General features: G+C 63.6%; 211 protein-coding genes, 5 tRNA genes and 4 pseudogenes (2 of these 220 only partly in view). 89 read left to right on the top strand and 131 right to left on the bottom strand.

Annotation, left to right across the window (positions count from 1 at the left end):
• The 6 genes in view from tolR to DFP85_RS01350 are tightly spaced (at most 29 nt apart) and all read left to right on the top strand, a layout consistent with a single transcriptional unit that may run on beyond the window.
• Positions 1-6, top strand: the 3' portion of a protein-coding gene (gene tolR / locus DFP85_RS01375) for a protein TolR (RefSeq protein WP_106230913.1). The gene continues 435 nt to the left of window position 1, outside the view; the window shows 6 of its 441 coding nt (coding positions 436-441); the start codon falls outside the window, past its left edge; the stop codon is at positions 4-6.
• A 9-nt stretch (positions 7-15) separates the two neighbouring features.
• Positions 16-1,197 carry a cell envelope integrity protein TolA gene (gene tolA, locus DFP85_RS01370; protein ID WP_133634195.1) on the top strand — a complete coding sequence of 394 codons (1,182 nt, stop codon included), beginning with the start codon at positions 16-18 and terminating at the stop codon, positions 1,195-1,197.
• Positions 1,197-2,486, top strand: coding sequence for a Tol-Pal system beta propeller repeat protein TolB (tolB, locus tag DFP85_RS01365; protein ID WP_133634193.1), 1,290 nt, complete (start codon positions 1,197-1,199; stop codon positions 2,484-2,486). The genes tolA and tolB overlap by 1 nt, the downstream gene beginning before the upstream one ends.
• 23 nt (positions 2,487-2,509) lie before the next feature.
• The gene (gene pal / locus DFP85_RS01360; protein ID WP_133634191.1) at positions 2,510-3,046 is read left to right on the top strand and encodes a peptidoglycan-associated lipoprotein Pal; all 537 of its coding nucleotides are present in this window, start codon (positions 2,510-2,512) and stop codon (positions 3,044-3,046) included.
• A 29-nt stretch (positions 3,047-3,075) separates the two neighbouring features.
• The gene (gene ybgF, locus DFP85_RS01355) at positions 3,076-3,855 is read left to right on the top strand and encodes a tol-pal system protein YbgF (protein ID WP_133634189.1); all 780 of its coding nucleotides are present in this window, start codon (positions 3,076-3,078) and stop codon (positions 3,853-3,855) included.
• 17 nt (positions 3,856-3,872) lie between these two features.
• On the top strand, positions 3,873-4,637 hold the full coding sequence (locus DFP85_RS01350) for a YciK family oxidoreductase (RefSeq protein ID WP_133634187.1): 765 nt from the start codon (positions 3,873-3,875) through the stop codon (positions 4,635-4,637).
• A 31-nt stretch (positions 4,638-4,668) separates the two neighbouring features.
• On the opposite strand, the gene DFP85_RS01345 is transcribed toward DFP85_RS01350, so the two are convergent.
• Together DFP85_RS01345 and ubiG are read right to left on the bottom strand one after the other, a co-directional pair.
• Positions 4,669-5,343 carry an HAD-IA family hydrolase gene (locus tag DFP85_RS01345; RefSeq protein WP_133634185.1) on the bottom strand — a complete coding sequence of 225 codons (675 nt, stop codon included), beginning with the start codon at positions 5,341-5,343 and terminating at the stop codon, positions 4,669-4,671.
• Positions 5,343-6,068, bottom strand: coding sequence for a bifunctional 2-polyprenyl-6-hydroxyphenol methylase/3-demethylubiquinol 3-O-methyltransferase UbiG (gene ubiG, locus DFP85_RS01340; RefSeq protein ID WP_133634183.1), 726 nt, complete (start codon positions 6,066-6,068; stop codon positions 5,343-5,345). Before ubiG ends, DFP85_RS01345 begins: the two co-directional genes overlap by 1 nt.
• 142 nt (positions 6,069-6,210) lie before the next feature.
• Between ubiG and galU the strand changes: the two genes are divergently transcribed.
• Together galU and DFP85_RS01330 are read left to right on the top strand one after the other, a co-directional pair.
• Positions 6,211-7,101 (top strand): UTP--glucose-1-phosphate uridylyltransferase GalU, encoded by an 891-nt coding sequence (galU, locus tag DFP85_RS01335; RefSeq protein ID WP_133634181.1) that lies wholly within the window; start codon positions 6,211-6,213, stop codon positions 7,099-7,101.
• 5 nt (positions 7,102-7,106) lie between these two features.
• Positions 7,107-8,396, top strand: a complete 1,290-nt coding sequence (locus DFP85_RS01330; RefSeq protein WP_133634179.1) for a nucleotide sugar dehydrogenase — start codon at positions 7,107-7,109, stop codon at positions 8,394-8,396.
• Between the two features lie 101 nt (positions 8,397-8,497).
• On the opposite strand, the gene DFP85_RS01325 is transcribed toward DFP85_RS01330, so the two are convergent.
• Positions 8,498-9,076 (bottom strand): superoxide dismutase, encoded by a 579-nt coding sequence (locus tag DFP85_RS01325; RefSeq protein ID WP_133634177.1) that lies wholly within the window; start codon positions 9,074-9,076, stop codon positions 8,498-8,500.
• Positions 9,077-9,309: 233 nt separating this feature from the next.
• Between DFP85_RS01325 and DFP85_RS01320 the strand changes: the two genes are divergently transcribed.
• Genes DFP85_RS01320 through msrA form a run of 4 tightly spaced genes read left to right on the top strand, consistent with a single transcriptional unit; the run spans position 9,310 to position 16,788 of the window.
• Complete coding sequence (locus DFP85_RS01320) at positions 9,310-10,164, top strand: coiled-coil domain-containing protein (protein WP_133634175.1); 855 nt, start codon at positions 9,310-9,312, stop codon at positions 10,162-10,164.
• A 27-nt stretch (positions 10,165-10,191) separates the two neighbouring features.
• On the top strand, positions 10,192-12,048 hold the full coding sequence (tamA, locus tag DFP85_RS01315) for an autotransporter assembly complex protein TamA (protein WP_133634173.1): 1,857 nt from the start codon (positions 10,192-10,194) through the stop codon (positions 12,046-12,048).
• Positions 12,049-12,059: 11 nt separating this feature from the next.
• Entirely contained in the window at positions 12,060-16,121 is a 4,062-nt protein-coding gene (gene tamB, locus DFP85_RS01310; protein WP_133634171.1) for an autotransporter assembly complex protein TamB, read from the top strand.
• Between the two features lie 52 nt (positions 16,122-16,173).
• The gene (msrA, locus tag DFP85_RS01305) at positions 16,174-16,788 is read left to right on the top strand and encodes a peptide-methionine (S)-S-oxide reductase MsrA (RefSeq protein WP_133634169.1); all 615 of its coding nucleotides are present in this window, start codon (positions 16,174-16,176) and stop codon (positions 16,786-16,788) included.
• Here the strand turns inward: msrA and DFP85_RS01300 are convergent.
• The 9 genes from DFP85_RS01300 to can form a co-directional block, all read right to left on the bottom strand.
• The gene (locus tag DFP85_RS01300) at positions 16,769-17,809 is read right to left on the bottom strand and encodes a hydrolase (RefSeq protein WP_133634167.1); all 1,041 of its coding nucleotides are present in this window, start codon (positions 17,807-17,809) and stop codon (positions 16,769-16,771) included. The two genes, msrA and DFP85_RS01300, sit on opposite strands and share 20 nt — an antisense overlap.
• A gap of 7 nt (positions 17,810-17,816) precedes the next feature.
• Entirely contained in the window at positions 17,817-19,136 is a 1,320-nt protein-coding gene (pepQ, locus tag DFP85_RS01295) for a Xaa-Pro dipeptidase (RefSeq protein WP_133634165.1), read from the bottom strand.
• Positions 19,133-20,083: a LysR family transcriptional regulator gene (locus tag DFP85_RS01290; protein ID WP_133634163.1), complete on the bottom strand. Its 951-nt coding sequence runs from the start codon at positions 20,081-20,083 to the stop codon at positions 19,133-19,135. The genes pepQ and DFP85_RS01290 overlap by 4 nt, the downstream gene beginning before the upstream one ends.
• A gap of 64 nt (positions 20,084-20,147) precedes the next feature.
• Positions 20,148-21,206 carry an ABC transporter ATP-binding protein gene (locus tag DFP85_RS01285; protein ID WP_133634161.1) on the bottom strand — a complete coding sequence of 353 codons (1,059 nt, stop codon included), beginning with the start codon at positions 21,204-21,206 and terminating at the stop codon, positions 20,148-20,150.
• Positions 21,206-22,225: an ABC transporter ATP-binding protein gene (locus DFP85_RS01280; RefSeq protein ID WP_133634159.1), complete on the bottom strand. Its 1,020-nt coding sequence runs from the start codon at positions 22,223-22,225 to the stop codon at positions 21,206-21,208. Before DFP85_RS01280 ends, DFP85_RS01285 begins: the two co-directional genes overlap by 1 nt.
• A gap of 3 nt (positions 22,226-22,228) precedes the next feature.
• Entirely contained in the window at positions 22,229-23,170 is a 942-nt protein-coding gene (locus DFP85_RS01275) for an ABC transporter permease (protein WP_133634157.1), read from the bottom strand.
• A complete protein-coding gene (locus DFP85_RS01270; protein WP_133634155.1) occupies positions 23,167-24,213 on the bottom strand; it encodes an ABC transporter permease in 1,047 nt (348 codons plus the stop codon). The genes DFP85_RS01275 and DFP85_RS01270 overlap by 4 nt, the downstream gene beginning before the upstream one ends.
• A gap of 105 nt (positions 24,214-24,318) precedes the next feature.
• Positions 24,319-25,884 carry an ABC transporter substrate-binding protein gene (locus DFP85_RS01265; RefSeq protein ID WP_133634153.1) on the bottom strand — a complete coding sequence of 522 codons (1,566 nt, stop codon included), beginning with the start codon at positions 25,882-25,884 and terminating at the stop codon, positions 24,319-24,321.
• A gap of 146 nt (positions 25,885-26,030) precedes the next feature.
• A complete protein-coding gene (can, locus tag DFP85_RS01260) occupies positions 26,031-26,681 on the bottom strand; it encodes a carbonate dehydratase (protein ID WP_133634151.1) in 651 nt (216 codons plus the stop codon).
• A gap of 159 nt (positions 26,682-26,840) precedes the next feature.
• On the opposite strand from can, the gene gorA reads away from it, so the two are divergent.
• The 5 genes from gorA to DFP85_RS01235 all read left to right on the top strand — a co-directional run bounded on the left by gorA (position 26,841) and on the right by DFP85_RS01235 (position 32,213).
• The gene (gene gorA, locus DFP85_RS01255) at positions 26,841-28,202 is read left to right on the top strand and encodes a glutathione-disulfide reductase (RefSeq protein ID WP_133634149.1); all 1,362 of its coding nucleotides are present in this window, start codon (positions 26,841-26,843) and stop codon (positions 28,200-28,202) included.
• 210 nt (positions 28,203-28,412) lie between these two features.
• On the top strand, positions 28,413-29,558 hold the full coding sequence (locus DFP85_RS01250; RefSeq protein ID WP_133634147.1) for an RNA-guided endonuclease InsQ/TnpB family protein: 1,146 nt from the start codon (positions 28,413-28,415) through the stop codon (positions 29,556-29,558).
• A gap of 199 nt (positions 29,559-29,757) precedes the next feature.
• Positions 29,758-30,336: a diaminobutyrate acetyltransferase gene (gene ectA, locus DFP85_RS01245; protein ID WP_133634146.1), complete on the top strand. Its 579-nt coding sequence runs from the start codon at positions 29,758-29,760 to the stop codon at positions 30,334-30,336.
• Positions 30,337-30,445: 109 nt separating this feature from the next.
• Entirely contained in the window at positions 30,446-31,711 is a 1,266-nt protein-coding gene (gene ectB, locus DFP85_RS01240; RefSeq protein WP_133634144.1) for a diaminobutyrate--2-oxoglutarate transaminase, read from the top strand.
• Between the two features lie 91 nt (positions 31,712-31,802).
• Complete coding sequence (locus tag DFP85_RS01235; RefSeq protein ID WP_133634142.1) at positions 31,803-32,213, top strand: ectoine synthase; 411 nt, start codon at positions 31,803-31,805, stop codon at positions 32,211-32,213.
• 64 nt (positions 32,214-32,277) lie between these two features.
• Here DFP85_RS01235 and DFP85_RS01230 read toward each other — a convergent pair whose 3' ends face one another.
• The 4 genes from DFP85_RS01230 to DFP85_RS01215 form a co-directional block, all read right to left on the bottom strand.
• Positions 32,278-32,820 carry a DUF3833 domain-containing protein gene (locus tag DFP85_RS01230; RefSeq protein WP_133634140.1) on the bottom strand — a complete coding sequence of 181 codons (543 nt, stop codon included), beginning with the start codon at positions 32,818-32,820 and terminating at the stop codon, positions 32,278-32,280.
• A 160-nt stretch (positions 32,821-32,980) separates the two neighbouring features.
• Entirely contained in the window at positions 32,981-33,433 is a 453-nt protein-coding gene (locus DFP85_RS01225) for a hypothetical protein (protein WP_133634138.1), read from the bottom strand.
• A 73-nt stretch (positions 33,434-33,506) separates the two neighbouring features.
• Positions 33,507-34,754, bottom strand: a complete 1,248-nt coding sequence (locus DFP85_RS01220; RefSeq protein ID WP_133634136.1) for a hypothetical protein — start codon at positions 34,752-34,754, stop codon at positions 33,507-33,509.
• A 199-nt stretch (positions 34,755-34,953) separates the two neighbouring features.
• Complete coding sequence (locus tag DFP85_RS01215) at positions 34,954-37,380, bottom strand: outer membrane beta-barrel protein (protein ID WP_166644566.1); 2,427 nt, start codon at positions 37,378-37,380, stop codon at positions 34,954-34,956.
• A 313-nt stretch (positions 37,381-37,693) separates the two neighbouring features.
• Here DFP85_RS01215 and DFP85_RS01210 point away from each other — a divergent pair, with 313 nt between their 5' ends.
• From DFP85_RS01210 to yidD, 6 genes are all read left to right on the top strand, one after another.
• The gene (locus DFP85_RS01210; RefSeq protein ID WP_133634132.1) at positions 37,694-38,545 is read left to right on the top strand and encodes an ATP-dependent zinc protease family protein; all 852 of its coding nucleotides are present in this window, start codon (positions 37,694-37,696) and stop codon (positions 38,543-38,545) included.
• Between the two features lie 39 nt (positions 38,546-38,584).
• Positions 38,585-40,090 carry a UUP1 family membrane protein gene (locus DFP85_RS01205; RefSeq protein WP_133634130.1) on the top strand — a complete coding sequence of 502 codons (1,506 nt, stop codon included), beginning with the start codon at positions 38,585-38,587 and terminating at the stop codon, positions 40,088-40,090.
• Positions 40,091-40,094: 4 nt separating this feature from the next.
• Complete coding sequence (locus DFP85_RS01200; protein WP_133634128.1) at positions 40,095-41,057, top strand: alpha-L-glutamate ligase-like protein; 963 nt, start codon at positions 40,095-40,097, stop codon at positions 41,055-41,057.
• Positions 41,058-41,130: 73 nt separating this feature from the next.
• Complete coding sequence (locus tag DFP85_RS01195; protein ID WP_133634126.1) at positions 41,131-41,604, top strand: transcriptional repressor; 474 nt, start codon at positions 41,131-41,133, stop codon at positions 41,602-41,604.
• Positions 41,601-42,041 carry a phosphoribosyl-AMP cyclohydrolase gene (hisI, locus tag DFP85_RS01190; protein WP_133634124.1) on the top strand — a complete coding sequence of 147 codons (441 nt, stop codon included), beginning with the start codon at positions 41,601-41,603 and terminating at the stop codon, positions 42,039-42,041. The genes DFP85_RS01195 and hisI overlap by 4 nt, the downstream gene beginning before the upstream one ends.
• A 69-nt stretch (positions 42,042-42,110) precedes the next feature.
• Positions 42,111-42,383: a membrane protein insertion efficiency factor YidD gene (gene yidD, locus DFP85_RS01185; protein WP_133634285.1), complete on the top strand. Its 273-nt coding sequence runs from the start codon at positions 42,111-42,113 to the stop codon at positions 42,381-42,383.
• Between the two features lies 1 nt (position 42,384).
• Here the strand turns inward: yidD and DFP85_RS01180 are convergent, their stop codons facing one another.
• Positions 42,385-42,813 carry a SufE family protein gene (locus DFP85_RS01180; RefSeq protein WP_106231314.1) on the bottom strand — a complete coding sequence of 143 codons (429 nt, stop codon included), beginning with the start codon at positions 42,811-42,813 and terminating at the stop codon, positions 42,385-42,387.
• A gap of 28 nt (positions 42,814-42,841) precedes the next feature.
• Positions 42,842-44,056, bottom strand: a complete 1,215-nt coding sequence (locus DFP85_RS01175) for a tyrosine-type recombinase/integrase (protein WP_133634122.1) — start codon at positions 44,054-44,056, stop codon at positions 42,842-42,844.
• A 263-nt stretch (positions 44,057-44,319) separates the two neighbouring features.
• On the opposite strand from DFP85_RS01175, the gene DFP85_RS01170 reads away from it, so the two are divergent.
• Positions 44,320-45,360, top strand: coding sequence for a DNA-binding protein (locus DFP85_RS01170; RefSeq protein ID WP_166644565.1), 1,041 nt, complete (start codon positions 44,320-44,322; stop codon positions 45,358-45,360).
• 66 nt (positions 45,361-45,426) lie between these two features.
• On the opposite strand, the gene nfuA is transcribed toward DFP85_RS01170, so the two are convergent.
• Positions 45,427-46,017 (bottom strand): Fe-S biogenesis protein NfuA, encoded by a 591-nt coding sequence (gene nfuA, locus DFP85_RS01165; RefSeq protein WP_133634118.1) that lies wholly within the window; start codon positions 46,015-46,017, stop codon positions 45,427-45,429.
• Positions 46,018-46,322: 305 nt separating this feature from the next.
• On the opposite strand from nfuA, the gene metH reads away from it, so the two are divergent.
• The 4 genes from metH (at position 46,323) to DFP85_RS01145 (ending at position 53,709) form a co-directional block, all read left to right on the top strand.
• Positions 46,323-50,036, top strand: a complete 3,714-nt coding sequence (gene metH / locus DFP85_RS01160; RefSeq protein WP_133634116.1) for a methionine synthase — start codon at positions 46,323-46,325, stop codon at positions 50,034-50,036.
• Positions 50,037-50,088: 52 nt separating this feature from the next.
• Positions 50,089-51,417 (top strand): MATE family efflux transporter, encoded by a 1,329-nt coding sequence (locus tag DFP85_RS01155; protein ID WP_133634114.1) that lies wholly within the window; start codon positions 50,089-50,091, stop codon positions 51,415-51,417.
• Positions 51,418-51,533: 116 nt separating this feature from the next.
• Positions 51,534-53,186, top strand: coding sequence for a nitrite/sulfite reductase (locus DFP85_RS01150; protein ID WP_133634112.1), 1,653 nt, complete (start codon positions 51,534-51,536; stop codon positions 53,184-53,186).
• On the top strand, positions 53,179-53,709 hold the full coding sequence (locus DFP85_RS01145) for a DUF934 domain-containing protein (RefSeq protein ID WP_133634110.1): 531 nt from the start codon (positions 53,179-53,181) through the stop codon (positions 53,707-53,709). The genes DFP85_RS01150 and DFP85_RS01145 overlap by 8 nt, the downstream gene beginning before the upstream one ends.
• A gap of 64 nt (positions 53,710-53,773) precedes the next feature.
• Here DFP85_RS01145 and smrA read toward each other — a convergent pair whose 3' ends face one another.
• Entirely contained in the window at positions 53,774-54,367 is a 594-nt protein-coding gene (smrA, locus tag DFP85_RS01140; RefSeq protein ID WP_133634108.1) for a DNA endonuclease SmrA, read from the bottom strand.
• A gap of 115 nt (positions 54,368-54,482) precedes the next feature.
• On the opposite strand from smrA, the gene DFP85_RS01135 reads away from it, so the two are divergent.
• From DFP85_RS01135 to DFP85_RS01115, 5 genes are all read left to right on the top strand, one after another.
• Positions 54,483-54,926: a gamma-glutamylcyclotransferase family protein gene (locus tag DFP85_RS01135; RefSeq protein WP_133634106.1), complete on the top strand. Its 444-nt coding sequence runs from the start codon at positions 54,483-54,485 to the stop codon at positions 54,924-54,926.
• Between the two features lie 70 nt (positions 54,927-54,996).
• A complete protein-coding gene (arsC, locus tag DFP85_RS01130; RefSeq protein WP_133634104.1) occupies positions 54,997-55,344 on the top strand; it encodes an arsenate reductase (glutaredoxin) in 348 nt (115 codons plus the stop codon).
• Between the two features lie 44 nt (positions 55,345-55,388).
• Positions 55,389-56,015, top strand: coding sequence for an NAD(P)H:quinone oxidoreductase (gene wrbA, locus DFP85_RS01125; protein WP_133634102.1), 627 nt, complete (start codon positions 55,389-55,391; stop codon positions 56,013-56,015).
• Positions 56,012-56,404 carry a DUF2069 domain-containing protein gene (locus DFP85_RS01120; RefSeq protein WP_133634101.1) on the top strand — a complete coding sequence of 131 codons (393 nt, stop codon included), beginning with the start codon at positions 56,012-56,014 and terminating at the stop codon, positions 56,402-56,404. The genes wrbA and DFP85_RS01120 overlap by 4 nt, the downstream gene beginning before the upstream one ends.
• An 88-nt stretch (positions 56,405-56,492) precedes the next feature.
• Entirely contained in the window at positions 56,493-56,960 is a 468-nt protein-coding gene (locus tag DFP85_RS01115) for a c-type cytochrome (RefSeq protein WP_133634099.1), read from the top strand.
• A gap of 70 nt (positions 56,961-57,030) precedes the next feature.
• On the opposite strand, the gene DFP85_RS01110 is transcribed toward DFP85_RS01115, so the two are convergent.
• The gene (locus tag DFP85_RS01110; protein WP_166644564.1) at positions 57,031-57,714 is read right to left on the bottom strand and encodes a cytochrome b/b6 domain-containing protein; all 684 of its coding nucleotides are present in this window, start codon (positions 57,712-57,714) and stop codon (positions 57,031-57,033) included.
• A gap of 127 nt (positions 57,715-57,841) precedes the next feature.
• Between DFP85_RS01110 and DFP85_RS01105 the strand changes: the two genes are divergently transcribed.
• The 3 genes from DFP85_RS01105 to pdxH all read left to right on the top strand — a co-directional run bounded on the left by DFP85_RS01105 (position 57,842) and on the right by pdxH (position 59,613).
• Positions 57,842-58,534: an AzlC family ABC transporter permease gene (locus DFP85_RS01105; protein WP_243737171.1), complete on the top strand. Its 693-nt coding sequence runs from the start codon at positions 57,842-57,844 to the stop codon at positions 58,532-58,534.
• Positions 58,531-58,878 carry a branched-chain amino acid transporter permease gene (locus DFP85_RS01100; RefSeq protein WP_133634095.1) on the top strand — a complete coding sequence of 116 codons (348 nt, stop codon included), beginning with the start codon at positions 58,531-58,533 and terminating at the stop codon, positions 58,876-58,878. The genes DFP85_RS01105 and DFP85_RS01100 overlap by 4 nt, the downstream gene beginning before the upstream one ends.
• A gap of 93 nt (positions 58,879-58,971) precedes the next feature.
• Positions 58,972-59,613: a pyridoxamine 5'-phosphate oxidase gene (pdxH, locus tag DFP85_RS01095; RefSeq protein WP_133634093.1), complete on the top strand. Its 642-nt coding sequence runs from the start codon at positions 58,972-58,974 to the stop codon at positions 59,611-59,613.
• Between the two features lie 66 nt (positions 59,614-59,679).
• On the opposite strand, the gene DFP85_RS01090 is transcribed toward pdxH, so the two are convergent.
• A complete protein-coding gene (locus tag DFP85_RS01090) occupies positions 59,680-62,427 on the bottom strand; it encodes a bifunctional acetate--CoA ligase family protein/GNAT family N-acetyltransferase (RefSeq protein WP_133634091.1) in 2,748 nt (915 codons plus the stop codon).
• 110 nt (positions 62,428-62,537) lie between these two features.
• Here DFP85_RS01090 and DFP85_RS01085 point away from each other — a divergent pair, with 110 nt between their 5' ends.
• Entirely contained in the window at positions 62,538-63,473 is a 936-nt protein-coding gene (locus DFP85_RS01085; protein ID WP_133634089.1) for a histone deacetylase family protein, read from the top strand.
• A 150-nt stretch (positions 63,474-63,623) separates the two neighbouring features.
• Positions 63,624-64,259 (top strand): helix-turn-helix domain-containing protein, encoded by a 636-nt coding sequence (locus tag DFP85_RS01080; RefSeq protein WP_133634086.1) that lies wholly within the window; start codon positions 63,624-63,626, stop codon positions 64,257-64,259.
• Positions 64,260-64,262: 3 nt separating this feature from the next.
• Here the strand turns inward: DFP85_RS01080 and DFP85_RS01075 are convergent, their stop codons facing one another.
• Positions 64,263-65,108 carry a formate dehydrogenase accessory sulfurtransferase FdhD gene (locus tag DFP85_RS01075; RefSeq protein ID WP_133634084.1) on the bottom strand — a complete coding sequence of 282 codons (846 nt, stop codon included), beginning with the start codon at positions 65,106-65,108 and terminating at the stop codon, positions 64,263-64,265.
• A gap of 95 nt (positions 65,109-65,203) precedes the next feature.
• Here DFP85_RS01075 and DFP85_RS01070 point away from each other — a divergent pair, with 95 nt between their 5' ends.
• The 11 genes from DFP85_RS01070 to DFP85_RS01020 all read left to right on the top strand — a co-directional run bounded on the left by DFP85_RS01070 (position 65,204) and on the right by DFP85_RS01020 (position 75,822).
• A complete protein-coding gene (locus DFP85_RS01070) occupies positions 65,204-65,635 on the top strand; it encodes a DUF3305 domain-containing protein (RefSeq protein WP_133634081.1) in 432 nt (143 codons plus the stop codon).
• Complete coding sequence (locus DFP85_RS01065; protein WP_133634079.1) at positions 65,632-66,216, top strand: DUF3306 domain-containing protein; 585 nt, start codon at positions 65,632-65,634, stop codon at positions 66,214-66,216. Before DFP85_RS01070 ends, DFP85_RS01065 begins: the two co-directional genes overlap by 4 nt.
• A 187-nt stretch (positions 66,217-66,403) precedes the next feature.
• Positions 66,404-68,116: a 4Fe-4S binding protein gene (locus DFP85_RS01060; RefSeq protein ID WP_133634077.1), complete on the top strand. Its 1,713-nt coding sequence runs from the start codon at positions 66,404-66,406 to the stop codon at positions 68,114-68,116.
• A gap of 4 nt (positions 68,117-68,120) precedes the next feature.
• Entirely contained in the window at positions 68,121-68,723 is a 603-nt protein-coding gene (locus DFP85_RS01055) for a TorD/DmsD family molecular chaperone (protein ID WP_133634075.1), read from the top strand.
• Positions 68,724-68,818: 95 nt separating this feature from the next.
• Positions 68,819-69,022 carry a twin-arginine translocation signal domain-containing protein gene (locus DFP85_RS01050; protein WP_133634073.1) on the top strand — a complete coding sequence of 68 codons (204 nt, stop codon included), beginning with the start codon at positions 68,819-68,821 and terminating at the stop codon, positions 69,020-69,022.
• Between the two features lie 26 nt (positions 69,023-69,048).
• Complete coding sequence (locus DFP85_RS01045) at positions 69,049-71,904, top strand: molybdopterin-dependent oxidoreductase (protein ID WP_133634071.1); 2,856 nt, start codon at positions 69,049-69,051, stop codon at positions 71,902-71,904.
• Positions 71,905-71,914: 10 nt separating this feature from the next.
• Entirely contained in the window at positions 71,915-72,529 is a 615-nt protein-coding gene (gene fdh3B, locus DFP85_RS01040) for a formate dehydrogenase FDH3 subunit beta (RefSeq protein WP_133634069.1), read from the top strand.
• 12 nt (positions 72,530-72,541) lie between these two features.
• Positions 72,542-73,600, top strand: coding sequence for a formate dehydrogenase subunit gamma (locus DFP85_RS01035; protein ID WP_133634067.1), 1,059 nt, complete (start codon positions 72,542-72,544; stop codon positions 73,598-73,600).
• Positions 73,601-73,694: 94 nt separating this feature from the next.
• Complete coding sequence (locus tag DFP85_RS01030) at positions 73,695-74,018, top strand: DUF1244 domain-containing protein (protein WP_133634065.1); 324 nt, start codon at positions 73,695-73,697, stop codon at positions 74,016-74,018.
• A complete protein-coding gene (moaB, locus tag DFP85_RS01025; RefSeq protein WP_133634064.1) occupies positions 74,015-74,536 on the top strand; it encodes a molybdenum cofactor biosynthesis protein B in 522 nt (173 codons plus the stop codon). Before DFP85_RS01030 ends, moaB begins: the two co-directional genes overlap by 4 nt.
• 77 nt (positions 74,537-74,613) lie before the next feature.
• Positions 74,614-75,822, top strand: coding sequence for a molybdopterin molybdotransferase MoeA (locus DFP85_RS01020; RefSeq protein WP_133634062.1), 1,209 nt, complete (start codon positions 74,614-74,616; stop codon positions 75,820-75,822).
• Here DFP85_RS01020 and DFP85_RS01015 read toward each other — a convergent pair.
• From DFP85_RS01015 to DFP85_RS00985, 7 genes are all read right to left on the bottom strand, one after another.
• Positions 75,809-76,396 (bottom strand): acyl carrier protein phosphodiesterase, encoded by a 588-nt coding sequence (locus DFP85_RS01015; RefSeq protein WP_133634060.1) that lies wholly within the window; start codon positions 76,394-76,396, stop codon positions 75,809-75,811. The two genes, DFP85_RS01020 and DFP85_RS01015, sit on opposite strands and share 14 nt — an antisense overlap.
• A gap of 10 nt (positions 76,397-76,406) precedes the next feature.
• Positions 76,407-76,760, bottom strand: coding sequence for a TusE/DsrC/DsvC family sulfur relay protein (locus DFP85_RS01010; RefSeq protein WP_133634058.1), 354 nt, complete (start codon positions 76,758-76,760; stop codon positions 76,407-76,409).
• Positions 76,760-77,050 carry a sulfurtransferase complex subunit TusB gene (gene tusB, locus DFP85_RS01005; protein ID WP_133634056.1) on the bottom strand — a complete coding sequence of 97 codons (291 nt, stop codon included), beginning with the start codon at positions 77,048-77,050 and terminating at the stop codon, positions 76,760-76,762. Before tusB ends, DFP85_RS01010 begins: the two co-directional genes overlap by 1 nt.
• 21 nt (positions 77,051-77,071) lie before the next feature.
• On the bottom strand, positions 77,072-77,446 hold the full coding sequence (tusC, locus tag DFP85_RS01000; RefSeq protein ID WP_133634054.1) for a sulfurtransferase complex subunit TusC: 375 nt from the start codon (positions 77,444-77,446) through the stop codon (positions 77,072-77,074).
• Between the two features lie 20 nt (positions 77,447-77,466).
• A complete protein-coding gene (gene tusD / locus DFP85_RS00995; protein WP_133634052.1) occupies positions 77,467-77,859 on the bottom strand; it encodes a sulfurtransferase complex subunit TusD in 393 nt (130 codons plus the stop codon).
• Positions 77,860-77,926: 67 nt separating this feature from the next.
• Positions 77,927-78,595 (bottom strand): Bax inhibitor-1/YccA family protein, encoded by a 669-nt coding sequence (locus DFP85_RS00990; protein WP_133634050.1) that lies wholly within the window; start codon positions 78,593-78,595, stop codon positions 77,927-77,929.
• A gap of 79 nt (positions 78,596-78,674) precedes the next feature.
• Positions 78,675-79,145, bottom strand: a complete 471-nt coding sequence (locus tag DFP85_RS00985) for an NUDIX hydrolase (protein WP_133634048.1) — start codon at positions 79,143-79,145, stop codon at positions 78,675-78,677.
• A 123-nt stretch (positions 79,146-79,268) separates the two neighbouring features.
• Between DFP85_RS00985 and DFP85_RS00980 the strand changes: the two genes are divergently transcribed.
• Positions 79,269-79,358, top strand: a tRNA-Ser gene (locus DFP85_RS00980).
• 170 nt (positions 79,359-79,528) lie between these two features.
• Here DFP85_RS00980 and DFP85_RS00975 read toward each other — a convergent pair.
• Entirely contained in the window at positions 79,529-79,726 is a 198-nt protein-coding gene (locus tag DFP85_RS00975) for a hypothetical protein (RefSeq protein ID WP_133634046.1), read from the bottom strand.
• A gap of 253 nt (positions 79,727-79,979) precedes the next feature.
• Between DFP85_RS00975 and DFP85_RS00970 the strand changes: the two genes are divergently transcribed.
• A complete protein-coding gene (locus DFP85_RS00970; RefSeq protein WP_133634044.1) occupies positions 79,980-80,534 on the top strand; it encodes a YaeQ family protein in 555 nt (184 codons plus the stop codon).
• Between the two features lie 27 nt (positions 80,535-80,561).
• On the opposite strand, the gene DFP85_RS00965 is transcribed toward DFP85_RS00970, so the two are convergent.
• A complete protein-coding gene (locus tag DFP85_RS00965; RefSeq protein WP_133634042.1) occupies positions 80,562-82,268 on the bottom strand; it encodes a potassium/proton antiporter in 1,707 nt (568 codons plus the stop codon).
• A gap of 161 nt (positions 82,269-82,429) precedes the next feature.
• On the opposite strand from DFP85_RS00965, the gene DFP85_RS00960 reads away from it, so the two are divergent.
• Positions 82,430-83,653, top strand: coding sequence for an ABC transporter substrate-binding protein (locus DFP85_RS00960; protein WP_133634040.1), 1,224 nt, complete (start codon positions 82,430-82,432; stop codon positions 83,651-83,653).
• A 4-nt stretch (positions 83,654-83,657) separates the two neighbouring features.
• Here the strand turns inward: DFP85_RS00960 and DFP85_RS00955 are convergent, their stop codons facing one another.
• The 3 genes from DFP85_RS00955 to DFP85_RS00945 form a co-directional block, all read right to left on the bottom strand.
• The gene (locus DFP85_RS00955; RefSeq protein ID WP_133634039.1) at positions 83,658-84,446 is read right to left on the bottom strand and encodes an alpha/beta fold hydrolase; all 789 of its coding nucleotides are present in this window, start codon (positions 84,444-84,446) and stop codon (positions 83,658-83,660) included.
• Positions 84,447-84,472: 26 nt separating this feature from the next.
• Positions 84,473-85,156 carry a 7-cyano-7-deazaguanine/7-aminomethyl-7-deazaguanine transporter gene (locus DFP85_RS00950; RefSeq protein ID WP_133634037.1) on the bottom strand — a complete coding sequence of 228 codons (684 nt, stop codon included), beginning with the start codon at positions 85,154-85,156 and terminating at the stop codon, positions 84,473-84,475.
• Between the two features lie 176 nt (positions 85,157-85,332).
• Positions 85,333-87,243: a propionyl-CoA synthetase gene (locus DFP85_RS00945; protein ID WP_133634035.1), complete on the bottom strand. Its 1,911-nt coding sequence runs from the start codon at positions 87,241-87,243 to the stop codon at positions 85,333-85,335.
• A gap of 333 nt (positions 87,244-87,576) precedes the next feature.
• Between DFP85_RS00945 and DFP85_RS00940 the strand changes: the two genes are divergently transcribed.
• On the top strand, positions 87,577-87,906 hold the full coding sequence (locus tag DFP85_RS00940) for an ArsR/SmtB family transcription factor (RefSeq protein ID WP_106231255.1): 330 nt from the start codon (positions 87,577-87,579) through the stop codon (positions 87,904-87,906).
• Positions 87,907-87,913: 7 nt separating this feature from the next.
• Here the strand turns inward: DFP85_RS00940 and sohB are convergent, their stop codons facing one another.
• A complete protein-coding gene (gene sohB / locus DFP85_RS00935) occupies positions 87,914-88,954 on the bottom strand; it encodes a protease SohB (RefSeq protein WP_133634033.1) in 1,041 nt (346 codons plus the stop codon).
• Between the two features lie 129 nt (positions 88,955-89,083).
• On the opposite strand from sohB, the gene DFP85_RS00930 reads away from it, so the two are divergent.
• Positions 89,084-89,395: an SCP2 sterol-binding domain-containing protein gene (locus DFP85_RS00930; protein ID WP_133634031.1), complete on the top strand. Its 312-nt coding sequence runs from the start codon at positions 89,084-89,086 to the stop codon at positions 89,393-89,395.
• 39 nt (positions 89,396-89,434) lie between these two features.
• On the opposite strand, the gene nudC is transcribed toward DFP85_RS00930, so the two are convergent.
• Genes nudC through DFP85_RS00910 form a run of 4 tightly spaced genes read right to left on the bottom strand, consistent with a single transcriptional unit; the run spans position 89,435 to position 92,242 of the window.
• Positions 89,435-90,208, bottom strand: a complete 774-nt coding sequence (gene nudC / locus DFP85_RS00925; RefSeq protein WP_133634029.1) for an NAD(+) diphosphatase — start codon at positions 90,206-90,208, stop codon at positions 89,435-89,437.
• Positions 90,208-90,969, bottom strand: coding sequence for a DNA polymerase III subunit epsilon (gene dnaQ / locus DFP85_RS00920; RefSeq protein ID WP_133634027.1), 762 nt, complete (start codon positions 90,967-90,969; stop codon positions 90,208-90,210). The genes nudC and dnaQ overlap by 1 nt, the downstream gene beginning before the upstream one ends.
• Before the next feature lie 36 nt (positions 90,970-91,005).
• Positions 91,006-91,476 carry a ribonuclease HI gene (rnhA, locus tag DFP85_RS00915; RefSeq protein ID WP_243737170.1) on the bottom strand — a complete coding sequence of 157 codons (471 nt, stop codon included), beginning with the start codon at positions 91,474-91,476 and terminating at the stop codon, positions 91,006-91,008.
• Positions 91,469-92,242, bottom strand: a complete 774-nt coding sequence (locus DFP85_RS00910) for a methyltransferase domain-containing protein (protein ID WP_243737169.1) — start codon at positions 92,240-92,242, stop codon at positions 91,469-91,471. Before DFP85_RS00910 ends, rnhA begins: the two co-directional genes overlap by 8 nt.
• 96 nt (positions 92,243-92,338) lie before the next feature.
• On the opposite strand from DFP85_RS00910, the gene gloB reads away from it, so the two are divergent.
• The 7 genes from gloB (at position 92,339) to DFP85_RS00875 (ending at position 102,047) form a co-directional block, all read left to right on the top strand.
• Entirely contained in the window at positions 92,339-93,106 is a 768-nt protein-coding gene (gloB, locus tag DFP85_RS00905; RefSeq protein ID WP_133634023.1) for a hydroxyacylglutathione hydrolase, read from the top strand.
• A gap of 73 nt (positions 93,107-93,179) precedes the next feature.
• Entirely contained in the window at positions 93,180-94,361 is a 1,182-nt protein-coding gene (locus DFP85_RS00900; RefSeq protein ID WP_133634021.1) for a transglycosylase SLT domain-containing protein, read from the top strand.
• Positions 94,362-94,403: 42 nt separating this feature from the next.
• Positions 94,404-96,233, top strand: coding sequence for an extracellular solute-binding protein (locus DFP85_RS00895; RefSeq protein ID WP_133634019.1), 1,830 nt, complete (start codon positions 94,404-94,406; stop codon positions 96,231-96,233).
• 59 nt (positions 96,234-96,292) lie between these two features.
• The gene (locus DFP85_RS00890; RefSeq protein ID WP_133634017.1) at positions 96,293-97,366 is read left to right on the top strand and encodes a microcin C ABC transporter permease YejB; all 1,074 of its coding nucleotides are present in this window, start codon (positions 96,293-96,295) and stop codon (positions 97,364-97,366) included.
• Positions 97,367-97,370: 4 nt separating this feature from the next.
• Positions 97,371-98,465, top strand: a complete 1,095-nt coding sequence (locus DFP85_RS00885) for an ABC transporter permease (RefSeq protein ID WP_133634015.1) — start codon at positions 97,371-97,373, stop codon at positions 98,463-98,465.
• A 4-nt stretch (positions 98,466-98,469) separates the two neighbouring features.
• Positions 98,470-100,056, top strand: a complete 1,587-nt coding sequence (locus DFP85_RS00880) for an ABC transporter ATP-binding protein (protein ID WP_133634281.1) — start codon at positions 98,470-98,472, stop codon at positions 100,054-100,056.
• A 248-nt stretch (positions 100,057-100,304) separates the two neighbouring features.
• Positions 100,305-102,047, top strand: a complete 1,743-nt coding sequence (locus DFP85_RS00875) for a sensor domain-containing diguanylate cyclase (RefSeq protein ID WP_133634013.1) — start codon at positions 100,305-100,307, stop codon at positions 102,045-102,047.
• Between the two features lie 55 nt (positions 102,048-102,102).
• Here the strand turns inward: DFP85_RS00875 and DFP85_RS00870 are convergent, their stop codons facing one another.
• Together DFP85_RS00870 and DFP85_RS00865 are read right to left on the bottom strand one after the other, a co-directional pair.
• The gene (locus tag DFP85_RS00870; RefSeq protein ID WP_133634011.1) at positions 102,103-102,801 is read right to left on the bottom strand and encodes a pseudouridine synthase; all 699 of its coding nucleotides are present in this window, start codon (positions 102,799-102,801) and stop codon (positions 102,103-102,105) included.
• Positions 102,801-103,616 (bottom strand): amidohydrolase, encoded by an 816-nt coding sequence (locus DFP85_RS00865; RefSeq protein WP_133634009.1) that lies wholly within the window; start codon positions 103,614-103,616, stop codon positions 102,801-102,803. Before DFP85_RS00865 ends, DFP85_RS00870 begins: the two co-directional genes overlap by 1 nt.
• 136 nt (positions 103,617-103,752) lie before the next feature.
• Here DFP85_RS00865 and rarD point away from each other — a divergent pair, with 136 nt between their 5' ends.
• The 4 genes from rarD (at position 103,753) to DFP85_RS00845 (ending at position 107,542) form a co-directional block, all read left to right on the top strand.
• A complete protein-coding gene (rarD, locus tag DFP85_RS00860) occupies positions 103,753-104,679 on the top strand; it encodes an EamA family transporter RarD (RefSeq protein WP_133634007.1) in 927 nt (308 codons plus the stop codon).
• A 76-nt stretch (positions 104,680-104,755) separates the two neighbouring features.
• Positions 104,756-105,907: an NAD(P)/FAD-dependent oxidoreductase gene (locus DFP85_RS00855; RefSeq protein ID WP_133634005.1), complete on the top strand. Its 1,152-nt coding sequence runs from the start codon at positions 104,756-104,758 to the stop codon at positions 105,905-105,907.
• Positions 105,908-106,002: 95 nt separating this feature from the next.
• The gene (locus DFP85_RS00850; protein WP_133634002.1) at positions 106,003-107,190 is read left to right on the top strand and encodes an MFS transporter; all 1,188 of its coding nucleotides are present in this window, start codon (positions 106,003-106,005) and stop codon (positions 107,188-107,190) included.
• Between the two features lie 100 nt (positions 107,191-107,290).
• Complete coding sequence (locus DFP85_RS00845) at positions 107,291-107,542, top strand: hypothetical protein (RefSeq protein WP_133634000.1); 252 nt, start codon at positions 107,291-107,293, stop codon at positions 107,540-107,542.
• A gap of 93 nt (positions 107,543-107,635) precedes the next feature.
• On the opposite strand, the gene DFP85_RS00840 is transcribed toward DFP85_RS00845, so the two are convergent.
• Positions 107,636-108,910, bottom strand: a complete 1,275-nt coding sequence (locus tag DFP85_RS00840) for an O-acetylhomoserine aminocarboxypropyltransferase/cysteine synthase family protein (protein ID WP_133633998.1) — start codon at positions 108,908-108,910, stop codon at positions 107,636-107,638.
• 145 nt (positions 108,911-109,055) lie between these two features.
• Between DFP85_RS00840 and DFP85_RS00835 the strand changes: the two genes are divergently transcribed.
• Positions 109,056-110,774 (top strand): SulP family inorganic anion transporter, encoded by a 1,719-nt coding sequence (locus DFP85_RS00835; RefSeq protein WP_133633996.1) that lies wholly within the window; start codon positions 109,056-109,058, stop codon positions 110,772-110,774.
• An 11-nt stretch (positions 110,775-110,785) separates the two neighbouring features.
• On the opposite strand, the gene lhgO is transcribed toward DFP85_RS00835, so the two are convergent.
• Entirely contained in the window at positions 110,786-111,985 is a 1,200-nt protein-coding gene (gene lhgO, locus DFP85_RS00830; RefSeq protein ID WP_133633994.1) for an L-2-hydroxyglutarate oxidase, read from the bottom strand.
• 142 nt (positions 111,986-112,127) lie between these two features.
• Between lhgO and csiR the strand changes: the two genes are divergently transcribed.
• Entirely contained in the window at positions 112,128-112,814 is a 687-nt protein-coding gene (gene csiR, locus DFP85_RS00825; protein WP_133634279.1) for a DNA-binding transcriptional regulator CsiR, read from the top strand.
• A gap of 14 nt (positions 112,815-112,828) precedes the next feature.
• Here csiR and sugE read toward each other — a convergent pair whose 3' ends face one another.
• Entirely contained in the window at positions 112,829-113,149 is a 321-nt protein-coding gene (gene sugE / locus DFP85_RS00820; protein WP_133633991.1) for a quaternary ammonium compound efflux SMR transporter SugE, read from the bottom strand.
• 236 nt (positions 113,150-113,385) lie between these two features.
• On the opposite strand from sugE, the gene DFP85_RS00815 reads away from it, so the two are divergent.
• A complete protein-coding gene (locus DFP85_RS00815) occupies positions 113,386-113,595 on the top strand; it encodes a hypothetical protein (protein WP_133633990.1) in 210 nt (69 codons plus the stop codon).
• A 363-nt stretch (positions 113,596-113,958) separates the two neighbouring features.
• On the opposite strand, the gene DFP85_RS00810 is transcribed toward DFP85_RS00815, so the two are convergent.
• Positions 113,959-114,510, bottom strand: a complete 552-nt coding sequence (locus DFP85_RS00810; protein WP_133633989.1) for a fasciclin domain-containing protein — start codon at positions 114,508-114,510, stop codon at positions 113,959-113,961.
• 179 nt (positions 114,511-114,689) lie between these two features.
• Between DFP85_RS00810 and DFP85_RS00805 the strand changes: the two genes are divergently transcribed.
• Positions 114,690-115,247: a sigma-70 family RNA polymerase sigma factor gene (locus DFP85_RS00805; protein ID WP_133633987.1), complete on the top strand. Its 558-nt coding sequence runs from the start codon at positions 114,690-114,692 to the stop codon at positions 115,245-115,247.
• Positions 115,226-115,936 (top strand): anti-sigma factor, encoded by a 711-nt coding sequence (locus DFP85_RS00800; protein ID WP_133633985.1) that lies wholly within the window; start codon positions 115,226-115,228, stop codon positions 115,934-115,936. Before DFP85_RS00805 ends, DFP85_RS00800 begins: the two co-directional genes overlap by 22 nt.
• A gap of 82 nt (positions 115,937-116,018) precedes the next feature.
• Here DFP85_RS00800 and DFP85_RS00795 read toward each other — a convergent pair whose 3' ends face one another.
• Genes DFP85_RS00795 through DFP85_RS00785 form a run of 3 tightly spaced genes read right to left on the bottom strand, consistent with a single transcriptional unit; the run spans position 116,019 to position 118,449 of the window.
• Positions 116,019-116,972 carry a 5-oxoprolinase subunit C family protein gene (locus DFP85_RS00795; protein ID WP_133633983.1) on the bottom strand — a complete coding sequence of 318 codons (954 nt, stop codon included), beginning with the start codon at positions 116,970-116,972 and terminating at the stop codon, positions 116,019-116,021.
• Positions 116,969-117,697, bottom strand: a complete 729-nt coding sequence (pxpB, locus tag DFP85_RS00790; protein WP_133633980.1) for a 5-oxoprolinase subunit PxpB — start codon at positions 117,695-117,697, stop codon at positions 116,969-116,971. Before pxpB ends, DFP85_RS00795 begins: the two co-directional genes overlap by 4 nt.
• Positions 117,694-118,449 (bottom strand): 5-oxoprolinase subunit PxpA, encoded by a 756-nt coding sequence (locus DFP85_RS00785; protein ID WP_133633978.1) that lies wholly within the window; start codon positions 118,447-118,449, stop codon positions 117,694-117,696. Before DFP85_RS00785 ends, pxpB begins: the two co-directional genes overlap by 4 nt.
• A 201-nt stretch (positions 118,450-118,650) precedes the next feature.
• Here DFP85_RS00785 and DFP85_RS00780 point away from each other — a divergent pair, with 201 nt between their 5' ends.
• From DFP85_RS00780 to DFP85_RS00765, 4 genes are read left to right on the top strand one after another with little or no spacing between them, the layout of a single operon-like run.
• Positions 118,651-119,652, top strand: a complete 1,002-nt coding sequence (locus DFP85_RS00780; RefSeq protein WP_133633976.1) for a TRAP transporter substrate-binding protein — start codon at positions 118,651-118,653, stop codon at positions 119,650-119,652.
• A gap of 53 nt (positions 119,653-119,705) precedes the next feature.
• A complete protein-coding gene (locus tag DFP85_RS00775; RefSeq protein ID WP_133633974.1) occupies positions 119,706-120,257 on the top strand; it encodes a TRAP transporter small permease in 552 nt (183 codons plus the stop codon).
• A gap of 16 nt (positions 120,258-120,273) precedes the next feature.
• Positions 120,274-121,569 (top strand): TRAP transporter large permease, encoded by a 1,296-nt coding sequence (locus DFP85_RS00770; RefSeq protein ID WP_133633972.1) that lies wholly within the window; start codon positions 120,274-120,276, stop codon positions 121,567-121,569.
• 32 nt (positions 121,570-121,601) lie between these two features.
• Positions 121,602-122,120 (top strand): winged helix DNA-binding protein, encoded by a 519-nt coding sequence (locus tag DFP85_RS00765; protein WP_424955066.1) that lies wholly within the window; start codon positions 121,602-121,604, stop codon positions 122,118-122,120.
• An 18-nt stretch (positions 122,121-122,138) separates the two neighbouring features.
• On the opposite strand, the gene DFP85_RS00760 is transcribed toward DFP85_RS00765, so the two are convergent.
• The 9 genes from DFP85_RS00760 to osmF all read right to left on the bottom strand — a co-directional run bounded on the left by DFP85_RS00760 (position 122,139) and on the right by osmF (position 132,695).
• Entirely contained in the window at positions 122,139-122,939 is an 801-nt protein-coding gene (locus DFP85_RS00760) for a hypothetical protein (protein WP_133633968.1), read from the bottom strand.
• Positions 122,940-122,979: 40 nt separating this feature from the next.
• Positions 122,980-124,827: a protein kinase domain-containing protein gene (locus DFP85_RS00755; protein WP_133633966.1), complete on the bottom strand. Its 1,848-nt coding sequence runs from the start codon at positions 124,825-124,827 to the stop codon at positions 122,980-122,982.
• 191 nt (positions 124,828-125,018) lie between these two features.
• The gene (locus DFP85_RS00750; RefSeq protein ID WP_133633964.1) at positions 125,019-126,605 is read right to left on the bottom strand and encodes a dihydrolipoyllysine-residue acetyltransferase; all 1,587 of its coding nucleotides are present in this window, start codon (positions 126,603-126,605) and stop codon (positions 125,019-125,021) included.
• Between the two features lie 28 nt (positions 126,606-126,633).
• Complete coding sequence (locus DFP85_RS00745) at positions 126,634-127,611, bottom strand: alpha-ketoacid dehydrogenase subunit beta (RefSeq protein WP_133633962.1); 978 nt, start codon at positions 127,609-127,611, stop codon at positions 126,634-126,636.
• Position 127,612: 1 nt separating this feature from the next.
• On the bottom strand, positions 127,613-128,836 hold the full coding sequence (locus DFP85_RS00740; protein ID WP_133633960.1) for a thiamine pyrophosphate-dependent dehydrogenase E1 component subunit alpha: 1,224 nt from the start codon (positions 128,834-128,836) through the stop codon (positions 127,613-127,615).
• A 165-nt stretch (positions 128,837-129,001) separates the two neighbouring features.
• Entirely contained in the window at positions 129,002-129,730 is a 729-nt protein-coding gene (locus tag DFP85_RS00735; RefSeq protein ID WP_133633958.1) for an ABC transporter permease, read from the bottom strand.
• A complete protein-coding gene (locus DFP85_RS00730) occupies positions 129,723-130,667 on the bottom strand; it encodes an ABC transporter ATP-binding protein (RefSeq protein WP_133633956.1) in 945 nt (314 codons plus the stop codon). The genes DFP85_RS00735 and DFP85_RS00730 overlap by 8 nt, the downstream gene beginning before the upstream one ends.
• Entirely contained in the window at positions 130,664-131,824 is a 1,161-nt protein-coding gene (locus DFP85_RS00725; protein WP_166644563.1) for an ABC transporter permease, read from the bottom strand. Before DFP85_RS00725 ends, DFP85_RS00730 begins: the two co-directional genes overlap by 4 nt.
• 7 nt (positions 131,825-131,831) lie before the next feature.
• A complete protein-coding gene (gene osmF / locus DFP85_RS00720) occupies positions 131,832-132,695 on the bottom strand; it encodes a glycine betaine ABC transporter substrate-binding protein OsmF (protein WP_243737174.1) in 864 nt (287 codons plus the stop codon).
• A 153-nt stretch (positions 132,696-132,848) separates the two neighbouring features.
• On the opposite strand from osmF, the gene DFP85_RS00715 reads away from it, so the two are divergent.
• Positions 132,849-133,859 carry a DUF1853 family protein gene (locus tag DFP85_RS00715; protein ID WP_133633951.1) on the top strand — a complete coding sequence of 337 codons (1,011 nt, stop codon included), beginning with the start codon at positions 132,849-132,851 and terminating at the stop codon, positions 133,857-133,859.
• Between the two features lie 64 nt (positions 133,860-133,923).
• Here the strand turns inward: DFP85_RS00715 and DFP85_RS00710 are convergent, their stop codons facing one another.
• From DFP85_RS00710 to DFP85_RS00695, 4 genes are all read right to left on the bottom strand, one after another.
• Positions 133,924-134,229, bottom strand: a complete 306-nt coding sequence (locus tag DFP85_RS00710) for a helix-turn-helix domain-containing protein (RefSeq protein ID WP_133633949.1) — start codon at positions 134,227-134,229, stop codon at positions 133,924-133,926.
• Positions 134,226-135,572 (bottom strand): type II toxin-antitoxin system HipA family toxin, encoded by a 1,347-nt coding sequence (locus tag DFP85_RS00705; RefSeq protein WP_166644562.1) that lies wholly within the window; start codon positions 135,570-135,572, stop codon positions 134,226-134,228. The genes DFP85_RS00710 and DFP85_RS00705 overlap by 4 nt, the downstream gene beginning before the upstream one ends.
• 225 nt (positions 135,573-135,797) lie before the next feature.
• Positions 135,798-137,219, bottom strand: a complete 1,422-nt coding sequence (gene cysS, locus DFP85_RS00700) for a cysteine--tRNA ligase (RefSeq protein ID WP_208108422.1) — start codon at positions 137,217-137,219, stop codon at positions 135,798-135,800.
• A gap of 14 nt (positions 137,220-137,233) precedes the next feature.
• Positions 137,234-138,943, bottom strand: coding sequence for a glutamine--tRNA ligase/YqeY domain fusion protein (locus DFP85_RS00695; protein WP_133633945.1), 1,710 nt, complete (start codon positions 138,941-138,943; stop codon positions 137,234-137,236).
• Between the two features lie 349 nt (positions 138,944-139,292).
• Between DFP85_RS00695 and DFP85_RS00690 the strand changes: the two genes are divergently transcribed.
• Together DFP85_RS00690 and DFP85_RS00685 are read left to right on the top strand one after the other, a co-directional pair.
• The gene (locus DFP85_RS00690; RefSeq protein ID WP_133633943.1) at positions 139,293-139,799 is read left to right on the top strand and encodes a peptidylprolyl isomerase; all 507 of its coding nucleotides are present in this window, start codon (positions 139,293-139,295) and stop codon (positions 139,797-139,799) included.
• 86 nt (positions 139,800-139,885) lie between these two features.
• Positions 139,886-140,647 (top strand): UDP-2,3-diacylglucosamine diphosphatase, encoded by a 762-nt coding sequence (locus DFP85_RS00685; RefSeq protein WP_133633941.1) that lies wholly within the window; start codon positions 139,886-139,888, stop codon positions 140,645-140,647.
• A 276-nt stretch (positions 140,648-140,923) separates the two neighbouring features.
• Here the strand turns inward: DFP85_RS00685 and DFP85_RS00680 are convergent, their stop codons facing one another.
• The 11 genes from DFP85_RS00680 to DFP85_RS00630 form a co-directional block, all read right to left on the bottom strand.
• Positions 140,924-141,949 carry a CobW family GTP-binding protein gene (locus tag DFP85_RS00680; RefSeq protein ID WP_133633939.1) on the bottom strand — a complete coding sequence of 342 codons (1,026 nt, stop codon included), beginning with the start codon at positions 141,947-141,949 and terminating at the stop codon, positions 140,924-140,926.
• A gap of 255 nt (positions 141,950-142,204) precedes the next feature.
• On the bottom strand, positions 142,205-144,022 hold the full coding sequence (locus DFP85_RS00675; RefSeq protein WP_133633938.1) for a SurA N-terminal domain-containing protein: 1,818 nt from the start codon (positions 144,020-144,022) through the stop codon (positions 142,205-142,207).
• A 182-nt stretch (positions 144,023-144,204) separates the two neighbouring features.
• Positions 144,205-144,477: an HU family DNA-binding protein gene (locus tag DFP85_RS00670; RefSeq protein WP_106231210.1), complete on the bottom strand. Its 273-nt coding sequence runs from the start codon at positions 144,475-144,477 to the stop codon at positions 144,205-144,207.
• A 177-nt stretch (positions 144,478-144,654) separates the two neighbouring features.
• A complete protein-coding gene (lon, locus tag DFP85_RS00665) occupies positions 144,655-147,063 on the bottom strand; it encodes an endopeptidase La (protein WP_133633936.1) in 2,409 nt (802 codons plus the stop codon).
• Positions 147,064-147,243: 180 nt separating this feature from the next.
• Complete coding sequence (gene clpX, locus DFP85_RS00660; protein ID WP_133633934.1) at positions 147,244-148,524, bottom strand: ATP-dependent Clp protease ATP-binding subunit ClpX; 1,281 nt, start codon at positions 148,522-148,524, stop codon at positions 147,244-147,246.
• A gap of 125 nt (positions 148,525-148,649) precedes the next feature.
• Entirely contained in the window at positions 148,650-149,270 is a 621-nt protein-coding gene (gene clpP, locus DFP85_RS00655) for an ATP-dependent Clp endopeptidase proteolytic subunit ClpP (protein WP_106231207.1), read from the bottom strand.
• A gap of 88 nt (positions 149,271-149,358) precedes the next feature.
• A complete protein-coding gene (gene tig / locus DFP85_RS00650) occupies positions 149,359-150,744 on the bottom strand; it encodes a trigger factor (protein WP_133633932.1) in 1,386 nt (461 codons plus the stop codon).
• Between the two features lie 253 nt (positions 150,745-150,997).
• Positions 150,998-151,072, bottom strand: a tRNA-His gene (locus tag DFP85_RS00645).
• Positions 151,073-151,096: 24 nt separating this feature from the next.
• A tRNA-His gene (locus tag DFP85_RS00640) sits at positions 151,097-151,171 on the bottom strand.
• A 69-nt stretch (positions 151,172-151,240) separates the two neighbouring features.
• Positions 151,241-151,317: transfer RNA gene (locus DFP85_RS00635), tRNA-Arg, on the bottom strand.
• Positions 151,318-151,384: 67 nt separating this feature from the next.
• A tRNA-Pro gene (locus DFP85_RS00630) sits at positions 151,385-151,461 on the bottom strand.
• Positions 151,462-151,638: 177 nt separating this feature from the next.
• On the opposite strand from DFP85_RS00630, the gene folD reads away from it, so the two are divergent.
• The 6 genes from folD to DFP85_RS00600 all read left to right on the top strand — a co-directional run bounded on the left by folD (position 151,639) and on the right by DFP85_RS00600 (position 155,640).
• On the top strand, positions 151,639-152,502 hold the full coding sequence (gene folD / locus DFP85_RS00625) for a bifunctional methylenetetrahydrofolate dehydrogenase/methenyltetrahydrofolate cyclohydrolase FolD (protein ID WP_133633929.1): 864 nt from the start codon (positions 151,639-151,641) through the stop codon (positions 152,500-152,502).
• 251 nt (positions 152,503-152,753) lie between these two features.
• Entirely contained in the window at positions 152,754-153,221 is a 468-nt protein-coding gene (locus DFP85_RS00620) for an S-ribosylhomocysteine lyase (protein ID WP_133633927.1), read from the top strand.
• Entirely contained in the window at positions 153,218-153,961 is a 744-nt protein-coding gene (gene mtnN / locus DFP85_RS00615; RefSeq protein ID WP_133633925.1) for a 5'-methylthioadenosine/S-adenosylhomocysteine nucleosidase, read from the top strand. Before DFP85_RS00620 ends, mtnN begins: the two co-directional genes overlap by 4 nt.
• A gap of 18 nt (positions 153,962-153,979) precedes the next feature.
• The gene (locus tag DFP85_RS00610; protein WP_133633923.1) at positions 153,980-154,270 is read left to right on the top strand and encodes a nucleotidyltransferase family protein; all 291 of its coding nucleotides are present in this window, start codon (positions 153,980-153,982) and stop codon (positions 154,268-154,270) included.
• Positions 154,267-154,608: a HepT-like ribonuclease domain-containing protein gene (locus DFP85_RS00605; RefSeq protein WP_133633921.1), complete on the top strand. Its 342-nt coding sequence runs from the start codon at positions 154,267-154,269 to the stop codon at positions 154,606-154,608. The genes DFP85_RS00610 and DFP85_RS00605 overlap by 4 nt, the downstream gene beginning before the upstream one ends.
• Positions 154,609-154,611: 3 nt before the next feature.
• A complete protein-coding gene (locus DFP85_RS00600) occupies positions 154,612-155,640 on the top strand; it encodes an alpha/beta hydrolase (protein ID WP_133633918.1) in 1,029 nt (342 codons plus the stop codon).
• Here DFP85_RS00600 and DFP85_RS00595 read toward each other — a convergent pair.
• The 3 genes from DFP85_RS00595 to pyrC form a co-directional block, all read right to left on the bottom strand.
• The gene (locus DFP85_RS00595; RefSeq protein ID WP_133633916.1) at positions 155,567-156,823 is read right to left on the bottom strand and encodes a type II toxin-antitoxin system HipA family toxin; all 1,257 of its coding nucleotides are present in this window, start codon (positions 156,821-156,823) and stop codon (positions 155,567-155,569) included. The two genes, DFP85_RS00600 and DFP85_RS00595, sit on opposite strands and share 74 nt — an antisense overlap.
• The gene (locus tag DFP85_RS00590) at positions 156,813-157,115 is read right to left on the bottom strand and encodes a helix-turn-helix domain-containing protein (protein ID WP_133633914.1); all 303 of its coding nucleotides are present in this window, start codon (positions 157,113-157,115) and stop codon (positions 156,813-156,815) included. The genes DFP85_RS00595 and DFP85_RS00590 overlap by 11 nt, the downstream gene beginning before the upstream one ends.
• A 61-nt stretch (positions 157,116-157,176) precedes the next feature.
• Entirely contained in the window at positions 157,177-158,220 is a 1,044-nt protein-coding gene (gene pyrC, locus DFP85_RS00585) for a dihydroorotase (RefSeq protein WP_133633912.1), read from the bottom strand.
• A 155-nt stretch (positions 158,221-158,375) separates the two neighbouring features.
• Between pyrC and DFP85_RS00580 the strand changes: the two genes are divergently transcribed.
• Positions 158,376-159,269: a DMT family transporter gene (locus tag DFP85_RS00580; protein WP_133633910.1), complete on the top strand. Its 894-nt coding sequence runs from the start codon at positions 158,376-158,378 to the stop codon at positions 159,267-159,269.
• Positions 159,270-159,331: 62 nt separating this feature from the next.
• Complete coding sequence (locus DFP85_RS00575) at positions 159,332-159,757, top strand: hypothetical protein (protein WP_133633908.1); 426 nt, start codon at positions 159,332-159,334, stop codon at positions 159,755-159,757.
• A 199-nt stretch (positions 159,758-159,956) separates the two neighbouring features.
• Here DFP85_RS00575 and DFP85_RS00570 read toward each other — a convergent pair whose 3' ends face one another.
• The 26 genes from DFP85_RS00570 to DFP85_RS00445 all read right to left on the bottom strand — a co-directional run bounded on the left by DFP85_RS00570 (position 159,957) and on the right by DFP85_RS00445 (position 190,980).
• Positions 159,957-161,198: an NAD(P)/FAD-dependent oxidoreductase gene (locus DFP85_RS00570; RefSeq protein WP_133633906.1), complete on the bottom strand. Its 1,242-nt coding sequence runs from the start codon at positions 161,196-161,198 to the stop codon at positions 159,957-159,959.
• Between the two features lie 80 nt (positions 161,199-161,278).
• Complete coding sequence (locus tag DFP85_RS00565; RefSeq protein ID WP_133633904.1) at positions 161,279-161,740, bottom strand: tellurite resistance TerB family protein; 462 nt, start codon at positions 161,738-161,740, stop codon at positions 161,279-161,281.
• Positions 161,741-161,817: 77 nt separating this feature from the next.
• Entirely contained in the window at positions 161,818-163,119 is a 1,302-nt protein-coding gene (locus DFP85_RS00560) for an O-antigen ligase family protein (protein ID WP_166644561.1), read from the bottom strand.
• A 341-nt stretch (positions 163,120-163,460) separates the two neighbouring features.
• Positions 163,461-164,495, bottom strand: coding sequence for a sugar-transfer associated ATP-grasp domain-containing protein (locus DFP85_RS00555; RefSeq protein ID WP_133633901.1), 1,035 nt, complete (start codon positions 164,493-164,495; stop codon positions 163,461-163,463).
• Positions 164,496-164,770: 275 nt separating this feature from the next.
• The gene (locus DFP85_RS00550; RefSeq protein ID WP_133633899.1) at positions 164,771-165,958 is read right to left on the bottom strand and encodes a DegT/DnrJ/EryC1/StrS family aminotransferase; all 1,188 of its coding nucleotides are present in this window, start codon (positions 165,956-165,958) and stop codon (positions 164,771-164,773) included.
• Between the two features lie 23 nt (positions 165,959-165,981).
• Entirely contained in the window at positions 165,982-166,620 is a 639-nt protein-coding gene (locus tag DFP85_RS00545) for an acetyltransferase (protein ID WP_133633897.1), read from the bottom strand.
• On the bottom strand, positions 166,613-167,215 hold the full coding sequence (locus tag DFP85_RS00540) for a sugar transferase (protein WP_133633895.1): 603 nt from the start codon (positions 167,213-167,215) through the stop codon (positions 166,613-166,615). Before DFP85_RS00540 ends, DFP85_RS00545 begins: the two co-directional genes overlap by 8 nt.
• Before the next feature lie 68 nt (positions 167,216-167,283).
• Positions 167,284-169,086 carry an ABC transporter ATP-binding protein gene (locus DFP85_RS00535; RefSeq protein ID WP_133633893.1) on the bottom strand — a complete coding sequence of 601 codons (1,803 nt, stop codon included), beginning with the start codon at positions 169,084-169,086 and terminating at the stop codon, positions 167,284-167,286.
• A gap of 50 nt (positions 169,087-169,136) precedes the next feature.
• Positions 169,137-171,449 (bottom strand): polysaccharide biosynthesis tyrosine autokinase, encoded by a 2,313-nt coding sequence (locus tag DFP85_RS00530; RefSeq protein WP_133633891.1) that lies wholly within the window; start codon positions 171,447-171,449, stop codon positions 169,137-169,139.
• Positions 171,450-171,596: 147 nt separating this feature from the next.
• Positions 171,597-172,721, bottom strand: coding sequence for a DegT/DnrJ/EryC1/StrS family aminotransferase (locus DFP85_RS00525; protein ID WP_133633889.1), 1,125 nt, complete (start codon positions 172,719-172,721; stop codon positions 171,597-171,599).
• On the bottom strand, positions 172,718-173,587 hold the full coding sequence (gene rfbA / locus DFP85_RS00520) for a glucose-1-phosphate thymidylyltransferase RfbA (protein ID WP_208108420.1): 870 nt from the start codon (positions 173,585-173,587) through the stop codon (positions 172,718-172,720). The genes DFP85_RS00525 and rfbA overlap by 4 nt, the downstream gene beginning before the upstream one ends.
• A 2-nt stretch (positions 173,588-173,589) precedes the next feature.
• The gene (gene rfbB / locus DFP85_RS00515) at positions 173,590-174,654 is read right to left on the bottom strand and encodes a dTDP-glucose 4,6-dehydratase (protein WP_133633885.1); all 1,065 of its coding nucleotides are present in this window, start codon (positions 174,652-174,654) and stop codon (positions 173,590-173,592) included.
• A gap of 377 nt (positions 174,655-175,031) precedes the next feature.
• A complete protein-coding gene (locus DFP85_RS00510; protein WP_133633883.1) occupies positions 175,032-176,210 on the bottom strand; it encodes a glycosyltransferase family 4 protein in 1,179 nt (392 codons plus the stop codon).
• A gap of 44 nt (positions 176,211-176,254) precedes the next feature.
• Positions 176,255-176,941, bottom strand: coding sequence for a hypothetical protein (locus DFP85_RS00505; protein WP_133633881.1), 687 nt, complete (start codon positions 176,939-176,941; stop codon positions 176,255-176,257).
• A 664-nt stretch (positions 176,942-177,605) separates the two neighbouring features.
• Positions 177,606-178,487 (bottom strand): glycosyltransferase, encoded by an 882-nt coding sequence (locus tag DFP85_RS00500; protein ID WP_166644560.1) that lies wholly within the window; start codon positions 178,485-178,487, stop codon positions 177,606-177,608.
• 41 nt (positions 178,488-178,528) lie between these two features.
• Complete coding sequence (locus DFP85_RS00495) at positions 178,529-179,854, bottom strand: hypothetical protein (RefSeq protein ID WP_133633877.1); 1,326 nt, start codon at positions 179,852-179,854, stop codon at positions 178,529-178,531.
• 76 nt (positions 179,855-179,930) lie between these two features.
• Positions 179,931-180,869, bottom strand: a complete 939-nt coding sequence (locus DFP85_RS00490; protein WP_133633875.1) for a glycosyltransferase — start codon at positions 180,867-180,869, stop codon at positions 179,931-179,933.
• A 136-nt stretch (positions 180,870-181,005) separates the two neighbouring features.
• Positions 181,006-181,686, bottom strand: coding sequence for a P-loop NTPase family protein (locus tag DFP85_RS00485; RefSeq protein ID WP_133633873.1), 681 nt, complete (start codon positions 181,684-181,686; stop codon positions 181,006-181,008).
• Between the two features lie 28 nt (positions 181,687-181,714).
• Complete coding sequence (locus tag DFP85_RS00480) at positions 181,715-182,584, bottom strand: ATP-grasp fold amidoligase family protein (protein ID WP_133633871.1); 870 nt, start codon at positions 182,582-182,584, stop codon at positions 181,715-181,717.
• A gap of 117 nt (positions 182,585-182,701) precedes the next feature.
• The gene (locus DFP85_RS00475; protein ID WP_133633869.1) at positions 182,702-184,420 is read right to left on the bottom strand and encodes a CocE/NonD family hydrolase; all 1,719 of its coding nucleotides are present in this window, start codon (positions 184,418-184,420) and stop codon (positions 182,702-182,704) included.
• Between the two features lie 48 nt (positions 184,421-184,468).
• Complete coding sequence (purN, locus tag DFP85_RS00470) at positions 184,469-185,176, bottom strand: phosphoribosylglycinamide formyltransferase (RefSeq protein WP_133633867.1); 708 nt, start codon at positions 185,174-185,176, stop codon at positions 184,469-184,471.
• 8 nt (positions 185,177-185,184) lie between these two features.
• Complete coding sequence (locus tag DFP85_RS00465; protein WP_133633865.1) at positions 185,185-186,072, bottom strand: GNAT family N-acetyltransferase; 888 nt, start codon at positions 186,070-186,072, stop codon at positions 185,185-185,187.
• On the bottom strand, positions 186,069-186,902 hold the full coding sequence (locus DFP85_RS00460) for a phytanoyl-CoA dioxygenase family protein (protein ID WP_133633863.1): 834 nt from the start codon (positions 186,900-186,902) through the stop codon (positions 186,069-186,071). Before DFP85_RS00460 ends, DFP85_RS00465 begins: the two co-directional genes overlap by 4 nt.
• Before the next feature lie 31 nt (positions 186,903-186,933).
• Complete coding sequence (locus DFP85_RS00455) at positions 186,934-187,887, bottom strand: phytanoyl-CoA dioxygenase family protein (protein WP_166644559.1); 954 nt, start codon at positions 187,885-187,887, stop codon at positions 186,934-186,936.
• Between the two features lie 10 nt (positions 187,888-187,897).
• Positions 187,898-189,895 carry a polysaccharide biosynthesis protein gene (locus DFP85_RS00450; protein ID WP_133633859.1) on the bottom strand — a complete coding sequence of 666 codons (1,998 nt, stop codon included), beginning with the start codon at positions 189,893-189,895 and terminating at the stop codon, positions 187,898-187,900.
• A gap of 2 nt (positions 189,896-189,897) precedes the next feature.
• Complete coding sequence (locus tag DFP85_RS00445) at positions 189,898-190,980, bottom strand: polysaccharide export protein (protein ID WP_133633857.1); 1,083 nt, start codon at positions 190,978-190,980, stop codon at positions 189,898-189,900.
• A 1,076-nt stretch (positions 190,981-192,056) separates the two neighbouring features.
• On the opposite strand from DFP85_RS00445, the gene DFP85_RS00440 reads away from it, so the two are divergent.
• The gene (locus DFP85_RS00440) at positions 192,057-194,009 is read left to right on the top strand and encodes an acyltransferase family protein (RefSeq protein WP_133633855.1); all 1,953 of its coding nucleotides are present in this window, start codon (positions 192,057-192,059) and stop codon (positions 194,007-194,009) included.
• A 149-nt stretch (positions 194,010-194,158) separates the two neighbouring features.
• Here the strand turns inward: DFP85_RS00440 and DFP85_RS00435 are convergent, their stop codons facing one another.
• Positions 194,159-195,502, bottom strand: coding sequence for a UDP-glucose dehydrogenase family protein (locus tag DFP85_RS00435; RefSeq protein WP_133633853.1), 1,344 nt, complete (start codon positions 195,500-195,502; stop codon positions 194,159-194,161).
• Between the two features lie 737 nt (positions 195,503-196,239).
• On the opposite strand from DFP85_RS00435, the gene DFP85_RS00425 reads away from it, so the two are divergent.
• Positions 196,240-196,959 (top strand): lipopolysaccharide kinase InaA family protein, encoded by a 720-nt coding sequence (locus DFP85_RS00425; protein WP_133633851.1) that lies wholly within the window; start codon positions 196,240-196,242, stop codon positions 196,957-196,959.
• Here DFP85_RS00425 and DFP85_RS00420 read toward each other — a convergent pair.
• The 12 genes and pseudogenes from DFP85_RS00420 to DFP85_RS00370 form a co-directional block, all read right to left on the bottom strand.
• Positions 196,932-197,753 carry a hypothetical protein gene (locus DFP85_RS00420; RefSeq protein ID WP_243737168.1) on the bottom strand — a complete coding sequence of 274 codons (822 nt, stop codon included), beginning with the start codon at positions 197,751-197,753 and terminating at the stop codon, positions 196,932-196,934. The genes DFP85_RS00425 and DFP85_RS00420 overlap by 28 nt on opposite strands.
• A 62-nt stretch (positions 197,754-197,815) precedes the next feature.
• On the bottom strand, positions 197,816-198,973 hold the full coding sequence (locus DFP85_RS00415; protein ID WP_166644558.1) for a glycosyltransferase: 1,158 nt from the start codon (positions 198,971-198,973) through the stop codon (positions 197,816-197,818).
• The gene (locus DFP85_RS00410; protein ID WP_243737167.1) at positions 198,973-200,187 is read right to left on the bottom strand and encodes an O-antigen ligase family protein; all 1,215 of its coding nucleotides are present in this window, start codon (positions 200,185-200,187) and stop codon (positions 198,973-198,975) included. Before DFP85_RS00410 ends, DFP85_RS00415 begins: the two co-directional genes overlap by 1 nt.
• 308 nt (positions 200,188-200,495) lie before the next feature.
• Positions 200,496-201,785: an exopolysaccharide biosynthesis polyprenyl glycosylphosphotransferase gene (locus DFP85_RS00405; RefSeq protein WP_243737166.1), complete on the bottom strand. Its 1,290-nt coding sequence runs from the start codon at positions 201,783-201,785 to the stop codon at positions 200,496-200,498.
• A 24-nt stretch (positions 201,786-201,809) separates the two neighbouring features.
• The gene (locus DFP85_RS00400) at positions 201,810-202,004 is read right to left on the bottom strand and encodes a transposase (RefSeq protein ID WP_133633845.1); all 195 of its coding nucleotides are present in this window, start codon (positions 202,002-202,004) and stop codon (positions 201,810-201,812) included.
• A 33-nt stretch (positions 202,005-202,037) separates the two neighbouring features.
• Positions 202,038-202,760, bottom strand: a pseudogene (locus tag DFP85_RS00395) (IS3 family transposase); the annotation flags it as partial.
• Positions 202,752-203,585: pseudogene (locus DFP85_RS00390) on the bottom strand (nucleotide sugar dehydrogenase); the annotation flags it as partial. The pseudogenes DFP85_RS00395 and DFP85_RS00390, both read right to left, overlap by 9 nt.
• 17 nt (positions 203,586-203,602) lie before the next feature.
• On the bottom strand, positions 203,603-204,388 hold the full coding sequence (locus DFP85_RS00385) for a glycosyltransferase family 2 protein (RefSeq protein WP_133633841.1): 786 nt from the start codon (positions 204,386-204,388) through the stop codon (positions 203,603-203,605).
• A 131-nt stretch (positions 204,389-204,519) separates the two neighbouring features.
• Positions 204,520-204,893 (bottom strand): annotated as a pseudogene (locus DFP85_RS19045) (DDE-type integrase/transposase/recombinase); the annotation flags it as partial.
• A 50-nt stretch (positions 204,894-204,943) separates the two neighbouring features.
• Positions 204,944-205,096, bottom strand: coding sequence for a transposase (locus tag DFP85_RS19265; RefSeq protein ID WP_424955069.1), 153 nt, complete (start codon positions 205,094-205,096; stop codon positions 204,944-204,946).
• Positions 205,097-205,601: 505 nt separating this feature from the next.
• Positions 205,602-206,876: an O-antigen ligase family protein gene (locus DFP85_RS00375; protein ID WP_133633838.1), complete on the bottom strand. Its 1,275-nt coding sequence runs from the start codon at positions 206,874-206,876 to the stop codon at positions 205,602-205,604.
• A gap of 140 nt (positions 206,877-207,016) precedes the next feature.
• Positions 207,017-207,871, bottom strand: coding sequence for a hypothetical protein (locus DFP85_RS00370; protein ID WP_166644557.1), 855 nt, complete (start codon positions 207,869-207,871; stop codon positions 207,017-207,019).
• A 343-nt stretch (positions 207,872-208,214) separates the two neighbouring features.
• Between DFP85_RS00370 and DFP85_RS19030 the strand changes: the two are divergent.
• Positions 208,215-208,504: pseudogene (locus DFP85_RS19030) on the top strand (integrase core domain-containing protein); the annotation flags it as partial.
• Positions 208,505-208,748: 244 nt separating this feature from the next.
• On the opposite strand, the gene pseI reads toward DFP85_RS19030, so the two are convergent.
• The 14 genes from pseI to DFP85_RS00295 all read right to left on the bottom strand — a co-directional run bounded on the left by pseI (position 208,749) and on the right by DFP85_RS00295 (position 225,252).
• Positions 208,749-209,816: a pseudaminic acid synthase gene (gene pseI, locus DFP85_RS00360; protein WP_133633835.1), complete on the bottom strand. Its 1,068-nt coding sequence runs from the start codon at positions 209,814-209,816 to the stop codon at positions 208,749-208,751.
• A gap of 6 nt (positions 209,817-209,822) precedes the next feature.
• Positions 209,823-210,344, bottom strand: coding sequence for a UDP-4-amino-4,6-dideoxy-N-acetyl-beta-L-altrosamine N-acetyltransferase (gene pseH / locus DFP85_RS00355; protein WP_133633833.1), 522 nt, complete (start codon positions 210,342-210,344; stop codon positions 209,823-209,825).
• Positions 210,341-211,450 carry a UDP-2,4-diacetamido-2,4,6-trideoxy-beta-L-altropyranose hydrolase gene (pseG, locus tag DFP85_RS00350; protein WP_133633832.1) on the bottom strand — a complete coding sequence of 370 codons (1,110 nt, stop codon included), beginning with the start codon at positions 211,448-211,450 and terminating at the stop codon, positions 210,341-210,343. Before pseG ends, pseH begins: the two co-directional genes overlap by 4 nt.
• The gene (locus DFP85_RS00345; RefSeq protein WP_133633830.1) at positions 211,441-212,244 is read right to left on the bottom strand and encodes an SDR family NAD(P)-dependent oxidoreductase; all 804 of its coding nucleotides are present in this window, start codon (positions 212,242-212,244) and stop codon (positions 211,441-211,443) included. The genes pseG and DFP85_RS00345 overlap by 10 nt, the downstream gene beginning before the upstream one ends.
• Positions 212,237-213,868, bottom strand: a complete 1,632-nt coding sequence (locus DFP85_RS00340; RefSeq protein WP_133633828.1) for an aldo/keto reductase — start codon at positions 213,866-213,868, stop codon at positions 212,237-212,239. The genes DFP85_RS00345 and DFP85_RS00340 overlap by 8 nt, the downstream gene beginning before the upstream one ends.
• Positions 213,865-215,022, bottom strand: a complete 1,158-nt coding sequence (gene pseC / locus DFP85_RS00335) for a UDP-4-amino-4,6-dideoxy-N-acetyl-beta-L-altrosamine transaminase (RefSeq protein ID WP_133633826.1) — start codon at positions 215,020-215,022, stop codon at positions 213,865-213,867. The genes DFP85_RS00340 and pseC overlap by 4 nt, the downstream gene beginning before the upstream one ends.
• Positions 215,022-216,020 carry a UDP-N-acetylglucosamine 4,6-dehydratase (inverting) gene (gene pseB / locus DFP85_RS00330; protein ID WP_133633824.1) on the bottom strand — a complete coding sequence of 333 codons (999 nt, stop codon included), beginning with the start codon at positions 216,018-216,020 and terminating at the stop codon, positions 215,022-215,024. Before pseB ends, pseC begins: the two co-directional genes overlap by 1 nt.
• A gap of 80 nt (positions 216,021-216,100) precedes the next feature.
• Positions 216,101-216,814, bottom strand: a complete 714-nt coding sequence (locus tag DFP85_RS00325; protein ID WP_208108419.1) for a glycosyltransferase family 2 protein — start codon at positions 216,812-216,814, stop codon at positions 216,101-216,103.
• An 11-nt stretch (positions 216,815-216,825) separates the two neighbouring features.
• Positions 216,826-218,436 carry a phosphotransferase family protein gene (locus tag DFP85_RS00320; protein ID WP_133633820.1) on the bottom strand — a complete coding sequence of 537 codons (1,611 nt, stop codon included), beginning with the start codon at positions 218,434-218,436 and terminating at the stop codon, positions 216,826-216,828.
• On the bottom strand, positions 218,436-218,810 hold the full coding sequence (locus DFP85_RS00315; RefSeq protein WP_133633818.1) for an HAD family hydrolase: 375 nt from the start codon (positions 218,808-218,810) through the stop codon (positions 218,436-218,438). The genes DFP85_RS00320 and DFP85_RS00315 overlap by 1 nt, the downstream gene beginning before the upstream one ends.
• A gap of 146 nt (positions 218,811-218,956) precedes the next feature.
• Positions 218,957-219,892 carry a hypothetical protein gene (locus DFP85_RS00310; protein ID WP_133633816.1) on the bottom strand — a complete coding sequence of 312 codons (936 nt, stop codon included), beginning with the start codon at positions 219,890-219,892 and terminating at the stop codon, positions 218,957-218,959.
• 137 nt (positions 219,893-220,029) lie between these two features.
• A complete protein-coding gene (locus tag DFP85_RS00305) occupies positions 220,030-221,826 on the bottom strand; it encodes an ABC transporter ATP-binding protein (protein WP_133633814.1) in 1,797 nt (598 codons plus the stop codon).
• A 106-nt stretch (positions 221,827-221,932) separates the two neighbouring features.
• Positions 221,933-222,721 (bottom strand): Wzz/FepE/Etk N-terminal domain-containing protein, encoded by a 789-nt coding sequence (locus DFP85_RS00300; protein ID WP_133633812.1) that lies wholly within the window; start codon positions 222,719-222,721, stop codon positions 221,933-221,935.
• Positions 222,722-223,056: 335 nt separating this feature from the next.
• On the bottom strand, positions 223,057-225,252 hold the full coding sequence (locus DFP85_RS00295; protein ID WP_133633810.1) for a polysaccharide biosynthesis tyrosine autokinase: 2,196 nt from the start codon (positions 225,250-225,252) through the stop codon (positions 223,057-223,059).
• Between the two features lie 140 nt (positions 225,253-225,392).
• Here DFP85_RS00295 and DFP85_RS00290 point away from each other — a divergent pair, with 140 nt between their 5' ends.
• Entirely contained in the window at positions 225,393-225,740 is a 348-nt protein-coding gene (locus DFP85_RS00290) for a four helix bundle protein (protein ID WP_133633808.1), read from the top strand.
• 67 nt (positions 225,741-225,807) lie between these two features.
• Here the strand turns inward: DFP85_RS00290 and DFP85_RS00285 are convergent, their stop codons facing one another.
• Positions 225,808-226,245: an arsenate reductase/protein-tyrosine-phosphatase family protein gene (locus DFP85_RS00285; protein WP_133633806.1), complete on the bottom strand. Its 438-nt coding sequence runs from the start codon at positions 226,243-226,245 to the stop codon at positions 225,808-225,810.
• Positions 226,245-227,355, bottom strand: the 3' portion of a protein-coding gene (locus DFP85_RS00280; protein WP_133634269.1) for a polysaccharide export protein. 20 nt of this gene lie beyond the right edge of the window; the window shows 1,111 of its 1,131 coding nt (coding positions 21-1,131); the start codon falls outside the window, past its right edge; it ends in the stop codon at positions 226,245-226,247. Before DFP85_RS00280 ends, DFP85_RS00285 begins: the two co-directional genes overlap by 1 nt.

Below are 227,355 nucleotides of genomic sequence, written 5' to 3'. Positions count from 1 at the left end.
AGTTGAGGAGCCCACATGGCCAGACATGACCGACGCGTGGGCTATGGCCTGCCGCTGGTGCTCGCCATCGCCCTGCACCTGGCGATCCTGGTGGCCAGCGTGATCCGCTTTCCGGAGCGGGAGACCGAGCCGCCGAGCACCAATATCGTCCAGGCGACCCTGGTCAGCACCGAGACCACCACCGACCAGGCGCAGCGCGCCGAGGAGGCCCGTGCCCGGGCGGCGGCCCGCCAGGCCGAGGAGGAGGCCGCGGCGCGTGCCGAGGAGGAGGACGCTCGCGAGGCGGAGGCCGAGGCCGTCGAGGCCGCGGAGGAAGCCGCCCGCCAGGCGGAGGAGGCCGAGCGGCAACGCCAAGCCGAAGCCGAGGCCCGGGAGGAGGCGCGCCGGGCCGCCGAGGAGGAGGCCGCACGGCGTGCCGAGCAGGCCGAGGCGGAGGCCGAACGCCGGCGCCAGGCCGAAGCGGAAGCCGAACGCCAGCGCCAGGCCGAAGCAGAGGCGGAAGCCGAACGCCAGCGCCAGGCCGAAGCAGAGGCAGAAGCCGAACGTCAGCGTCAGGCCGAAGCAGAGGCAGAAGCCGAACGTCAGCGCCAGGCCGAAGCAGAGGCGGAAGCCGAACGTCAGCGCCAGGCCGAAGCCGAGGCGGAAGCCGAACGCCAGCGTCAGGCCGAAGCCGAGGCAGAAGCCGAACGTCAGCGCCAGGCCGAAGCGGAGGCGGAAGCCGAACGCCAGCGTCAGGCGGAAGCTGAAGCAGAAGCCGAACGTCAGCGTCAGGCCGAGGCGGAGGCAGAACGCCAGCGCCAGGCCGAGGAGCAGGCCCGGCGCGCCGCCGAGGCGGCCAGCCAGGGCCTCGATCGCGCCATCGAGGGGGAGGCCGACAATGTGGCCAATGCCCGCCAGGCCAACGAGGCGGCCAACAGCTTCATCAACCTGGTGCGCCGGGCGGTGGAGCAGGCCTGGGTGATTCCGCCCAACGTGCCCGACGGGGCCAGCGCCGAGGTGTCGGTGCGGCTGGGCCCCTCGGGGGAGCTGTTCGCGGCTACCATTGGTCAGAGCAGTGGCAACAGTGCCTTCGACCGCTCCGCGGTCCAGGCCGTGGAGGCCGCCGCGCCCTTCGCCGAGCTGCGCGACTTGCCGGCCTCGGCCCAGCGCGACTACCGTCAATTCAACCTGCGATTCCGACCGGGGGATATCCGCTGATGAACATCCTGAAGACCACCTGGCTGGCCGCCCTGCTGATGCTGTTCACCAGCCTGGCCCAGGCCGCCGACCTGACCATCGAGATCACCCGTGGCAGCGATCGTGCCACGCCCATCGCGATCGTGCCTTTCGCCGACGGCGACGACATGCCCCAGGACATCGCGCAGATCGTCTCCGATGACCTGGAGCGCAGCGGCTACTTCGAGCCGCTTGAGCGTCGTGCCATGTTCGAGCGCCCCACCTCGAGCGAGGAGGTGCGCTACGGCGACTGGCGCGCCCTGGACGTTCGCTACCTGGTGGCGGGGCGGATCAGCCGCGAGGGCGATCAGTATCGCATCGAGTACGAGCTGATGGACGTCAGCGGCGAGAGCCGCATGATCGCCGAGAGCGTGACGGCCGGCCGCCAGGGGCTGCGCGACGCCGCCCACTACATCAGCGACCAGATCTTCGAGGAGATCACCGATATCCGCGGGGCCTTCTCGACCCGCATCGCCTACGTGACCTCCAGCGGCGTGGGGGACGATACCCAGTACGCTCTCCACGTGGCCGATGCCGACGGGCGCAACAGCCAGCAGATCCTCTCGTCCGACGAGCCGATCATGTCCCCCGCCTGGTCACCGGATGGCGGCAAGCTGGCCTACGTCTCCTTCGAGACCGAACGCCCGGCGATCTACATCCAGGACATCGCCTCCGGCCGGCGCGTGCGTGCCACCTCCTTCGAGGGACTCAACAGCGCCCCGACCTGGTCACCGGATGGCCGTCGCCTGGCGATGGCGCTCTCCAAGGATGGCCAGCCCGAGATCTACGTGATGGACATCGGCTCGCGGGACGTGCAGCGCGTCACCAACAACTCCAGCATCGACACCGAGCCCGCCTGGTCGCCGGATGGTCGCAGCCTGCTGTTCACCTCCGACCGCAGCGGTGGCCCGCAGATCTATCGCCTCGACCTGGGCAGCGGCGAGGAGGAGCGCCTCACCTTCACCGGCAACTACAATGCCCGGGCGCGTTTCGCCCCGGACGGCGAGGCGATCTTCCTGATCCATCGCGGCAACAACGGCTACCAGGTGGCGCGCCAGGACCTGGAAAGCGGTCGCCTGGTGGCCCTGAGCGACACCGGGCAGGCCGAATCCCCCAGTGTCGCGCCCAATGGCACCATGGTAATCTTCGCCACCCAGCAGGGCGGCAACGGCGTGCTGGGCGGGGTCTCCGCCGATGGGCGCGCCTCCTTCCGGCTGCCGGCGGCGCAGGGTGATGTCCGCGAGCCCGCGTGGTCACCGTTTCTGAACTGATCTATCCAACAAGGAGTTTCACGATGCAGCTCAAGCCCTATGCCAGAACCCTGGCCATTGCCCTGTCCCTGGCCTTCGTGGCCGGCTGTTCCAGCACGGGTGGCGGCCAGGACGGTGACCTGACAGGAGGCGCCGGCGGTACCGATCGAGGCGGTGTGTCCACGGGCGGCGCCGATGGCAGTGGCGTCAGCGGCGACCGCACCGGCCAGATGGCCGATGCCGACGGCCGTATCCCGGAGACCCGCACCATCTACTTCGAGTACGACAGCGATACCATCCGCAGCGAGTTCGAGCCGGTGCTGACCGCCCATGCCCGCTTCCTGCAGAGCAACCCCAACGCCAGCGTTGTCCTGCAGGGCCACACCGACGAGAGAGGCACTCGCGAGTACAACCTGGCGCTGGGCGAGCGCCGCGCCGGTGCCGTCGAGCGCTACCTCAACGTCCAGGGCGTGTCGCCCTCCCAGGTCGAGGTGGTCAGCTACGGCGAGGAGCGGCCCGCGGCACGTGGCCAGAACGAGCAGGCCTACGCCCAGAACCGTCGGGTGGTCTTCGCCTACTGAGCGGGCACGACACGACGAGGGAGAGAACGATGAGACACGGTCTGAAGGGACTGTGCGGCGCGGGAGCCCTGGTGCTCCCGCTGACCGTAGTGGCACCGGCCCTGGCACAACAGCCGGTGATCGAGGACCTTACCGGGCGGTCGGGGTCCGGCGGCTTCTATGACCAGGCGGCCACCCGCGAGGAGGCCGGCGGCAGCCTGGTGATCTTCAACCAGGTCCAGCAGCACCAGGAGGAGATCCGCCAGCTGCGCGGCCAGGTGGAGGAGCTGCGCCACCAGCTGGAGCAGCTGCGCCGCCAGACTCGCCAGCAATACCTGGACATCGAGGATCGCCTGATGGCGGCGGGCAGTGGCGTCGACCAGGCTGCTTCGACGGTAGACGAGGAGAGCGCCCGCCAGGTCGCCGAGACCCCCCCGCCGAGCGGCGACGACCCCGCCGTGCAGTCGGCCTACCAGACGGCCTTCTCGCACGTCCAGGCCCGGGAGTTCGGCCAGGCCATCGGGGCCTTCGAGTCCTTCGTGACCCAGCACCCGGACAGCCGCCTGACCGCCAACGCCCATTACTGGCTCGGCGAGCTCTACTCGGCCGAGGGCGATCTGGAGGCCGCCGATGCCGCCTTCCGGCGGGTCCTGCAGGACTTCCCGGAGAGCAGCAAGGTGCCCGATGCCCTCTACAAGCTGGGGCTGCTCGAGGCGCGCCGGGGGCGTCCCGAGGAGAGCCGGGCGCTGCTCGACCGCGTGCGTGAGGAGCACCCCGACAGCAGCGCCGCCGGCCTGGCCGACGACTTCCTTCGCCAGGCAGGGAATTGAGGGACAGAGGAGACGTGATGACCTGCAAGATCGACTACCAGTCCCCGGCCGACCTGCTCGAGGGCCGCATCATCCTGGTGACCGGTGCCGGCGACGGCATCGGTCGCGCCGCGGCCCTGGCCTTCGCCGGCCATGGGGCCACCGTGATCCTGCTGGGGCGCACCATCGCCAAGCTGGAGAAGGTCTACGACGAGATCGAGGCCGCCGGGGGGCCCCAGCCGGCGATCTTCCCGCTCAACTTCGAGGGGGCCACGCTCAAGGACTACCATGACATGGCCGAGACCCTCGACAAGGAGTTCGGCCGTCTCGACGGCATCCTGCACAACGCCGGCATCCTCGGCCGCATCACGCCCTTCGAGCAGTACAACCCCGAGCTCTGGGAGCAGGTGATGCAGGTCAACATCAACGGCCCGATCTGGATGACCCAGGCCCTGCTGCCGTTGCTGAAGAGCTCGCCGGACGCCTCGGTGGTGTTCACCTCCTCGAGCGTGGGGCGCCGCGGCCGGGCCTACTGGGGGGCCTACGCGGTGTCCAAGTTCGCCACCGAGGGCTTCGTCGAGGTGCTGGCCGACGAGGTCGAGCACCTGGGCACGCTGCGCGTCAACAGCCTCAACCCCGGGGCGACACGCACCGCCATGCGCAAGAGTGCCTATCCCGGGGAGAACGAGATGACGCTGCGCGCCCCGGAAGAGATCATGCCCACCTACCTGTGGCTGATGGGGCCGGACAGCCGCGGCCACAACGGCGAGCAGTTCGACGCCCAGCCGCCGAAACAGGGGTGAGGGCGGCGCCCCGGGGACGCCCGGGGCCCGCTCACCCGTCCCGCCTGGCGCCGTGCAGTGCCGCCACCAGGGCCTCGGCGGTATCGAACCACAGGTCGGCCGGCCACTCCCGGTAGTCGTCTCCCGCCTCGATATAGCCGTAGCCCACCGCCACCGCGGCCATGCCGGCGGCGCGTGCCGCCTGCATGTCACGCCGATGATCGCCGACATACCAGCACTCCGACGGTGTCGCTCTCAGGCGACGCGCGGCCTCCCTCAGGGGCTCGGGATCGGGCTTCTTGACCGGCAGGTCGTCGGCACAGAGCAGGGCGCCGGGGGCCAGCCCCAGGGCCTCGACCAGCGGCGCGGCATAGGCCCTGGGCTTGTTGGTGACGATCCCCCAGGGGCGCTGGCGAGCCTCCCAGTCGGCCAGCAGTCGATCCAGCGGGGAGAAGACCCGGCTCTCCTCGGCCACCGCCCGTCCATAGGCCTCGAGCAGGAAGGCGCGCGCCTCGCCATGGCCCTCGGCCTCCTGGGCGAGCCCCAGGGCCAGGGTCACCAGGGCGCTGCCGCCGTTGGAGACCTGGGCACGGATCACCGGGTAGGGCAGGGCGGGTAGCCCGTGGTGATGGCGCAGGGCGTTGGTGGCTCGTGCCAGGTCCGGCGCGGTGTCCATCAGGGTGCCGTCCAGGTCGAAGAGCAGGGCCCGGGGAGGCCGTGCGGCCATCACGTCGCCTCCCGGCGACAGTGCATCAGGTAGTTGACCGAGACATCGCTCGTCGACAGGGCGTAGCGACGGGTCAGTGGATGGAAGACCAGGCCGCTCTGCTCGCGCACGTCCAGCCCCGCCTCACGGCACCAGGCCGCCAGCTCCGAGGGGCGGATGAAGCGGCTGTAGTCGTGGGTGCCCCGCGGCAGCAGGCGCAGCAGGTACTCGGCGCCGAGCACCGCCAGCGCATAGGCCTTGGGGTTGCGGTTCAGGGTCGAGAAGAACACCTGGCCGCCGGGCTTGACCAGGGTGGCGCAGGCGCGCACGACCGAGCCAGGATCCGGCACGTGCTCGAGCATCTCCAGGCAGGTCACCACGTCGAACTCGCCGGGATGGGCCGCGGCCGTCTCCTCGACGCTGACGTGGCGGTAGCCGATGGCCACCCCGCTCTCCCGGGCGTGCTGGCGGGCCACGGCCAGCGGTGCCTCCCCGAGGTCGATGCCGGTGACCTCGGCGCCACGATGGGCCATGGCCTCGGCCAGGATGCCGCCGCCGCAGCCCACGTCGAGCACCCGTCGCCCGGCCAGCCCCGCCCGGGCATCGATGAAGTCCAGGCGCAGCGGGTTGATGTCGTGGAGGGGCTTGAACTCGCCCTGCGGGTCCCACCAGCGGTCGGCCAGGGCCTCGAACTTGGCAATCTCGGCCTGGTCGACGTTGTCCGCTTCCGGGTGGCTTGCACTCATCTGCTCTCTCCATGGTGTCGCCGACCTGACACTCTGGCAGGCCAGGCTCGGTCCGGTATCATGAGGTATTGTACCCGCTCCCGGGAGGGCATTCCCACGCTTTCCCCGGGGCCACATCCTCAACAGTGACAGGGACCGCACCATGATCAACAAGGCTGTTCTTCCCGTTGCCGGGTTCGGCACACGCTGTCTCCCGGCCTCCAAGGCCATCCCCAAGGAGATGATCACCATCGTCGACCGGCCGGTGATCCAGTACGTGGTCCAGGAGGCCGTCGCCGCCGGCATTCGCGACATCGTGCTGGTGACCCATGGCACCAAGAGCGCCATCGAGAACCACTTCGACAAGCACTTCGAGCTCGAGGCGAGCCTCGAGGCCAAGGGCAAGACGGAGCTGCTGGAGGAGCTGCGCTCCATCGTCCCCGCCGACGTCAACATCATCAGCGTGCGCCAGCCCGAGCCGCTGGGCCTGGGCCATGCCGTGCTCTGCGCGCGTCCGGTGGTGGGCGACGACGAGCCCTTCGCGGTGCTGCTGCCCGACGTGCTGGTCGACGACGAGGGCATCGAGCCCAACGACCTGGCCGGCATGATCGCCTCCTTCGAGGCCAGCCACCACAGCCAGCTGATGGTCGAGGAGGTGCCCCACGACATGGTCCACAAGTACGGCATCGTCGACACCGGCGGCGAGCTCCCCGGGCCCGGCGAGTCACGGCCCATCGCGGGGGTGGTGGAGAAGCCGCCCGTCGACGAGGCGCCCTCCAACCTGGCGGTGATCGGTCGCTACGTGCTGCCGGGACGGATCTTCTCGCTGCTCGCCGATACCCCGCCGGGGGCCGGCAACGAGATCCAGCTCACCGATGCCATCGAGACCCTGCGTCGCGAGGAGGGCGTGGATGCCTGGCGGATGCGCGGCAAGACCTACGACTGCGGCCACCAGCTGGGCTACCTGGAGGCAATCCTCGCCTATGGCCGCCGCCACGCCCGCTATGGCCAGGGGTTCCGCGAGCTGCTGACACGCTACGCCGGAGAGGAGTGAGGCCCATGCGGGTACTGATCCACGGTAGCGAACTGGCCGCCGCCACCGCCGCGGCGGCGCTCTCCTGGGTCGGCCACCGGGTGACCTGGCTGCCCCATGCCTCGGCCGACTGGTCCACGCTCTCCGCCAGCGGCTGGCTGACCAGCGAACCGGAGCTGATGCGACGCCTGGAGGAGGGGCTGGGTCAGGGCAGCCTGCGCCTGGTGGCCGACGAGGGGGACGCCGTCGATGGCGAGCCCTTCGACGTCTTGTGGCTCGCCGTCTCCCCGGACCAGCGCCAGGACGCGGCCGACAGCGTTGAGCGCCTGATGGCCGGGCTCTGCCCGGGGGCGGTGCTGGTCAACAACTCCACCTTCCCGGTGGGCGAGACCGAGCAGCTGGAGTCACGCCTCGACGGCTGCCGGGCGGTGGCCCTGGCCGACCTGCTCGAGGAGGGGCGCGCCTGGGAGACCTTCACGCGGCCCTCCCGCTGGCTGCTGGGCTGCGACGACGACGGCGCCGAGCGCCAGGTGCGCGAGCTGCTGCGCGCCTTCAACCGCCGCCGCGAGGTGTTCCAGCGCATGCCGCGGCGCGCCGCGGAGCTCACCAAGCTGGCCATCAACGGCATGCTCGCCACGCGCATCAGCTACATGAACGACATCGCCGGGCTGGCCGACAGCCTGGGGGTCGACGTGGAGTACGTCCGCCAGGGCATGGGCGCCGACTCGCGCATCGGCTACGAGTACCTCTATCCCGGCTGCGGCTTCGGCGGCCCCAACTTCTCCCGCGACCTGATGCGCCTGGCCGACGTCCAGTCGGCGAGCGGGCGCCACTCGGCGCTGCTCGACCAGGTCCTCGACATCAACGAGCACAAGAAGGAGACGCTGTTCCGCAAGCTCTGGGCGCACTTCCACGGCCGCCTCGAGGGGCGCCGGGTGGCGATCTGGGGGGCGGCCTTCAAGCCCGGCACCGCCCGCATCGACCAGGCGCCGGTGCTCACCCTGCTGCGCGCCCTCTGGGCCCAGGGCGTGACAGTCCGCCTGCATGACCCGGCGGCAATCCCGGCCGTGCTGGCCGAGGTCGGCGAGCACCCGCTGCTCGAGGTGTTCCGGGGGGATCCCCTGGAGGCCTGCGAGGGGGCCGATGCGCTGATGCTGGTCACCGAGTGGAAGGCCTACTGGAACCCCGACTGGCCACGGCTGGCCGAGCGGCTCGGCGAGAAGCTGCTGCTCGACGGGCGCAATATCTACGACCCCGCCCATGTCGCCGCCTGCGGCATGCACTACCGCGGGATCGGGCGTCGCGCCGATCCCTAACCGGCGCTCGTGACCCCGGTCGCCCCGATGCGGGGCGACCAACGCAAGCGGCCCCGCCAGTTGGCGGGGCCGCTTGCGTTCAGCGCCTCGGCGCCGGGTGATCAGCTGAAGTTCTGGGCGACGAAGTCCCAGTTGAGCACGCTCCAGACGTTCTCGAGGTACTTGGGACGCGCGTTGCGATAGTCGATGTAGTAGGCGTGTTCCCAGACGTCGATGGTCAGCAGCGGGGTCTGGCCATGGGCGATGGGCGTGTCGGCGTTGCTGGTGTTGACGATGTCGACACCGCCGTCGTCGGTCTTGATCAGCCAGGTCCAGCCGGAGCCGAAGTTGCCCGCGGCCTGGGCGTTGAAGGTTTCCTTGAACTTGTCGAAGGATCCGAACTTGGCATTGATGGCCTCGGCCAGCGCGCCGCTCGGCTCACCGCCACCGTTGGGCGACAGGCAGTGCCAGTAGAAGGTGTGGTTCCAGACCTGGGCCGCCTGGTTGAACAGGCCGCCGGAGGAGGACTTGATGATCTCCTCGAGGGACTTGTTGGCATCGTCGGTGCCGTCGGTCAGCTCGTTGAGCTTGTTCACGTAGGTCTGGTGGTGCTTGCCGTAGTGATACTCGAGGGTCTCGGCGGAGATGTGCGGTTCCAGCGCGTTCTTCTCGTAAGGCAGTGCGGGCAGTTCGAATGCCATCGAATCTCTCCTTGTCGTCAGCGGTCTCGGTACAGCACCCCATGGTGCGGCATCGGAACGTCGGGGTTCAAGGTCCGTCAGCTGGCGTTGACGGACCCCGTGCGTTCCGATGACAAAAAACCTTACACTATCAGGACGATGTGTCGGTGCTGTCGCGGCATCATAGCACCCGGTCCCGGGGGCGCCAATCGACCGGGCCCCGGACCCCCCGTTCCCCAGAGAAGGAGTTCGACATGGCAGAGCGCCCGGATCCCCCCCGGTACACCCGGCCGATCGTACCGGACCCGGATGCCAGCCTGTCGGCGCCACGCTGGCGGCAGCCCCCACCGCCGCGGGTGTGGCCCCTGTGGCTGCTGGTGCTGCTGCTCCTCGCCGCCGGTGCCGCCCTGGCCTGGGCCGGCTGGCAGGAGCGCATCCGGCTGCAGGCCGAACTCGCCCGGGTCAGCGGCGAGCTCTCCAACGTGCATGCGCGCTTCGACGCGGAAGCGGGTCGGGGGGAGGCCCTCACCACCCTGCAGGAGCGCCTGGACGAGCTGGCCAACCTGGAGGCGGAGGTCGACGCGGTCATCGACCAGCGCCTGGCCACGCTCGAGAGCCGTCAGCAGGAGCGCCTGGCGCCCCTCGAGGAGGCGGTGGCCTCCCTCGAGGACAGTCTCGACGCCCTTGGCGAGGAGAGCGAAGCCCGGGACGATACCCTGGCCGCGACCCTGGCCGCGACGCGCAGCTCCCTGGATGCCCTGGAGAGGGCGGGCGAGGAGGGGCGAGCCGCCTTGCGCGAGCGGCTGGCCGCGCTCGACGATGCCCGGGAGACGGAGGTCGAGCGCCGCGAGACCCTGGCCACGGCGCTGGAGGAGCTGGAGGGGCGCCTCGCCGACCAGCGCGACATGCAGCAGTCGCGCCTGGCTGCCATGGAGGAGGGGCTGTCGGAGCTCGCGGACGACGTTGAAGCCCTGGCGGGATCACGCGATGATGCCCAGGAACGAACAGAGACGCTGGACAACCGGCTCAGGGAGGTCGAGTCCGGGCTGCGCGAGCTGCGCCAGGCGCAGCTCGCCACGAGCGCCCAGCTCGAGGCCCTTCGCCAGTGACATGTCGCCAGTCAGGAAGCGGTACCTATGGATAATCGCGTGTTCACACGCCTGGGGACGGCGGCAGTCTGCCTGGGCCTGGCGCCCGGCGCCCTGGCCCTCGAGACCCGCATCGAGGGCATCGAGGACCCGCTGGCGGAGAACGTCCGCCTCTATCTCGACGGGCTGGAGGCCGAGCAGTACAGCCCCGAGCGCCTGGAGAGCGAGGTGCTGCGGCGCAGCAGCGAGGCGCTGAGGGTCTACGGCTACTACTCGCCGCGGATCGAGCCGCGTTTCGACGACCCCGAGGACCCGACCCGGGTGACGCTCGCCATCAGCCCGGGCGAGCCGGTGCGCATCGAGGTCCTGTCGCTCTCCGTGACCGGCGACGCCGCCGATGATGCCCCCTTCACCGAGGCAATCGAGGCCTTTCCCCTCTCGGAGGGGGATCGCCTGCGCCATGCCCCCTTCGACAGCCTGCGCAGCCAACTGGCGAACCTCTCCCTCGAGCGCGGCTACTTCGACTGGCGCTACGCCGACCGGCGGATGGAGGTCAGACCCTACGCCAACAGCGCCCGGCTCTACCTGGCGCTGGAGAGCGGCCAGCGCCATCGCTTCGGTGACGTGACCTTCCAGGGCCACCATATCGAGACCTCACGACTGGAGGCGCTGGCCCCCTTCGCCAGCGGGGAGCCCTACCTGGCGAGCAAGGTGGCCAGGTTCAACCAGCGCCTGGGCCAGACCGAGTGGTTCGCCTCGGTGAACGTGCGCCCGCGTCTCGACCGGGAGCTGGCCCGACTGGCGCTGCCGGATGCCGAGCCGGGCTGGTGGCAGTCGCTGGACGTCGAGGGCGTCACGCCCGTCGCCGACCGGGGGCCGCGGATCGCCCCCGAGGCACTGGTGGCGGCCGCTGGCCTGCATCACCCGGCCGTCCCGGAGGTGCCCATCGACGTGGTGGTGACGCCCGCCGATCGCCACCAGTTCGAGGTGGGGGTGGGCTATGCCACCGACGTGGGTCCCCGCCTGCGCTTCACCTGGGACCAGCCCTGGATCAACCGCTATGGCCACGGCCTGGATCACGACCTCTACCTCTCGGGGCCGGAGCAGCAGTTCACCGGGGTCTATACTCTGCCGCTGGCCGACCCGCTGCGTGACAGCTATCGCTTCCAGTACGGCCTGCGCAACAAGGACAACGAGGACACCCGGACCCTGGAGAGCACTGTGGAGGCGGCCCGTCGCTGGGTGTTCGACAACGGCTGGGAGCAGACCCTCTACCTGCGCGGCACCTACGAGGACTTTACCCAGGCCGGCGTCTCCAACCAGGTGCTGCTGCTCTACCCCGGCATCAGCTGGTCGCGTACGCGTTCCCGCAATCCCACCTTTCCCACCTGGGGCGATCGCCAGCGCCTGGCCGTGGAGTATTCCAGCGACTGGTGGGGCTCCGCCGCCGAGTTCCTGCGCCTCACCGGCGACAGCGAATGGATCCGCATGCTCGGTGATAACAACCGCTTCGTGGGCCGGGTCGGCGTTGGCAGCGTCACCACCGATGACTTCGAGGACGTGCCGCCCTCGCTGCGCTTCTTCACCGGTGGCGATCGCAGCGTACGCGGTTACGCCTACGAGAGCCTCGCGCCCGAGGACGACGAGGGCCGCCTGCTGGGCGGCGAGCAGCTGTTCACCGCGAGCCTCGAGGCCCAGCGCCGCATCACCGGCAAGTGGTGGGCGGCGAGCTTCATCGACACCGGCGATGCCTTCAGCGACTGGGGCCCGAGCGAGCTGAAGACCGGGGCCGGCCTGGGGGTGCGCTGGATCTCCCCGGTCGGCCCGATCCGCCTCGATGTCGCCCATCCCTTCGACGTGGATGATGCCTATCGCATCCACTTCGCCATCGGTCCGGAATTCTGAGAGTCCCCATCTTGAGACCCCGTGCATTGACCTGGGCCCTGGCCCGACTGCTGATCGTCCTGCCGCTGTGGCTGCTGGGCCTGGTGCTGCTGCTGCTGGGCCTGGCGCTCTCGCCCTGGGGCACCGGCGTGCTGCTCGAGCAGGGCGCCAAGCGCGGGTTCTACGAGCTGGGCGGCGTGGAGGGCGCCCCGCTGGACCGCCTGGTGCTGCATGATCTTCGCCTGGAGGCCGGCGCGGCCCGTATCGCCCTGAGCCGCTTCGAACTGGCCTGGTCCGAGGAGTGCGTGCTGCAGGGCCGGCTGTGTCTCGACCGGCTGGCCGTGGAGGGCGCCGATATCCGCCTGGCCGGCTCGGACGCCGAGCCGGAGGGGGAGGCGCAGGAGGAGGCCGGCGCGCCCCTCGAGGAGGTCCAGCTGCCCTTCCCGGTGGAACTGCGCGAGCTGTCGCTGAGGGATGTGACCCTGCAGCTCGCCGACGGCACCCGGCTGACCTGGGCCTCCTTCACCACCGGCCTCCGGGCGGAGGAGGGCACCCTGGCCCTGCTGCCCACCCGGCTGGCCGGCACGCGCCTGACCCTGCCGCTCTCGGCGGGCACTCGCCTGGCCCTGAGCGAGGCCGAGCAGGAGGGTCCGCGGCTCACGGCGGCGGCCATCGATGCGGCCATCGCCGTTCGCTCACCGCTGCCGGCCGGAGCCGCCGCCGAGCTGGAGGGGCTCGCCGACCTGCCGCTGGAGGAACGGCCGCGACGCGTGCTCCCCGAGGTGACCCTGCCCATGGCGGTGGAGGTGCCGGAACTCGCCATCGAGGACTTCGCGATTGCCGGGTCGGTCGAGTATGGCGTGGAGCAGCTGCTGCTGCGCCTCAGCGCCCGCGGCCAGGAGGTCGAGATCGACACCCTGGCGGTGGCCACCGCCGATGCGGATGCCGAGCTGAAGGCCCGCGTGGCGCTTCGCGACGACTATCCCCTGGAGGCCCGGCTGGCCGCCGACCTCTACCTGCCGGAGCGGATGCCGGCGCTGGAGGGGGAGCGCATCGAGCTCGCCCTGGCCGGCAGCCTGGCCGACCTCGAGGTCGACCTGGTCACCCGGGGGCCGGTGGAAGCCCAGCTGGTGGCCCGACTCGACGCCCTCGACCCGACCCTGCCGTTTACCGCCTCGCTGCAGAGCGATGCCCTCCAGTGGCCGCTGCCCGGGGCAGAGGCCACGCCGGCCGGCGAGGGGGAAGTCACGCCGGACCCGACAGAAGACGAGACGGCGCCGGTTGGGCCCGAAGAAGGTGCAAGCGAGCCGTCCACCGAGCCCTGGCAGGTCGAGGCACTCGCGGTGCATCTGGAGGGCAGCCTGGTGGACTACCGCAGCCGGGTGTCGCTCACTGCCCGGGGCCCGTCCCTGCCGCCCACCGACCTGCTGCTCAGTGGCAGCGGCGACCTCGAGCACTTCCGCTGGTCACCGCTGACGGTCAACCAGCAGGGCGCCGTGCTGGTCAGCCGCGGCCAGGCCGCCTGGCGTGACGGCCTCGACGTAAAGGCCACGCTGTCGCTTGATAACCTGGACCCCGGCCGCTTCGTCGAGGGCCTCGACGGTCGCCTGGGCGGCGGCGCCGAGCTGTCCTTCGTCAAGGACGAGGCGGGCTGGCGACTCGAGGTGCCGGGGCTGGATCTCCAGGGCGTGCTCGATGACCGGCCGCTGAGCCTCGAGGCCGTCCTCGCCGGGGACAGCGAGATGCGCTGGGACATCGAGACCCTGGACTTCCGCCAGGGCGCCAACCGGGTCAGCGTGGCCGGGCAGGTGACCCGCGGGGCCCTGGACCTGGCTGGCGACCTGGACATGCCTGCGCTGGAGAGTCTCTACCCCGGTCTCGGCGGGACCCTGGCCGGACGCTTCACCACGGCGGGCAGCCTGGAGGCGCCGGAGCTCGATCTCGCGCTGACCGGCCGCTCGCTGGCCTTCGCCGGCAATGCCGTGGAGGCGCTCGACCTGACGGCCCGGGTCGCCGGCCTGGAGGACCCCGACCTGGCGCTGGCCCTGGAGGTCAGCCGCCTCGAGGCCGGTGGCCAGCGTCTCGACGCCCTCACCCTGGACCTCGACGGGCGACTCTCCGAGCACGTCCTGCGCCTGGCCGCCGAGGGCGGCGACCAGATGCCGCTGTCGCGGCTGGCCCTGGCCCTGGAGGGCGGGCTCGACGGCGCCCGGGAACGCTATCGGGGGGCCCTGACACCGCTGGAGGTCGACAGCGATTTCGGCGATATCCGCCTCGCCGAGGCGCTGACCTTCGACGCTGACCTGCCCGCCGGCTCGGCGCGGGTGGCCCCCTTCTGCCTGACCCGCCGCCAGGGTGGCGAGCTGTGCCTGACCGAGCCGCTGGAGGCCTCGGCAGATACCGGTCGGGCCGTGCTCGAGATCCGCGACCTGCCCATGGACCTGGCGGATGCCGCCATGCCGCCGGGATGGCGGATCAGCGGCGAGAGCGGCGGCACCCTGGCGGCCGGCTGGTCCGAAGGCGGGGCGCGCTGGCAGCTGGACGCCGACCTCGACAGCCGCGCCGAGGTCACCGGCGAGGACGCCTATGGTCGGCCCTGGTCGGTCCCCGGCACCACGCTGGAAGTGGCGCTGGAGGCCAGCGAGGCGCGAGCGGACCTCGACCTCGAGCTGGGCCTGGCCGAAAGCGGCGAGCTGCGCCTTGCCCTGGCCATCGACGAGCCGCTGGGGGAGGGCGTGCTCGACGGCCGGCTGCTCCTCGATGACCTGCGCCTGGCCCCCTATCGGCCCCTGGCGGCCGGCCTGGAGACCCTGGAAGGGGGGCTCGACGGCGACATCCGCATCGGCGGCACCCGCGAGGCGCCCCGACTGGATGGCCGGCTCGCCCTGGCCGGACTCAGGGCCGGCGGCCTGGACCTGCCGCTGGAGGTGCGCGACGGGGAGCTGGTCGTGGAGCTGGCCGGCGATCGGGCCGACATCGACGGCTTCCTGGCCGCCGACGAGGGGCGCCTGGAGATCGCGGGCAACGCGCGCTGGCCGGCGTCGGGGAGCTGGCAGGCCGCCGTCGATCTACAGGCCGTCGATGACCCCCTGCTGGCGGTGCTGCCGGAGTTCGGGCGCCTGCGCCTGGCCCCCGACCTGAGGGTCCGTGCCACGCCGGAGCGGCTGCGGGTGCGCGGGACGGTCGAGATCCCCTGGGCGCGGCTCGAGGCCGGCGAGGTGCCCGACTCGGCCATGGCGCCGAGCCCGGACGAGGTGATCATCACCGAGGAGCAGGACCGTCGGGCCGCCGAGGCGCAAGACGCCGCAGAAGCAGACGGCGAGCCCGGCGAGTCCACCGCCGAGGCCATGGCCCGCGCCGGCATGGCCACCGACATCCTGATCACCCTCTCCCTGGGGCCGGACATGCAGTTGGAGGCCTATGGCCTGGAATCGGGGCTCTCGGGCAACCTCGAAGTGCGCCAGCAGAACGGGCCGGTCCAGCTGTTCGGCGACGTCAGCCTGGTCGACGGTCGCTTCCGGGCCTTCGGCCAGGACCTGCTGATCCGAGAGGGGATCATCTTCTTCAGCGGTCCCCCGGGACAGCCGCTGCTCGACTTCGAGGCGATCCGCAATCCTGCGGCGACCCAGGACGAGGTGATCGCCGGCCTGCGCGTCACCGGCTCGGCCAGCGCCCCGACTCTGGAGATATTCTCGGAACCGTCCATGGACGAGGCCAGCGCGCTCTCCTACCTGCTGCGCGGCCGCGCTCCGGACAGCAGCGGTGGCGCCGACGGCGCCCTGACCTCGGCGCTGATCGGCATCACCCTGGGGCGGACCGGCGGCGCCGTGGGCGCCATCGGCGAGGCCTTCGGCATCTCCGATCTGACCCTCGACACCGCCGGTGCGGGGGAGGAGAGCCAGGTGGTGGTCACCGGCAACCTCACCGAGCGCCTGAGCATCGGCTACGGGGTGGGGGTCTTCTCGCCCATCGCCGAGCTCACCCTGCGCTACCAGCTGTGGCGCAGCCTCTATCTCGAGGCGGTCTCGGGGGCGGCCCAGGCGGTCGACCTGGTCTACCGTATCAGCCTGCCGGGCAACCCCCCGAGCCCATGACACGACCCCGCCATGCCAGGCGGACAATCCACCGGACGATGGAGCCCCACCCATGCCACTGCATCCCGACCACGCGCCCCAGGGGCGCGACACGCCGCTGCCGATCAGCGGGACCCACCTGGTCAACGGCCAGGCCATGCAGCCCCCCTGGCCCGAGGGCATGGAAGAGATCGTGCTGGGCCTGGGCTGCTTCTGGGGAGCCGAGCGGCTCTTCTGGGAGCTGCCGGGCGTGCACGTCACCGCGGTGGGCTACGCCGGCGGCGTGACCCCGAATCCCACCTACGAGGAGACCTGCAGCGGACGCACCGGCCATGCCGAGGTGGTGCGGGTGGTCTTCGACCCCCGCCGGGTCGACCTGGAGACCCTGCTGCGGGTGTTCTGGGAGGCCCATGACCCGACCCAGGGTCACCGCCAGGGCAATGACATCGGCAGCCAGTACCGCTCGATCATCCTCACCACCACCCCTGGCCAGCGCGAGGCGGCCGAACGCAGTCGCGAGGCCTACGGCGAGGCGCTGTCGCGCAGCGGCACGGGCCCCGTGACCACCGAGATCGAGCCCCTCGAGGCCTTCTACTACGCCGAGGAGTACCACCAGCAGTACTTGGCGAAGAACCCCGGGGGCTACTGCGGCCTGAAGGGGACCGGCGTCAGCTGCCCGATCGGCTGATCGCCTGCCCCGTGGACCAGCCCGCCAGCCCCTCGGGGCGCCCCCACGCCTCGAGCTGGCGGGCGACCCGGCGGGCCAGCCAGGAGTGCAGGCCTCCGCCGCGCCACTCCACGAAGCCCACATGGCCCCCCTGGCGGGCGAGCTCCACGCGCACTGAGGGGGAGGGCGCCGGCAGCCTCTCGAACAGCGCCGGCGGCATGAAGGGGTCGTCGTCGGCATGCAGGATCAGCATCGGCAGCTCGACCTCGCCGAGCAGGCGGCCGGCGGAGGCGCGGCGGTAGTAGTCCTCGGCGCCGCCGAAGCCGTGCAGGGGGGCCGTCACGGCCTCGTCGTAGGCGCGCAGGCTCGCCAGGGCGTCGAGCTCCCGTGGCGAGAGCGAAAGCGGCAGCTCGCCACGGGCCAGGCGAGGGGCCATCTTGCGCTTCAGCGAGCCGAGCAGGTGTCGCTCGTAGATCCGGGCGAAGCCATGGCGCAGGGTGTCGGCACAGGCCGAGAGCTCCAGCGGCGCGCTGATGACGATGGCGCCGGCCAGGTCGAGCCCGTCGCCACCCTGTTCCGCGACGAGCTTGACCAGCATGTTGCCCCCCAGGGAGACCCCGGCGGCGACCTTGAGGGCGCGGGGATAGCGATGGGCCAGCTGGCCGATCAGCCAGTAGGCATCTGCGGTGTCGCCGCTGTGGTAGGCCCGGGGCTGGCGATTGGGCATGGCCCCGCAGCCGCGAAAGTGCATGAGCAGCGCACGCCAGCCGAGGCCAGCGGCGGCGTGCAGCAGCTGGCGGGCATAGGGCGATGCCAGCGAGCCCTCGAGCCCGTGGAAGAGCAGCAGGATGGGCGCGTCGGCCCGGTCAGGCTGCGGTCGCGCCCAGGCCAGCTCGACGAAGTCCCCGTCCGGCAGCTCGAGGATCTCGGTGTCGGCATCGACCGCCGGTCGCGGCAGGCAGCGGGGCAGCAGGGTCTGGACGTGCCGGTTGGAAAGCCCCGGGGGCGGGCGGAAGTCGGCAGCGTGCCAGGTCGCGTCCATCGGCGGGTCACTCGGGCGGGGTCAGGTTGTCATGGCCGGTGGGTGTGATCACCAGGTTGTCCTCGATGCGGATGCCGCCGTGGTCGGCCAGGCGCTCGACCCGCGGCCAGTCGATGTCGCGGCCCGCCGCGCCCTCCCTGAGCGGAGCCAGCAGCATGGGGATCACGTAGAGTCCGGGTTCCATGGTGACCACCATGCCGGCCTCCAGTTCCCGGGTCAGGCGCAGGGCGGGGTCTGCCTCGGGCGGCGGCAATGGCCGCCCCGCACCGTCCGCCCGGCCGGCCACGTCATGGACCTGCAGGCCCAGCGAATGGCCCAGGCCATGGGGACAGAAGGCCCGGGTGATGCCCTGGTCCACCGCCGCCTCGGGCGTGCAGTGCACCAGGCCCTGGTCGGCCAGCAGCTCTCCCAGGCCCCGGTGCATGCGCCGGTGCAGCGCGACATAGTCGACCCCTGGCGCCAGCTCGCCGATCAGCTGGCGTTGCAGCGACGTGACCCCCTCGATCAGCGCCGCGAAGGCGGGGACGGCATCGGGCCCCGCCCAGGTGCGGGTGATGTCGGCACAATACCCGCGCTGGCGATGGCCGGCGTCGAGCAGCAGGCTGTGCCGCCTCAAGGGAGGGACGCTGTCGTAGTGCTGGTAGTGCAGCACGCCGCCGTGGGCGTTGAGCCCGACGATGCTGGCATAGGGCAGGGCCGTCTCGCGCTGGCGGGAGGCGCCCAGGTAGGCGAGCTGGATATCGAGCTCGGCGCCACCGTCCAGGAACGTATCCCGTGCGGCGCGATGGCCGGCCATGGCCTGCCGGTTGGCGTCGCCCAGGCAGGCGATCTCGTAGTCGCTCTTGCGGACGCGGCCCTCGTCCAGCGCACCCACCAGGGCCGGAGGGTTGCGGTCGGCACCGAGCGCCTCGGCGAGCGTCGCCGACACGTCACCGAGCACGGCGAAGCGACCGGCCGGCAGGGCCGGCGGGGCATCGTCGCGGCCCATCTCGATGTCGAAGGTCTCCACCCAGGCCTCGTCGGGCAGGTGGGCCGGCAGGTGCCAGAAGTCGTCCGGGGCATGGACCTTGAGCCTGGGTCGCTGGCCCGGCTGGATCAGCAACCAGCTGCGTGCGAGGTCGGCCTGGCCGGTCCAGTGCATGAAGTGGCCATAGGCGGCGAAGCTCGCCTCCTGGTCGTCGGCGAAGTGACGGCGGGGGTGGCCGCTGTAGAGCAGGACGCCGTCGAGCCCGAGGCGCGTGAGCACCTCGCTGTAGGCCCGTTGCAGGGACGCCAGGTGGTGGCGTTGCAGGGGGGCGAGCCGTGAGGGCGTGACAGGAGCGGTCATGGGGACTCCGGTGAGGGGATCGGCGTGTAACGGGGATGGGCGGCGCCGCCGGCGAGCGCCTCCCAGAGGGCCTCCAGGACGACAGGGCCGTGACCGCGCCGGCGGAAGAGGCGGATCTCGAGAGGCACCTCCCAGCGCGCATCGCCGGCCCGCACCAGGCGGCCGGCGGCCAGGTCGTCGCGCACGGTGCGTTCGGGCAGCCAGCCGAGGCCATAGCCCAGGCCGACCAGCTCGCGGATGTTGCCGCTCTGGATGCTCTCGTGGAGCACCCTGAAGCGCGGTGCCCCGGGCAGCTCATCCAGGTGGCTGCGCAGGGCCAGGTCGATCAGCCCGCGGGGATGGTAGGCGATCAGTGGCAGGGTGAAGCGGGCCCCGGCCTGAAGCGCGAAACGCGGGCGGCCGTCGGCCTCGGGCAGCGAGGTCGGGATCATTCGCTCGTGGCCCAGGCAGTGATGGGCGAGCCCCTCGGTCTCGGGCATGAGCGGGCAGGCGCCGGCCGGCCAGTAGCAGAGGACCAGGTCGCACTCGTCGCGGGCCAGGGCCTCGAAGAAGTCGCTGGCCAGCCAGCCGGTGGCACGCAGGTAGGGCGTCAGCGGGGGCGGCGAGGCCCAGCCGGCGAGCCACCCGGGGAGGAAGTGCGCCAGCAGGCTCTGCGGCGCCGCCAGCCGCAGCTGTCCGGCCTGTTCCTCGGCCAGGTGAACCAGCCGCTGCCGGGTCGCCGCCACCCGTCGGGTGACCTCCTGGCAAAGGCCGAGGAACTCCTCCCCGGCCGGTGTCAGCGACAGCGGCAGGGTCTGGCGATTGACCAGGGTGGTGCCCATCTCCTCCTCGAGCAGCTTGATGCGTCGCGAGAAGGTCGGCTGGGTGACGTTCTGCTCCTCCGCCGCCCGGGAGAAGTGCTGGGTCCGGGCCAGGGCGATGAAGTCTTCCAGCCAGCGCAGTTCCATGTCGGTCCTCGTGCGTGCCGCGGCCGTGTCTCGGCCCCGGCATTGTGCCATAGCGTGGCGGGCCTCAGTCGATGCGCCCTTCCTCCACCGCGTGACAGGCGACCTGGCCGCCGTCGGCGGTGGCGATCAGCGCCGGGATCTCGCGCCGGCAGCGCTCATCGGCATGGGGGCAACGGCCGTGGAAGACGCAGCCCGAGGGCAGGTTGACCGGCGTGGGCACTTCCCCCTCCAGGCGGATGTGCTGGGGCCGGTCGTCCTCCAGGCGCGGAATCGCCGACATCAGGGCCTGGGTGTAGGGGTGTCGCGGCCGGGCGAAGAGCGTCGCCGTCGGGGCCACCTCGCAGACTCGCCCCAGGTACATCACCGCGACCCGGGTACCGAAGTGCTCGACCACCGCCAGGTCATGGGTGATGAACAGGTAGGTCAGGTTGCGCTGCTGCTGGGCCTCCATCAGCAGGTTCAGCACCTGGGCCTGGATCGACACGTCCAGCGCCGAGATCGGCTCGTCGGCGACGATGAACTCCGGGTCGACGGCCAGGGCGCGGGCGATGGCGATGCGCTGACGCTGGCCGCCGGAGAACTCGTGGCCGTAGCGTGCCCCCCAGTCGGCCGCGATGCCCACCGAGGCCATCACCTCGGCCACCTGCTGCTTGACGCGCTGAGGTGACCAGTCCGGGTGGTGCAGCCGAATCGGTTCCTCCAGGGTCTGCTGGATGGTCATCCGCGGATTGAGCGAGGCATAGGGGTTCTGGAAGATCATCTGCATGCGCCGGCGGTAGGGCATCAGCGCCTTGTGGGAGAGGTCGTCGATGCGCTGGCCGTCGTAGCGGATCTCGCCGGCACTGGGGTGGAGCAGGCCCATCACGGTGCGGGCCACCGTGGACTTGCCGCAGCCGGACTCGCCAACCACGCAGAGCGCCTCGCCGCGCTGGATATCCAGGTCGACGCCGTTGATGGCATGCACGTGCTTCTGCTCGCGGACGATCCGGCCCTTCCTGAACTTGAGCTGCTCGAGGAAATCCCCGGAGAGCGAGAAGTGCTTCTCCAGCCCGCGGATCTCCAGCAGGGGGCTGGCCGCCTCGGGGGCCTGGCCAGGGGCTTGGGCGGGGGCGGTGGAACTCATCAGCGAATCTCCTCGGCCGGGATGCGTTCGCGGTCGAGCATCTCGGCGACCATGTGACAGGCGACCCGGCAGTTGCCGGAGGTCACGAAACCGGGCACCTCGTCGATGCAGGCGCGGCGGGTGGTGCCATCGGCGCGCTCGACGAAGCCGCAGCGCGGGTGGAAGGCGCAGCCGCTCGGCAGGTTGTCCAGCGAGGGCATGCTGCCGGGGATCTGGTTCAGCCGGCTGCCCGGGGTGGCCATCTGGGGCAGGGCGTTGATCAGCCCCTGGGTGTAGGGATGCTGGGGGGCGTTGATGATCTCCCGGGTCGGACCCTGCTCGATCACTCGTCCGGCGTACATCACCAGCATGCGCTGGGTGACCTGGCTGACCACGCCCAGGTCGTGGGTGATCAGGATCAGGCCGACGTTGTGCTTCTCGCAGAGCTCCAGCAGCAGCGCCATGATCTCGGCCTGGATGGTCACGTCCAGCGCGGTGGTGGGCTCGTCGGCGATGATGATGTCGGGATCGAGCAGCAGGGCGATGGCGATGATCACCCGTTGGCGCATGCCGCCGGAGAGCTCGTGGGGATACTGGTCCAGGCGCGCCGCGGGCGAGGGGATCTGCACCTGCTCGAGCTTGCGCAGGGCGATCGCCCGGGCCTCGCGGGTCGAGATGCGCCGGTGGGCCTTGAGGCATTCGACCATCTGGTCGCCGATGGAGAGCACCGGGTTCAGGGTCATCATCGGATCCTGGAAGATCATCGACATGCGGTGGCCGCGGACATGGCGCAGCGCCCGGTCGCTCATCCGGGTCAGGTCCCGGCCGTCGAAGTGGATGCTGCCGCCGGCGATGTAGCCCGGCTTGGCGATCAGGTTGAGCAGGCTGAAGGCCGCCACCGACTTGCCGGCGCCGGACTCGCCCACGATCCCCAGGCGCTCGCCGCGCTCGAGGCTGAAGCTGACGTCACGCAGCGCCTGGACATCGCCGCGGCGAAGGGCGAAGCGCACGTCGAGATGGTTTACGTCGAGGAGTGCCATGGTTCAGCCCTTGTAGAGTCGCGGGTTGAGGACGTCGCGCAGCCAGTCGCCGAGCAGGTTGATCACCAGCACCAGCACCACCAGCACCAGGCCGGGGATGAGGGTGATCCACCAGGAGCCCGACTGCAGGTAGTCGAAGCCGGACTTGATCAGCGAGCCCAGCGACGGCTGCGTCTCGGGCATGCCGAGGCCCAGGAAGGAGAGCGCCGCCTCGGAGATGATGGCGTTGGCCACCTGGACCGTGGAGATGACGAAGATCGGCGACAGGGTGTTGGGCAGGATATGGCGGAACATGATCCGCCGGCTGGTGAAGCCCATCACCCGGGCCGCATCGACATACTCCTTGTGGCGCTCGGCCAGCACCGAGGCGCGCACCGTGCGCGCGTACTGGGGCCATTCGGCCAGGCCGATGATCAGCACCAGCAGCGGCACCGCATAGGCGCTGAAGGTGGCGCCGCCGAAGATTGCCTTGACCAGGGCGCCCACCACGATGGCCACCATCAGGGTGGAGAACGACAGCTGGATATCGGCCAGGCGCATCAGGAAGGCATCCACGCGACCGCCCAGGTAGCCGGCGAGCAGCCCGAAGCTGACGCCCAGCAGCGCCTGGAGGGCCACCGCACCGAAGCCGATGATCAGCGATACCCGGGCGCCGTAGAGAATCGTGGAGAGCAGGTCGCGGCCCTGGGCGTCGGTGCCCATCAGATAGGTCGGGTCGCTGCCCTCGACCCAGAAGGGCGGCAGCTCCGAGGCCATGATGTCGATCTGCGCCAGGTCATAGGGGTTCATGGGCGCCAGCCACGGGGCCAGCACCGCCACGGCGACCAGGGCGATGAAGACCACCAGGCTCAGCTGGGCGATCAGGTCACGCTTGAAGCTGTAGAGCAGGTAGGAGCCGCGAAAGCGCGACCAGCGGCTCGCCACCCGGGGGGTCGTGGTTGTCATGCGGGTTTCCCTGTCAGCTTGACGGTGGGGTTGACCAGGCCGTAGATCAGGTCGACCAGGGTGTTGGTGATCACGAAGATCAGCCCCACGATCATCAGGTAGGTAATGATCAGCGGCACGTCGGAACGCTGGATGGCATTGAGGAACATCAGCCCCATGCCCGGCCACTGGAAGACCGTCTCGGTGAGGATGGTATAGGCCACCAGGGTGCCGATCTGCACCCCGCCCATGGTGATCACCGGCAGCATGGTGTTCTTCAGCGCGTGCAGGAAGTAGATGCGGCGCAGCGAGATGCCCTTGGCGCGCGCGAACTTCACGTACTCGGACTGCAGCACCTCGAGCATCTCGGCGCGGATCAGGCGGATGAACAGCGGCAGCATGATCGAGGCCAGCGAGATGGCCGGCAGCACGAGGTAGGTGAGGCCCTCGAGGGAGGCAAAGTTGGTCGCCCAGGTGCCGAACACGGGCACCGGGTTGCCGCGTCCGTAGGCCGGCATCCCGCCCTCGGTACTGACCAGGTCGTTGAGCCAGGCCCCCCAGCCGGTATCGGCGGGGAAGGGCGACCATGAGACGCCGATGGCGAACAGCTGGATCAGCATGATGGCGGTGAGGAAGACCGGGATGGAGATGCCGATGATCGACACCCCCATGAAGAAGCGCGACAGCCAGGCCCGGGGCCGGATCGCGCTGTAGACGCCGATCGGCACCGAGAACAGCACGATCAGCAGGGTGGTGGCGAAGACCAGCTCGAGGGTCGCCGGCAGGTGGCGCAGGATCACCTCGGTGGTGGGCTGGTTGAAGATGTAGGAGTAGCCGAAGTCCAGCTGCAGGGCATTGCCCGCGAAGCGCAGGTACTGGACCAGGAAGGGGTCATTGAGGCCCAGCTGCTCGCGCAGGGCCTCGCGCTCGCTCTCGGGGACCGACTGGCCGACCATCTGCTGGATGGGGTCGCCCAGGTTGTCCTGGATCGCGAAGGCGATGACGCTGATGATGAACATCACCAGCAGGGCATGGAAGAAGCGCTTGATCAGGAAGGCGATCATGGCTGGCGTCCCGTGTGCAACACGCGGTGACGCACTCGGCTGGCGAGCGCGTCACAGGGGTCAGGTTTCGGATGGCCGGCCCGCGAGGGCCGGCGCGAGGGAGGCTTACTCGTCCTCGATGACCAGGTCCCCGAGGTAGGGGAAGTTCATCACGTTGAGGATGGGTTCGATCATGACGTTGTCCGCCGAGGCCCAGGCCAGGTCCTGCCAGTGCAGGGGCACCACGGCCGCCTCGTCATGCAGGGTCTGCTCGACCTGCTGCAGCATCTCGGCCCGCTTCTCGAGGTCGACCTCCAGGTTGGCCTCGGCCACCAGCTTGTCGAGCTCCGGGTTGCAGTAGTTGCCGGCGTTGTACTGGCCGGCACCGCTGTCGGCATCCGGGCAGGCCGTCAGGTACTCGTGAAAGTTGGCGCTGTCCTCGGTGTCGGCGTGCCAGCCGATCAGCATCATGTCGGCGGCGCGGTCGTCGTACTCGCCCCAGTACTGGGCCTTGGGCAGCGTCTTGAGGTCCACGGTGACGTTGATGCGCGCCAGCATGGCGGCCACCGCCTGGGCGATCTTGGCATAGCGGTTGTTGGGCGCCATCATGGAGATCTCGAAGCCGTCGGCGTAGCCGGCCTCTTCCATCAGCGCCTTGGCCTTCTCCAGGTCGTAGCGCGGCTCGAGACCTTCGACATGGCCGGCATAGCCTTGCGGTGAGAACTGCGCCGCCGGGGTGGCGAAGCCCTTCATCAGGCGATCGGCGATGCCCTCCTGGTTGACCGCATAGGCGAAGGCCTGGCGGACCCGCGGATCCTGGAACGCCTCGACGCGCTCCTGGTTCATGTGGAAGAAGATGATCCGCGTGCCGGACATGGTCACCAGCTTGACCTCCTCGTCCTCGCGAATCCGGTCCAGGTCGTTGGGCGGCACCGGGGCGATGAAGTCCACGTCGCCGGAGAGCAGGGCGGCCACGCGGGTGGCGTTCTCGCTGATCGGGGTGAGCACGATGTGCTCCACGTTACCGGGGGACTCCTCATCCCAGTAGCCGTCGAAGCGGTCGAACTCCATGCGGGTACCCTTCTGGTGCTCGACCACGGTGAAGGGGCCGGTGCCGGAGAGGTTGGCCGAGGCGAAGGAGTTGCCGTTCTTGACGATCTCGTCCTTGGGGTCGCCGTCCGCGTCGGTGCCGCTGTAGAACTCGCTGTCCAGCGGGAAGATGTAGGTGGCGAGATTGAGCAGCAGCGGGTAGGGCTCGGCGGTCTTGAACTCCACCGTGGTCTCGTCGACTGCGGTGACGTTCTCGATGGGCTCGAAGATCGCCTTGAAGTCCGGGCTGCGCTTGAGGCGCTCGACGGTCCAGACCACGTCCTCGGCGGTGAAGGCGTTGCCGCTGTGGAATTCCACCCCTTCACGCAGGGTCATGCGCAGGGTGGTGTCGTCGACCTGCTCCCAGCCGGTGGCCAGGCGCGGCTCGAAGGAGAGATCCTTGTTCCAGCGCACCAGGGGGTCGAAGGTCATGTGGGAGAGCTGGAGGATCCCCCCGGAGAGCTGCTCGTGGATGTCCAGGGATACCGGGTCGGCATCGTAGGCCATGCGCAGCGTGGTCTCGGCGCTGGCCACGGAGGGCAGCACGGCGGTGGTCATGGCGGCGCCGATCACGCTCGCCAGCAGGGTCTTCTTGAGAGTCATGTGTCGTTCCATGCCGGTTGACTTGTTGTTGGTGATGACCGTGAAGGTCCAGCCAACAACATAGTGACCCCGGGCATGGAGGCACAATCGAAATTGTGAGAGGGGCCATGCGCCCGGTGAATGAGCCTCGCCGGATGGGCCCTGGCTCAGTCTCCGGCAGGGGTGATGCGGTCGATGCGGTAGAGGGTGGCGACCTGGTCGAGACCGTGGACGCTGCAGTCGAGGTCGGAGACCCGGCCGTCGCTCAGCCCGTAGACCCAGCCATGCACGGAGAGCGACTGGCCACGCTGCCAGGCGCGCTGGACGATCTTCGTCCGGCAGAGGTTGTTGACCTGGGCCTCGACATTGAGCTCGCACATGCGATCGACCTGTGCCTCCAGGGGCAGCGCTTCCAGGGCACTGCGGTGGCGGCTGTAGAGCTCGCGGACCGAGTGCAGCCAGTAGTCGACCATGCCGCACTCGCCGCCGGCGACGGCCGCCCGCACGCCGCCGCAGCCGTAGTGGCCGACCACCATGATGTGGCGCACCTTGAGCACGTCCACGGCGAACTGCACCACCGAGAGGGCGTTCATGTCGTTGTGGTGGAGCAGGTTGGCGACGTTGCGGTGGACGAACACCTCGCCCGGCGGCAGGTCGATGATCTGGTTGGCCGGCACGCGGGAGTCGGAGCAGCCGATCCACAGGTAGTCGGGACTCTGCTGGCGGGCCAGGCGGGCGAAGTAGTCCGGGTCGTCCCGGCACATCTTCTCCGCCCAGCTGCGGTTGTTGGCCAGCAGTCTCTCGATCTCTTGTTTCATGGCGGGCTCCAGTAGGCATGGCAGGCAAGAACGGTCCCCCTTGTAACCTCGCCTGCCGAGGTGGTCAACCGCTCTCCCGGGGGGTCGCCTCGGCTGGTATGATCCGCCTCGAGATTCACCGACGGGCCGACACGGCTCGACCTTCGACAGGAGACTTGCGTGTCAGACTTCGACTATGACCTCTTCGTGATCGGGGCGGGGTCCGGTGGCGTTCGCGCTGCCCGCACCGCGGCCGCCACCGGCGCGCGGGTCGCCGTGGCGGAGGATCGCTACCTGGGCGGCACCTGCGTCAACGTGGGCTGCGTGCCCAAGAAGCTCTACTCCTATGCCGCCCACTTCCACGAGGCCTTCGAGGACGCCGGCGGTTTCGGCTGGCACCTGCCCGAGGCTCCGCGCTTCGAGTGGGCCACGCTGCGCGACAACAAGATCGGCGAGATCAAGCGGCTCAACGACATCTACGGTCGCCTGCTCGACACCGCCGGGGTGCGCCTGATCAACGGCCGCGCCAAGGTGCTGGATGCGCACCATGTCAGCGTCAACGACGAGACCCTGAGCGCGGCGAAGATCCTGGTCGCGGTGGGGGGCTGGCCCTGGGTGCCGGATTTCCCGGGCAACGAGCACGTGGTCGATTCCAACCGGGTCTTCGACCTCGAGGCCTTCCCCGAGCGCTTCCTGGTCCTCGGCGGCGGCTACATCGCCGTGGAGTTCGCCAGCATCTTCAATGGCCTGGGCAGCGATGCCCACCTGGTGTACCGCGGCGATCTGTTCCTGCGCGGCTTCGACCAGCAGGTGCGCGAATTCACCCGCGACGAGATGGCCAAGAAGGGCGTCCAGCTGCACTTCGAGGCCAATATCGCTTCGATCGAGAAGGTCGAGGAGGGGCTGAGGGTGAGCCTCACCAACGGCGAGCAGCTGGAGGTGGATGCGGTCCTCGCCGCCACCGGCCGCCGCCCCCATCTCGAGGGCCTGGGCCTCGACTGCCTCGACATCGCGCTGACCGACGGCGGCCACCTGCGCGTCAACGAGCGCTTCGAGACCTCGGTTCCCTCGATCCTCGCCATCGGTGACGTGACCGGTGGCCTCGAGCTGACCCCGGTGGCGCTCGCCGAGGCCATGCAGCTGGTCAGGTACCACTTCGACGAGGCCGAGCCGGCCGCGCTTGATTACCGCAACATCCCCACGGCGGTGTTCTGTCACCCCAACATCGGCACGGTGGGGCTCTCCGAGGAGCAGGCCCGCGAGGCGTGTGGCGAGATCCGCGTCTATGTCGCCGACTTCCTCCCCATGAAGCACACCCTCTCCGGCAGCAGCGAGCGCTGCCTGATGAAGCTGGTCGTCGATGACGCCAGCGACGTGGTGGTGGGGGCCCACATGGTGGGCGAGGAGGCCGGCGAGGTGATACAGGGCCTCGCCGTGGCCGTGCGCGCGGGGCTCACCAAGGCCGACTTCGATGCCACGGTGGGCATCCACCCCACCGGCGCCGAGGAGTTCGTCACCATGCGTGCACCGACCCGGCGCTGAGCCCCTTCCATGTCTCGGGCATCGCCGCGGGCCACCCGGAGGGGTGGCCCGCGGCGTTTCGGGCCACCGACGTCATCGGAATTTGCGCGAGATACCCCGTACTTCTAGTTCGGGTAGGGATAGCGCGTCGTCCGCCAGGACGACCCTGTTCTCGCTGCCTCCTTCTCAGGTGGTTGCTATCTATGCATGTTTATTTATACAGTAATAGGCATGACGAAACGTGCCTACAAATATCGTTTCTACCCGACGCCAGAACAGGAGCAACTCCTGGCCAGGACGTTTGGGTGTGTGCGTTTCGTCTACAATGCGGTGCTTCGCTATCGCACCGATACCTTTCGCGAACGCCGAAAGAAGATCGGCTACGTGGCGGCGAACGCGGAGCTGTCGCGGATGAAGAAAGCTGAAGACACCGCCTTCCTCAATGAGGTCAGCTCGGTCCCGCTTCAGCAGTGCCTGCGCCATCAGCAGACCGCCTTCAAGAACTTCTTCGAGGGCCGCGCCCGCTACCCGAACTTCAAGAGCAAGCGACACCGCCAGTCGGCGGAGTTCACGCGCTCGGCGTTCAAGTATCGGGATGGTCAACTGTTCCTGGCCAAGTGCCAGGCGCCGCTGCCGGTACGCTGGAGCCGTGAACTGCCCAGCGAACCGACCACTGTGACTGTGTCGAAGGACTCGGCGGGGCGCTACTTCGTTAGCTGCCTGTGCGAGTTCAACCCCGAGACGCTGCCCGTCACGCCTAAGATGGTGGGCATCGACCTCGGCCTGAAAGACCTGTTCGTCACCAGCGACGGGCATCGAATCGGCAATCCCCGTCATACGGCGAAATACGCGACCCGTCTTGCCAAGGCACAGCGTCGGCTGAGCAAGAAGACGCTCGGCTCGAAGAACCGTGCCAAGGCCCGGCAGAAAGTGGCGCGCCTTCACGCCAAGATCTCCGATTGCCGGAAGGACCGCTTGCACAAGCTGTCCCGACAGATCGTCAACGAGAACCAAGTGATCTGCGTCGAGTCCCTGAAGGTGAAGAACATGCTGCGCCACCCTCGGTTGGCCAAGTCGATCAGCGATGCGGGCTGGGGCGAGTTTGTCAGGCAGCTGGCGTACAAGGCGGCCTGGGCAGGCCGGCAACTGTCGGCCATCGACCCGTGGTATCCCTCCTGCAAGCACTGCTCCGCCTGCGGGCATGTGATGCCCGAGATGCCGTTGCAGGTTCGCGCCTGGACGTGTCCCGAGTGCGCCGCTGAACACGATCGCGACATCAACGCCGCGATCAACATCAAAGCCGCCGGGCTGGCGGTGTTAGCCCTTGGAGAAAATGTAAGCGGCATGGAGCCCGTCTCCGTGTCCGGTTCTCGGTGAATTGGGAATCCTCTCCCTTCAGGGAGAGGAGCAGTCAACGGAGTGGGCTATTATCAAAGAGGAGCGGCTCGACTGGCGGGAGCGGATAGCCCAGCATAATTTTCCATTATGGATCCGTGTCGCCAGGATAATCATGGTTTTGAATTGCCGATAAGCCGCTGTTATACTCCCTCCAAATTCGCTACAGCGAACCATGACAATGAACGCAACCACCGAGCCCTTCACACCCTCCGCCGACCTGGCACGCCCCACCGTGGCGGACGCCGTGGTCGGTCACGAGGCCTATCCGCTGTTCATCCGCAAGCCCAACCCCGATGACGGCTGGGGCATCTACGAGCTGGTCAAGTCCTGCCCCCCGCTGGACGTCAATTCCGCCTATGCCTACCTGCTGCTGGCGACCCAGTTCCGCGACAGCTGTGCCGTGGCCACCAACGAGGAGGGTGAGATCGTCGGTTTCGTCTCTGGCTACGTGAAGAGCAACGCCCCGGACACCTACTTCCTGTGGCAGGTGGCGGTCGGCGAGAAGGCGCGCGGCACCGGCCTGGCCCGGCGCCTGGTGGAAGCCGTGATGACCCGCCCGGAGATGGCCGAGGTCCACCACCTAGAGACCACCATCACCCCCGACAACCAGGCCTCCTGGGGCCTGTTCCGGCGGCTTGCCGAACGCTGGCAGGCACCGCTCAACAGCCGCGAGTACTTCTCCACCGACCAGCTCGGTGGCGAGCACGACCCGGAAAACCTCGTGCGCATCGGCCCCTTCCAGACCGATCGCATCTGAGCACCCCCGTTTCTTCTCGCGCCTGCTGCGCCTGGCGGCAGGTGTCCCCACACCCGTCAGCCGCGCTCGCGCGTCCTGATCCCTTTCTATTGCCAACAGGAGGTCGCACATGCAGACCCAGATCCTCGAACGCATGGAGTCCGAAGTCCGGACCTATTCACGCTCCTTTCCGGTGGTCTTCACCAAGGCCCGGAATGCGCGCCTGACCGACGAGGAAGGCCGCGAGTACATCGACTTCCTGGCCGGTGCCGGCACCCTGAACTACGGCCACAACAACCCGCACATCAAGCAGGCGCTGCTCGACTACCTGGCCGAGGACAACATCATCCATGGCCTGGACTTCTGGACCGCCGCCAAGCGGGACTACCTCGAGGCCCTCGAGGAGGTGATCCTCAAGCCGCGCGGGCTGGACTACAAGGTCCAGTTCCCCGGACCGACCGGCACCAATGCCGTCGAGGCGGCCATTCGCCTGGCGCGCAATGCCAAGGGCCGCCACAACATCGTCACCTTCACCAACGGCTTCCACGGCGTGACCATGGGGGCGCTGGCCACCACCGGTAACCGCAAGTTCCGCGAGGCCACCGGCGGCGTGCCCACGGTCGGCGGGAGCTTCATGCCCTTCGACGGCTACCTGGGCGAGGGCGCCGACACTCTGGACTACTTCGAGAAGCTGCTCGGCGACAAGTCCGGCGGCCTGGATATCCCGGCGGCGGTGATCGTCGAGACGGTGCAGGGCGAGGGCGGCATCAATGTCGCCGGCCTCGAGTGGCTCAAGCGCCTCGAGGGGATCTGTCACGCCCACGACATCCTGCTGATCGTCGACGACATCCAGGCCGGCTGCGGCCGCACCGGCAAGTTCTTCAGCTTCGAGCATGCCGACGTCGTCCCCGACATCGTCACCAACTCCAAGTCACTCTCGGGCCTGGGCCTGCCGTTCTCCCAGGTGCTGGTGCGCCCCGAGCTCGATGTCTGGAAACCCGGCCAGTACAACGGCACCTTCCGCGGCTTCGCGCTGGCCTTCACCACCGCGGCCGCCGCGCTGCGCCAGTACTGGAGCGACGACGCCCTGGCCCAGGACGTGGCGCGCAAGGGCGAGGTGGTCGCCAAGCGCTTCCAGAAGATCGCCGGCATGCTCCGCGAGCTGGGCATCGAGGCCTCCGAGCGGGGTCGTGGCCTGATGCGCGGCATCGACGTGGGCAGCGGCGAGATTGCCGACAAGATCACCCACCAGGCCTTCGAGAACGGGCTGGTCATCGAGACCAGCGGCCAGGACGGCGAGGTGGTCAAGTGCCTCTGCCCGCTGACCATCACCGACGAGGAACTGGCAAAGGGCCTCGATATCCTCGAGACCAGCACCAAGCAGGCGCTTAGCTGATACGCTGAGGGGGTCGCCCTGAGGGCGACCCGGTCATCGACCGGTCGGCAGGGGCCGGCCGGTCCGTCACTGACACCACTGGAGAGACTCCATGATCGTTCGCAACCTCGAGGAAGCCCGCAAGACCGACCGCCTGGTCAAGGCCGAGAACGGCAACTGGGACAGCACCCGGCTGAGCCTGGCCGATGACGGCGGCAACTGCTCCTTCCATATCACGCGTATCTTCGAAGGCACCGAGACCCACATCCACTACAAGCACCACTTCGAGGCGGTCTACTGCATCGAGGGCGAGGGCGAGGTGGAGACCCTGGCCGACGGCAAGATCTGGCCGATCAAGCCGGGTGACATCTACATCCTCGACCAGCACGACGAACATCTGCTGCGCGCCAGCAAGACCATGCACCTGGCCTGCGTCTTCACGCCGGGCCTGACCGGCAACGAGGTGCACCGCGAGGATGGCTCCTACGCGCCGTCCGAGGCCGACGACAAGAAGCCGCTCTGATCGCCCAGCGCTGTCGAGAAGGTCCTGCGACGCCCCCGGCTCACGCGAGCCGGGGGCGTTCTCGTCAGGGGGCCCGCTCGAAGACGATGGTGATCTCGGCCAGGGTGACCCCGAACTTGCTCATGGCGGTCCGGTTGATCAGCCGCCCGTCGGGCTGCAGGTACATCCAGTCGTCCAGGGTGAAGGTGATCTCGCGTCCCGAGATCTCGACGGGCAGCCGGTAGCGCATGGTGAAGGCGTGGCCGGCCTGGCGCGCCTCCACCGTGCCCTCGACGTCATTGGCGCGGCCGATCCAGCGATCCTCGCCCTGGCGCTCGAAGGTCCAGACGCGGCGGTCGGTCTCGCCGTCGTCGTAGGTGAAGCGTTCGTCCAGGGTCAGGGTGTCGCCCTCGAGTCGCCCGTCGATCTCCACGGTGAAGCGGCGCTGCACCTCGCCGCGGTAGTCCTGCACCATGCCCCAGGCGCGGGTCCTGCCGTCGAAGTAGTCGCCGATGTCGAGGCGCGGCGTGGTGCCCGCGTAGCGCTCGATATCGACGCTGCTGCAGCCGGCCAGCAGCCCCAGGGAAAGCAGCAGCATGGCCAGGCGGAGAAGCCATTTCCTGTACATTTAGAGTTCCATTAAAAGGGTTTGTACAGGAAGGCTAGCGGATCAGCGACGCCGGCGCCATAGGCGCGGAGGCGTGACCGGAAGGGGCCAGATGACACGACACCGCCCGAGGGCCGAGGCCCGCCGGGCGGTGTCGTGTCATCTCGCGAGGGGCAACCCGTCACGCCTCCTGGTCGTGTTCCTCGCCATCCTCGTGCTCGCCGCGACCCTCGGGCGGGCCGCCGCCTTCCTCGCCATCCTCGTGGTCGTGCTCCTCGCCATCCTCGTGCTCGCCGCGCCCCTCGGGCGGGCCGCCCTGGCCGAAGCCGCGGTCGCGGAAGATATCGGATTCCGCCGAGTGGCCGCCGCGGGCCTCGCCGGTGCCGGCGCCCTTGCCCAGGCGCTTGCCCTGGCCCTGGCCGCCGCCACCGTGCTTGCCGCCCGAGCCGTGGTCATCCCCCTCGGCATGGGTGTCGGTATGATCGCTGTGCTGGGCCAGCAGGCGCTGGTCACTGGGCACCGGGGTGAAGGCGTCGGCCTGTGCGAGGCCGGCGGGCACCGTCAGGGCCAGGGCCAGCGGCAGCAGGCCAGCCATCAGGCGACGACGCAGGGCAGGGTAGTGCCATTCTTTCATGGATGCCTCCTGTCGAGACAGGAGCGGCCCCGCGTGGGGGCCGCCGTCTGCCATTGCCGGGTCGCGGTGACGCCTATTCGGCGTCGATGCCGTAGTCGTGGATGTACTCCAGCACCTGGACGGCGTCGTCGGCCTGCTGGGTGAAGACATCGATGCCGTTGGCGTCGTCCTCGATGGTCGGGACGGTGTTGAACACCACCTCGTCGAGCAGGGCCACCTCGGTGGGCTGGTAGTAGGTGGTGCCGTCGATCACGACCTCCTTGAGTACCGTGACCGTGATGTCGCCATAGAGGTCCTTGCGGCTGTAGGAGTAGCTGTCCGAATCGACCAGGGCGGAGAGCTCGTCGTCGAGGTCCACGAAGCTGGTGATGTTCATGATCTCGTCGACGGTCAGGTCGCCGTACTTGTCGGAGGCGGCCGAGAAGGCCGAGGCGGCAAGGGTCAGCACCACGTCGGCATCCACCGTCATGGTGAAGGTCTCGGCCGGATCATCACCCATGGGATTGGTGGTGATCGTCAGCTCGTAGCTCTCGGCATCCGGATCGCTGCCGGCGGCCTCGATCAGCGCCACGTAGAGGGCGAAGTTCTCCAGCGGTGAGTCGATGGTGGAGATGGTGCCATCGTCGTTGGTGACCAGCAGGCGACCGGAGTCATCGGTCATCTCGTCGAGGGTGTCGGCGGTGATGGTCTGGCCATCCAGCTTGGAGAGCAGCTCGGCCAGGGAGTGCTCGACCACGCTATCCGGCGAGCGCGCCACGTTGAGGCGACCGAACTCCACCGCGATGACGCCTTCCGGCATCTCGTAGTCGCCTTCCTCGACCTCCACCAGCTGGGTGTAGGTCTCGCAGGCCGCATCCAGGCAGGGCTGGATATTGCCGTTTTCATCAAGGATCGGCGTGCCGTCGTCGTCACGCAGGATGATGACGATATCGCCATAGTCGCCGCCCTTGCCGCTGTCCGGGCCGCCGCCGCTGCCGGCACCCTCCGGCTGGCCGCCGCGGTCGCTGCCGCTTCCACCCTGGCCCTGACCCTTGCCCTCCGGCGGGCCACCGGCGGCGTCATCGCGGAAGATATCGGACTCGAGCGAGCGGCCCTGGCCGCCGGCGCCGAAGCCGTTGCCCTTGCCCTTGCCGACGTTGAGCAGGTCGTCGCGACCGCCACCGTGGCCCTGGCCCTGCTGGGCCTCGGCGCTCTGGATGAAGAAGCCCGCCTCGGGCACGACGGCAGAACCGAGCATGGCGGCCCCCACCAGCGGCAGTACGGCCGCACCGGTCAGGGTGGCCAGGCGAGTGAGGGAGGGAGTCTTGCGTAACGTTGTCATGTCTAACTCCAGGAGTATCAGTCCAACCAACCGTGAACTGGTAGAGCTGTGGTTGCGGAGTGCCAGTAATCAAAGTATGGGCGCCTTACTGGAAAATGCTATTGATGCATATCAATATCCGATTCAATCATTAAAGAGGGGTGCACCGGTGCCGGACGGGGCCTCGGGCCCGCGTCCGACATGGCCTCGCCCAGGCCGCTCAGAAGCGGACGCTCATGCCCAGCCTCGCCTGGTTCTCCTCGCTGTCCAGGGTGTCGATGCCGGAGCCGTAGTCGACCTCGACGTCGTCATAGCGGGTATGGCTGACGTCCATGCGCAGGCGCAGACGCTCGCGCAGGGGCACCTCGATCCCGCCACCGAACTGCCAGCCCTGCTCTGTCTCGTCGAGCTGTACTCGCTGATCGCCACGCGCATAGCGGGTCTCGAAGTCCGTCCAGGCAGGGCCGCCGCGCAGGTAGAGGAGGGCGCCGCTGTCGATCACGTAGCCGGCGCGCAGGGCCAGGCTCAGGCTCGACTCGCGGTCCACCGAGTAGGTGCGGCCGGTGGGCTGGCGTTCGTGGTTCCAGGTCACGTCGCTGACCTCGGCCGCCAGCTCGCCCCCCAGGTAGAAGCGCTGGAAGGTCTGGCCATAGCCGACATGCAGGCCCGCCAGGACACCGGAGTCACCGAAGCGCGCCTCGAGTTCGGAGGTTTCGGTGCGCGGCGATTTGAGATCAGTGATCAGGCTGACGTAGCCGACCTGGCCGCCGAGATAGAGGCCGTCATGGGCCTCGGGTGCGGCCGAGGAACGCTGGCTGGCCTGGCGCCCGGGATGCCAGGCCAGCCCCAGGCGCATCCGGCTCTCCTCCTGGGCGAAGTCATCGCGCTCGCCGCCGACCCCGATGTCGAGGTCCTCGTAGTCGGTATAGCTGTAGTCCATGCGCAGCCCCAGGGCGGTGGAGAGCGGAACCTCCAGGCCACCGCCCAGGCGGCGCCCGTCCAGCCACTCCCTCTGGTCGTCATTCTCGCCCTCCTGTTCGAAGGCCAGGTCGAAGCGGCCGCGCACCAGCCCCAGGCGACCGTACACCTCGTTGTCGCCGGCCAGCAGGCGTCCGATGCGCAGCCCGGCACCGTATTCCCGCTGCTTCTCCACCGAGAAGTTGCGTCCACCGGAACGCTCGTGGGACCACTCGGTATCGGCCTCCTCGGCCTCGAGCTCCACGGCCAGGCGCCAGTCGCCGAGCGTGAGGGCGGGGCCACCGAAGAGCCCCAGGCTGCCGCCGGCATCGCGGAAGTCGGCGAGCAGGGTGCCGTTGGCGCCGCGGGGTCCGGCCTGGGCGGTACCGGTCTCGCCGTAGCCCGCCTGGAGGCCCAGGTAGCCATCAAGGAGCAGGTCGGTATCGCGGGCCGCGGCCAGCAGTTCGGCGTCCTCGTAGCCCCTGGCGAGCTGGGTGCCGAGGCTGACCATCAGGCGGTTATTGTCGAAGTCCTCGGCCGGGAGGCTGGAGTCGCGCTGCAGGAAGTCGTAGTCCATGCCGACGAAGAGGTGCGGATTGAGGTAGTGGCGCAGGCCGAGCCCGAGGTCCAGCAGGTTGTCGTTGCGCGCCACACCCTGGTAATCATGGTCGCTGTAGCTCGCCCGGGTGCTGAGGGTCAGGTCGGGGCGGATCGCGGTGGTCATCTGGACCCCTGCGCCGGTGCGCAGGTTGGCCGAGGCCCCGCGCACGGTGGTCTCCTGCACACTGCGGTCGAGCCGGGCGCTGACGCGCGTCGGGGAACCCGGGGGGCGCCAGGAGAGCTCGCCCCCCAGGTCCCAGGTACCGACGTCCTCGAGGTCGGGGGCGTCGTAGTCCTGCTCCAGCCAGCCGGCCAGCAGCTCGACATCGAGCGCCGGGGAGGGCTTGAGAAGCAGGCCCACGGCGGCGCTGCCGCCCTCGGAGTCGCGGTCGAAGCCGTCGATGTCCACGGCCTGGTCGTAGTCGCGCAGGTCCGCGGCGACCTGGAAGAAGGGTTCCCGGGAGGCGTCGAGGCGGTAGCCGAAACGCCCGCCGAAGGTGGCCTGGTCGCGGTCACGGTCGTCGTTCTCGATGCTCAGGCCATCCAGGGCGTCCACGTCCTGGAAGTCCAGGGTCTCGAAGGTGCCGCCGACGCGGCTGGTAATACGCCCGAACCGATGGTTGATCCCGGCAAAGATGCCCAGGCGATCATAGAGGGTCGGTTCCTCGCCGTTCACGGCGTCCGGCGAGGAGCGCTCCTCGTGGCCACGCGCCAGATTGACACCGCCGAACAGGCTGCCGTCCTCGCTGTAGGCATAGCGACCCTCGCTGCCGAGGCGCCAGTCAGTATAGTTCTCGTCCTGGTACTCCTGGTACTTGCCGCGCTCGGCGCTGCCGAAGGCACGGATCTCGTGGCGTTGCCCCTTGCCGACAAGCTCGGCGCGGGGCGAGACGGTGGTGATGGTATCGGAGGTGCGATTCTCGCGCTCGTAGAAGATGTTGTCGTTGTACTCGCTGCCCACCGTGACGCCCACATCATGGCTCCAGTCGGTCCCGTTACTGGCTTCCTGGGCCTGGGTGTGGCTGGCCGCCGACACTGCCAGCACCAGCGGCAGCAGGACGAACGCGGGTTGCCGGTTCCTTGTCTGCATCGTGATCCCCTTGCATGATCCTTGTTGAAGCCCTGACGGCGAGCGTCGGGCCAACGCCCCAAGGCGCAGGGTAGTCCAGGCATTGCCTGATGAAGTAGCGGTTTCACGCGATTCGACAGGCATCTTGACCGGCATCAAAGGTCTCGGAAGTGTATACGCCCTTTGGTTCGCATAATGTATATTATGTTAAATAATGGTCATGGGAGATCTCTCCGGGCCGACTATAATCATGCTGTCGCGTCCCGTCCACGTTGGACAAGGCTGGAGGCGACTCCTTATCATCACGCATCATCCTGACGCTCGAGCCCTGTTCATGCGCCACTGTCTGCCCTCTGTCGGCACCCTGCTTCTTGCCACCCTGCTGCTAGGCGGCTGCACCCTGCTGCCCGAACGCGAGCCCCCGCCGCCGCCCGTCACCAGCGACGAGTTCCAGGCGCGCATCGACCGGCTGGAAGGTACGGTCACCGCCAGCTGCGTGACCGGCCAGCAGGCCCGTCTCGACCAGCAACTGCAGCGGCAACAGGCGCTCTCGGCGGACGTGCGCGAGGTCGGCAGCCTGCTGCGGCAGCTGCGGGGCGATGTGGCTCAGCTCGGCCGCCCCGACGACCAGCCCGAGGCGACCCGCGAGTGCAGCGACGGCCCGACGCGCCTGGACAACAAGGAGATCCTGGGTCGCAGCGAATGGATCGGCCTGCCCGGTGTCGGCACCTACCTCAAGGCGCGCATCGACTCCGGTGCCACCACCTCGTCATTGTCGGCCACCGAGATCACCCGCTTCGAGCGCGACGGCGAGAACTGGGTGCGCTTCAAGCTCGGGCTCAACGAGGCCGACAGCGTGGTCGACAGCGTTCGCGACGAGTGGATCGAGGCCCCGGTGGAGCGCCGGGTACGCATCATCCAGGCCTCCGGCGAGGATTCGCGCCCGGTGATCAGCCTGCTGATGACCCTGGGACCGCTGCGCGAGACGGTGCAGTTCACGCTCAATGACCGTACTCACCTGGACCATCCGGTGCTGCTGGGTCGCCGCTTCCTGATGGACATCGCCGTCATCGACGTGGCCCAGCAGTACCTTCATGAGCGCCCCGAGTTCCCGGGCGGGCGTCCGGCAGAGGAGGCCGGCGCCGACGAGGCCGCCGATCGCGATGAAGAAGAAGCCGAAGAGTGACCTTGTCACGCCTGATCCAAGCCCCATCAAGGAAGACCCATGTCACGACTGCCCTTCTACCTGATCGTCGCCTTCCTGCTGGTGGCCGGTGTCGCCCTGAGCATCCACCGGCACGTGCAGTTCGAGGTCCCCTGGACGCCCGGCGAGCAGCGCCAGGTCTGGGAGATCGAGGCCCAGGTCAACTTCACCGCCGATGACGGGCCGGCCAAGGTCAACATGGCACTGCCCTCGAGCCAGCAGGGGTATCGCATCCTCACCGAACACACCGCTTCCCCCGGCTACGGGCTCGCCTTCCTCGAGGAGGATGGCGGTCGGCGTGCGGAGTGGTCGACGCGCGAGGCTACCGGCGACCAGCAGCTCTACTACAGCGTCCAGGCACTGGTCGCCCCGGAGTCGAAGAACCCGGCGATCGAGTCCCCTCCCCTGCGTCGTGACATCGTCTGGGAGACCCCCTACGACACCGCGGCCAGCCAGGTGATCGAGCGGGCCTGGTCACGCAGCGCCGACCCCTTCACCTTTGCACGCGAGCTGATCACCGACTTCACCGATGAGCGCCAGGGCGAGAATGCCCGCCTGCTGCTGACCCAGTTCGACCGCACCCCGCTGCTGGTGCGCCTGCTCAACCAGGCCGGCGTGCCGGCCCGCGAGGTCAGCGGCCTGCTGCTCGAGCACGGGCGCCGGCGGCAGAGCCTGACCTCCTGGATCCAGGTCTTCGACGACGAGGAGTGGGCGCTGTTCGACCCCCGCACCGGGACCCGCGGGCGGCCGGACAACCTGCTGCTCTGGGAGTCGGCCGGGCAGGCGGTGCTCGAGGTCCAGGGCGGCAGCGACTCGCGGGTCGGCTTCTCGATGCTCTCCCGCAACCAGCCGGCGGCGGCGGCGGTGCGCAGCCAGCTGGCCGATGACACCCTGCTCAACTTCTCGATCCACAGCCTGCCCCTGGAGGACCAGGCGCTGTTCCAGACCATCCTGCTGATCCCCATCGGCGCGCTGATGGTGGTGATCCTTCGGGTGCTGGTCGGCATCAAGACCTCGGGCACCTTCATGCCCGTGCTGATCGCCCTGGCCTTCATCCAGACCACCCTGGTCACCGGGCTGGTCGGCTTCCTGCTGGTGGTGGCCGTGGGGCTGGTGATCCGAAATTATCTCTCCTACCTGAACCTGCTGCTGGTGGCGCGAGTGACGGCGGTGATCATCACGGTCATCGCCATCATCTCGGTGTTCTCGGTGCTCTCCTACCGCTTCGGGCTCAACGCCGGCCTGACCATCACCTTCTTCCCGATGATCATTCTCTCCTGGACCATCGAGCGGATGTCGATCCTCTGGGAGGAGGAAGGCCCCAAGCAGGTGCTGATCCAGGGCGGCGGCAGTCTGCTCACCGCGGTGCTGGCCTACCTGGCGATGAACAATCCCTGGATCCGCCACATCACCTTCAACTTCCTCGGGGTCCAGCTGATCCTGATGGCGCTGATCCTGCTGCTCGGCAACTACACCGGCTACCGCCTGCTCGAGCTGCGCCGCTTCAAGCCGGTCACGGAGGACTGATCCCATGTGGACGACCCCTGCCCGCCTGCATGCCAAGGGCATCATCGGCATGAACCGGCGCAACATTCGCTACATCGGGCGCTACAACAACCGCCGGCTCTATCCGCTGGTGGACGACAAGCTCCAGACCAAGCTGCTGGCCCAGGAGTACGGCATCACCACGCCGGCGCTGATCGGCACCGTGACCACCCAGTTCGGTGTCAAGCACATCGGTAGCATGCTCACCGGCCACCACGGCTTCGTGATCAAGCCGGCCAAGGGCAGCGGCGGCAAGGGGATCCTGGTCATCGAGCGGATCGAGGGCGGTCGCTACATCAAGCCCAGCGGCGCCCAGCTGACCCTCGGCGACGTGGAGCGCCATGTCTCCAATATCCTCTCCGGGCTCTACTCCCTGGGGGGCTCCCCGGACGTGGCGCTGATCGAGGCGCTGATCAACTTCGACGAGTCCTTCTCCGAATACACCTACGAGGGGGTACCGGACATCCGGGTCATCGTCTTCAAGGGCTATCCGGTGATGGCGATGATGCGCCTCTCCACCGCCGCCTCCGACGGCAAGGCCAACCTGCACCAGGGCGCCGTGGGGGTGGGCATCGACATCGCCAGCGGCTGCGCGATCCGCGGGGTGCAGTTCGACCGCACGCGCCACGACCATCCGGATACCGGCCACGAGCTCGCCAGCCTTCAGATCAGCGACTGGGGCACCCTGCTGCGGCTGGCGGCCGGCTGTTTCGAGATGACCGGGCTCGGGTATCTCGGCACCGACATGGTGCTCGACCGGGACCACGGCCCCATGCTGCTCGAGCTCAACGCCCGTCCGGGGCTGGCGATCCAGATGGCCAACGGCGAGGGGCTGCGCTCCCGCCTCGACCTGATCGAACGCCAGCCCGAGGGGGTCGCGCCCGAGGAAAGGGTCGCCTTCGCCCAGCACCATTTCGCCCGCTCCAGCGAGCTTCGCGAGACGGCCTGACGGCGGCCGCGGCTGGCCCCTTGCCGGCCCGGCGCGTAGAATGGCGCTTCCTTTCCGTCATCCTCCGGGTGCCATGACCGATCCCCGCGACATGATCCGCCAGGCCGAACGGCAGTGCCAGCAGCGCGGCGCGCGCTTCACGCCGATCCGCCGTCGGGTGCTGGAGATGATCGCCGCCGCTCCCGGCAGCCTGAAGGCCTATGACCTGCTCGACCGCCTGGCCGCGGAACACGCCGCGGCACGCCCGCCGACCGTCTATCGCGCCCTGGAGTTCCTCATCGACCAGGGGCTGGTGCACCGCATCGAGTCCCTCAACGCCTACGTGGCCTGCCCCTGTCCCGAGCATGCCCACGGCTTCCAGCTGCTGATCTGCCGCCTCTGTGGGCGGGTCGAGGAGCTGCACCTGGACGAGATCAACGACCACCTGGCGCGACGCGCCAGGGAGCTGGGCTTCGAGGTCCAGCGCCAGACCATCGAGCTGCTGGGTCAGTGTGACACCTGCCGGCAGGCAACCGAGCGCCCCGCCGCCCCTGCGGAGTTTCCATGAGCGACACCTTCAAGGCCCTCGAACGGGCCCCCCGTGACAGCCGTTTCCCCCTGGCCGGGATCCTCGACGCCATCCGCTTCAACGCCGACGGCCTGATCCCGGCCATCGCCCAGCAGCACGACAGCGGCGAGGTGCTGATGATGGCCTGGATGAACCGCGAGGCCCTGGAGGAGACCCTGCACACCGGCCGCGTCTGCTACTGGTCGCGCTCGCGGGGCAAGCTGTGGCGCAAGGGCGAGAGCTCCGGCCAGCAGCAGCACCTGAAGGGCGCGGCACTGGACTGCGACGGCGACACCCTGCTGCTGCAGGTGGCCCAGACGGGGCCGGCCTGCCACAGCGGCAGGCGCAGCTGCTTCTACGTGGCACTGGAGGGCGACGAGGCGCGCGTCGCCAGCGAGCCCTTGATCGACCCCGACGCCCTCTACGGCAAGGGCTGAGACGTGTCCTGCCTGGCCGCGGGCATCCATCGCCTGCTGCGCGGGCTGGGCCGGGCACTCGGCTGGCTGATGATCGGTGCGGTGAGGCTATACCAGCTGACGCTGAGCCCGTTGCTGGGCCCGCGCTGTCGCTACTGGCCAAGCTGTTCGAGCTATACGATGGAGGCGCTGCAGGTGCATGGCCCCTTCCGGGGGGGGATCATGGCGCTGCGGCGTATCGCCCGCTGCCACCCGGGCTGCGAGGGGGGGATCGACCCGGTCCCGGGCGGCCCCAGCGAGCGGCTCTGCCGGGAGGATCCGGAGCTGGACGAGCAGTTCCGCTGCCGGACCGACGATCGCTGATTCAGGCGGCCGCTTCCTGCTCGGCGACGCGGTAGATCCGCTCCAGCATGGCGTTGAGGCCGTTGCTGCGGGTCGGCGAGAGGTGCTTGTCGAGGCCCAGGTCGCGCATGAAGTGGGGGCTGGTGGCGCGGATATCCGCCGGACGACGGTCGTTGTAGATGCGCATCAGCACGGCGATCAGCCCGGAGACGATGGCGGCGTCGGAGACCGCATCGAAATGCAGGGTCTCGCCGTCGCGGCGGTGGTGCATCCAGACATTGGACTGGCAGCCCTGGATCTTCAGCTCCTCGACCTTCCACTCCTCGGGAAAGGCCGGCAACTGCTTGCCCATGTCGATGATGTACTGGTAGCGATCCATCCAGTTGTCGAACATCTCGAACTCGTCGAGAAGTTCCTGCTGGGCCTGTTCGGCGGTGGTCTCGGCAGTCATGGTCTCTCCTGGAAGGTGGCTGGTGCCATTATAACGGCTCACGCCCGCCATCTCGATCATCGTCATCGCCTGCCGGGCGTCCCGACCCCAGCCCGTGCTGCGCCTGCTGGCGATGCCACTCCTCGTCCTCGGCATGCAGGTAGCGCGCCGTGGTGTCGAGGCGTGAATGGCGGGCCGTCGCGGCCAGGTAGCGCAGTTCCACCCCGGCCTGGGCCTGATGGGTCAGGGCCGTATGGCGCAGCCAGTGCGGTGTCGCCTGCCGCAGGCGTTGTATCTCGCCCTGCGCCGCCTCGCCCGCTTCCCCCTCGAGCGCCTCGGCCGCCTCCCGGAAGCCATCGCGGATCAGCCGGTAGAGGCGGTTGTCACCCAGCCCGCGCCGGCCATCCAGGGCCCGCAGCAGGGGGGAGGCGTCATCCGGCGTGGGTTCCGCCGCCAGGCCCAGCGTGCTTCGCCATTCGCCCAGCAGCGCCATCATGTCCGGCGGCACCGGGATGCGCGCCGCCTTGTCGCCCTTCCCCACCACGTGCCACCACCAGCGCCCCTCGCGGCGCCGGAAGTCGTTCATGCGCGCCGCACTCATCTCGCTGATCCGCGGGGCCAGCAGGTAGGCGAAGCCGAAGACCAGGCGCCGCCGGGTCAGCTCGTAGCGATGTCGGTTCGAGGCGCCCTCTCCTGCCGGCCGGTTCAGCCACTCCCAGAGCCACTCCCACAGGGGGCGCTCCAGGTAGCGCTCGATCCCGCCCTGGCGGTTGTCCAGGCGCCGGCGCTTGTCGCGCATCAGGCGGAAGGGATTGTGGCGGACCCAGCCCGCCTCCACCAGCCAGGCGAACATGCCCTGCAGGATCACCAGGCTCTGCCGGCGGCTGGCAGGCGACAGCGGGCCACGGAAGGGACGCCATCGCGGGTCATTACGCGGGCGTACCGGCCCGATCCAGCGCTCGACGGGGCGCGGGTCGGCCAGGAAGGCCTCGAAGGCGTCCAGGTCCTCCCGGCGCAGCGCATCGAGCCCCCTGCCCTGCTCCGCCAGCCACAGCAGCAGGCGCTGCGCCTCGCGGCGATAGCTGTGCCGGGTCCGCGGGCTGGCCCGGTACTCGGCCAGCCACTGCGCCACGGCCTCGGCGTCCGTGTTGGCGGCGATATGCAGCGCCTGCCGCTCCCTCTCCGCTGCAGGCAGTCGCTCGAGCGTCGCCGATGTCGACTCGAGCCTCTCGCCGGGCGCTACCGGCCACGTCTCGCTGTCCATCTCTCCCCTTGCTCCTTGCTCCTTGCTCCTTGCTCCTTGCTCCTTGCTCCTTGCTCCTTGCTCCTTGCTCCTTGCTCGTCAGTATCCGGCCTTCCCTGCACCAAAATCAAGATAAGCCGCGTAATCTTGATTTTATCTTCCTGATCGTAAATATAATTACACTGAACGTAATACGTAATAAGCTTCAATGTCGAGCCGCCCGCAGGTACACTGCCCTCGAAAGTCCAGGGGCAGCCCCGGCAGACAACCACGAGGACACGACCATGGCGCGCAGCGGCGTGCGTTACGAGGATGTCCAGCGGGCCATCGATGCCCTGCTGGAAAAGGGAGAGGCACCCAGCGTGCACAAGGTGCGCGAGGTGCTGGGCACCGGCAGCTTCACGACCATCAGCGAGCACCTGAGGGAGTGGCGGACGCGGCGGGAGGAGAACCGCGACCTGCCCCCGCCCCGGGGCATGCCCGAGGCCCTGCAGGAGCTTGCGGAGTCGCTGTGGGAGAAGGCCCAGGCGTCTGCCAACGAGGCACTCGCCCATTACCGGCAGGAGGCCGAGGGCCGGGTGGAGACGGCGCGGGAGGAAGCCGGCGAGGCCCTGCGCCGGGCCGAGGATGCCGAGCAGCGCGAGTCCGCGCTGGCCGCCCACCTGGCGCGAATCGAGCAGCGCCTCGAGGAGCAGAGCGGCGAGCTGGCGCGTCGTGAGTCAGAGCGCGATGTGTTGGCGGAGCGCGAGGAAAAGCTCGCCACCCGGCAGACTCGCCTCGAGGCGCAGCTGGCGAGCCTGCAGCAGGAGAACGAGCGACAGGCACGCGAGCAGCAGCAGGCCCTCACCGAGCAGACAGCCCGTCACCAGGAGCGCCTGGCCCGGGAGGAGAAGCGTCACGAGAGCAGCGAGGCGCGCCTCATGGGACTGCTCGACGAGGCGCGCCATGAGCGCCAGGCCGCCGACAAGCAGCAGGCCCAGCGACTGCAGCAGCTCGAGGCACGACTGGAGCGGGCGCAGCAGCTGGTCCAGGAGGCGCGCGGCGCCCTGGCCGAGGAGGAGAAGCGCCACCGCGAGACCGAGTGGTCACGTCACCAGGCCGAGGAGCGAACCCGGACCCTGCAGCATGAGCAGGCCCTGATGCAGGCGCGCATCGACGAGCAGAAGCAGCTGCTGGAGGAGCAGGTGCGCCGCCTGCGCGACCTGGAGTCCCAGCTCCATCGCTGCCTGTGGCAGGCACCGGTGCCCGCCCGGCCCCACGAGGCGGCGCCCGAGAACGACGAAGGCCCCGCGGGTGCGGGGCCTTCGAGAGGGGATTCAACGTGAGGTGGGACTCGCCCCGGGCGCGACCCGGGGCATGGATTGCGCCCGCCCTGGAGCTGGCAACGAGGCCTAGCGGTAGTAGGCGTTGGTCGTGTCCGTATGGTCGGTCACGTCGCGGATCCCGGCGAGCTCCGGGATGCGTTCCAGCAGAGTCTTCTCGACGCCATCCTTGAGGGTGAGGTCCACCGCCGCACACCCCTGGCAGCCGCCGCCGAACGCCAGCACTGCGACCTGGTCCTCGGTCAGCTCGACCAGCTTGATCTCGCCGCCGTGGGAAGCCAGTCCCGGGTTGATCTCGCTGTAGAGGATGTAGTTGACGCGATCCTCGAGCGGGCTGTCGGCGTTGACCTTGGGCATCTTGGCGTTGGGCGCCTTGATGGTCAGCTGCCCGCCCATGCGGTCGGCGTTGAAGTCGACCACGGCCTCCTCGAGGAAGGGCAGGCTGTTCTTGTCCAGGTAGACGCGGATCTTCTCGAGTTCCAGCAGCTCGTCGCTGGGCTCCTCCTCGCCGGGCCGGCAGTAGGCCAGGCAGGTCTCGGCGTAGGGGGTGCCCGGCTGGGTGATGAAGATGCGCACCGCGATGCCCTCGACGTTCTGCTTCTCGAGCAGTTCGGCAAGGTAGTCCTGGGCGCTGTCGGTAATCTGGATGCTGTCGCTCATGGTGCTCTCGCTATCGCGACATGCCGCGCCGGGGTGGCGTCGCGACATGTACTGAACGTGTGATGCCCTCAATGGTAAGCGACCCACGCGGCCGACACAATCCCGACTGAATTGCTGGGTTTTAGGCTTCCCCCTGCCGCGGCGTCGTGGCTTTTGCTAAGATGAGCACCTTTCCGCGGTATACCGATGTTCCCGAGTCCGGTGGACCCGCCCCTTGCCCGCAGCGCCTATCCTCGACAAGACGCCCCAGGCGCCCCGCTGCCGGCTCGACCCTGACTGCCCCACGCTGGAGATTGATTCGACCCATGGCCGCCGCTCCCACCTCCCTGACCGCCACGCTCCATGACAGCCTCGCGCGACGCATCCTGATGCTCGACGGTGGCATGGGGACCATGCTGCAGAACGCCGGGCTCTCGGAGCAGGAGTTCCGTGGTGAGCGCTTCGCCGACTGGCCGAGCGACCTCAAGGGCAACAACGACCTGCTGGGCCTGACCTGCCCCGACCTGGTGACGCGGATCCACCGCCAGTACCTGGAAGCCGGCGCCGACATCGTCGAGACCAACACCTTCAACAGCACGCGCCTCTCCCAGTCGGATTACGGCATGGAAGACCTGGTGCCCGAGCTCAACCGGGAGTCGGCGCGCCTGGCCCGCGCGGTCTGTGACGCCGTGGCAGAGGAGAGCGGGGTGGCACGCTACGTGGCCGGCGTGCTGGGGCCCACCTCGCGTACCGCCTCGCTGTCGCCGGACGTCAATGACCCCTCCAGGCGCAACGTCACCTTCGACGAGTTGCGCGAGAACTATCTCGAGGCCGCCGAGGCGCTGATCGAGGGCGGCGCCGACCTGATCCTGATCGAGACCATCTTCGACACCCTCAATGCCAAGGCGGCGATCTATGCCCTGGAGGAGCTGTTCGAGGCACGCGGCGAGCGGCACCCGGTGATGATCTCCGGGACCATCACCGACGCCTCGGGGCGCACCCTCTCGGGCCAGACCACCGAGGCGTTCTGGAACTCGGTCCGCCATGCCCGCCCGCTCTCCGTCGGCCTCAACTGTGCCCTGGGGGCCCAGGAACTGCGCCCCTATGTCGAGGAGCTGGCCACCAAGGCCGACGCCTTCGTCTCGGCCCACCCCAACGCCGGCCTGCCCAACGAGTTCGGCGAGTACGACCAGAGCCCCGAGGAGATGGCGGCGATCGTCGCCGAGTTCGCCGAGAGCGGCCTGGTCAACATCATCGGCGGCTGCTGCGGCTCCACCCCCGAGCATATCGCGGCGATCCACGCCGCCATCCAGGGGCTGGCGCCGCGCCGGGTGCCCGAGCGGCCGCGGGCCTGTCGTCTCTCCGGCCTCGAGCCCTTCAACATCGAGGCCGACTCGCTGTTCGTCAACGTCGGCGAGCGCACCAACGTCACCGGCTCGGCGCGCTTCAAGCGCCTCATCGTCGAGGAGGACTACACCACCGCCCTCGAGGTCGCCCTGGAGCAGGTGGAGAACGGCGCCCAGGTCATCGACGTCAACATGGACGAGGGGATGCTGGAGTCCCAGGAAGCGATGGTGCGCTTCCTCAACCTGATCGCCGGCGAGCCCGATATCGCACGGGTGCCGATCATGATCGACTCCTCCAAGTGGGAGATCATCGAGGCGGGCCTCAAGTGCGTGCAGGGCAAGGCGGTGGTCAACTCCATCTCCATGAAGGAGGGCGAGGAGGCCTTCCGCGAGCAGGCCACCATCTGCCGCCGCCATGGCGCCGCCGTGGTGGTGATGGCCTTCGACGAGGCCGGCCAGGCCGATACCTTCGCGCGCAAGACCGAGATCTGCCAGCGCGCCTACCGGATCCTGGTCGACGAGCTCGACTTCCCGCCGGAAGACATCATCTTCGACCCCAACATCTTCGCCATCGCCACCGGCATCGAGGAGCACGACAACTACGCCGTGGACTTCATCGAGGCCACCCGCTGGATCCGCGAGCACCTGCCCCACGCCATGGTCTCGGGCGGCGTCTCCAACGTCTCCTTCTCCTTCCGCGGCAACAATCCGGTGCGCGAGGCGATCCACTCGGTGTTCCTCTACCACGCCATCCGCGCCGGGCTGACCATGGGCATCGTCAATGCCGGGCAGCTGGCGGTCTACGACGACCTCCCCGAGGAGTTGCGCGAGGCGGTCGAGGACGTGGTGCTCAACCGCCGCAGCGACAGCACCGAGCGGCTGCTGGAGCTGGCCGACAAGTACAAGGGCGATGGCGGCGGCCCGGCCAGGAAGGAGGACCTGGAGTGGCGCAGCTGGGAGGTCGAGCAGCGCATCGCCCACTCCCTGGTCAAGGGGATCACCGCCTACATCGAGGAGGATACCGAGCTCGCCCGACAGCGCGCCGAGCGGCCCATCGAGGTGATCGAGGGCCCGCTGATGGACGGCATGAACGTGGTCGGCGACCTCTTCGGCGCCGGCAAGATGTTCCTGCCCCAGGTGGTCAAGTCGGCCCGGGTCATGAAGCAGGCGGTGGCCTACCTGATTCCCTACATCGAGGCCGAGAAGAGCGCACTCTCTCAGGAAGATAGCCAGGCCAAGGGCAAGATCGTCATGGCCACGGTCAAGGGCGATGTCCACGATATCGGCAAGAACATCGTCGGCGTTGTGCTCCAGTGCAACAACTACGAGGTCATCGACCTCGGCGTGATGGTCCCCGCCGAGAAGATCCTGCAGACCGCTCGCGACGAGAACGCCGACATCATCGGCCTGTCCGGGCTGATCACCCCGTCGCTGGACGAGATGGTCCACGTGGCCAGGGAGATGCAGCGCCAGGGCTTCACCCTGCCGCTGCTGATCGGTGGCGCCACCACTTCCAAGGCCCATACCGCGGTGAAGATCGAACCCGGCTACGAGCATCCGGTGATCTATGTCACCGATGCCTCGCGTGCCGTGGGCGTGGCCGGCAAGCTGCTCTCCCCGGCGCTGAAGCCGGCCTATGTCGAGGAGATACGCGCCGAGTATGCGACGGTGCGCGAACGCAATGCCAAGCGTCGTCCCAAGGCCGCCGACCTCACCTACGCCGAGGCCCGGAGCCGCAAGCCGGCCATGGACTGGGACGGCTACACGCCGCCGCGGCCGGCCATTACCGGGCTCGAGGTGTTCGACGACTATGACATCGAGGAGCTGGTCGAGCGCATCGACTGGACCCCCTTCTTCATGAGCTGGCAGCTGGCCGGCAAGTACCCGAAGATCCTCGATGATGCCAAGGTCGGCGAGGCGGCCCGCCAGCTCTTCGCCGATGCCCAGGCGATGCTGCGCAAGCTGATCGACGAGAAGCGCATCCATGCCCGCGGCGTGATCGGCCTGTGGCCGGCCAACAGCGTCGATGACGACGTCATCGAGGTCTATGCCGACGAGTCGCGCCGCGAGGTGATCGAGCGGCTACACCACATCCGCCAGCAGACCACCAAGAACCGTGACGGCGTCTGCCACAGCCTGGCCGACTTCATCGCCCCGAAGGAGAGCGGCAAGCCCGACTGGATCGGTGGCTTCGCCGTCACCACCGGGCATGGCGTGGAGGCCCTGGCCGAGCAGTACAAGGCCGCCGGCGACGACTACAACGCCATCCTCGTCCAGTCGCTCACCGACCGGCTGGCCGAGGCGTTCGCCGAGCGGCTCCACGAGCGGGTCCGCAAGGAATTCTGGGGCTATGTGCCCGACGAGACGCTGGACAATGACGCCCTGATCGCCGAGAAGTACCAGGGCATCCGCCCGGCCCCCGGCTACCCGGCCTGCCCCGACCACACCGAGAAGGCGACCCTGTTCCGCCTGCTTGAGGCCACCGAGAATACCGGCCTCGCGCTGACCGAGAACTTCGCCATGTGGCCCGCCGCCGCGGTGGCCGGCTGGTACTTCTCCCACCCGCGCTCGAAGTACTTCGCCACCGGCAAGATTACCCGGGACCAGGTCGAGGCGCTGGCCAGCCGCAAGGGCATGCGCCTCTCGAAGCTCGAGCGTTGGCTCGCGCCGGTGCTCTCCTACGACCCGGCCTGACCCTTCCGGCCCGCCTTGGCGGGCCGCCTGCCCTCACCTGCCCGGAACACGGATGCTGCCCGAGCCCACCCGCCGCCAGACGATCCTGCGCCTCGCCCTGCCGATCATCGCCGGCATGCTCACCCAGAGCCTGCTCAACCTGATCGACGCGGCCCTTGTGGGCTCGCTCGGCGAGGTGCCGCTGGCCGGCGTGGGCATCGGCGGCTACGCCATGTTCCTGATCACCGCCGTGCTCTTCGGACTCTCCTCCGGGGTCCAGGCGCAGACGGCGCGTCGCCACGGCGAGGAGGAGTGGGGGGAGCGCGCCATGGCGCTCAACGCCGGCCTGGCGATCGCCCTGGCGGTGGCGCTGCCCCTGACCCTGCTCTGCCTGTGGCAGGCGCCGCGCCTGCTGGCGCTGATCAACCATGACCCGGCGGTCACTGCCGAGGCGGTAGCGTACTTTCGCTGGCGCGTCGTCTCGCTGATCCCGGTGGCGATGATCTTCTGCTTCCGAGGCTACTGGAACGGCATCCAGCAGACCGGCATCTACCTGCGCATCATCCTGGTGATGCATGCCATCAACGTGGTGGCGAGCATCGTCCTGATCTTCGGGCACCTCGGCCTGCCGGCCATGGGCGCGGCCGGGGCCGGGGCCGGCACCACGCTGTCGCTCTTCGTCGGGCTCGCCATCTGGGCCGGGCTCAGCCTGCGCCATGCCACCGCCAGCGGCTTCCTGGCCGGCCTGCCCCGGCGGCCCGCCCTGGCCACCACCCTGCGCCTGGCCACGCCCCACTCCTTCCAGCAGATCTGGTTTGCCGCCGGCTATGCCGTGCTGTTCTGGATCCTGGGGCAGATCGGGACCGCCAGCGTTGCCGTCGGCCACGTGCTGGTCAACCTCTCGCTGCTGCTGATCCTGCCCGGCGTGGGCCTCGGCATGGCGGCGATGAGCCTGGTGGGCCAGGCGCTGGGGCGCGAGGCCCATGGCGAGGCCCACCGCTGGGGCTGGGAGGTGGTCCATCTGGCCTGGCTCTGCCTGGCGGTACTGGCCCTGCCGATGGTGCTGTTTCCCGAGGCGGTACTGGGCCTCTTCCTGCATGATGCCGAGCTCGTCGTCCTGGGCACGCTGCCGCTGCGCCTGACCGCCGCGATGATCGTGCTGGATGCCGCGGCACTGGTGTTCGCCCAGGCCCTGCTCGGCGCCGGCGCCCACCGCACGGTGATGGCGACCACCCTCACCCTGCAGTGGCTGGTGTTCCTGCCACTCGCCTGGTGGGTCGGGGTGGTGCACGACCAGGGGCTGGTCGGCATCTGGTGGGTGCAGCTGGGCTATCGCGCCCTGAACTCGGCCGGCTTCGTGCTGATCTGGCAACGTCGGCGCTGGCAGGCGCTGGTCATCTGAGTCGTCGTCATTCCATTTTGCATATAAACTATAAACATTTATTCTTTTCTAGAATAAAAGACAGGCGGTAAGGTAGCGCCATAGTCCGCCACTTCCCAGCATCAGGAATGCGCTGAATGTATCGTTACGACACCCACGACCAGACCCTGGTCGATGAACGCGTCGCCCAGTTCCGCGACCAGATGCGCCGCTATCTCGCGGGCCGGATCAGCGAGGAGGAGTTCCTGCCGCTGCGCGTGCAGAACGGCCTCTACATCCAGCGCTATGCCCCCATGCTGCGCATCGCCATTCCCTACGGCATGCTGGCGTCCTATCAGCTGCGCAAGCTGGGCGAGATCGCCGCCCGCTATGATCGCGGCTACGGCCACTTCACCACCCGCACCAACCTGCAGCTGAACTGGCCGAAGCTCGAGGACGTGCCGGATATCCTTGCCGATCTCGCCAGCGTGCAGATGCACGCCATCCAGACCAGTGGCAACGACATCCGCAACACCACCACCGACCAGTTCTCCGGCGTGGCGGCCGACGAGGAGGTCGACCCGCGCCCCTGGTGCGAGCTGATCCGCCAGTGGTCGACCTTCCACCCCGAGTTCGCCTACCTGCCGCGCAAGTTCAAGATCGCCGTGACCGGTGCCGTCGAGGACCGCGCCGCCATCCAGGTCCACGACGTGGGCCTGCGCCTGTGGCGCGATCGCGATGGCGAGGTGCGCGTGAAGGTGCTGGCCGGCGGCGGGCTGGGCCGCACGCCGATGATCGGCGAGGTGGTCCGCGAGGACCTGCCCTGGCAGCACCTGCTGACCTACCTGGAGGCCCTGGTCCGGGTCTACAACCAGTTCGGTCGCCGCGACAACAAATTCAAGGCGCGCATCAAGATCCTGGTCAAGGCACTGGGCGTCGACGAGTTCCGTCGCCGTGTCGAGGAGGAGTGGGCCCACCTCAAGGATGGCCCCCAGACCCTGACCCAGGGCGCCGTCGAGGCCGTGGCGGCGCACTTCGTCGAACCGCCGCGCCGTGAGGTGCCGGCCGAGGCCATCGCGGCCTTCGAGCGGCTGCGCGGCGAGAACCGCGCCTTCGCCCGCTTCGTCACCAACAACGTCAACGACCACAAGGTGTCCGGCTACAAGGCCGTGACCCTGTCGCTCAAGCGTCGCGAGCACTCGCCCGGGGACGTTACCTCGGAGCAGATGGCGGCCATCGCCGACCTGGCCGACGAGTTCGGCCATGGCGAGCTGCGGGTCACCCACGAGCAGAACCTGGTGCTCACCGACGTGCCGGTGGACCGCCTGGAGGCGCTCTGGCAGCGGCTGGAGGCCCTGGGCATGGCCAACCCCACGGTGGGCACCCTGGCCGACCTGATCTGCTGCCCCGGCGGCGACTACTGCGGCCTGGCCAATGCCAAGTCGATCCCGGTCGCCCATGCCATCCAGGAGCGCTTCGAGGATTTGGACTTCCTCTACGACCTGGGGCCGCTGGAGCTCAATATCTCCGGCTGCATGAATGCCTGCGGCCATCACCATGTCGGCCACATCGGCATCCTCGGCGTCGACAAGAAGGGCGAGGAGTATTACCAGATCTCGCTGGGCGGCAGCCAGGGCAATGGCACCTCCCTGGGCAAGATCCTGGGGCCCTCGTTCTTCCGCGAGGACGTGCCGGAGGTGATCGACAAGCTGCTGCAGGTCTATGTCGGCAGCCGCCAGCCCGACGAGACCTTCCTCGACACCTATCGCCGCATCGGCCTCAAACCCTTCAAGGAGCGTGTCTATGCCTGAGCAGACCGTCACCCGCCCGCTGATCGTCAAGCGCCGCCTGGTCGAGGACCACTGGATCCGCCACGACGAGGATACCGCCCCGGCGCAGGGTCCCGCCCTGGTCCCCCTAGCGGTGTGGCAGGCCGCCGGCCGCCGCGACGACCTGGCCCCCTGGCTGCCCAGCGACACCGAGCTGACGCCGGCGCTGGCCGACGAGCTGATGGCGGCCCCGCTGGTCGGCATCGACTTCCCCAAGTTCACCGATGGCCGAGGCTACAGCATTGCCCGGCTGCTGCGTGAGCGGCATGGCTACCGGGGCCAGATCCGCGCCCTGGGCGACGTGCTGATCGACCAGCTGTTCTACATGTCCCGCTGCGGCTTCGATGCCTTCTCGCTGCGCGAGGACCAGGTCGTCGAGGATGCCCTGCGCGCCCTGGATACCTTCAGTCGCGGCTACCAGCCGGGCACCGACGACCCCGAGCCGCTGTTCCGCCGGCGCCTGCGCGAACTCGCCCAGCGGCGCGCGCAACCCGCGCTGGTCTGACACCCTGCCCGGGGTAGCGCACGCTGCCGGCCTTCGGGCCGGCAGCGTCGTTTTGCCGAGGACCTCAGCCGCGCCGCTTCTGCTGGCGCTCCCGGTTCGCGGACCTTGCCCGTTCGCTCTTGCGCAGCATCACCCAGGTTGCGCCCAGGCCGCCGTCTGCCTGGCCTGCCGAGACGAAGGCCTGCACCTCGTCAAAGGCGCCGAGCCACTTCGCCAGGTAGGAGCGCAGCACGTTGGGCGGGCTGTCGATCTCGCGCCCCCGGCCGTGGACGATCAATACCGAGCGCAGGTCGTGGGCGTAGGCCTCGCGGATGAAGGGCGGCAGCAGGCGCCGGCACTCCTCCAGGGGCCGACGCAGCAGGTGCAGGCTGGCCTGCACCGGATAGCCACCGTGGCGCAGGCGGTCGACCACCGCCTGCTGGATGCCGTCCCGGTGGAAGGACAGGGGATCGAAGGGCGGCACCAGGTCGACGAAGTCGTCGGAGAGGAAGTCACGGCCTGCCGCCTCGGCCGCGGCACTCTCGCGCCTGGCCAGCTGCGCCTCGCTGGGCGCGTGCCGTGCGCGCCCGAGGTCGGCCCGGTTGGTGGCGCCGTGCAGGGGGCGAACATCCCCCATCAGTGCCCGGAAATCCACGTCGTCGCGATTCGCCTGGCTCATGGGGCACCTCCTGAACGTCATGGGGGAAATCCCATCCTAGCAGAGCCGTCACGGCGGCTTAAGTCGCCGGCCCGATCGTGGCAGGATGGCCCTCGGACCACGACAAGGATGCCCCATGCGACCCCTCAAGTGGCTGGGGGCCCTGGCCCTCGGTACCCCGCTGGCCCTGGCCGGCTGGCTGTGGCTCTCCCTGCTCAGCCCCTGGACCTACGACCGCCCCGACCACCTGGCTCCCGTCCAGGAGGGGCCCCACCGGGTCTTCGTCTATGGCACCCTCACCCATGCGCCGGTCCGCTGGCTGGTCTACGGCCGCGTCGGCGACCCCGAGCCGGCCGTGATGGAGGGCTACCGGCGCAACGACCTGGATCTTGAGGAGGCGCCTGGCGGCGAGCTGGAAGGCCTGGTGCTGACCGTCGATGCCGGGGAGCTCGCGCGACTCGATCGCTACGAACGCCTCGGTATCCGCTACGAGCGGGTCCGCCAGACACTCGCCGATGGGCGCAAGGCGTGGGTCTACCGACGCCTGCCGACCGAGGCCGGGGAGAATACGGCGGAGTGACGACGGGGTGGCCCTGCCGTACCCCGCTGATACAATGGCCGCCACCCACTCACGGGTCCGAGGAGCTCCCATGGCCAGCATCACCCTCTACCACAACCCGCGCTGCTCCAAGTCACGCCAGGCCCTGGCCCTTCTCGAGGAGGCCAGTGCAGAGGTGACCGTCCGCCGCTATCTGGACGAGCCGCTGGATGCCGATGAGCTGCGCTCCCTGGTCCAGCGCCTGGAGGGGAGTGTCTCGGCGCTGGTGCGGCGCAACGAGACCGAGTGGAAGCAGCTGGGGGCCGATGCCGAGGATCCCCGCCAGGTGATCGATGCCATCCTCACCCACCCGCGCATCCTGCAGCGGCCCATCGCCGACGATGGGCGACGGGCGGTCATCGGCCGTCCGCCCGAGGCGGTCTGCGCCCTGCTCGACTGAACGCCCTCCGCACGCCACGTCTCTTCAGGCCATCTGGAACCCCCATGACCGACGACCACCGCCCCTATGTGCTGATCCTCTTCTACTCGCGCCACGGTGCCACTCGCGCCATGGCCGAACGCCTCGTCGCCGGCGTCGAGTCCTGCCCCGGCATCGAGGCCCGCCTGCGGACCGTGCCACCGGTCTCGGCCACCTGCGAGGCCGTCGACCCCGAGATTCCCGAGGCGGGTGCCGTCTATGCCAGCCTCGATGACCTGCGTCACTGTGCGGGCCTGGCCATCGGCAGCCCGACCCGCTTCGGCAACATGGCCGCTCCGCTCAAGTACTTCATCGACGGCACCAGCGAGCTATGGCTCGGTGGCGCCCTGGTCGACAAGCCGGCCACCGCCTTCACCTCGACTTCCAGCCTGCATGGGGGCCAGGAGACCACCCTGGTCTCGATGCTGCTGCCGCTGCTGCACCACGGCATGGTCTATGCCGGCCTGCCCTACAGCGAGGTCGAGCTGATGGAGACCGCCGCCGGCGGGACGCCCTACGGGGCGAGCCATGTCGCCGGCAAGCGCAGCGACCGGCCGCTGGACGAGCATGAGCGCCACCTGGCCTTCGCCCAGGGCAAACGCCTGGCCCGGCTGGCCCTGGCCCTCGAGGCCTCGCGCCGGGAGGCCAAATGAGACAGTGGCTGGAAGGCGTGGAAGCCCGCAAGGGGCTCGACCGGCTGACCGACGGCTCGCGCCGGCTGGTGCTGGGCAGCTACGGCCTGCTGCTGGCGCTGATGGTCTATCGTGGGGTGATCGTCACCACCGACGGCAATCCCCTGGTGCCCCTGCTGGCCTTCGTGCTGCCGCTGGTGCTCTTCCTGCCCTCGATTCTCACGCGCCGCCCCCGCGGCCATGCCTGGCTGGCCTTCGTCAGCCTGCTCTACTTCACTCAGGGAGTGATGGTGGCCACCCTGCCTGGCCAGGGGCTGCGCGGCGGTGCCGAGGCCCTGGTCGCCTTGGCCCTGTTCGTCGGCTGCACGGCCTACGCCCGCTTCCGCAGCAGGCAGCAGCGGGCCGACTAGCGGATGGCGCGGGAGCTGCTAGGCTGAGCGTGACCGGCGTCAAGCGACGCCCGGTCACCCCCTCACCGGACACGAAACGGAGATCGTGATGCCCCTCTCGCGCCTTTCCCTCATCGCCGCCACCCTCACCACCGCCCTTCTCGCCTCGACCAGCAGCCAGGCCGACGTCGACAAGGCCATCGAGTACCGCCAGGATGCCCTGGGCGTCATGGCCTGGCAGATCGGCCCGCTGGGTGACATGGCCCAGGGCAAGATCGACTACGACGCCGAGACGTTCGCCCGCCGTGCCGAGAACCTCGCCGCCGTGGCCCCTCTCCCCTGGGAGGGGTTCGTGGAGGGCTCCCTGCGGGGAGATGACCATGGTGTCGACACCGATGCCCTGGCCGATATCGCCGAAGATTGGGAGGACTTCGAGTCCCGCCAGCAGACCCTGATCGAGGAGACCGCCACCCTGGCCGAGCTCGCCCGGGGGGATGATTTCGCCGCCATGCGCCGGCAGGTGGCGACGGTCGCCGACACCTGCAAGGGCTGCCACGACAACTACCGCGCCGAGTGATCCGGCACGACGCCGCAGGGCCGAGGCGGCTGGCTACGCCGCCTCGGCCCTGGCGTCAGCCCATCGCCTGTCACAGCTGCCATAGCCAGCCCACTACCCCGACGGCGACCAGCACGAGGACGGCCGCCAGCCAGGGGTTGCCACGTGCCGGGTCCGCGCCGTCGTCGACCCGGTCCGCGGGACGCCCCGGCAGCCGCTTGCGCCCCGTGAGCATGGCGCCCACCAGGCGCTCCCCCTTCGCCCGATGCACCACCAGGGCCACCAGGTGCAGCCCGATCAGCCCGATCAGCAGCTGGGCATTCCAGTGGTGCAGGGTGCACAGGGTGTCGCTGATCTCGGTCGAGACCCGGTCATGCAGCGGCGCCTGGAAGAAGATGTCGTCGCTGAGGAAGAGCCCGCTGATCGCCTGGACGCTCAGTGACACCAGCATGGCCAGCACGGCCAGCCCGCCGAGGGGGTTGTGGCCGGCATAGGGCGGCAGCGGCCCGCGGCGAAGGGATCGCAGGTAGTCCACGATGGCTCCGGGGCCATGCAGGAAATGCCACAGCCGTGCATGCTGGCTGCCGCCCAGGGCCCACCCCCAGCGAAACAGCAGCAGGCCCAGCACGACAAGTCCGACCCGACCATGGATCTCCACGGGAAACACGAAGGGCGCGCCGCCGGTCTTCATGGTGTAGAAGGAGAGCGCCACGGCGCTCACCAGGGCCCAGTGAAACAGGCGGATCGGCAGGTCCCAGACCCTCACTTGGTGCATCGTGCTGGCTCCTCGCGTTGATGGAAGCTCGTCCTTGCCGACGGATGAGGCTCGGCCCGCCTCGGCGTATAATGTTCCGCTCATCAAAGTGTCGGCGCTACGCCACACGACGACAAGGAGGTCCACCTTGCTCAAGCGTCACGCCTGGCAGGAAGCCGGTGTCACCACCCTGCCGGTCATGTTCGGCTACCTGCCGCTGGGGGCGGCCTTCGGCATCCTCGCCATCGAGGTGGGCATCCCGGCATGGGGGGCGCTGCTGATGTCACTGCTCATCTATGCCGGGGCCGGCCAGTTCCTGGCCGTCACCCTGCTGGCCGCCGGCGCCGGCCTGGTGGAGGTGGCCGTGGCCACCCTGATGCTGAACTCCCGCCACCTCTTCTATGGCCTCTCCCTGCTGCGCCGCTTCCAGGGGGCCGGCTGGCGGAAGCCCTACCTGGTCTTCGCCCTCACCGACGAGACCTACTCGCTGCTTACGACCCACGCCGGGGATGCCGGTCTGGACCATGCCCAGGCCTTTCACGTCAGCCTGCTCAACCAGCTCTGGTGGGTGCTGGGGTCGATGGCCGGGGTGCTGGTCGGCACCACCCTGGCATTCGACAGCCGCGGCATCGAGTTCGCCCTCACGGCGCTGTTCATCGTGCTGACCCTGGAACAGGCACGACGGCTGCGCCAGTGGCTGCCCTTCGCCATTGCCCTGGCCACCGGTCTCGGGGCCATGCTGCTGCTGCCGGACCGCCACCTGCTGCTGGGGGCGATCGGGGCGGCCAGCCTGGTGCTGCTGGTCGACTATCGGCGTCGGCAGTCCGGAGATCGCCCATGAACGGCCTCGACCTGCTGGGTTTCATCCTGGTGTGTGCCGCGGCGACCCTCGCGACCCGGGTGCTGCCCTTCGTGGCGCTGGCGCGTCAGGCGGAGCATCCGCTGATCCTGCACCTGGGGCGCTACCTGCCGCCGGCGGTGATGATGATCCTGGTGCTCTACGCCCTGCGCGACTTCCGCCCGCTGGCCGACGGCCAGCTCAATGCCGCGGCCGATGGCTGGCCGATGATCCTCGCCTCCCTGGCGGTGGTCGGGCTGCACCTCTGGCAGCGCAACGCCCTGCTGTCGATCATCGGCGGTACCGGCGCCTACATGGCGATGGTGCAGCTGGGCTGGGCGCCATAAGCTCAGCCGAAAATATCTCTCACCCGCCCCGTCCGAGGTATTGAGCTCGACCCGGCGAGCGGCGACCATGGCACAAAATCCGAGGAGAAGGTCATGACACGAAAGATTGCCGACATCCGGCGCGACTATGAAGGTGGCCAGCTCGACGAGTCCGCCACCCCCGACGAGCCCATGGCGTTGTTCGACGAGTGGCTGACCCTGGCGCTGGAGGAAGAGGGAGATGACGGCAATGCCATGACCCTGGCCACTGCCGACAGCCAGGGCCTCCCCCATGCCCGCATCGTGCTGCTCAAGGGCATCGACGACCAGGGGCTGCTCTTCTACACCAACTACCACAGCCACAAGGGCAGCGAGCTGACCAACGTGCCCCATGCGGCCCTGGTCTTCTGGTGGCCGTCCCTCTCCCGGCAGGTGCGCGTCGAGGGACGGGTGGAGCAGGTGGCGCCCGAGGAGTCGGATGCCTACTTCGCCACTCGCCCGCGCGGCAGCCAGCTGGGGGCCTGGGTGGCTACCCAGAGCGTGGTGATCCCGGATCGTACCTGGCTCGCGGAGCGCGAGCAGCGCTTCGAGCGCGCCTACGAGGGGCAGGAGGTCCCCCGCCCCATCCACTGGGGCGGCTACCGGGTCGTTCCCGACATGATCGAATTCTGGCAGGGACAGCCGAGCCGGCTCCACGACCGTATCCGCTACGAGCGGCGCGACGGCAGCTGGCACCGCTTCCGCCTGGCGCCCTGAGCGCGCCTCCCGCCCCCGAGGAACAGCCCCCGCAACAGCGGGGGCCGTCGTCCTTCGGCGGGCGGCTCAGTCCGGCAGGCTCTCCAGCCGATGCTTCTGCCAGTCGCTCTCGGGCTCGTTGAGCCGCAGCACCGCATCCACCACCTGCTCCTCCATGTTGTAGCTCTGCTTGAAGCCCAGGTGCTTCATCAGGGCGCGCATCGGGTGGTTGTCGACCATGATCTTGCCGATCATCTCCAGGGTGCCCACGCTCCGGCAGTAGCTGATCATCTTCTTCATCAGCAGGCTGCCGATGCCGAGCCCCTGGAGGTCGTCGCGGATGATGACCGAGAACTCGGTGCGGATGTTGTCCGGGTCGTTCCAGACGCGGACCACCCCGAGCATCTCCTTGCTGCCGTCGTCTCGCAGGTGCTCGGCGATGAAGGCCATCTGCCGGTCGTAGTTGATGTGCGACAGGTGCGACAGGTCTCGCTGGGTCAGGTCGGCCTTGTTGTGGAAGTAGCGGAAGCGGATGCTCTCCTCGGAGAGCTGCTCATGGAAACGCGTGATCAGCGGCGCATCCTCGGCCCGGATCGGGCGAACCTCGACCTGCCAGCCGTTCTTGAGCGTCACCCACTCCCGCAGCTCCTCGGGATAGGGCATGATCGCGAAGCGCGCGGGGGGGCCGAGGTCCATGGCGAAGTCCACCGCCACCACGCCATCGCGGTTGAGCAGCAGCGGGTTGAGCTCCAGGCCGCGCAGCTGGGGCAGGTCGCTGGCCATCTGTGACAGCTTGACCAGCAGCTCGCAGAGCCGCTCCAGGTCACGCTCGGGATGGCTGGAGTGTTCGCGGATCAGAAGGGCCGCATGGGTGCGCCCCACCACGTCCGCGGCCAGGCTCATGTTGAGCGGGGGCAGCGCTACCTGGCGGTCGGCCAGGATGTTGACCTTGTAGCCGCCGATGCCGAACACGATCACCGGACCGAAGATTGGATCCCGGGTGATGCCGGCGCACAGCTGCATGGAGTGCTTGCCGCGCTGCATGGCCTGCAGGCAGTACTCGCGGATCGCGAAGTCCGGAAACTTCTCCTTCACCTTGTCGTGCAGACGACCCACGGCCTCGGCGACCTGTTCCGGGCTCGCCAGGTCCTGGATCAGTCCGGCGGAGATCTTGTGCGGGTGCTGGCGGTAGCGGAAGGGGCGGCAGTTGCCCTCGTGCACCACCTTGAGGGCCAGGGGGCCCTCGAAGGCTGTCGCTGCCTCGGCGGCCTCCTCGGCGGTCTGCGAATAGCGGCTTGGGGCCACCGGGAGCCCGTAGGCCTCCAGCACCTGCGCGGTCTCGGAGTGCGACAGGCACTCGCGACCCGCCTCGCGGGCCTCCTCGATCAGCGACCGGCAGCGCCGCCGGATCTCCGGGGTGGTGGTGAAGGGCAGGCTCGGGGGAAGTTCCTGGAGCAGTGCCTGCACGCGCTGATAGTCGACCATGTGCATGAAGGCCTTCACCGCCTTCTCCGGGGAGATATAGGTCGGTATGCCGGCCAGGTTGCACTCGTGGCGTGCCGATAGCGCCTCCTCCAGGCCCATCCAGCTGGTCAGCAGGTTGCGCCGGAAGCGCTTGCGTGCGGCGATGATCGCCTGGGCGGTGGTCTTCGACGGGGCCAGGCGGGTCGGGGCATGGACCACCAGCACGGCATCCACGCCCGGGTCGGCCGCCACGATCTCCAGGGCCTCGACGAGTCGCTCCGGGCTGGCATTGCCACCCAGATCCACCGGGTTCTCGCCGGGCTTGCTCATGTCGAAGTCGTCGCGGCGCAGGGCATCGCGGGTCGCCTCGCTGAAGCGGGCCAGCTTGCCCCCGGCGTTGATCAGCTTGTCGATGGCCAGCATCGCCGGCCCCAGGCCATTGGAGACGATGGCCAGGCGGTCCCCCTTCAGGGGCTTCACGCGCGACAGCGTCTCCAGGGCGTCGAACAGCTCGTCGGAGTCGTCGACCCTGACCACCCCCGCCCGGGCGAAGGCCGCATCGAAGACCTGGTCACGATTGGCGATACCGGGCGTGGGCGGTAGCCCGGAAATGTCGGACTCTGCGGTGCGCCCGCTCTTGATGGCCAGTACCAGGCGGTTGCGCGAGGCATCGCGCATCGCGGTCATGAAGTGCTGGGCATCCATGATGCGTTCGAGATGGAGCAGGATCGCCTGGGCGGGCGAGAACTGGTTGATGTAGTCCATCAGGTCGGGCAGCAGGACGTCGACGCTGTCGCCCACCGTGAGAAGGTGCGAGAAGCCGATGCCGCGGCCGGCGGCCCAGTCGATCATGGCATTGCCGAGCATCCCCGACTGGCCAAGATAGGCCACTCGCCCGGCCTTTACCGGCTGGCTGGCATAGGAGGCGTTGAGCTTGCGCCCCGGCACGATCAGCCCCATGCACTCGGGCCCGAGGACGCGGATGCCCGATGCCCGGGCGGCGGCGAGCATGCGACTGCGGATCGAGCCCTTGTCGCCCTGCGCATCGTCGAGGTGGGCACCGCCGGAGAGCACCAGCGCGGCCTTGACGCCGAAGCGCCCGAGCCTCTCGATCAGGCCGGGCACCGTCTCCACCGGCGAGCAGATCACCGCCAGGTCGGGCACCTCGGGCAGCTGCGAGACCCGGCTGACGCAGGGCATCGAGAAGACCGACTCATAGCCCTTGGGATTGACCGCCCATACGCTGCCGGCAAAGCCGCCTTCCCGGAGGTTGCGGATCACCAGGCCGCCCATGGAGTGGGGCTTCTCTGAGGCCCCGATCACCGCGATGGTGGCGGGCTCGAAGAAGTGGCGCAGGAAGCGGGTGCTCAAGCAGGATCCCCCCTGAAGGAACGTTGCCCTTCATTGTGTAAGACTTATTGACACTGTTCTGCAAGCGGGCGTCACGATTAAGGTGGCTTCAGTCACCTCGGAGCCAGTGCATGATCACCGCCTACATTACTCATCCCGACTGCCAGTTGCACCACATGGGCCCCGAACATCCCGAGAGCCCGCTGCGCCTGGATGCCATCCGGGCGCGGCTGATGCTCTCCGGCGTGTTGCAGCAGACCATGCAGTCCGAGGCCCGGGAGGCCACTGAGGAGCAGCTCGCACGGGTCCACCCCCTTCGCCACCTGCGGGCCCTGGACAAGTGCGTCCCTGAGCATGGCATCGTCACCCTCGACAGTGACACCATGATGAACCCCGACAGCCTCAAGGCGGCGCGGGTGGCCGCGGGGGCGGTGGTACGTGGCGTCGACCAGGTGTTCCGCCACCAGGCCGACAACGTCTTCTGCGCGGTGCGCCCCCCGGGGCACCATGCCGAGGCCAGCGACGCCATGGGGTTCTGCTTCTACAACAACGTGGCGGTGGGCGCGGCGCATGCCAGGGCCAAGTACGGGGCCCGCCGGATCGCCATCCTCGACTTCGACGTCCACCAGTGCAACGGCACCATCGACATCTTCAAGGATGACCCCGAGGTGCTGGTCTGCACCAGCTTCCAGTTCCCCTTCTACCCCTGGCGCTACCTGCGCAGCGAATGGCAGAACGTGGTCAACACCCCCCTGTCCGCCGGCACCGGCAGCGCCGCCTTCCGCCAGGCGATCGAGGACGACTGGCTGCCTGCCCTGCATGCCTTCAAGCCGGAGATCGTGCTCGTCTCGGCGGGCTTCGACGCCCACCGCGAGGACCCCATGGCGGAGCTCTGCCTGGAGGACGAGGACTTCCACTGGATCACCCACATGGCGCTGGAGATCGCCGCCCTCTATGCCGATGGCCGCCTGGTGTCGGTACTCGAAGGTGGCTATGACCTGGATTCCCTGGGGCGTAGTGCCGAGGCCCACCTCAAGGCCCTGCTCGGACTGCCCTTCGGCGATTGAGGCCGTTTCTCGTCGCCGGGAAACAGCCGAACTTCCGCCGGATAGGCATTTCGCCCGTCGCTCCTCGGCATGACGGCGTCGCGGGCGTGGGGCCGCGGGCAGCGACTGTGGTAGGCTGGGGGAAACCTCGTTTCCTATAGTGAACAGCGCATGACCGCCACCACCGATCAGGATGCCGCCCTGCGCATTGCCGCCGGCCGCAAGCCCTTCGTCGAGCCGCTGCGCCTCGGCGAGCGCCTCAAGGAGATCCGCCTGGCGCACCAGTGGACCCTGGAGGACGTCAGCCGGCGCACCGGCCTGGCGCGCTCCACCCTCTCCAAGATCGAGAACGACCAGATCTCCCCCACCTTCACCGCGGTGCAGAAGCTGATCAATGGCCTGGGCATCGACCTGCCCCAGCTGCTCTCGCCACCCAGGGTGCAGCCCCGTACCATGGGGCGGCGCGACCTCACCCGCCGGGGCGAGGGGCAGCGCCACCCCACCCCGACCTACGAGCACGAGCTGCTCAGCTGCGAGCTCGCCCAGAAGCGCATGATCCCCTTCAAGACCATCGTGCGGGCGCGGGCCTTCGACGAGTTCAGTGAATGGGTGCGCCACGACGGCGAGGAGTTCCTGATGGTGCTCGACGGCGAGATCCTGCTCTTCACCGAGTACTACGAGCCGCTGGCCCTGGCCAGCGGCGACAGCATCTACTTCGACAGTGCCATGGGCCATGCCCTGGTCTCGGTCAGCGATGACGATGCCGTGGTGCTGTCGGTCTGCACCCGGGGCGAGAGCAGCACCTGAGGCTCAGGCCCGCGCCCGGTCCCCCGGGCGCCGCGCGGGGACGGCATCCAGCTCGAGCCGACCCGCGCCATGGATCGCCTGGAAGTGGCGGCCCTTGGCCCGGGCGATCAGCAGCACGCCGAAGCGCTCGGCCAGCTCCACCCCCTTCTGTGTCACCCCGGACCGCGACACCAGGACCCCGATACCCATCTGCGCCACCTTGAGTACCATCTCCGAGGTCAGCCGCCCGGTGGTGTAGAAGATATCCGCGCCGGCGGAGTCCGCCTCCTCGAGCCACTGGCGGCCGGCCAGGGTATCCACGGCATTGTGTCGCCCCACGTCCTCGACGAAGTCCAGCACCGTCTCCTGGCGACACAGCGCGCAGCCATGCACGGCGCCGGCACTGCGATAGGTCTCGTTGTAGGCACCGAGGTTGTCGAGCAGCCGGTAGAGTACCGACTGGCGCATCACGGTGGCCGGCAACGGCCGCAGGGAGGTCGCCTCGAGCAGCCGGCCGAAGACCGTGCCCTGGCCGCAGCCGGTGGTCACCGTGCGCTGGCCCAGGCGCTCCTCCAGGTCCTCCGGCAGGTTGCGGGTGACCACCGCGGCCGCCTCCACCTCCCAGTCCACGTGCACTGCCTGGAGGTCCCGCTGCTGGGCCAGCAGCCCCTGGTTGCGCAGGTAACCGACCACCAGCGCCTCGGGGTCGGCGCCCAGGGTCATGAGCGTGACGATCTCCCGCTTGTTCAGGTAGACGGTCAGGGCCCGTTCCGCGGCGATGGCCTGCCGCCTCGCCTCGCCGAACTCGTCGAGGACCTCGATCTCCAGGGTGGCAGGCAGGCGCGCCCGGCTCAGGCGGATGTCATGCATCGACGGCTCCTCGGCAGAACGTTGATTGACGATGATGGCATTGTCTCCGCCTACTGTCTTTACTACCTAGAGACAAGGCTGGAGCAATACCTCACATGTCGCCAATCAGCAGCTCTCGCTCGCTCAGCTTCGATGTCACCGGCGAGCCGCTCGCCATCAAGGGCTTCACCACGACCCGCTGGAGGATCGTCGATCTCGTCAGCGGGCTTGCTGGTCCCTGGACCCTGGACCTGCAGCTCTACATGACCGAGCGGGCCGCCTACCGCTTCAACCTGACCAGTACCACCCCTCGGCTCTTCGTGCGGGCGGGTGAGGCCGGCGCCAGGCCGGTACCCGCCTCCATCACCGCCAGCCAGGACGTGGCTGCCGGCTGGCTCGATGGCGAGCATCGGGTACTGGAAGTGGACATGCCGCTGGCGATACAGGCCTGGATCGAGGCCTACCTCGCCCATCATGGCGAGGCCCCGGCGGAGGGGCGCAAGAAGAAGCGCAAGGGGGCCGGGCGCGCCCGGGAGATCGGAGCATGAGCCGGTTCGAGCGATGGTCCCGCCTCAAGCGCGGCGAGCACCCGGCATCGCCGGAGGCGCCGTCGGCGCCTCGGGCGGGTGAGACACGGGCGAGCGAGGAACCGGACCCTGCGCCGCGGGAACCCGTTGCCCCGGAGCGCGATGCCACTTCCTCACGTTCGCCGGCCCCCGGCAGCCTGGACCACACCCTGCCCGACCCGGATACCCTTCCGCCCGGCAGCGACATCACGGCCTACCTGGCCTCCGGGGTCAGCAGTGGCCTGCGCAAGCGCGCCCTGCGGCGCCTCTTTGCCGGAAAGCATTATGGCATCCGTGACGGCCTCGACGACTACGACGATGACTACCGGCAGAAGCTTCAGCCGCTGGCCGGCGAGGTGGCCGAGCGGCTGCGCAACTGGACCCGGCGGCAGCTGGAGGACGACGAGGCATCGGAGGAGGTTCCGTCAGAAGATATCGCCACCGGCGGCGAAGGCACTCATGGAGGTACTCACGAGAGTCCCCCGGATACCCCCGAAGAGGTGTCTCATACCGATACCGATGAGGCACAGGAGGCACCGCGCTCCCATGACCGCCCGGGATGACGCCGGGGCGGTCTAGCCGGCCAAGGCCCGGGGCCTGTCCATTGAGCCGGCCTATCGGCGCCATGCATCAGTCCTATGCATTAGACCAAGGGAGCGTTTGCGCGCGGCGCCGATTGGACCAACACTGATTAATTAGCACTTCACAACAAGAACAAGTTCAACCTACGCAACCCGACCGTGAGACTGCATGAACCAGCGAATCGATATCATGCCGGTGGATGACGACCGCAACCGGCAGGCGCGGGAGGCGGCACGCCAGCGAGTCTCCTGGCCGGTCAACCTCACCCCGGCCAGTGTCGGCTACCGCAGCGAGGGGCACGCCCTGGTGCTCGGCAACGAACGCGACGTCCGGCGTGCCGCCCGCGCTTTGCACGACCGGGGCCTCCCTCCTCCGGCCCTGCTCTTCACCGAGCCCATGGTCGACGGCGAGGACGACGAGGAGGACGAGGCGCTGCTCGGCGAGACGGCCGGCATGGCCAGCCAACGGCTCTCAAGGTCGCAGGCCCGTTCGCTCGAGATCGAGGGCTATCTGGGGCACTTCTCGGTCCGCCTGGCCGGCGAGGACGACACCCTCGACCTGGCGCGGGCCCTGGCCAACCGCGAGCATTTCGACCTGGTGCTCGATCTGGGCGAGACCCCGCTGCTCGCCCTGGAACTGCCCCCGCCCGGCTATGTCGCCCTCGCCTGGCCTGACCCGCAGCGCGACGAGCAGCTGGAGGCGCTCGCCGGCCTGGTCGGCGAATTCGACAAGCCGCGCTACTTCCAGATCGACAATGGCCTCTGCGCCCACTCGGCCAGCGGCTACACGGGCTGCACCCGCTGCCTGGAGGTCTGCCCCGCCGATGCCGTCAAGAGCCAACAGGGCCGAATCGACGCCTGGATCGAGATCGACCCCTTCCGCTGCCACGGCGTCGGCAGCTGCAGCAGCGCCTGCCCGACCGGGGCGATCCAGTTCCGCCTCCCGGAGACCGCCCGCCAGCAGGAGACCCTGCTGGCCTGGCTCGCCGCCTACCGGGATGCCGGTGGCACGGCACCGGTAGTGCGCTTCGTCGAAGCTGGCGACCTGGCCACGGAGCGCGACGCCGCGGGCCATGTTCTCGATATTCCTCTCGAGGAACTGGGGGCCGCCGGCCATGACCAGTGGTTGACCGCCCTGGCCGGCGGCGCCGCCGAGGTGCGCATCCAGTGCCGCCCCGGCATGCCCGACCGTCTCACGGCCTTCATCGACGACCAGCTCTCCCAGGCACATGCCCTGCTGAACGCCCTTGGCCACTCGCCATCGCGGGTAAGCCGCCTGACGGCCGGGGACGCGGTGGCCCGTGACGCCCTGCCGGGCGAGGCGCCACTGGAGGGCGCCCCCCTGGCGCTCACCGGCAACGACAAGCGCGAACGCCTCGATCAGGTGCTGGACCATCTGGCGCGTTGCGGCACACCCGATGGCCAGCGCCATGCGATGCCGGCCGGTGCCGCGTATGGCGGCCTGGCGGTCGACGGCGAGGCCTGCACCCTCTGTCTCTCCTGCGTCTCCAACTGTCCCACCCCGGCACTGGGCGCCGGCGACGACCGTCCGCTGCTGAGCTTTCGCGAGGCGGACTGCGTGCAGTGCGGGCTCTGCGCCGAGGCCTGTCCCGAGGATGCCATCACCCTGGTGCCCGGCTTCCTGGCCGACGCCGCGCGAGGCGAACGCCGGGTCCAGCACGAGGAGGCCGCCTTCCCGTGCATTCGCTGCGGCAAGCCCTTCGCCACCGCGAGTACCGTCGCGACCCTCAAGGCCAAGTTGGCCGATCATCCCTACTTCGCCGGCGATGCCCTGGCGCGCCTGGAGATGTGCGAGGACTGCCGGGTCAAGGATGTCTGGCAGGCCATGGCCCGCGACCCCGAATCGCAGCTGAAGGTATGACGCCATGAACGAGTTGAACGAGCGCGACGCCCTGCGGGCCGATGTCTATCGGCTGGTGGCCCGGCTGCTGCGCGAGGCACCCGATACCTCGCTGCTCGAGTGGCTGGCCGGGCTGGAGGTCGATCAGGACGGCTCCCTGCTCGCCGAGCGCTGGGCATCACTGGTCGCCGCCGCGGGCGCGACCACGGCCGCTGCCCTCGAGCGGGCCCACTTTCGCCATCTGGTCGGGGTGGTGCAGGGCGACATCACGCCCTACGCCTCCTGGTATCGCAACGGCGAGCTGATGGACGCAGCACTGGTCGCCCTGCGCCGTGACCTCAAGGCGCTGGGCTTCCAGCGTGCCGAGCACAGCCGGGACCCGGAGGATCACCTGGCCGCCCTGTGCGAGGTGATGGCCATGCTGATCGAGGCCCGCGCCCGTGACGAGGCGCGCTTCTTCATGACGCACCTCGCACCCTGGGCCGCGGACTGCCTGGCGGATCTTGGCCGGGTCGACACCCCCTTCTACGCGCACCTGGGCCTGCTCGGCCAGGCCTTCATCGAGGAGGAGTCCCGGCGACTCGAGGCCGAGTCACACGAGGATCCCGTCAGGATCGTCGAACCCTGACGCCGCACATCGGACCGTGATGCCACAAACACAAAGACAATCACAACAAGGCCCCGGCACGGGCCACAGACAGCATGAGTAGAGGAGACATCCCCATGCCCAACACACGCAACCCGGAGCGCCGGCGCTTCCTCAAGACGCTCGGCATCGGTACCGCCGCCGCCGGCGCCGCGGCGGCCGTCGGTCACGTGACCCTGGCCCAGGCCGACCCCAAGCCGACGGCGAAGGAGGCCGAACCCTCCCGCGAGTACCGGGAAACCCCCCACATCCGAGCCTTCTACGCCACGCTGCGTGACTGACGGCCCCGAGCCAGGAGAGCGATGCCATGCGTCTGACACCTAGATCCGATACCCCGAGGGCCGGTGGACTGGGCATTTCCCGCCGCCAGTTCCTCAAGCGCAGCGGGGCCACCACCGGCGGGCTCGCCGCCGCCAGCTTCATGGGTGCCCCCATGATGCAGCGCGCCGAGGCCGCCGAGAAGACCGCCTGGTCCGATGCCCCGGTGGAGACCAAGCGGACCGTCTGCTCCCACTGCTCGGTGGGGTGCGGCGTCTATGCCGAGGTCCAGGAGGGTGTCTGGACCAAGCAGGAACCCGCCTTCGACCATCCCATCAACCGCGGTGCCCACTGCGCCAAGGGCGCCTCGCTGCGTCAGCACGGCCACTCGAGCCGCCGCCTCAAGTATCCCATGAAGCTGGTGGGTGGCGAGTGGCAGCGCCTGAGTTGGGAGGATGCCATCGAGGAGATCGGCAGCAAGGTGCTGGAACTGACCGAGGCGCACGGCCCGGACAGCATCTACTGGCTGGGCTCGGCCAAGTTCAACAACGAACAGGCCTACCTGTTGCGCAAGTTCGCGGCCCTGGCCGGGACCAACAACACCGACCACCAGGCGCGCATCTGCCACTCCACCACCGTGGCCGGGGTGGCCAACACCTGGGGCTACGGGGCGATGACCAACTCGCTCAACGACATCCAGAACAGCAAGTCGATCATGTTCATCGGCTCCAACCCCTCCGAGGCCCACCCGGTGGCCATGCAGCACATCCTGCTGGCCAAGGAGCGCAGCCAGGCAAACATCATCGTCGTCGACCCGCGCTTCACCCGCACCGCGGCCAAGGCCGACAGCTACGTGCGGATTCGCCCCGGCTCCGACGTGGCCTTCATCTGGGGCCTGCTGTGGCACATCTTCGAGAACGGCTGGGAGGATCGGGAGTACATCAGCCAGCGCGTCTATGCCATGGACGAGGTGCGCAACGAGGTGGCCCAGTTCTCGCCCGAGGTGGTCGAGAATATCACCGGCGTCTCCGAGGAGGCGATGCACGACACCGCGCGGCGCCTGGCCGAGAACCGTCCGGGGTGCGTGGTGTGGTGCATGGGCGGCACCCAGCACACCACCGGCAACAACAATACCCGGGCCTACTGCATCCTCGAGCTGGCCCTGGGCAACATCGGCAAGTCCGGCGGCGGGGCGAACATCTTCCGCGGCCACGACAACGTCCAGGGCGCCACCGACCTGGGCCTGATGTCCCACTCGCTACCCGGCTACTACGGCCTGGCCGAGGGTGCCTGGAAGCACTGGGCCCGGGTCTGGGACCTGGACTACGAGTGGCTGAAGGGGCGCTTCGACCAGGCCGAGTACGCCGACGGCCAGCCGATGTACTCCAGCGGCATCACCGTCTCCCGCTGGATCGACGGCGTGCTCGAGCAGGAGGAGGACATCTCCCAACGCACGCGGCTCAAGGCAATGTTCTACTGGGGGCACGCGGTCAACTCCCAGACCCGCGGTCCCGAGATGCAGAAGGCCATGCAGCAGCTCGAGATGATGGTCATCGTCGACCCCTACCCCACCGTGGCGGGGGTCATGCACGACCGCCAGGACGGCGTCTACCTGCTGCCGGCGGCCACCCAGTTCGAGACCACCGGCAGCGTCACCGCCACCAACCGCTCCATCCAGTGGCGTGACAAGGTGATCGAGCCGCTGTTCGAGTCCAAGCCCGACCACGAGATCATGTACCTGCTGGCCAGGAAACTGGGCTTCGGCGACGAGCTGGTCAAGAACTACCAGATGAATGGCGACGAACCGCTGATCGAGGACATCACCCGCGAGTTCAACGCCGGCATGTGGACGGTGGGCTACACCGGCCAGAGCCCCGAGCGCCTCAAGGCCCACCAGCAGAACTGGCACACCTTCAGCTTCCGTGACCTCAAGGCCGAGGGCGGGCCCGCCGACGGCGACTACTACGGCCTGCCCTGGCCCTGCTGGGGCACCGCCGAGATGGGCCACCCCGGCACGCCGATCCTCTACGACACCAGCAAGCGGGTCTCAGAGGGCGGCCTGACCTTCCGCGCCCGCTTCGGCATCGAGCGCAATGGCGAGAACATCCTCGCCGACGGCTCGTTCAGCGAGGGCTCCGAGCTCGAGGACGGCTACCCCGAGTTCACCGACACCATGCTCAAGGACCTGGGCTGGTGGGACGACCTGACCGAGGAGGAGAAGGCCGAGGCGGAAGGCAAGAACTGGAAGACCGACCTCTCCGGCGGCATCCAGCGGGTGGCGATCGCCCACGAGTGCGCCCCGTTCGGCAATGCCAAGGCGCGCTGCAACGTCTGGACCTTCCCCGACCCCATCCCCAAGCACCGCGAGCCGCTCTATACCAGTCGCCGCGACCTGGTGGCCGACTACCCGACCTGGGACGACGTGGCCTCCCACTACCGCCTGCCGACCCTCTACAAGACCATCCAGGAGAAGGACGTCACCGGGGAGTACCCGATCATCCTCACCTCCGGGCGCCTGGTGGAGTACGAGGGCGGCGGCGAGGAGACCCGCTCCATGTCCTGGCTCGCCGAGCTGCAGCAGGAGATGTTCGTCGAGATCAATCCGGCCCTCGCCAACGACCTGGCCATCGCCGAGGGCGACATGGTGTGGGTCGAGGGCGCCGAGGGTGGCCGCGTGAAGGTCAAGGCGCTGGTCACCCCGCGGGTCGCCCGCGAGGTGGTGTTCATGCCCTTCCACTTCGGCGGCATGTTCCAGGGCGAGAGCCTGCACGACCGCTATCCGGAAGGTTCGGCCCCCTACGTGCTCGGCGAGGCGGCCAACACCGCCACCACCTACGGCTATGACTCGGTGACCCAGATGCAGGAAACCAAGTGCACGCTGTGTCGCATCGAGAAGGCAAGCTGAGGAGAACACCATGGCCACTATGAAGTTCATGTGCGACGCGGAGCGCTGCATCGAGTGCAACGGCTGCGTCACCGCCTGCAAGAACGCCAACGAGGTGGAATGGGGCATCCAGCGCCGTCGCGTGGTGACCCTCAACGACGGCGAGCCCAGCGAGGTCTCCATCTCGGTGGCCTGCATGCACTGCGACGATGCACCCTGCATTGCCGTCTGCCCCACCGAGACCCTGTTCCAGCGCGATGACGGCATCGTGCTGCACGACAAGGACCTGTGCATCGGCTGCGGCTACTGCCTCTACGCCTGCCCCTTCGGCGCCCCGCAGTTCCCGAAGCAGAACGCCTTCGGCGAGCGCGGCAAGATGGATAAGTGCACCTTCTGCGCCGGCGGCCCGGCGGAGACCAAGGAGGAGGAGTACCAGAAGTACGGGGCCAACCGCATCGCCGAGGGCAAGCTGCCGCTGTGTGCCGAGATGTGCTCCACCAAGGCCCTGCTCGCCGGTGATGCCCAGGAGGTCGCCGATATCTTCCGCCAGCGGGTCGTGCAGCGGGGTCACAAGGATGGCGGCTGGTCGGGAAACCCTAGGGCCGACGCCGACTCCCTGGCCTACGACGCCACCCAGCAGGGGTAAGGAGGTCATGTCATGAGCAAGTCCACACCCTGGCGGGCGCTATGGCGACTGCCCCTTCTGGTGCTGGCCCTGGTGGCCAGCCTGGGGGTCGCCCAGTTCGCCCTGGCCCAGGCCGACCCCGATCGCGAGGCCGCCACGGCGGTCCCGGCCCTGGACGCCGATGCCTGGCGGCAGATCAAGAGCGGCGAGACCGGCCCCAATTATCGGGACAGCCGCTTCGACTCCAACTTCAACCTGATCAACGCCAGCGGCGAGACCTGGCGACAGCTACGCGAGCGCTGGGTCTCTCCCTTCGGGGTGATCGCCGTGGTGGGCATGATCGTGGTGATCGCCCTCTTCTACCTGATGGTCGGCCGCAAGAAGCTCGACGAGCCGCGAACGGGACGCAAGCTGCTGCGCTGGTCGCTGGTGGTCAGGTCCCTGCACTGGACGGTGGCGACCCTGTTCATCCTGCTGGCCCTCACCGGGCTCAACCTGGCCTATGGCAAGGCCGTCTTCCGTCCGATCTTCGGCGACGGCTTCTGGGCGGCGATGATGTCCGGCACCAAGCTGATCCACAACTACCTGGGACCGCTGTTCGGCATCCTGCTGGTGATCCTGCTGCTGCGCCTGCTGGCCCACAACATTCCCCGCCGGCATGACCTGGAGTGGTTCGCCAAGGGCGGCGGCCTGGTCGGCAAGGGGCATCCGGATGCGGGGTTCGCCAACGCCGGCGAGAAGGTGTGGTACTGGCTGCTCGCCACCGCCGGCATCGCGGTGATCGTCAGCGGCCTGGTGCTGGACTTCCCCAACTACGGCCAGGGCCGCGACACCATGCAGTGGGCCAACATCATCCATGCCGTGGGTGCCTTCGGCCTGACGGCGGTCGCCCTGGGCCACATCTACATCGGCACGCTGGGCACCGAGGGCTCCTTCGAAGGCATGGCCACCGGCTACGTGGACGAGACCTGGGCCAAGGAGCATCACAACCTCTGGTACGAGGAGGTCAAGGACCAGGCCGTTCCCGAGGAGCAACTGGCGGCCGGCCGGTCCTCTGCGCAGCGCGATGAGCCGGCCCCCCGCTCCGGCTGAGCGTTGGCAGGAAAGCGCCCGTCGACACCGCCTACGGGCGGTGTCTTTTGTTAAGCTGATGCGACAGACGCAATCGCCACCCCGAGGAGCCACCATGCAGCATCTCGACGACGCCACCCGCACCGAACTCGAGGCGGCCGCCTTTCGCCGCCTGCTCCGCCACCTGGATGAGCACAAGGAGGTACAGAACATCGACCTCATGATCCTCGCCGACTTCTGCCGCAACTGCCTCTCCAAGTGGCTGGTGGCCGCCGCCGACGAGCGCGGCGCCGAGCTGGACTATGATGCCGCCCGGGAACACGTCTACGGCATGCCCTATTCGGAGTGGAAGGAGAAGTATCAGCAGGAAGCCACCCCCGCGCAGATGGCCGCCTTCGAGGCGCGCCAGGCCGCCAAGCAGGGGCAGAAGGACGGATGAGCGAGCCGATGATTCCCCTCTCCATCGCGGTGCTGACCATCTCCGATACGCGCAACGAGGCGACCGACCGCAGCGGCCAGGCGCTGGTCGAGCGCCTCACGTCGGCCGGGCACACCCTGCACGAGAAACGTATCGTGCCCGATGACGTCTACCGCATCCGTGCCGTGGCGGCCGGCTGGATCGCCGATCCGGACGTCCAGGTGATCCTGACCACCGGCGGCACCGGCTTCACCGGCCGCGACTCCACGCCCGAGGCGGTCTCGGTCCTGCTCGACAAGCGGATCGAAGGGTTCGGCGAACTCTTCCGCCACCTTTCCTGGCAGGAGATCGGCAGTTCCACGGTGCAGAGCCGCTGCCTCGGCGGACTGGCCAACGCCACCGTGGTGTTCTGCCTGCCCGGCTCCACCGGGGCCTGCCGCACCGCCTGGGACGGGATCCTGGCCGAGCAGCTCGACAGCCGTCACAAGCCCTGTAACTTTGCCAATCTCGTCATCCCTGAGCGAGGCCAGCATGTTTGAGACCATTCGCAGTCGGCACACGCCATGCCACTCTCCATACGTTCAGGCCAATCCCATGATCCCGGAGCGAGGCCAGCATGGCTGAGCTGCAATCGGTCGAGGCGGCACTGGCGGCACTGCTGCATGGCGTGGCCCCGACACCCCCGGAATCCCTCTCCTGTGACGCGGCGGCGGGTCGCGTGCTCGCCGAGGCGATCGAGGCCCGGCTCGACGTGCCCGCCTTCGATAACAGCGCCATGGACGGCTATGCCCTCCACCACCGGGATGCCGGCAAGCGGCTGCCGGTCGCCCAGCGCATCGCCGCGGGCTCGCCGGCCGCGCCCCTGGCGCCCGGCACCTGTGCGCGCATCTTCACCGGGGGCGAGATCCCCCCGGGTGCCGACTGCGTGGTGATGCAGGAACGCGTCGAGGTAGTGGCCGACCTGGCCGCGATACCGCCCGACATCCCGGCCGGCGACAACGTTCGCCGCCGCGGTCGTGATGTCACGGCGGGCGCGCCCCTGCTGCCGGCCGGCGAGCGGCTGGAGGCCGCCGCGCTGGGCCACCTGGCCGGTCAGGGCATCACCGAGGTGGTGGTGCGCCGCCGCCCCCGGGTGGCGCTACTCTCCACCGGCGACGAGATCGTCGACCCGGGCCAACCCCTTGCCGCGGGCCAGATCTACAACTCCAACCGGCCGATGCTCAGGCGGTTGCTCGAACGCTTCGGCGCGGAGCTGACGCTGATCACCTCGATTCCCGATGATCCGGCGGGCACCCGAGAGACGCTGAGCGCCGCCGCCCAGGAGGCCGACCTGGTGATCAGCACCGGCGGCGTCAGTGTCGGCGAGGAGGATCACGTCAAGGCCGCCCTGGCCTCATTGGGCCAGCTGGACCTGTGGCGACTGGCGATCCGTCCCGGCAAGCCCCTCGCCCTGGGGCGCCTGCCGGGGCGCGAGGGACGGGAGGTCCGCTTCGTCGGTCTGCCCGGCAATCCCGTCTCCTGCTTCGTCGGCGCCTGGCTGTTCCTGCGTCCGCTGCTCGGTGCCCTGCAGGGGTGCCCGGCACTCGCGCAGCTGCCCTGCCTGCGGGCCCGGGCGGGTTTCTCCACGCAAACCGGCCCGCGACGCCATTACATGCGCGTGATGCTCGAGTTCGGGGAGGACGGGGTCCTGGCCCGGGCCTTCCGGGACCAGAACTCCGGCGTGCTGTCATCCTGCATCAGCGCCGATGCCCTGGCGGTGGTCCCGGCCCAGAGCCGGATCGAGCCGGGTGATCCGGTCGACTGCCTGTGGCTCAGGGTCGAGTGACCCCTCCCTGGGGTGAGGCAACCCCCAGGGCGTCATTGACCGCGGGCCAGAGCCTTTCGAAGTCGCGGGCGAGCCGCTCATAGTCCTCCTCCAGCCAGGGCACGAGCTCGGCCAGGCGGTTGGGACCCGAAAGCCGCCGGCCGATGCCCTCGATGGCCCGGCAGGTGAAGGCGAAGTCTGCGTAGCGATTGAGCCAGTCCTGCTCCACCAGGACTGGCATCATCGCCGCCAGCCGGGCCGGGGCCGGTCGCCTCGCCAGCACCCGATAGCAGCGAGCGACCAGCCAGTGCCGCTCGTCGCTTGCCAGTGACCGCGCCGCGAAGTGGTCCCAGACCAGGTCCAGGGCGATGCCGGCATAGCGGCGCTGCCTGCGCGGCGATCGTTCGAGCACGGCCGAGACCACCGGATGGCCATCGACGAAGGCATCCACTCGCCGATGGTGACGAATGCCGCTGGCCTGCTCGGCGCTCCAGGACGAAAGGTCGGCGCCCTTGACCCCGTCGGCGATCAGGTTGCCGTAGAGGAAGTCATCGCTGCCGCCCCGGGCGAGCCAACCATGCGCCAGAAAATTCATGATCGGCACATCACAGGCAATGGGTGGGCTTGGGCAAGCCAGCGAGACGGGCGGCCACCTTGGCCGGGCTGCCCGGGAAGAGGCGCATCAGGTGGATGGAGCGCCCCTTCTCCGGCCCCAGGGTGCGCGCCACTGCCTTTACCAGGGGGCGCATGGCGGGCGCCATCTCGTAGCGTGCATAGAAGTCACGAAGCACCTGGAGGATCTCCCAGTGCTCCTCCGTCAGGGTGATGCCTTCCTCTTCGGCCAGGGCCTTGGCGACCTCCGGCGACCACTCATTCATGTTGACCAGATAGCCTTCGGGATCCAGAGCATACTGGTCTTGATCAACAGCGAGATAACGGTATATTGCTGTGGTTGCCATCAGTACCAGCTCACCGTGCGTTCGGCTTCCTCGGTCAGGTCCACGAAGCCGTCCACGTCGACCACCTGCACGCTGGCGTCGCAGCGACCGAGCAGCCCGCGCGACTCCAGGTCCTCCTTCAGGGCGAACAGGCGCCCCTCCAGGCCCGCGTAATACCGCACCAGCTGAGGGAGCGCCCCCTGGACCCCATCCTCGATCAACAGCAGGCGATCCTCCGGCGACATGCCGGCCAGGGCCTGCTGGTAGACCCGGCTGGTCGCCGGGGAACGATTCACGACATGCAGCAGCATGGGCGCACTCCTTGCGTCTGGCTAGAAGGTCAACACCAGGCGATGCCCGGAGAGGACACGCGCCAGTGCCGAGGGCGACAGGCACTCCACCTCAAGCATCAACTCGTCGCTCGAGAGTCCGAGACGGGAGAGCCCCTGCTCTTCCACCAGCAACGTCTCGATATCATACATCTCCAGCATCTCCAGCGTCGCGGCCGTGCCCTTCTGCCCCAGGGGGCCCAGCTGCTGCCCCCGCAGCAGGGCCGTCACCCCCTCCCCCATGAACAGCAGGGAGACCCGGCGCCCGAAGGCGGCGGCGACCAGGGCGGCATCCAGGCCCTCCCTCAGCCAGCTGCTGCCGTGGGGCGCGTGGCGCAGGATGACCAGCAGGTCACTGTCGTCATGATGTTCTTGCATCGGGACTCCGTGGAACGCGGTCAGGGACCGAAGGTGACCAGGCGGTCACAGCGGGTGCCGATGTCGACCAGCTGGCCCAGCCCGGTCAGCTCGAAGGGAGCCTCCACGCTGACGCCGTCCTTGCCATGGCGGACCGCTTCCCGTTCGTCCAGCAGGCCCCGTCGCAGCGCGGCGGCGATGCAGACCTGCAAGGCGACCCGATGCTCGTTGGCCAGCGCCGCCCAGGCATCCACCAGATGCGGCTCGTCCTGGGGGGGAGCGGCCAGCCGGGCGGCGTTGTACACCCCGTCATGGTAGAAGAACACTGCCTCGAGCCGGTGCCCCCGTGCCACCAGGGCACGGGCGAAGCGCAAGGCGGAGTGGCTCGCCTGGTCACTGTAGGGGGCACCCATCAGCAGGATGGCATAGCGCATGGGGTCTCCTGAAACAGCCTGGCCCCGCCAGTGGGCGGGGCCAGGTATCCGTGCTGTGGCGAAGCCGTCAGTCCTGGCTCATGATCCCCAGGATGGAGAGCAGGCTGACGAACAGGTTGTAGATCGAGACGTAGAGGGTAATGGTGGCGAGGATGTAGTTGGTCTCGCCGCCCCGATGGACGATCTCGCTGGTCTGGTAGAGGATGGCGGCCGAAGCGAACAGCACGAAGCCGGCCGAGACCATCAGCGACAGCGCGGGAATCTGCAGGAAGATACCCGCCACCATGGCGATGATCAGCACGATGGCACCGGCCATCAGGAAGTTCGCCAGGAAGCTGAAGTCCTTGCGCGTGATCAGCGCCACGGCCGAGAGGCCGACGAAGGTCACCCCGGTCATGCCCAGTGCGGTCATGATCAGCTGGGCCCCGTTGGGCAGGGTGAGGTAGGCGCTGAGGATCGGCCCCAGGGTGAAGCCCATGAAGCCCGTGAAGGCGAAGGTGGAAAGCAGGCCGATCGCCGAGTTAGCGGTCTTGTGCACCAGGAACATCAGGCCGTAGGCACCGATGAAGAACACCAGGATGTTCATCCGCTCGATGCCCATGGCCATGGCGGCACCGGCCGTCGCGGCGGAGAACAGCAGGGTCATCGCCAGCAGGCCATAGGTATTGCGCAGGACCTTGCTGGTACCGACAGCCTGGGTCTGCTGCCGTGTCATCTGCGTGTCTTGGTAAGCCATGGATCGGAAGCTCCCTGTGTGGTTGATCTAGGCACTTGACCTAGCATGCCGCCAGAAGGTTCCCGACGCAAGAGACTGGCTAGCCTGGCTTCAACGCGCTTTCTGCGGACATCGCCTCGGCAAGCACCCGCCGCGCCACGCGGGACGCCGATTCACAGACCTCCCCGTCATCCTGTTCGAGGGCCTCGAGGTCCATCCAGCGCAGCTCGGTGGCATCGTCGGCGGCCGCCTCCAGCCCGCCCTGCCATTCGAGCTGCACCACCACGATGACGAAATGCATCCTCAGCAGGCCGGCGTCGTCGTGGTCGAAGAGGTCGATGGCTGTCAGGATCCGCCGGGGCGCCGCGAGCACACCGGTCTCCTCCAGCAGCTCCCTCGCCGCTGCCTGCTGGAGGCTCTCGCCCGTTTCCACCTTGCCGCCGGGCAGTGCCAGCATGCCGGCACTGGGCGGGTTGCGCCGCCGCACCATGAGGATGCGGTCACCCTTGATCACGGCGGCCGAGACGGCGGGGACCGGATGCACCCCGGGGGGCAGTGTGGGGTCAAGCATGATGCTCTCCTGCAGTCACCGATGGCCCATTGTGCCTGAGCTCGCCATGCGAGGCCTAACATCTTGATCCCAAGGCGCTCTTGACCCGGCGAGGAAAGCTGGTAGTATACCCATCCGTGAGCCGGAGGGATGGCAGAGCGGTTGAATGCACCGGTCTTGAAAACCGGCGAAGGTGAGAGCCTTCCCAGGGTTCGAATCCCTGTCCCTCCGCCACTTCTTCTCGAAAACCAGCCGTTTATGGCTGGTTTTTTCGTTTGCCCCCTCCTCCCGCCAGCAGTGGCGATGCAAGGCACCATCCGCTGGGTCGACTGGCGGGAGAAGCGGCCATCAAGGCCCCTCCCCCGTGACTGGCAGCGTGGGCACGGCCGTGACGGCGCCTGCCGTCACTTATACCAGAGCCAGACCAGCGCGATCAGCAGCAGGCCAGCCAGGACGATCGGTGCGATAAAGTCCCCCAGGCTCTGCGCTGTCTCCCCGTGGGACACAATCATGCCGGCCGCCAGGCCCATGAAGGCAAGGAAGGCGAACAAGGTGATCGTCTTGAGGGTGTAGCGGACCAGGGTCCGAACTGCCGTTGTCATGTTAGCTCTCCTGCGTAGCCGGGCCTGATGCTGGCAGGAGCCAGAGTGCAGGCCCTTGGTAGTAATGGTGTTCTTGTTTGGTTGCTCTGATATAGCGTGGCCGATGGAATGTCGCCATGCCAACCCCCTCCTCGCAGCTGACGCCAGTGCAGGCCACGCCTGACATGCATGCGCGCCCCACTGCTATCCCCTCACCTCTCCGACTGTGTCATGATGACTCCCCCATTTCCCAGGCCACGGTCGACTCAACCACATGGCTCTCAAGGCAACGATTCACAAGGTCCAGCTGCAGATCGCCGACATGGACCGGCACTACTATGCGGATCATGCCCTGACCGTGGCGAGACACCCCTCGGAGACCGACGAACGCATGATGGTCAGGCTGCTGGCCTTCGCCCTGAACGCCGACGAGACCCTGGCCTTCGGGCGGGGCGTGAGCACCGAGAACGAGCCCGACCTCTGGCGCCAGGACCTGACCGGCGACCTCGCGCTCTGGGTCCAGCTGGGCCAGCCCGACGAAAAGGCCATTCGCCGCGCCTGCGGGCGAGCCGACCGGGTGGCCCTCTACACCTACAGCGGCCAGGGCGCCGCGATCTGGTGGGAGCAGATCTCCGGCAAGCTCGCCACCCTCGACAACCTCAGGGTGGTCGACATCTCCCCGGCTTCCGTGGCGGCGCTGGGCGACCTGGCGGCGAGGAGCATGACGCTGAGCTGCACGATCGAGGATGGCGGGGTCTGGATGACCCACCCCGACCGGGGGGCTGTCGAGGTGGCACTCGAGGTGCTCAAGGAGATGCGCACCGGTTGACCCGTCGAAAGGCCGCGGGGCGACGGCTCAGTAGAGCCTCAGCCCCACGCGGGAGACCTTGTTGCCGTCCATCTCGCTGACCACCCAGTGGATGCCGTGCCAGTCCACGTCGTCGCCCACCACCGGGTGTCCCCCGACCCTCAGCGAGACGAACTCGGCCAGCGTCATGTCCCGCTCGCCGGGACTCAGGGTCAGGCCATAGGCATCGGCGATGTCGCGCATCTGTGCCTCCCCGTCGAAGGTGAAGGTCCCGAAGAAGGCCCGCTCGCGCTTGAGCTTGGCATCGCCGTTGAACAGGCGGTTGAGCGCCGGCAGGTCATCGGTGCGCCCGATCACGCAGATCACGTCACCCAGGCGCAGCCGGGTGCTGCCCTTGGGGTGCAGCATGGCGTGCTCGCGGAAGAGCGCCGAGATCAGCGCCCCCGAGGGAAAGCGCAGCAGCCGGATCGGCACGTCCTCGAGGTCGGCGTTCTCGACCTCGTAGACGAACATCTCGTAGTCGTTCTCGGGCAGGATGCCCAGTGGCCCACGACGGTTGGGCGTGACGGTGGGAGGCAACTCGACCTTCATGCGGCGCGCCATCCACGGCAGGGTGCCCCCCTGGATCAGCAGCGACAGCAGCACCACCGCGAAGGCCACGTTGAAGTAGAGCGAGGCATTCTCCACCCCGCCGATCACCGGGAAGATCGCCAGCACGATGGGCACCGCCCCGCGCAGGCCCACCCAGGCGATGAAGCCGATCTCCCGCCAGCGGAACTTGAAGAAGGGCTTGACGGCGATCAGCACCGCCAGCGGCCTGGCAACGAAGATCAGCGCCAGGGCCACCAGCAGCGCCGGCAGCGCGTAATCCAGCATCTCGCTGGGGGTGACCAGCAGGCCCAGCACCAGGAAGAGGCCGATCTGGGAGAGCCAGGCCAGGCCGTCGTGGACCGGCAGGATGAAGTTGAGGTGGCGCCCGGGCCGGTTGCCGATCATCAGGCCGGCCAGGTAGATGGCCAGGAAGCCACTGCCGCCCAGGGCGCTGGTCAGGCCGAAGACGCAGAACCCCAGGCCCAGGGCCAGCAGCGAATAGAGGCCCGGGGCCAGGTCCAGCCAGCTCAGCAGGCGCGCGCTCAGCCAGCCGATGCCCAGGCCGATGACGATGCCCAGGCCGAATTGCTGGACGAGGAACAGCAGGGTCTCGCCTACCCCGCCGATCTCGCCGACCAGCACTTCCACCAGCATCAGGGTGAGGAAGATCGCCATGGGATCGTTGGTCCCGGACTCGATCTCCAGCGTCGCCCCGACCCGCTCGTTGAGATTGACGCCTCGGCCGCTGAGCATGGAGAACACCGCGGCGGCGTCGGTGGACCCCACGATGGCCCCCACCAGCAGGCCCTGCACCAGGCTCAGGTCGAACACCCACATGGCGAACACGCCCACCAGCGAGCCGGTGATGAAGACCCCCAGCGTGGCCAGGGAGAGCGCCGGCCGGAAGCCGACGCGGAAGGTCTTGAGGCGCGTGCGCAGACCGCCATCGAGCAGGATCATGGCGAGCGCCAGGTGGCCGATCACGAACGCCAGCGAATAGTCGTCGAACTGGATGCCCAGCAGGCCCTCCTCCCCGGCCAGCATGCCAAGGCCCAGGAAGATCAGCAGCAGGGGGACCCCGGCCATCGAGGAGAGGCGGCTGGCGAGAATGCTCAGGGCCAGCAGGAAGCCGCTGAGCAGGAAGAGGCTGTTGATCGAATCCATGGCATCCTGCCTCGGCTGCGAGAGAGCGGATTATCGCATGCCCCGCCCGGCACGGCGATTTCCGTTTGTGGTCATGGCTGGTCGCGGCCCGTGGGCAGCGGTTAAGCTTGCGCGGCACCCAGGCAAGCCCGGACAGCGCGCATGGCAGGAGTCCCGTTTCGATGACCAGATCCGTTTTTCGGCGGCCTCGCCGCTGGCGCCTGCTGCTGTCGGCTGTCGCCCTGCTGTCGGCGCTGCCCGCCGCGGCCGACCCGCCGGCCGGCGCCGTCGAAGCGCCGCCGGGCTACCCGCCGCTGGGCACCGAGGTGATGGTGCCGGACCTCGAGTCCCTGGCCGACCAGGCGGCAAGGGCCGCCGCCGAGGCCGCGGCCTGGGCAGAGACCCGGCGTCGCTACCGGGAGGCACCGACCGGGCCCAGCGTCGACACGCCCTCGCGCCCCAGCGTCCCCGCCATCGCCCTGCGCCCGGCGGAACCGATCGAACCACCGCCGGTCACCCCGCTCAGGATCATGCTGGACGGCTACCCGAGCCCTCGCCATGCCGCCCTGCTCGTGGCCCGGGAGAGGCGCCTGTTTGCCAGTCGCGGACTGGCGGTAACCCTCGCCACCCCGGCCGACCCGGACGTGCCCAGCAAGCTGCTGGCAGCGTCACGCATCGACCTGGCGGTAGGCCGCCAGCCCCTGCTGCACCTCCAGGTGGACCGCGGGCTGCCGTTGGTCCGTGTCGCCACGCTGGTCGCCATGCCCTTGAGCGCCCTGGTAGTCCCCGAGGACGGGAGGATCGAGACGCCGGCCCAGCTGGCCGGCTCGCGCATCGGCCATGCCGATGTCGACAGCCGTGACGTGCTGCTGGCGGCGCTCAAGCGCGGCGCGGCGATCCGCGATGACGAGGTGGAGACCGAGGCGCTGCACTTCCGGCTCGGCGATGCCCTGCGCGAGGGCCGCGTGGATGGCGTGATCGGCGCCATGCGCCACCAGCTGCCCCGACAGCTCGCCGACGAGGGACTGGCCACCCGGGTGCTGCGCATCGAGGAGCTGGGCATCCCGCTCCATGATGGCCTGGTGCTGCTCGCCAACCGCGATCACCTGGCGCCGCAGCGGGATGCGATCCGCCGCCTGGTGGCGGCGCTCGAGGAGGCCACGGCCTGGATCGCCAACCATCCGGAGGAGGCCTGGTCGCTGATGGCGAATGCCGAGCCGGCCCTGGACACCCCGGTCAACCGTGAAGCCTGGGAGATGGTCCGCTCGCGCCTCAGCCTCAGCCCCGCGGCCCTGGACCAGGGCCGCTACCGCCGCTTCGAGGAGTACCTCTTCGAGGCGGGACTTATCCGGGAGCGACACCCGGTCTCGCGACTGGCCATCGATCCCGGGGCAGTGCCTCGCTGACCCGCTACCCGTTCTGACCTGCCACCCGCTCGAGGAAGGCATTGACCGCCGCTTGGAAGGCCTTGGGCTGCTCGGCGTGCAGCCAGTGGCCCGCCTCCAGGGTCTCGACCTCGGCTCGCAGCAGCACCTTGCGCAGCGCCGGCAGCATCTCGTCGGTCACATAGCGCGAACGGGCGCCGCGCAGCACCAGGGTCGGTCCCTCGAAGGCGCCCTCTCCCGCCGGCTCCCCCATGATCGTCTCGTAGTCCTCCTGGATCTCGTCGAGGCCGATGCGCAGGCGCAGGATGCCCTCGTCGTCGCGCTCCAGGTTGGTGGCCAGGAAGAGGCGCACGGCGGACTCCTCGACATGTTCGGCGAGCAGCGCGTCGGCCTCGCGGCGATTGGTGGGCCGGCCCGCCTCCACGCGGCGCAGGGCGGCGAACACGCTGTCGTGGTCATGGCCGTAGGCGATCGGGGCGATGTCGGCGACAACCAGCGAGGCCACGCGGGCCGGCGCCAGCCGGGCCAGGCTGATCACCACCTTGCCGCCCATGGAGTGTCCCAGCAGGTGGGCACTTGCCACGCCGAGCCGGTCCAGCAGGGCGAGCAGGTCCTCGGCCATGGCGTCGTAGCCCATCCCCGTCGCATGCGGCGATCGGCCATGGTTGCGCAGGTCGACGGCAATCACCCGATGCCGGCGCTGCCACTGCTTGAGGTGGGAGCGCCAGTTGTCGGCGCTGCCAAGCAGGCCGTGGACGACCACCAGCGGGGTGGCGTCGCCCCCGGTGTCGATATAGTGGAGTTCGATGGGCATCACAGTCTCCTCGGCTGGGGGTAGGGTCAGGTGCGGGCGCGTGCCTGGGCGGGCGTCAGGTCGGCGCTGCCCGTCACGGCGACCAGGCGGCGGCTTAGCCAGGCCAGCAGCACGCCGTAGAGGGGCAGGAAGAACGCCAGGCTGATGCCGAGCTTGATCACGTAGTCGACCCAGGCGATCTCCGGCCAGTTGGCGGCCATGAAGGGGTCGGGACTCGCATGGAAGGCGATGGAGAAGAAGGCGAAGGTATCGGCCAGGTTGCCGAGCACCGTGGAGACGGCCGGCGCCACCCACCAGGCCTTCAGGGCGCGCAGGCGATCGAAGACCTGCACGTCCAGCAGCTGGCCCAGCACGTAGGCCATGAAGCTTGCCAGCGCGATCCGCGCCACGAAGAGGTTCCACTCGCCCAGCCCCGCAAGCCCGGCAAAGTCGCCGCGCGGAAAGACCACCGAGACCACATAGGAGATCACCAGCGCCGGCAGCATGACCCTCAGCACGATGGCGCGCGCCGGCTCCTTGCCGAACAGGCGCACGGTGAGGTCGGTGGCCAGGAAGATGAAGGGGAAGCTGAAGGCGCCCCAGGTGGTATGGAACCCGAACAGGGTGAAGGGCAGCTGGACCAGGTAGTTGCTGGCGGCGATGACCAGGATATGGAAGGCGACCAGCAGCGCCAGGCAGCGCCGGGTCTGGGCAGCGGAAAGCACGAACATCACGGCATCCTTTTTTGGGGAGGGGTGAGGGAACCCTCGTGGCACGTCACTCGCCCGCGGCGAGTCGGGGGCGCGCATTATACGACCTGCGCGGCGCACTGGCCATGGACGCGCCCTGCCCACATGACGACGCCGCCCATGATGGGCGGCGTCGAGGGGAGGCAGAACCAGGCGTGTCAGACCTGACGGGCCTCGTGGGCAGTACCCACCGAGCGCTCCTTCATGGCCTCGTGCACGTCCTGCAGGCTCGCCGGGTCGTCGATGGTCGAGGGCACGCCGAACTCCTTGCCGTCGGCGATGTTGCGCAGCAGCTTGCGCAGGATCTTGCCGGAACGGGTCTTGGGCAGGCGGTCGACCACCAGCACCTGCTTGAAGCAGGCGATGGGGCCGATCTTCTCGCGCACCAGGGCGATCAGCTCCTCCTCGAGGTCCGCCTCGCGGCCCTCGAAGCCGTCCTTGGGAATCACCAGCCCCACCGGCAGCTGGCCCTTGAGGGCATCATGGATGCCGATCACCGCGCATTCGGCCACGGCGGGATGGGCGCCGACGACCTCTTCCATCTCGCCGGTGGAGAGGCGATGGCCGGCAATATTGATGACATCATCGGTGCGCCCCATGATGAACAGGTAGCCATCCTCGTCGAAGAAGCCACCGTCACCGGTCAGGTAGTAGCCGGGGAAGGCCGCCATGTAGGCGCTGTGGAAGCGCTGCGGGTCACCCCAGACGCCGGTCAGGCAGCCAGGCGGCATCGGCTGCTTGATCACCACGCTGCCCTGCTCCATGGGGCCGACCGGCTCCCCCTCGCGATCCAGGATCTGGACGTTGAAACCGGGCACCGGCACCGTCGCGCTCCCGGCCTTGGTGGGCATCGGATCCAGGCCCTGGAGGTTGGCGGCGATCGGCCAACCGGTCTCGGTCTGCCACCAGTGGTCGATCACCGGCACGTCCATCAGGTCATCCAGCCAGTGGAAGGTCGGCGGGTCCAGCCTCTCGCCGGCCAGGAACAGCGCCTTGAGACAGGAGAGGTCGTACTGGGCCATCAGCTTGGCGTCCGGGTCTTCCTTCTTCATGGCTCGGAAGGCCGTGGGGGCGGTGAAGAAGCTCTTGACCCGGTACTCGCTGATCAGCCGCCAGAAGGCCCCGGCATCCGGGGTCTTCACTGGCTTGCCCTCGTAGACCACGGTGGTGCAACCGCGCAGCAGGGGGGCATAGACGATGTAGGAGTGGCCGACCACCCAGCCCACGTCAGAGGCCGAGAAGAAGACGTCCCCGGGATCCACGTCGTAGATGGTATCCATGGAGTAGCTCAGGGCCACGGCATAGCCCCCGGTATCCCGCACGACCCCCTTGGGCTTGCCGGTGGTGCCGGAGGTGTAGAGGACATACAGCGGATCACTGCCCTTGACCGCTACGCAGTCGGCAGGCTCGGCCGTCGAGACCAGGGCTGCCCAGTCGTGATCGATCGCCCCCAGCTCGGCGTGATGTTGCTCGCGCTGGAACACCACGCAGGCATCGGGCTTGTGGGCGCTCTGCTCGATGGCCTCGTCGATGATCGGCTTGTAGGGCAGTACCTTGCTGCCCTCGATCCCACAGGAGGCGGCAACCACGACTTTCGGAGCGGCGTCCTCGATGCGCACGGCCAGCTCGTGGGGGGCGAAGCCCCCGAACACCACCGAGTGCACGGCGCCCAGGCGCGCGCAGGCGTACATGGCGACCAGCGCCTCGGGCACCATGGGCATGTAGATCACCACCCGGTCGCCCTTCTCCACACCCAGTCCCTTCAGGGCCCCGGCAAAGCTCGCCACCTGGTCGCGCATCTCGGCGAAGGTGAGGGTCCGCTTGCTGTCGGTGACCGGGGAATCCCAGAAGATGGCCGGCTGGTCGCCGCGCCCCTGCTCGACATGGTGATCGAGGGCGGCATGGCAGATGTTGAGCTCGCCATCCACGAACCAGCGGGCATGGCCCGCCTCGTCGTATTCGAGAATGGTGGTGGGCGGGGTGAACCAGGGAATGCGCCTGGCCTGTTCGGCCCAGAAGGCCTCGGGGTGATCAATGGAGCGGCGGAACTCGTCTTGGTACATGCTCATCTGCATCCTGTCAGCAATCGAAGGGGCGTTGATTGTTGACACTCTAGAGCAACTTCACGGCCATAACCTCATACCATCGGCTAACCTTCGACAAAAGTGCAAGGCATCCCGGCGACCATTGTCGACAACAAGACGCGCGTGAGCACGGTTTCGGCATTGACCCAGCGTTGACTCGGCGACAGGCGCCAAGCTGGACTATTATTGAGGATAAGCTGAATCAGGATGTGCCAGAGCAACGGACACCACCCGCGCCAGGCGGGATCACGGGAAGGCCTTCAACAGTGCAGGCGACCGGCCATCGGGATGCCGGACCTGCCCGGCAGGGGACAGATCATGGGCAATACCAGCGGCGCTGCAGCACGCCTCCTGGAAGGCGGCTCAGCGGTCATCGACGAGGCCAGCGCCCTGCTCAAGGCGATGGCCAACGACAATCGTCTGCGGATACTCTGCCTGCTCGATGGCACCGAACTCTCGGTGACCGAGCTCAACCAGCGTCTCTCGCTCAGCCAGTCGGCGCTCTCCCAGCACCTGGCGATCCTGCGTCGAGAGAACCTGGTCAGCACCCGCCGGGAATCCCAGACCATCTACTACTCCCTGCATGGCAAGCGCGCGAGAACCCTGATCGAGGCCCTCGGCAGCCTGGAACTCGGCGGCAGGCCCTAGTGGCTGATCAGCGCTTCTGCCAGCGCCCGGCATCGAGCATCTCGAGCCCGCGCTCGATGCTCTGCTCGACGCCCCACGAGACCGCCATGCCCAGGCGGTCGCCGAGCTTGTGCTTCTGCTCCAGCTTCAGGCTGATCACCCGCGCCTGCTGCATGCGCTCGACCAGGTAGGCCTCGCTGGTGCCCAGGGCATCCACCAGGCCCCGCGTCAGGGCATCGCTGCCATACCAGATCTCGCCGGTGGCCACCGCCTCGATGTCGAGCCCCGGACGCCGCTCGGCCACATGGCGCTTGAAGAGCTCGTGGGTGGTCTCGAGGTCCTCGAGGAACTTCTCGCGGCCCTCCTCGGTATTCTCGCCGAAGACCGTGAGGGTCCGCTTGTAGCGTCCTGCCGTGAGCAGCTCCACGTCGATGTCGTGGCGCTTGAGCAGGCGGTGCAGGTTGGGAAGCTGGGCGACCACCCCGATGGAACCGATCACCGCGAAAGGGGCGGCACGCAGCCGGTCGGCCGCACAGGCCATCAGGTAACCGCCGCTGGCGGCCACCTTGTCGACGCACACCGTGGTGGTCAGACCCGCTTCGCGCAGGCGATCCAGCTCGGCCGCCGCCAGGCCGTAGCCATGCACCAGGCCTCCGGCCGACTCCAGGCGGATCACCACCTCGTCCCCTTCGCCGGCCACCGCCAGCACCGCCGAGACCTCCTCGGCGAGCTGCCCTGTGCCGCTGGCCCGGATGTCGCCATGGAAGTCGAGCACCCAGACCGTCGGCGAGGCCTCCCCTTCCCCCTTGCGACCGCGACGGTCCTGTGCCTTGTCATCGCGCCGGAAGGCCTTGACCAGCCGCTTGCGAGCCCCCGGCTGGCTGGCGGCCAGCTGCATTCGCCTGCGGCGGGAGCGGCGCGTGCCATTCAGTTCCTCGAGCCGCAGTCGACTGCGCTCCCCGGTCTCGCCACGAACCCGCAGGACCACCGCCACGGCCAGGCCACCGACCACCACCAGGGTCAACAGCTGCGCCACGAACATGCCGAATTCCGTCAGCCACTCGTTCACTGCCATCTCCTTTACACTCGCTGTCCCGACATCCTGCCCGCGGCCCGACTGGCGGCACAAGGGCGCTTGATTCAAACAATCGTTTCAAATACGCTCTGACACCGGACACCCTAGCGAGCAAGGACCCCCATGTCAGACGCCACCATCGACAAGCTGCAGCGCCGCTTCGACCCCGAGGCCGCCAGCGGCATGCAGGAAGTCTTCCAGTTCCACTTCTCCGATGCCGGCGACCATTACCTGGTCGTGGACGACGGTACCCTGGAGGTCCACGAGGGCGAACACGACGATCCCTCGGTCAGCCTGAGCATGAGCAGCGAGACCCTTAAGGGCGTGATGAATGGCGAGATCAACGGCGTGAGCGCCTTCATGACCGGTAAGCTCAAGGCCACCGGCAATGTCATGCTGGCCACGCAGCTGACCCGGCTGTTTCCCGGCCACTGAGCGACTGCTGGCCGGCCCGCTTCTGGCCGAGTCCACCTCCTAGCCCCGGGGCCCGACCTCCCGGAGGTGGGTCTCGATCAGCGCCCGGGAGATGGAGTAGAGCGGTGGCAGCTGGGGCAGTCGCCGCGGGCTGAACCAGGCCGCATCGGCGATCTCGACGCCGTCGATGCGGATTCGCCGGCTGGCCGCCTCGGCGAAGAACCCCAGCATCAGCGAGTGGGGGAAGGGCCAGGCCTGGCTCCTGAAGTAGCTGACGCGGCCCACGCTGAGGCCCACCTCCTCGAAGATCTCGCGACGCACGGCCTCCTCCGCCGCCTCGCCCGGCTCGATGAAGCCGGCCAGGGTCGAGTAGCGCCCGGGCGGGAAACGCGGGCTGCGGGCCAGCAGCAGCGACTCCCCATGGGTGACCAGGGTGATGATGCAGGGCGAGATGCGCGGGTAGTTGCGATGGCCGCACTGCGCGCAATGCATGGCGAACTCGGCGTCGAGCCGCCGCGCCGGCGCACCGCAGCGGCCGCAGAAGCGGTGGTTGTCGAGCCAGGCCGCCACCTGCAGGGCCGTGGAGAGCAGCGGGAACCAGGACTCCGGCAGCCGGGCCAGCCAGGCACGGGCGTCGGGCCACTCCTCCCCGGGCCGGTCCTCCATCGCGAGCGCCACCGGCTCCTCCTGCCACCAGCAAAGCGGCTGCATCCGCTCATCCCAGGGCTGGAACGCCTGCAGCGGGCCCTCGTCGACACCGGGCGCGATGCGCCCCCCGGCCAGGCGAATGACCCTTCCGGCCGACTCCTCGCTGGGCAGCTCCCGCCGCAGCATCAGGGTGACGCCTCACCGCCCGGCAGCCCGGGGTGGGCATCCCAGCGACACTCGCCGGCCGCCTCGCGGATACGTTCCAGCTTGGCCCTGTGGGCCGCCAGTTCCGCCTCGTCGGGCGGCACCACCCGCAGCTGTCCCGGGGAGAGGGAGAGTCGGTGGATGGCCAGCCCCTGGGACTCGCCGGTGCGCCCTTCCGCGCTCGCCGAGGCATCCAGCGAGAGCAGGGTCTGCCCCCCGGTCATGGCCAGGTAGACGTCGGCGAGGATCTCGGCGTCGAGCAGGGCCCCGTGCAGGACGCGGTGCCCGTTGTCGATCTCGTAGCGCTTGCACAGGGCATCCAGGCTGTTGCGCTGGCCGGGGTGCTTGTCGCGCGCCAGGGTCAGGGTGTCGAGGATCCGGCAGTGGTCGGCCACCGGCCCGAGCCGTGGCTCGCCGCGGCGCGCGTTGAGCATGCCGAGCTCATGGTCGATGAAGCCCACGTCGAAGGGGGCATTGTGGATCACCAGCTCGGCCCCCTCAATGAAGGCCCAGAAGGCATCGGCGATCTCGGCGAAGACCGGCTCCCCGGCCACCCGTTCGTCGGTGATGCCGTGCACGCTCACCGCCTCGGCCTCGATGTCCCGCTCGGGATTGATGTACTGGTGATAGCGGTTGCCGGTGAGGCGGCGGTTGACCATCTCCACCGCCCCGATCTCGATCAGGCGATGGCCATCACGGGGGTCGATGCCGGTGGTCTCGGTATCCAGGATGATCTGACGCATGGGGATCTCTCGTCGGCTCTCAGGGAAGGCGGGGCGTCAGGCGCGGGCCCGGTGCTCGTCGATGGCCGCGTTGGCCAGCTCGTCGGCCCGCTCGTTGCCGGGATGGCCACTGTGCCCCTTGACCCAGTGCCACTCGATCCGATGGCGATGGGTCTCCTCGTGGAGTTCGCGCCACAGCTCGGCGTTCTTGACCGGCTGGCGGGACGCGGTCTTCCAGCCACGCTTTATCCAGTTGTGGATCCACTCGGTGATGCCCTTGCGCAGGTACTCGGAGTCGGTCCACAGCGCCACCCGGCAGGGACGCTTGAGCTCGCGCAGCGCCATGATCGCCGCCATCAGCTCCATGCGGTTGTTGGTGGTCACCGCCTCGTAGCCCTTGAGCGCCTTCTCGTGGTGACCACTCACCAGCAGGGCCCCCCACCCTCCGGGGCCAGGGTTGCCGCGGCAGGCCCCGTCGGTATAGATCGTCACTGTCTGGGGGGGCTCGGCGTGGTGTCTGTCAGTCACCCTGGCGGTTCCTTTCCGGTTGTGGCCCGACGCGCGTGGCGCTGCCCAGCGCCGGCCCGACCAGGGGGCGGGCCAGCTCGAAGCGCGAGCGCTGCGACTGGGCGAGCTGCGCCCGGCGGCGGGCATGGATCATGTAGCTGTCGCCGAGCGGCAGGTTGTGGCGCCGCCCGAGGGTCTCCAGCATGGCATTGCGCGGCTGGCTGCCGGGCAGATGGAAGCCGCAATAGTCTACCCGCTCGATCTCGAAGTCGACAAACGCCAGCCAGTCGCCAAGCCGCCCGGGAGAGCGCCAGTGGCCTCGCCAGGGCATGCGACGTCGCCTGCCCGGCCAGGCCCGCGAGAGCCCGCCGGCGCTCAGCGGGCACCAGCCGAAGATGATCAGTCGCCCAGTGTCGGCGGTGACGCGGGCCGCCTCCTGCAGCATGTGGTGGGGTTCGTCCACCACCTCCAGCAGGTGGTGGACCACCACCAGGCTCAGGCTGTCATCGGGAAGCGGCAAGGCCTCCGGCGGGCACACCAGGGTCGAGTCGTGGTCGGCCATCTCGCGGCTCGGCGACCAGCCCAGGGCATGGCGGATCGGGCAGATGTCGCTGAGCACCGGGGCCATGCCCAGCTCCAGGCTGTGGCGCCCGACCAGGCGTTCGCAGACCGGTCCCAGGCAGGCGCGCTCGGCCCGCCACAGCGCCTGGCCCGCCGGTGACGCCCAGTAACGCCGCCCCTCCCGGACCAGCCGCGCCAGGGCATGGGGATCCCGCGAGTTTGACATAGTGCCGTTTTCCCTCCACAGTGCCGGGTTTTGTAAACCATATCGCAACGAATCGCGGCAGCGTCTGGCAACGCCTCCGTCAAGGACCCCGAGCCCATGTTGAGCGTGACACCGATACCCGCCTTTAGCGACAACTATATCTGGCTGCTGCGCCAGGACACGAGCCAGGCAGTCTGCGTGGTGGACCCCGGCGATGCAACGCCGGTGATCGAGTGGCTGGAGCGCGAGGGACTGGAGCTGGGTACCGTGCTGATCACCCACCACCATCACGATCACACCGGTGGCCTGGCGGAACTGATCAAGCGCTACTCGCCGCGGGTGATCGGCCCCGCCAATCCCGAGATCGAAGGCATCGACGAGCGGGTCGGCGACGGCGACGAGGTGCGGGTGATGGGCCGGCTGTTCGAGGTGCTCGCCCTGCCCGGCCACACCCTGGATCATATCGGCTTCTTCACGCCGGGCATCCCGCCGCTGCTGTTCAGTGGCGACGTGCTGTTCAGTGCCGGCTGCGGCCGGCTCTTCGAGGGCACCCCGGCACAGATGCATGAGTCGCTGTCGCGCCTCGAGTCCCTGCCGGAAGACACCCTGGTGTTCGCCGCCCACGAGTACACGCTGGCCAACCTGGCGTTCGCCCGCGCCGCCGACCCGGACAATGCCGATGTCGAGGCCGCCGAGGCGGAGTGCCAGCGGGCCCGTGAGCTCGACCGCCCCACCCTGCCCACCACGCTGGGCCGCGAACGCCGGATCAATCCCTTCCTGCGCTGCGCCTCGGCCGGCGTGCGCCAGGCCGCATCTGCGCATGGCGACGCCGACAGCGACCTCTCGACCTTCACCACGCTTCGCGCCTGGAAGGATGGCTTCTGAACACGCCGTTGATGGATGACAACCGGCCTGCCCGTGGCGGCAGGCCTTCGCATGACCAGGAGATCACCTTTCGATGACCTACCACACGACACGTCGACGGATCCTGGGCTTCACCAGCTGTCTCGCGCTGATGGGTTCACTGATGGCCACCACCGGCAACAGCCAGGCCTCACCGACGCCCCAGCGCGCCTTCAAGGACGATTCGGCCAGCCACAAGGCCCAGCCCGCCACGCTCCCTGCCAACCAGACGTTCTGGGATGCCCTGGCCCTCGAGCCCAGGGATGCCTGGTCGCGCCTCGCCGAGGGCTTCCAGTGGCAGGAGGACGTCGAGCAGGCACGCGTGCAGCACTGGATCGACCACTACCGCCAGAGCCCTCACAACATCGTCGAGATCACCGAGCGCGCCAAGCCCTGGCTCGCCTGGATCACCGAGCGGGTGGAGGAGCGCGGCCTGCCCGGCGAGATCGCCCTGATCCCCTTCATCGAGAGCTCCTTCGACCCCACCGCGCGCAGCCATCGCGGGGCGGCAGGCCTCTGGCAGTTCATGCCAGGCACCGGCCATGCCCTGGGGCTGCGCCGCGGCGGCGGCTACGATGGCCGCCTGGATGTGGGGCGCTCCACCCATGCGGCCCTGGACTACATCGAGATGCAGGCCGAGCAGTGGTACGAGGGTGACATCGAGCTCTCCCTGGCGGCCTACAATGCCGGCGCCGGCACCGTGAACCGTGCCCGCAGCGCCGCGCTCTCCCGCGGCAAGGACGGCAGCTACTGGGACCTCAAGCTGCCACGGGAGACCATGGCCTATGTGCCCAAGCTGATCGCCATCTCGGCGATCATCGCCGAGCCGGAACGCTACGACGTCGAGCTGCCCCGCATCGAGGCCGCGCCGGCCGTCGCCGAGGTCCCGGTGACACGCCCGGTGGACCTCGGCGAGGCGGCTCGCCTGGCGGGGGTCTCCCGCGCGGCCCTGGCCGATCTCAACCCCGGACTGCTCGGTAACCGGGCCGACCCCCGCCACGTCAAGCGGCTGCTGGTCCCCGCCGACAGCGCCGAGCGGCTGGTGGCCAGGCTCAGTGGCAACGCCACGCGACGCGCAGCCGCCGGCGACGACGTCTACGTGGTCCGCCGCGGGGACAGCCTCTCGGCCATCGCCTCCCGCCATGCCGTGGCGCTGGCCGATCTGGCCCGCTGGAACGGCATCGAGCGGCCCGAAGCTTTACAACCGGGGCAACAGCTGACACTTTCCGGTAGTTGATGTCAGGGGCCACGGCCCCGCCTGCTACAAGGAACCTGATCGATGCGACACGCTGCCCCTGGCCTGGGCCTGCTGCTGGGCACGCTGCTCGGTGGACCGGCCCTGGCGGCCGAACCGACCGAGGTGCCGACCGTCCACGGCCTGGCCCTCTATGGCGATCCCGCGTTGCCGGCGGACTTCACGCACTTCCCCCACGCGAACCCCGACGCCCCGACGGGGGGCAGCCTGGTGCGCTCGGCCATCGGCAGCTTCGACTCCACCAACCCCTTCATCATCCGCGGCACCCCGGCCACCGGCCTGACCGAGATCTACGACACCCTGCTGACCCAGAACCCCGACGAGCCCTTCTCGATGTATGGCCTGATCGCCGAAGGGGTGCGGCTGGATCCCGAGCGGCAATGGATCGAGTTCGACCTGCATCCCGAGGCGCGCTTCCATGACGGCGAGCCGGTGACCGCCGAGGACGTGGTGTTCAGCTTCGAGACCCTGACGGAGAAGGGCCAGCCCTTCTATGGCGCCTACTATGCCGACGTCGTGGGCATCCGGGCCGTGGACGAGGATACCGTCCACTTCGACCTCGCCGACAGCGAGTCCCGTGAGCTGCCGCTGATCATCGGGCAATTGCCGATCCTGCCGGCCCACTTCTGGCAGGACCGTGACTTCGAGGCCACCACCCGCGATGCCCTGCTGGGTTCCGGCCCCTACCGCATCGGCGAAGTGGCGCCGGGGCGGCGCATCGTCTTTGAGCGCGTCGACGACTACTGGGGAAGAGAGCTCCCGGTGAACCGGGGCCGCCACAACATGGAGCGGCTGGTCTTCGACTACTACCGCGACCAGACGGTGGCCCTCGAGGCCTTCAAGGCCGGCAACCTCGACATGCGCATCGAGACCAGCGCCCGCAACTGGGCCACCGCCTACGACTTTCCGGCCCTGGAAGAGGGATTCGTCGAGCGGCTCGAGGTGCCGGACGGCCAGCCCGCCGGCATGCAGGCCTACGTGATGAACCTGCGACGCGACAAGTTCCAGGACGTGCGCGTCCGCGAGGCCCTCAACCTGGCCTTCGATTTCGAATGGCTCAATCGCAACCTCTTCTACGGGGCCTACGAGCGTACCGAGAGCTACTTCGCCAATTCCGAGATGGCCGCCGAAGGCCTGCCGAGCGAGGCCGAACTGGCCCTGCTCGAGCCGCACCGCGAGACCCTGCCCGAGCGGGTCTTCGAGGAACCCCTGCCCGTCGAGCACCCCGACGAGATGCGTCCACGGCTCGCCAGGGCCCTGGAGCTGCTCAACGAGGCCGGCTATGTGGTTCGCGATGGCGTCATGACCCACCTCGATTCCGGCGCGCCGCTCACGGTGGAGGTCCTGCTCTTCGACACCCAGTTCGAGCGGGTCGTGCAGCCGCTGCTGCAGAACCTGGCCAAGATCGGCATCCAGGGGGATATCCGCATCGTCGACGTCAACCAGTACCTCAACCGGCTGCGCGGCTTCGACTTCGACATCATCGTCGGCAGCTTCCCCCAGTCGGCCAACCCCGGCAACGAGCAGCGCGACTTCTGGACCAGCGAATACGCCGAGGTGCCCCAGAGCCGCAACCTGATCGGGCTCAGCAACCCGGTGGTCGACGAGCTGGTCGACGACCTGATCACCGCCGACTCCCGGGAGGCACTGGATACCGCCGCCCGAGCCCTGGACCGGGTGCTGCGCTGGGGCTTCTACGTCATTCCCCAGTGGCACCTCGGGAAGACGCGCATCGCCCTGTGGGACAAGTTCGGCTGGCGGGAGCCCTTCCCCGAGTACACCCTGGACCTGGCTGCCTGGTGGGTGGACCCCGAGCGCGGCGCCGAGATCGAGGCCCGCCAGCGCAACCGCTGAAGGTGCATGACCGGCGGCCGCCTCACCGGCCGCCCTCATCCGTGGAGTAAGGATACGCCGTGGCCCGCTATGTACTGCGCCGCCTGCTGCTGATGATCCCCACCCTGCTGGGGATCATGTTGCTCAATTTCATCATCGTCCAGGCGGCGCCGGGCGGCCCCATCGACCAGATGCTGGCCCGCTTCGAGGGCCTCTCCAGCCAGGCGAGCACCCGCATGGAGGGTGGCGGCGGGGATGTTGCGTCGGGCGGCGAGTCGCGAGGCGCCCGGGGCATCCCCCCCGCCTTCATCGAGAAACTCGAGGCCCAATTCGGGTTCGACCAGCCCGCGCATGAGCGCTTTCTCGGCATGATCGTCGACTACGCCACCTTCGATTTCGGCGAGAGCTTCTTCCGCGACGAGCCAGTGACCAACCTGATGCTCGAGCGGCTACCCGTGTCGATCTCGCTGGGACTCTGGACCACGCTGGTGGTCTATCTGGTGTCGATCCCGCTGGGCATCCGCAAGGCCCTGCGACACGGCTCGCGCTTCGACGTCTGGAGTTCGGGGCTGGTGATCGTGGGCTATGCCATCCCCGGCTTCCTGTTCGCCATCCTGCTGATCGTGCTGTTCGCCGGCGGCAGCTACTGGGACCTCTTCCCGCTTCGCAGCCTCACCTCGCCGGACTTCGACGAGCTCTCCGCCTGGGGCAAGGTCAAGGACTACCTGTGGCACATCACCCTGCCGGTCATCGCCTCGGCGATCGGCAGCTTCGCGACCCTGACCATGCTGACCAAGAACAGCTTCCTCGACGAGGTGCACAAGCAGTACGTGCTCACCGCGCGTGCCAAGGGCGCCAGCGACCGACGGGTGCTCTACGGCCACGTCTTCCGCAATGCCATGCTGATCATCATCGCCGGGCTGCCGGCGGCCCTGGTCGGCATCTTCTTCACTGGCTCGCTGCTCATCGAGGTGATCTTCTCGCTCAACGGCCTGGGCCTCTTGGGCTTCGAGGCGGTGATGCAACGCGACTATCCGGTGATCTTCGGCACCCTCTACCTCTATACCCTGATCGGGCTGGTACTGAAGCTGATCTCCGACCTGACCTATGTGTGGGTGGACCCGCGCATCGACTTCGAGACACGGGAGTCCTGATCCGATGGCACTGCTCTCGCGCGAGCTCTCCCCCATCACCCGGCGACGCCTGGCGGTGTTCCGCGACAACCGACGGGCGCGGGTCTCGCTGTGGATCTTCGCGATCCTCTTCGTGATCAGCCTGGTGGCCGAGGTGATCGCCAACGACCGGCCGATTGTCATGCAGTACCAGGGCGCGTGGTACGTGCCGGTGCTGGTGGACTATCCGGATACCGAGTTCGGCGGCTTCCTGCCCAGCCCCGCCGACTACCGCGATCCCTTCGTGCGCGACGAGATCATGGCCAATGGCTGGATGCTCTGGCCGCCGATCCCCTTCTCCTACGAGACCCTGGACATGGCACTCGACCACCCCGCCCCGTCACCGCCCACCACGCGGCACTGGCTGGGCACCGACGACCAGGGCCGCGATGTCCTGGCCAGGGTGATCTATGGCTTTCGCCTCTCGGTGATCTTCGCGCTGGTGCTCACCGCGGGCTCGCTGGTGCTGGGAGTGCTGGCCGGTGGCATCCAGGGCTACTTCGGCGGCAAGGTGGACCTGATCGGCCAGCGCTTCACCGAGATCTGGTCGGGGCTGCCGATGCTCTTCCTGCTGATCATCCTCGCGAGCCTGGTGGAACCCAACCTCTGGTGGCTGCTGGGCATCATGCTGCTGTTCTCCTGGCTGGGGCTGGTCGACGTGGTGCGCGCCGAGTTCCTCCGCGCCCGCAACCTCGAGTACGTGCGCGCCGCTCGCGCCATGGGCCTGCCGTCGCGGCTGATCATGTGGCGCCATGTCCTGCCCAATGCCATGGTGGCGACCCTGACCTTCATCCCCTTCCTGTTCACCGGTGCCATCACCACGCTCACGGCCCTGGACTTCCTCGGTTTCGGCCTGCCCCCGGGCTCGCCGTCCCTGGGCGAGCTCGTCGCCCAGGGCAAGAACAACCTGCAGGCCCCCTGGCTTGGCATCACCGCCTTCGTCACCCTCTCGGTGATGCTCTCGCTGCTGGTGTTCATCGGCGAGGGGCTGCGCGATGCCTTCGACCCCCGGCATATCCAGCATGCCGCGAGCCCCACCCCGGCACCGAGCGAACCCTCGAGGAGCGGCCACGATGCGTGAGCACATGACCGCCCCCCTGCTGCAGCTGCACGACCTGACCATCGCCTTCGACGGGATCCGGGTGGTCGACCGGCTGTCGCTCACCGTCAAGCGTGGCGAGACCCTGGCCCTGGTCGGCGAGTCCGGCTCCGGGAAGTCGGTCTCGGCCCTCGGCGCCATGAACCTGCTGCCCCCCAATGCCCGGGTCGAGGGCGGGCGACGGCTGGGGGAGACGGATCTCGTCACCCTGTCCGACCGGGGCTGGCGGGGGCTGCGCGGCGGCCGAGTGGGCTTCGTCTTCCAGGAGCCCATGACCTCGCTCAACCCGCTGCACCCCATCGGCAAGCAGATCGGCGAGACCCTGCGCCTGCACCAGGGGCTCACCGGCAGGGCCGCCCGGGTGCGCACCCGGGAACTGCTGGAGCAGGTCAAGCTGCCCCGCGCCGATGAACTGCTGGATGCCTGGCCGCACCAGATCTCCGGCGGCCAGCGCCAGCGGGTGATGATCGCCATGGCGATTGCCAACGGCCCCGAGCTGCTGATCGCCGACGAGCCCACCACCGCGCTAGACGTCACCGTGCAGCAGGAGATCCTCGCCCTGCTCGCCGAGCTGCGCGATGCCCACGGGATGGGCATGCTCTTCATCACCCACGACCTCAACCTGGTACGCCGCCATGCCGATCGCATCTGCGTGCTGCACGCCGGCCGCGAGCAGGAGACCGGGCCGGTGGCGGAGGTCTTCACCCATCCTCGCAGCGACTACACCCGGCAGCTGCTCGCGGCCGAACCCACGGGACGCCCGGTGCCCGTGGCGCGTGTCGCGCCGCTGCTGAGTGCCCGGGGGGTCGGGGTCAGCTTCCCGCGCCCGAAACGGCTGTTTGCCCGCCGCCCGCCCCCCTTCGAGGCGGTCAAGCCGCTGGACCTGCATGTGGCGCCCGGCGAGACCCTGGGCATCGTCGGGGAGTCCGGCTCGGGCAAGACCACCCTCGCCCTCGCGCTGCTGCGGCTCGGCCAGGGCAGCGGCGAGGTCGACTTCGACGGCACCCGCCTCGACCAGCTGACCGGCAACGCCCTGCGACGCCAGCGGCGCAGCCTGCAGGTGGTCTTCCAGGACCCCTATGGCTCGCTCTCGCCGCGCCTGCCGGTCTTCGACATCGTCAGCGAGGGACTGCGCTTCCATCAGCCGGAGCTCGACAGAGCCGAGGTCGACCGCCGCGTGCGGGCCACCCTGCGCGAGGTGGGCCTGCCCGAGGAGTGCGCTTCCCGCTACCCCCACGAGTTCTCCGGCGGCCAGCGCCAGCGCATCGCCGTGGCCCGGGCGATCATCCTCGAGCCACGCCTGGTGGTCCTCGATGAGCCCACCTCGGCGCTGGATCGCAGCGTCCAGAAGCAGCTGGTCGAGCTGCTGCGCGACCTCCAGGCACGGCGCAGCCTCAGCTACCTGTTCATCAGCCATGACCTGGCGGTGGTGCGCGCCATGGCGCACCGGGTGCTGGTCCTCAAGGACGGCGAGGTCATGGAACAGGGCGACTGCCTGCAGGTCCTCGAGAATCCCGCCAGCGACTACACCCGGGCCCTGGTGGCCGCCGCGGGGCTGGCGCCTCGCGAGTGAGTCGATCAGCGGACCGGCGTCGAGGGGAACGGCAACGGTGTCTCTCCCGTTGGCGTACCGGCCGCCTGGATGTGTTCTCGTTTCCGGGGCAGGAGAGCCACCGCTGTGCCCGTAGTTAGATAACGGTATAAATATGGGGTGCATCCGGGAATGCCATGGGATCCGCCCGCGGGGCGTTGACAAGGGAGCCATCCACTACGGGTTACGTTGGGTTACACTGTCGATCTGATCCGAGGCCTCAGGACGCCATGCGAACACTCTTCTTTTCCCTGTTCGGGACCCTGTTGCTGGCGTTGCTGCTGGCCGCCCCGTCCTGGGCCGGTCCCGCCCCGCTGGCCCTCGACGAGGGCTGGGAGTATCGCTGGGGGGACTCCCCCTTCCGGTCCGACGGCACCCCGGCCTGGGTCGCCGAACCTTCCTTGCCTGGCGAGTGGCAGCCGATCGCCTTTCCCTCCAACCCGCCCGGTCGCGGTGGCAACAAGCACGCCTGGTTTCGCATCACCCTGCCGGAGGGCGAGTGGCGCGACCCGGTGCTCTACATCTACAGCGTCGACCTGATCACCCAGGCGTGGCTGGAGGACGAGCTCATCTACCAGTACGGGCACTTCGATGCCCGCGGGGAGGGCCGCTTCGAGGGGTGGCCCTGGCACATGATCAGCCTGCCCGAGACCTTCGCGGGCAGGACCCTCTACTTCCGCGTCTTCTCCGACTACACCGACATCGGCCTGTGGGGCGAGGTCAAGCTGATGGACCGCCTCGACCTGCTGCACTTCATCCTAGAGCGTTCCGCCTGGGATCTGGTGGTCAGCGCCTTCCTGATGCTGCTGGCCCTGCTGGCCTTCATCTTCGCCCTCGTGCAGGCCGACCGGCGCAGCTTCCTCGGCATCGGGCTGTTCGCCCTGGCCGCCGGCATCATGCTGCTGGCCGAGACCCAGGCCAGCCAGCTGCTGCTGGAGATCCCGCTGCTGTGGGACTACCTGGCCGCCATCGGCTACTACACCCTGCCGGTGGCTATGGGGCTGATGCTGGAGCACTGGTTCGCCGCGCAACGCCCGATACTGCTGCGGCGCATCTGGCAGCTCCACCTGGGCTATCTGGTGATGGCACCGGGGCTGGCACTGGCCGGCGTCATCGACCTCTCCAGCACCTTCCCGCCCTTCGATGCCCTGCTGCTGGTCACCCTGCTGATGATGTTCACCACCATCGTGGTGCACCTGGGTGCCCTCAACGCCGAGCAGAAGCTGATCATCACCAGCTATGGGCTCTTCGCCCTGCTGCTGCTGGTCGACATGGCCGTGGCCCACGGCCTGCTGCCCTGGCGCCGTGTACCGGTCAGTGGCGCCGCACTGGGCTTCGCGCTGGCCATCGTGATGATCTCGCTCTGGCACTACCGGCATACCCAGCGCGAGCTGCACCGCCTCAACCTCTCCCTCGAGAAGCAGGTCGCCGAGCGCACGCGGGCGCTGGAGCAGATGGTCGAGAAGCTGCAGGCCTACTCCTACCAGGACGCCCTGACCGGGTTGCACAACCGCCGCTACTTCGACGAGCTGCTCGAGCACGAGGCAGCTGTCTCACGCCGCCAGGGCACACCGCTGACCCTGGCCATGATCGATATCGACCACTTCAAGCAGTTCAACGACCGCGAGGGGCACGAGGCGGGCGATACGGTACTGGTCGGCGTGGGACGGGTACTGACCCATCACTTCCGTGACGCCGACGTGGTCTGCCGGATGGGCGGCGAGGAGTTCGTCATCATCATGCCAGGGGCCACCGCGGCCATCGCCGAGGCGCGCCTCGCCGAGCTGCTGGAGGTGCTGAGCCGGACGCGTTTCCGTCACCGCGACCGGGTACTCGGGCCGCTGTCGATCTCCTGTGGTATCGCCACCTACCCCGAGCATGCCGGCGACCCGCTGACGCTGATCGGGCTCGCCGACAAGGCGCTCTACTCGGCCAAGCACCGCGGGCGGGCGAGGATCGAGACCTACGCCTGAGGCCCCCGCAGCATCGGGCCGGCGGCGTGCAATGCCCCGAGGAGCCCTTCCGGCCTCAGAAGCGCGCCACCTCCTCCTCGGTGAGCTCCCGCCACGCGCCGGGGCCCAGCTGGCCGAGGGAGAGCGGCCCGATCGATTCGCGGTGCAGGGCCACCACATGGTGACCGATGGCGGCAAACATCCGCTTGACCTGATGGTACTTGCCCTCGTACAGGGTCAGCTCGGCCACGCGGGATGAGCGCATGGCCAGCTCCGCGGGGCGCGTCGGCTTCTCCTCCCCGTCGAGCAGCACCCCCTCGGCGAACCGGGCCACGGCGTCATCCCGCGCCGACCCCGCCAGCGGCTCGGCGAGCGTGACCGCGTAGACCTTGCCACAGCGGCGCTTCGGCGAGGTGACCCGATGGGACCACTGGCCGTCGTCGGTAAGCAGCACCAGGCCGGTAGTGTCGACGTCCAGACGGCCCACCGTCTGCAGCCGCTCCACATGGGGGAGGTCGACCAGCTCGCGGACCAGCGGGTAGAGGCCGCGACGGGCGCTGCATTCGACCCCCTCGGGCTTGTGCAGCATCACGTAGCGCAGCCCGACCAGGGCCAGGCGCTCGCCGTTCCAGGTGACCTGGCTCTGCTCGTCGACCTGGGTGGCGGGGTTCTTGATCACCTCGCCGTCCACCCGGACCTCCTCGCGGTGCAGGGCCTTCTTGGCCAGGCTGCGCGTCAGGTCGGTGGTCTCGCAGAGGAAACGGTCCAGGCGCATCAGTAGCCCACCCCGTCGGCGAGGCCGAAGTGGTCGGCATCGCGCCAGGCGGGAAACTTCTCGCGGAAGGCCTGGAGCTCATCCAGCGACAGGCGGCCGGTCTTCAGGAAGGGGGTATCACGGGGCTCGTCGATCAGCGTCTCGCCCTTGGCATCGACCAGCATGGAATCGCCGGCATAGGCGAGTCCCTTGGCATCCTCGCCGACCCGGTTGACGCCGATCACCGGGCAGAGGTTCTCGATGGCCCGAGCCTGCAGCAGCACCCGCCAGGGGTGGCGACGCGGCGCCGGCCAGTTGGCCACGCAGAGCAGGGCGTCATACTCGAAGTGCTCGTCGGGCCCCGGCTGCTGGCGCAGCCAGACGGGGAAGCGCAGGTCGTAGCAGACGCTGAGCAGGATCCGGAAGCCCTTGAGCTCGACGATCACCCGCTCATGGCCCATGGCATAGCGCTCATGCTCCCCGGCCATGCGGAACAAGTGGCGCTTGTCGTAGGTGACCAGGCTGCCGTCCGGGCGCGCCCAGACCAGGCGGTTGAAGTAGTCGCCCTCCTCCAACACGGCGACACTGCCGGTGACCACGCAGCCGCGGCGGGCCGCCTGGTCCTGCAGCCAGGCCACGGTCCGGCTCTCGGCCATGGGCTCGGCCATTTCCCGGGAGTTCATGGTAAAACCGGTGGCGAACATCTCCGGCAGCACGATCAGGTCGGTGTCATCGGCGCCGAGCCCGCCCAGGGTCTCCTCGAGCATCCGGCAGTTGGCATCGGGGTCTTCCCAGCGCAGGTCGCACTGCACCAGGGTGGTTCTCAGTTCGCTCATGGGGGGACTCCCGTCGAGGTAATGGGCCCGTCACAGCCTACCCCACGAGCCCCGTCATCGTCAGCCGTCGCGCAGGACCCATGGCGGGCACGCCTATAGCCTGCTAATGTCTAGCGCATTTCGATCCGAGGCCGCCATGTCCAGCCATCCCACCTCTGCCCCGCAGCACGAAACCGGCAAGGGCGTCGCCTTCGGCCTGGCCGCCTATGTGGCCTGGGGTTGCTTCCCGCTGTTCTTCGCCCTCTTCCAGGGCGTGCCTGCCTTCGAGATCCTGCTGCACCGGGTGATCTGGTCCTGCCTCTTCCTGGTCGGGCTGGTCACCCTGCTCGGCCGCTGGGCGCCCATCCGCCGCGCCCTTGCCGAGCCCAGGCGCCTCGGCCGGGTACTGGGTTGCGCCCTGCTCATCGCCCTGAACTGGGGGCTCTATATCTACTCGGTGGAGACCCGCCACGTGCTCCAGGCGAGCCTGGGCTACTTCATGACGCCGCTGGTCAACGTGGGACTGGGCATGCTGGTGCTGCGCGAGCGCATGGCGCGCCTGCAGGGCGTGGCGGTGGGGCTTGCGGGACTGGCCATCGCGATCCAGCTGGTGATGCTGGGTGAGCTGCCCTGGATCAGCCTGGCCCTGGCCTTCTCCTTCGGCACCTACGGCCTGCTGCGCAAGCAGGTGCCACTGGACGGCCTCTCGGGCCTCTTCGTCGAGACCCTGCTGCTCCTGCCCCTGGCCCTGATGGCGCTGGGCTGGCTCACCCAGGCCGAGCTCTCCCACTTCCTGGACGATGGCCGCACCACCGCCCTGCTGGTGGCCAGCGGCGTGATCACCGCCCTCCCCCTGCTGGCCTTTGCCGGCGCCGCGCGCCGCCTGCGCCTGGCGACGCTGGGCTTCCTGATGTACCTCAACCCGACCATCCAGTTCCTCATCGCCCTGCTGGTGTTCCATGAACCCCTGGCACCGGTGCAGCTGACCACCTTCGTGCTGATCTGGACCGGACTCGCCCTCTACTCCTGGTCGGCCTGGCAGTCCCGCCCCCGGGAGGCAAAGGCCGCGGCCGCGTCGCGTTGACCCGAGCCGGGCGCCGCGGCCTGTCAAGCCGGGCGCCCGTGTCGCCTGACTCGCGCCTTTCCGCTACCATCGCGGGATGACACCCACACCTCCTCGCGCCGGACGACCCCACCTGCTGCTGGTCGGCGCCGGGCATGCCCACCTGCACCTGATCCGACATCGCCACCGCATTCCGGGCGCCGAGGTCACCCTCGTCGACCCCGGCAGCTTCTGGTATTCGGGCCGGGCCACCGGCATGCTCGGGGCCGGCCATACGGCCGCCGAAGACCGTCTGGATCCGACCCGCCTGGCGAGCCACTTCGGCGCGCGAGCCCTGAGGGGCCGCCTGGCACAGCTCGACCCGCAGGCACGGATCGCCCGGCTGGAGGACGGTCGCGAGTTCGACTTCTCGCTGCTCTCGCTGAACCTGGGATCGCGTACGCCCTGCCCTGCGAGACGCACGCCTGGGCCGCAGGTCTGGGCGGTCAAGCCGATCCCGCGCCTGCTCGCCCTCCGCCACCGCCTGGAACAGGAGTTCTCCCGTGGCCTCAGCCCTCGGCTGGTCGTCGTCGGGGGTGGCCCGAGCGGTGTGGAGGTCGCCTGCCAGCTGCGCCAACTGGCGCGTCGCCATGGTGCCCGTCCCGAGATCCTGCTGGTGAGCCGCGGCCAGCAGCTGCTGGCAGGCGCCCCCGCCGGGGCCGTGCGCTGGCTGATGCGCCAGCTCGATCGTCGCGAGATCCGGGTCGGCTTCGGCCTCGACGTCACCGGTCACGCCGCCGGCGGCGTGACCTTCGCCACCGAGGCCAACGCCTGGGGCGAGGACAGCCTGCAGTGGCTGCCGGCCGACCATGTCGTGCATGCGACGGGGCTGGCTCCGCCCGAGGTGGTCGAACGGCTGGGACTACCGCTGATTCCGGGGCGTGGCCTGGCCGTGGAGGCCACCCTGCAGAGCCCCGGCCACCCCGACATCTTCGCCGCCGGGGACTGTGCGGCGATGCTGCACCACGAGCTGCCGCGCCTGCGCATCCACGGCATTCGCCAGGCCCCTGTGCTGCTCGACAACCTGGCGGCGCGCCTGGCCGGTGGCCCCCTGACGCCCTATGTTCCCCAGCGGCTGTCCCTGGCGATCCTCGACCTGGGCGCCGGCCAGGGGCTCGCCATCCGCGGCCGACGCTGGTGGGGCGGCCGCCTGGCCCTGGCCTTCAAGCGTCGCCTGGATCGCCGCTTCCTACGCCAGTTCCGGCCCTGAGGGTGGGGAATGGCCCCGGCAGCGCGCAGGACGAGGGGAAACGGGTAACCTGAACCGGGCCGCAAGGTTTCACTCACCACAGGAGAGAGGAGCTCATGGCGCCGGTACCCCGGGAAAAACGCAACGTGGCCATCCTGGTCACCAGCCAGGTGCTGTTCATGGTGGCCTCGATCACCGTCATGACGCTGAGCGGCGTGGTGGGTCAGCAGCTGAGCCCCGACCCGGGCCTCGCCACGCTCCCCATCGCCCTGATGATGGTCGGCACGGTGGTCTCCACCCTGCCGGCCTCGCTCTACATGAAGCGGGTGGGAAGGCGGCGCGGCTTCATCGCCGGGGCCGCCCTGGGCGGCATGGCGGGCGGGCTGGTCAGTTTCGTGGGCATCGCCACGGGCTCCTTCGGGGTGTTCTGCGCCGGCAACCTGCTGCTGGGGCTCTACCAGGGCTTCGCCATGTACTACCGCTTCGCCGCCGCGGATGTGGCGAGTCCCGCCTTTCGCACCCGGGCGATCTCCTTCGTCCTGGCCGGTGGCGTGGTAGCGGCCTTCCTCGGCCCCTGGAACGCCAGTGCCGCCACGGACCTGATCACCGGCGTGCCCTCGGGCGGGCCCTACCTGGTGATCGCACTGCTAGCCCTGGTGGCCATCGGCCTGCTGACCCAGCTGCGGGTGCCGCCGAGCAGCGAGGCGCAGCCCGGAGACAGTGCTCGCCCCATGGCGGACATCGCGGCCCGGCCAAGCTTCCGGGTGGCGGTGCTGGCCGGGGCGGTGGGTTATGCCATCATGGCGTTGGTGATGACCGCCACGCCACTGGCCATGCGCGCTCAGGGCTTCGAGATGGGGCAGGTCGCCGTCATCATGCAGTGGCACGTGCTGGGCATGTTCGCGCCCTCCTTCGTGACCGGCAGCCTCATCGCCCGCTTCGGCGTGCCACCCATCCTGCTGACCGGCACGCTGCTACTCACCGGCACGGTACTGGTAACCAACCTGGGCGTCAGCCTGGCGCACTTCTGGACGGCCCTGGTGCTGCTGGGCATCGGCTGGAACTTCCTGTTCGTGGGCGGCAGTGCCCTGCTCTCTTCCGTCCACTCCGAGGCCGAGCGCGGCAAGGTGCAGGGCATCAACGACCTGATCATCTTCTCGCTGGTGGCCCTGGGATCGCTGATGTCGGGGGCACTGCTGCACCACCTCGGCTGGGAGCTCCTCAACCTGGCCATGTTGCCGGCCATCCTGCTGGTGGTGCTGGCCACGCTCTGGGTGACATCTACCGCTACTGGCAGGACCTGAACTATCGTATAGAGACGCCGGGGAGAGCCACCCTCCGTGACGTGACCCGGCGGGGTAACACGCCTGGACAGCGCACCCACCATTACCAGGAGGCAGCCTGATGAGCGAACAGCCAGAGGGAGATCAATCCGAGGCGAGTCCGGAGCTTGCGGCGCTGATACGTGACTTCATGGATCCCGAGCAAGCCACCCTGGGCGAGGTACGAGAGCTGCTGATGGGGGATGGCCTCATGATCTCCCATGGCGGCGAGATCATGTACCAGCAGGACAGGAAATGGCTGACCAATGAAGTGGACGAGCTGATCGACCGCCACGGTCCCGACACCCCCGTGAAGGAGGTGCTGGACGGTTGAGCCCGTGTCAACCAACCACCTCCCCCTCACCCCGACGGCCATGGACGGATCCGGCAGCGCGGGACGAGGGAGAGGCGACGGTCAGAGGCCGAATCAGGCCTGACTGGCGGCCAGAGCCTGGTCCAGGTCGGCGAGGATGTCGTCGACATGCTCGATGCCGATGGAGAGGCGCACCATGTCCGGCCTCACGCCGGCTGCCTTGAGCTCCTCGTCGTTGAGCTGGCGGTGGGTGGTGGCGGCCGGGATCGACGAACAGGTCTTGGCGTCGCCGATGTTGACCAGCCGCAGGATCATGCCCAGCGCGTCGTAGAAGCGGGCCCCGGCCTCGCGACCGCCCTGGATGCCGAAGCTGAGGATGCCCGAGGCACGCCCGCCCATGTAGCGCTGCGCCAGGCCGTGATCCTTGTGGCTCGGCAGGCCGGCATACTGCACCCAGGTCACCGCGGGATGCCCCTCGAGGTACTCGGCCACCTTCAGGGCGTTGTCGCAGACGCGCTCGATGCGCAGCGACAGGGTCTCGAGCCCCTGCAGCAGGTTCCATGCCGCCTGGGCCGAGAGCGCCGCCCCCATGTTGCGCAGCGGCACTACCCGGGCACGGCCGATGAAGGCGGCCTCGCCCAGGTCGCGGGTATAGCAGACGCCGTGGTAGGAGACGTCCGGCTCGTTGAGCAGCGGGAAACGGTCGGGGTGCTCGGCCCAGGGGAAGCGGCCGGAATCGACGATCACCCCGCCCACCGTGGTGCCGTGGCCGCCGATATACTTGGTGGCCGAGTGGATCACGATGTCGGCGCCGTGCTCGATGGGCCGCCACAGGAAGGGGGTCGGCACGGTATTGTCGACGATCACCGGCACCCCGTGGCGATGGGCGGCCTCGGCCAGGGCCACCATGTCCACCACGCTGCCGGAGGGGTTGCCGACACTCTCGCAGAACACCGCCTTGGTGCGGGCATCGATCAGCGACTCGAGACCGGCGATGTCGTCCTTGTCGGCGAAGCGTACCTCGATCCCCTGGCGCGGCAGGGTATGGGCGAAGAGGTTGTAGGTGCCGCCGTAGAGCTCGCTGATGGAGACGATGTTGTCCCCGGCCTCGGCGATGGTCTGGATGGCGTAGGTGATCGCCGCCATGCCCGACGCCACGGCCAGCCCGGCGATACCTCCCTCAAGGGCCGCCACGCGCTGCTCGAGCACCGCACAGGTGGGGTTCATGATCCGCGAGTAGATGTTGCCTTCGACCTTGAGGTCAAAGAGGTCCGCCGCATGCTGGGCGCTGTCGAACGAGAACGAGGTGGTCTGGTGGATCGGCACCGCCACCGCGTGCTGGTCATCGGGGGCATAGCCGTGGTGCAGGGCAAGGGTCTCGGGCTTCATGGCGCATCCTTCTGCGTAGTCGTGGGGTATCCACTGTTTTACCCGATGCTAACCAACCCTGAAACCGGCGACCAATATCGTTTAGTCTGGTAGCCATGCCCCGGGGCCGCGCCCGTCGCCCCTGCCACCGATATGGCGAGTAAGGATGCTCAAGCGCTACCTGCCGATCCTCACCTGGCTGCCCCACTACACCCGCCGACTGGCCGGCGCCGACCTGCTGGCCGGGGTGATCGTCACCGTGATGGTGATTCCCCAGTCGCTGGCCTATGCCCTGCTCGCCGGCCTGCCGGCCGTGGTCGGCCTCTATGCCAGCATCCTGCCGGCCATCGCCTACGCCCTGCTCGGCACCAGCCGCACCCTGGCCATCGGCCCGGTGGCGATCATCGCGTTGATGAGCGGCGCGGCCCTCTCCGGGGTAGCCGCTCCCGGCAGCCCGGCCTATCTGCAGGCGGCGCTGGTGCTCTCGCTGCTCTCCGGGCTGATGCTCACGGCCATGGGCCTGCTGCGCCTGGGCTTCTTCGCCAACTTCCTGAGCCATCCGGTGATCGCCGGGTTCCTCTCCGCCTCGGCGGTGCTGATCGCCGCCAGCCAGGCGGCCCATCTGCTGGGCATCCAGGCGAGCGGCTTCACGGCGCTGGACTTGCTGATGAGCCTTGGCGCCGAGCTGGGGCAGACCCACTGGCCGACCCTGCTGCTAGGCCTGGGCTGCCTGGCCTTCCTGGTCGGGATGCGACGCCACGGGGAAAAGCTGCTGCGGGCCCTGAGGCTGCCAAAGGGGCTCGCCGTCCTGCTGGCCCGAACTGGCCCGGTGATCGCGGTGGTCGTCACGACACTGCTCAGCTGGTCGCTGGGGCTCGCGGAGCGCGGCGTTGCCGTGGTCGGCGCCATTCCCGGGGGGCTGCCGCCCCTGAGCCTGCCACCGCTGGACCTGCCGCTGTGGCGCGCCCTGCTGATTCCCGCCCTGCTGATCAGCGTGGTGGGCTTCGTCGAGTCGATCTCCATGGCCCAGATGCTGGCCGCCAAGCGTCGCGAGCGGATCTCGCCCAACCAGGAGCTGGTGGGCCTGGGGGGCGCCAACCTGGCCGCGGCCTTCTCCGGCGGGATGCCGGTTACCGGGGGGCTGTCGCGCACGGTGATCAACTTCGAGTCCGGGGCCCGCACGCCCATGGCCGGCTTATTCGCCGCGCTGGGGATCGGCGCGGCGACCCTGGCGCTGACCCCGCTGCTGCAGCACCTGCCCATCGCCACCCTGGCGGCCACCATCACCGTCTCCATCCTGACCCTGGTGGATATCCCCCTGGTGCGCCAGACCTGGCGCTACTCGCGCAGCGACTTCTCGGCCATGGCAGTGACCATCGCATTGACCCTGGTGGAGGGGGTCGAGGCGGGCATCATCTCGGGCGTGCTGCTCTCCATCGCCCTCTTCCTCTACCGCACCAGCCGTCCCCACAGCGCCCTGGTGGGTCGCATCGAGGGCACCGAGCACTTCCGCAGCGTCCATCGCCACGAGACCGAGACCGTCAGCCACCTGGCCATGCTGCGCGTCGACGAGAGCCTCTACTTCGCCAACGCCCGCTACCTGGAGGATACCGTCTATGCACTGGTGGCCAGCCGCCCGGAGCTCGAGCACGTGGTGCTGATCTGCTCGGCGGTCAACCTGATCGACGCCTCGGCGCTGGAGAGCCTCGATGCCATCAACGCCCGGCTCGAGGACTCCGGGGTCACCCTGCACCTGGCCGAGGTCAAGGGACCGGTGATGGACCGCCTCAAGCACAGCGACTTCCTCGACGATCTGACCGGACGGGTCTTCCTCAGCACCTACGCGGCCTGGGTCGAGCTCAGTCGTCCCTCGGGGGCAGATTGATGGGCGGGCCGTCAACCGACCTCCACCTGCTCCTTTACCTTGTCGACGATATAGCGCCCGATGGGCAGTGCCGAGGTGGCCGCCGGCGACGGCGCATTGCAGACGTTGACGGTGCGACGCGAGTTGACGAACAGGAAGTCATCGATCAGACGCCCGTCGCGGGAGATGGCCTGGGCGCGTACCCCGGCAGGCCAGGGCTCGAGGTCATCGAGGGTGAGCTCGGGACAGTAGCGCCGCACCAGCGCCAGGTAGCGGCGGCGGGAGAAGGAGTTGCGCAGCTCTTCGAGCCCCGGGCGCAGGTTGCCGGCCAGCATCCGCCACACCCCGGGATGGGAGACGAGCCGCGCCAGGTCCGGCAGCGAGACGTCCGACTTGCGATACCCCTCGCGGGCCAGCGCCAGCACGGCGTTGGGCCCCAGGGTGACGCCGCCGTCCAGCAGCGGCGTCAGGTGCACGCCGAGGAAGGGCCTGGCCGGGTCCGGGATGGGATAGACCAGGTGGTTCACGATGCCGTCACGCGCCTTCGGCAGGTGGAAGTACTCGCCGCGGAAGGGGCAGATGATGAAGCCGGGATCGCGCCCCAGCATCCTCACGACCCGATCGGCCATCAGTCCCGCGCAGGCGATCAGGTAGCGGGTGGAGAACTCGTCGCCGCGGGTCCTGACCACCACCTCGCCGGGGCGCTCGTCGATGGCGGTCACCTCCTGGTCGAACCGCAGCTGTCCGCCACGCCGCTCGAACTCCCCGGCCATGGCCCGGGTCACCCGGGCATAGTCGACGATGCCGCTGGAGGGCACGAAGAGCGCGCCGACACCGGTGATCGACGGCTCCCGCTCGCCAAGCGCCTCGGCGGAGAGCCACTCGCGCTCGAGCCCGTTGGCGCCGGTACGCTCCCAGAGCCCCTGCATGCGCTGAAGTTCGAGGTCGTTGGTGGCCACCAGCAGCTTGCCGCAGGTGCGGGTCTCGATGCCGTGGGCCTCGCAGAACGCCTTGGTGGCCCGGTTGCCCTCGCGGCAGAAGCGCGCCTTGAGGCTGCCGGGGGCGTAGTAGACACCGGCATGGATGACACCGCTGTTGCGGCCGCTCTGGTGGCGGGCCGCGCCCGATGCCTTCTCGAGCAGCAGGATGCGGCGGTCGGGAAAGGTCTCGCTGAGCTGCATGGCGGTGGACATGCCGAGGATACCGCCGCCGATGATGATGAAGTCGTACAAGGCTCACCTCGGGATGACAGGCAGGTGACCGCAGAATATCCATCATCCCCGACTGTTTCCATTTTTCGAGGCGCCACGGCACGATTCACCACAGTGGCGATGATTGGGTATGATGGCATCACATCCGGAACGACAGCGCGCCATGGACACCACCTCGAAACAGAACCTGGGCGTCAGTGCCTACCACTGGCTGAAACGCGACATCATTCGCGGCGTCTTCACGCCCGGCGAGAAGCTGCTGATGAGCGGGCTCAAGGAGCGCTACGGGCTGGGCATCGGCCCGCTGCGCGAGGCCCTCTCCCAGCTGGTGGCCGAGAGCCTGGTGGTGGCCATCAGCCAGCGTGGCTATCGGGTGGCGCCCATGTCGCTGTCGGAACTTGCCGACCTCTATGACGCCCGGGCCCAGCTCGAGGGCCTGGTCCTGGAACTCGCCATCCAGCGTGGCGGTGACGACTGGGAGGCCGATATCCTGGCCAAGGCCCATACGCTGGCCAAGGTGACGGAGGTCAACAGCTCCGAGGAGCTGCTCGACGTCTGGGACACCCGCCACAAGGCCTTCCATACCGCCATCGCCGCCGGCTGCAACTCCCCCCACCTGCTCAAGGTCCGCGAGAGCCTGTTCGACCAGGTCGAGCGCTATCGCCACCTCTGGCTGCGCAAGACGGTCTTCTCCGCCGAGGCCCTGGAGCGCAAGCGGCGCGAGCATGCGGCCCTGGTGGAGGTCATCCTCTCCCGCGACGCCCCGCGCGCCGCCGCGATGATGCGCGAGCACCTGATGACGCCGGTGCCCATCATCACCGAGGTCATGCGCCGGCGAGGGCTGGCCTGAGCGGCCCGCCTCGTTCACCCGGCGAGCTTCAGCCCCACCAGCCCCGCGAGCACCAGCACCAGGCTGGCCAACCGAAGCGGCGTCGCGCTGTCCCCGTAGATCAGGATGCCGAGCAGCACCGTGCCCAGGGCCCCGATCCCGACCCAGGTCGCATAGGCCGTGCCCACCGGCAGGACCCTCATGGCCTGGGCCAGCAGGTAGAAGCTCGCCAGCATGGCGAGCAGCGTGAGCACGCTCGGCAAGGGCCGACTGAACCCCTGTGAGGCCTTGAGGCCCAGCGCCCAGGCGACTTCCAGCAGGCCGGCTACGACCAGCATGATCCAGGCCATGTTCATGGAGGGAGACTCCCGATACCGGCGGGGCCGTCCCCGCGTGGCGAGAGGCGCACCGGGTCGTCCCGGTGGCGAGAAACGAGCGCGCGACGGAACGGGCTGCCACGCGAGGTTCAAGGCGATGTCATGCGGCTGTCACCCTGGCGCGACAGACTCGGAGGCGTGACAGGGCCGAACCGGCACCTTATGGTATCAGAACGATCAGGCCGCCCGGGAACGGGCCATTTGGAGACGACGACATGCCTCACCTGCTGAGATTCCCCCGCGACCTGGAAGCCCGCCTGGAGCGTGCCAGCCAGCACACCGGCATCCCCAAGGCCGAACTGATCGAGCGCCTGGTGCAGGACGGCCTGGCCGACCTGGAGACCCAGCTGCTCATCGAGGGCGCGGCGCCCCGCGTCGAGCGCAGCATCGACCAGCTGTTGCGCGAGAGCGGCCTGGGTGCCTGACCCCCGGGGCGTCTCTGGGCCTGGCGCTGAGCCGTCAGCGCTGATTGGACGTACGCAACACTGTCCTGAGGGGATTCCGTAAGTGCAAGTTTCTTGTTTCATCGTATAGTTTCGAAAAGCGCGTCAGACTGAGGGAGACCGGACGGTCGTTCTGTAGCATGCCAGCGAGGATTCTGACCGCGATGAGGCTGACGCACGAGGTGCTGCCGTTAATCTCGTCCCGTGGCTAATCGAGGTCGACGAGCGGATCCGGCGGGAACTCGAACCCGCCAGACTGCCACGCTGACAAGGGCGCGCCGGTGCCAGCGTGACAGGCTGGTTGCCACGCCGGCACACGGCAAGGAAGGGAAGCGTCTCACAGTCCTACGGCATCAGGACCCGGTCGATGACATGGATCACGCCATTGGCCTGGGCCACATCCACCACGGTGAGATTGGCGCTGGCACCATTGGCATCCATCACCACCAGGTTGTTGCCGTTGCGCATCACCGTCAGGTGCTCACCCTGTACCGTCTTCAGGCTCGCCGCGCCGTCACGCTCCATAACGGTTTCCCACAGATCCTCGCGGGTCAGGTTGCCCGGTACCACATGGTAGGTGAGCACCGTCTGCAGCTGCGACAGGTTCTCCGGCTGCAACAGGGTCTCGACGGTCCCCTCGGGGAGCCTCTCGAAGGCACCATCCACCGGGGCGAAGACGGTGAAGGGCCCCTCCCCCTGCAACACCTCGACCAGTTCGGCTGCCTGAACCGCCGCCACCAGGGTCTCGTGATCTCCGGAGTTCACGGCATTCTCGATGATGTTGCGCTCCGGCAGCATCGATGCCCCCCCGACATTGGTCGGCCCATGGTCGGCATGGACGCTTCCCATGCCCAGGGTGGCGAGGCAGCAGCTGGCAGCGACTAGTTTGAGTTTCATGGCAAAGTCTCCTGGCTTGCGGTTTGGCATCCCCCGGATTCGGGGGCTCCTTCCCTGTTACGCAGCCACCGCGGGAATGGATGCAATCGAGACCCATGCGTTGATACCCAGTCTTTACATCGCGGTCGCCCTTGCCAAGACTGACCGCCATTGAACTCCCCTGCGCAAGGACGCGGTGCATGACCGACGCCTTCCAGCAAGATCTCACCGACCAGTTGGCCGCCTGCTCCAGGGGCGATACCAAGGCCCTGGAACGCCTCTACCGGGCCTGTAGCGCGCATCTATATGCCCAGCTGCTGCGTATCGTCAGGGACGAGAGTGCGGCCCAGGACTGCCTGCAGCAGGTGTTCATCCGTATCTGGCATGCCGCCGGTCAATACGATGCCAGCCGCGCCAGGCCGATGACCTGGCTCTCCACCCTGACCCGCAATATCGGCATCGATTGGCTGCGTCGCCAGAAACCCCAGGACGACACGGAGCGCGAATCGTTGCTGGACCTGCTGGCGGGAGACGATGACCCCGAAGCCAATAGTCTGAACGCCCAGCGCCACCGGGAACTGCGGGACTGCCTCGAGGTACTCAATGCAACGCAGCGCCGGATGCTGGAGCTGGTGTACTTCCAGGGACTGACCCACAGCGAACTCGCCGCCACCCTGACGCAACCGCTGGGCAGCGTGAAGAGCTGGATTCGCCGCGGACTCGAGAGGTTGAAGGCATGCCTGACCAGTGGGATTTGAGCAACCCGGGGGAGCGCCACCTCGCTGCCGGGGAGTATGCCCTCGGCGCTCTCGATGACGACCAGAAGGCCCGCTTCGAAGCCCTGCTGGCGGTCAGCCACGATCTGCAGAACGAGGTGGAGATCTGGCAGGAACATCTGCAGTTGTTCAATGAACGCCTCGACCCACGCACACCGCCAGCCATCGTCTGGCAACGCATCTCCGCGGCCATTGGCTCCGGGCCTCCCCCCTGGTGGCGATCCCTCGGCTTGTGGCGCGGCGCCAGTGCCGGTCTCGCCGTCTTGACCCTGACCTTCGGCATGCTGTGGCTGCAGCCCGATCAGTTGGAGTTCCCCGACGAAAGCGCCGTCTTCGTGGTACAGGACGAGACACGCACCCCCGGCTGGATCATCAGCGTCACCGCTGAGGGCGAACTGGTGGCCCAAGCGGTACAACCCACCCAAGTGGGCGACGATCAGACCGGAGAGCTATGGCTGATCGCCGATGGCACCCCGATCTCCCTGGGACAGCTGCCAGAGCAGGGCCACCACCGTCTGACACCCAGCCCAGAACTCCGCGAACTGCTGCTACATGCCGACCTCGCGGTGAGCATCGAGCCCGAGGGCGGGGCTCCGGCAGGGCAGCCAACCGGGCCAATCATCGACCACGGGCGGCTGACGCCGGTGCGCGGCGCTACCCTGCGCTTCTAGTCAAAGGGTTCAACGATGCAACGATGCCGTCTCCAGCTCAATCAGGTGGCGCGTGACACGACAGCGGCCTCGGTGCCAGAATCTACCGACGGCTCGCGTCACCCCCCTCGAAGCCAGAACGAAAGCCTCGGTAGGCTGCCAGGGCCTGCTCGGTCGCGACCGCCCTCAGCCGTACCTCCTGGCCCGGCAGGCACTGGGCCAGCCGTGAGCAGGCCAGCGGCGTGAGGGCCCCGAGGCGGGGGTAGCCGCCGATGGTCTGGCGGTCATTGAGCAGGGCAATGGGCTGGCCGTCCGGCGGCACCTGCACCGCCCCCAGGCCGATCCCTTCGGAGATCATGCTGGTCATCCGGCAATCGAGTCGGGGGCCCGTCAGGCGCACGCCCATGCGATCGGCCCGATCGTCCACCCGCCAGGGGGCATTGAACGCCTGGAAGAGGCTCTCCCCGCTGAATGCGCCGACCTGGGCGCCCGGCAGCAGCGAAAGCTCCGCCGGCCGGCGGTAGTCACACTGCACCTCCCGCGGGGCCTCGCGTCCGGCGGCGGCGTGGCGCGGCGTGACCTGCAGGGCGTCGCCCTCGGCCAGCCGGTGCCCCTGGCCATCATGGCCGCCCAGCCCCTCGCGCACCACGCAGGCCACGCTGCCCAGCACCGGCGTCGCCGCGAAGCCACCGGCCACCGCCAGGTAGGCCCTCAGGCCATTGGCCGGGGCCGCGAAGGCGAGCCGCTGGCCCGCCTTCACGGACAGCGAGCACCAGCCGGCAAGGGGCTCGCCATCCAGGGTCGCCGCCAGGTCCGCCCCCGCCACGGCCACGACCAGGTCCCGTTCGGCCGCGAGTTCGAGGCCGCCAAAGGTCACCTCCAGGGCCGGGGTTCCCCAGGCGTTGCCCACCAGGTGGTTGGCCCAGGCCCAGCCATGCAGGTCCACCGGCCCGCCCTGGGTCACCCCCAGCCGCCGCACGCCGAAGCGCCCGGCATCCTGAAGCAGCGCCAGGGGGCCGGCACGGGTCACGCTCAGTCCGGCAATCGCCTGCGTCATCTCCCCTCCTCCAACGGTCGGGTATCGCCCCCCAGGCGCTCGAACTCGGCACGGTCGATGGGCACGAAACGCACCCGGTCGCCCACCTGGAGCAGGCTGAAGCCCTCCCGGTCACGGTCGAAGAGCACCGCCGGGGTCCGGCCGATAAGGTTCCAGCCACCCGGCGTGACCGCGGGATAGGCCGCGGTCTGGCGCCCGGCCACGGCCACGCTGCCCGCCGGCACGCGCCGCCGCGGGGTGTCCAGGCGCGGCGCCTCGAGCCTGGCATCGAGGCTGCCCATGAAGGCGAAGCCGGGTGCGAAGCCCAGGGCGAAGACCCGGTAGCTAGGCTCGCTATGGCAGGCCACCACCTCCTCGAGGCTCATGCCGGCCAGCGCGGCCAGGCGCGATAGTTCGGGTCCCACCGAGGCGTCATACCAGACCGGCAGTTCCTTCACCGGTGCGTTGGCCACCTCCTCGTCAGGCTGCAGCCGCGCCAGGAGCTCGACCAGGCGTCGCCTGGCCTCGTCGGGGGAGCATCGCAGCGGGTCGAAGACCACCAGCAGGGTGGTGTAGGACGGCACCAGGTCGACCAGGTCATCGCCGAAGGCCGTCTCGCACTCCCTCACCAGGGCGGTGAGCCAGGGCATGTTGGCCTCGTCGATGGCATCGAACAGCCGCACCATCCAGCCATCCAGCCCGGCGGACTCGAGGCGCGGCAGTCCCGGCGGAAACCTGTCGCTCATGAGGCGCTCGCCAGGCCGTCGAGCGCCTCGCGGATCGCCTTGATGGCGGCGATCGACTCGGGGTTGTCGCCATGCACGCAGAGGGTATCGGCGGCCAGTACCAGCTCGCTGCCGTCGCTGGCCGTGAGCGGCTCGCCACGGGCGATGCGCTGCGCCTGGTCGACGATCACCTCGGGATCATGGTGCACGGCCCCCAGCTCTCGGCGGGAGACCAGCCGTCCCTCGGCATCGTAGGCGCGATCGGCGAAGGCCTCGAACCACAGCGTCACGCCGTGCCGCTCGGCCAGCTCCCGGGGCAGGCGGGTATCGCGGGTGGCCATCACCATCAGCGGCAGCTGGATGTCATAGGCCACCAGCGCCCGCATCACGGCATCGAGGATCTCCGGGTCGCGCATCATGTCGTTGTAGAGCGCCCCGTGGGGCTTGACGTACCCGACCTCCAGGCCCTCGGCCCGGCAGACCCCGGCCAGGGCACCGATCTGGTAGAGCACCAGGTTCTCGATCTCCTCGGCCGAGCAGGCCATCGAGCGGCGCCCGAAGCCGACCATGTCCGGATAGGCGGGATGGGCCCCCACGGTGACGCCATGGCGCCTGGCCAGACGCACGGTCATGCGGATCACGTCGGGGTCGGAGGCGTGGAAACCGCAGGCCACGTTGGCCAGGTCCACGTGGGGCATCACCTCGTGGTCCAGTCCCATGACCCAGGGACCGAAGCTCTCGCCCATATCGGCATTGAGCAGCAGGGTCTTCATCGTTCACCTCCTCCGGGCTAGGCATTGAAGATAATTTATCAACGTTTTATCGATAACACATCGTTCTTTAGTCTACACATCGTTGACCAGCCGTCGTTCGCCCGCCTAACCTTCCTCGCGAACACTCGCTAGACTCCAAGCTGACAGCCCGCTGTCCGACGACCTGCAGCGACAACAAGAACCCGACTCGAGGAACCGCACATGACTGCCCGTTTCCCCCTCTTTCATCTGACCTCGGCCGCCGCCCTTGGTCTCAGCCTAGCCACCCTGGGCAGCAGCGCCCAGGCCGCCACCGAGTGGGACATGCCCACGCCCTACGGCGACATGACCTTCCATACCGTCAATATCCGCGAGTTCGCCGACGACGTACGGGAAGCCACGGATGGCGAACTGGACATCACCGTGCACTCCAACGGTTCGCTGATCGGCCATGCCGAGATCAAGAACTCGGTGCGTCGCGGCATCGTCCCCATCGGCGAGCTGATCATGTCCCGCCTGGCCAACGAGAACGCGATCTTCGAGGTCGACTCGGTGCCCTACCTGGCCTCCAGCTACGAGGATGCCGAGGCCCTGTGGGAGGCCTCCCGCGAGGTGATCGCCGAGGAGCTCGCCGAACAGCAGCTGCGCCTGCTCTTTGCCGTCCCCTGGCCGCCCCAGGGCATCTACACCAACCAGGCCATCGAGTCCGGCGACGACCTCAAGAACCTCAGCATGCGCGCCTACAACACCGCCAGCGAGCGGATCGCCCAGCTGGTCGGCGCCGTGCCGACCCAGGTCGAGGTGCCGGATATCCCCACCGCCTTCAGTACCGGTCGCGTCGAGGCCATGATCACCTCGCCGGCCACCGGCGCCGACACCAAGGCCTGGGACTACCTGAGCCACTTCAACCACGCCCAGCTGTGGCTGCCGAAAAACATGGTGATCGTCAGCGAGAAGGCCTTCTCGCGCCTCGACGAGGCGACGCAACAGGCGGTCCTGGACGCGGCGTCCGAGGCCGAGACCCGCGGCTGGGAGATGAGCCGCCAGGAGACCGATGACGCCCTCGCGGTACTCAAGGAGAACGGCATCGAGGTCAGCGAGCCGACCCCGGAGCTCGCCGAACTGCTCCAGGAGGTCGGCGATACCATGACCGAGGAGTGGGCCGGCCGTGCCGGTGAGCAGGGGGCCGCCATCCTCGAGGCCTACCAGGCTGCCCGCGACTGACCCCGCCACCCGCCGGGGTATCTCGCCCCGGCACCAACCTCCGGTTCCCCGCCATGACCTACCGTCTGCGACCCCTCTACAACCTGGGGGGCTACCTGGCCGCCCTCTGCCTCTGCCTGATCTGCGCGCTGATCACCGCCCAGATCCTCGGGCGCATCGTCGATCGCATCGCCACCGGGATCGGCGGCGACCGCATCGGCCTGGCGATTCCCGGCCTCTCGGAGATTTCCGGCTTCCTGCTGGTGGGCGCCAGCTTCCTGGGGCTCGCCTACACCTTCGTGCATGGGGGCCATATCCGCGTGACGCTGCTGATCGGACGGCTCCCCGCCGCGCCGCGTGCCTTCGTCGAGCTCTTCTGCCTGAGCATCGCCCTGCTGCTCAGCCTCTATCTCGGCTGGTACCTCTACTGGCTGCTGGACGACAGCATCGCCTTCAACGAGACCTCCTACGGCCTGCTGAGCATCCCGCTATGGATTCCCCAGTCGGCCATGCTCGCCGGGGTCCTGCTCTTCTGCCTGGCGCTGGCCGAGGCCTGGCTTTCCACCCTGGTGACCGCCATGACCCGGCCCTCCAGCTTCACCATCGACGATAGCGGCCAGGAATGAGCCCGGGAGACATACCATGCTCGTGATGATGACGGTCCTCTTCGTTACCCTGCTGCTGCTGCTCGGCAGCGGCGTCTGGGTGGCCTTCTCCCTGCTGGCGCTGGGCTGGCTCGGCCTCTCGCAGTTCACCTCGGTGCCCACCGGCGACGTGCTCGCCTCCAACGTCTGGGGCGAGAGCTACAGCTGGGAGCTCACCGCCCTGCCGATGTTCATCTGGATGGGCGAGATACTGTTCCGCTCGCGGCTCGCCGACGACATGTTCACCGGCCTCTCGCCCTGGATGCAGCGCATCCCGGGCCGCCTGCTGCACACCAACGTGGTAGGCTGCGGCCTGTTCGCCGCCGTCTCGGGCTCCTCAGCGGCCACCTGCGCCACCATGGGCAAGATGACCATCCCCGAGCTCACTCGCCGCGGCTACGACGAGAAGCTGATCATCGGCACCCTGGCCGGCTCGGCGACCCTGGGCCTGCTGATCCCGCCCTCGATCATCCTGATCGTCTATGGCGTGGCCACCGACCAGTCCATCGCCCGGCTCTTCGTGGCCGGCATCTTCCCGGGGCTGCTGCTGATCTCGCTGTTCGCCGGCTACCTGATGTTCTGGTCCTGGCGTTACCCGGACAAGGTGCCCCCCGCCGAGACCGGCCTGCCGCTGGGCGAGAAGCTGCGCCGGGCGCGTCGCCTGATTCCCCTGCTGGCCCTGATCGTCGGCGTCATCGGTTCGATCTATGCAGGCCTTGCCTCCCCCACCGAGGCGGCGGCCGTGGGGGTGGTGCTCTCGCTGCTGCTGGCCCGTACCCAGGGCACCATGGACGGCACGGTGTTCCGCGACGCCCTGCTCGGGGCGGTGCGCACCTCCACCATGATCGCCTTCATCCTGGCCGGCGCCGCCTTCCTCACCGCGGCCATGGGCTTCACCGGCCTGCCCCGGGAGCTCGCCGCCTGGATCGGCACCCTGGGACTGTCGCCCGTCATGCTGCTCGCGGCGCTGACGGTCCTGTTCATCCTGCTGGGCTGCTTCCTGGACGGCATCTCGGTGGTGGTGCTGACCACCTCCATCATGCTGCCCATGGTCGAGGCCGCCGGGATCGACCTGATCTGGTTCGGCATCTTCCTGGTGATCGTGGTGGAGATGTCGCAGATCACCCCGCCGGTCGGCTTCAACCTCTTCGTGCTGCAGGGCATGACGGGACGCAACATCCTGTCGATCGCCTGGGCGGCCATGCCGTTCTTCTTCCTGATGATGCTCGGCGTGGTACTGATCAGCCTCTTCCCCGGCATCGTCACCTGGCTGCCACAGGCCATGGGTAACTAGCCATGACAACGGGCATGGAAAAGGAGCAGCACGTGACAAGCGCAAGGACACCTCGCGGCCCCATCGTCTCCTCGGAGCACCTGTCGCGCAGCAGCCAGGAGCTTTCGGAGTTCGAGTTCGGCCTGATCATCGCCGGCCATGCCTTCGACCGCTGGATGGTGCGCTGCATGACGGCCAGCGGCTACCCGGAGCTCGGCGCCCTGGACGTGCTGGTGCTGCATAGCGTCAACCACCGGGAGCGGGCCAAGCGCCAGGCGGACATCTGCCTGGTGCTCAACGTCGAGGACACCCATACGGTGACCTATGCCCTGAAGAAGCTCGCCCGCCTAGGGCTGGTGGCCGGCGAGAAGCAGGGCAAGGAGACCTTCTTCCGCGCCACCGATGAGGGACGGGAGGCCTGCAGCCGCTACGCCGAGATCCGCGAGGCCTGCCTGGTCGACTCGCTCTCCTCCATGGGCATCGAACGCGAGGAGATGAGTCGCCTGGCGGGGCTGCTGCGGGCGATGTCCGGGCTCTATGACCAGGCCGCCCGCTCCGCCGCCTCACTCTAGCCGGGGGGGGCTCCCGAGCTAGGCAGAAGGGCGCGGATAGCGCCGACGGGCCCGCCACAGGCTGAACATGAACAGCAAGAAGCTCGTGGTCATCGATGCCGCCAGGGATAGCGTGAAGACCAGCATGCCCGGCAGATGGCCCACGCCAAGATAACTCACCGCGCAGAAGGCAAGCAGACTCAACATGCCGCGCTGGGTCATGCTGACGGTCATGCGCGCCACCTCGGCCCCATAGCGCTCGTGCAGTGCCCAGGCGATGGTCAGGATGCCCACCGGAAAGCCCAGGATGACACCGGAGAGCGCTGGGCCCGACCGTGCCGCCAGGGTGGTCGCGAGGCTGACCACCGCCCCCGCCAGCACTCCACGCAGCAGCAGATCGAGCCATCCCGAGCGTGCCACCACCACCGGCTGCCCCAGGCGCAGCCAGCGATTGACGACTTCCGCGACCAGCAGCACCGCCAGGTAGGCGGCTATGGCCCCGGGCAGGCCGCCCGGCATCTGCGTGAACAGCAACGCGCCGGGCACCCAGAGCAGGCTGGCCAGCGCCAGGCTGCGCAGGGTCGAGAGCCGCGCCGCGGTCAGCACGAAGCACAGGGTGAACAGCAGGGTCGCCACCAGGGCGTGCAAGGTGGAGAGCACGGCGTCCTGCACGAAGCCCGCCGACTGCTCGCGCAGCATGAAGAAGTAGCCAGGGCCGAGAATCACCGGGGTGCCGGCGAGTATGCCGCCAAGCCTTGGCCCCAGGCGGCCCACCGAGAGCGCCACGAGAATGACGATGCTGGCCGTGGCCAGCAGCTTGATCAGCATCAGCTGGAGCATGGACGACGAGCGACCTCCCTGTCGGACCAGAGCGAAGAGTCTACTCGCTCTCCCGGGTCGCCGACAGCTCGGCCGCCTGCCGAGGATTGCGCGGGTAGAAGCGCTCGGGCTGACGCTCGATATGGGCGAAGAAGCGCGTGTCCTTGTAGGGCATCTTCATGAAGCCCGACACCCCGAGCCCCTCGATCAGCCCCACCGCCTCGAGGATGTCATCCAGGCGGCGCCGGAATTCCGCCTCCCGGGAGGGGTCGAGCAGCCGGTAGTGGCTGTGGATCTTGAGGTGCTGGGGCAGCGCCTCGAAGATGATCATCCCCGTGTGGTGGATCTCGTTGAGGGCCTCCAGCGAGGCGATGATCGCCTCGGGCAGGACCAGGAACTCCTCCGGGTCGGGACCATCCTCGAAGTAGCTGTGCAGGCGCGAGCGGTCCTCCAGCTCGGGCACCGCGCTGACCTCGTAGTGCAGGCGCATCCCGGGCAGGATCTCGAAGGGCTCCTCGACGCTCGCCCGGTCCAGGTGCAGGGTGTCGCGGGCATTGAACAGGCAGCTCTTGAAGATGCCGCGACGGTGGATCGCCCGGGCCAGGGTCACCATGTTGTTGACCGCGGCGATGAAGGCCTGCTTCAGGGCCGGATCGTGCAGGTTGAGCGAGGTGTCGATATAGACCCCGTCGGCCTCCCAGCGCACCGCCAGCCCGCCCACCACCGGGTACTTGCCGAGCCGGCTCACCGCCGCCAGGAAGGCCTTCTCGGTCTCGCCCATGTTCTGCATGAAGTTCTTGTAGTAGCGGTCGAGCTGGACGTCGTTGACGTCGTTGAGGGTCTCGCGACCGCCCTCCTCGCGCAGGAAGGACTTGCGCGAGCTGTAGACCACGGTGTCGATCTCTCGCCCGGCCGGCCGGCTCCACACCGGCACCAGGGGGACCTCCTGGGGTGTGGGCAGGTCGAGCATCACCAGGCGGCCAAGCCTCGGCATCTCCCGGATGAAGTGGTCGCCGGCGCGCATGCGGGTGCGCAGGTCGGGATCGAGCATGCCGTCGAGCATGCGCGCGAACTCCATGGGCAGCCCCAGGGAGGTGGCGGGAATGGCACGGTGGCCGAAGCGGCAGGACTGGGCCGAGGCCAGGGCGTAGAGGGTGGCCGCCGCCCCCTGCTCGTCGAAGCGGGGGGACGAGAGCGCCCCGTTCAGCTGCTCCTCGCCGATGAAGTAGACATCCCCCAGCCGGGCGTTGGTCTGCTGCAGGTTGTCCGACATCAGCTCCATGACATTGGTCGCCACGAACTGCAGGCTGGCGTCGAGCTGGGCGAACACCGAGGAGCCCCAGTCGATCAGCGCGATGGTCTCGTGGGTATCATCGAAGACCAGGTTGGAGGGCTTGATGTCGCCATGCACCACCGGCCTGCCGGCCGGCCCGCTCTCGCGGCGCAGGGTGCGCAGGATATCGGCCAGCTGGTCGGCGATGCGCACCACCAGGCGGGGCGAGAGCCGCCCCTCGCGCAGCGAGACCTCCTCCATGTTGAAGCCCGGGGCGCGCTGCATCACCAGGATCGACTGGCTGCGCACCCGCTGGAAGACGATCAGCTTGGGCACCCGGGGATGGTCGACCTGCTCCAGCATGAAGGCCTCCTCCTCGAGGCGATCCTGGAGGTGCTGGGGCAGGTTGACCCGGGTGAACTTGAAGACGTACTGCTCGCCGACCCCGGTGAGCCCGGCGAAGACGAAGCCGTAGGCGCCCTTGCCGATCAGCTCGATGTTCCGATAACCCAGCTGTTCCAGCTGGGCCTGGCACAGCGCCACCCACGCCTTGAGCTTGCGGGCGTCGTCGTGGCTGAGCAGGTAGATCGACTGCTCTTCCGGAATGTAGAACTGCTGCAGGGACGCCTGGGTCATGAGCTCACGTCTGTTCGCCGAAGATCGTTCACACCTCGTACACCTCCTCGTGGGAGCCGTGCTTGCACGGCGATTGACGGTTCAGGCATATCACCTGATTTGACCATCGCGCTGCCAGCAGCGCTCCCACAACCCCGGCGACACCCACCATATCGTCTACCGCGATGCCATATCGAGGCGTCTCCCGTGGCTCATCCAAGATGCAGGAGCATGGTCTCCGGCGCCTCCAGATAGCCCTTCCAGGCATTGCAGAAGCGGGCGATGGTGCCGCCGTCGATCAGGCGGTGGTCCCCCGCCCAGGTGACGGTCATGATCGCCCGCTTCACCACCGCATCGTGGCTGTCGAAGCGCGGCAGCCACTGGGTCTTGCCGATGGCGACGATGGCCACCTCCGGGGCGTTGATGATCGGCGCCGCATAGGTCCCGCCCAATGCGCCGATGTTGGAGATGCTGATGGTGCCGCCCTTGAGGTCGGATGATGCCACCCTGCCCTCGCGGGCATCATGGGTCAGCCGCTGGATCTCGCCGGCGATCTCCAGCAGGGTCAGCCGCTCCACTCCCTTGACGTTGGGTACCATCAGCCCCGCCTTGCCGTCCACGGCCATGCCGATGTTGCAGGACGGCAGGTAGTGGATCTCGTCGCCCGCCTCGTTGAGGCGGCTGTTGAGAATCGGGAAGTCGCGGATCGCCAGCGCCATGGCCTTCATGAAGAAGGGCATTAACGTGACTTTCGTACCTCGCGCCTCGGCCTCGGGCTTGAGGCGCGCACGCAGCGCCAGCAGCTCGGTGACATCGAGCTCCTCGCCGTACTGGAAGTGCGGGATCGTCGACGCCGAGGCCACCATCTGGCGGGCCATGGCGGCGCGCACGCCGCGCAGGGGTTCGACGCGCACCTCCGCTTCCTCGCTCGGGGGCCGGGCCGAGGGTGCCGCCTCGCCGGCCGGCGGCGGCGCCGCGGCGGCCGTGTCGCCGCGCTCCAGGAAGGCCTGGATATCCTCCTTCAGCACCCGCCCCTGCTTGCCGGACCCCGGCACCTGCTCGAGGCGCAGGCCATGCTCGCGCAGCAGGCGCCGCACTGCGGGGCTCGCCGGGATCCGCCCATGGGGGCCGAGCCCACTGGCCGGCGGGGTCTCGGCCCGCGAGGGCGCCGCCGGACGCGGGGCAGCGTCGGCAGGCGCGGGGGCCCTGGCGGTCTCTTCCGCCTCCTCGCCGTGCGCCGGGGCATAGGCGAAGAGCGGCGCATGGACGCGGGCGATCTCGCCCTTGGCCACGTGCAGCCGGGTGACCTGCCCCGCCTCGGGGGCGGTGATCTCCATCATCGCCTTGTCGGTCATCACGTCGACGACCGGCTGGTCCTCCTCGATGGTCTCCCCCTCGGCGATGCGCCACTCCACCACCTCGCACTCGACGATCCCCTCGCCGAGGTCCGGCAGGATAAAGTCCTTGGCGCTCACCTGCGGCGCCGCGGCCTGGGGCGTTGTCCCGGCGGACTCGCCCGCTGGCGTCTCCTGCGGCTCCGGCGCAGCCGATTCGGTTGCCTCGCCCTCGGCCTCGTAGGCGAACAGCGGCGCATGCACCCTGGCGATCTCGCCCTTGGGCACATGCAGCCGGGTAACCCGCCCCGCCTCGGGGGCGGTGATCTCGACCAGCGCCTTGTCGGTCATCACCTCGACCACCGGCTGGTCCTCCTCGATGACGTCACCCTCGTTGATGCGCCACTCCACTACCTCGCACTCCACGATACCTTCGCCGATATCGGGCAGCTTGAACTCTGTCATCTTGTCTCTCCTGTCCTGACCCCGGTCGTCAGAAATTCACACTGGCGCGGATGGCCTCGACGATCTTCAGGTGATCCGGCAGGTACTCCTTCTCCAGCGTCAGCGGGAAGGGCGTATCCAGGCCGGTCACCCGGGCAATGGGCGATTCCAGGTACAGGAAGCAGCGCTCCTGGATGGCCGCGGCGATCTCGCCGGCGAAGCCCCCGGTGCGCGGTGCCTCATGGGTGATCACCAGCCGGCCGGTCTTGAACACCGACTCGGCCACGCTGTCCTGGTCCCAGGGCAAGAGGCTTCTCAGGTCGATCACCTCGCAGGAGATGCCATCCTTCTCGGCCAGCTCCACGGCACGCTCGATCACCTCCATCTGGGCCCCCCAGCCCACCAGGGTCACATCGGTGCCCTCCTTGGTCACCTCGGCCTCGCCGATGGGCAGCTGGTAGTCCTCCTCCGGCACCTCGCCGACGGCGGCACGGTAGAGGCGCTTGGGCTCGAAGAAGATCACCGGGTCGGGGTCGCGGATGGCCGCCAGCAACAGGCCCTTGGCCTGGTAGGGGTCGCGGGGCACCACGATCTTCAGGCCGGGCGTATGCGTGAAGTAGGCCTCCGGCGACTGGGAGTGGTAGTGGCCACCGGCGATGCCACCGCCATAGGGGGCGCGGATGGTCAGGCCACCGACGTTGAAGAGGTCGCCCGAGCGGTAGCGGAACTTGGCCGTCTCGTTGACGATCTGGTCGAAGGCCGGAAAGATGTAGTCGGCGAACTGGATCTCCGCCACCGGCACCGAGCCCTGGGCGGCCAGGCCGTTGGCGAAGCCGATGATGCCCTGCTCCACCAGCGGCGTATTGAAGCAGCGCGCGCGGCCGTACTTCTCCTGCAGATGGCTGGTGGCACGGAAGACGCCGCCGAAGCTGCCCACGTCCTCGCCGAAGCAGAGCACCTTGTCGTCCTCGCCCATGGCGATATCCAGGGCGTTGTTGATGGCCTGCAGCATGTTCATGGTCGGCATCTCACTCCCCTCCTTGGGCTTCTGCGTCGCTGGCGTCGTCACGGGCCTTGACGTCCGGATCCAGGGAGCGCGCCCCCTTGGGGTAGGCCTCCGGGTACTGGCGGATATGGGTCTTCAGGGCGTCGAGCTGACGCTGCAGCTCCGGGGTGACGTCGGCATAGACATCGGACACCAGGCTGTCCAGGGGGGGCGGCGGACGCTTCTCGGCGCGTTTCATGGTCTCCAGCACCTCGCGACGCAGGCTCTCCTGAAGGGCCTTCTCCTCCTCCTCGCTCCACCAGCCCAGGTCGATCAGCCAGCGCTGCATGCGCAGGATGGGGTCCTTCTCGCGCCAGGCCTCCTCCTCCTTCTTCGAGCGGTAGCCGGAGGGGTCGTCCGAGGAGGAGTGGGCGGCCAGGCGATAGCTCATGGCCTCGATGAGCACCGGCTTGTTGTGCTCCACGGCGATCCGGCGCGCCTCCCGGGTCGCCGAGTAGACCGCCAGGATGTCGTTGCCGTCGACGCGAATCACGTGCATGCGATAGCCGAAGGCCCGCGGTGCCACGCCATCGGCGGCGAACTGCTCGATGGAGGGGGTGGAGATCGCATAGCCGTTGTTGCGGCAGAAGAAGATCACCGGCACCTCGTGGACCGCCGCCATGTTCAGGGCGGCGTGGAAGTCGCCCTCTGAGGCGGCCCCCTCGCCGAAGAACACCGTGGTGCACTGGCCGTCGCCGGCGAGCTTCTGGCCATAGGCGTAACCGGTGGCCTGGGGAATCTGGGTGCCCAGCGGCGAGGAGATGGTCATGTAGTGGAGCTTGCGCGACCCGTAGTGGATCGGCATCTGGCGGCCCTTGCCGTAGTCCAGTTCGTTGCCGAACAGCTGGTTCATGAACTCGTCGAAGGTGAAGCCGCGATAGACCAGGGCGCCCTGCTCGCGATACTGGGCCATGATCATGTCGGCATCATCCAGCGCCGCCGTGGCGCCGACCACCGCGGCCTCCTCGCCGGTGCACTGCATGTAGAAGGAGAGCCGTCCCTGTCGCTGGGCGGCGAGCATCCGCTCGTCGAGCACGCGGGTGGCCACCATGGCGCGGTAGATAGCCAGCGCCTTGTCGTGCTCCAGCTCGGGCGCCGTGGCGCCCTCGTGGAGGGTGCCGTCCTGCTTGAGCAGCCGGAAGGTGGGAATGCTGAACTCGTCACCGGCCAGGAAGGTCGGCTCGTGAATATCCGCTGTTGTTGTCATCGTCGTGATCCTGTGCCCCTTTTGGGGGCAGTGTTGTCCTTAATGTCCCGATCCGCCAGGGGGTCGCCCCGGGGACGGTCAACGCAACAGGATTGACGTTAACGTAAACTGAAGAGCTTGGGTAGCCCCGAAGGTCGGAAATCGAGCCGGGCCAGCGTGGTCCGATCAGCGGGCGCCGGCCAGCGGCAACCGGCTGAAGAGGCTGTCCACGCTGATGGCCAGCAGCCCGATCAGCAGCGCCCCCTGCACCACATAGGCGGTGTTGCCGTTGACGATCCCCGAGATGATCGGGTCGCCCAGGTTGCTCGCCCCCACGGTGGCGCCGATGGCCGCCGTGGCGATGTTGATGGTGACGGAGGTGCGGATCCCGGCGAGGATCACCGGCGCGGCCAGCGGCAGCTCCACCTGGCGCAGGATCTGGCCGCCGCTCATGCCCATGCCGCGCGCCGCCTCCATCACGCCGGGGTCGATGCCCTCGAGCCCGGCCAGGGTGTTGCGCACGATCGGCAGCAGGCCATAGAGCAGCAGCGCCACGATGATCGGCAGGGTGCCGAAGCCCAGCACCGGCACCGCCAGCGCCAGCACTGCCACCGGCGGAAAGGTCTGACCGATGGAGGCCAGCTGGCTGACCAGTGGCAGGAAGTCCCGCCCCCAGCGGCGAGTGGCCGCGATAGCGGCCCCCACCCCCACCAGGATGGCCAGCACCGCCGCCACGCTCACCACCAGCAGATGGCGACCCAGCAGGGTCGCGAAGTCGGCACGCGCATAGATCACCTGGCGGCTGTCGGCCTCGATCCAGCGAAACAGCCCCTCCAGCTGCCCCATGCCGAGCGTTGCCGCCAGCAGCAACACCAGCCAGCCAAGCGGCACGGCCCAGCGGCGAAGCTCAGTCATCGCTGCGTGCTCCCACCAGGCGGCGCAGGGAGAGCTCGCCCACCGGCTGTCCGTCGTCATCCACCACGGTGAGGCGCTCGGCATGACGCCACAGCATCACCGAGAGCGCCTCGCGCAGGCTGACATGCTGGCCGATCCGCTCGTCGGCGGGCGACTGCGCCCCCAGCGGCCGCATCCGCTGGCTGACCGGCAGCAGCGCCGCCTCCTTCAGGCCGCGGTCCTCGCCCCCGAGCAGCGACTCGACGAAACCGTCCGCCGGTTCGCGAAGCAGCTCCAGGGGCCGTCCCTGCTGGACGATGCGCCCCTGATGCATCACCACCAGGTGGTCCGCCAGGCGCAGCGCCTCGTCCATGTCGTGGGTGACGAAGACGATGGTCTTGTGAAGCCGGGCCTGCAGCTCGCGCAGTTCCTCCTGCAGGCTCTCCCGGGTGATGGGATCCAGGGCGCCGAAGGGCTCGTCCATCAGCAGGATGTCCGGGTCGGCAGCCAGCGCCCGGGCGACCCCCACGCGCTGCGCCTGTCCGCCGGAGAGCTGGTGGGGATACTTGCCGGCGAACTCCTCCATGGAGAGCCCCAGCAACGCCATCAGCTCCTCGACCCGCGCCTGGACCTTCGCGGCCGGCCACTTGAGCAGCCGCGGCACCAGGCCGATATTGCGGGCCACCGTCCAGTGGGGAAAGAGCCCCGTGCTCTGGATCGCGTACCCCATGCGTCGACGCAGGGTCTCCTCGCGGAAGGCGCGGATCTGCTGGCCATCGATGTGAATCTCGCCCTCGCTGTGCTCGATCAGCCGATTGATCATGCGCAGCGTGGTCGACTTGCCGCAGCCGGAGGTGCCCACCAGCACGCAGAGCTCGCCCCGGGCCACGCTCAGCGAGATATCATCCACCGCGGTGGTGGCGCCGAAGCGCTTGGTGACATGGATCAGGTCGATCATTTCGCCCCTCCCGGGCGCAGGACGTCGGTCAGGGCGCCGAGCAGGGCATCCACCAGCAGCGCCATCACCAGGATGGGCAGCGCGCCCAGCAGCACCAGGTCCATGGCGGCCTGGCCGAGCCCCTGGAAGATGAAGGTGCCCAGTCCCCCGGCACCGATCAGCGCGGCCACGGCGGTCAGCCCGATGGCCTGTACCGTGGTGATGCGGATGCCCTCGAGGATCACCGGCAGCGCCAGCGGCAGGCGCACCTGGCGGAATACCTGGCCGCGGCTCATGCCCATGCCGCGGGCGGCATCGATCACCCCGGGGTCGACCGCCTCCAGGGCGACGAAGGTATTGCGCACCATGGGCAGCAGGCTGTAGCCCACCAGCGCCAGCAGGGCCGGCGCCCAGCCGATGCCGCTGACGCCCAGCGCCGCCAGCCACTCGACGTTCGCCGACAGCCAGGCGAGCGGCGCCAGCAGCAGGCCGAAGAGCGCGATGCTGGGGATCGTCTGCAGGAAATTGAGCACGCCGAAGCCCGCCTTCTGCACGCCGGGCCAGCGGCGCATGGCCAGCGCCAGGAGCACGCCGAGCACCAGGCTCGTCCCCACCGCCACCCCGACCAGCAGCAGGTGCTCGACGACGGCGCCCAGGAACTGGCCACTGCGGCCGCGATACTCCTGCCACAGCGCCAGCGGCTCCAGCCAGAGGCTGAGGCAGAGTCCCGCGCTCACCACCGGGGGCAGCAGCAAGGCCCAGCCGATCGGCCGCGACAGCACGAGCCGACTGCGCAGCTCGATCATGACCAGCAGCAACAGGAAGAGCACCACCCAGATGCCGGCCCCGATACCCAGGCGGGCCTGGGCGCTGTCGACCAGGGTGACGGCCGACAGCGCCAGCCAGGCCGGCAGGGCCGAGAGCATCAGCACCACCAGGGCGAGGGCCAGGGCGAAGCGACGCGACGTGGGACGCCAGGCGAACCCGGCGAGCGCCAGCCAGGGCACACCGCTGACAAGCGCCCCCGCGACACCGATGACGTCGGCAACCCCATGACCGGTGCCGGGCACGATGCGATTGGCGGCCACGCTGACCGTGTCCAGCCCCAACCAGGCGGCCAGGGCGACCAGTGACAGGCTCAGCAGGACGACGTTGGGTCCGGGGTTCTCCGGGCGCAAGGCGGCCTCAGTCTTCCAGGGTGTCGAGGAAGTCGGCGGCAACCGCCGCGGGATCCCGTCCGTTCACCGCCACGTCGCCATTGAGACGCTGCAGGGTCTCGAGGTCCAGTGCCTGGAAGACCGGCTCGAGCAGGGACTCGATCTCGGGGTAGCGCTCGAGCACCTCCTCGCGCACCACCGGGGCGGGCTGGTAGACCGGCTGGACCCCCAGGGTGTCGTCCATGACCACGAGGTCCAGCGCCTGAAGGCCGCCGTCGGTGCCATAGGTCATGGCGGCGTTGACGCCGCTGGTCTGCTGGGCCGCGGCGCGCATGGTGGCCGCCGTGTTGCCGCCGGAGAGCACCAGCAGCTGCTCCTCGGAAAGCTCGAAGCCATAGGCCTCCTGGAAGGCCGGCAGGGCCTGGGGCGACTCGACGAACTCGGCGCTGGCCGCCAGCTTGAACTCGCCGCCGTCATCGAGGTAGGCCGCCAGGTCCTCCAGGCTTCCCAGCCCGTTCTCGCGGGCAAGCTCGCCGCGCACGCTGATGGCCCAGGTGTTGTTGGCCTCGGCCGGCGTCAGCCAGACCAGGCCGTTGGCCTCGCGATCCTTCTCGCGCACCGTCTCGAGGGCCTGATCGGCATCCTTCCACACCGGGCTGTCGGTCATGTCGAAGAAGAAGGCGCCGTTGCCGGTGTACTCGGGGTAGAGGTCGATCTCGCCGGCGACCAGCGCCTCGCGCACGATGCTGGTTGCCCCCAGCTGGAGGCGATCCTCGACCTCGATACCGCCCTCGTCGAGGCGCTGCAGGATCAGCTGGCCAAGCACCGCCCCCTCGGTATCGATCTTGGAGGAGACCACCACGGGGTCCTGCGCCTGGGCCGAGAGGGCCATGAGGGTACCGGCGGCCAGCGCCGCGCATCGAGACACTGGGCGGGAAATCAGCGTTCGGATCATCATGTTCACCCGGTTCCTTGTGAATGTATCCTGAGTATAAGGCCTGTACAGCTTGTCTGTCAGACCCGCCCATCAACGTCGGACATCGCCATGGCCCCATCCGGAAGCGGACTCCTCGACCATTGCCACCACCCGCTGGTTCGCGACCTGGCGTGGATCGTGCTGGCCCCCGACCTGATCGCGATGCCCTGCCCGGGGCGGCCCACGCGCAGCGAACTGGGCCTGGACGATGACGACCGGCTGGCGACCTGGCTGGATGCCCTGGAGGCGGCACCCGACGCCCTGGAGGCGCACCTGGCACCGGCGCTCAAGGGGCGCATGGGGCTCTACCACGAGCGGCTCTGGCAGTTCCTGCTCTCGGAGGCGCCCGGCACCCGGCTGCTGGCCCACAACCTGCGCATCCACCAGGGCAAGCGCACCCTGGGCGAGCTCGACCTGCTCTACCGGGGACGGACGGACACCAGCTTGGTGCACCTGGAGGTCGCCATCAAGTTCTACCTGGGCCTGCCCCAGGGGCCGGGCGCGGCGGACAGCCAGGCCCGCTGGATCGGCCCGGGCGGGGCCGACAGCCTGGCCGCCAAGCGCGAGCACCTGCACCGCCACCAGCTCAGGCTCACCGACTCCCCCGAGGCGCGCGAAGCCCTGGCACCGCTGCTGTCGTCCCACTCGCCCCCCGGGCAGGACGGGGCGTCGCCCCTGGCCGTGCGGCTGGCGATCCCGGGGGTGCTCTTCTATCCCTGGCATGCCCCCCTGCCGGCCCCGCGGGAGGCCACCCCCCACCACCTCCAGGGACACTGGCTGTTCGCCCGGGAGTGGCACCGGCTGCGCGATGGCCTGCCCCGGGGCACCCGAGGCGCCTGGCTGCACAAGCCCCACTGGCTCGCCCTGCCCCGGCGCGAGGCCCTAGTGCCGCTACGCGACCTGGAGGCCCGGCTAGCCCAGCACCTTGGCAGGCCGGCCTCCCCTGTCCAGCTGGCCCTGTGGCATGTGGATATGGGCTGGCGGCGGCTGTTCGTGGTCGGTGATGACTGGCCGCGGCAGATTCCGCTGCCGCCTTTCCCCTACTCCCCCTCGTCCTGTCGAAGCAGCTCTGGAACCTGATAGCGAGTGCTGCGGCCTCCTCCAGGCAGCTTCATCAAGCAGCCTGCCTCGGGGTCGCTCCCCGTTAATCGGTTGGCTTAAGCGCTTGATCCAGCAGGCGTCGCTTGCGTGGCAACAGTCCGACCTGGAGCCCCAGCGGTTTGAAGACCCGATTCACGACCGCGAGGGTAACATTGCCCTTGTCTCCCTCCAGATCGGAAAGCGTGCGACGACTGATGCCAACCAGGGCGGCATAGCGCGTCTGGGAAAGACCCAGCACATCGCGCCGCAGTGCCCGCAGCAGCTGGCCCTCGGTCAGCTCGCCGGCATAGAAGCGTTGCAGCAGCGTCACCAGCGCCGCTTCGCGGTCTTCAGCATCACGGGGCTTCACAGCAGTCCCCAGCGCTTGAGTCGTGTGTCCAGAGAGCGCAAGCCTACTGCCGGCTTGTCCAGGATGCGAGAGGGAAGCCCTCGCGCAGCCAAGCGTCCCTCTAGGCCCGCGAGGGCGACACCCAGTTGCTGCAACGCTGTCATCAGGCGGTCGGGCGCCGCCAGGTCGGCGAGAGAGTCCGCAATGCCGTGCCAGTCAAACTCACCGCCCACCTCGAGGGGCGCCCCCCACTGCATCGTGCGCGTCACTCCCTCAGGATCGGCCTTCATGGGGGCGAAATCGTAGACCGGGGATAACCAGATTCCCTTGTGGCACTTGAGCAGCGCCGAATTGCGACCATGGTTGTCGGAATTGCCAAAAGCGATGTTGAGCAGGTCACGCTTGACCCACTCGATCACGAAGGCTTGGGTGTCAAAACTATCGCCCAGTTCGCAGACCCGGTACTGTTCCTGCAGCAGGCCCACCAGCTGGCGCAGAACCTCGCCGTGCCGAAGAAAACTGCCCGGTGCCACCCCCATCAAGGAGTAGACGGATTCCAGCCCATATCGTACCCAGGCCCCGTCGAGATACTGCATGTCGAAGCGTGGCAGCCAGAGCGAAGGGTAACGATCACCCTCGATCAAACGCATGCCCCGCGTATCGATAGTGTCGACGCCCAGCTCTGCCAGTTCCTGGTAGTAGTGGTACTCGGCGCGCAGGATGTCGCAGTCATCGCTGGAGCGACTGCCTCGAGGGAACTTGACCAGCATTGGCGTATCCGGCCGACAGCACTCTTCCTGCCAGGTGTCGATCCAGACCTGCTCATCCTTGTCCAGCCGCAACAGCAGTTTGGGGGCCTCCCCGCCAGCCCCCGTCGCTCCCCCGCTGGCCGCGCCCATCTGCTGGGCATACTCCAGGAAATCCACATCACGCTCCACGACGCTACGCATCGGAAAGCGCCGCTCCCCCAGGGCATCACTCATGGCATCGTCGGGCACCGCCTCCTTGATACGCAGGTTACCCACCGGGGCGATGGTCCCTCGGGCCAGTAGTTCCGTGTCCTGGTGACCTTCAGGCAGATCTTGCAGGCCAAGGTAGCTTACCCAGAAGCGACGGCTGGCGCCCGCCGGCATGATGTCTTCCAGAAAGCCAAACCAGCGTGGGCACTCATGGGTCAGCATCAGCTCCACAGGCAGCAGCAGGCTGCAGGCATGAAAGTCATCGTGGTACATCCAGTCGACGGCATAATGGGACACATAGCGCAGCCGAGACTCCCCCCGTACTCCACGCTCAGGTGATGGCAAGGCCAGAATCGCCGCATCATGCCAGGCTTGATCGAAATGAATCTGCACCGTCAGTTCCAAGGCATCCCCTGCACAGTAAAATGCTCAAAAATGACTTAACTTCGAATATATGAGCAGTATAGCGCACAGGAAAAACTTTATGGGAATAGTTTGAGCAGTACGCTGCACAAAATCCCTTACAGCGCTACGATGACACTGATTAACGATATGGAGACGCGGCTGTTTAAATAACACGCCCGGCCCACCTTGCGGCGGGCAGGGCGTATTGGAGCGTGGAACGGAGCGTCAGCCTTCCGGCTTGTCGAACACCCAGGTCGTCCCCTCGCGGGCATCCTTGAGGATGATGCCCAGCGCGGCGAGCTCGTCGCGGATGGCATCGGCGGCAGCGAAGTCCCTGGCCTTCTTGGCCGCGGCCCGCGCGTCGATCCTCGCCTGGATCTCCGCTTCCGAGAGTGGCAGGTCACCCGCTCCCCCCTTGAGGAAGGCAACCGGGTCCTGCTGCAGCAGCCCCAGGATACCGCCCAGGCGCCTGAGCTCGGCGGCCAGCGCCGGGGCCTGCTCGGGCGCCTCCTTCCGGGCGCGGTTCAGCTCGCGGGCCAGGTCGAAGAGCACCGACAGCGCCTCGGCGGTGTTGAAGTCATCGTCCATGGCGGCGGTAAAGCGCTCGTCGAAGCGGCCATCCACCTCCCCTGCCACGGGCTCGCTGCCTTCCAGTGACAGCCCTTCGAGCGAAAGACCTTCCAGTGAGTTGTAGAAGCGCTCCAGCGACTTGCGCGCCTCGGCCAGGGACTCCGGCGCATAGTTGATCGGGCTGCGGTAGTGGCTGGCCACCAGCAGGTAGCGCACCACCTCCGGGTCGTGGTGTTCCAGCACCTCGCGGATGGTGAAGAAGTTGCCCAGCGACTTGGACATCTTCTCGTGATTCACCCGCACCGCCCCGGCGTGCATCCAGGTATGGACGTAGGCATGGCCGGTGGCCGCCTCGCTCTGGGCGATCTCGTTCTCGTGGTGGGGGAACATCAGGTCCGGCCCGCCCCCGTGGATATCGAAGGTCTCGCCCAGGCAGCAGGTCGACATGGCCGAGCACTCGATGTGCCAGCCGGGCCGCCCCTCGCCCCAGGGCGAGGGCCAGCTCGCCTCGCCGGGCTTGGCCGCCTTCCACAGCACGAAGTCCAGCGGGTCCTCCTTGTGCTCGTCCACCTCGATGCGGGCACCGGCGCGCATCTCGTCGGGGTCGCGGTTGCTCAGTCGGCCATAGCGCTCAAAGCGGCGTACCCGGTAGTAGACGTCGCCGTTGTCGGCGGCGTAGGCGTAGCCCTTGGCGATCAGCGTCTCGATCATGGCGATGATCTCGCCGATATGCCGGGTGGCGCGGGGCTCGCGATCCGGGGACAGCACGCCGAGGCGCGCCTCGTCCTCGTGCATGGCCTCGATCATGCGCTCGGTGAGCGAGGTGATCGACTCGCCGTTTTCCTCGGCGCGCCTGAGGATCTTGTCGTCGATGTCGGTGACGTTGCGCACATAGGTGACCTCATAGCCCCGGGCCCGCAGGTAGCGGGTGATGACGTCGAAGGCCACCATCACCCGGGCATGCCCCAGGTGGCAGAAGTCATAGACGGTCATGCCGCAGACATACATGCGCACCTTGCCCGGCTCGATGGGCGTGAAGGGCTCCTTGCGACGGGTCAGCGTGTTGTAGATCTGCATATCGGCGCTCACGTTCACCCCTTCTTCTGCGCGTCTTTGTTCTGAGCGTCTTTCTTCTGGACCTTGGCCCAGCTGTCCTTGAGTCCCACGGTGCGGTTGAACACCAGCCTGCCGTCGCGGCTGGCATGGCGGTCGGCGCAGAAGTAGCCCACGCGTTCGAACTGGAAGCGGCTCTCCGGCTCGCTCCCGGCCAGGCTCGGCTCGCCGATGGCCTGCACGGTCACCAGCGACTCGGGATTGAGGTGCTCGAGGAAGTCGGCATCCTTGTCCTTGTCGGGCTGCTCCTCGAGGAAGAGGTTGTCGTAGAGCCGCACCTCCATGGGCACGCCGTGCTCGGCGCTGACCCAGTGGATCACCCCCTTGACCTTGCGCCCCTCGGGGTTCTTGCCCAGGGTGTCGAAGTCCACGGAGCAGCGCAGCTCGCTGATCTCGCCGGCGGCGTCCTTGACCACCTCGTCGCAGCGGATCACGTAGCTGTTGCGCAGGCGCACCTCCTTGCCCGGTGCCAGGCGGAAGAACTTCTTGGGCGGCTCCTCCATGAAGTCATCCTGGTCGATGAAAATCTCGCGGGTGAACGGCACGCGACGCACCGCCATGTCCTCGCGGGCGGGGTGGCCGGGCACCTCATAGAGCTCCTCGTGATCCTCCGGCACGTTGGTCAGCACCACCTTCAGGGGCCTCAGCACGGCCATCGCGCGCGGCGCATTGTCCTCGAGGTCCGAGCGAATCGCATGGTAGAGCATGGCGATATCCACCAGGCCGCCGTCGGCGCGGGTGACGCCGATCATCTCGCAGAACTTGCGGATCGAGGCCGGGGTGTAGCCGCGACGCCGCATGCCGGAGATGGTCGGCAGGCGCGGGTCATCCCAGCCGTCGACGATGCCCTCGTCCACCAGCAGCTTGAGCTTGCGCTTGGAGGTCAGGGTGTAGTTGAGGTTGAGTCGGGCGAACTCGATCTGGCGGGGCTTCGCCGGCACCGGCAGGTTGTCGAGGAACCAGTCGTAGAGCGGGCGATGGTCCTCGAACTCCAGGGTGCAGATCGAGTGGGTCACCCCCTCCAGGGCGTCCGACTGGCCGTGGGTGAAGTCGTAGGAGGGGTAGATCTTCCACTTGTCGCCGGTCTGGTGGTGGCTGGCGTGACGGATGCGGTAGAGGATCGGGTCGCGCAGGTTGATGTTCGGCGCGGCCATGTCGATCTTCGCCCGCAGCACCTTCTCGCCCTCGGCGAACTCGCCGTTGCGCATGCGCTCGAGCAGGTCGAGGTTCTCGTCCGCGCTGCGCTCGCGATAGGGGCTCGGCTTGCCCGCCTCGGTCAGGGTGCCGCGGTACTCACGGATCTCATCCGGCGAGAGGTCGTCGACATAGGCCTTGCCCTCGCGCACCAGGTGCTGTGCCCAGGCATAGAGCTGGTCGAAGTAGTCCGAGGCGAAGCGCACCGGCCCCGCCCACTCGAAGCCCAGCCAGTGAACGTCCGCCTTGATGGCGTCGATGTAGGCCTGCTCCTCCTTGGCCGGGTTGGTGTCGTCGAAGCGCAGATGACAGTCGCCACCGAAGTGCTCGGCGAGCCCGAAATTCAGGCAGATCGACTTGGCATGGCCGATATGCAGAAAGCCGTTGGGCTCCGGCGGGAAGCGGGTCACGATCTTCCCGCTACGGCCGGCCTCGATCTCCTCGCGGATCTGGTTGCGGATGAAATTCGGCGCGCTGGTGGTGTCGGTGGACATGGTGGAAGAAACAACCTCTGATTGAAGGTGCGGACCTGGCGGCGCGAGCATGGCGAGCCTAGGGCTATGGGGTGGCGGTGCCTCAGCGAGGGGCGCCGGGGGCAGGCCGTAGAGGAGGTCCTACGCCAGGGATGGCGTCGGTAGCGCCCAGGGAGGGGTTCACAGCGCCTCCTCGATGGTGCGGCACTCCGCAAGCCTGCCGCCGGATCAGCCCCGAGCGATACCGCCATCGGCACTCCCGGTGTCTGGCCCCTTGCTCGCTTCGCGCTTGGAAGCAAAACCGTTATTATAGCGCCACAGCCATGGGCAACGCCAAGGCAACTCCCCTTTACCGCACAGGAACTTACCGATGATCGTACTGCAGACCAATTTCGGCGATATCACCATCGCCCTGAACCACGAGAAGGCGCCCAAGACCGCCGCCAACTTCGAGCAGTACGTCCGCGACGGCTTCTATGACGGCACCCTCTTCCATCGCGTGATCCCGGGCTTCATGGTCCAGGGCGGCGGCTTCGACACCGACTTCAACCAGAAGCCGACCCGTGACCCGGTGGAGAACGAGGCCGACAACGGCCTGAAGAACACCACCGGCACCCTGGCCATGGCCCGCACCCAGGACCCGCACTCCGCCACCGCGCAGTTCTTCATCAACGTCGCCGACAACGACTTCCTCAACCACAGCGGCAAGAATGTCCAGGGCTGGGGCTACTGCGTGTTCGGCGAGGTGGTCGAGGGCATCGACGTGGTCGAGAAGATCAAGGCCGTGCCCACCACCCGTCGCGGCATGCACGCCGACGTGCCCGCCGAGGACGTGGTCATCCAGAAGGCCTACGTGAAGGACGAGCCGGCGGCCTGACGGTCACCTGCCTTGCTACCACGCCCGCCCGACGCTTCCCGATCGCGGCGGGCGTGCTTCGTTTCACCGTCTGAACAGGGCCACTCATGACCACCCTGCTGATTTCCGACCTGCACCTTCACCCCGGCGCTCCCCAAGTCACCGAGGGCTTCCTGCACTGGCTGGACGAGCGCGCCCGGGGCTGTGATGCCCTCTACATCCTTGGCGACTTCTTCGAGGCGTGGATCGGCGACGACCTGCTCGACCTGGGCGAGCAGGACCCCACCGGCAACGCCCCCCTGGCCGCGCGGATCGCCGCCGCCCTGAAGCGCCTGGCCGATGGCGGCACGGCCCTCTACCTGATGCACGGCAACCGCGACTTCCTGCTGGGTGAGCGTTTCGCCAACGAGGCCGGCGCCTCCCTGCTGCCCGACCCCAGCGTGGTGACGCTCGGCGGCAAGCGCGTCCTGCTGATGCACGGCGACAGCCTCTGCACCCGCGACGAGGCCTACCAGGCCTTCCGCGCCCAGGCACGCCACCCGCTATGGCAGGAGCAGGTGCTGTCGATGCCGATCCAGGAGCGGCTCGCGCTGGCCAGGCAATTGCGCGAGCAGTCCGGTGAGGCCAACTCCAACAAGGCCGAGGACATCATGGACGTGACCCCGGACGAGGTGGCGAAGGCAATGGCCGAGCACGGCGTCACGACCTTGATCCACGGCCACACCCACCGCCCCGCGGTGCATGACCTCGAGGTCGACGGCCGGCCAGGAAAGCGCTATGTGCTGGGCGACTGGCAGCCCGGGAAGGGCTGGGAGATCGTCGTCGAGGACGACGCCGAACCTCAGCTGCAGCCTGTTTCGCTCTCCTGAACCCCGCTGCAAGCAGCGCTCCTACACAATGACACAGCTCGGGTGAGAAGTTGTAGGAGCCGTGCTTGCACGGCGAAGGGTATGGCCCTTCGCCTCCCCCACGACGATGCATGGCGCCCACAGAATCGCGCTGCAAGCAGCGCTCCTACAGGGAATAGCGTCACCGAACAGGTTGTCGTGGGAGCTTTGCTTGCAAAGCGATTGATGGCGCCCTCCGACAACCCCATCGCGCGGCAAATCGGCCGCCGAACCGAGCGCTTCCACCACCCAGGTGTCTCAGCGATGTTCCAGGCAGGTCGCCAGCCTCGCCTCCAACTCCTCGGCCGCCGGCAGGCTGCCCGCCTCGCCGATCAGCTCAAGGCGTGAATCCCGACGCCAGGCGGTCTCGGAGAGGCTGACCGCGCCACCGGCGCGGTTGTAGAGCTTCCAGCCCTCGGTGGTGTGCAGCACGCCCTTTACCCGCAGCACCGGGGATAGCTCGCCCAGCAGCATCGCGACCCGGTCCAGATCGAAGACCTCGGCGGCATGCCATCGCCACCCCAGGGTGGCATGCCCCAGCGAAGCGCCCTCCTCCCGCAGCGGCCTGCCGGGTTCCGGCTCGCGAAACGCGACGTCATCGAGCACCAGGGGGGCCGCCGCCGGACGGGCTGCCTGGTGAGAGGGCGAGGCGGCTGCGGTCAAATTCGCATGCCGGCGGCTATCCAGCAGCAGGGAGGGCGGCAACTCCCCATGGGGCGCCTCGGCGAGCCAGCGCTTGGCCGGCCAGCACTCGCCCAGCCAGGCGCGGGCCGCCTCGCGTTGAGCGGGTGTGGCCAGGTCGGTCATGGTCAGCGCCACCCCGTCGGCCATGGCCAGCTGGTCGCGGAAGGTCTCGTGCTCCCGGGCCCGCGGGTCATCGAGGCGCCAGGGATCCAGCAGCGCGATGATGTCCCGGACGTCCAGCACTCCCTCGAAGCCCTCGCCGCGCAGCACGTCCAGCAGACCCGCCGGATGACCGAGCCCCGAGGGCTCGATGATCAGCCGGTCCGGCCGGTAGCGATGCAGCAAGTTGACCAGCGAGGCCTGCAGCACGAAGGCCAACTGGCAGCAGAGGCAGCCACCCGGCAACCCCTTGACCACCAGGTCGTCGCGTTCGGCGAACATCGCCTGGTCGATGCCGACCCGACCGAACTCGTTGATCACCACGGCCCAGCGCTCCCCCTCGGGCTTCTGCTCGATCAGCCGGCGAATCAGGGTGCTCTTGCCGCTACCCAGGAAACCGGTGACCAGATGGACAGGCACATTGGCCAGGGGAGCGGGCATGGCGAATCTCCGGGAGCGGCAAAAGTGTTATAGAGTAACATAAAGGGCCAGCAGGCCAAGCGGCCAAGCGGCCAAGCTGCCAAGCTGCCAAGCTGCCAAGCTGCCAAGCTGCCAAGCTGCCAAGCTGCCAAGCTGCCAAGCTGCCAAGCGGCGGTCACGATGTGATGCTCTCGAGAAAACGCAAACCCCGAAGGCCGAGACCTTCGGGGTTTACTTGTAGCTCGGCGCTCGGCGCTCGGTGCTTGTAGCTGGGTCCTACCGCCGAATCTCGGCTTCCTCGCGCAGGTCGTCGAGCAGCCCCTGGATGGCTGCCTGGGCGCGAAGCCGTTCCGCCATGCGGGCCACGAAGGATTCGATCTGCTCGTTGGGCTCGCCGGGCTGCACCTCGTCCAGGGCGATCAGCACCACGCGCTCGCCGTCCACGGCATGACCGTAGACCGGCGTGTCACCCTCGGGATGCGGCAGGCGGAAGGCGGCCTCGATCAGTGCATTGGGGAGGTCGCTCCCGCCCTGGCGGCTGACGGCCTCGGCCTGCTGCCACGCGATCTCCAGGGATTCGCCGGCGCGCAGGCGCTCGACGCGTTCCGCGGCCAGCTCGACCAGCGCCTCACGGGTCTTCTCGCGGCGCACCGCGGCCTCGACCTCGTCACGCACCTCGGCCAGCGGCAGGGTGGTCGCCTCGCGATGCTCGGCCACCCGCAGCACCAGGCGGCGATCCTCGTCGAGCTCGATCACCTCGCTGTTATAGCGCTCCTCCAGGACATCGCCACTGAAGGCCTGTTCCATCACGCCCGGCTCGGAGAGCACACCTTCGGCGCCGTCGCGACCAACCCAGTCGCTCTGCTGCAGTTCCAGGCCGAGGTCCTCGGCCACGCTCGCCAGGTCCTCGGCGGCGAAGCTGTCGTCGATCAGGCGCTGGGCCTTCTCGTTGAAGGCATCGGTGACCTGGTCCCGGGCTAGCTGACGACGCAGCTCGTCGCGGCTCTCCTCGAAGGCGGGACGGTCCAGCTCGGTGACCTTGACCAGGTGCAGGCCGTTGTCGGTCTCGACGATCTCGGACACCTCACCCTCGCCCAGGGAGAAGGCCGCCTCCTCGAAGGCCTCGCCGAAGAAGCCGCGGGAGATGACCCCAAGGTCGCCGCCGTTGTCGCTGGTGGAGGTGTCGTCGGACACCTCGGCGGCCAGCTGGTCGAAGGCCTCGCCCCCGGCGAGGCGCTCCTGCACCTGCTCGAGGATGGCCTCGGCCTCCTTGCGGCTGCGCGCGTCGCCGAACGTCACCATGATGTGGGAGACCCGGCGGTCCGCCTCGGCCGCGCCCTCCTCCCAGGCCTCACGCAGTGCCTCCTCGCTGACCTCGGCCTGCTCGGCCATCTGCTGGCGGTCGAGCACCACATAGTTCAGCCGGACCTGTTCGGGACGCCGGTAGTCCGCCTCGTGGGTGGCGTAGTAGTCCTCCAGCGCCTGCTGATTGACCTCGGGCGGTGACTCCAGGTCCGCCGGCACCAGGGCATGGTGGCGAAAGGTGCGGGTCTGGCGCTGCAGCGCGGCGAGGCGCTCGCGCTCCTCCTCCAGGGTGAAGTCGCTCACCGCCAGGCCCTGCTGGAGCTGCTGGCGTTTCACGTCGACGCTGAGCTGCTGGCGGAACGAGAGCGGCGTGAAGCCGGCACTGGCGAGACGGTTGCGGAACAGGTCCCGGTCGAAGCGACCGTTGGCGTCCTGGAACTCCGGCAGGTTGACGATCAGCTGGTCGAGCTGCTCCTCGGAGACATGCAGGCCACCCTCCTCGGCATACTGGGTCAGCAGGCGGTCGGTGATCAGCATGTCGAGCATCTCGGCCCGCAGCGCGCGCTCCTGCTCAGGCGGCACCTGCCCGCTGCGGATCGCGCGCTGGACTTCCATCTCCAGCTGCTGGCGGGTGATCGGCTCGCCGTTGACCTCGGCGACCTCGTCGCCACTGTTGCCCAGCAGTCCGACCAGCGATTCCACGCCGAAAAGCGCCATGGTCACGACCACGGCGCCGATGATGATCTTCGCGCCCCAGCTCCTGGAGCGGTCACGAATACTTTGCAGCATGCAGGCCTCTGCGGATCAAGTGAGTCGGGTCGCGCCACATTATACGCATCACCGGGCATCACGCGACGCCGGCAGCGGTGAGGGTGGGCGAAAAAGGAGGACCGACAAAAGAACAGGCGCACCGCCGGGGCGATGCGCCTGTTATGGAACCAACCGTCAGTGGTGCGGCAGGCGCCGTCGACTCAGTTGACGGAGTCCTTGAGCGCCTTGCCGGCCTTGAAGCTGGGCACCTTGGCAGCGCTGATCTCGATCGGCTGACCGGTCTGCGGGTTACGGCCGGTGCGGGCGGCGCGCTCCTTCACCTGGAAGGTACCGAAGCCCACCAGGGAAACGCTGTCACCCTTCTTGAGGCTGTCGGTCACGGTCTCGACCATGGCATCCAGCGCACGAGAAGCCGCTGCCTTGGGAATGTCGGCAGACGCGGCAATGGCTTCGATCAGCTCGGATTTGTTCACACTTCACCCCTTGACGTTTTCGTAAATTGGCTCTAATCGGCGAGACTTTCGGCTGACTGACGCGATCACAGCATGGCGGTAGTTTATAGCAATGCGGTGAAAGTCCTGTCAAGCAACCTTCCTTGCCAACCCCCGCCATACCGGGATTCTGTGACCGGCATGGCGAGGAAATTATCGTTAGTGCGTACTGACCATCGACGCCGAGGAGGTGGAATCTTCCGCTCGCGGCTCCTCCTTTTTCGGCGCCGGCTTGTCGGCCAGGGCCACCTCCAGGACATCATCGATCCAGCGAACCGGTCGAATATCGAGGGCTTCCTTGATATTGTCCGGAACCTCCTTGAGGTCGCGGCGGTTCTCCTCGGGTATTAGCACTATCTTTATACCACCGCGCCTGGCGGCCAGCAATTTCTCCTTCAGCCCGCCGATCGGCAGCACCTCCCCGCGCAGGTTGACCTCGCCGGTCATGGCCACGTCGCAGCGTACCGGACGCCCCGTGTAAGCCGAGACCATGGCCGTGACCATGGCGATGCCCGCACTGGGACCATCCTTGGGCGTGGCACCCTCGGGCACGTGGATGTGCAGGTCCTCCTTCTCGAAGCGCTCCGGGTCGATCCCCAGTGCCAGGGCCCGGGCACGCACCACCGTCTGGGCCGCGCTCACCGACTCCTTCATCACCTCGCCGAGGGAGCCGGTCTTGTCCAGGCGTCCCTTGCCGGGGGTGATCACCGACTCGATATTGAGCAACTCGCCGCCTACCGAGGTCCACGCCAGGCCGGTCACCCGGCCGACCTGGTCCTCCTGGTCGGCCAGGCCGTAGCTGTAGCGGCGCACCCCGGCGTAGGGCTCGATGTCGGCCGCCGAGAGCAGCACCGGCGCCTGGGCGCCCTCCTGGCTCTCCTTCTCGAGGCGCTCGCGCAGCACCTTGCGGCACACCTTGGCGATCTGGCGCTCCAGCTCGCGCACCCCGGCCTCGCGGCTGTAGTAGCGGATCAGCTCGAGCAGGGCATCGTCGGAGAACTCGAGCTCCTCCGCCTTGAAGCCGTTGGCCTTGAGCTGCTTGGGCACCAGGTAGCGACGGGCGATGGCCAGCTTCTCGTCCTCGGTGTAGCCCGGCAGGCGGATCACCTCCATGCGGTCGAGCAGCGGCCCGGGGATGTTCATCGAGTTGGCGGTGCAGATGAACAGCGTCTCGGAGAGATCGTAGTCCAGCTCCAGGTAGTGGTCGCTAAAGGTGTCGTTCTGCTCCGGGTCCAGCACCTCGAGCAGCGCCGAGGAGGGATCGCCGCGGTGGTCCATGCCGATCTTGTCGACCTCGTCGAGCAGGAACAGCGGGTTCTTGACCCCGGCCTTGGCCATGCGCTGGATCATCTTGCCCGGCAGCGAGCCGATATAGGTGCGGCGATGGCCGCGGATCTCGGACTCGTCGCGCACCCCGCCGAGCGCCAGGCGCACGTACTTGCGGTTGGTGGCCCGGGCGATGGACTGCCCCAGCGAGGTCTTGCCCACCCCGGGCGGCCCCACCAGGCAGAGCACCGGTCCCTTGAGCTTCTTGACCCGCTTGTGCACCGCGAGGTACTCGAGGATGCGCGCCTTGACCTCCTCGAGGCCGTAGTGGTCCTCGTCGAGCACCTTCTGGGCGTGCACCAGGTCATGCTTGATGCGCGTGCGCTTCTTCCAGGGCACCGCCACCAGCCAGTCCAGGTAGGAGCGCACCACCGTGGCCTCGGCAGAGTTCGGTGACATCATCTTCAGCTTGCCCAGTTCCTGGAGGGCCTTGTCGCGGGCCTCCTTGGGCATGCCGGATTCCTCGATGGCCTTCTCGTACTTCTCGGCCTCGTTGGGCACGTTCTCGAGCTCGCCCATCTCCTTCTGGATGGCCTTCATCTGCTCGTTCAGGTAGTACTCTCGCTGGGACTTCTCCATCTGGTCCTTGACCCGCGAGCGGATGCGCTTCTCCACCTGCAGCAGGTCGATCTCGGACTCGATCAGCGCCATCAGGTGCTCGATACGATCGCGCACCCGGTCCATCTCCAGCAGCTGCTGCTTGTCATCGATCTTCAGAGACAGGTGGGCACAGATGGTATCCACCAGGCGACTGGGGTCCTCGATGCCGGAGAGCGAGTTGAGCACCTCGTTGGGCACCTTCTTCGACATCTTCACGTACTGCTCGAACTGGTTGAGCAGCACCCGCACCAGCGCCTCCTGCTCGCGCTCGCTGAGCGGCTCGCTCTCGCGCAGGCTCACCTCGGCACGGCTGTAGCCACCGTCGACGGCGACGATCTCGCGGATATCGGCCCGGGACTCGCCCTCGATCAGCACCTTGACGGTGCCATCGGGCAGCTTGAGCAGCTGCATGATCTCGGCCACGGTGCCGATGGCGAACATGTCCTCGTTATCGGGATCGTCCTTGCTGGCCTCGCGCTGGGCCACCAGCAGGACGCGCTTGTCGGCCGCCATGGCGGCCTCGAGCGCCTGGATCGACTTCTCGCGGCCGACGAACAGCGGGATGACCATCTGCGGGTAGACGACCACGTCCCGCAGTGGCAAAAGGGGCAGACTCAGGGTCTGTTCGGCGTTCTGCTGCATCGCAGACGTTCCTCACACGAAATCGGATGGATACCCAAGGAGTGGGGGCGAACCGGCGGCATTGCAAGGCAGCACGCGCCGGCGCGCAAAAGAAGGGGAGCGGGTCCATCGCCCGAGGCGCCGACCGGGCACCTCGCGGATGAAGCCGCTCCCTCATCGGGGCGAATGGCGCCCGCTGGTTCAGCCGTCGGTGCCGTCGACCCGCTGCGCTTCCTGCTGGGAGTAGATCAGCAGCGGCTCGCTCTCGCCGGCGATGACCGAGGCATCGATCACCACCTTGGACACCCCCTCCAGCGAGGGAATCTCGTACATGGTATCGAGCAGCACGGACTCGAGGATCGAGCGCAGGCCGCGGGCGCCGGTCTTGCGCGCCATGGCCTTGCCGGCCACCGCCCGCAGGGCATCCTCGCGGAACTCCAGCTCCACGCCTTCCATCTCGAACAGCCGGGCGTACTGCTTGATCAGCGAGTTCTTCGGCTCGGTGAGGATCTGGATCAAGGCATCCTCGGTGAGCTCGGTGAGGGTGGCGATCACCGGCAGGCGACCCACGAACTCGGGGATCAGGCCGAACTTGACCAGGTCCTCGGGCTCCACGTCGAGCAGCAGGTCGCCGACGCCCTTGGTCTCGTCCTTGCTCTTGACCACGGCATTGAAGCCGATGCCGCCCTTCTCGGCGCGATCCCGGATCACCTTGTCCAGCCCGGCGAAGGCGCCGCCGACGATGAACAGGATGTTGCCGGTATCGACCTGCAGGAATTCCTGCTGGGGGTGCTTGCGCCCGCCCTGGGGCGGCACCGAGGCGGTGGTGCCCTCGATCAGCTTGAGCAGCGCCTGCTGCACGCCCTCGCCCGAGACGTCACGGGTGATGGAGGGGTTGTCCGACTTGCGCGAGATCTTGTCGATCTCGTCGATGTAGACGATGCCACGCTGGGCCTTCTCCACATCGTAGTCGCACTTCTGCAGCAGCTTCTGGATGATGTTCTCCACGTCCTCGCCGACATAGCCCGCCTCGGTGAGGGTGGTGGCATCGGCGATGGTGAAGGGCACATTGAGCAGCCGCGCCAGGGTCTCGGCGAGCAGCGTCTTGCCGCTACCGGTGGGGCCGATCAGCAGGATGTTCGACTTGCCAAGCTCGACGGCGTCGTCCTTGGCGCCGAAGCGCAGACGCTTGTAGTGGTTGTAGACCGCCACCGACAGCACCATCTTGGCGCGGTCCTGGCCGATCACGTAGTCATCGAGGGTGTGACGAATCTCGCGGGGAGCGGGCAGGCGCTCCTCGTCGGTCTCGGCATCGGCATCGAGCACCTCCTCGCGAATGATGTCGTTGCAGAGGTCGACACACTCATCGCAGATATAGACGGACGGGCCGGCAATCAGCTTGCGTACCTCATTCTGGTTCTTGCCGCAGAACGAGCAGTAGAGCAGCTTGCCGCCTTCGTCCTTGCCTTTGCCGTCGGCCATTCGCGTACCTCTTTCATAGTGACGCCCCCATAGTATGGCTCATGGGGCGTCGGGTTCACCACGGCGGCCTCGGCCGCCGGGAAACGTCTCAGTGCATGAAGGTCACTCGGGTGAAATTCACGCTATCAGGATGTCGGCCGCTGTTCCAGCACCGCATCGATCAGGCCGTACTCGGCGGCCTGCGGGCCGTTCATAAAGTTGTCGCGGTCGGTATCCCGGGCGATGGTCTCGATGTCCTGGCCGGTGTGATGGGCCAGGATCTGGTTGAGCTTGTCGCGGATGCCGAGGATCTCGCGGGTGTGGATCTCGATGTCCGAGGCCTGCCCCTGGTAGCCGCCCAGCGGCTGGTGGATCATCATCCGCGAGTTGGGCAGGCAGTAGCGCTTGCCCGCGGCGCCGCCGGCCAGCAGCAGCGCGCCCATGCTCGCCGCCTGGCCGATGCAGACCGTGGAGACGTCGGGCTTGATGAACTGCATGGTGTCGTAGACCGACATGCCGGCGGTCACCGAGCCTCCCGGGGAGTTGATGTACAGGTGGATGTCCTTGTCCGGGTTCTCGGACTCGAGGAACAGCAGCTGTGCCACCAGCAGGTTGGCCATGTAGTCTTCCACCGGGCCCACCAGGAAGATCACGCGCTCCTTGAGCAGGCGGGAATAGATGTCGTAAGCCCGCTCGCCGCGCGCGCTCTGCTCGACCACCATGGGCACCAGGCCACCGGCGGATTGGATATCGAACGGGTTGCTCATCTGGGTGATGTCCTTGGATCCGATGAATGGAAGCGTCAGGTAACGCCCTGCCCGGCCGCGGGGCCAGGCAGGGTGCGCCATAGCGCGATCAGGCCTGCTTCTCTTCGCCCTGGGGCTCTTCACCCTGAGACTCGGCCTCGGCCTCTTCGCCTTCCGCGTCGGCCTCGCCCTGCTGCTGGGCCGCGGCGAGGGCCTCCTGGTAGCTCATCTCCACGTCCTTGACGCTGGCCTGCTCAAGCAGGACATCGACGGCCTTCTCTTCGAGGATAGCCGACTGGACCTGGGTCTTGAGCTGATCGTTGCTCATGTAGTATTCGACCACCTGCTGGGGGTCCTGATACTGCTGGGCCAGCTCCTCGACCTTGGCCTTGATCTCGTCGTCGCTGGCGGCGAGTTCGTTGGCCTTGATCACCTCGGCCAGCAGCAGGCCGACCTGGACGCGGCTCTTGGCTTGCTCGGCGAACAGCTCGTCGGGCAGCTGGCTGACGTCGAAGTCCTCGCCGAGGCCGAACTGCTGGGCCGCCTGGCGCTTGAGGCCTTCGGTCTCCTGCTGCACCAGCGCCTGGGGCACCGGGATGTCGTTGACCTTCTTCAGGGCCTCGAGCACCTGCTGCTTGACGCGGTTGTCGACGGCCTGGGTCGCCTCGCGGGTCATGTTCTTCTTGACCTCGGCGCGGAACTTGTCCAGGTCGCCGTCCTCGACGCCGAACTTCTCGACGAACTCGGCATCCACCTCGGGGAGGGCCTGGCCCTTCACGGCGTGGACCTTGACCTTGAAGGTCGCTTCCTGGCCGGCCAGCTGCTCGGCCTGGTAGTCCTCGGGGAAGGTGACCTTGAGCTCCTTCTCCTCGCCCGCCTTGGCGCCGATCAGCTGCTCCTCGAAGCCGGGGATGAAGCTGCCGGAACCGATCACCAGCTCGTGGCCCTCGGCGCTGCCGCCCTCGAAGGGCTCGTCACCCAGGAAGCCCTGGAAGTCGATCTTGACCTGGTCGCCCTCCTCGGCGGCACGCTCGACCTCTTCCCAGCCCGCATTCTGCTTGCGCAGGGTATCGATCATCTCGTCGACGTCGGCCTCGGTCACCTCGACCACCGGACGCTCGACCTCGGTACCCTCGATGGACGACAGCTCGACCTCGGGATAGATCTCGAGGGTCGCGGTGAACTCCAGGTCCTTGCCCGCCTCATTGACGGTGGCCTCGATCTGCGGGTAGCCGGCCGGGTTGAGCTCGTGCTCGGAGATGGCACGCACGTAGCGCTCGCGCATCACTTCGCCCACCACCTCGTCGCGCACGCCGCGCCCGTAGCGCTGGCGAATCACCGACATCGGGACCTTGCCCTTGCGGAAGCCGTCCATGCGAACGTTCTTGGCGGCATCCTTGAGACGGGCGGCAACGGCCTCGTCGACCTCGGCGGCCGGCACCTGGACCTTGATGCGGCGTTCAATCTGGGAGGTCGTATCGACGGAAACTTGCATGAAATGTCCTCTACCGACTGGGGCGTTCTGTGAAAGCGTGAAAGGGTCAAAGGAGAGATTCTAAGAATCCCGCCCGGTACTGGCAAGCGCCGTGCCTGAACAGATGGGGGCCTGACGGCACATTACAAGGGGCATGACCGGGATTTTTCCGTGCTGGCGACTGCCGCGACAGGTCACGGAACGACGGGCGCCATGGCACCGAAAAGGGATCAGGAGATGAACCGGGCGAAGCGGGAACTGCTGAGGGAGGCAATGGGGTGGATGATGGGGATCGAACCCACGACCACCGGAGCCACAATCCGGGGCTCTACCACTGAGCTACATCCACCACTGCCTGGGGGTCATGTCGAGGTGGGGTGGATGATGGGGATCGAACCCACGACCACCGGAGCCACAATCCGGGGCTCTACCACTGAGCTACATCCACCACTACGACACGGGTCTTGCTGAAGGCTCAACGCGCCGGCTGAACCGCTACCGGCCACTCCATGAAACATGGCGCGCCCAGCAGGACTCGAACCTGCAACCTACGGCTTAGAAGGCCGTTGCTCTATCCGGTTGAGCTATGGGCGCATTCTACGTCTCAGAGCGCCTGACCGCAACCTAAAATGAGAAATAAAACTTCCCAATCAACAGGTTGTGGTCGGGGTGGAGGGATTCGAACCCCCGACATCCTGCTCCCAAAGCAGGCGCGCTACCAGACTGCGCTACACCCCGCCGGCTCTTGCACGGCCCTGACGCCGCCGCAGGGGCCTCGTCAAGCGCTGCGTATTCTACGGAACTTTCCCCTCGGGTCAAGCGAGAAGCGCGCCACTGCCGCCCGCCAGCTTTGCCTAGGGCCCCGGGCATGCGAAAATCCCCCGCCCCGACCACCCACCAGCAGAGGGAAGCTCGATGACCGCCCAACTGATCGATGGCAAGTCCATTGCCGCCCGAGTCCGCCAGCAGGTCGCTCGCCAGGTGCAGGCACGCCGCGAGGCCGGAGGGCGCATTCCCGGACTGGCCGTGGTCCTGGTGGGCGAGGACGCCGCCTCCGCCGTCTACGTGCGCAACAAGCACCGTGCCTGCGAGGAGGCCGGCATCCGCTCCTTCAAGTACCAGCTGCCGGCAGACACCAGCCAGGAGGAACTCGAGACCCTGGTCGACCAGCTCAACGCAGACCCCCGCATCGACGGCATCCTCGTGCAGTTGCCGCTTCCCGAGCATCTGGACGCCCGCCCGATCCTCGAGCGCATCCTGCCCCACAAGGATGTCGACGGCTTCCACCCCTACAACCTCGGCCGCCTGGCCCAGCGCCTGCCGCTGCTGCGCCCCTGCACCCCCAAAGGCGTGATGACCCTGCTGGAGGCGAGCGGCCTCGAGGTCCGCGGCCTGGACGCCACCGTGGTCGGCGCCTCCAACATCGTCGGCCGCCCCATGTCGCTGGAACTGATGCTCGCCGGCTGCACCACCACCGTCTGCCACCGCTTCACGCGTAACCTCGAGGAGCACGTCCGGCGCGCCGACCTGCTGGTGGTCGCGGTGGGCAAGCCCGGCCTCGTCAAGGGCGAGTGGATCAAGCCCGGCGCCATCGTCATCGACGTGGGCATCAACCGCCAGGAGGACGGCCGCCTGATCGGCGACATCGACTTCGCCCCGGCCGCCGAGCGTGCCAGCTGGATCACCCCGGTCCCCGGCGGCGTCGGCCCCATGACCGTGGCCACCCTGCTCGAGAACACCCTGCAGGCCGCCGATATGCATGACGCCGAGAAGAAGTAGCAAGGAGCAAGGCGCAAGGGGGTCATTGTAGGAGCCGTGCTTGCACGGCGATGGGTGCCGAGCCAAGTCATTCGCGGTGCAAGCACCGCTCCCACAGGCTCTTCCAGCCACCAACCATGGATGGTGGGAGCGGCCGGTTGGAAGCCTCGACGTGCTCCACGAAAACCAACTCCCACCAGGCGCGTCGTGCACCTTTCGTCGAATTCCGCTAGAATTAGCTGCCCATTTTTTCCGACTCGCGAGGTCTCCCGATGACCGACAAGAAGATGAACGTCGAAAGCTTCAACCTCGACCACACCAAGGTGAAGGCCCCCTACATCCGCCTTGCCGACATCAAGACCGGCGAGCACGGCGATACCATCCACAAGTACGACATGCGGATCTGCCAGCCCAACCAGGACCACATGGAGATGCCCGGTCTGCACTCCCTGGAACACCTGATGGCCGAGATGTCCCGTAACCACTCCGACAAGGTCGTCGACATCAGCCCCATGGGCTGCCAGACCGGTTTCTACATCGCGATGATCAACTACGACGACTACGACGGCGTGCTCGACCTGGTCGAAGGCACCCTCAAGGACGTGCTGGAAGCCGACGAAGTGCCCGCCTGCAACGAGATGCAGTGCGGCTGGGCAGCGAGCCACAGCCTGGAGGGCGCCAAGCAGATCGCCCGTGGCTTCCTGGCCAAGCGCGACGAATGGAGCCAGGTGTTCGCATGAAGCGCATCGGCATCATCGGCGCCATGGCCCAGGAGGTCGCAGCACTCGCCGCGCAGCTGGAGGATCGCCGCACCCGCCAGCACGTGGGCTGCACCTTCCACCTGGGCAAGCTGCATGGCGTCGAGGTGGTGATCCTGCAGTCCGGCATCGGCAAGGTGAATGCCGCCATCGGCACCACCCTGCTGCTGGACGTCTACCATCCCGAGGCGATCATCAATACCGGCTCCGCCGGCGGCTTCGGTGAGGGGCTCGAGATCGGGGATATCGTCGTCTCCAGCGAGGTGCGCCACCACGACGTCGACGCCGTGGTGTTCGGCTACGAGCACGGCCAGGTGCCCAACATGCCCGCTGCCTACTTCCCGGACGCACGGCTGGTCACCATGGCCAGGGAGTGCGTCGAGGCGCTGGGCGAGGTCAACGTCGTCGAGGGCCTCATCGCCACCGGCGATGTGTTCATGGCCTGCCCGGAGCTCGTCGCCACCACGCGCTCGCGCTTCCCCACCATGCTGGCCGCCGAGATGGAGGCCGCGGCGATCGCCCAGACCTGCCACCACTACGGCTGCCCCTTCGTGGTCATCCGCGCGCTCTCGGACATCGCCGGCGGCGGCGACAACCATCTCTCCTTCGGCGAGTTCCTGGAGAAGGCGGCCGACCACTCCTCGCGCATGGTCACGGCCATGGTCGACCGCCTGGCATGCATGGAATCTGCGCCCTATCCTGAGGTCGAACAAGCGACTTGATCGTAGTCAGGAGCCCCCATGCTACTCGATGAGCTACATGAGAAGCGTCACGCCATCTTGAATGCCGCTAGAGCTCATGGGGCCCATGGCATCCGGGTATTCGGTTCCGTTGCTCGGGGGCAGGAGGGACAGGGCAGTGATATCGACTTTCTGGTGGATTTCGACAAGGGCTATGACCTCTTCACTCAGCGCATGGCGCTTGCAGAGAGGCTGGCTGAGATTACCGGTCACGATGTCGACTTGATTCCCCTCCACGAACTCAACCGTCACATCCGGGACGCTGTTCTCGCGGAAGCCCGAGAGTTATGAGCAAGGAGTGGCAGCTATACGCCCAGCATATTCTTGACGTCATCGAGAAGATTTCACGCATAAGACAGCGTGGCGACATCACCGAAGACGACATCCTCTATGATGCTGCCCTACGGAACCTCCAGACCCTGTCTGAGGCAACCCAGCGCCTCCCCGACTCGAAGAAATCCCGCTATCCAGATATCCCTTGGCAACAGATCAGTGGCTTCCGCAATATTCTGGTACATGAATACCTTGGCAATATTGACCCCTTCACAGTAACCGGTGTTATCGACCAGCATCTGGAACCGCTGGGGCAAGCCATCCGGGAGATGCTAGCCGGAGACAGCGGGGGCTGATAGATGAATGACTACAATCTCGCGGCACAGGCTCACTGGTCGCGATACTTGCTTCTCGCCCTGACTCTGCTGCTGGCCGGCTGCGCCACCCACCTCGACCGCAACGGCGAGGTCAAATCCCTGAACGACGTGGAACCAGCCGACTACGGCGTCGAACGCCTGGCGCCGCTCACCTATACCCCACCCGACTGGCCCGAGGCGCTCGAGGCGCGCGTCCTGCTCCCGGATACCCCCGACGACCGGCTGCGCCCGGCGGCCCTGCTGGTGCATGGAGGCGGCTGGCAGCGGCGAAGTCCCGACGACATGGCCGAGATCGCCGAGCGGCTCGCCGAACGCGGCTACGTGACGGTCAACGTCGCCTACCGCTTCGCCCCGACCTACCGCTTCCCCGCCCAGCTCCACGACCTGCAGCAGGCCATGGCCTGGATCCACGACCGGGCCGATGCGTGGCGTATCGACACCGACCGTATCGTCGGCGTCGGCTACTCCAGCGGCGCCCACCTGGTCAGCCTGCTCGGCGTGATGGGCAGCAGCGGTCCCCTGGCCGCACCCCATGGCGGCGACCACGCCCGGCTGGCCGCCGTGCTGGCGGGCGGCCTGCCGAGCGACCTCTTCAAGTTCGATGATGGACGCCTGGTGGTGGAGTTCATCGGCGGCACCCGGGCCGAGAAGCCCGAGGCCTACCGGCTGGCCTCGCCGATCTACCACGTCGATGCCGACACGCCGCCCCACTTCCTCTTCCACGGCCGCTGGGACAGCCTGGTCCCGGTGGACCATGCCACCGACTTCCACGCCGAACTCCTCTCTCAAGGGGTGGAGAGCGAGCTCTACCTGCAGCACTACCGTGGGCACTTCACCAGCTTCCTGATCCGCGACAGCGCCATCGAGGCCGGCATTGCCTTTCTCGACCGGCAGGTGCGGGAGGAAGAGCCCAGCACGGCCCTCATTCAAACAGCCCCTACTCGATACGCCACTCCGGCGCCAGCTGTTTCCAATGCTCTCTCAATACACGCTGATGCGCCTCTGCCATAGGCAGTGACGACAACTGAGACGGCCACTGACTCCTGGCGCGCTCGACCGTCTCGGCCAGGACTTGCCGTATGGCCGGCCAGGAGACGCCAACCCTCTCCGACCACCGCCGGAAATCCTCCTCATTGAGCCGGTACCAGTCCTTCTTCCCATTCAGGTTCAGTGCCGCTTCGCGCTCCTCTTCGATATAGGCCCGGGTCGTCACGATGTCATAGGCCGGTGCCAGCGAGGGCGTGTGCCGATCGGGGTACAGCAGGCTCCAGTTCTTGAGGTGCGCGTCTCCGTTCGCCAGCAAGATGTTTACCAGCAGCCGACGAGCGAACGCCTGGACCGACGCCAGCCCATCCCCGGTAAACTCCCTCAACAGGCGCCCGATCTGCTCATAGCTCGGGCCGTCGTACTTCTCATGGGGGTAGCGGAACAGGACCTGGGCCATGTCCTCGGTATGCACACGTGTTTCCTGCACACGGTCAAAGCGGCGAATGGCATAGGCATGAGGCTCGTCAGGCAGGGTGATATCGGGCAGGCCTTCCAGGGCTTGCAGCGGTACCAGTCGCACTTCCGGGATCTCCACCCCCGCACTCTCGGCCAGCCGCATGGATGTGAACTCGGCCTCGGGTAGCCTGGAATGGCGTGCGGAAGGCGGCTTGATGATCCAGGTCCCTGGGCCATCCCCACCCGAGAGACTGAAGCGCCCCGCTCTCTCGCGCATGGAGAACTTCAGCTGCACACCCGCCAGGGAAAAACCTGCGCCTTCTCGGGCCTGCTGCGGGACCGGAGTCACGCTGCGGCGATGGGAAAGCACCCAGTCCGGCATGTCATCCGGCATCACCGGGGTTGCCACTAACGCCCCTGGCAGGTCATGCCCCAGCCTGGCCAGCAGGGGAAACTCATTATCGGGATGCACCTTCAGCCGTGAGGCCAGCCAGTCACGAAGGGACCCTTCCGGGAGCAGGTTGGAGAACCAGGGGTGGAGGCGCTGCTGGCGAATCCAGGCGGTCTCCATTAGCGCCTCGGCCCGAGGAAAGCCCGCCATCAGGGTCAGGGTCAGGGTGGGCCGGCCGGGGTCAAGACGCCACGCCTCGTCGAACACCAGGACATTGCGTCCGCCCCGGTAGCCCGCCAGGTATGCCACTCGACGGCCGTGAAGCGAGAGCTCGAGCATCTCGACGGGCTCATTGACCATGGTCATCCTCCTCATCGTCGAGGAGTCCTTGCCAGGGGTCTACATCCAGCGGGGGACGAGACGACTGCCCTTCATCGAGCAGCGACAATACCGCATGCCACTTCTCGATGGGGATCAACATCAGGCGGGCGTTCAGACCATCAGCGGCCTGGTTGAGAGTCTCCAGCCGCGGATTGCCCCCCGCTTCCAGCCGCTGGTACTGCTGGCGGGTCATCCCGACCCGCGTGGCCAGCTGTTGCTGTGTCAGGGAGAGCGCACGACGCCGAGTCTTGAGTTGCTCATGGAGGGACATGCTTTGCACCGCATTCGTTGCTTTAAGCAAACAATAGCAACGAATACGATGCCTGACGAGGTCAGGTTGTTTCCTGGAACCTCCACCCCAGCGTCTCGCCGGCAGCCAGGGGCACGATGGTCTGGCCCTCGGCATAGGGCAGCGCCTCCGGCAACTGCCAGGGCTCGCGTACCAGGGTGACGGTCTCGGCGTTGCGCGGCAGGCCGTAGAAGTCGGGGCCGAAGTGGCTGGCGAACCCCTCGAGACGCTCCAGGGCCCCGGCCTGCTCGAAGGCGGTGGCATACAGCTCCAGGGCCGCCGGCGCGGTATAGGCCCCCGCACAGCCGCAGGCACTCTCCTTGTCACCACGGGCATGGGGCGCGCTGTCGGTGCCCAGGAAGAACTTCGGGCTACCCGAGGTCGCGGCGGCCAGCAGCGCCTGGCGGTGGCGTTCGCGCTTGAGGATCGGCAGGCAATAGTAGTGGGGGCGGATGCCGCCCACCAGCATGTGGTTGCGGTTGAACAGCAGGTGGTGGACGGTGATGGTGGCCGCGACATTAGCCGGCGCCGCGGCCACGAAGTCGGCGGCATCGGCCGTGGTGATGTGCTCGAAGACCACCTTCAGGTCCGGGTGGCGCTCGAGCAGCGGCTTCATGACCCGTTCGATGAACACCGCCTCGCGATCGAAGATGTCGATATCGGCGTCGGTGACCTCGCCATGGACCAGCAGCGGAATCCCCAGCCGCGCCATGGCGGCCACGGCCGCGTCGCAATGGGCCAGGTCGGTGACGCCGGAGGCCGAGTTGGTGGTCGCCCCGGCGGGATAGAGCTTCACCGCCTGCACCAGGCCGCTGGCATGGGCCCGCTCGATCTCCTCGGCCGGGGTGTTGTCGGTCAGGTAGAGGGTCATCAGCGGCTCGAAACCGGCCCCGGCGGGCAACGCCGCGAGGATGCGCTCGCGATAGGCCAGCGCCTGCTCGGTGGTGGTCACCGGCGGCTTGAGGTTGGGCATGATGATGGCGCGGCCCATCTGGCGGGCACTGGCGGCCACCACGGCTGCCATGGCCTCGCCGTCGCGCAGGTGCAGGTGCCAGTCGTCCGGGCGAGTCAGGGTAATCGAGTTCACGGCAGGTCCTGTTGTGAAAGTCTGTATCGAAAGCGTGGGTGTCGGCATGACCAAGGGTGCCACCAGTATATCGCAACCCCGCCGCCACCCCGAGCCCACGCCAGGCCGTTTGTCTGCTAACATATCCGGCCGATTTCTCCACGCCTCGGTGACCGATGCCGCCCATTGACCCGACACGCTCGCCTCTGCGCGCCGACTTCCTGCTGCTGCTGGTCACCCTGCTGGCCGCCGCCGGCTGGATCTTCTCCAAGGAGGCTCTCTCCGGCATGCCGCCACTGCTGTTCATCGGCACGCGCTTCCTGATCGCCGGGGGCATCCTGGCGCTCTTCGCCCTCCACGCCCTGCGCCGGCTCTCCCTTGCCGACTGGCGGCGAGCCGCCGGCGTGGGCCTGATCTTCAGCGCCGCCATCTCGCTGTGGGTGCTCGGCCTGCATCACTCCCGCCACCTCGGCGAGAGCGCCTTCATCAACAGCCTGGGCATCCTGCTGGTGCCGGTGGTGGCACGCCTGCTGTTTGGCGATCGGCCGCCGCGCACCACCTGGATCGCCCTGCCGGTGGCGCTGATCGGCTTCATGCTGCTGTCGCTGAACGCCGGTTTCCGGATCGAGCCCGGCCAGTGGCTGATCGCCGGCTCGGCGCTGGTCTTCTCGGTGCTGATCAATGCCAACTCGCGGGTGGTGCGACGGGTGCCTGCCCTGCCGCTGACGGCGATCCAGTTGGGGGTCGTGGGCCTGGTGCTCACTCTCGCCTCGCTCCCCGTCGAGCCCTGGCCGTCAGGCCTCTCGGCCGCCACCCTCGGCTGGGTCGCCGCCAGCATCCTCTTCGCCAGCACCCTGCGCTTCTTCCTCCAGGTCCACGCCCAGGGCCTGACCACCCCCAGCCATGCCGCGGTCATCCTGATGCTCGAGGCGGTCTGGACCGCGCTGATGGCCGCCTGGTGGTTCGACGAGAGCATGACGCTGCTGCAACTGACGGGTTGCTCGCTGATCTTCGCGGCCCTGCTGATCAACCGCTGGTACTGGGTAAGGCGACTCTTCAAGCGACGCTGAATGCCGTATCATGGCGCCAGCGTTCGCGTCGCCAACGACGCCCGGCCACCCATGAGGACATGATGCCCAAGGTAAGACACTACGCCGATATCGTTGCCATCCTGGCCGGCTTCATGTGGCTGGTGCTCTACTGGTCGGTCAGCATCTCCGCGCACCTGGGCAGCATCGAACCCAGCCTCGCCGCCCTGCTGATGGTCGGCAGCCTGATCCTGATCAGCTTCGTGCACCGCCCCATCCGCGTGCTGCTGGGCCGCTACCATGTCCGCAAGCGGCGCACCGAGATGTGGATGCACATCCTCGCCCTGCCCCTGACCCTGGCCTTCCTGCTGGCCATCGTCATCGACCACCTCATCACCCCGATGAATGGCGAGCAGAAGATGCTGCTGTTCAACGTGCTGGCCACCGCCGGCTGGCTGGTGTTCGTCTTCACCCTGGTGATCAAGCTGTTGATGCACCTGCTCCAGCAGAAGCGCAAGGCCAAGCGATAACCCGCCCAAAAGAATGCGAATCGCCATCGAGATTAAGGGACGAAACCTTTGTGGGAGCTAGGGGCGAAGCCCTTGTGGGAGCGGTGCTTGCACCGCGAAAAGCGGAGAGTAACAAATCGCCGTGCAAGCACGGCTCCCACATTATCCCATGGCCTGCCTTTATCGATGTGCAAGTCGAAGCGTCTACAAAACGCCAGCCTCAGAACCGATCGGCCCGGAACGGCGCCATATCGATCTCCGGGCGCTCGCCGTCCATCATCTGCGCCAGCAGGCGACCGGTCGCCGGGCCCAGGGTAAAGCCCTGATGGCCATGGCCGAGCGCCAGCCAGAGTCCCTCCTGCCCCGGCGCCGGGCCGATCACCGGCTTCATGTCCGGCGTGCACGGCCTCGCGCCTTTCCAGGGCTCGGCATCCAACCGCTCACCCAGCGGAAACAGCTTCTTCGCCACGCGCTCGGCGGCGGCCAACTGCGCCAGGTGCGGCGGCGCCTCGAGGCGCTCCAGCTCAGCGCCGGTGGTGAGGCGAATTCCCGCCTGCATCGGGGCCAGCAGGTAGCCGACCTCGGCGTCCATCACCCAGTGGCCGAGTCGAGCCGAATCGGTGGTGCCGTAATGCATGTGATAGCCACGCTTGACGAACAGCGGAATATCCAGCCCCAGGTTCGAGAGCCACTCCCGCGACCAGGGGCCCATCGCCATCACCACCTGTTCGGCGTCCAGTTCCCCCTCGGAGGTGGCGACCCGCCAACCGTTGCCATGGCGAGCGACGTCGGTCACGTCCGCCTGCCACACACGGCCGCCTTCCGCCTCGAAGCTTTTGGCATAGGCCTGCACCAGGGCACCGGGGTCGGCCACCGTCCAGGGTTGCTCCCAGTGGATCGCCCCGGCCAGGTCATCACTCAGGCGGGGCTCCAGGGTCGCCAGTTCATTCGCCTCTAGCGCCCGATAGCGGACACCGAACCTCTCGGCGTTAGCCTCGGTATCCCGCAGGCGCGCTGCCATGGCTTCCCGGGTGCGATAGACCTCCAGCCACCCCTCGCGACGGACCAGGGCGTCGGCCTCGGCCGCCTCGACCATCGGGGCATGCGCCTCCAGCGAGAGACAGATCAGCGAGGCATATTCGGGGACGATGCGCGCATAGCGCTTGGGGGCGGAGTTCTGCCAATACTGCAGCAGCGGCCCCGCGGCCTGCACCATGCCGCCCGGACGATAGCGGATATCCACCTGGCGGTTGGGCAATACCCGGAGCATGGTGGCGAGGTCTCGCGGGAAGGGATAGGGTTGCACCGCCTCGCGCTGGATGATGCCGGCATTGCCGAAGGAGGTCTCACGGCCGGGCTCGCGCCGGTCGACCAGCGTCACCGCATGACCCCGCCGGGCCAGGTACCAGGCGACCGACACGCCGACCATCCCGGCGCCCATCACCACGATCTCGCGCGCCATTTCTGACTCCTTGTCTGCTGTCGGGGGACTGAGACCGAGCATGCACCTTAGCGGCGCAGAGGGAAAGCCGATGCTCGATGTCAGTTACCCGGATCATCCTCCTGCACCCGCAGCTTGGCACGGATGAAATCCGAATGGCTGACATGCAGCAGCTCGGCCAGGCGCCGGATACGATGCTCCTCGAGGTGGTGCTGCTCGCCGTCGGCCAGCGACAGCGACCACATCATGCGCACCAGCTCGCAGCGCTGGTCGTAATCGAAGTGCTCCTTGACCAGGCTCACGAACTGGTAATGGTCCACCGCCGACTCGGCCTCCTCCCGGGCCAGGCGCATCAGTTCATCGAGTTCTGCCTCTGCCAGTTTGAAACGCCGCTGCAGCAGGTCGCGTAGCAGCGCGACTTCGCTGCCGTCGAGGTGGTAGTCGGCACGTGCCACCTCGAACAGCAGGGCCGCCGTGGCCAGTTCCAGCGAGATCACCGGCTCATTGGGGCGATCGCCTGCCGCCATCATGTCGTTGAAGAAGCGCTGTATCGAATCGATCATCAAGCCATTCCGTCTAACGTGTTCAGGTCAACAGACACGCAAATCCAAGAATCATCTCATCGCGGGCAATGAATGCGCTACCGGACCGGAGCCCTTGCATTTACGCACCTCTCGCCCGGAGGGCACGCAGAACGATTCGATGACTCAATGGATCTCAGTACCGCCCAACATCCCACGCAGAGACCGAGGTAGCCGCTGAGGCCACGGACATCCCGCAGCATGGACTGCGAAAACCCAAAGATCATGAACGAGGTCACAATCATCACCCCGGCGATCGCCAGCAAGCGCACACGAGGGTCTGGATCACGCCGACATCGCCAGAACAGCGTGAGTGGCACCCCATATAGCCCCAGCAACGATACAAGCCCCACCAACCCGCGTCGTGCTGCGGTATCAATCATGTCGCTATGCAACTGAGTGAATACGCTGATACCGGGATACACCAAGCCCTGATCAACAAGAGCATCACGGGCGGCCTCAAGCCCTCCTTCGCCCCAGCCTGTCAGCGGGCGTTCACTGAAAAGTATCACGCCTCCTTTCCACATCTCCAGGCGAAGACCTATGGAGCCACCACAGTCACCCGATAACCAGTACCCCTGAAACTGATTAATGGCAGCCGCCAAGCGAGAAGCAGGTTCACCTAAAAAAAACACGCCAACAAGCATCATGATGACCAAGGTTACCGTAAGCCAGCTTCGACGTCGCCAATAATGAACTTCGTGATCCGGCATACTTTGCCAGGCAATCCAGATGAGGATTGCCAACACAGGCGCTGCCAGCCAGCCACCACGCGTACCCGACAACAGTGACGCCAACATACCACCAGCAGCAGCTGCGAGGGAAAACCATACTTTTCCGCGCGCCCCGCGCTCATTTTTCAGCCACCAGAAGGATGCAACCAACGACAAGCATCCAAGTAACAGAGCAATATTTCCGAAAGGAATCGCATTCATGCCGTTGCCAACTCTTTCAAGCATCAGCACCCGATATTCGAACAGTGCGATACTTCCAGCCAAAAGCGAGCCCGTACAGAGACCAGCCCACCATAGCCTAGGGGAAGGGGGGAACAGGCGAAGCCATATCAGAACCATGGTCGCCAGTACCGGCCAGAGTGGCATGGCAACCCCATCAGCAACCAACCAATCACCTGACTGCCAGACATCCATCAGCCAGATGGCCGTATACAAAAAAAATGCAAGACAGAAACTAAGGTCTCGTAAATCCAAACGAGAAGCCACATGGCGCATGACAGGAAGGCGTAGCAAAATCATGCCAAGCACCATCAAGGGGATAACAGCGTACCCCCAAGGGATAACTATCAACCATGCCAGAAAAGAAAAAAGAAGCCATCCATTGGAAAACACAAAAAATCTTGACATTGTCATTTTTCATCGTTAACTATAAAGATCGCTTTTAACTCAAAAACGGAAACTCGAGGGAACGTCCGGAGTTATCCCCGACCTTTCTTCCTCTCATTAAAAGGTCCACCGGCAGCGTGGGACCTCCGTAACGTTCCCCCTGATTGCGTAAATCTCTCGACGAAGAATTGAGGAGAGTTTTTCACTTAGTGAGCTGGACTGATTCAAGGGGATTTCAGTCAGTCGCATGCTGTTAAAAATTCATGTTGGGGTACGCAATAAATGGAACGATGGCCAGCGTACCCTTGAATAGCGTCTCGCTTGACACATGAGGTCGCCATCCGAAGTTAGACAAGCCGGTGTCACCGGACGTGATCAACCATTTGCATATATTTTTCCAGCTCGGCTTTCAAACCCTCCCTCACCGGAAGTTGCCATAACAGCTTGCACCAGTTGTGATTACCTTCCAGGAGATAGACTCCCGAATCCGTGACAGCCACATCCCAACCCACGATACTTGCCTTGGTTTCGACCATGGCCGCACTCTTCACCAATTCAATCACCTTTTCCCAATGGGGTATTTCGATTCCTTCGAACTTGATCTTCGAGATCGGGTGTGTTTGGTAGTACTCTGCCAGCCCGGATCTTGTGCAGACTGCCGCCCCAGTAACTTTTCCCGTAACTGAGTCAACTTCTGCCGCAAAACCGCCGGCACCAAGATTATCAACATCCCCACCATTTCCAAACCTGATTCTGGAAAATAGCAATTCCACATCTTCACCATCTGTGTAAGTGACAACACGGACTGTATTCAGACAAGATGGATTCACTATCCGCAATTCGTCGTGGTTGACGAGCTTCCTCTCCACGATATATTTCCGACCATTTCTTAACCTCTTCCCCAGCTCGTCGTGAAGCACCTCGGCGTTAAAACCGCCAACTTCCAGAGAAAACCCTCCAGCACCACATTGACCGTCCTCAGGCTTAAAAAACCAGCTACTGACACCTTGGTCCAACAACCGCTTCACTAATGAATTTTGAATATGCGGCCATGAAATCATTCCCGCATGCTCTGCCATCAAATGGTCGAATCTTGCGCGAAATATTTCTTTTGAAGAAAAGGTTGAAATAATTTCCTTTGGAATAAAACTCCTTTGCGCCTTCCACATAGCCGTCGTTCCAGCCCATCTGACCCTTTCATTCTTGCCCATACTTGGGAACCGAAAATAAAAATATTCGGAAGGCGACACCTCGTAATAAAGCGTTGATACCATCAGATCAGCAATCAGCCCAAACCTGGTAAAACCACTATTTTCTTGAGCGTCATTGGCTAGCCTCCATATGCCGTACCAATCGGTCTTGAGCAAACAATAGCCCCACCCTATAAAAGTCTTCATCACCGAACCTCGAACCAGGAGTCGACCAAGATCGCCAGACCGTTCAATCAACCTGTCTTCTGAACAGGGTTAGTTTCCGGAAAAGGACTCGTCACCTGGATAAATGGAAGAATGCGCTACCCCATAGGTTTGGGGTCGATCTCTTGATTGAATTCAGGCTCGTCCTCGGCCATGCCCTCCCTAGGAGCCATCTCAAGCGACTCCCTCGGCATATACTCTAGCGAGAGTCATTACCAAGACCACAACGGTGTTCAGTTGCAAGCGCTTCGTCTCAGTCATCGTGCCGCGCGCTGCATCACCTCCCCCAGCACCCGACAAGTCAGCTCCACTTCGGCCTCGGTGAGCGTGGGATGGCAGAGGAACATCAACGCCGTATCGCCTAACCGCCTGGCCACCGGCAGCCGCCGTTCCGGAGTCCACCCCCTGCCCTCGAAGGCCTTCTCGCGGTAAATCTCGGAGCAGGATCCCGACAGACATGGCACCCCGGCCGAGGCGATCTCGGCAAGGATGCGGTCTCGATCCCACCCTGGGCGCAGTCGCTCTGGTTCCACAAAGACATACGCCTTGTAGGCGGCGTGCTCGAGATGGGTTGGCGGCTGGGGCGCCCGCAGCCCCGGACAAGCCCGAGCCACAGCCCAGATCCGCTCGGCATTGGCCCGTCGCGCCTGCTTCCAAGCCGGCAGGCGAGCGAGCTGGAAACGGCCGATGGCAGACTGCATCTCGGTCAGCCGCCAGTTGCTGCCGAAGCTCTCGTGCAACCAGCGAAACCCAGGAGGGTGCTCACGCTCATAGACGGCAGCCAAGCTCTTGCCATGATCCTTGTAGGCCCACATACGTCGCCAGAGCTCGTCATCACGGGTGGTCACCATGCCGCCTTCCCCACCAGTACTCATGATCTTGTCCTGACAGAACGACCAGCAGCCCACATGGCCCAAGCTGCCCACGCTGTGGCCCTGCCAGGTGGCACCATGGGCCTGGGCGCAGTCCTCTATCAGGTAAAGCCCGAGTCGCTCGGCCAGCGCCATTAACTCACCCATCTCGCAAGGCCAACCGGCCAAGTGCACGGCGATGATGGCCCGGGTATCGGGAGAGGTGACCGCCGCCACGTTGGCCGCGGTAATGTTCTGGGAGTCCAGGTCCACATCGGCGAATACCGGCACGCCACCCACGGCGACGATGCTCGAGGCCGAGGCCAGGAAAGTGCGAGAGGCAACGATCACCTCGTCGCGGCGTCCCGGTTGGCCACCGACCCCCAGCCCGCGCAGGGCCAGTTCCAGGGCCAGGGTGCCGTTGGCCACGGCCACGGCATGTCGAGTACCGACGAAGTCGGCGAACTCCGACTCGAAGCAACGTCCCTGCTCGCCGGTCCAATAGTTGACCCGATTGGAAAGAAGCACGGCACGCACTACCTCGGCTTCCTCCTCGCAATAGCAGGGCCAAGGGGAAAAGGGTCCATTCAGCATGCTCGACCTCCGCAGGTTGTCTATCAGCCCTGGTGCCGCATCGGGCGGGCCGGCACGCCGACCATGGTGGCACCATCCGCAACGTCGCATACCACTGCGGCGCACGCACCTACCGTCACGCCCTCGCCCAGGCACGCACCCTGGCGAACGGCGGCTCCTACCCCCACCCAGGTGTAGCTTCCCACCGAGACACCACCGGCGAGATTGGCGCCGGATGCCACGTGTACAGCCCGAGCCAGCCGGCAATCGTGGCCCACCGTAGCCGCGGTGTTGATGATGCACCCCCTGGCCACCATAGCGAAGGCGTTGATCACTGCACCAGCCACCACCACGCAACCGGACGCTAGGGAAGCAAAGGGGCTAACAATGGCCCGGGGGTGTATCAAGGTCACCAGATTCCCGCCGTGCTCCAGCAAGGTTTCGAGACGGGCGTCACGGACGCGGTTATCGCCGATGGCGACCGCCACCCCGTCGAAGTAGGCAAGGTCGTGCAACAGTGCCTCGAAGGTTCCTGCCACCGGCCACTGCTCCACCATGCCAAGACCGGGATAAGCGTCGTCATAGAAACAGACCTCGTTCCAGCCAGTCTGCAGGGCGATGTCAGCCACTACCTTGCCGTGGCCGCTCGCACCGAGTATGGCCAGCCGACCCGGCTCACTCATGGGAGCTGCCCCGGAAGCGCGGCATGGAAACGTCCCCTGCATGGGCGATTCCCTCGCGCCGCAGAACCTTCCGCAGTGTCAACATGAGAATGTGCAGATCCAGTCCCAGCGAGCGGTGATCCACATACCAGACGTCAAGTTCAAACTTCTCTTCCCAAGTGATGGCGTTACGCCCATTGACCTGGGCCCAGCCGGTCACTCCAGGCTTTACCTCATGGCGACGGCCCTGCCGATGGGTATAGAGCGGTAAGTACTCCACCAAAAGAGGACGCGGCCCGACCAGACTCATGTCGCCCTTGAGAACGTTCCACAGAGTTGGTAACTCATCCAGACTGGTTGATCTCAACCATTGACTGAAGCGTGTCATCCGCAACTCATTTGCCAGCAAATTGCCTTCCGTATCAATATCATTACGCATACTGCGAAACTTAAACATCACGAAAGACTGTCCATGCAGCCCAGGCCTCTGTTGACGAAACAAGACTGGAAACCCGAAATTTAAATACACAACAACAGAAACCAGAAGAAGCAGTGGACTCAATAGAACGAGCAAAAAAAATGCCATCACGAAATCTAGAAACCGCTTAACATACATCTCAACCTCCTAGAAAGAAAGCGGAAAGAAATAGTGCAAAACACAAATACCCTTTTTAAGCCAGGAGCTCAGGCATGAGTTGCCATGCGTTGAAAAATTGTATTACGATCAACAAGTTCATCATATACGCCAGAATCGATGACACGTCCCTTGTCGATGAGGTAAATGCAATCACACTTCCGTACCGTAGCCAGGCGGTGAGCAATCATGATGATAGTCTTATTGCCTGAAAAATCATGAATAGCATCCATAACCTGCTTTTCGGTAATGCCATCCAAGGCACTGGTGGCCTCATCAAGTATCAAGATATTAGCGTCATCATAAAGCGCCCTGGCAATGCCGATACGCTGACGTTGTCCACCAGATAGCTGAATGCCACGCTCACCCACACGAGTTTCCACTCCCTCCGGGAGTTCACATAAAAGCTCATCAAGGCGAGCCATTCTGGCTGCTCGCAATACGCGTTGATCATCGATTTCTTCATCTGGCAATCCAAATGCTATATTTTCACGGATACTGGCATCTGCAAGGAAGATTGACTGGGAAACGAAGCCAAGACTGTTTTGCCAAGAGTTTAACAATGACTCAGTGAGTGCCTCGCCATCGATCAGCAAATCACCACTATCCGGCTCAATCAAACCAAGTATAATATCTATTGCTGTTGACTTCCCTGACCCAGAGGCACCAACCAAACCGATCACTTTGTTTACCGGAACAATCAATGATAGCTTATCAAGTGCAGCCTCGGACTTACCGGGATAATGGAAAACAATATCGCGTAGTTCAATCTCACCATGAAGGTCCACATGGGCTCTAGGCGTTTCTTTCAGCCCATCATCGTCTTGAGATTGGCGACTATTGAAAAGGTCTTCGCGAATACTGTCAAAGGCTGCCAGGTTGCCTCTAATGGTAGCGACACTGGTATAGATCTGTTGAAAGGCAGGTAGCAGCTTGAGTCCCGCTAAAGCGAAAACAGACAGCACTGGCAGTATATCCCCCAGGTTTCCTCTATGTGCAGATAGCAAATAAAGAACAAGAAATATTACTGAGCCAAAGGCCACCATCTCCATGGCATAGCGAGGCACCTCAGACAATGCTTTTGTAGTACCTCTAGCACGCCCTAAAGAACGACTAGACTTTTCAAAGCGGGAATTAAAAACCGACTGACGACCAAGCAACAATACATCCTTGATACCGCCAAAACCTTCTGCCATTAGCTTGAAACGTTCACGTTGCGTTTGGGAAATTGCCTTTCCGTTTGATACTAGCTTGCGCCGCACAGTTCTATACAGGGTAAAATACACCAAGACGAAAACGACAACACCTGTAGCAGCTACCAAAGGATTATATATCAGAATTGCCAATGACATGAATAGAACCATGACAAGCTTAGCATTCATTTTCATTATTGGAGCAATGATCTTGTCTGTTATCCTGGAACACTCCTGAGATATCTTGTTCGTCAACTGTGCACTGCTGCCTCCGGCATGAAAAAGCCATGGTTGCTGCATAAAGTGTCGATAGAGTCTAGTGCTGAGCTCTGCTCCAATTTGCTGACCGTACATTGACAACTTCCAGACTGTAAACATCGACAGGCAAGAAGCCATGATAAGAATGAAAAGTACAGACACCCCAAACCAGAAAACAAAATCCGAAGGGTCTTGAAAACCTGACAATACGTAAAACCGAGCGATAACTCCCTCACCCTCCAGTTGGCTCATATCACCGACTATGGCCATGAAGGGACCAATTGCGACCACACCAGCCACTTCAGCAAAGGCCATTAATACAACAAGCAGCTGCAGGCCTATCAGTCTCTTCCGCTGTCCACTTGTTAGCAGGCAGTAAAGATCCTTGAGATTTGGGAGCATGACAAAAATCCTTGGGGTTTGGCGATCAGTGTACGTATTGTGCCTTTGCTTTACTTGTACTTGTAATTATAACCATAGCTATAACCATAACGATTAGCAGCTTTCCGCTCAATTGCGTTGAGAATGGCACCGCTAACTTTAACTCCGGATTTTTCGAGCTGTTTTACAGCCAGCAGGACCTCCCTAACTGGGTTTACCTGGAAGCGTACGACGAGCAGGGAAGTACCACACAGTGCTCCTATGACGGAAGAATCCGTGACTGCAAGAACTGGCGGCGTATCAAAAATAACCAGGTCGTAGAGCTCAGAAACCTCATCACAAAAATGACTAAATGATGATGTCATAAGTAGCTCAGAGGGATTGGGTGGAACTCGGCCACGGGAAATATAGTCTAGGCCTTCAACTCCACTGTGACGAATAATATCATGAGAGTGGGAATCACCAACTAACAGTTCGGACAACCCACCATGGCTGCGATCATTGAATAGATGATGAAGGTGCCCTCGCCTCATATCAGCATCAACTAGCAGTACTCGTTGGCCAGCCTGCGCACAAATGGCAGCCAGATTGGCAGAAATGAAGCTCTTTCCGATATTCGGAGTTGGGCTGGTGATCACCAATCGATTATCTTTCTTTTCGAGCATAGCGAAGTGTAAGCTGGTACGAAGACTACGCAGTGACTCTACCGCAATGTCGGTAGGTACACGCTCGGCCAGTAAGTCTTCCATCACATCAAAAGCATGTCGATCTCGACGATGCTTGACCCTTTTGACAAGCTTTTTTTGTTCGTTAGAAAAAGGCACGGTTGCGTAGACAGGTAACTCAGCTTCCTCAAGCTGCTCGGGAAGTTCAACTCCACGATTCAAAACTCCACGAACCAGAACTAGACTAACTGCCAACATGCCACCTAACATAGTCGACAGCATCACGACTCTGGGCTTCTTGGGCTCGATCGGCCTAGCGTCTACTTGGGCGTGATCGATGATACGTACATTGCCTATAGTACCAGCACGGGCGACTTGTAACTCCTGCATACGATTAAGCACATTGACATAGATAGCTTGAGTGACTTCTACATCTCGGGTACGGCGGACTACTTCCTGTTGTGCTTCTGGAAGATCGTCAACTCTGTCATTAAGTTCTGCTCTTTCAGACTCCAGATGTCGCTTCTGACGAAGTAAAGACTGATAGGCAGGATGGTTTTTCGTGAACCTTTGAGCCAATTCGGCTTCTTTGAACTCCAATTCATTTAACTGACTATCTAGCTGGATAAACTGTTCAATAGCTGCCTGTGCTTCAGAGGTCAAGTCGACGCTATGCTGGTTGGATCGGTATTCATTAAGGCTATCCTCGGCAGAACGAAGTTGTGCTCTAAGAGCAGGTGCCTGCTCTTCCAGGAATGCTAGACTTTCGTCGACTTCGGCAGATTGACGCTGAACATTCTGATTGAGAAAGGTTTCTGCCACTGCATTCAGCGAGCGTTGAATCTCTTCTCGATTTACACCGGTGAGCATAAGCTTGAGCATACCGGTGCTCGCATCACGTGATCCACCTACTTCCGCCACATCAAAGCGGTTAGCCAGATTTCGTATAGCCAAGGCGCGAGAGTGCTTCAAGAGTGTAAATTGGGCACCCACAGGAGCTTCCAGTGAGGCAATCCGCAGTTTAATATCACCATCTAAGAAATTGACAATTTCACCAACCTGACTTTCGCCAACGTCTCTAGGTGTCTTTCCGCCAAGGCTCAGGGAATAGTGCCCGTCTTCACCAGTAGTAAGGATAATCGGGGTACCGCGAAGATAATCAGCCACTTCCAGGCGTCCAAGCTCGAGCTCCTCACCTCCCCAAACTACAGATTGAGTCTGGAGGAAGCTTGGAAGACGAATATGTTCTTGTAAAAAGTCCGGAAAGGGAGCATATTTCTGCAAAAAGTCAGGAAGTGAGCCGGCAAGCACAAAGTCATTGTTGGCAAACGATGGTCTAGGTATATCCATCCGATGGACATAACTGCCAATAAGTGGCAGAGCCTTGGGTACAACTTCTGTATCTAACCCAAGGCGATCTACAACGCGACCCAGCACCATGCGTGACTTAAGTATCTGAACCTCAGCAGCAGTACTGCTCTCGCGCTCATCACCGCGAGCGACTGCAGACATCTGTTCAAGCGGATTTACACTGGCACGGCGTTCAACCTGAACTAGTGCATCACCTCTATAGATAGGTGTTGCGAGAGTCGCATAAATTGCACCGAAAACAAAAAACAAGAAAGTTATAAAAATGATTAGCCACTTGTGATCCATCAATAGCCCGAATAGGCGCCCGAGGTCTATCTCTGCATAGTGTTGGTTCACTGAATTTTTCATGGTGCCCCCGCGCTTAGGTATTTTTGCATTTTCTCAGAAGGAAGTAGAAGCAGAATATGCACCGGTCGAATTATAATAGCTATGGAATAGTACTTTAGGGCCGGCCAGTTCGTTGTGCTTAAAACACACAAAATTTATCATTTGATATTAAAAACATGGTTGGTCAATCACAGGCGTCCTTGACAAGGCCGACTTAACAATTGAACAAATAGTGTCTACCTGGCTGTTACTTAACCCAAAGAACATGGGTAAGCATAGAACACGCCGAGAAACCATTCTTGAGATGTCGCAATGACTATTATCAAACCCAGGTAGATTCAGCGTATCCAAGGAAGGGTGGAAATATCTTCTTGGAAAGATACCATTAGACTCTAGGGCGTCTCGTACGCTTACCACCTCAGACTCACTAGATAGCAGTATAGGAAAATATGAGTAGTTCATTGTAACCTTTTCATTGAGAACCTGAAATCCAACCCAGTCAGTCAAGACCTTCTTATATCGGTAAAATATTTCTTCACGGATGGCGATTATGTTATCAATATCCTCAAGAACGCAGAGGCCCATGGCAGCCTGGAATTCATTCATTTTGCAGTTAATGCCGAGAGACTCTATATTTGAATCTTTTGTCATGCCGAAATTGATTATCTCTGAAGCGTAACCATGGTCTTCGGGGTTTTTGAAGATAATGGCACCACCTTCTATCGTATGAAACAGCTTAGTCGCATGGAAACTCACAGCGGAAGCATCACCGTAAGCGAGTAAACTTCTGTCATTATATTTTACACCAAACGCATGTGCTGCATCGTAAATAACCTTGACACCATACTGTTGGGCAATCTTCTCCAGCTCCTCAACTTCACAACCGTTTCCAAAAACGTGTACGGGAACTAGTAGGCGGGTTCTGTCAGTGATACCCTTTTTCACACACTTTGGATCCAGGCACCAAGTGTCCCGATTGATATCTGTAAATACGGGGTTGATCCCTTGCCATTTCAATGAACTCGCTGTAGCAATAAAGGTAAACGGAGTGGTTATGGCTTCCTCTACACATTTTTCCGCCCCTAGGCCGAAGGTTGTATAGGCAACCTGGAGTGCTAGAGTACCGTTGTTGACCAAAAGAAGATGTTTTACACCGAGATATTCTTCCAGCCTTGAGGTCAACTCCTTGACCAGCCCACCATTATTTGTCAACTGATTACTTTGGTATATTTTATCAATATATGAGTCAAGCTTTCTTCGGTCAGGGAGGTAAGGGCGGACGACAGGAATCATAGCTCACTCACTATATCCAGAAGATACTGACCATAACCGTTCTTTGAAAGGCAACTACCGGCTTTGGTAAGGTCATTGACCGTCAACCAACCATTGTTAAAAGCAATTTCTTCAAGGCATGCAACCTTGTATCCCTGTCGCTTTTCAATTGTTTCAACAAACTGGGAGGCTTCAAGGAGGCTCTCATGCGTTCCCGTATCCAACCATGCAAAACCACGACCTAGCACCTCAACTTTCAAGCTTTTTTTAGAGAGATAACTCTGGTTAATAGATGTAATTTCCAGCTCTCCCCGACCTGAAGGCTTTACCTGCTTGGCAAGCCCAACCACATCATTATCGTAAAAATATAAACCTGTAACCGCAAAGCGTGATTTAGGATTTTCCGGCTTTTCTTCAATGGATATAACGCGTCTCTTTTCATCGAATTCTACGACACCAAAGCGCTCTGGATCCTTTACAAGATATCCAAACACGGTGGCTCCATCAGTACGGCTAGCTGTTTCTCTGAGTAAGGGCGAAAATCCTTGGCCGTAAAATATATTATCGCCTAGCACTAGGCAGACTCTATCACCTCCAATGAAATGCTCTCCGATAATGAACGCTTGGGCCAGGCCATCAGGGCTAGGTTGAATAGCATAGGAAAGGTTAAGCCCAAATTGTTTGCCATCTCCCAGAAGCCTCTGGAAACAATACTGTTCGTCGGGCGTGGTGATAATCAAGATATCCTGAATACCAGCCAGCATTAACACGGACAATGGATAATAGATCATTGGTTTATCATAGATGGGGAGTAATTGTTTAGAAATGCCCATCGTTATGGGATAGAGCCGTGTACCGGAACCTCCTGCAAGAATGATACCTTTCATGGTCATGCTACCTCCGCGCCTGAAATTCCAAGTCGATTCCTTTGATATTTTCCTTCTTGTACTCGCCGGCACCATTCAAGGTTTTCAAGATACCACGCGACAGTCTTCCTTAATCCTGATTCAAATGTTTCACGAGGTGACCAGCCCAATTCTGAATGGCACTTTCCTGGATCAATGGCGTAGCGATAATCATGCCCAGGCCGGTCATCAACATATTCGATCAGACTACGGTATGGTCGGGAGGCTGGATGTATCACGTCCAGTAGGTCGCAAATTTCCTCGACAACTTGAATATTCTTTTTTTCATTATTTCCACCAATATTATAGGTTTCTCCAGGTTTCCCCTTTTTCATCACTGTGCAAAGTGCACGAGCATGATCTTCCACATAGAGCCAGTCACGCACCTGCAGGCCTTGTCCATATACGGGTAGCGGCTTGCACTCCAGGGCATTCAATATCATCAATGGAATCATCTTCTCAGGGTAATGATAAGGGCCATAGTTGTTCGAGCAGTTTGTGATGAGAGTCGGCAAACCATAAGTCCGTTGCCAAGCACGAACCAGATGATCTGCGCTCGCCTTACTAGCAGAATACGGTGAACTTGGCGCATATCGGCTTGTTTCTGTAAACCGCTCGCTGGCTGGACCGAGATCACCGAACACTTCATCCGTAGAAACATGTAAAAATCTAAAACTTACTCTCTTCGCGGCGCTGAGTTTCAGCCAGTAGCGCCTTGACACTTCAAGCAAATGATAGGTACCAATTATATTTGTTTCAATAAAAGCTGACGGACTATCAATTGAGCGATCGACATGACTCTCGGCAGCAAGGTGCATGACAACATCAGGTTTGTACGTAGAGAATACCCTTTGCAGTTCTTCAGCATCACAGATATCTACGCGCTCAAACGCGTAGCGTGAGCTATTCGATACTTCCAGCAGAGACTCCATGTTTCCTGCATAAGTTAACTTATCTACGTTGACAACGTGATGGGAAGTATTGGCTATGAGGTGCCGAATCACTGATGATCCAATGAAGCCTGCGCCGCCTGTCAGCAAGTATCTCATGAGATTCTTAATCCCTATGGAAGTGAGGCCCGGTAGCCTGTCAACGGGAATGGCTACCGCTCGAGCCCAATGGTCCCTGGAATTTCTTCTTTGATAATCATGAGTGAAGCCATCACCAAGTAATAAGTTCTGAGACGAAGCCTGAGAATACAAAGCGAAACATTCTCACAAACACAATGTTACATTATTATACTATTTCTTGCGTACACTATTTTTCTCATACTTAGCGAACTACGACAGCCATATAAAAAGCTCATCTACTATCAATAAGTCCTTGCAAGAGATCGAGATGGATTATCCATATTGGCAGGAGATCAGTGTGTAATGAGCTTAAGATCACTAATACGACTATGGATGAAAAGATAAGTGGGTATACGTCAAGCTTTCTTGATGGTCAACAATGTCCGATATAACTTGAGAAGATCTTCCCAGATGACGACATTACTGAATTTTTTCGCCCAGAGGCGTCCATTCCGGCCGTGTTCACACCTGAGATCACCGTCAACGATGTAAGACCTCATTGCATCGTGCAGGGCATCTACGTCTTTCGGCGGTACAAGCATGCCATTAAACCCATCGGATACTGCATCTTTGGTTCCATTCACATTACATGCGATGACAGGAATGCCCATAGCCGCCGCTTCAATAAGCACATTTCCGAATCCTTCCCAATGGGCGGGAAGAACAAACAGGTCCATTATGCGATAATAATTCTCGACATCCTCTACGGACCCAAGACTGGTGATATTTACGTGGCTTTCTATTCTGTCGAGAGTGACGTCCGAAACGCTCTGCTCATCCTCATAGGGGCCAATAAGAAGAAGTCGAGTATGGGGATATTGAGAGTTTAGTCTCAAGAATGCATCAACGAGTTCGTCCACCCCTTTTCTGTCAACAATTCGACCGACAAAACCAATGATGAAATTGTCATTCTTGAAACCAATGTTTTCTTTCAACTTGTTAACAGGAATCAAGTCCGTGCGCGTAGGGTCAAACCTATCCAAGTTCAAGCCATTGCTGCTGCCTATCCCGTTCAGTTGATAGCTCCCCTCCTTCAATATTTTTTCATTTAGCCCCTGCAAGGCAACACTCGAACTGATGCATATAACTTTGTTAGATAGAGTGCAGGATAACTTTTCGCAACATTTCATCAGCCAGCAGCGAACACCAGATAATGACTCATGGCGAAATCCTCTTATTGTATAGACTCTTCCAGGAACTCGGCAAACGAAAGAAGCTATCATGCACAGAACACCGGCTTTCGGAGTTCCCGCATTGACAATAGCGGGACGAAGCCGAATGAAAAGCATGATCAAACGAAACAAGGAACCAATGTCCTTAAAGAAACTGGGCTCACGCTCCATAGGGATTTCGTAGAGCTGTATCCCTTCAACGGCAGCAAGGTCTCTGACACTTTGACCTGGTGATGAGACCAGAACTGGTAAAAAATTATTATCCTTTATATACTTTAACTGCCCCCTGATCAGGACTGCACTCACATGTGATGTTATCGCCGTCACGACCACTGGCTGAGAATTTACTTTACTTGAATCCATAGGGCAGACCTATTCGTATAAGACAAACGCGTGGCTGAATAGACTCATTGACTAGCGCAGCAAGCCGCTTCGATCCGAGAAAACACCCTCCCAACATCGGCACTACCATAATTATTATTATGGAGTCTGATCAAATCAAGTCGGTTCGTCATGCAGGCATCCCCAACCAAGCCTAAAAATCTGGCTTCATCAAAGGAGTCAACTTGGTAATTACATTTATCCAATAGGTCAGGCCTGGTAGCCACGTTAGCTTCAAAGACTTCTCCAGACGCATGAATATAGGAAATCAAAACATCGTGATCAGCATATGGCTCGTAAAGCGTTTGTAGCACGGACTTAACTTCTTCAATGTTTTTGTCATGAATATTTGCCCAGCATAGCTGAACGAAGCCTTGGTCAAGAATGACTATATCATGATCCCGAAGGGCTCGACGCAGGTTGAAGTCGATATATGCCGCGTTGACAATAGTTGAAACCAACCTCCTTTTGTTTACCCCTGACAGTGCATTATTAATTATTTTTACAATCTTTAATGCACGAGCCCTTGATGCAACTAGACACTCGAAACAGGAGATAATCTTCAACGGATATTTAAATTTCCGTTGACCGCTGAACAACATCACTTTGACTCGATCATGAATACTCTCTTCACCAGTGCACCTAACAAGCTCTCTGCAGTAGTGCGTTTTTCCGGAACCGGGTTTACCGGTAAACTCAATGATGCAAGCCATGTGTAAGCCTATCGATACGGTTCTATAAAGGAATTATGTTCTACGGAGCATCGCAGCCAGAAACTGTCTACGGGCCTTCATTCAGCAACAAGAGCATGGAGAATCGGGTCCAAACACGCCTCAAGGACATCCGCGAGCAGTTTGAGACCGAGATTCGGTAAACCAACGGGAGCACGGTGAGAGGCCCATTCGCGGATCTGCGCGCTTCAGAAGGGGTGCCACACGCTCGACGAGGACGAGGACGAGAACCCGTAAGGCAACTGCAGGCACACCTGGTCCTGGAGAGCCCTATGGAGCGCTGAGCTACCGAACCGGCCTTGGTGTGATGTGGAATGGAACAGCCAGCCGGCTTCGCGGTGATCATGGACAGTGACACGCGAGAGATTTTCGGTAGCGATCTCTGACAACAGACTATCGTCGGTACTATAATATTTCGACGGTAAAGGCCTAAGGCCGCATCCAGAATTTCACGGCGTCCTGTACCTAGAACAAAAATGGACTCGTCGAGGGCTTCTTCCGGTCCTTGAAGAAAGCATGCATCTGGCAGCATCGGCTCGAGTCGCTGGGCCAGGCCGGGGCGGAAATGTGCTAGAACAGGCACTATAGGTCATCGCTTTCAGGATTACAGCAAGAAATCGATGGCAGGCTAATATAACGAGAGTTTTTACAAGCGATTCTTCAATGCCCGTGGATTCGACTTTTCTATAAACCCTGCCGGTGAAGAGATGCGCCACATGGCATTTATTACCAAGTATCTCATCAGGCTCATCTGTGATCGTTTCAACTTTCTTTTTGCTTCTAAGAACTGGCGTGTCTGGTTAGCACAGGATGGGTCCGAGAAAATCATCTCGTCATATTCGATGATCTTATGAAAAAGTTTATTACATATATTTGTTGCGTAATGAAATACCAGGGTCTCTTTCCTCCACCTGCCCCTACCAAATCCCGGGTCTGTTGCATTCCACCTGTCTTCAAGTGAAAGGATACGCGCATCACTTTCGAAGATGGCTGGAACAAGCGCGACTTGATCATACTTGTTACAAATCTGCACATATTTTTCATTCCATTTTTCAAAGAATTTTCTCCCTGTAGCATTGTTTCTTACCAACATGACTCCGCTATTCCAATGAGGCAAGTCACTAACCCTTAAATCACCAAGTACTTTAACGTCACCTTTGCCGTTTCTTTTTTGCGGATAGCGATTCAGCCTCAAACAAACATCAAAATATTCGAGTATTTTTCTAGCCAAAGATAGATTCCCCATGACGATAGTATCGCAATCAAGAAAGATGACCTTTTCATACTCACTATAAGCCAAGATCCTGGTTTTCAAGTGGCGATTGCTTTCCACATCGGCATCGACATATATCCAGCTATCAAAACCATTTCGAAAACATTTTACGTCTGGTGGCTGATGGGCTATGTTAGTGACGATCGTGAATGGCATATCTGGATTATGTCTTACCAAGCTTTCGGCCGACAAGAGTGCCATCGCCAGATAAGGGCGACCCAAAGCAAGATAAACGACACCCAACTCTTTTGCCATAATATACACTCCGTTCATACCCCATGATAACGCGACAATATTTATACTCTTGATAACCGGATGAATAGAATTACAACCGCAGCCATAACCCAGAAATAAGACTTGTCGACATCTGATGAAGAGGACAGTGCCAACAAGGCATAACCGAGTAGTGCCAATGCGATGATGGAATGATTTCTTATGGATTGAATGGCCAAACTAGAAATGAAAAAGAACAGTGCGGTTACCCCGACGAAACCAAAGGCACCCAATGTTCCTATAAACAATGAATGAGGGTTACCCATTGAGCCTATGCCGCTTCCAAATAACAGTTGAAACACACTGGCATCGTGAAAATATTCTTGCCACAGGTCCAGCCTGGTATTCGATTCAATAGTAGGTGCACGTAAAAGACGAAAATCAGAAACGCTATCATCAACGAACGGAAGAACACCAGGACCATAAATGGCTAGTGAATATATAATAATCGAAATAAGAGAGACACCTGACATTGCAATGATAACATTTTTGACCGGCAATTTTTTTCCAAAGAAGATCAACTGGGTAAAAACTGCAACAGCCAAGCCAAATCCCGTTGCAATTACGGGCATGCGAGATCCAGTATAGAACATGCCTATAAAAGCGATCAGCCCCATCGCCGTCCACATCAGTTTATCAAACCAGTTCGCGTTGTATGTAATTACTCCAGCCATGCATGTGACTACAACAAGCCCAAGCACATTAGATAAGGATCGTGGAGAAGACTCAGTATCTCCAATCGAGAGACCAAGCTCATAATCCCGAGACATGCTAATATCCTGTGTAGAGAGAAAGCTCAATGTTGAAAAGAAAAGTATAATACCAACACTTCCCATGATGTAAATAAGTGCCCGTGTCGCATCAGGATGAATGTAGCCTCGTACAAACTCGGCGGGCCGAGATCCTCCGAGAATAGCGATGAATATCAGGATGGTAAGCAAAGCGGCTAAACGATCAAGGCGACCACTTCCATCAAAAAGTGCTACGCTTACCTCAAGCACGATAAAAACAATAATAAGCACTGCAATACTTGTATAAACAAGAAATATGTCTCGCCTCAGCAAGACATGAACAACGCCTCCCAATCCACAGCCAGAAATAAGTATCCATCCGAAATGGAGTCCAAAGATGAAATCTATGTTATTCAGTGCAGAGCCGACCAATATAATTGGAAAACCGTATAATGGTGAGAACCCCGAAGCCAGGACTGCAAAGACAAACCCCAGAAATACAGCAAGTCGTGTATCCATGACAGCAACCAAGGCTATCAGAGCTGGCAATGACACGATAGATACAATTCGCAAAAATAATGGCCGCTCAGAATACTCCAGGTTTATGCCGTCAGTCATGTCTTTTACTCTTCAACAATGGTGGCGCGGACATAATGCATATCATTGAGATCATTCTTAGAGATACCAACGCAAGTCATTCACCATGCCACCTTAACTTTTTGACAAACAGGTTAATGTCTCGAAGTCTCAATATTCGGATCAAGAACTCCTTGGACAGGGTTTTGCGAGAGGTGAGCGAAAACACCTTTCTCAAATACATGATCCAGAAGGCATAAGCATATTCATCTTTTCCAACTCTTTTGTAATATCTATAGATCCAATACCAGGAATTAATTTGTTCTTCGTGACGAGTATTCAAGTCCAATCCACTCCACATTCCATCAGGATGCACAATATGGCATGCGGGTTGAATTTCACTATGGAAATGACTGCCACCATAGTTTCCCAGTAAAGATATTAGAAACTTGTCATTATTTTTTATTTTCCCTCTTTCGGGAATATCTCCAAAATCAATATTTCTAAAAACCATTGTGAGATTGAGCATCCATGCCTTTCCTGTCGCCATCTCCTGTGCAGAATAATCCCTGTGATGTTTTCTGGCTAACCGGGATTGAGTTATAATATGGCCTTCCTGATCCATGGAAAATGAATCATGCGATGTGACGGATATATGGGGATGGTTTTCTAGATATGCACACTGTAACTTTATTTTTTGGGGGTCCATCCAGTAGTCGTCGCCTTCACAGTAAGCTATATATTTCCCAATTGCTTTTTTGTGAGCAATATCGAAAACTACTCGCCCCTTTGAGAACTGGTTTTCTTCTTGAAAGATAGACTTTACGATATTAGGATATTGCGACTGATAGGCTCTGATAATATCGGAGGTCCCATCCGTTGAGGCATCGTCATGGATGATTACCTCAAATGGAGATCGCAAATCTTGACTCAAGAATGATTCTATTGCTCTGGAGATATACCCATAGTGATTGTAAGTTATGCATAATATGCTGACAAGCGGCTGAGTTATATCGCCACTCCATGATTCCATGATATCCTTTTCATTCTTAATCATCGGTTTCACCGCCTGTAAAATTTACAGCACCAATATAAAAATTTCAAAGAACTGTGAATACTGATACTATTCGCTTTGGAAACCGATGAGCAAAGACGGCCAGCTCTCGGCAAATAATATTGACTTGAACTCTCCACTACTGAAGATCGAGAATAAAATTATTTATGTCACTGATTATTTCGTCCAACCCCTTATCCACATCTATAGTCAGGCCAGGAAACCCGCTTTCCTTCATCCGACGTATTAACATTGCACGCCGACCCATTACTTCAATGTTAAATAACGACAATTCATCACATGTCATGTTTTTATGGTAGCTCAGGGTTTGTCCTTTAGTCTTTGACCTTCTCTTTATCCTTTCATTTATCATCTCTGGACTTGCTGTAAGGTTTATCACTGCCCGATTATTCATGATAGCCCTGAAGTCATCTGGATATAACTCTGAAAGGAGACAAAGCTCGTTGGTAAACTGATGGCTGAGCCCTTCGTCCACTAACACAGTAGCTGGGAATTCATGCATATTCAGATCATAAAGAATCTTGATCGCTTTTCGTTGCAATATGTCAATGTCGTCTAATTCGTTAGCCGCAATGGACAGCAATCGAGCCCGTGATGCACATTCTTTCTTTTCCTTACCGACCTTCAGACGTCGTGATGTCAATATTGAATTCTTGATCAAACTCTTGATCAAGTATGTTTTCCCGATACCTGGCGGGCCAACTAAATCAATCACGATGGAATGGTTGGTGGATTTTGAGCACCGATACGCTTTGAACCCGGCCCTGTTGTAAAGAAAGTTATCGACTGATGCTTTCATTGCATCTTTAATCTCCTGGAAATAGTTATTACCACAAATCCCCAAAAACTCGATCCCACGACACAGGTTCGAACCTTGCATGTCCCAGGGATGGTGCAATGGTTATTTCGCCAAACACGATCCTTTCGTCCTCAACCTGATACAGGTCCACTCTTACAAAATCGTAATTACTACCAAGCTGTTCGGCAATACGAATCATCTCTTCGAGGCAAGTGGGTCTAGCCGCGTCTGGTCCTACTGGATATCCTAGTTTAAAATTTTGACGCCTCCACTCAGTATCATACAATGATCGTGTATGGTTAACAAAGCGTCCGAAGTCAACCTGGATATACTGTACTTTCCCATGAAACACGAAGAACTTGTAATCAAGTGGCACATTACCGGTACCAGGCAAAAGGTGCTCTTCGATAATCACCTTCGGTTTGATCATTCCATACCACCACTCATTGGAATAAAGATAAAATCGCTTCAATGGATTATCATGACGCCGAAGTATTCGTGAAATATTTTCCCTAATGTCTTTTTCTGTGAATTTTTTTTTGTCGTTTACTATAAGAAGGCTTTCTGGTCCGCATCCGTCATTCCCTTTAACGACGAATGAATCCGGCAGTGCATTATAGTCGAGGTCTTCAGGTTCCTCTAAAATTTGGAAGCATTTGGTAAGATATTCATCGCCAACAGTTTTTTTTACATACTCCCTGACCGCAACCTTATCTTGCAACATCACAGCATCTTTCATATCCCGGCTTACTTTTCTACAACAGATTTTTTCGTTGAATGTTTTCGGGCTTTTAAGGTCGCACCAATACCCCGTATGCCGCCTGAATTGAATCTTCTCATATACAATGGGGCCTAGAATTGATCTTGTCACTAGCCGATAAATAAGCTTTGCCTTCATAATGAGCTCCCGATTCAGGTTGAAACTTTGGCCACATCTATCGTGACAAGACTGGCTGTTAGCGACAGGATAAAAAATCTTGTTAAAGTTAGAGTATTTCACCAGAGAAAGCGTAATTTATCTAAATATCAAGGGAAGAATTATATGTGAGGGATATGCCTTGCTATGATGTATGGTTTGCTCGGCCACTGCCATTTTGTCGTCCATACCCTGCTCATTTCCTGTATTAGGGTTGCGGTCCCAGAGGGGGAAATTACTGCTCGTGATATGTACCCGGATTCGATGTCCGCGGAGAAAAACATTACTCGTTGGCTGAAGCTTTAGTGTATATCGAGATATTTGTCCTGGTGTTAACAGGATCGGGGCTTGCCAGATGGATTTTCTGAACCTTGCCCTAATTATTCCTTCAGTCAAGTTATAAGCTGTGCCATCTGGATAAACGTCTATCAGCTTGGCTGTAAAGTCCGTATCCTTGGCAGAGCTCGCGGCAAAGAGGATAATCTCGATAGGCCCTGTCACTTCGAGATCGTTTTCAAGAGGAGCACTGGTGAAAACCAAAACATCTTTGCGGCTCTCGTTCGGCCGCTGATCGACAGCGCCGACACTAATCAGTTCGGGGTGATCCTTCCCTAGGAATGAGTGATTACCACCGAGTGTCGGAACCGGGTCATCTGGATTGTACAGATAGGTGGTGGCTGGTTCGTTCTCCGGAAGAGAGGTTCCAAGCGTGCCAAATCTCGAGCCATCAGGGCTGCTGAAATAGAACGGAGTAAAGTCAGTGTTGGGTAATGGCCACTCGTCTACAAAGCGCCACTCATTGATTCCCATTGTAAAAATCCTGATGGGTGGTTCTGATTCCATGCCATTATCGATTTTCTTGATCACATGGTCCAGCCACTCGATAGCCAGCATGATATCGATTTTAGATGCGTCTGGCCCAAAATCCCTGTCACCAACCACGCGATTTAAATGGTCTGAGGGGTTGATTGCTATACGAATATCAGACACATTTCCACTGTCGCGCAAGGCTTCATAATTGTCGAACACTGCACCAGCATAATAATCATACCAACCCGACATCATGAATACCGGGATTTTTACCTTATGATATTTACCCCTGAGGCTAATTTCTTTCCAAAAGTCATCGTAAGTTGAATGGCTAACATAATCGCGCCAGAGCCGATTCCTGGTCTTTGATACTTCCAAGTCCAGATCGATGAGTGGCAAGAAGTTATACAGATTCTTCCATCCGTAGCGACGAGCCTGATTGGCATTTTCATATGCGCGGCTTGATGCAGTCATGGCCAACGAGAGCGCTCCATTGCATCGATAAACGCACTGCCATAGATCAGCATTAATACCTTGTGGTATAATTGCTTTCAAGTTGGGATGTTGCGTTGGTGCCACCAGCCATTGAGTGGCACCCCAATATGAACGCCCATACATCGCAATATTGCCATCACTCCATGACTTGTTACTGATCCATGTCAATGTGTCGTAGCCATCTGCAGCATCATCAAAGAACCGATTTAGCTCACCCTCGGATGGAGCATGGCCTCGCGTTGCTTGCCCCACATAGGCGTAACCGTGAGATGTGAATGTTTCTGCATCGCTATAATCTCCAGCCCGATAGCCACGCGTCATCACCACAGGGAATCGTCTGCTGTCCTCGCTACTGCCCTTGGGCAACCAGACCCTTGTAAATAGTTGAACTCCATCACGCATCTCGACCATGCCTTCCATGGTCGGCACAGGAGCGGCAGCTTGGTATCGCATCTTGAATACAGCCACCAACATCATAAGTATGACGATTATTAATAAGAACCAGCGTTGCACGATTGGCAACCTTAGACTTTAAAGCATTTATCGACTTTCTGTTGCAATCTAGGCTAACGCCTTGAGACCAGTAGCGGATGCATGGGGTGCTGGCCCAGGAATTTCCAGTTTGATTGCCTCTTTCGATTCCAGGCTCGGGGAAAATTCTATGTCATGGTAGAAGGCCCCTCTGATACTGACATTGTTTCCATGAACAGTTAATCTGTCTTCCTTGATCCACTGGACTACCTGTATGAGTGTCTTGCATTGCTGGACGAATATCCGATGACGCATTGTTTCTTTGGCTTGCCCTGGTTCCACAGCACACGCAGATTGCATAACAATCTTCCCTTCATCCATTACATCCTTGATCAATTCCACAGTCGTTCCAATTATTTTTGTGTGATACGCAATCCCATCACCAAATCCATCCATACCTTTAAAAGCCGGGAGCAAGGAAGGGTGGAAATTGATTATTCGATCCTTGAATTTCTCGCGAATTTTTTCTGTGTAAAACTTCGTATAGAAGGACAGCACATAGTCTATGTCATGCTTATCCATATATTTACAAAGCTCATCGCAAAATTCATCATTGGACGCTACATCAAAAACAGTCACAGGAACGCCATGTTTTCGAGCTTTCTCGATGGCAGGGCATTGCTGATCAGCTACCACTGAATGTATAACCTCTCGTATGGAGGCAATTTCCAGTACCTGATTCATGATAGAACCGGCCGTTGATACGACAAAGATGAATCTTGGGCTTTTTTTGCTCATGAACCACCTCACGCCCGATAAGCCGGGAAGAATGTAGTGTTCGAAGTACCGCTCGATAGGCTGTTGTATGCTCGTCTGTCAAGAATTTTCCCGCAGAAATATACTGTTTTCGTCGTGTTCGCCCATCCTTTCTTGAAATGAGCCAAGCCAGAAGATGACTCGTCACCCCCGCCAGGCAGACCTCCTAAGTTTACCCATGCAACTTTTCCCGAAAAATATTCTAGCATTGTCCATTTTGTCGCATAGGAGGCACCCAGTGTGTACCCTTCTCCATTAAAGGCCACTAGATGGCCTTGAGCGACATCACCCTGGACATACCAAAGATCCAGTCCCACCGTTTCGCCACCACTGACTGCCCTGAACATGACTATGCCTGGTACTTTCAGTTGCTTTTCAAAGGCGTCTCGCGAAAAGGCACTTAACCCCTTGATGTCATGCTTCTTGGCAAGCACGCTGTAAAGTTTTATCCATTCTTCAATATAGGATGTTGGGTCAGTGCATACTTCAACGTCCATCTTTCGCAGGGCACGCTTCGCATTAGCACGATGTGATTTTGATACAAACTTCTCCAACGCCTGGCTAGTATCTACGACATAGTGGTTCTTGTAAGGCATTACAAAATCGAAAGTCTCTTCCAGTATTGACCTGTTATAGCCTCCAAATGGATCAGTGACCATGGAAAATGAAACCCATTGCCCTCTCTTTGCTTCCAAATCTCGCCCTAGTGCGGACCAGGCTTTACAACAGAAAAGAGGATATAGTCCTATGGCATCATGGCGATCCGTATTCGGTATGGCGCGTTCTAACGCCCATCCCCCACTATGCTCGAGCTCATAGGGGTTGCCAAATTCCCTGAACGACTCCGCATATAGCGGATGCATGTAGCCCGAGTTCATACGTGTATCTTGTTATCTGTGCAGGCAGTCTCTTCGAAACGATTCACTTGAGCCTGAAGTTCACGTAGTCGGGTCGAACGCGAGCGTTTGAAGAATTTTTCCCGCGGCAGTGTATTCAGTCGGTACTTCGCTTTCCACTCCCCTCGAAGCAGTTCCGTACTACTCGGGTCACTTGATGGTTGCATAGTAGCCTGGACCAGGACCCTGTCCGGGCCTCCTGCATGTGGCGGTGAGCAGTGCCATGTGCAGGTATGACATAAGGCTATATCACCTGGCTGCAATGATGGGCAGATAAGAGGCCAATCCGGGTCCAGAATTTCCGTATTAACCTCTCCTGCATCACCCAAGTAGCCGAAATGATGAGTTCCAGGGTAAAAGGAAATGCCTCCATTATCCCTGTTCGATACGCTCAGCGGGATAAAAACAGTCGTCTTTTCAGGCCAACCATAGTCGTAACAGAAGTCATTATGAACAAATACCGGGGTTCTGCTTGAGCGATCCTTGATAACGAAACGCTGCATGAAAAGTGCAAGATCCGGGTAAAGTACCTCCATCACATCCAGCAACTCTTCACATTTGTGAATATCCGCCAAGACAGGTGGAAGTGCCTCATGCACATGGACGGGATTGAAGGGATCTATGGTTCGGCTGTTTGCAAGCTTTTCTTCGTAAAAACTTTTCCATTCCGCCTGCCATTCTTTTATCAAGCTCTGAGGAATCACCCTACGTACGATAAAAAAACCTACTTCCCGATATATATCAATCGAGAGTTCTTTATCATCAGCCTTCGCGATCAGTTCGCGTACATCTCCAATATCGAGCGATTTCATAGATTAACCACCTTTTAAACGAAGTGATCTTTCAAATCTTGTAGTCGCCAACTCGCTTGGGGAGCAAGTCGTAACTTCTCTTCATATCGATTCCGTATTGTTCATTGTCATACGGTACCGAACAGTAACCCATGACCGCTTTTTGGCTGTCAGTGAGCTGATCGTATATTTCTTGAGGAAGGTTTCCTGGTATATCGAAGGCTTGCTTTATCCACCATCGGCAAAATGTCGCGATCATCGCCCAGCGAGTGCCGCTGGTGCGGTTCTCTCTTGCGCCATGCCATATCCGACTGTCCCAGAAAAGCAAGTCTCCGGCCTGTGCTTCAATAGAAACTGCATCGTTGAAGGACTCTTGTGATGCATACCTGTCGGAACGATGTGAGCCTGGCACAATTACCGTACAGCCATTTTTCTCTGTCTGGTCTTCCAGCAAGATGGAGCATTGCATGATAAAGGGATGCGAACCTGTGTAGGGCACGAAGGAATCAATATGCATTGGCATTTGATGATTGCTACTACGTGCGAGAAACGACCGTAGTATATAGTTGGGTGAGTCAGGAGGAAGCGACGTGAACCACTGGTCATTGAGGAAATGCTTCAAGATAGCCTCGATGGTGTCATTTCCCATCATCATTTTGATAAATGCAATCTCCTTGTTCTGAAGATTGTAGACCATTGCTTGGTCCCGGTTCAGGCGGGGCATTCTCTCCGATTGTTCTGACACCGTCTTGTCGAACCAGGACTGTACCAGACCTTTCGCCTCTGCGATTTCTGCTCGGCTGAATGCCTGCGGTATGTATGCATATCCGTTTGATTCGATAGAATTGATGTATGAGCTGATGGTACTTCCCATATCATCAGTTCCGTCGACAGTGTGTGATGCTAATGACTGTTTCATTTCCCTCTCCACATGTTCTTCTATCAATTTATGCCCTGCCGCTGGATGCTTGCTGGCTTTCGCGAAGGTCTGTTGTTCGTTGATCATGGACCGGTTATCAAATACGGGATCTGGCGACATGGCCGATGCCACACCAGACCCTGTCACCACTGACTGCCGCACTGGCCGTTGATCCCTCACCCACCTGTAAAAGCTCTTGGCTACAGGGCAGGAGAACAGGGGTTGAGGTGTTTGGCCGATAATCCAGGGGAGCCTGTTTCAGGAGGGTGATGATGTTCTGCTCATCGTTAGCAGCGACTGCTGCTTCCAGCCTGCCCAGAAAGGGCTCAAGCTTGTCCCAGGGCCAGTAGCCCTCCCGAGTGGTGAGGATGCGAGGATGGCGTGTATGACTGGCGTTATCCCCGATGATCAACTCCTCGTAGAGCTTCTCGCCGGGTCTCAGGCCCGTGTATCGGATCTCGATATCGCCACCGGGACTCTCCGCACTCTTCACCTCGAGGCCGGAAAGCCGGATCATGCTCAAGGCCAAATCCGCGATCCGCACGGGCTCCCCCATGTCCAGCACGAAGACCTCGCCGGCCTCCCCCATGGCTCCGGCCTGGATCACCAGCTGTGCCGCTTCGGGAATAGTCATGAAGTAACGCGTGATCTCGGCATGGGTCACCTCCACCGGGCCACCCTGCGCGATCTGTTCACGGAAGCGAGGCACCACCGAACCACTGGACCCGAGGACATTACCGAAGCGCACCATGCAAAACCGCGTCGCCACCTCCCTTGGATAGCGACTGGCGTAGGCCTGACAGATCAACTCGGTCAGCCTCTTGGTTGCCCCCATGACATTGCTGGGCCGCACCGCCTTATCGGTGGAGACCATCACGAAACTTTCCACCCCGGCTGCCACGGCGGCTTTTACCAGGCCCAGGGTCCCGAATACGTTGTTGCGGATGCCCTCGATAAGGTTGCTCTCCACCAATGGGACATGCTTATAGGCGGCAGCATGGTAGAGCGTCTGTACTGCCTCTTTTCGCATCAGCGACTCGAGACATGCTTGCTGTTGGATGGACACCAATGCAGACCGACAGACGGATCCGGGGCCGCCAGTCGTTGCCATCAGCAACTCTTGCTCGATGGAGTAAAGCGCGAACTCACAGCTGTCGACGAGCACCAGGCGCCGGGGCTGCTGCAGTAGAATCTGGCGACAAAGCTCCGAGCCGATTGACCCACCAGCCCCTGTCACCATGACGACCTTCCCCTGGATGTCCTGGGCCATGAGATCAGGAAAAGGCGGGACGGGCTCCCGTCCGAGAAGCTCCTCGACAGCCACGTTACGGGTGTCATTGACCAAGGCGCGACCCGACACCAGGTCTTCCGTGCCTGGTATGGTCTGCACCGGAATGGAGAGCTCGGCGAGGTTCTCGAGTATCTCCCTGCGTCGGCAGCGCGGGGCACTGGGTGTCGCGAGCAGCACCAGCTCTACGTCCAGCCGATCGACCAACTCTGCCAACTCATCGGGCCGATGAACCCGCAGTCCTTCTACCAGGGACCCCTGAAGCCCTCGCCAGTCGTCAACGAAGGCACGCGGCCAGTAGTGTCCACCCTGCTGCAGGGCACGTGCCAGCTCGCAGCCCGCCGCCCCAGCACCGTAGATGATCACTGGCTTGCGCTGGGTCCTGCAGCTCAGTTGGTAGAGCTCATGAAGCACCAGCCGCAACCCGCCGATACCCAGCAGCGCCAGGATGGCGAACACCGGCACGACCCGCATGGCGAAAGGACGCCCCGTGATCAGGTCGAGAAACAGCAGCCCCCCGGCGACGAATACGACCCCAGCCGTCATGGCCTTGATCACTCGCCGATTCATGTAGCGCAGCACGACGCGATAGATGCCCAGCATCTCGAAACACAGCGGCGTGGCCAACACCATTGCGACCATCACGGCACTGGTTCGTCCTTGCAGCAAGGTCTGTGCATCGCCTACCAGAAGGAGAGCCATGAGCATGGCCACGGCCACCACCAGCATGTCCGCTACTCTGAGCAGCCAGCGCTTGGTTCGCCGTGGCAGCCGCACCAGTGCCTCGAGCCATCCTGACACCGACATGATCACAGGCTCCCCGCGGACGACCCGATATCACCGGGAAGGGTAAGGGACGGCAGCAGGAGGCTGATCACGTTGTTCCAGCGGGCCAGCGGCGCTGACGTGACATAGACGACGTCCTGGGCTTGCAGCGGGAAACGCGTCCCGAGCATCAGTCGGGTTGCATCGCTTATGTCAAGCTGATAGACGGTGGCCAGTTTCTCGCTCTCGGGCGCATGCCCGCGCACCACGAAGATCCCGGAAGGCTCGGCACGGCTCTCGTTGACGCCCCCCGCCCTGGCCAGGGCATCGGTCAGGTTAATCCGCTCGTTCCCCAAGGGAATGGCACCAGGACGATTGACCTGGCCTAGCACCACCACGTTCTGGTTCTCGGCCGTGGGGACATGCAACAAGTCGCCATCACGCAGAAGCCGGTTATCACGCTGGTTGCCGCGCCTCAAGAGGTCATACAGGGAGATGCGATGTTTCTGGCCGTCCCTGACCAGCGTCGTACCGTGCCAATTTGCCTCCGGTGTCGCGCCCCCCGACTGGCTGATGGCATCCAGTATGGTCATTGGCTCGCTGGTGATCGGCAGGGTCCCGGGCGTTTCCACGGCGCCGGTTACATAGACCTTCTGGGAACGGTAGGCTGCGACATTCACCTCAATCTGCGGGTCGGTGATGACACTCGACAGGCGACTCGTCAGTATTCGGCGCACATCCTCCAGGGTCCTGCCCTCTACCCGCAGGCGCCCCACATAGGGATAAAACATGGTGCCATCCGGCTGAACCCGGTTACCGGTGTCCTCGGCTTCCCGCTCGGCTCCAGCAGGGATCGTCAGCTCTGGATGGTCGTAGACAATGATGCTCAGCACATCTCCCGGCCCCACACGGTACTGGTAATCACGCAGCTCCTCGCTCAGCTGTTGGGGCATGCCGCGGGCCGCAGCCTCCTGCTGGGGCGACATGGCGGCCACCAGCTGCGGCGTGATTGGCTCCAGATCGACACGCTGGTCCAGGGACTCGCCAATCTTTTCCTCGTCGATATGCCCGCCTGGCGACATGGCACAGCCCCCAAGCAACCCCAGGGCCAGCAGGAGTACTAACATTCGGGCCTTGCCCTTCCAGGCCCAGGCTTGCGGACTCTCTGCCTGGGTAGTCGCACTATCCGTTTGCACTGCATGCATCATGGTCAGATCCCCGCTCGTATGTTCGGACACGCTACCGCCATGAGGGTGTCGACTAGCACCGCCCGATGCCCCTTGCAGCCACATGACGCGCCACAACGTGCCGGTAGATCGTCCAGCGCCCGCCTCAGCCACGCAGGCTCGGGGCAGCGAAACGATACTGCCGGATAGGTAACGTAAGCTTACAAAGTTACCGATCAGCCATATTGGGTTTTTCTTGCACCATCAAGACTGATAAGGGGGGTACGGGAAATGCAGGAAGCGATGGAGGGGCATCAGTAAATCAAGCATGACAGCAATGTCATCTGCGACTCATGCATAAAGATGATGAGGGTCTATACCAGGCTCATACTCAACGACGACAAGCGTCTTTCCTGTGCAAAAGTCCGCTTCTTCCGTGAAGGTGGAAAAGAAAGGCTGGGGTCTTATCAACTGGGAGGGGGTGAAGGCGAGGGTGTTGGCGACGAGGAAGGTGAGTCAACTTAGCACCGCGGCAACGCAACCAGCCATGAACTGGATGCGTGTTTATCGGCTGGGAGTCTCGAGGGCTCGGGACGAACGCACCGACAGCCCTACCCACGGCACTACAACGGCTGGCCCTTGGTGACGGCTCCCGAAAGGCTGTGTTGTCCCGTCAGCCAAAGGATGGCGCTAAGCAACCGTCATAGCCAGCGCGATCATGAGTTTCGCCGCCATCCTGCTGTGAGTCGGCTAGTTGCCAATGAGTGAGCTACATGCTGCTAGTTGGATGCTTTATATAACAATAAAGTTTACTTTACGAGGTGTCGCCCAACAGGAATCGTGCTGGAAGCTACCTTGCAACAAGGTGGTCAATACTGTGGATTCTGTGCCTGGCACTTGATGCCATCATGGAAATTAAAAAATAAGCCTAGGCTCATCTTGTTTATGCCTATTGAGCGTCTCTCTGTTGACAAATAGGTTAATACTGAAAATCGCACATAGGCATTTATTATTTTTCTATAGCGCCACGGTGTTACATGAAAAACAGAAAGGAAATTGATGGATTGCGGGCAGTGGCTGTTCTACCCGTCATTTTATATCATGCGGGGTTCTCCTGGTTTTCCGGTGGGTATGTCGGGGTGGATGTATTCTTCGTAATAAGTGGGTACTTGATCACCTCCATACTCATCAGCGAGATATCAGATGGAACCTTCTCCATTGCAAGATTCTATGAACGGCGAGCACGTCGTATCTTACCGGCCTTGGCCTTTGTCAGCATATGCACCTTCTTTCTTGCCTGGATATGGATGCTTCCGTCGCAGTTCAAGGACTTTTCGCAATCCCTTGTGGCATTAAGCCTCTTCTCTTCCAACATCCTTTTCTGGAAAGAGTCTAATTATTTTTCCCCGGCAGCGGAAGAAAAGCCTATGCTTCATACGTGGAGCCTTGCAGTAGAGGAGCAGTTCTATATATTCTTTCCGATCATCCTCCTTCTGCTATGGCGGTTTGGCCGAAACCCGGCATTTTATACCATTATGATAATTTCACTTGTCAGTCTATTGCTGTCTGAATATGGGTGGCGAAAGCATCCTGATGCCAACTTCTACCTTCTGCCCTCTCGAGCCTGGGAGTTGGGAGCGGGAGCGATTTGTGCCTTCGCTTTGCAAGGGAGGGAGGTGAGGAAAGGCAGTCTTCTTTCTAGTGTGGGCTTCGCTTTAATCCTGTATTCCGTGGTCTTCTATGATGAAACCGTACCATTCCCTTCCTTGTATACCCTGGTTCCCGTCGTGGGCACCGCCTTGATCATCTTGTACGGCGAGGCCACAACCCCCATTGCAAGGTTATTGTCACGCCCTTTGCTTGTCGGCATTGGCCTTATTAGTTTTAGCGCCTATCTCTGGCATCAGCCATTACTGGCCTTTGCCCGAATCCGAAGCCTCACGGCAGCCCCCTCATGGACCTTGATGGGGTTTCTTTCCTTGGCTTCAATCGTACTTGCTTACTTTACATGGAAGTATATTGAGACTCCGTTCAGGAAAGGAGGAGTCAAGATAGCCATCAAAAGGAAGTCTGTATTTGTTTTTTCTGGGGTCGCTTCGTTCATGCTTGCCGGCCTGGGCGTCCATGGGCATCTAAGCAATGGCGCTGATTACAGGTTCAGCCCATCGATTACTGAGCTGCTGTCAGAAGTTAAAAACATCAACCCGCGGAGATCCGAATGCCATGTCGGCGAATCCGGCTCTGTCCCTGAATGTACGTATGGCGGGGAAGAACTCGGGGCTATTGTTATCGGTGACAGCCACGCTGCAGCCTTGATCAGAGCGGTGGAGCGTGCCATGAACGATTCGGACAAGCATGTTCTTGACTGGACCATGAACAGTTGCGCAACAATTTCGGGTGTCAAGAGCCATGATGGTGGAGGAACATGCGGAGAGTTTGTCGAATATGCTGTAAACAAGAGCCATGAATTGAGAAGTGATGCTCCCTTGATCATTATAAACCGACTCTCTTCTGTGCTTCTGGGACCAAATGAGCCTTACAGGGCTCATGAGGTTGACAAACCAAGCATATATCTTGAGGAGCCGCACAACGGGAGAAGCGAGCTATTCTTTAAAGAAATTTCACATGGATTTATTGAGACGGCATGTGAATTTTCAAAATCAAGGGACGTATTCATTCTGAGGCCGATTCCGGAGCTTAAAGTCAACGTTCCGGAGCACATGGCCTTTACAGCCTTGCTTAATGAAGTCACGGAGCGAGTGCGCATCACACGAGATGAGTACAATGCAAGAAATGATCTAGCCTGGAGAATACAGGATGAGGCAGCCGAGAAATGTGGTGTAGAGATTCTGGACCCCACACCGTATTTATGTGCGAATGGGAGTTGCTGGGGAGATGTGTCGGGTCGACCTATCTACTATGATGATGACCACTTGAGCGAACATGGTGGAGATGTGCTACTACCGCTTCTTTCCGAGGTATTCAATTAGATTCAGGGAATGATGGGATAATAGCCTGCTGTACTTGGCCCAGTTGCCAACTCGGGTAGCATCATGTACCTCATTGAGTATGCCAACCATAATAGAGACGAAAACCCCGAAAGCGACATCCGCGCCCTCTCGGGGTTATCGGCACAGAGTTACCTCGGCGCGGTGAGGGAATCGCCCCGCCCCACGGCGAAGTAGCGCAGCCCGGCGGCCCTGACCGCGTCCGGCTCGAAGAGGTTGCGGCCATCGACGACCACCCCCATGCCCAGTTGCTGCTTCAGCCAGGCGAAATCCAGGGTGCGGAACTCCTTCCACTCGGTGCAGATCACCAGGGCATCGGCGCCCTTCACCGCCTGGATGCGATCCCCCGCCAGCAGCAGGTCGTCGCGCTCACCATAGAGCCGGCGGCACTCCTTCATCGCCTCGGGGTCGTAGGCCTGCACCTTGGCACCGGCCTCCCACAGCGCCTCCATCAGGGTGCGGCTGGGCGCGTCACGCATGTCGTCGGTATTGGGCTTGAAGGCCAGACCCCACAGGGCGACGGTCCTGCCGGCAAGCTCCCCGCCGAGGGCCTGGGCCAGCTTGGTGAACAGGGTCCGCTTCTGGCGCCGGTTTACGCCCTCCACCGCGGTCAGCAGCTCGGCCTGGTAGTCCACGTCGCCGGCGGTGCGCGCCAGCGCCTGCACGTCCTTGGGGAAGCAGGAGCCGCCATAGCCGCAGCCCGGGTAGATGAACTGGTAGCCGATGCGCGGGTCCGAACCGATCCCGCGACGCACCTGCTCCACGTCGGCCCCCAACCGCTCGGCCAGGTTGGCGATCTCGTTCATGAAGCTGATCTTGGTGGCCAGCATGGCGTTGGCGGCATACTTGGTCAGCTCCGCCGCCCGCACGTCCATGAACATCAGCTTGTCGTGCAAGCGAATGTAGGGGGCATAGCACTCGCGCATCAGCGTCTTCACCCGCTCGGACTCGGTGCCGACGATGATCCGGGCCCCCTGGGTGAAGTCCTGGATGGCTGCGCCCTCCTTGAGGAACTCCGGATTGGAGCAGACATCGAAGTCCATCGCCTCGCCGCGGGCCTGGAGCGCGCCGGCCACTGTCTCGCGCACCCGGTCGGCGGTGCCCACCGGCACGGTGGACTTGTCGACGATGACCGTGTAGCCCGTCATGTGCTGGCCAATGGTCTCGGCCACCGCCAGCACGTACTTCAGATCGGCGCTGCCATCCTCGTCGGGCGGCGTGCCCACGGCGATGAACTGCAGCGTACCGAAGGCCACCGCCGCCGCCGGGTCGGTGGTGAAGCGCAGCCGTCCCGCCTCCACGTTGGTCTTGACCATCGTCTCGAGCCCCGGCTCGAAGATGGGAATCTCGCCGCCCTCCAGCCGCGCGATCTTTTCCGCGTCCACGTCCATGCACAGCACGTCATGGCCGACGTCGGCCAGGCAGGTGCCGGTCACCAGCCCCACGTAGCCCGTTCCGAAAATGGTGATCTTCATTCCCTGTCTCCCGATCTGTCCTGTTCAACTGTTCTGTTCAGTGGATGCGGTCGTTGTGGGAGCTGTGCTTGCACGGCGATGGCCCGCCTCCCCTTCGCGCTGCAAGCAGTGCTCCTACAACCGCATTCCGGCCAAAAAGACGCATTGTGGGAGCCGTCAGTTCGACGACTCGACTTGCACGGCGATAGAGGTATGCCCCACACCCCATAGAACCCGCGGTACCACTCCACGAAGCGCCTCACACCCTCCTCCACACCCACACGGGGCCGATACCCCGTGGCATTGTACAAGGCCTGGGTATCCGCCCCGGGGGCGGGGTACGTCCCGACTGCATGAGCCGGAAATCGCACCAATGGCCAAGTCCCACGCCCCGATGAGCGCCCTCAGTGATACCGGGCTGCCATGGCCAATATTGTAGAGCGCATATGGGGTAAGGGGCTATCAGGGCCCGACTCGCCAGCCAGATAGACGCGCTGCGCACGCCCTTCACCGGCTGTGGTAGCATTCAGCGCATTCACTATCCCGGGAGGCGTGGGTGGCCCGAAAACGCTATGCCTTCATCATCGCCGACTATCGGCTGGCGCTTGAAAACGAAAAAGGCCCGGCCAATGCGATCGTTCGCATGGACCAGGCCCCTTCGAGATCGAGACACGCCACTAACGGCAGTTACTCGAGGAAAGCGTGCTGCCCCAGATTGAGGCACCGTGATAAGAAAAACTGAATAATCAGGACATGACGTGAAGCTGCTGGATATTCCCTTCAACGACCGCCGACGACGCTACCTGGTCTTCCATCCCGACGGCCTGCCGGGCAGGCTGGCTCTGGCCAGCACCACCACCACCGAGGCTTTCGAGGCATTAGGCAGCAGCCGCTTCTTCCTGTCGGCCGACCGGCAGATCCTCGCCAAGGTGGTACCCGACAAATACATGAGGCGGCAGGCGCCGCTGAAGTGGCTGCTGCGCGACTACCTGGAGAAGCGCTGGCTGGCACAGACCGATGCACGCAAGGAGTTTACTAGCCTGCAAATCCTTCGCCGGGCCGGTTTGAAGACACCCCGCTGCCACGGCTGGGGGATCTCGCTCAATCCCGGCAACCGCAACGCCTCCTTGCTCCTGATGGAACACCTGCAAGATGCCAGGCCCGGCGGCGAGGTGTTCGAAGATCTGAACGAGGAAGGACGACTGGCGTTCCTGGCTCGCTTCTGCGGCGAGGTCGCCCAGCTCGCCCATACCGGTTACACCCACCGCGACCTGCACTACAACAACCTGCTGATCGACCGAGACGACCACATCGTCTGGATCGACGCACACCTGCGCCGGCTACCAACGAAAAACGCCGACCAATGGCCGGCGCTCAGGGAGACTCTGAGGGCAAACAAGCTCGGGGGCGAAGGGTACCGACGGCGAGCTGAAGAATTACTAAAAGGGAGCTACCTGGATGCACTTCCGGATTCCTGACCTGCAGCCGGGTCCAGCTCACCCGGCGCGGTTTCCGGCTTGCAGGTCGTCAACGCCTCGGTGACCCGCTGCAGGGCCGCCCTACCGGTCGTACCCGCCGTGACCTCCTGCCACCATTTACGGTGCACGGCCTTGACCATCACCGGCAAGGAGTCGAGCCCCATCCGCTGCGCCATGGCCAGGCGATGCAGACCACGGTTGATCTTGAGCAGGCGCCCTTCCCGGGTGACGGCCACGCCCAAGGCATCCTTGCCACGCCAGGCATCGAAGCCACGCACGGCCATGTCATCCATGAAGCTCAAGTACACACCCAGGTAGGCGAGGATTCGCGCTTCGCTATCCAGCAGCACGCCCTTCTGGTGGGAACGCCAGGGCCTGCCTGCCTCCAGTCGTGCCTTGTACGCATGGAAGGCCTCGCTACCGGTCAAGTCATGGCGATGCTCGTCCAGGTCGCTGATGAAGCGGTAGCGCGACCCCAGACGCAGATCGCCACGCCGCAGGTCCCAGCGACCATCCCAGATGAACACCGTGGGCGAGGGTCGACGATGCTTGGGCACCCCCCACCAGTGGGTGCTGCGAATCAACTGGCGGGGATCCACACGCACCACGAGGTCGCTCCCCAGTTCCCGCTCGATGATCCGACGCGGAAGGCCGAATCTTTCCACCTGAGCGGCGCCAGGCAGGCCATGTGCCCAGGCGCCGAACAGCAACCGCTCAAGTGGGATTCCCACATACGACTGGAAGGCTGCGCGCACCGCCCATTGCAGGCGAGCACGCTGCACGGGCCAGTACATGCGGGGATCCGCCAGCGGTGCGAACGCCGGGTCACTACCGGGAGGCATGGCCAACGGTCGCTTCATGACTGGCCCTGACCACCCTCTGTAACGAAACGGCTCGCCACCGTCTCGGGCCGGAAGTCATCCAGCCAGCGCTCATCGATCGGCGGCTTCTCACCTTTCACGGCCGTGCGGATTCCCTCGGCTAGGCTCGCCTCGTCATGGGGTACGATGCTCGCTTCCAGCTCGCCCTTGAGGATCTCGCGGATGCCACCCGGGCAGTCCACACTGAGCACCGGCGTAGCACATCCCAGCGCCTCGAACAGCACGATGCCCATGCCCTCGAAGCGAGAACTCAACACGAACAGCCGGGCATGATGCATCCACGGATAGGGGTTCGCACGCTGGCCGGCGAAACGCACCCGCTCGGCGATGCCCAGTTCCCTAGCCAGGCTCTCCAGCCGGCCACGCTCCTGGCCATCGCCCACCAGCACCAGGGGAAGCGCCACCCCGGAACGGGCATAGGCGTGCAGCAGCAGGGCCTGGTCCTTGGCCGGGACCAGGCGCGCAACGTTGACGATATAGGGCCCCTCAGGCAGATCGGGCTCGGGCTCCCGCATCTGCCTGCGAATACTCTCGATCGGGCAGGGATTGGGGATGACATCGACTGAGGCCGGCGAGAAGTACCAGGCACGCATGGCCTCCTGCACACTCTCGGCCACCCCCTGGGAGACGGTCACCAGATGGCGTCGGTGGTAGAGGCAACGCGCAAACAGCCTGCGTTGCCAGGTCACGCCACGCACGTGCAGGATATTCTCCAGCACATAGCGCGCCCGGTCGTCGCGGAAGGTCCATACCAGCTCGAAGGTGCCGACCCCACGAAAGACGATACGATCCACCTGGCCATGGCGACGCTCGAAGGCCTTGAGCCAGACCCGAAACACCACGCCGCCCATGATCCCGCTGCCCAGGAAAAGCGAGCGCTTCACCACCGGGTTCACGAACAACCGCACCAGCAGTTCCAGCAGCAGGCCAATGCCGGTGACTCGGGCCCACCAGCGCAGTGCCAGGTGGTGCTGCTGCACCTCAGGGTGCTCCGGCGCCAAGCCCTTTTCCACTCGGCGAAAGCTCAGCAGGTGGCTCTCGTGCCCCGCCTGGGCGAAGGCATCGGCCAGGTTCACCGCCACCCGCTCCATGCCCCCCATCTTCAGCGAACGAACCACCACCAGGGTACGCATCACGCCTCCTTGCGGAAGATGGCAGGAAAGATGCGCTGACCGCTCTCCACCTGCCAGCGCCAGATATGCGTCACCAGCCCCCCCAACACCAGGTTCTGCAGGTAGGAGCCCGTCCAGAAGAAGCTGTAGGACTCGAACTGGCCAACGATAAAATAGAAGACGAAGAATGCCAGCCCGAACAGCGCCATGTCGTCCGGCATCGTGCCACCCCGCCAGGCCTTCCAGGTCCCAATGCCGACCCAGCCCACCAGGGCCCCGATCGCCATCACCCCCAGCAGGCCGTAGCTGACCAGCAACTCCAGGAAGATATTATGCAGGTGGCCATAATTCTCGCGAGTCTGCCTGGGGAGCCAATCGGTCTCGGTCGTCACCAGGCTGCGCCCCTCCTCGCCCCAGCCAATCAGCGGACGCTCCTTGATCCACTCGACCGAGGCCCGCCAGGAAAGCAGGCGATTGCCGATGCTACTGTAGGAGAGGGTCTTCCAGTCGTCTTCCAGGGCCTGGGTGATCACGCTGCGCTCAGCTTCCAGCCGCTTCTCCACGGCGCCCTGAAACCACCACCCCGAGGCGACAACAGCGATGACCAACAGCACTACGCCCACCAGGGCTGGCTTGCCCCAGCGGCCCCTATGGCCCACCGCATAGGCATGCAGGGCGATGACGGCCGCCATCACGATCAGCACCACCATCATGGCCAGCCACACTGCACGGGTCTGGGTAATCCCGATCCCCACCAGGCAGGAGCCCACGGCGAACCCCCATCCCAGTCGTCGCAGCCAGGCCATCCGGCCAGGTGCCAGGCAACGCCTGGCAAAGCAGATCAGACCGATCAGCGCCGCACCGAAGAACAGGGCCGTGTGCTGGGCATTGCGGATGCCGAAGTCCACGCGCCTGCCGTTCAGCCCGAGTTGCCAGTGGGTCAGGTTACCGTCGATTAGCCAGACCACCGCCATCAGGCCGACCAAGGCCAGCCCCCAAGCCAGCAGCGTGGCCCGAGTACTCCCACCCAGCCACCAGGCCAGGCCGATGAACAGGAACCACTTGGCCAGCCGGTCGAGCTGGGGGGTGTCCGTCATCCACTGGGGATGGTGAAGGTATCCCCCCACCCAGCTGACGAGCTGGATGACGATGACCGCCAGCAGCAACCATAGTGCCCCGCCACTCCGGATACCCCGGCCCCAGCGCAGCACGGCGAACAGGCCAGTCAGGGCCATGAGCGTACCGGCTAGCTCGCCCATATCGGGAGCGGCCAGGCGCAGTCCGGCATAGAGCATCGTGCAACAGAGGCCCAGCCAGCACAGCCAAAGGGGAGATCGCCAGGAGGAGATTGATCCACCGGGGTCGAGAAGGGAAAGGGGGGGCTTCACGGCCTGCATCACTCGTCAAGAATTCAAAGGCGGGAATGATGGCGGCCTTACCGAGCAATCGCAACCACCCCGATGATATTAGAGGCTGCAAAATTGTGCGCCAGAGACAACAAAGCCCGGCACCAGGCCGGGCTTTGCCGAAGATCGAGCCGGCTTCACCTCGCCCCGTCTCCGGTGACGATAGTCTTCAGCGTCTTGAAGGCGATCAGCACATCCAGCCACAGCGAGAAGTGCTTGATGTAGTAGAAATCGTACTGCAGCTTGGTAGTCATGCCGTCAACCTCGGCGGCATAGCCCTGCTCCACCTGCGCCCACCCGGAAATCCCCGGGCGCACCACGTGGCGATAGCTGAAGAAGGGCACGTCACGCTCATACCACTTGGAGAGTTCCATAGACTCCGGCCGCGGGCCGATGAAGCTCATTTCGCCCTTGATGACATTGAACAGCTGAGGCAGTTCGTCCAGCCGGCACTTGCGAATGAAACGCCCTACCCGGGTGATACGCGGGTCGTCGTCGCCTTCCGTAAAGCCGCTCCCCTTCTGGTCAATGTACATACTGCGAAACTTGTAGACGCGAAACGGCACGCCGCGAAAGCCCATGCGCGGCTGGACGAACAGCGCAGGCCCCGGGCTGTCCAGCCGAATGGCTGTGGCTATGGCCAGCATCACCGGTGCGATCAGCGGCAGCAACAGCAGTGCCGCCCCGAGGTCAACGCAACGCTTGAAGCCCTGATAGAAGAAGGACGGCAGCAGGCTGCCATATTCGTTCTCGGTCAGGTGCTCGACCTCGACACGCCCGCTGAGAGACTCCTGGATCTGGCGAACGTGATAGACGGGGATATGGTTCAAGGTACAGCGAGCCAGAAACTTCTCCCACTCGGGGGAAAGGTCCTCGGCGCGCAGATCTGCCACGATGCCATCGTAGCGAACACCGTCCAGGTCAGGTTTTTTCAGGCAACGCAAATCGACCCCTTTCTCCGTCAACAAGTTGTCGATTCGACCCACCGGCACGACGGCAAGCTTCATCCGCCGATAGCGCCGCCCCAGGAAGAAGGCCAGATAGAACCAGACCAGGCTCATCAGGTAGCTGCCACCCAGCACCTGGCGCGTATAGTCCTCGCGCGTAAAGAACAGGATAGCCACCACGACGAGGTAAGCTACCGACACCGCCGGCACGATATACCCCGACACCTGAGCCCCGGGAAACCGATTCAATCGCCGCAGGGTGAACAGCACCGACATGAAGGCCAGACCGCACGCAACGATGGTATTGAGGCGCACGGCGGGCAAATAATGCCAGAACTCCCATCCCCATCGTTCCAGCGACGGAAGGCCCACCACCACCAGCGCTCCGGCGATCAACTGGAAAGGCAGCCCCAGCAGGAAGGCCTCATACCAACGCGAGTGTCGGCGCTCGTACCGCATGCGTTCCGTCATGTCTTTCATTGTCCCTCTGAGTAAATCAGCAGCCTAAGTTTTGTCTGAAAAGTCTGCACGCAAACAACGGTCTATGCAGGCCAGGCATACCATCACCAGGAAACTGCTGGCGAGATAATCGTAGCGCGTGCAGATACGGCGCAGCTCCTTGATCCAGCCGATGCAGCGCCCGACGATGTTGCGCTGCCGATACTTAGTCATTGAGACCGCCATCTCTGGGCTGATCATCTCGATTGCACTGTTCCGGCGTTGCCGGTTTTAGTCCAACTCAATGTACTCGAACACCTGCCATCGTATCGCCTCACGAGTCTCGAATCGCTCGCCGTATATGGCCTCGACCTTGAAGCTGCGGAAGAAGCTCTCAGCGCAGGCATTGTTGTAGCAGTTGCCCTTGGCGCTCATGCTGCACTTGAGGTCGTGACGCGTCAGCAGCGATTGGAACAACGTCGAGCAATGCTGGCTCCCGCGATCCGAGTGGACGATCACGCCCTTCGGTATCTTCCGGCTCCACAGGGCCATTTGAAGCACATTGCCGACTAGATCGGCCGTCATGCGCTCGCTCATCGCCCAGCCGATCACCTTGCGTGAGTACAGATCAATCAGCACTGCTAGGTAGAGCCAGCCTTCTCCGGTCGCCAGGTAGGTGATGTCACTGACACATTTCTGGTTCGGTGCCGTAGCGGTGAAGTCCTGCTCCAGCAGGTTCGGTGCGACTGGCAGACCATGCCGCGAATTCGTAGAGGCCTTGAACTTACGAGCGCCTTTCGCCCGCAGGTTCCCCCGACGGAGGCTGGACACTAAGGTATTGCGGCAGATGGCTACGCCAGCATCGTTCAGGTCATGAGTCAGTCTAGGGGCGCCTTAGCGCCTCTTACCTTGTTCGAAAGCCTGAGCCACACACTGATCGGTGATCGCTTGTCGGCGGCGGCAGGGTGTCGGTTCACCACCACGCTGGCGCCAGGGGTGGTAGCCGCTGTTGGCCAGCAGTTGCTTAGTGTCCTTGGGCAGACAATAGCCGCCGTAGCCGAAGCTCGGATTGTTGTAGTTGCTACCAATGCGAGGATCGAGCCCAACCCTCTCGATAATCTGGCGGGTGACCAGCTCGTGGGTCTCGGCATAGCTGTCCAGTTCGTTGAAGTAGGCCACCCGTATGGCGAGGTAGATATTAGCAAAGAGCTTGATCGCCTCAGCCTCGGTGCTGTTGGTAAGTAGCACCGGAATATCTTCTTTCACCGCCCCCTGCTTGAATTGCCCAGCAAACACCTCGGCCCGCTCGGAGCGCTCCCCAACGATGATCCGAGGGGGGGGTAGAAATTGTCATGGAGCGCCCCTGCCCTCGCGCAGGAACTCGGGAGAATAGAGCAAGTTCCAGATACCAATGCGTTCGCAGGCCCCCTGAATAAAGCCCACCGGCACGGTGGACTTGATCACCATCACCTACTCCGGGTTGATGGCCATCACATCCTGAATCACCGCCTCGAGGCTGGAGGTATCGAAATAGTTAGTCTTCGGTTCATAGGCGTGGGGGAGGGCGATCACCACGAAGTCGGCATCGCGGTAGTCGGCTTCATGATCCAAGTTAGGCGTAAAAGTCAGCTCGCAATGAGCCAAGAAGTCGGTGATCTCGGCATCCTCGACCGGCGTGCGCCCCTCGTTCAACATCGCGACCTTCTCGGGCACGATATCAAGAGCCACCACCTCGTTGTGCTGGGCGAGCAACATCGCGTTGGAGAGGCCGACGTAACCGGTGCCGGCAATGACGATTTTAACATCGAAACAGTTCCAGCAATCAGTTAATGGCCAAGGCATCAAGCCTGAATAATAAATCAGGCTTGTCCTAATGCACTTGCCAGCCGAGGAAAATTTTTTCTCAACACACCATTGATAGCATAATGAGCAAAGTAGTAAGCGGCGACAGGCATCGTTAGTTTTTCTACATCACGGTAAAGACGCCATGTATAGCTGGCGGCTTTGAGCTTGTTTGCAGAAATAGAATCGGATCGAAGTTGGTACTGGGCCAGCACCTCATCTAATCCATGAGCATATGGAATATCTTTGAGTATACGGAGCCAAAGACCAACATCCTGCCGCTTCCTGATCAATGGCATATAGACCTTACCTATTTTCTCAGTATCGTACATTGCGGTCAGACAGCCTATAGAGCAGACTTTAAGCAAGTCATTATAAGTAACTTTAGGAGGTATATTGACCTTGCCAGCCACAGATCCATTTTCATTGAGTTTCTCATAGGACGTGTAAGAAAAAGCAACGTCATACTTTTTCATAAAACATAATTGCTTTTCTAACTTATCCGGCAACCAGCGGTCATCGCTGTCCAGAAATGCTATAAAACGACCTTGAGCAGCCCGAATAGCAACGTTTCGCGCCACTGCTGCACCGGCATTCTCATCAAGCTTTATTAACTTTATACGAGAATCCTTGGCAACATAGCTCTCTACCAACTGGTTCGCATTGTCAGGAGAGCAATCATCCACAATAATCATTTCCCAATCAAAAAAAGATTGATCCAAGACTGAATCAATGGTGCCCGCAAGATATTTTTCAGAATTATATGATGGGGTGACAACGCTTACTAAAAAAGGCCTGCTCATATAAAAGAAACTCAGTATGAATGAAAAGATTATTACGCATACCAAAAAATTGATACATCGAACTTTACCAAGATGTATAATGACGGTAATCACCTGACACTTGATCTTACCCAACATTGGTGGACACCAATCTAATTGATCATTCGACCCTCAAAGGCCTCTGGGCTGATCATACCAATGGCACTGTGTCGGCGTTGCCGGTTTTAGTCCAACTCATTGTACTCGAACACTTGCCGTCGCATGGATTCGCGAATCGCTCACTGTGAATGGCTCCGACCTTGAGACTGTGAAAGAAGCTCTCCGCGCACGCATTGTTGTAGCAGTTGCCCTTAGCGATCATGCTGCACCGAAGATCGTGCCGGGTCAGTAACGACTGGTATAGGGACGAACAATACTGTCTTCCACGGTCGCTATGCACGATGACTCCCTTGGGCATCTTGCGGCTCCACAGCGTTATCTGGAGGGCGTCGCCGACTAGGTCAGTCGTCATCAGCTCGCTCATCGCCTAGCCGATCTTGTGCTCAACCGGTCAATGCAACAGTGATTGATAAGACTTCAGCAGGTGTCTTGTAGCCCAGCGTTTTCCTCAGCCAAGGCCTGTTCGCGTGCCGAGGCACTCTGCTGAGCCTTGGCTCGCCATTGGTAGATCTGACTGAGCTGAAGACCTAGCGCACGAGCGGCGACACTGGCAACAACACGGTCAGCGATTACCAGGGCCTCTTCCTTCTAGGCCTGGGAGTAACGGGTACGGGGCTTCTTCATCGACGTTGCTTGCCTTGCCATGGGTCACCTCGTTCAGTGTACTGCCTTAACGAGGCGTCCACTTTCAACTGGGCAAGATCAATGTCACCTTAATCGGATTTACCGCCGTTTCTCTATCCCGCACGCGCTTCAAGTCTTGCCTGTTTCACGCTGATCTGCGAAGAACAAAAATTTTTTTGCCATAAAGGAAATATCTAAAAAAATATTTAAGCAGCGAGGATTTTTACATTCTTATCAAATCCCTCAAGATATTAAGTTAGGTTACACTGAAAAAATTAACGAAAAATTAAATTTTAACGCATCTAGCGATGAAGCAATCGATTCTTGATCGCCGCACTATGAAGATGGTTGCACTTTTGATCGACCATATTAGTCATTAAATCATATAACCTCAAGACCTCATCTCTTGTTAGGGCGCATGACGTACAGAAGCCAAGACGTGCTTATTCACTTATTGCTTGTATCCAAGAGGCATACTAAAGTTTTTCTCTCTAGACTCAGGCTCTAGACTTTTTATATTCATGTTCTGGAAATAGTCCTTGTAGCCAATAACAAAATAAAGTAAAAACACAGAAACCCAAAATAAATAATTAGACATAATGCCTACAGATGAGCCCCCACTAGCAACCAGAGCAACAGGAATTCCAATCAGCTGAATTAGCTGTCCACGCTTCAAATTGACAGAAAAAAACAACCTAAAATAATATAAAAAAAGAAAAGAATAGAATAGGATTGCAACAAACCCAAATTCAGCTAAAAATTGAACAACAATATTATGTATGCTCCTGGCTGAAATCAGTTGATATTCTGGCATTGTCAATAAATTTATCGTATTACCCGCACCAATCCCTAAACCGTAAGAGTCGATAAGCGCACCTATAGCATAAATCATAGCATTAATCCTTGTTATCAAGGAGCCACCTGTATCACTCAAGGGGGTCAAAGTTATGACACTATATAAAGGTTCATAAATAACATCTCCGATGGTATAACTATAGTTTTTAAAAGGCAGGGGGAGCTCATGAAAGAAACCAAGTCCAATTAAAAAGGACAAGAGTGTTGCAGAAATAAATAACATTGCCCTTCTATAGACAGAAACAGCCAAAAACCATAACACCCCCGCAAGAATCAGCGCCAGTGAAGCTGTTTTTGCATCATTATGATAAACAATATAAGCAACCGAAATTACAACCAAAGCTTTGAAAATCTTATTTTTTTCAAGCGCGAGATAGATCGGCAAAAAAGCAACTATGCCAGTTGCAAACTCATTCTGATTCCAAAAAAAAGAATACATGGTATAAGGGGCATAAACATCATTAACATTTGGCATGTGAATATCGGTAAATCTTTCAAAGAACGCCACTATCAATGAAACAAAAAAAAAGGTGCGAACAATGCTAAAAAAAGCATCACCACCCCTGCAAGTAATAAAATAAACAGATGCGGTAAAGAGGATAAAAATCTTGAGAATATGGAAATGCATCACTAAAAAATGCTCATAGCCTTGAGAGAATACAAAAGTAGCCATGAGCGAATAAAATGTTAGCGCAAGATAGAGCAAAAAAGATAACCTAGCGTGACGACTCCTCAGAATTAGTACAACAAAAAGGGCAGGAGAAATAGCTACGAATCCGCTAATCGGGCTAGCAGGTGATAATCGCAGCACTGTGTGGAAAAAAGATAAAAAAACTGTCCCTCCCACTATGGAGGAAAGGGAAATTTTCATAATAGTCCAAATTAGGTTATGAAGTAGTCATCTTGAAGAGTGCCACATGCTTTATACTTGCAACCATGTTTAATAATCACTAACAGTGATTGTCATTGGGTTGATTTATATATTAAATACTCAAGATATGAATAGTTATCTCACGAGTTAACTTTAACAACTTTATAACCATTCTTGTGCAAATATTCGTACAATCCCAGAACAGATTCTTTCCTTGATATTATATGGCAGTCTGGAATCTCGTAAAAAACGAACTCAGCCTCTTTATAAATCAATGACATAGAGAAAATTGCCGTCGAGATAAATGAAGCCACCAGCAAGATATTGATGCCAAACTCAACTTCCACTAACTCTACAGGGAGCTCATTCTCTGACACTTTCACATTGTAACGCTCACGTATAGTTTGCGTGAAGTAGCAATTATAATTAGATTCACCCCGGTGGGGTATATATATAATCTCTATGGCCTTTGGGTACTTTAATCTGATATCGTTAATGACAAAATCTAAGCACTGGAAATAATCTTCTTTAGTGCAAATACCCACTTCAGAAAGTTTACCACCCACAATTATTATCTTTCCTTCCGAAGCACTTACCTTTGCATTCACAATCAACTTCGACAAGTATCTAAAGTCATTATCAATACAGCCAGGGGCAGGGAATATTGTGAACCTTGTCCATGTGCTAGAAGAGTTTACAGAAGCAACACCATCGTCTAACATTATAATTTTTGAACTATTTACGAATAATTTCACGATCTTAAACAGTATGCTATTCTCATCTCCGAAAACAACCTTGTCACATCTAATGGAAAAAAATAACGATGCAACAACCAACAATAGGAGCGACCGCTTCTGACGCATCCTTGAGATTGGTATGTTTAGAAACTTAGAGAGCGAAAGCATCTGTAGATTATTTTTTTGAAGCGCATTTTTCCTACAGAGAATAAAGTAATTTTCGCATTCATTGATTTTTATGTACTCATATGCCTGCATTAATTGGAAAGGGGATTCCACCAAAAAAAATATCTTATTAACACTTTGCATAATTAAACATGGCTCATCGCATTTTGCCGGGAAATGCGGCACCGATATTCAAGAAGAAGTACGCCGTATCGCGGTACCAGTAGGTCATCCGCTTGATGACCTTGTTTCGGTTATTTATGCCCACCAGAATTCTGGTGCTCAGCCGGGGCCGATGCTGGACAGGATCCATTCGAGGTACGGGGCCAGCCGCTTGGCGAAGCTTCGCAAGGCTTCAATGCCCCTGTTGGTGGCCATCTCGTATCACTCATGCCAAGCTTTTCGGGTAGTGGCCTCGTCGTGGGCAAGATTAGAGTGCCAGGCTCATAACATCGAGCACCGCTTGATCAAGCCAGGACAACTTCAGACCAACGGCATGGTGGAACGCTTCAACGGTCGCATCAGCGTGTACTTACCACTCGACGCTATGCATCAGGCGAGGACCTGGAACAGACGCTGAATCGGTACTATTGGCTGTCCAATCACCATATCCCGCAGGAGGCGTTGCACCATCAATCACCGGTTCCAGCGATGTAAGAATGGCAGGCCAAACGGCCAGCGCTATTTACCAAGAGGGTAATTAATCACCCGGTGCCCGACAGCTAGACGCATACTGTCCAAGATTTTCGCAAACAGACTGCGGACCTTGGTGATATTATTACACAGCAACCGCATTGATTTGACATATACCGCCTTAGCCTCAATACATCCTTAAATTCAGGATTCAAACAATAAATATAGCAGCGATGTTGAATCCGTCACATGGGCCCGACTCAGCGAAAGCCGCAGATAGGTTACTGAAAAAGAAGTCGTACAATCTTAGCCAGTTTGTTTGATCAACTTATCCAACTCATTCCAGAATTCCACCAGAAAGTACAACCCTAATTACAGGAGTATTGGCTACTATATCCTTTTTAACTTCAAGGCCTACAACATTAGAAAGATATTTCGGCGCCAACCCATAACCCGGCCTGACACTTCTCACAGCCTCTTCGGTAATTACGTCCCCTGCCTTCAAATCCTTCACGAAATACAGAGAACGACGGAACTGGGCATTGCCCTGTTCGCTAGACTTTCTTCCATAGTCGACCTTGCCCAGGGCCTGCCAGGCCGTCTTGGCATCGCGGCACAAGGCGGCAAGTTCGGCGGGCTCCAGTGAGAAGCTGTCGTCGGGGCCGCTACCGTTGCGGTCCAGGGTGAAGTGCTTCTCGATCAGGCTGGCCCCCAGCGCGACACTGGTGATGGCGGTGGTGTTGTCGATGGTGTGGTCGGAAAGCCCGGTGACCAGGCCGAAGCGCTCGACCATGTCTGGGATGGTGCGCAGGTTGTAGTCCTCCGCCGGCGCCGGATAGCCGCTGACGCAGTGCAGGATCACCAGCTGCTCGCAGCCAGCGCCGCGGGCGGCGTCGATGGCTTCCTGGATCTCCTCGGCGTCGGCCATTCCGGTGGAGATGATCATCGGCTTACCGGTCCGGGCCACATACTCGATCAGCGGCAGGTCGACGGCCTCGAAGGAGGCGATCTTGTAGGCCGGCGCGCCTAGCTCTTCCAGCAGGTCGACAGCGGTGGTGTCAAAAGGTGAGCTGAAGATGGTGATGCCAAGATTGCGGGCGTGCTCGAAGAGCGGCTGGTGCCACTCCCAGGGCATGTGCGCCTCCTCGTAGAGCTCGTAGAGGGTGCGCCCGTCCCACAGCCCACCCTTGATCTTGAAGTCGTCACTGTCGCAGTCGAGGGTGATGGTATCGGGGCGGTAGGTCTGCAGCTTGACGGCATCGGCACCGGCCTTGGCAGCCTCTTCGATGATGCGCATGGCCGTTTCCAGCTTGCCGTTATGGTTGGCAGAGAGCTCGGCGATGATATACGGAGGCTGATCGGCCGCAATACGGCGGCCGGCGATCTCGATAGCGGGAAGCGTCATGGGATGTCAGGCTCCTTGATGCGCTTGCCATTCGCTACGGAGCAGTCCGAAGCCAATGACATCATGATAGGTGTGGCCATCGAAGTGATGGTCGCGGAGGTGGGCTTCACGAGTGAAGCCCAGGCGCTCGTGGAAACGGAGCGAACGCTCATTGCCGGCCAACGCATCGCCACACAGCTTGTGCAGCCCTAAATCACCAAAGGCATGGGCCAGGGCAGCGCGCCCCAGCGCCTGGCCGCTGCCGCGCGGCGCATAGGGGGCGAGATAGAATCCCCAAGTAGCACGCTGTGCCTCAGCATCCTCGAGCTGAATGTTGACGAAGCCGAACGGCTGCGCTTCCCGTTCGGCCAGCAGCAGATGACGGTGCGGGTCTACCTGAGCGCGTTGGAACCAGGCCCGGTGCTCGGCCTCGCCGATCTCATGCCGGGTATACATGTAGCGGCGCACCTCGGGATGGTTGCGCCAATGGCGCAACTGGGCGAGATCGGCTTCCTGGAGGGGGCGTAATGTGGTAGCAGGCGGTGTCATGCCAGTGCGTCCTCTTGATACATGGCATGGCAGAGCGTATTCACCCCTTCCCCTGCCGACAATAGGGCGGCGGCGCGGCTCATGACCTGCAGGGTATCGGGTGCCTGAAGTGTGGCAAGATGTCTGGGCAGATCGTCTAGCTCACTGGGAACCCCCAAACAGCGGGCCGCGCCAGCTTTATCCAACGCCCGGGCAATGGCCCGCTGATTCTCGGCCAGTACCAGCATCAGGGTGGGCAGGCCGAGGCAACAGCGCTCCCAAGAGGTACTGCCAGCGGCGCCGATGGCAAGATCCGCCTCGGCCATGCGACGGGCCATGTCCGAGATGTTGACCACCACTTCGGTTGTCCAGGGCAGTCGAGACGCGCTGGCCTCGACATCATCCAACCAAGGGGCTGTTGCGCCCATCACCACAGTGATCCCGAGGTCGTCCGGCAGATCGCAGGCCTTGAGCGTGTCGAGTACCTGGCCGGTGGCATTATCCTTGTCGACGCCGCCCAGAGTGATCAGCAAGCGTTTGAGCCCCGGCTGCCGGCGCCGGCGGGCCAGGCTCCTCTCTCGCAGGGCCTCAAACTCCGGCCGTAACAAGGCAAACCGCGGGCCGGCCATGACCCGACACTCCGCCGGTAGCAGGCCGGCATAGTCCTCGGCCGCACGCCCCAGGTTCTGATCGAGCAACAGGTCGGCGCGATGGGGTCGGTCGGCGAGGTCGTCGATGACCAGTAGACGGGTTTGCTTAGGCAACACGGTAGATTCCCAGCGGGAGTCTAGCGCATAGTGGTCCACTACCAGCCAGTCTGGGGCCAACTGCGCCATCAGGCGACCACAGGCTTCTGCGTCCTGCTCCCAGGTGGTGCCCAGCCAGTGCGCATGATCCAGTGAGGCGTCATCTGTATCGGTGGCACTGCCTCCCTGGCTCATCCTGGGCAATCGGTGCACGGTAAAGCCCCGCGCCTCGATTGCATCACACAGGTGCCCCACGTGCTCCCGACAGAGGAAGTGGCACGCGGCGTCCTGCGCCGTGAGGGCTTCGGCCAAGGTCAGACAACGCATTATATGGCCGGTGCCGATTTCCAGCGAGGCATCGGCGCGGAACACTACCAGCATGTCCAGCCTCCATCGACAACGAGGTTGGCTCCATTAACGAAACTAGAAGCGTCTGAGATTAAAAATGCTAAGGGCCCTTGGATTTCATCGGCCCGGCCGACCCTGCCCAACGGCACCCTTGCCGCCAGTTTGACAACAAATTCGGGGGTACCCTCTTGCACGTCTTCAGAAGGAAAAGGTCCAGGAGAAATGGCGTTTATACGAATGCCTTCACTGCCAAACTCGCAGGCGGCATAGCGCGTCCACTGGAGTAACGCAGCCTTGGCTGCACCGTAGAAGGGAGGATTGCTAACCCGCTTGTCCTCGTAGACTCTCTGGTCTGGACTGACCATTCCATACATGGAGCCTATGTTCACTACTGAAGCAGCACCATCAGCACTTATTGCGGAACGCAAGCACGGTAGTCCATGCCGCAAAATTCGGTGTGCTGAGACAAGTGACACTTCATAGCTGTTTCTATAGTCGCTTTCTACAGCAGTCTCAATCGACCCAGCACCACCAGCATAGGCATTATTGACGATTCCATGAAGAGGAGAGCTGCAACACTCAGAAAACCACTTATCAACTTCAGCTTCATTGTTAATATCAAAAACTGCCGGGCTAGCTGTAAGTCCTGTTTCTCGTAGCTTAGCCACCCTTTCCATCACCCGCTCATGACAACGACCATTAATCAGCACATGTGCGCCGAGTTCCGCCAGCCCAAGAGCCATGGCACGCCCAAGATAGCCCGTTGCACCAGTGACCAAAACTTGTTTACCCTGAAGGGAAAAATGCTGCTGCAGCTTGCTACTCATCTTCATGCTTCCAGGTAGCTGGATTAAGGGTTTCCTTGGTGACTCTTGGACGATCTGAGACAATTCTCTTCAACTGGTCGCCGCTCCAACGCTTCTCACCAGCCATAATGATATTTTCAAGAAGCTGATTTCTGCTATCGACACCAACCACTACTCCATCTATCCAGTCCTGCGAAAGTGAATAGCGGAAACACAGCTCAACGACATTGCCATTAGTATAATGCTTAGCCTTTTCGCTAAGCCACCCTGTCACTTCAGAAAAGTTTGAGCACTTGGCCCGCTTCCACAACTTCTCACTTTCGCTGCTCAATAGTCCTTGTAGTAAAGAGCTACGAGCATGAACAATTAATGAGCGAGACTGACGAACAGCAGATATTTTCTTGATCACCCCATCCCACCGGTAATCAAGTATATTGAAGGGTAGTTGAATGAATGAAATATCTTCAAAGTCAAGAGCTTGTAACGCCTCCTCTGGCGTTTGCAAGGAAACACCTAACTGACCTATAAACGCCTGTTGTTTCAGTTGAACAACTGCATCCCATACGGCACTATTCCATGCGGTTAAGTGATCAGCACGATGCAACATGAGGACGTCAAGCTTTTTGACACCCAAGGCGTGACAAGACTGCAAGACGCTACGCTCTGCGTATGCCCTGACCACATCTGGGCCTGCGTCTTCAGGGCAATCACTAAAGGGCGAAAGCTTGGTAATTGTGTCTACCCTAGAGCTCCAGCCTCCAGCTAGCGCCTTCCCAACAACTCGCTCACTCTCACCATAAGCACGTGCGGTATCGAGATATTTCACACCATTGGCAATGGCAGCATGGACTAGGTTGTTCACTACATCCTGCTTTGGACGCCCCAGGCTATTGGCAATACCATATTCTAGACCAAACTGAGCTGTCCCCAGCACCATCCGATGAGCAGGAGTTTGGGAAACCACATCTAAAGAAACTCTCTTGAGCTTGTAAAGCAGCTCTTCAAGCGAAATGTACACAGCATTATTTTTATTATAAAACAGCTTGTTCACCAGAAGGTAATCATCTAGCGTATCAACGGTGCACCGATACTGCGCCATATTAAAATATCGATAATAATCAAAGTTTTTTTGACCATACTTTGAGACAATCCACGGGGTTACATGCTCACGATCGAATTTTGATGTAGTTTCATGGTGAGCTTCACGCAGATATTTTACACGGGTGACTTCAGCACTCACACCGTAGGGGAGGCCTGACTCACTACCACTGCAGCAGAGATAAGCCACGTCCCTATGTTCAAAATATTCAATCATCCTATCAATGAAGACCCCATCAGGGAATACATTATCCCCGGTCAGCCTAACGACAATCTTGTCATCAGGCTCACTCTCCAGAGCATCCACAAAACGCTTTAGCGTGTTCTCTAAATCACCCCTAAAATAGTCAGCGTCCCATTCATCCAGCAACCCACACAAAGCGTCGTCTGAAGACTCACCGGAGGTTAAAACAACAACGCGGTGTCCTGAGTTTCCGGCACGAAGTGCAGCCAACACTACAAGCGGCATCCCCGCTACCGGCAGTAAAACCTTACCTGGTAAGCGTGAAGAATTGGTCCGTGCCTGCAGTAAAAGTATCGCCTTCATACCAGTGCCGACCTCAGAGCTGCCAGCACCTCATCCTGTTGGGCATACGTCATGGTGGGATAGAGCGGCAGGCTGATCGCTTCGGCGTAGTACGCTTGCGAAGCAGGGAAGTCCCCTGTCGTGAAACCGAGCTCCCGATAGTAGGGCTGGGTGTGCACGGGAATGTAGTGCAGGTTCACGCCGATGCCCTGCTCGCGCAGCGCCTCGAACGCCTGGCGATGGGTCGCGCCGATCTGGTCGAGTTGAAGGCGAATCACATACAGGTGGCGCCCGGAATAGCTGTCGGGATGCTGCCAGGGCGTGGTCACGGGCAACGCGGCCAGGCGGTCATCATAGCAGGCAGCAAGGGCGTTGCGCCGCGCCACGTAGTCATCCAGCCTCTCCAGCTGCGAGAGCCCCAGGGCCGCCTGCAGTTCAGTCATGCGGTAGTTGAAGCCCAGTTCGACCTGCTGGTAGTACCAGGGGCCATCGGTCTCATGGGTCATCAGCGCCGGGTCGCGGGTGATGCCATGGCTGCGCAGCAGGTCCATGCGGCTGGCCAGGGCATCGTCATTGGTCAACGCCATGCCGCCCTCGGCGGTGGTAATGATCTTCACCGGGTGGAAGCTGAAGACGGTGATATCGCTGTAGCGCCCGCTGCCGATGTACTCGCCCTGGTACTGGCCGCCGATGGCGTGAGAAGCGTCCTCGATGACCCGGAAGCCGTAGCGTTGCCCGAGGGCATGGATCGCCTGAATGTCGCAGGGCTGGCCGCAGAGGTGCACCGCCACTACCACCTTGGGCAACCGCCCTGCCCGCTCGGCCTGCTCGAGCTTGGCCTCCAAGGCCCGGGGGCAGAGGTTGTAGGTGCGCGGGTCGATGTCCACGAAGTCGACCTTGGCGCCACAATACAGCCCACAGTTAGCGGAGGCGACGAAGGTGATCGGCGAGGTCCACAGCCAATCGCCCTCCCCCAGGCCCAGCGCCAGGCAGGCGACATGCAACGCCGAGGTGGCGCTGTTCACCGCCAACGCATGGCGTGCCCCAACCTTGTCGGCCACCGCCTGCTCGAAGCGTGGCACCACCGGGCCTTGGGTCAGGAAGTCCGACTGCAGCACCGCCATTACTGCGTCGATATCGGCCTGCTGGATGTCCTGGCGTCCGTAGGGAATCATCAGATCGCTCCAATCTTTTCCCAGTTGGCGTCGATCCACCTCTTGAGTTCGCCGTCGCTCATCCATTCGGCATTGTTGTCGCTGGCGTAGATGAAACCTTCCGGCACCTTCTTGCCATCCTTGATGCGATTGGCGTCCTGGTCCCAGCTGTTGATCGCCGGCAGGATCTTGAAGTGCTCGGGGTACTCGTAAGTGTAGTAGGCATCCTCGGCACCGATCATCTGCTCATGGAGCTTCTCGCCGGGGCGGATGCCCACCACCTCCTGCTGGGCGTCTGGCGCCACCACCCGGGCCAGGTCGGTGACCTTCATGGAGGGGATCTTCTTGACGTAGATCTCGCCGCCCTCCATGTCCTCGAAGGCGTGCCAGACGAGCTCGACGCCCTGCTCCAGGCTGATCATGAAGCGAGTCATGCGATCATCGGTGATCGGCAGTACGCCCTTGTCACGGATCGACATGAAGAACGGAATCACCGAGCCGCGAGAGCCCATGACGTTGCCGTAGCGCACCACGGCAAAGCGGGTGTCATGGCCGCCGGCGTAGGAGTTACCCGCCACGAACAACTTGTCGGAGGTCAGCTTGGTGGCGCCGTACAGGTTGATGGGGCTGCTGGCCTTGTCGGTGGAGAGGGCCACCACCTTCTTCACGCCCTTGTCGATGCAGGCATCGATCAGGTTCATGGCGCCGATGACGTTGGTCTTGACGCACTCGAAGGGGTTGTACTCGGCAGTGGGCACGATCTTGGTGGCTGCCGCATGCACCACGTAATCGACACCGTCCAGGGCACGGTAGATACGATCCCGGTCACGAACGTCGCCGATGAAGAAACGCACACGTGTATCACTCTGGAACTTCTTGGCCATCTCCCACTGCTTCATCTCATCACGAGAAAAAATTATTACTTTTTTGGGATCAAATTGTTCCAAAAGCATGGGGACAAAAATATGCCCAAAAGAACCTGTGCCGCCAGTAATAAGGATTACTTTACCATCAAACATCAAAGAAACTTCCTTTAAATAAAAAAATCTTATAGAGATTTATTAGAGCACGCGATCTTAACTATTGCGCAGCACTTAAATTAAGATATATCCATAAAGCATGAATACTCATCTGGTGTTCCAAAGAACACAACATCCTCACGAGTGACGAGGCTATATTTTATTTTCTTCCCTTTATCTATGAGTGTATTATACATAGGGGCTATATATAGCTCACCCTTCGGCCATTCTTCTTTAGGCTGTGAGGCTGCCTCATGAAACGCACTCATAAAATCTGATATATTTGAAAAGTAATACAAACCTGTACTGCACAAATCGGATATACGTTTTTTCTCTGCCGTTTTCTCAATCAGATTACTTTCTTCTGTATTGATTGGCTTCGCAAAAGACCAATGCTCACCATCGCCTTTAAACACTTCTAAATATCCGTCACATGATTCAAGAAAATCTGGATGCTTGAAACCTGGGCGATAAGTATCAATGTTAAATATTGTTACTGCTCCAGAGACATAACCCAATTTTTTCAACGCCAAGTAAACAGTATCAGCTTGCCCCCTTGTGTCATAATCGAGAACAACGATCTGGTATTTTTTTATATTCAAGAGCTTGGCATGTTCATCCACAAACTTTGTCGCCTCAAAGTCACCTCTCACAATAAATATAAATATCTCAGTATCAAAATATCTACTGAAGCTACTAACCGCGTAATCGAAAAGTGTCTTACCATGAGCTTCTAGCATGTACTTTGGTTTTTCATACCCAGCTTCAAAAAACCGGGAGCTGAGTCCAGCCATCGGTATAACAATCATTGCTGATGTCGCTCCATCAAGTTATATAAACGAAACGAATTGGCGAGAAGAGCATACTGGCGATTTACATCGTCGTTGTGTAGAGGCAGCATGGACAGAAAAAGATGAACTTGCATAGCGTAAAGTTGAGCTGGACTGACAGAGTATTCTGCCTCTATCATGTCCAGAAACATCTTCTGTATTTCATGATGTTTTGATGTTTCCGGAAGTGCTATTGAAATCTCTTGACCCTCGAAACTGGTTTCATGGTAGCCGGCGACAATCCAATCATACATACCTAATACTGAATGACTAAGTTTAGCCAAGTCGTATCGAATATCCCCAAAAATGCACTTCTCTCCAGCTGGCGTGAGTCCGCGTGGGTCAATCACTTTTATTCTATTTGTACGAAATTCATAAAGTACGTTGCTGAAGCAAAAGTCTCCATGCACCAGAGTGCTCTGAGCATCACCAGAAGGGAGCTGGGCTTCACTACCTTGAACAATATCATTTATAGATAGTTCAAGAGTTCTTCTTTCCGTATCTTGGGTGTGGTATCTAAAAACCGTATCGGTTCGAAAACCACATTCAAGAGAAAACGTGCGAAGTCTGGCTGTAGTTTTCTCGGTGAACATCGCATCCAAGTTGACTCCTGATTCCAACTTGCCATCAGGACTGGGGTAATTAGAACAACATTTTAGAAAAGCCAGGCACTCTTTCAGGATTTTTTTCCACAACAAAGGCGCAACATCAGCAAAAACGTAGAGCTCATTCAGCGGAATATGATGCAGATACTCAAGCCTATATGCACCGCTTGGAATGCCCCCCGGACGTCCCAGATATTGTGGTGTATAGCGACGGATCATCGGCGGAATGTTTTCGAACCAATTTGCCTCTGCCTCAATCTTTTCGTTATGTATTCCCGACTTCTCGATCCAATCGGATGTGATTTTAAGGTCATTAAAGATGCGCTGTGTAGTATATGCCGACTTGGATCTATAATAAGTGTTTGCATGCCCAAAATCCAACCAGTTGGATACCGGCACTTCGCTCAGGCCTATTTTTTGGCGATAACACCCGAGGCCTTTCAAAAACTGCCAACTGTATTTTGTGATACAGCGTATGAGTTGTCGCGGGTTACTAAACTTGAAGTAGCCGGTTATCACTGAGTGTTCTTGCTCAGCCAGAATGTTCTGGCTGCTAACCAGCCAATTATCATCGTCTTCTGTTACGACGGCCCAGTCATAGTTATCCTCGACTGTGGCGATAGCAACTAGGTCCTGTCCATGAGGCAAGGGATCAATTACAGTGTCACCAAAAAGGACATGCAAGGGAACTTCCAGTCCTTGATCGACTAGATTTAAGGCTGTTACAAGTGATGCTCCCAAGCTCAGACCATCAGGAAGCTTTACGATAGTAATACCATTCTTCAAAAGCCACTCATTATCAAAATCAGGAATCACAAAGGATTCTGGAAGCGTCAGGAAAATCTGCGCCCCCTTTGGGGCTAAGCTGATCTGATACTGAAACAAACGACGATTGCCCAGCGGTAGAAAGCTTGGGGGCAAAGCGCCGAACTCGGACCTCAGTTCTTGGCTAATATAGGCAGCAGACATAATCAGGAACATTATCGATGCTCCCCTGCTATCAAGCTTTCAATTTCTTCAGGGCTCATTCGGATAAATTCGGACGGACGAACAGCCCGGTCATCGACATAGAACCCATGAAAACCACACCAAGGTTTACCTACATGAACTTCATCATAGGGAACCTTATGCCTGTCGAGCCATTCTGTGATGATCGGCAGTGTGTGTATATTGATCTTGCCGACGTTGCCTTCGTAGGTTCGCATATTGCGAGCAGTCTGGATAATAATTTCGTATCCGAGGCTTTTAAAGAAGCGCAACTTGTCTACGACCTCCAGATTTGGGGATACATTCCTGTAATCTGAAGTATCATTTTTTGTAATAGTACCATCAAGATCGACAACCAACTTCTTCATAACGATAGCTCTACCAAAGATACAATAAAAATATTCCGAAAAGTACGCAACCCATCAGTTTATGCGAAAACTTACGAGAGATGATATTAACGGCATCTCTCTAAACAAAGAGAGCCAAAATTATCGCTTGGCTACAAAACATTCATTCAAATATTGCGCCTGAAATAAAAAAATTTTTTATATGAATTAATTATATTCCTTTTTATTCTCGAAAAAAATAACCAGTAAAGTGTCGGCTTACCAATAATCTGATCTTGCCTAAGCACTAAATTATAATCAATATCTTCAAGGAAAATGTTATCGGTTGCGCTATAAGCCAGATTCTCACCTCGCCAAACAATACTAGAATAAACTTTTTTAGAGGCTGGACAAAAACCAAAATTCCATGCCTTAAGCACATACTCTTTAAAAAGATCAGTTTTTGAGAAAAAATATGGCAAATATGGTTGCCCTAAAAACCTCTTAGCCCAACAATAGAACAAATCTGTATGCACATGATGAAATATTTCTTTATTTTCAAGAAAATCTTTTAACAACAATTCAAAAAGCTCTATTTCTGAAACAAAGTAAAAATCTGCAAGATGATCCGCTTTATTCTTAACCACCCTGGGAACCATAACAGTGTCTTTGCGAATTTTTTGGACCGTCTCAAAATCTTCGATCAACTTATTGATATCTAATGATTGATCAGAACGAACTTTAATGATATGAGAGACACCTTCCTTTTTTAAAAACTCCAAGCCTTTTAGAGTTGAATAAAACTGTCTATACTTATTATTTCCAGGAACCACTCCACCGCTAGTTAAAACAGGTTTTGTCCTGTCTTTTATGACCTTTATATTCTCATGGCCTACAATATTTTGTAGAAGCTCGACATCCTTTTTATCTTCATCATCCCAAACCACACATACTATTTTTTCCAAGTTATTAAATTTTTCAAAATAATTAACAACAGTTGGAATGCAGAAAAAATTTACAACATCCTCCGAATCAAGATTGCTCAATGCTATATTTGCCGTGCTGCCAGAACGACCTAAGGAACGGAGGGGCCCTTGTATAACCAAACCATATTTATTTTTCATATGCTTACATACTTAAACTGAATTTATTACAGGGATCTGTGGAAAATTTCTGATATAGAAAGGACCTTCGAAAGGCTCTTCATCATCAAATATTTGCTTAACAATCAATCAACTAATCCCATTTTATATCGTCTTTGCTATGCGTGATCAGCCATACGCTGGAAAATTACGTTCCGTTCAGCTAGCTCGTAGTAGGAACCTTGATCGCTGACTTGGCCATCTTTAAGCAGATAGATGGTATCGCACTGTTTAACAGTTGCCAGGCGATGGGCGATCATGATGATGGTCTTCTTGCCAGAGAAGTCGTGAATGGCGTCCATCACCAACTTTTCTGTGATGCCGTCCAGAGCGCTGGTGGCTTCATCCAGCACAAGCACCTCGGCATCGTCATAGAGCGCCCGAGCGATACCAATGCGTTGCCGCTGTCCGCCGGAAAGCTGAATACCGCGTTCTCCCACCACCGAATCCAGCCCTTCGGGAAGACGTTCCAGCAGTTCCTCCAGATGCGCCAGGCGCAGAGCCTTTTCCACCCGTGCATCGTCGATTTGCTCGGGAGGAAGTCCGAAGGCGATATTCTCACGGATACTGGCATCGGTCAGGAAAATGCTCTGGGGCACGAAACCCAGGCTGTTCTGCCATGCGCGCTTCTGTTCCGGGGCCAAGGGCTGGCCATCCACTAAAAGCGCCCCCTTCTCGGGCTCGATCAGCCCCAGTAGCATGTCAATGGCGGTGGACTTGCCGGAGCCGGAGGCACCCACCAGGCCGATCACCTTGTTGACCGGCAGGGTCAGGGTCAGGCCGTTAAGCGCAACTTCTTCCTTGCCTGGATAATGGAACGTAACGTTGTCCAGACGAACCTCGTGGCGAGGAACGAGATGGCCAGCCTTCTCTGCAGGTGTGCCTGTGCTGGCGTGTTGGCTGGCCTTTAGGTCTTCCTCCAGACTGTCGAAGGCGGCCAGGTTGCCTCTCAGCTGAGCAACGCTGGTGTAGACCTGCTGGAAAGCTGGCAGCAGCTTGAAACCCGCAAGGGCATAGATGGACAGCACCGGTAAGATGGTACCAAGGTTGCCTTGGTGAGCGGCCAGCAGATAGAGCACCAGAAAGATCACCGCGCCGAAGGCGATCAGCTCCATAGCGTAGCGCGGAACCTGAGAGAGCGCCTGGGTAGTCCCCTGCGCACGGCCAAAGATGCGACTGCTGGCCTCGAAGCGCTGGTTGAAGTCGGCTTGGCGCCCCAGCAGCAATGCGTCCTTGATGCCGCCGAATCCCTCGTTCATCAGCTTGAATCTTTCGCGGTTGGAGCGTGTGATCGCCTGGCCGTTACTGGCCAGCTTGCGTCGAACGGTACGGTAAAGCACCAGATAGGCACCGGAAAAAAGGGCCATCCCTACCATCGCCACCATGGGATTGAACAGGAAGATCGCCAAGGCCATGACCAGCGCCAGTACCGCCTTGGCGTTCATCATCATCAGCGGGCGAATTACTTGGCCAGTTATGCGGTTGCATTCCTGGGCAATCTGGTTGGTCAACTGGCTGCTGGAACAACTTGCGTGGAAAAGCCAGGGCTGCTGCATGTAGTGCTTGTAGAGCCGGATGCTCAGTTCGGCTCCGACCTGGTTGGCATAGAGTGCCAGCCGCCAGGCCGTAAACATGGAGACGGCCGCGGCACCGGTAAGTGCGACGAGCACGGCGATTCCCAGCCAGAAGAGGAATTCGGCGGGATCGGTAAAGGGAGTAGCCTGGTAGAGCTGAGCCAGGTTGCCCTCCCCTTGCACACGGCTCATATCCCCCACCAAGGCCATGAAGGGGCCGATGGCGACAACGCCTGCTACCTCGGCAAAGGCCATAAGCACCACCAAGACTTGCAAGCGCAGCAGTCGGCGGCGTTGTTCAGTGGTTAGAAGGCGGTAGAGCGCTTTAAGGCGTTGAAGCATGGTGGGCTGATCGTTCCGGTTATTGAGTGATGAGCGTCACAGATAGGCTGCTGAAGGGTCAGGCCGGGGTGCCTGGCGATGGGATGTAACCCCTGAATAAGCTCCCCTACCCTTCCTGCAAGCTGTCGCGAACTGCCACGGCAAACTGAGTAAGAAATGCCATCATCACGGCCAGCATGCCACCAAGCACAATCGCCAAGGCCATCACAAGGCTACGGCTTGTGCCGGATGGCTTGAGGCTCTTCACGGCGGTCTGCACGACCTGCCCTTCCTGCAACTGCGTCAGGCGATCCTCGATATCCGCTACGCGCTGGGAGTAGCTTGCCACGAGTTCCGCGGCAGAGGGGCTAGAGGATTCCTTGGCTAGCTCCAGGGAGCTCTGAGTACTTTCCAGTTGGCGGTCTAGGGCCTCGCGCCGGCGCTCGAGGAGGGCTTGCTGGTCCTTCTCGATACGCCCCAGCACCTCGGCATGCAAGGATTCGACCACAGCGGCGTTGGCCTCGGCGGCTTGCGACGCCAGCTTCACCAGCAGGGTGTCCTCCGGATTGTCGACAGATATCTCGAACGGGAGCGATGCCATGCCCTCGTTATCGAGGATCTGGCGTGTCACGGAACCCAGATAGAGGTTGCTGGTCTTGGCCACGATCGAGGAGGGAGGTTCGAGTGCGCCATTTTCCCGGTTATCGGTGGGTGCCTGCTCGGCCACCTGATAAAGGGAGACATACTCGAAGGTGCGTTCCATCATCAGCGCATAGGCCAGGGCACCCAGCACGATGACCAGAAAGGTCACTGCCATCAGCTTCCAGCGCCTGATCAGGATCTTGGCGAGGTCCACCAGGGAGATCTCATCGTCGCTAGCGTATCGCGGTGCCGGCCCGTCCGGAGAATTGTTCATTTTTTGGAGTCACCTTCAGCCATGTCACGGGAACGCTACCGCCCGGAGGTCGCACCGGGCATGTCCTCGAACCCTGCAGTTCTCGTCTCACCGAGTGAGTCCACCTGGGCCCTCGGCAAAGTATTATTTACGGGGAGAGGATTGTACGTCAGAGCGGGTCGTGACTCTAGCGGGATGCGTGCCAGCAGGGATAGAGGGCGGTTGCCGAACAAGGCGCCCTGTCGCCAAAAAGAGACATAAGTGTCCGTACCTTGATTCCCAAGACATGGCCTGTGCTCACAAGTCGATCAGGCACGGTGTCGAGCCCTTGGGTTCTGACCCCGCTGCATCAGGGTCTAGCGGTAGGCATAGTTGTAATAGCCATAGCCATACCGGGTGGCGGCCTTGCGCTCCATGGCGTTCAGGATGGCGCCCTTGACGGTGACACCGGCGGTCTCGAGGCGGCGGGTGGCGATCTGCAGTTCCTTGGCCGGGTTCAGCTGGAAACGGGCAACCATCAGGCTGGTGCCACACTGCTTGCCGACCAGAGCGGCATCGGTCACGGCCAGCACCGGGGGGGTGTCGAGGATCACCAGGTCGAACTCGCGGCTGGCCTGCTCGAGGAAGGCGGTGAAGCTGGCGTTCATCAGCAGTTCGGCGGGGTTGGGCGGTGCCGTGCCGCGCGCCACATAGCTCAGGTTCTCGATGCCGCTGTCACGCACCACCTCCCCCCAGGCCGCCTTGCCGGAAAGCAGTTCCGAGAGGCCGCTTTCGCTGTGACCGCGAAAGGCGTGGTGGATATGGCCCTTGCGCATGTCGGCGTCCAACACCAGTACCCTCTGGCCGCCCAGGGCACAGACAGTCGCCAGGTTGACGGAGAGGAAGCTCTTACCGATCCCGGGGCTCGGCCCGGTGATCATAAGCCGATTGTCGCCGGCTTCCAGCATGGCGAAGTGCAGGCTAGTGCGCAGCCCGCGCAGCGCCTCCACGGCGGTATCCGCCGGGGCCCGCTCGGCCAGGATGCCGGTGACAATGTTATGGCCATGGCGCTCGTGACGGCGCCTCACCCGCTGGACCAACTTCTGCTGTTCGTCAGAAAGCGGCACGCTGGCATAGACGGGCAGGCCGACCTCCTCGACTTGCTCGGGCGATTCCACCCCGCGACGCAGCAGGCCGCGGCCCAGCACCAGGCCCACCGAGAGCATGCTACCCAGCAGCGTCGCCATTACAACGATCAGCGGCTTCTTAGGCTCCACCGGGTTGGGCTGCACCACCGCTTCATCGAGGATGCGCACGTTGCCCACGGTGCTGGCCTTGGCGATCTTCATCTCCTGGATCTTGTTGCGCAGCTGCAGGTAGATCTCCTGGTTGAGCTCCACGTCGCGGGTGCGCCGCAGCACCTGCTGCTGGGTTTCCGGCAGGCTCTCGATCCGCTGGTTCAGCCGCTCGCGCTCATCGATCAGCTGCTGCTTCTTCTCCAGCAGGGCCGAATAGGTCGGGTGGCTGGAAGAGAAACGCCGTGACACTTCGGACTCGGTGAACTCCAGCTCGTTGAGTTGGGCCTCCAGGTTGACCAGTCGCTCCAGGATCGACTTAGTCTCCAGGGATAGATCGACGCTGTCGCGCTCGGTGCGGTAGGCGTTGAGAGCATTCTCGGCGGCACGCAACTGTTCGCGAATCTCCGGCTCCTGGCCCTCCAGGAAGTCGAGGCTCTGCTCGGCCTCGGCGCTCTGGCGCTGGATGTTCTGGGTCAGGTAGATCTCGCTGATGGCATCCAGAGTGCGCACGGCACGGCTCGGATCGGGATCGGTGAGGGCCAGGTCCAGCAGGCCGCTGTCGCTGCCCTGCTGGCTGACGCTGAACCGTGAGCGCAGGTCATTGATGGCCGCCAGGCGGGAGCGCTTGATCAGGGTGAACTCGGCGCCCGGTGCCGCCAGGATCTCGGCTACCCGCAGCGTGACCTGGCCATCCAGGAAGGTACTGTCCTTGCCGACTTCACCTTCCCCAAGGGACTGCCCCTCCAGAGAGAGGCTGTAATATCCCCCCTCCCCAGCCGTCAGCGTGAAAGCTTCGCCGGTCAGTGGCGAATCGGCCTGGAACTCCCCGATATTGAGCGTTTCTCCGGCCCAGACGCTGCTCTCGGCGAAGCCGGGCCGCTCGATGCCGAGCCGCACCAGGAAGTCACCGATGACCGGGAAACGCGTTGGCTGCACCACCAGATCGAGCCGCTCCTGGTCCACGGCGCGACCGAGCACCAGCCGCGAGCGCAGGATCCCCAGTTGCGCATCGGTGCTCGGCTCCTCGCCGAGCATGGCCCGCACGTCTTCCAGCGGGTTGCTCATCCCCGCCTTGTCCTCCACCTGCACCAGCGCATCCGCCCGGTAGATCGGCGTCGCCTGCAGGGCATAGGCCACGCCCCCCAGGGCAAACAGGAAGGTGATGCCGATGATCCACCACTTGTGGTCCAGCAGCAGGCCGAAGAGGCGGCCGAGATCTATCTCATCATCCGCGGGTGTGGTGGGGCGAGGAGGGTTCTGAGTGGGGTCTGTCATGGGTGTCTTTTCAACCGGTTACGGAAGTAGCAAGGAAGTCAGTAGAAAGTAAAAAGTGGAAAGTAGAACCGACAGCGCCCGAGTGGTGGCATGGCTCCCGAATGCTACCTTGAAGATGAAACGCTGCCAGGGAGACGGCCATGAGGTTCGAGGATCTAAAGGTCTGGAAGCGGTCCGCGCGGCTCTGCACCGAGATCTACACCATTTTTCGCGGCTCGAGGGACTTTGGCTTTCGAGACCAGATCACCCGGTCTGCGCTGTCCATCGCCAGCAATATCGCTGAAGGCTTCGAACGAGAGAGCCAAAAGGAGAAGATCCGCTTCCTCGGTTTTGCCAAAGGCTCATGTGGCGAGCTCAGGACCCAGATCTATATCGGCATAGAGATCGGCTACATCGATAGGGCCGCAGGAAAGCGCCTGACCGAGGAGACTCGGGAAATTTCCAGCATGCTGCAGGGCCTTATCCACGCCTACCGTCGGCGCATCTGAATTGCCTTGGTGTGGCCCTTCCCTTTCACCTTGTCACTTTCTACTTTCCCCTTGCCCCTTGTAGCTCCTACAACCGCTTCGCCCACTCCCCGGTGGCCTCCCTTAGCAACCCATGCACATGCGCAAACGCTTCCCGACTCTTCCGGTAGGGGTCGGGGATCTCGCGGCCACGGCCTTCATCGAGCCATTTGCCGAGCAGCATGGTCTTGCCTAATGCCGCGGGGGCGAGGTCGGCGACTGCGTGGCGCTGGCCTTCGCTCATCACCAGGATCAGGTCGGCGGCCTGGAGCATGGCCTCGGTTAGCTGGCGGGCCTGGTGGTCGGCCACGTCCAGGCCGTCGGCCTCGGCGAGCTCACGGGCGGTGGGCTCGACGCCGTGGCCGACCAGGGCGCCGAGGCCGGCGGAGTCGACCCGCCGCCCGGGCAGGGCCGCCGCGAGCATGGCGGCGGCCACCGGGCTGCGGCAGATGTTACCGGTGCAGACGACAAGCAGGTGCTGGAACATCAGAAGTCGTCGCGGAGGTCATTGGCGTCACGTGTCGTCCGCGTGACCTGATAGACCGCCGTAACGGTGGGCAGCAGCTGGCCAATCACGCGGTTCCAGCGGCCCAGCGGCGTGGTGGTCACGTAGACGACATCGGTGGGCTCGAGCCGGAACTCGGTGCCCAGCACCATGGCGGCGGCATTGCGGGCATCCAGCTGGTAGACGGTTGCCAGCTTGTCGCTGCGCTCCGGCTGGCGGCGGAAGACGAAGATACCACTGGCGTCGGCCTGGGCCTCGTTGAAGCTGCCGGCGCGAGTGAGCGCCTCGGTCAGGCTCATGGGCGAGCGGCCCATGGGCAGGGCCTGGGGCTCGCCCACCTCGCCCATCACAAAGACCTGCTGGCTGCCCAGGTCCGGCACATGCAGCACATCGCCGTCCTGCAGCAGCAGGTCCTGACTGAGCTCGCCCTCGTTGAGCATGTCATAAAGCGAGAGGGTTCGCTGCTCGCCGTCGCGCAGCAGGATCACGTCGTGCCAGTTGGCCTGGGGCCCAAGCCCACCGGTGAGGCTGATGGCATCCAGCACCGTCATCGGCACATTGGTGACCGGCAGGCGGGCAGGCTCATTCACCTCGCCGGTGACCTGCACCTCCTGCGAATTGAAGGCGGCGATCTTCACCTCAACCTGGGGTGCGGCGATATAGGGCTCGAGGCGCCGCGCCAGCTCGTCGCGCACCTCTGTGACGGTTCGACCGGCCACCTCGACGCGCCCGATGAAGGGATAGAAGATGGTGCCATCCTGGTGGACGGTGTTGCCGGCCTCCTCGGCACTGCGCTCGCTGCCGGAAGGGATCGTCAGCTCCGGATGGTCGTAGACGATGATGCTCAATACATCACCCTTGCCGATGCGGTAGTCGTAGTCGTCGATCGCTTCCCGCTGCTCCTCGCTGAGCGCCTCGAGCCGCTCGGTATCCGGCGCCGGGCGCTGGGCATTGATCAGCCCCAGGGTGATGGGCTCCACGTCGACCAGGTCATCGACAGGGGCACTCTCGCTGCGGGAGGCGAAATGGCTACCCGGCGCATAGGCGCAGCCGGTCAGCAGGATGGCACCCCCCAGTGCCAGCAGAAGCTTG

It is taken from the genome of Halomonas ventosae, from assembly GCF_004363555.1.
Classification (GTDB): Bacteria; Pseudomonadota; Gammaproteobacteria; order Pseudomonadales; family Halomonadaceae; genus Halomonas; species Halomonas ventosae.
This window is presented reverse-complemented; position numbering and strand designations above follow the sequence as displayed.

Coding starts and splice junctions, on each gene's coding strand:
- DFP85_RS00595 (WP_133633916.1), bottom strand. CDS start 156,823: ATGGTCAATGAGCCCGTCGAGATGCTCGAGCTCTCGCTTCACGGCCGT.
- DFP85_RS01225 (WP_133634138.1), bottom strand. CDS start 33,433: ATGAAAGAATGGCACTACCCTGCCCTGCGTCGTCGCCTGATGGCTGGC.
- DFP85_RS00960 (WP_133634040.1), top strand. CDS start 82,430: ATGACCAGATCCGTTTTTCGGCGGCCTCGCCGCTGGCGCCTGCTGCTG.
- DFP85_RS01075 (WP_133634084.1), bottom strand. CDS start 65,108: ATGCATGACATCCGCCTGAGCCGGGCGCGCCTGCCTGCCACCCTGGAG.
- DFP85_RS01135 (WP_133634106.1), top strand. CDS start 54,483: ATGCGACCCCTCAAGTGGCTGGGGGCCCTGGCCCTCGGTACCCCGCTG.
- DFP85_RS00780 (WP_133633976.1), top strand. CDS start 118,651: ATGACTGCCCGTTTCCCCCTCTTTCATCTGACCTCGGCCGCCGCCCTT.
- DFP85_RS00800 (WP_133633985.1), top strand. CDS start 115,226: ATGCCTGACCAGTGGGATTTGAGCAACCCGGGGGAGCGCCACCTCGCT.
- dnaQ (WP_133634027.1), bottom strand. CDS start 90,969: ATGCGTCAGATCATCCTGGATACCGAGACCACCGGCATCGACCCCCGT.
- DFP85_RS00815 (WP_133633990.1), top strand. CDS start 113,386: ATGCCTCACCTGCTGAGATTCCCCCGCGACCTGGAAGCCCGCCTGGAG.
- DFP85_RS00805 (WP_133633987.1), top strand. CDS start 114,690: ATGACCGACGCCTTCCAGCAAGATCTCACCGACCAGTTGGCCGCCTGC.
- DFP85_RS00690 (WP_133633943.1), top strand. CDS start 139,293: ATGATCGTACTGCAGACCAATTTCGGCGATATCACCATCGCCCTGAAC.
- gloB (WP_133634023.1), top strand. CDS start 92,339: ATGTTGAGCGTGACACCGATACCCGCCTTTAGCGACAACTATATCTGG.
- DFP85_RS00385 (WP_133633841.1), bottom strand. CDS start 204,388: ATGAGCAGGCCTTTTTTAGTAAGCGTTGTCACCCCATCATATAATTCT.
- DFP85_RS01030 (WP_133634065.1), top strand. CDS start 73,695: ATGCAGCATCTCGACGACGCCACCCGCACCGAACTCGAGGCGGCCGCC.
- DFP85_RS00445 (WP_133633857.1), bottom strand. CDS start 190,980: ATGTTAGTACTCCTGCTGGCCCTGGGGTTGCTTGGGGGCTGTGCCATG.
- DFP85_RS00835 (WP_133633996.1), top strand. CDS start 109,056: ATGCTCAAGCGCTACCTGCCGATCCTCACCTGGCTGCCCCACTACACC.
- tusB (WP_133634056.1), bottom strand. CDS start 77,050: ATGCTGCTGCATGTCGTGAATCGTTCCCCGGCGACCAGCCGGGTCTAC.
- DFP85_RS00590 (WP_133633914.1), bottom strand. CDS start 157,115: ATGTCCCTCCATGAGCAACTCAAGACTCGGCGTCGTGCGCTCTCCCTG.
- msrA (WP_133634169.1), top strand. CDS start 16,174: ATGCCACTGCATCCCGACCACGCGCCCCAGGGGCGCGACACGCCGCTG.
- DFP85_RS00875 (WP_133634013.1), top strand. CDS start 100,305: ATGCGAACACTCTTCTTTTCCCTGTTCGGGACCCTGTTGCTGGCGTTG.
- DFP85_RS01215 (WP_166644566.1), bottom strand. CDS start 37,380: ATGCAGACAAGGAACCGGCAACCCGCGTTCGTCCTGCTGCCGCTGGTG.
- DFP85_RS00880 (WP_133634281.1), top strand. CDS start 98,470: ATGACCGCCCCCCTGCTGCAGCTGCACGACCTGACCATCGCCTTCGAC.
- DFP85_RS00695 (WP_133633945.1), bottom strand. CDS start 138,943: ATGTCCACCGACACCACCAGCGCGCCGAATTTCATCCGCAACCAGATC.
- DFP85_RS00545 (WP_133633897.1), bottom strand. CDS start 166,620: ATGAGTGAGCCGGGTCGGCTGGCCATACTCGGTGCGAGCGGCCACGGC.
- DFP85_RS00405 (WP_243737166.1), bottom strand. CDS start 201,785: ATGAAAGACATGACGGAACGCATGCGGTACGAGCGCCGACACTCGCGT.
- DFP85_RS00900 (WP_133634021.1), top strand. CDS start 93,180: ATGACCTACCACACGACACGTCGACGGATCCTGGGCTTCACCAGCTGT.
- DFP85_RS00415 (WP_166644558.1), bottom strand. CDS start 198,973: ATGCGTACCCTGGTGGTGGTTCGTTCGCTGAAGATGGGGGGCATGGAG.
- DFP85_RS00480 (WP_133633871.1), bottom strand. CDS start 182,584: ATGAAGGCAAAGCTTATTTATCGGCTAGTGACAAGATCAATTCTAGGC.
- DFP85_RS00460 (WP_133633863.1), bottom strand. CDS start 186,902: ATGAAATCGCTCGATATTGGAGATGTACGCGAACTGATCGCGAAGGCT.
- DFP85_RS00750 (WP_133633964.1), bottom strand. CDS start 126,605: ATGACAGAGTTCAAGCTGCCCGATATCGGCGAAGGTATCGTGGAGTGC.
- DFP85_RS00485 (WP_133633873.1), bottom strand. CDS start 181,686: ATGAAAGCATCAGTCGATAACTTTCTTTACAACAGGGCCGGGTTCAAA.
- DFP85_RS00535 (WP_133633893.1), bottom strand. CDS start 169,086: ATGCTCCCAAATCTCAAGGATCTTTACTGCCTGCTAACAAGTGGACAG.
- DFP85_RS01220 (WP_133634136.1), bottom strand. CDS start 34,754: ATGACAACGTTACGCAAGACTCCCTCCCTCACTCGCCTGGCCACCCTG.
- DFP85_RS00410 (WP_243737167.1), bottom strand. CDS start 200,187: ATGGCCCTGACTGGCCTGTTCGCCGTGCTGCGCTGGGGCCGGGGTATC.
- DFP85_RS00435 (WP_133633853.1), bottom strand. CDS start 195,502: ATGAAGATCACCATTTTCGGAACGGGCTACGTGGGGCTGGTGACCGGC.
- pseG (WP_133633832.1), bottom strand. CDS start 211,450: ATGCTGGTAGTGTTCCGCGCCGATGCCTCGCTGGAAATCGGCACCGGC.
- DFP85_RS00510 (WP_133633883.1), bottom strand. CDS start 176,210: ATGGATTCAAGTAAAGTAAATTCTCAGCCAGTGGTCGTGACGGCGATA.
- clpP (WP_106231207.1), bottom strand. CDS start 149,270: ATGAGCAACCCGTTCGATATCCAATCCGCCGGTGGCCTGGTGCCCATG.
- ubiG (WP_133634183.1), bottom strand. CDS start 6,068: ATGAGTGCAAGCCACCCGGAAGCGGACAACGTCGACCAGGCCGAGATT.
- DFP85_RS01210 (WP_133634132.1), top strand. CDS start 37,694: ATGCGCCACTGTCTGCCCTCTGTCGGCACCCTGCTTCTTGCCACCCTG.
- DFP85_RS00895 (WP_133634019.1), top strand. CDS start 94,404: ATGCGACACGCTGCCCCTGGCCTGGGCCTGCTGCTGGGCACGCTGCTC.
- pseH (WP_133633833.1), bottom strand. CDS start 210,344: ATGACACCGCCTGCTACCACATTACGCCCCCTCCAGGAAGCCGATCTC.
- pdxH (WP_133634093.1), top strand. CDS start 58,972: ATGACACGAAAGATTGCCGACATCCGGCGCGACTATGAAGGTGGCCAG.
- DFP85_RS00370 (WP_166644557.1), bottom strand. CDS start 207,871: ATGCAGGCATATGAGTACATAAAAATCAATGAATGCGAAAATTACTTT.
- DFP85_RS00675 (WP_133633938.1), bottom strand. CDS start 144,022: ATGCTGCAAAGTATTCGTGACCGCTCCAGGAGCTGGGGCGCGAAGATC.
- DFP85_RS01020 (WP_133634062.1), top strand. CDS start 74,614: ATGGCTGAGCTGCAATCGGTCGAGGCGGCACTGGCGGCACTGCTGCAT.
- DFP85_RS00450 (WP_133633859.1), bottom strand. CDS start 189,895: ATGTCGGTGTCAGGATGGCTCGAGGCACTGGTGCGGCTGCCACGGCGA.
- DFP85_RS01180 (WP_106231314.1), bottom strand. CDS start 42,813: ATGACTGCCGAGACCACCGCCGAACAGGCCCAGCAGGAACTTCTCGAC.
- DFP85_RS00955 (WP_133634039.1), bottom strand. CDS start 84,446: ATGCCCATCGAACTCCACTATATCGACACCGGGGGCGACGCCACCCCG.
- DFP85_RS01320 (WP_133634175.1), top strand. CDS start 9,310: ATGGCAGAGCGCCCGGATCCCCCCCGGTACACCCGGCCGATCGTACCG.
- DFP85_RS01195 (WP_133634126.1), top strand. CDS start 41,131: ATGACCGATCCCCGCGACATGATCCGCCAGGCCGAACGGCAGTGCCAG.
- DFP85_RS00495 (WP_133633877.1), bottom strand. CDS start 179,854: ATGACTGACGGCATAAACCTGGAGTATTCTGAGCGGCCATTATTTTTG.
- DFP85_RS00310 (WP_133633816.1), bottom strand. CDS start 219,892: ATGAAAAATAAATATGGTTTGGTTATACAAGGGCCCCTCCGTTCCTTA.
- DFP85_RS01055 (WP_133634075.1), top strand. CDS start 68,121: ATGAACGAGTTGAACGAGCGCGACGCCCTGCGGGCCGATGTCTATCGG.
- DFP85_RS00565 (WP_133633904.1), bottom strand. CDS start 161,740: ATGATCGATTCGATACAGCGCTTCTTCAACGACATGATGGCGGCAGGC.
- DFP85_RS00325 (WP_208108419.1), bottom strand. CDS start 216,814: ATGGCTGGACTCAGCTCCCGGTTTTTTGAAGCTGGGTATGAAAAACCA.
- DFP85_RS00440 (WP_133633855.1), top strand. CDS start 192,057: ATGAAAAACAGAAAGGAAATTGATGGATTGCGGGCAGTGGCTGTTCTA.
- smrA (WP_133634108.1), bottom strand. CDS start 54,367: ATGAGCCAGGCGAATCGCGACGACGTGGATTTCCGGGCACTGATGGGG.
- DFP85_RS01115 (WP_133634099.1), top strand. CDS start 56,493: ATGCCCCTCTCGCGCCTTTCCCTCATCGCCGCCACCCTCACCACCGCC.
- DFP85_RS00940 (WP_106231255.1), top strand. CDS start 87,577: ATGGGCAATACCAGCGGCGCTGCAGCACGCCTCCTGGAAGGCGGCTCA.
- DFP85_RS00300 (WP_133633812.1), bottom strand. CDS start 222,721: ATGAACAATTCTCCGGACGGGCCGGCACCGCGATACGCTAGCGACGAT.
- rarD (WP_133634007.1), top strand. CDS start 103,753: ATGTCCAGCCATCCCACCTCTGCCCCGCAGCACGAAACCGGCAAGGGC.
- DFP85_RS01175 (WP_133634122.1), bottom strand. CDS start 44,056: ATGGACAGCGAGACGTGGCCGGTAGCGCCCGGCGAGAGGCTCGAGTCG.
- DFP85_RS01235 (WP_133634142.1), top strand. CDS start 31,803: ATGATCGTTCGCAACCTCGAGGAAGCCCGCAAGACCGACCGCCTGGTC.
- DFP85_RS00870 (WP_133634011.1), bottom strand. CDS start 102,801: ATGCGCCTGGACCGTTTCCTCTGCGAGACCACCGACCTGACGCGCAGC.
- DFP85_RS01300 (WP_133634167.1), bottom strand. CDS start 17,809: ATGGACGCGACCTGGCACGCTGCCGACTTCCGCCCGCCCCCGGGGCTT.
- DFP85_RS01290 (WP_133634163.1), bottom strand. CDS start 20,083: ATGGAACTGCGCTGGCTGGAAGACTTCATCGCCCTGGCCCGGACCCAG.
- galU (WP_133634181.1), top strand. CDS start 6,211: ATGATCAACAAGGCTGTTCTTCCCGTTGCCGGGTTCGGCACACGCTGT.
- DFP85_RS00455 (WP_166644559.1), bottom strand. CDS start 187,887: ATGATCAACGAACAACAGACCTTCGCGAAAGCCAGCAAGCATCCAGCG.
- DFP85_RS00965 (WP_133634042.1), bottom strand. CDS start 82,268: ATGGATTCGATCAACAGCCTCTTCCTGCTCAGCGGCTTCCTGCTGGCC.
- DFP85_RS01250 (WP_133634147.1), top strand. CDS start 28,413: ATGACGAAACGTGCCTACAAATATCGTTTCTACCCGACGCCAGAACAG.
- sugE (WP_133633991.1), bottom strand. CDS start 113,149: ATGAACATGGCCTGGATCATGCTGGTCGTAGCCGGCCTGCTGGAAGTC.
- DFP85_RS01120 (WP_133634101.1), top strand. CDS start 56,012: ATGAGACAGTGGCTGGAAGGCGTGGAAGCCCGCAAGGGGCTCGACCGG.
- cysS (WP_208108422.1), bottom strand. CDS start 137,219: ATGCAGATCTACAACACGCTGACCCGTCGCAAGGAGCCCTTCACGCCC.
- DFP85_RS01065 (WP_133634079.1), top strand. CDS start 65,632: ATGAGCCGGTTCGAGCGATGGTCCCGCCTCAAGCGCGGCGAGCACCCG.
- DFP85_RS01325 (WP_133634177.1), bottom strand. CDS start 9,076: ATGGCATTCGAACTGCCCGCACTGCCTTACGAGAAGAACGCGCTGGAA.
- DFP85_RS00525 (WP_133633889.1), bottom strand. CDS start 172,721: ATGATTCCTGTCGTCCGCCCTTACCTCCCTGACCGAAGAAAGCTTGAC.
- tig (WP_133633932.1), bottom strand. CDS start 150,744: ATGCAAGTTTCCGTCGATACGACCTCCCAGATTGAACGCCGCATCAAG.
- DFP85_RS00465 (WP_133633865.1), bottom strand. CDS start 186,072: ATGAACTCGGGCTACATGCATCCGCTATATGCGGAGTCGTTCAGGGAA.
- DFP85_RS00530 (WP_133633891.1), bottom strand. CDS start 171,449: ATGAAAAATTCAGTGAACCAACACTATGCAGAGATAGACCTCGGGCGC.
- DFP85_RS00340 (WP_133633828.1), bottom strand. CDS start 213,868: ATGAAGGCGATACTTTTACTGCAGGCACGGACCAATTCTTCACGCTTA.
- pal (WP_133634191.1), top strand. CDS start 2,510: ATGCAGCTCAAGCCCTATGCCAGAACCCTGGCCATTGCCCTGTCCCTG.
- DFP85_RS00320 (WP_133633820.1), bottom strand. CDS start 218,436: ATGTTCCTGATTATGTCTGCTGCCTATATTAGCCAAGAACTGAGGTCC.
- yidD (WP_133634285.1), top strand. CDS start 42,111: ATGATCGGTGCGGTGAGGCTATACCAGCTGACGCTGAGCCCGTTGCTG.
- DFP85_RS00945 (WP_133634035.1), bottom strand. CDS start 87,243: ATGAGCATGTACCAAGACGAGTTCCGCCGCTCCATTGATCACCCCGAG.
- fdh3B (WP_133634069.1), top strand. CDS start 71,915: ATGGCCACTATGAAGTTCATGTGCGACGCGGAGCGCTGCATCGAGTGC.
- arsC (WP_133634104.1), top strand. CDS start 54,997: ATGGCCAGCATCACCCTCTACCACAACCCGCGCTGCTCCAAGTCACGC.
- DFP85_RS00420 (WP_243737168.1), bottom strand. CDS start 197,753: ATGTACTGGCCCGTGCAGCGTGCTCGCCTGCAATGGGCGGTGCGCGCA.
- DFP85_RS00345 (WP_133633830.1), bottom strand. CDS start 212,244: ATGAGTAGCAAGCTGCAGCAGCATTTTTCCCTTCAGGGTAAACAAGTT.
- DFP85_RS00305 (WP_133633814.1), bottom strand. CDS start 221,826: ATGCTTCAACGCCTTAAAGCGCTCTACCGCCTTCTAACCACTGAACAA.
- DFP85_RS01050 (WP_133634073.1), top strand. CDS start 68,819: ATGCCCAACACACGCAACCCGGAGCGCCGGCGCTTCCTCAAGACGCTC.
- DFP85_RS00730 (WP_133633956.1), bottom strand. CDS start 130,667: ATGATCGACCTGATCCATGTCACCAAGCGCTTCGGCGCCACCACCGCG.
- DFP85_RS00840 (WP_133633998.1), bottom strand. CDS start 108,910: ATGAAGCCCGAGACCCTTGCCCTGCACCACGGCTATGCCCCCGATGAC.
- DFP85_RS00950 (WP_133634037.1), bottom strand. CDS start 85,156: ATGTTCGTGCTTTCCGCTGCCCAGACCCGGCGCTGCCTGGCGCTGCTG.
- DFP85_RS01270 (WP_133634155.1), bottom strand. CDS start 24,213: ATGATCGCCTTCCTGATCAAGCGCTTCTTCCATGCCCTGCTGGTGATG.
- pepQ (WP_133634165.1), bottom strand. CDS start 19,136: ATGACCGCTCCTGTCACGCCCTCACGGCTCGCCCCCCTGCAACGCCAC.
- DFP85_RS01010 (WP_133634058.1), bottom strand. CDS start 76,760: ATGGCAACCACAGCAATATACCGTTATCTCGCTGTTGATCAAGACCAG.
- DFP85_RS00775 (WP_133633974.1), top strand. CDS start 119,706: ATGACCTACCGTCTGCGACCCCTCTACAACCTGGGGGGCTACCTGGCC.
- wrbA (WP_133634102.1), top strand. CDS start 55,389: ATGACCGACGACCACCGCCCCTATGTGCTGATCCTCTTCTACTCGCGC.
- DFP85_RS00795 (WP_133633983.1), bottom strand. CDS start 116,972: ATGACGCAGGCGATTGCCGGACTGAGCGTGACCCGTGCCGGCCCCCTG.
- DFP85_RS01015 (WP_133634060.1), bottom strand. CDS start 76,396: ATGAATTTTCTGGCGCATGGTTGGCTCGCCCGGGGCGGCAGCGATGAC.
- DFP85_RS01110 (WP_166644564.1), bottom strand. CDS start 57,714: ATGCACCAAGTGAGGGTCTGGGACCTGCCGATCCGCCTGTTTCACTGG.
- DFP85_RS00600 (WP_133633918.1), top strand. CDS start 154,612: ATGAATGACTACAATCTCGCGGCACAGGCTCACTGGTCGCGATACTTG.
- DFP85_RS01345 (WP_133634185.1), bottom strand. CDS start 5,343: ATGGCCGCACGGCCTCCCCGGGCCCTGCTCTTCGACCTGGACGGCACC.
- DFP85_RS00850 (WP_133634002.1), top strand. CDS start 106,003: ATGGCGCCGGTACCCCGGGAAAAACGCAACGTGGCCATCCTGGTCACC.
- DFP85_RS01285 (WP_133634161.1), bottom strand. CDS start 21,206: ATGAGTTCCACCGCCCCCGCCCAAGCCCCTGGCCAGGCCCCCGAGGCG.
- DFP85_RS00620 (WP_133633927.1), top strand. CDS start 152,754: ATGACCGACAAGAAGATGAACGTCGAAAGCTTCAACCTCGACCACACC.
- DFP85_RS01350 (WP_133634187.1), top strand. CDS start 3,873: ATGACCTGCAAGATCGACTACCAGTCCCCGGCCGACCTGCTCGAGGGC.
- DFP85_RS00770 (WP_133633972.1), top strand. CDS start 120,274: ATGCTCGTGATGATGACGGTCCTCTTCGTTACCCTGCTGCTGCTGCTC.
- DFP85_RS01205 (WP_133634130.1), top strand. CDS start 38,585: ATGTCACGACTGCCCTTCTACCTGATCGTCGCCTTCCTGCTGGTGGCC.
- DFP85_RS00785 (WP_133633978.1), bottom strand. CDS start 118,449: ATGAAGACCCTGCTGCTCAATGCCGATATGGGCGAGAGCTTCGGTCCC.
- DFP85_RS01170 (WP_166644565.1), top strand. CDS start 44,320: ATGGCGCGCAGCGGCGTGCGTTACGAGGATGTCCAGCGGGCCATCGAT.
- DFP85_RS01060 (WP_133634077.1), top strand. CDS start 66,404: ATGAACCAGCGAATCGATATCATGCCGGTGGATGACGACCGCAACCGG.
- DFP85_RS00970 (WP_133634044.1), top strand. CDS start 79,980: ATGGCTCTCAAGGCAACGATTCACAAGGTCCAGCTGCAGATCGCCGAC.
- DFP85_RS01275 (WP_133634157.1), bottom strand. CDS start 23,170: ATGACAACCACGACCCCCCGGGTGGCGAGCCGCTGGTCGCGCTTTCGC.
- osmF (WP_243737174.1), bottom strand. CDS start 132,695: ATGGCCCTCTCGGCCCAGGCGCAGGACCCCGTGGTGGTCTCCTCCAAG.
- DFP85_RS00505 (WP_133633881.1), bottom strand. CDS start 176,941: ATGGCTTGCATCATTGAGTTTACCGGTAAACCCGGTTCCGGAAAAACG.
- pseB (WP_133633824.1), bottom strand. CDS start 216,020: ATGTTTGATGGTAAAGTAATCCTTATTACTGGCGGCACAGGTTCTTTT.
- can (WP_133634151.1), bottom strand. CDS start 26,681: ATGAAACAAGAGATCGAGAGACTGCTGGCCAACAACCGCAGCTGGGCG.
- DFP85_RS01045 (WP_133634071.1), top strand. CDS start 69,049: ATGCGTCTGACACCTAGATCCGATACCCCGAGGGCCGGTGGACTGGGC.
- ybgF (WP_133634189.1), top strand. CDS start 3,076: ATGAGACACGGTCTGAAGGGACTGTGCGGCGCGGGAGCCCTGGTGCTC.
- DFP85_RS00315 (WP_133633818.1), bottom strand. CDS start 218,810: ATGAAGAAGTTGGTTGTCGATCTTGATGGTACTATTACAAAAAATGAT.
- DFP85_RS01330 (WP_133634179.1), top strand. CDS start 7,107: ATGCGGGTACTGATCCACGGTAGCGAACTGGCCGCCGCCACCGCCGCG.
- DFP85_RS00745 (WP_133633962.1), bottom strand. CDS start 127,611: ATGCCGACCATGAACATGCTGCAGGCCATCAACAACGCCCTGGATATC.
- rfbA (WP_208108420.1), bottom strand. CDS start 173,587: ATGAAAGGTATCATTCTTGCAGGAGGTTCCGGTACACGGCTCTATCCC.
- DFP85_RS00755 (WP_133633966.1), bottom strand. CDS start 124,827: ATGACCCAGGCGTCCCTGCAGCAGTTCTACATTCCGGAAGAGCAGTCG.
- DFP85_RS00845 (WP_133634000.1), top strand. CDS start 107,291: ATGAGCGAACAGCCAGAGGGAGATCAATCCGAGGCGAGTCCGGAGCTT.
- DFP85_RS01200 (WP_133634128.1), top strand. CDS start 40,095: ATGTGGACGACCCCTGCCCGCCTGCATGCCAAGGGCATCATCGGCATG.
- DFP85_RS00610 (WP_133633923.1), top strand. CDS start 153,980: ATGCTACTCGATGAGCTACATGAGAAGCGTCACGCCATCTTGAATGCC.
- tolA (WP_133634195.1), top strand. CDS start 16: ATGGCCAGACATGACCGACGCGTGGGCTATGGCCTGCCGCTGGTGCTC.
- metH (WP_133634116.1), top strand. CDS start 46,323: ATGGCCGCCGCTCCCACCTCCCTGACCGCCACGCTCCATGACAGCCTC.
- nudC (WP_133634029.1), bottom strand. CDS start 90,208: ATGCTGCGGCGGGAGCTGCCCAGCGAGGAGTCGGCCGGAAGGGTCATT.
- DFP85_RS00540 (WP_133633895.1), bottom strand. CDS start 167,215: ATGTATGTTAAGCGGTTTCTAGATTTCGTGATGGCATTTTTTTTGCTC.
- DFP85_RS00810 (WP_133633989.1), bottom strand. CDS start 114,510: ATGAAACTCAAACTAGTCGCTGCCAGCTGCTGCCTCGCCACCCTGGGC.
- DFP85_RS00985 (WP_133634048.1), bottom strand. CDS start 79,145: ATGCTTGACCCCACACTGCCCCCCGGGGTGCATCCGGTCCCCGCCGTC.
- DFP85_RS00975 (WP_133634046.1), bottom strand. CDS start 79,726: ATGACAACGGCAGTTCGGACCCTGGTCCGCTACACCCTCAAGACGATC.
- DFP85_RS01080 (WP_133634086.1), top strand. CDS start 63,624: ATGACCGCCACCACCGATCAGGATGCCGCCCTGCGCATTGCCGCCGGC.
- DFP85_RS00715 (WP_133633951.1), top strand. CDS start 132,849: ATGGCCCCATCCGGAAGCGGACTCCTCGACCATTGCCACCACCCGCTG.
- nfuA (WP_133634118.1), bottom strand. CDS start 46,017: ATGAGCGACAGCATCCAGATTACCGACAGCGCCCAGGACTACCTTGCC.
- DFP85_RS00885 (WP_133634015.1), top strand. CDS start 97,371: ATGGCACTGCTCTCGCGCGAGCTCTCCCCCATCACCCGGCGACGCCTG.
- DFP85_RS01150 (WP_133634112.1), top strand. CDS start 51,534: ATGTATCGTTACGACACCCACGACCAGACCCTGGTCGATGAACGCGTC.
- DFP85_RS00735 (WP_133633958.1), bottom strand. CDS start 129,730: ATGACTGAGCTTCGCCGCTGGGCCGTGCCGCTTGGCTGGCTGGTGTTG.
- DFP85_RS00605 (WP_133633921.1), top strand. CDS start 154,267: ATGAGCAAGGAGTGGCAGCTATACGCCCAGCATATTCTTGACGTCATC.
- DFP85_RS00865 (WP_133634009.1), bottom strand. CDS start 103,616: ATGAGCGAACTGAGAACCACCCTGGTGCAGTGCGACCTGCGCTGGGAA.
- tusD (WP_133634052.1), bottom strand. CDS start 77,859: ATGCGCTATGCCATCCTGCTGATGGGTGCCCCCTACAGTGACCAGGCG.
- DFP85_RS00580 (WP_133633910.1), top strand. CDS start 158,376: ATGCCGCCCATTGACCCGACACGCTCGCCTCTGCGCGCCGACTTCCTG.
- DFP85_RS01085 (WP_133634089.1), top strand. CDS start 62,538: ATGATCACCGCCTACATTACTCATCCCGACTGCCAGTTGCACCACATG.
- lon (WP_133633936.1), bottom strand. CDS start 147,063: ATGCAGCAGAACGCCGAACAGACCCTGAGTCTGCCCCTTTTGCCACTG.
- DFP85_RS00490 (WP_133633875.1), bottom strand. CDS start 180,869: ATGATTAAGAATGAAAAGGATATCATGGAATCATGGAGTGGCGATATA.
- DFP85_RS00990 (WP_133634050.1), bottom strand. CDS start 78,595: ATGGCTTACCAAGACACGCAGATGACACGGCAGCAGACCCAGGCTGTC.
- DFP85_RS01070 (WP_133634081.1), top strand. CDS start 65,204: ATGTCGCCAATCAGCAGCTCTCGCTCGCTCAGCTTCGATGTCACCGGC.
- rfbB (WP_133633885.1), bottom strand. CDS start 174,654: ATGAGATACTTGCTGACAGGCGGCGCAGGCTTCATTGGATCATCAGTG.
- DFP85_RS00680 (WP_133633939.1), bottom strand. CDS start 141,949: ATGCCCGCTCCCCTGGCCAATGTGCCTGTCCATCTGGTCACCGGTTTC.
- DFP85_RS01280 (WP_133634159.1), bottom strand. CDS start 22,225: ATGGCACTCCTCGACGTAAACCATCTCGACGTGCGCTTCGCCCTTCGC.
- pseI (WP_133633835.1), bottom strand. CDS start 209,816: ATGACGCTTCCCGCTATCGAGATCGCCGGCCGCCGTATTGCGGCCGAT.
- DFP85_RS00400 (WP_133633845.1), bottom strand. CDS start 202,004: ATGATCAGCCCAGAGATGGCGGTCTCAATGACTAAGTATCGGCAGCGC.
- DFP85_RS00740 (WP_133633960.1), bottom strand. CDS start 128,836: ATGACAACAACAGCGGATATTCACGAGCCGACCTTCCTGGCCGGTGAC.
- DFP85_RS00930 (WP_133634031.1), top strand. CDS start 89,084: ATGTCAGACGCCACCATCGACAAGCTGCAGCGCCGCTTCGACCCCGAG.
- tusC (WP_133634054.1), bottom strand. CDS start 77,446: ATGCAAGAACATCATGACGACAGTGACCTGCTGGTCATCCTGCGCCAC.
- purN (WP_133633867.1), bottom strand. CDS start 185,176: ATGAGCAAAAAAAGCCCAAGATTCATCTTTGTCGTATCAACGGCCGGT.
- pxpB (WP_133633980.1), bottom strand. CDS start 117,697: ATGAGCGACAGGTTTCCGCCGGGACTGCCGCGCCTCGAGTCCGCCGGG.
- DFP85_RS00910 (WP_243737169.1), bottom strand. CDS start 92,242: ATGTCAAACTCGCGGGATCCCCATGCCCTGGCGCGGCTGGTCCGGGAG.
- tolB (WP_133634193.1), top strand. CDS start 1,197: ATGAACATCCTGAAGACCACCTGGCTGGCCGCCCTGCTGATGCTGTTC.
- DFP85_RS01265 (WP_133634153.1), bottom strand. CDS start 25,884: ATGACTCTCAAGAAGACCCTGCTGGCGAGCGTGATCGGCGCCGCCATG.
- pseC (WP_133633826.1), bottom strand. CDS start 215,022: ATGATTCCCTACGGACGCCAGGACATCCAGCAGGCCGATATCGACGCA.
- hisI (WP_133634124.1), top strand. CDS start 41,601: ATGAGCGACACCTTCAAGGCCCTCGAACGGGCCCCCCGTGACAGCCGT.
- DFP85_RS01155 (WP_133634114.1), top strand. CDS start 50,089: ATGCTGCCCGAGCCCACCCGCCGCCAGACGATCCTGCGCCTCGCCCTG.
- DFP85_RS00760 (WP_133633968.1), bottom strand. CDS start 122,939: ATGCTCCAGCTGATGCTGATCAAGCTGCTGGCCACGGCCAGCATCGTC.
- mtnN (WP_133633925.1), top strand. CDS start 153,218: ATGAAGCGCATCGGCATCATCGGCGCCATGGCCCAGGAGGTCGCAGCA.
- DFP85_RS01145 (WP_133634110.1), top strand. CDS start 53,179: ATGCCTGAGCAGACCGTCACCCGCCCGCTGATCGTCAAGCGCCGCCTG.
- moaB (WP_133634064.1), top strand. CDS start 74,015: ATGAGCGAGCCGATGATTCCCCTCTCCATCGCGGTGCTGACCATCTCC.
- ectA (WP_133634146.1), top strand. CDS start 29,758: ATGAACGCAACCACCGAGCCCTTCACACCCTCCGCCGACCTGGCACGC.
- DFP85_RS00575 (WP_133633908.1), top strand. CDS start 159,332: ATGCCCAAGGTAAGACACTACGCCGATATCGTTGCCATCCTGGCCGGC.
- clpX (WP_133633934.1), bottom strand. CDS start 148,524: ATGGCCGACGGCAAAGGCAAGGACGAAGGCGGCAAGCTGCTCTACTGC.
- DFP85_RS00560 (WP_166644561.1), bottom strand. CDS start 163,119: ATGTCAAGATTTTTTGTGTTTTCCAATGGATGGCTTCTTTTTTCTTTT.
- DFP85_RS01035 (WP_133634067.1), top strand. CDS start 72,542: ATGAGCAAGTCCACACCCTGGCGGGCGCTATGGCGACTGCCCCTTCTG.
- DFP85_RS00685 (WP_133633941.1), top strand. CDS start 139,886: ATGACCACCCTGCTGATTTCCGACCTGCACCTTCACCCCGGCGCTCCC.
- DFP85_RS00570 (WP_133633906.1), bottom strand. CDS start 161,198: ATGGCGCGCGAGATCGTGGTGATGGGCGCCGGGATGGTCGGCGTGTCG.
- DFP85_RS01100 (WP_133634095.1), top strand. CDS start 58,531: ATGAACGGCCTCGACCTGCTGGGTTTCATCCTGGTGTGTGCCGCGGCG.
- DFP85_RS00550 (WP_133633899.1), bottom strand. CDS start 165,958: ATGCTGAATGGACCCTTTTCCCCTTGGCCCTGCTATTGCGAGGAGGAA.
- csiR (WP_133634279.1), top strand. CDS start 112,128: ATGGACACCACCTCGAAACAGAACCTGGGCGTCAGTGCCTACCACTGG.
- DFP85_RS00295 (WP_133633810.1), bottom strand. CDS start 225,252: ATGACAGACCCCACTCAGAACCCTCCTCGCCCCACCACACCCGCGGAT.
- DFP85_RS00500 (WP_166644560.1), bottom strand. CDS start 178,487: ATGGCAAAAGAGTTGGGTGTCGTTTATCTTGCTTTGGGTCGCCCTTAT.
- DFP85_RS01230 (WP_133634140.1), bottom strand. CDS start 32,820: ATGTACAGGAAATGGCTTCTCCGCCTGGCCATGCTGCTGCTTTCCCTG.
- DFP85_RS00285 (WP_133633806.1), bottom strand. CDS start 226,245: ATGTTCCAGCACCTGCTTGTCGTCTGCACCGGTAACATCTGCCGCAGC.
- DFP85_RS00855 (WP_133634005.1), top strand. CDS start 104,756: ATGACACCCACACCTCCTCGCGCCGGACGACCCCACCTGCTGCTGGTC.
- folD (WP_133633929.1), top strand. CDS start 151,639: ATGACCGCCCAACTGATCGATGGCAAGTCCATTGCCGCCCGAGTCCGC.
- DFP85_RS00555 (WP_133633901.1), bottom strand. CDS start 164,495: ATGAAGACTTTTATAGGGTGGGGCTATTGTTTGCTCAAGACCGATTGG.
- tamA (WP_133634173.1), top strand. CDS start 10,192: ATGGATAATCGCGTGTTCACACGCCTGGGGACGGCGGCAGTCTGCCTG.
- ectB (WP_133634144.1), top strand. CDS start 30,446: ATGCAGACCCAGATCCTCGAACGCATGGAGTCCGAAGTCCGGACCTAT.
- DFP85_RS00290 (WP_133633808.1), top strand. CDS start 225,393: ATGAGGTTCGAGGATCTAAAGGTCTGGAAGCGGTCCGCGCGGCTCTGC.
- DFP85_RS00375 (WP_133633838.1), bottom strand. CDS start 206,876: ATGAAAATTTCCCTTTCCTCCATAGTGGGAGGGACAGTTTTTTTATCT.